Annotated in this window: 179 protein-coding genes, 1 tRNA gene and 3 pseudogenes (2 of these 183 only partly in view); 92 read left to right on the forward strand and 91 right to left on the reverse strand. The window is 60.9% G+C overall.

Annotation, left to right across the window (positions count from 1 at the left end):
- The 3 genes from ACYVGC_RS06965 to ACYVGC_RS06975 all read right to left on the reverse strand — a co-directional run.
- Positions 1 to 94, reverse strand: the 5' end (the start) of a protein-coding gene (locus tag ACYVGC_RS06965) for a YDG/SRA domain-containing protein (RefSeq protein WP_460583089.1). The gene continues 812 nt to the left of window position 1, outside the view; 94 of the gene's 906 nt are visible here — the first part of the coding sequence; its start codon is at positions 92 to 94; the stop codon falls past the left edge of the window.
- A 2-nt stretch (positions 95 to 96) separates the two neighbouring features.
- Positions 97 to 1332, reverse strand: a complete 1236-nt coding sequence (locus ACYVGC_RS06970; RefSeq protein ID WP_460583090.1) for a M16 family metallopeptidase — start codon at positions 1330 to 1332, stop codon at positions 97 to 99.
- Between the two features lie 188 nt (positions 1333 to 1520).
- Positions 1521 to 4133, reverse strand: coding sequence for a M1 family aminopeptidase (locus ACYVGC_RS06975; protein WP_460583091.1), 2613 nt, complete (start codon positions 4131 to 4133; stop codon positions 1521 to 1523).
- Positions 4134 to 4191: 58 nt separating this feature from the next.
- Here ACYVGC_RS06975 and pxpB point away from each other — a divergent pair, with 58 nt between their 5' ends.
- Genes pxpB through ACYVGC_RS06995 form a run of 4 tightly spaced genes read left to right on the forward strand, consistent with a single transcriptional unit; the run spans position 4192 to position 7896 of the window.
- Positions 4192 to 4908, forward strand: coding sequence for a 5-oxoprolinase subunit B family protein (pxpB, locus tag ACYVGC_RS06980; protein ID WP_460583092.1), 717 nt, complete (start codon positions 4192 to 4194; stop codon positions 4906 to 4908).
- On the forward strand, positions 4905 to 5912 hold the full coding sequence (locus tag ACYVGC_RS06985) for a 5-oxoprolinase subunit C family protein (RefSeq protein WP_460583093.1): 1008 nt from the start codon (positions 4905 to 4907) through the stop codon (positions 5910 to 5912). Before pxpB ends, ACYVGC_RS06985 begins: the two co-directional genes overlap by 4 nt.
- Complete coding sequence (locus tag ACYVGC_RS06990; protein WP_460583094.1) at positions 5909 to 6709, forward strand: LamB/YcsF family protein; 801 nt, start codon at positions 5909 to 5911, stop codon at positions 6707 to 6709. Before ACYVGC_RS06985 ends, ACYVGC_RS06990 begins: the two co-directional genes overlap by 4 nt.
- Before the next feature lie 50 nt (positions 6710 to 6759).
- Positions 6760 to 7896: an NRAMP family divalent metal transporter gene (locus tag ACYVGC_RS06995; RefSeq protein ID WP_460583095.1), complete on the forward strand. Its 1137-nt coding sequence runs from the start codon at positions 6760 to 6762 to the stop codon at positions 7894 to 7896.
- Between the two features lie 94 nt (positions 7897 to 7990).
- On the opposite strand, the gene ACYVGC_RS07000 is transcribed toward ACYVGC_RS06995, so the two are convergent.
- Positions 7991 to 9013 carry a glycosyltransferase family 9 protein gene (locus tag ACYVGC_RS07000; protein ID WP_460583096.1) on the reverse strand — a complete coding sequence of 341 codons (1023 nt, stop codon included), beginning with the start codon at positions 9011 to 9013 and terminating at the stop codon, positions 7991 to 7993.
- 268 nt (positions 9014 to 9281) lie between these two features.
- On the opposite strand from ACYVGC_RS07000, the gene ACYVGC_RS07005 reads away from it, so the two are divergent.
- Positions 9282 to 10430, forward strand: coding sequence for an MBL fold metallo-hydrolase (locus ACYVGC_RS07005; protein WP_460583097.1), 1149 nt, complete (start codon positions 9282 to 9284; stop codon positions 10428 to 10430).
- Positions 10431 to 10465: 35 nt separating this feature from the next.
- Here the strand turns inward: ACYVGC_RS07005 and ACYVGC_RS07010 are convergent, their stop codons facing one another.
- Positions 10466 to 11005 (reverse strand): macro domain-containing protein, encoded by a 540-nt coding sequence (locus ACYVGC_RS07010; protein ID WP_460583098.1) that lies wholly within the window; start codon positions 11003 to 11005, stop codon positions 10466 to 10468.
- Between the two features lie 120 nt (positions 11006 to 11125).
- Here ACYVGC_RS07010 and ACYVGC_RS07015 point away from each other — a divergent pair, with 120 nt between their 5' ends.
- A complete protein-coding gene (locus ACYVGC_RS07015) occupies positions 11126 to 11314 on the forward strand; it encodes a hypothetical protein (RefSeq protein WP_460583099.1) in 189 nt (62 codons plus the stop codon).
- A 90-nt stretch (positions 11315 to 11404) separates the two neighbouring features.
- On the opposite strand, the gene ACYVGC_RS07020 is transcribed toward ACYVGC_RS07015, so the two are convergent.
- A complete protein-coding gene (locus ACYVGC_RS07020; RefSeq protein WP_460583100.1) occupies positions 11405 to 11944 on the reverse strand; it encodes a hypothetical protein in 540 nt (179 codons plus the stop codon).
- Between the two features lie 136 nt (positions 11945 to 12080).
- Between ACYVGC_RS07020 and ACYVGC_RS07025 the strand changes: the two genes are divergently transcribed.
- Positions 12081 to 12719 (forward strand): hypothetical protein, encoded by a 639-nt coding sequence (locus ACYVGC_RS07025; protein WP_460583101.1) that lies wholly within the window; start codon positions 12081 to 12083, stop codon positions 12717 to 12719.
- Between the two features lie 454 nt (positions 12720 to 13173).
- On the opposite strand, the gene mdh is transcribed toward ACYVGC_RS07025, so the two are convergent.
- From mdh to tilS, 5 genes are all read right to left on the reverse strand, one after another.
- On the reverse strand, positions 13174 to 14118 hold the full coding sequence (mdh, locus tag ACYVGC_RS07030; RefSeq protein ID WP_460583102.1) for a malate dehydrogenase: 945 nt from the start codon (positions 14116 to 14118) through the stop codon (positions 13174 to 13176).
- Positions 14119 to 14226: 108 nt separating this feature from the next.
- On the reverse strand, positions 14227 to 16674 hold the full coding sequence (locus ACYVGC_RS07035; protein WP_460583103.1) for a hypothetical protein: 2448 nt from the start codon (positions 16672 to 16674) through the stop codon (positions 14227 to 14229).
- Complete coding sequence (locus tag ACYVGC_RS07040; RefSeq protein WP_460583104.1) at positions 16626 to 16922, reverse strand: peptidase associated/transthyretin-like domain-containing protein; 297 nt, start codon at positions 16920 to 16922, stop codon at positions 16626 to 16628. Before ACYVGC_RS07040 ends, ACYVGC_RS07035 begins: the two co-directional genes overlap by 49 nt.
- A gap of 35 nt (positions 16923 to 16957) precedes the next feature.
- Positions 16958 to 17797 carry a GLPGLI family protein gene (locus ACYVGC_RS07045; protein ID WP_460583105.1) on the reverse strand — a complete coding sequence of 280 codons (840 nt, stop codon included), beginning with the start codon at positions 17795 to 17797 and terminating at the stop codon, positions 16958 to 16960.
- A gap of 689 nt (positions 17798 to 18486) precedes the next feature.
- A complete protein-coding gene (gene tilS / locus ACYVGC_RS07050; protein WP_460583106.1) occupies positions 18487 to 19815 on the reverse strand; it encodes a tRNA lysidine(34) synthetase in 1329 nt (442 codons plus the stop codon).
- Positions 19816 to 20043: 228 nt separating this feature from the next.
- On the opposite strand from tilS, the gene ACYVGC_RS07055 reads away from it, so the two are divergent.
- The 8 genes from ACYVGC_RS07055 (at position 20044) to ACYVGC_RS07090 (ending at position 28317) form a co-directional block, all read left to right on the forward strand.
- Positions 20044 to 21843: an LptA/OstA family protein gene (locus ACYVGC_RS07055; RefSeq protein ID WP_460583107.1), complete on the forward strand. Its 1800-nt coding sequence runs from the start codon at positions 20044 to 20046 to the stop codon at positions 21841 to 21843.
- 71 nt (positions 21844 to 21914) lie between these two features.
- Positions 21915 to 22760, forward strand: a complete 846-nt coding sequence (locus tag ACYVGC_RS07060) for an outer membrane protein assembly factor BamD (protein ID WP_460583108.1) — start codon at positions 21915 to 21917, stop codon at positions 22758 to 22760.
- A 105-nt stretch (positions 22761 to 22865) separates the two neighbouring features.
- Entirely contained in the window at positions 22866 to 23204 is a 339-nt protein-coding gene (locus ACYVGC_RS07065; protein ID WP_460583109.1) for a DNA-directed RNA polymerase subunit omega, read from the forward strand.
- 38 nt (positions 23205 to 23242) lie between these two features.
- Positions 23243 to 23839 (forward strand): phosphopantothenoylcysteine synthetase/decarboxylase family protein, encoded by a 597-nt coding sequence (locus tag ACYVGC_RS07070; RefSeq protein ID WP_460583110.1) that lies wholly within the window; start codon positions 23243 to 23245, stop codon positions 23837 to 23839.
- A 122-nt stretch (positions 23840 to 23961) separates the two neighbouring features.
- Complete coding sequence (locus ACYVGC_RS07075) at positions 23962 to 24615, forward strand: phosphopantothenoylcysteine synthetase/decarboxylase family protein (RefSeq protein ID WP_460583111.1); 654 nt, start codon at positions 23962 to 23964, stop codon at positions 24613 to 24615.
- Complete coding sequence (gene porD, locus ACYVGC_RS07080; protein WP_460583112.1) at positions 24608 to 25525, forward strand: DUF4835 family protein; 918 nt, start codon at positions 24608 to 24610, stop codon at positions 25523 to 25525. Before ACYVGC_RS07075 ends, porD begins: the two co-directional genes overlap by 8 nt.
- Before the next feature lie 193 nt (positions 25526 to 25718).
- Positions 25719 to 27392, forward strand: coding sequence for a DNA repair protein RecN (gene recN / locus ACYVGC_RS07085; protein ID WP_460583113.1), 1674 nt, complete (start codon positions 25719 to 25721; stop codon positions 27390 to 27392).
- Positions 27393 to 27495: 103 nt separating this feature from the next.
- Entirely contained in the window at positions 27496 to 28317 is an 822-nt protein-coding gene (locus tag ACYVGC_RS07090; protein ID WP_460583114.1) for an enoyl-ACP reductase FabI, read from the forward strand.
- 167 nt (positions 28318 to 28484) lie between these two features.
- On the opposite strand, the gene ACYVGC_RS07095 is transcribed toward ACYVGC_RS07090, so the two are convergent.
- The 4 genes from ACYVGC_RS07095 to ACYVGC_RS07110 all read right to left on the reverse strand — a co-directional run bounded on the left by ACYVGC_RS07095 (position 28485) and on the right by ACYVGC_RS07110 (position 35627).
- Positions 28485 to 29525, reverse strand: a complete 1041-nt coding sequence (locus ACYVGC_RS07095; RefSeq protein WP_460583115.1) for a glycoside hydrolase family 43 protein — start codon at positions 29523 to 29525, stop codon at positions 28485 to 28487.
- 211 nt (positions 29526 to 29736) lie between these two features.
- Complete coding sequence (locus tag ACYVGC_RS07100; protein ID WP_460583116.1) at positions 29737 to 32979, reverse strand: efflux RND transporter permease subunit; 3243 nt, start codon at positions 32977 to 32979, stop codon at positions 29737 to 29739.
- A gap of 98 nt (positions 32980 to 33077) precedes the next feature.
- Positions 33078 to 34235: an efflux RND transporter periplasmic adaptor subunit gene (locus tag ACYVGC_RS07105; RefSeq protein WP_460583117.1), complete on the reverse strand. Its 1158-nt coding sequence runs from the start codon at positions 34233 to 34235 to the stop codon at positions 33078 to 33080.
- A 15-nt stretch (positions 34236 to 34250) separates the two neighbouring features.
- On the reverse strand, positions 34251 to 35627 hold the full coding sequence (locus ACYVGC_RS07110) for a TolC family protein (protein ID WP_460583118.1): 1377 nt from the start codon (positions 35625 to 35627) through the stop codon (positions 34251 to 34253).
- Positions 35628 to 36032: 405 nt separating this feature from the next.
- On the opposite strand from ACYVGC_RS07110, the gene ACYVGC_RS07115 reads away from it, so the two are divergent.
- The 4 genes from ACYVGC_RS07115 to ACYVGC_RS07130 all read left to right on the forward strand — a co-directional run bounded on the left by ACYVGC_RS07115 (position 36033) and on the right by ACYVGC_RS07130 (position 42491).
- Positions 36033 to 37634 carry a M28 family metallopeptidase gene (locus ACYVGC_RS07115; RefSeq protein ID WP_460583119.1) on the forward strand — a complete coding sequence of 534 codons (1602 nt, stop codon included), beginning with the start codon at positions 36033 to 36035 and terminating at the stop codon, positions 37632 to 37634.
- 187 nt (positions 37635 to 37821) lie between these two features.
- A complete protein-coding gene (locus tag ACYVGC_RS07120) occupies positions 37822 to 38517 on the forward strand; it encodes a hypothetical protein (RefSeq protein WP_460583120.1) in 696 nt (231 codons plus the stop codon).
- A gap of 236 nt (positions 38518 to 38753) precedes the next feature.
- Positions 38754 to 40175: an MFS transporter gene (locus ACYVGC_RS07125; protein ID WP_460583121.1), complete on the forward strand. Its 1422-nt coding sequence runs from the start codon at positions 38754 to 38756 to the stop codon at positions 40173 to 40175.
- Between the two features lie 87 nt (positions 40176 to 40262).
- Positions 40263 to 42491, forward strand: a complete 2229-nt coding sequence (locus tag ACYVGC_RS07130; RefSeq protein ID WP_460583122.1) for a xanthine dehydrogenase family protein molybdopterin-binding subunit — start codon at positions 40263 to 40265, stop codon at positions 42489 to 42491.
- Here the strand turns inward: ACYVGC_RS07130 and ACYVGC_RS07135 are convergent.
- The 9 genes from ACYVGC_RS07135 to ACYVGC_RS07175 all read right to left on the reverse strand — a co-directional run bounded on the left by ACYVGC_RS07135 (position 42469) and on the right by ACYVGC_RS07175 (position 50357).
- On the reverse strand, positions 42469 to 42969 hold the full coding sequence (locus ACYVGC_RS07135) for a DUF6756 family protein (protein WP_460583123.1): 501 nt from the start codon (positions 42967 to 42969) through the stop codon (positions 42469 to 42471). The genes ACYVGC_RS07130 and ACYVGC_RS07135 overlap by 23 nt on opposite strands.
- A gap of 14 nt (positions 42970 to 42983) precedes the next feature.
- Positions 42984 to 43841, reverse strand: coding sequence for a dienelactone hydrolase family protein (locus ACYVGC_RS07140; protein WP_460583124.1), 858 nt, complete (start codon positions 43839 to 43841; stop codon positions 42984 to 42986).
- Between the two features lie 41 nt (positions 43842 to 43882).
- Positions 43883 to 44698 carry a helical backbone metal receptor gene (locus ACYVGC_RS07145; RefSeq protein WP_460583125.1) on the reverse strand — a complete coding sequence of 272 codons (816 nt, stop codon included), beginning with the start codon at positions 44696 to 44698 and terminating at the stop codon, positions 43883 to 43885.
- 72 nt (positions 44699 to 44770) lie between these two features.
- Positions 44771 to 45841 carry a M42 family metallopeptidase gene (locus ACYVGC_RS07150; protein WP_460583126.1) on the reverse strand — a complete coding sequence of 357 codons (1071 nt, stop codon included), beginning with the start codon at positions 45839 to 45841 and terminating at the stop codon, positions 44771 to 44773.
- 19 nt (positions 45842 to 45860) lie between these two features.
- Entirely contained in the window at positions 45861 to 46142 is a 282-nt protein-coding gene (locus ACYVGC_RS07155; RefSeq protein ID WP_460583127.1) for a hypothetical protein, read from the reverse strand.
- A gap of 10 nt (positions 46143 to 46152) precedes the next feature.
- Positions 46153 to 47727: an acyl-CoA carboxylase subunit beta gene (locus ACYVGC_RS07160; protein ID WP_460583128.1), complete on the reverse strand. Its 1575-nt coding sequence runs from the start codon at positions 47725 to 47727 to the stop codon at positions 46153 to 46155.
- Positions 47728 to 47869: 142 nt separating this feature from the next.
- Positions 47870 to 48532 (reverse strand): DNA-3-methyladenine glycosylase family protein, encoded by a 663-nt coding sequence (locus tag ACYVGC_RS07165; protein WP_460583129.1) that lies wholly within the window; start codon positions 48530 to 48532, stop codon positions 47870 to 47872.
- Positions 48533 to 48591: 59 nt separating this feature from the next.
- The gene (locus tag ACYVGC_RS07170; protein WP_460583130.1) at positions 48592 to 49230 is read right to left on the reverse strand and encodes a metallophosphoesterase; all 639 of its coding nucleotides are present in this window, start codon (positions 49228 to 49230) and stop codon (positions 48592 to 48594) included.
- 92 nt (positions 49231 to 49322) lie between these two features.
- Positions 49323 to 50357, reverse strand: coding sequence for a threonine aldolase family protein (locus tag ACYVGC_RS07175; protein WP_460583131.1), 1035 nt, complete (start codon positions 50355 to 50357; stop codon positions 49323 to 49325).
- A 179-nt stretch (positions 50358 to 50536) separates the two neighbouring features.
- On the opposite strand from ACYVGC_RS07175, the gene ACYVGC_RS07180 reads away from it, so the two are divergent.
- Complete coding sequence (locus ACYVGC_RS07180; protein ID WP_460583132.1) at positions 50537 to 50722, forward strand: hypothetical protein; 186 nt, start codon at positions 50537 to 50539, stop codon at positions 50720 to 50722.
- Between the two features lie 35 nt (positions 50723 to 50757).
- Positions 50758 to 51066 (forward strand): hypothetical protein, encoded by a 309-nt coding sequence (locus ACYVGC_RS07185; RefSeq protein ID WP_460583133.1) that lies wholly within the window; start codon positions 50758 to 50760, stop codon positions 51064 to 51066.
- Positions 51067 to 51174: 108 nt separating this feature from the next.
- Here the strand turns inward: ACYVGC_RS07185 and ACYVGC_RS07190 are convergent, their stop codons facing one another.
- The gene (locus tag ACYVGC_RS07190; RefSeq protein WP_460583134.1) at positions 51175 to 51699 is read right to left on the reverse strand and encodes a metallophosphoesterase family protein; all 525 of its coding nucleotides are present in this window, start codon (positions 51697 to 51699) and stop codon (positions 51175 to 51177) included.
- A 144-nt stretch (positions 51700 to 51843) separates the two neighbouring features.
- On the opposite strand from ACYVGC_RS07190, the gene ACYVGC_RS07195 reads away from it, so the two are divergent.
- Complete coding sequence (locus ACYVGC_RS07195) at positions 51844 to 52539, forward strand: NUDIX hydrolase (RefSeq protein ID WP_460583135.1); 696 nt, start codon at positions 51844 to 51846, stop codon at positions 52537 to 52539.
- Positions 52539 to 53045, forward strand: a complete 507-nt coding sequence (locus tag ACYVGC_RS07200) for a hypothetical protein (RefSeq protein WP_460583136.1) — start codon at positions 52539 to 52541, stop codon at positions 53043 to 53045. Before ACYVGC_RS07195 ends, ACYVGC_RS07200 begins: the two co-directional genes overlap by 1 nt.
- Before the next feature lie 114 nt (positions 53046 to 53159).
- Here ACYVGC_RS07200 and pckA read toward each other — a convergent pair whose 3' ends face one another.
- Positions 53160 to 54776 (reverse strand): phosphoenolpyruvate carboxykinase (ATP), encoded by a 1617-nt coding sequence (gene pckA, locus ACYVGC_RS07205; RefSeq protein ID WP_460583137.1) that lies wholly within the window; start codon positions 54774 to 54776, stop codon positions 53160 to 53162.
- Positions 54777 to 55130: 354 nt separating this feature from the next.
- Between pckA and ACYVGC_RS07210 the strand changes: the two genes are divergently transcribed.
- Entirely contained in the window at positions 55131 to 56696 is a 1566-nt protein-coding gene (locus ACYVGC_RS07210) for a peptide MFS transporter (protein WP_460583138.1), read from the forward strand.
- Between the two features lie 152 nt (positions 56697 to 56848).
- On the opposite strand, the gene groL is transcribed toward ACYVGC_RS07210, so the two are convergent.
- The 13 genes from groL to ACYVGC_RS07275 all read right to left on the reverse strand — a co-directional run bounded on the left by groL (position 56849) and on the right by ACYVGC_RS07275 (position 70563).
- Positions 56849 to 58495: a chaperonin GroEL gene (groL, locus tag ACYVGC_RS07215; RefSeq protein ID WP_460583139.1), complete on the reverse strand. Its 1647-nt coding sequence runs from the start codon at positions 58493 to 58495 to the stop codon at positions 56849 to 56851.
- Between the two features lie 54 nt (positions 58496 to 58549).
- Complete coding sequence (groES, locus tag ACYVGC_RS07220) at positions 58550 to 58840, reverse strand: co-chaperone GroES (protein WP_197487401.1); 291 nt, start codon at positions 58838 to 58840, stop codon at positions 58550 to 58552.
- 242 nt (positions 58841 to 59082) lie between these two features.
- Positions 59083 to 59448: a preprotein translocase subunit SecG gene (secG, locus tag ACYVGC_RS07225; RefSeq protein ID WP_460583140.1), complete on the reverse strand. Its 366-nt coding sequence runs from the start codon at positions 59446 to 59448 to the stop codon at positions 59083 to 59085.
- A 15-nt stretch (positions 59449 to 59463) separates the two neighbouring features.
- Complete coding sequence (locus tag ACYVGC_RS07230) at positions 59464 to 60900, reverse strand: hypothetical protein (protein WP_460583141.1); 1437 nt, start codon at positions 60898 to 60900, stop codon at positions 59464 to 59466.
- A gap of 89 nt (positions 60901 to 60989) precedes the next feature.
- Positions 60990 to 61535 (reverse strand): LptE family protein, encoded by a 546-nt coding sequence (locus tag ACYVGC_RS07235; RefSeq protein ID WP_460583142.1) that lies wholly within the window; start codon positions 61533 to 61535, stop codon positions 60990 to 60992.
- Positions 61516 to 62847, reverse strand: a complete 1332-nt coding sequence (locus ACYVGC_RS07240) for a sigma-54 interaction domain-containing protein (protein WP_460583143.1) — start codon at positions 62845 to 62847, stop codon at positions 61516 to 61518. Before ACYVGC_RS07240 ends, ACYVGC_RS07235 begins: the two co-directional genes overlap by 20 nt.
- Before the next feature lie 15 nt (positions 62848 to 62862).
- A complete protein-coding gene (locus ACYVGC_RS07245) occupies positions 62863 to 63084 on the reverse strand; it encodes a type II toxin-antitoxin system HicB family antitoxin (RefSeq protein ID WP_460583144.1) in 222 nt (73 codons plus the stop codon).
- Between the two features lie 276 nt (positions 63085 to 63360).
- Positions 63361 to 64797: a MiaB/RimO family radical SAM methylthiotransferase gene (miaB, locus tag ACYVGC_RS07250; protein WP_460583145.1), complete on the reverse strand. Its 1437-nt coding sequence runs from the start codon at positions 64795 to 64797 to the stop codon at positions 63361 to 63363.
- A 114-nt stretch (positions 64798 to 64911) separates the two neighbouring features.
- Complete coding sequence (locus ACYVGC_RS07255) at positions 64912 to 66225, reverse strand: anthranilate synthase component I family protein (RefSeq protein ID WP_460583146.1); 1314 nt, start codon at positions 66223 to 66225, stop codon at positions 64912 to 64914.
- Positions 66226 to 66234: 9 nt separating this feature from the next.
- Positions 66235 to 67659: a tetratricopeptide repeat protein gene (locus ACYVGC_RS07260; RefSeq protein ID WP_460583147.1), complete on the reverse strand. Its 1425-nt coding sequence runs from the start codon at positions 67657 to 67659 to the stop codon at positions 66235 to 66237.
- A gap of 181 nt (positions 67660 to 67840) precedes the next feature.
- Positions 67841 to 68614: a zinc ribbon domain-containing protein gene (locus ACYVGC_RS07265; RefSeq protein ID WP_460583148.1), complete on the reverse strand. Its 774-nt coding sequence runs from the start codon at positions 68612 to 68614 to the stop codon at positions 67841 to 67843.
- Complete coding sequence (locus tag ACYVGC_RS07270) at positions 68604 to 69725, reverse strand: Nif3-like dinuclear metal center hexameric protein (protein WP_460583149.1); 1122 nt, start codon at positions 69723 to 69725, stop codon at positions 68604 to 68606. Before ACYVGC_RS07270 ends, ACYVGC_RS07265 begins: the two co-directional genes overlap by 11 nt.
- Before the next feature lie 151 nt (positions 69726 to 69876).
- Complete coding sequence (locus ACYVGC_RS07275; RefSeq protein ID WP_460583150.1) at positions 69877 to 70563, reverse strand: uracil-DNA glycosylase family protein; 687 nt, start codon at positions 70561 to 70563, stop codon at positions 69877 to 69879.
- Between the two features lie 36 nt (positions 70564 to 70599).
- On the opposite strand from ACYVGC_RS07275, the gene lpxK reads away from it, so the two are divergent.
- From lpxK to ACYVGC_RS07300, 5 genes are all read left to right on the forward strand, one after another.
- Positions 70600 to 71703, forward strand: a complete 1104-nt coding sequence (gene lpxK / locus ACYVGC_RS07280; RefSeq protein WP_460583151.1) for a tetraacyldisaccharide 4'-kinase — start codon at positions 70600 to 70602, stop codon at positions 71701 to 71703.
- Between the two features lie 56 nt (positions 71704 to 71759).
- The gene (locus ACYVGC_RS07285; protein ID WP_460583152.1) at positions 71760 to 73811 is read left to right on the forward strand and encodes a putative porin; all 2052 of its coding nucleotides are present in this window, start codon (positions 71760 to 71762) and stop codon (positions 73809 to 73811) included.
- A 196-nt stretch (positions 73812 to 74007) separates the two neighbouring features.
- Positions 74008 to 74610: a MiaE family protein gene (locus tag ACYVGC_RS07290; protein WP_460583153.1), complete on the forward strand. Its 603-nt coding sequence runs from the start codon at positions 74008 to 74010 to the stop codon at positions 74608 to 74610.
- 21 nt (positions 74611 to 74631) lie between these two features.
- Positions 74632 to 75063 carry a tRNA (adenosine(37)-N6)-threonylcarbamoyltransferase complex ATPase subunit type 1 TsaE gene (gene tsaE, locus ACYVGC_RS07295; protein ID WP_460583154.1) on the forward strand — a complete coding sequence of 144 codons (432 nt, stop codon included), beginning with the start codon at positions 74632 to 74634 and terminating at the stop codon, positions 75061 to 75063.
- Positions 75064 to 75167: 104 nt separating this feature from the next.
- The gene (locus ACYVGC_RS07300; protein ID WP_460583155.1) at positions 75168 to 76394 is read left to right on the forward strand and encodes an alanine dehydrogenase; all 1227 of its coding nucleotides are present in this window, start codon (positions 75168 to 75170) and stop codon (positions 76392 to 76394) included.
- A 93-nt stretch (positions 76395 to 76487) separates the two neighbouring features.
- Here the strand turns inward: ACYVGC_RS07300 and ACYVGC_RS07305 are convergent, their stop codons facing one another.
- Entirely contained in the window at positions 76488 to 77402 is a 915-nt protein-coding gene (locus ACYVGC_RS07305; RefSeq protein WP_460583156.1) for a flavin reductase family protein, read from the reverse strand.
- Between the two features lie 38 nt (positions 77403 to 77440).
- The gene (locus tag ACYVGC_RS07310; protein ID WP_460583157.1) at positions 77441 to 78010 is read right to left on the reverse strand and encodes a hypothetical protein; all 570 of its coding nucleotides are present in this window, start codon (positions 78008 to 78010) and stop codon (positions 77441 to 77443) included.
- Positions 78011 to 78128: 118 nt separating this feature from the next.
- On the opposite strand from ACYVGC_RS07310, the gene ACYVGC_RS07315 reads away from it, so the two are divergent.
- The 9 genes from ACYVGC_RS07315 (at position 78129) to acs (ending at position 91348) form a co-directional block, all read left to right on the forward strand.
- Positions 78129 to 78551, forward strand: coding sequence for a transposase (locus ACYVGC_RS07315; RefSeq protein WP_460583158.1), 423 nt, complete (start codon positions 78129 to 78131; stop codon positions 78549 to 78551).
- Positions 78552 to 78721: 170 nt separating this feature from the next.
- Positions 78722 to 79981, forward strand: a complete 1260-nt coding sequence (locus ACYVGC_RS07320) for an MFS transporter (RefSeq protein WP_460583159.1) — start codon at positions 78722 to 78724, stop codon at positions 79979 to 79981.
- Positions 79982 to 80420: 439 nt separating this feature from the next.
- Complete coding sequence (locus ACYVGC_RS07325) at positions 80421 to 81923, forward strand: hypothetical protein (RefSeq protein ID WP_460583160.1); 1503 nt, start codon at positions 80421 to 80423, stop codon at positions 81921 to 81923.
- Between the two features lie 101 nt (positions 81924 to 82024).
- Positions 82025 to 83503 (forward strand): MFS transporter, encoded by a 1479-nt coding sequence (locus ACYVGC_RS07330; protein WP_460583161.1) that lies wholly within the window; start codon positions 82025 to 82027, stop codon positions 83501 to 83503.
- Positions 83504 to 83590: 87 nt separating this feature from the next.
- Positions 83591 to 83812: a hypothetical protein gene (locus tag ACYVGC_RS07335; RefSeq protein WP_460583162.1), complete on the forward strand. Its 222-nt coding sequence runs from the start codon at positions 83591 to 83593 to the stop codon at positions 83810 to 83812.
- Between the two features lie 162 nt (positions 83813 to 83974).
- Positions 83975 to 86836 carry an ATP-binding protein gene (locus tag ACYVGC_RS07340; protein ID WP_460583163.1) on the forward strand — a complete coding sequence of 954 codons (2862 nt, stop codon included), beginning with the start codon at positions 83975 to 83977 and terminating at the stop codon, positions 86834 to 86836.
- On the forward strand, positions 86833 to 87204 hold the full coding sequence (locus ACYVGC_RS07345; RefSeq protein ID WP_460583164.1) for a response regulator transcription factor: 372 nt from the start codon (positions 86833 to 86835) through the stop codon (positions 87202 to 87204). Before ACYVGC_RS07340 ends, ACYVGC_RS07345 begins: the two co-directional genes overlap by 4 nt.
- A gap of 210 nt (positions 87205 to 87414) precedes the next feature.
- Entirely contained in the window at positions 87415 to 89325 is a 1911-nt protein-coding gene (locus tag ACYVGC_RS07350; protein WP_460583165.1) for an acyl-CoA synthetase family protein, read from the forward strand.
- A 109-nt stretch (positions 89326 to 89434) separates the two neighbouring features.
- Positions 89435 to 91348: an acetate--CoA ligase gene (gene acs / locus ACYVGC_RS07355; protein WP_460583166.1), complete on the forward strand. Its 1914-nt coding sequence runs from the start codon at positions 89435 to 89437 to the stop codon at positions 91346 to 91348.
- Between the two features lie 164 nt (positions 91349 to 91512).
- Here the strand turns inward: acs and fahA are convergent, their stop codons facing one another.
- From fahA to ACYVGC_RS07370, 3 genes are all read right to left on the reverse strand, one after another.
- Positions 91513 to 92820, reverse strand: coding sequence for a fumarylacetoacetase (fahA, locus tag ACYVGC_RS07360; protein ID WP_460583167.1), 1308 nt, complete (start codon positions 92818 to 92820; stop codon positions 91513 to 91515).
- Positions 92821 to 92987: 167 nt separating this feature from the next.
- Positions 92988 to 93215, reverse strand: a complete 228-nt coding sequence (locus ACYVGC_RS07365) for a NifU family protein (RefSeq protein WP_460583168.1) — start codon at positions 93213 to 93215, stop codon at positions 92988 to 92990.
- Between the two features lie 102 nt (positions 93216 to 93317).
- On the reverse strand, positions 93318 to 94424 hold the full coding sequence (locus ACYVGC_RS07370; protein WP_460583169.1) for an Mrp/NBP35 family ATP-binding protein: 1107 nt from the start codon (positions 94422 to 94424) through the stop codon (positions 93318 to 93320).
- 255 nt (positions 94425 to 94679) lie between these two features.
- On the opposite strand from ACYVGC_RS07370, the gene ACYVGC_RS07375 reads away from it, so the two are divergent.
- Positions 94680 to 95135, forward strand: coding sequence for an NTF2 fold immunity protein (locus ACYVGC_RS07375; RefSeq protein WP_460583170.1), 456 nt, complete (start codon positions 94680 to 94682; stop codon positions 95133 to 95135).
- Between the two features lie 49 nt (positions 95136 to 95184).
- Here ACYVGC_RS07375 and ACYVGC_RS07380 read toward each other — a convergent pair whose 3' ends face one another.
- Positions 95185 to 96171: a tryptophan 2,3-dioxygenase family protein gene (locus tag ACYVGC_RS07380; RefSeq protein WP_460583171.1), complete on the reverse strand. Its 987-nt coding sequence runs from the start codon at positions 96169 to 96171 to the stop codon at positions 95185 to 95187.
- A 229-nt stretch (positions 96172 to 96400) separates the two neighbouring features.
- Here ACYVGC_RS07380 and sdaAB point away from each other — a divergent pair, with 229 nt between their 5' ends.
- The 4 genes from sdaAB (at position 96401) to ACYVGC_RS07400 (ending at position 101294) form a co-directional block, all read left to right on the forward strand.
- Positions 96401 to 97078 carry an L-serine ammonia-lyase, iron-sulfur-dependent subunit beta gene (gene sdaAB / locus ACYVGC_RS07385; protein ID WP_283564340.1) on the forward strand — a complete coding sequence of 226 codons (678 nt, stop codon included), beginning with the start codon at positions 96401 to 96403 and terminating at the stop codon, positions 97076 to 97078.
- A gap of 190 nt (positions 97079 to 97268) precedes the next feature.
- Complete coding sequence (locus tag ACYVGC_RS07390; RefSeq protein ID WP_460583172.1) at positions 97269 to 98813, forward strand: TolC family protein; 1545 nt, start codon at positions 97269 to 97271, stop codon at positions 98811 to 98813.
- 125 nt (positions 98814 to 98938) lie between these two features.
- Positions 98939 to 100345 (forward strand): efflux RND transporter periplasmic adaptor subunit, encoded by a 1407-nt coding sequence (locus tag ACYVGC_RS07395; RefSeq protein ID WP_460583173.1) that lies wholly within the window; start codon positions 98939 to 98941, stop codon positions 100343 to 100345.
- A 100-nt stretch (positions 100346 to 100445) separates the two neighbouring features.
- A complete protein-coding gene (locus tag ACYVGC_RS07400; RefSeq protein ID WP_460583174.1) occupies positions 100446 to 101294 on the forward strand; it encodes a phosphatase PAP2 family protein in 849 nt (282 codons plus the stop codon).
- A gap of 26 nt (positions 101295 to 101320) precedes the next feature.
- Here ACYVGC_RS07400 and ACYVGC_RS07405 read toward each other — a convergent pair whose 3' ends face one another.
- The 3 genes from ACYVGC_RS07405 to ACYVGC_RS07415 form a co-directional block, all read right to left on the reverse strand.
- Positions 101321 to 102820 (reverse strand): exonuclease domain-containing protein, encoded by a 1500-nt coding sequence (locus ACYVGC_RS07405; RefSeq protein ID WP_460583175.1) that lies wholly within the window; start codon positions 102818 to 102820, stop codon positions 101321 to 101323.
- A 203-nt stretch (positions 102821 to 103023) separates the two neighbouring features.
- Positions 103024 to 103485: a ferritin-like domain-containing protein gene (locus ACYVGC_RS07410; RefSeq protein WP_460583176.1), complete on the reverse strand. Its 462-nt coding sequence runs from the start codon at positions 103483 to 103485 to the stop codon at positions 103024 to 103026.
- Positions 103486 to 103606: 121 nt separating this feature from the next.
- On the reverse strand, positions 103607 to 104857 hold the full coding sequence (locus ACYVGC_RS07415; RefSeq protein WP_460583177.1) for an AI-2E family transporter: 1251 nt from the start codon (positions 104855 to 104857) through the stop codon (positions 103607 to 103609).
- A gap of 209 nt (positions 104858 to 105066) precedes the next feature.
- Here ACYVGC_RS07415 and ACYVGC_RS07420 point away from each other — a divergent pair, with 209 nt between their 5' ends.
- The 3 genes from ACYVGC_RS07420 to ACYVGC_RS07430 all read left to right on the forward strand — a co-directional run bounded on the left by ACYVGC_RS07420 (position 105067) and on the right by ACYVGC_RS07430 (position 112043).
- On the forward strand, positions 105067 to 106977 hold the full coding sequence (locus ACYVGC_RS07420; RefSeq protein ID WP_460583178.1) for a DNA topoisomerase IV subunit B: 1911 nt from the start codon (positions 105067 to 105069) through the stop codon (positions 106975 to 106977).
- A 303-nt stretch (positions 106978 to 107280) separates the two neighbouring features.
- A complete protein-coding gene (locus ACYVGC_RS07425; RefSeq protein ID WP_460583179.1) occupies positions 107281 to 108807 on the forward strand; it encodes a hypothetical protein in 1527 nt (508 codons plus the stop codon).
- A gap of 527 nt (positions 108808 to 109334) precedes the next feature.
- Complete coding sequence (locus ACYVGC_RS07430; protein WP_460583414.1) at positions 109335 to 112043, forward strand: DNA gyrase/topoisomerase IV subunit A; 2709 nt, start codon at positions 109335 to 109337, stop codon at positions 112041 to 112043.
- 8 nt (positions 112044 to 112051) lie between these two features.
- Here the strand turns inward: ACYVGC_RS07430 and ACYVGC_RS07435 are convergent, their stop codons facing one another.
- Positions 112052 to 112975: a DUF5996 family protein gene (locus tag ACYVGC_RS07435; RefSeq protein WP_460583180.1), complete on the reverse strand. Its 924-nt coding sequence runs from the start codon at positions 112973 to 112975 to the stop codon at positions 112052 to 112054.
- Positions 112976 to 113401: 426 nt separating this feature from the next.
- Here ACYVGC_RS07435 and ACYVGC_RS07440 point away from each other — a divergent pair, with 426 nt between their 5' ends.
- Entirely contained in the window at positions 113402 to 113689 is a 288-nt protein-coding gene (locus tag ACYVGC_RS07440; protein ID WP_460583181.1) for a hypothetical protein, read from the forward strand.
- A gap of 204 nt (positions 113690 to 113893) precedes the next feature.
- On the opposite strand, the gene ACYVGC_RS07445 is transcribed toward ACYVGC_RS07440, so the two are convergent.
- Entirely contained in the window at positions 113894 to 114868 is a 975-nt protein-coding gene (locus ACYVGC_RS07445; RefSeq protein WP_460583182.1) for a PorP/SprF family type IX secretion system membrane protein, read from the reverse strand.
- Between the two features lie 87 nt (positions 114869 to 114955).
- Positions 114956 to 119848 (reverse strand): T9SS type B sorting domain-containing protein, encoded by a 4893-nt coding sequence (locus tag ACYVGC_RS07450; RefSeq protein ID WP_460583183.1) that lies wholly within the window; start codon positions 119846 to 119848, stop codon positions 114956 to 114958.
- Between the two features lie 419 nt (positions 119849 to 120267).
- On the opposite strand from ACYVGC_RS07450, the gene ACYVGC_RS07455 reads away from it, so the two are divergent.
- Positions 120268 to 121374, forward strand: coding sequence for a Gfo/Idh/MocA family protein (locus ACYVGC_RS07455; protein ID WP_460583184.1), 1107 nt, complete (start codon positions 120268 to 120270; stop codon positions 121372 to 121374).
- 20 nt (positions 121375 to 121394) lie between these two features.
- Here ACYVGC_RS07455 and ACYVGC_RS07460 read toward each other — a convergent pair whose 3' ends face one another.
- The 4 genes from ACYVGC_RS07460 to ACYVGC_RS07475 form a co-directional block, all read right to left on the reverse strand.
- On the reverse strand, positions 121395 to 122375 hold the full coding sequence (locus ACYVGC_RS07460) for a Gfo/Idh/MocA family protein (protein WP_460583185.1): 981 nt from the start codon (positions 122373 to 122375) through the stop codon (positions 121395 to 121397).
- Between the two features lie 196 nt (positions 122376 to 122571).
- Complete coding sequence (locus ACYVGC_RS07465) at positions 122572 to 123702, reverse strand: phytase (protein WP_460583186.1); 1131 nt, start codon at positions 123700 to 123702, stop codon at positions 122572 to 122574.
- 47 nt (positions 123703 to 123749) lie between these two features.
- Complete coding sequence (locus ACYVGC_RS07470; RefSeq protein ID WP_460583187.1) at positions 123750 to 125144, reverse strand: hypothetical protein; 1395 nt, start codon at positions 125142 to 125144, stop codon at positions 123750 to 123752.
- A 12-nt stretch (positions 125145 to 125156) separates the two neighbouring features.
- Entirely contained in the window at positions 125157 to 127895 is a 2739-nt protein-coding gene (locus tag ACYVGC_RS07475) for a TonB-dependent receptor (RefSeq protein ID WP_460583188.1), read from the reverse strand.
- Positions 127896 to 128433: 538 nt separating this feature from the next.
- On the opposite strand from ACYVGC_RS07475, the gene ACYVGC_RS07480 reads away from it, so the two are divergent.
- A complete protein-coding gene (locus ACYVGC_RS07480) occupies positions 128434 to 128577 on the forward strand; it encodes a hypothetical protein (protein ID WP_460583189.1) in 144 nt (47 codons plus the stop codon).
- A gap of 89 nt (positions 128578 to 128666) precedes the next feature.
- Positions 128667 to 128828, forward strand: a pseudogene (locus tag ACYVGC_RS07485) (M48 family metalloprotease); the annotation flags it as partial.
- Here the strand turns inward: ACYVGC_RS07485 and ACYVGC_RS07490 are convergent.
- On the reverse strand, positions 128829 to 129587 hold the full coding sequence (locus ACYVGC_RS07490) for an ATP-grasp domain-containing protein (RefSeq protein ID WP_460583190.1): 759 nt from the start codon (positions 129585 to 129587) through the stop codon (positions 128829 to 128831). It abuts the pseudogene before it with no gap.
- 467 nt (positions 129588 to 130054) lie between these two features.
- Between ACYVGC_RS07490 and ACYVGC_RS07495 the strand changes: the two genes are divergently transcribed.
- Both ACYVGC_RS07495 and ACYVGC_RS07500 read left to right on the forward strand, forming a co-directional pair.
- Positions 130055 to 131017, forward strand: coding sequence for a tetratricopeptide repeat protein (locus tag ACYVGC_RS07495; protein WP_460583191.1), 963 nt, complete (start codon positions 130055 to 130057; stop codon positions 131015 to 131017).
- 153 nt (positions 131018 to 131170) lie between these two features.
- Positions 131171 to 133504: a S9 family peptidase gene (locus tag ACYVGC_RS07500; RefSeq protein ID WP_460583192.1), complete on the forward strand. Its 2334-nt coding sequence runs from the start codon at positions 131171 to 131173 to the stop codon at positions 133502 to 133504.
- Positions 133505 to 133783: 279 nt separating this feature from the next.
- Here ACYVGC_RS07500 and ACYVGC_RS07505 read toward each other — a convergent pair whose 3' ends face one another.
- The 4 genes from ACYVGC_RS07505 to ACYVGC_RS07520 all read right to left on the reverse strand — a co-directional run bounded on the left by ACYVGC_RS07505 (position 133784) and on the right by ACYVGC_RS07520 (position 138741).
- Positions 133784 to 134578 (reverse strand): carbonic anhydrase, encoded by a 795-nt coding sequence (locus ACYVGC_RS07505; RefSeq protein WP_460583193.1) that lies wholly within the window; start codon positions 134576 to 134578, stop codon positions 133784 to 133786.
- Positions 134579 to 134633: 55 nt separating this feature from the next.
- A complete protein-coding gene (locus ACYVGC_RS07510; RefSeq protein ID WP_460583194.1) occupies positions 134634 to 136277 on the reverse strand; it encodes a SulP family inorganic anion transporter in 1644 nt (547 codons plus the stop codon).
- Between the two features lie 232 nt (positions 136278 to 136509).
- Positions 136510 to 137910 (reverse strand): sensor histidine kinase, encoded by a 1401-nt coding sequence (locus ACYVGC_RS07515; RefSeq protein WP_460583195.1) that lies wholly within the window; start codon positions 137908 to 137910, stop codon positions 136510 to 136512.
- A gap of 150 nt (positions 137911 to 138060) precedes the next feature.
- Entirely contained in the window at positions 138061 to 138741 is a 681-nt protein-coding gene (locus tag ACYVGC_RS07520) for a response regulator transcription factor (protein ID WP_460583196.1), read from the reverse strand.
- A 195-nt stretch (positions 138742 to 138936) separates the two neighbouring features.
- On the opposite strand from ACYVGC_RS07520, the gene ACYVGC_RS07525 reads away from it, so the two are divergent.
- The 5 genes and pseudogenes from ACYVGC_RS07525 to rplT all read left to right on the forward strand — a co-directional run bounded on the left by ACYVGC_RS07525 (position 138937) and on the right by rplT (position 143822).
- Positions 138937 to 140067: a tetratricopeptide repeat protein gene (locus ACYVGC_RS07525; protein WP_460583197.1), complete on the forward strand. Its 1131-nt coding sequence runs from the start codon at positions 138937 to 138939 to the stop codon at positions 140065 to 140067.
- Positions 140068 to 140221: 154 nt separating this feature from the next.
- Positions 140222 to 142159: a threonine--tRNA ligase gene (thrS, locus tag ACYVGC_RS07530; protein WP_460583198.1), complete on the forward strand. Its 1938-nt coding sequence runs from the start codon at positions 140222 to 140224 to the stop codon at positions 142157 to 142159.
- A gap of 217 nt (positions 142160 to 142376) precedes the next feature.
- A pseudogene (gene infC, locus ACYVGC_RS07535) lies at positions 142377 to 142934 on the forward strand (translation initiation factor IF-3); the annotation flags it as partial.
- Between the two features lie 188 nt (positions 142935 to 143122).
- Positions 143123 to 143317 carry a 50S ribosomal protein L35 gene (gene rpmI / locus ACYVGC_RS07540; protein WP_068333789.1) on the forward strand — a complete coding sequence of 65 codons (195 nt, stop codon included), beginning with the start codon at positions 143123 to 143125 and terminating at the stop codon, positions 143315 to 143317.
- A gap of 160 nt (positions 143318 to 143477) precedes the next feature.
- Positions 143478 to 143822, forward strand: a complete 345-nt coding sequence (rplT, locus tag ACYVGC_RS07545) for a 50S ribosomal protein L20 (protein ID WP_283564319.1) — start codon at positions 143478 to 143480, stop codon at positions 143820 to 143822.
- A gap of 257 nt (positions 143823 to 144079) precedes the next feature.
- Here rplT and ACYVGC_RS07550 read toward each other — a convergent pair whose 3' ends face one another.
- Both ACYVGC_RS07550 and ACYVGC_RS07555 read right to left on the reverse strand, forming a co-directional pair.
- Complete coding sequence (locus ACYVGC_RS07550) at positions 144080 to 145339, reverse strand: arsenic transporter (RefSeq protein ID WP_460583199.1); 1260 nt, start codon at positions 145337 to 145339, stop codon at positions 144080 to 144082.
- A 516-nt stretch (positions 145340 to 145855) separates the two neighbouring features.
- Positions 145856 to 145929, reverse strand: a tRNA-Met gene (locus ACYVGC_RS07555).
- Between the two features lie 130 nt (positions 145930 to 146059).
- Here ACYVGC_RS07555 and ACYVGC_RS07560 point away from each other — a divergent pair.
- The 9 genes from ACYVGC_RS07560 (at position 146060) to bshB1 (ending at position 155311) form a co-directional block, all read left to right on the forward strand.
- Positions 146060 to 146473 (forward strand): START-like domain-containing protein, encoded by a 414-nt coding sequence (locus ACYVGC_RS07560; protein ID WP_460583200.1) that lies wholly within the window; start codon positions 146060 to 146062, stop codon positions 146471 to 146473.
- A 90-nt stretch (positions 146474 to 146563) separates the two neighbouring features.
- Positions 146564 to 148015 carry an LptF/LptG family permease gene (locus tag ACYVGC_RS07565; RefSeq protein ID WP_460583201.1) on the forward strand — a complete coding sequence of 484 codons (1452 nt, stop codon included), beginning with the start codon at positions 146564 to 146566 and terminating at the stop codon, positions 148013 to 148015.
- A 99-nt stretch (positions 148016 to 148114) separates the two neighbouring features.
- Entirely contained in the window at positions 148115 to 148390 is a 276-nt protein-coding gene (gene rpsO, locus ACYVGC_RS07570) for a 30S ribosomal protein S15 (RefSeq protein ID WP_283564316.1), read from the forward strand.
- Between the two features lie 197 nt (positions 148391 to 148587).
- Positions 148588 to 150726, forward strand: coding sequence for a polyribonucleotide nucleotidyltransferase (gene pnp / locus ACYVGC_RS07575; protein ID WP_460583202.1), 2139 nt, complete (start codon positions 148588 to 148590; stop codon positions 150724 to 150726).
- A 194-nt stretch (positions 150727 to 150920) separates the two neighbouring features.
- Complete coding sequence (locus tag ACYVGC_RS07580) at positions 150921 to 151784, forward strand: sigma-70 family RNA polymerase sigma factor (protein ID WP_144842942.1); 864 nt, start codon at positions 150921 to 150923, stop codon at positions 151782 to 151784.
- Positions 151785 to 151891: 107 nt separating this feature from the next.
- Entirely contained in the window at positions 151892 to 152158 is a 267-nt protein-coding gene (locus tag ACYVGC_RS07585) for a hypothetical protein (protein ID WP_460583203.1), read from the forward strand.
- Positions 152159 to 152234: 76 nt separating this feature from the next.
- Entirely contained in the window at positions 152235 to 153167 is a 933-nt protein-coding gene (gene trxB / locus ACYVGC_RS07590; RefSeq protein WP_460583204.1) for an NAD(P)/FAD-dependent oxidoreductase, read from the forward strand.
- A 107-nt stretch (positions 153168 to 153274) separates the two neighbouring features.
- Positions 153275 to 154387, forward strand: a complete 1113-nt coding sequence (locus ACYVGC_RS07595) for a peptidoglycan DD-metalloendopeptidase family protein (protein WP_460583205.1) — start codon at positions 153275 to 153277, stop codon at positions 154385 to 154387.
- Between the two features lie 213 nt (positions 154388 to 154600).
- Positions 154601 to 155311, forward strand: coding sequence for a bacillithiol biosynthesis deacetylase BshB1 (gene bshB1, locus ACYVGC_RS07600; RefSeq protein ID WP_460583206.1), 711 nt, complete (start codon positions 154601 to 154603; stop codon positions 155309 to 155311).
- Positions 155312 to 155400: 89 nt separating this feature from the next.
- Here the strand turns inward: bshB1 and ACYVGC_RS07605 are convergent, their stop codons facing one another.
- From ACYVGC_RS07605 to ACYVGC_RS07620, 4 genes are all read right to left on the reverse strand, one after another.
- Positions 155401 to 157446: a KUP/HAK/KT family potassium transporter gene (locus ACYVGC_RS07605; RefSeq protein WP_460583207.1), complete on the reverse strand. Its 2046-nt coding sequence runs from the start codon at positions 157444 to 157446 to the stop codon at positions 155401 to 155403.
- Between the two features lie 43 nt (positions 157447 to 157489).
- Complete coding sequence (locus ACYVGC_RS07610) at positions 157490 to 159259, reverse strand: ATP-binding protein (RefSeq protein ID WP_460583208.1); 1770 nt, start codon at positions 159257 to 159259, stop codon at positions 157490 to 157492.
- Positions 159260 to 159589: 330 nt separating this feature from the next.
- Positions 159590 to 160942: a sigma-54-dependent transcriptional regulator gene (locus tag ACYVGC_RS07615; RefSeq protein WP_460583209.1), complete on the reverse strand. Its 1353-nt coding sequence runs from the start codon at positions 160940 to 160942 to the stop codon at positions 159590 to 159592.
- 227 nt (positions 160943 to 161169) lie between these two features.
- Positions 161170 to 162183 (reverse strand): amidohydrolase family protein, encoded by a 1014-nt coding sequence (locus ACYVGC_RS07620; protein ID WP_460583210.1) that lies wholly within the window; start codon positions 162181 to 162183, stop codon positions 161170 to 161172.
- A 193-nt stretch (positions 162184 to 162376) separates the two neighbouring features.
- Here ACYVGC_RS07620 and parS point away from each other — a divergent pair, with 193 nt between their 5' ends.
- The 16 genes from parS (at position 162377) to galA (ending at position 190879) form a co-directional block, all read left to right on the forward strand.
- Positions 162377 to 162820 (forward strand): type II RES/Xre toxin-antitoxin system antitoxin, encoded by a 444-nt coding sequence (parS, locus tag ACYVGC_RS07625; protein WP_460583211.1) that lies wholly within the window; start codon positions 162377 to 162379, stop codon positions 162818 to 162820.
- Between the two features lie 117 nt (positions 162821 to 162937).
- Entirely contained in the window at positions 162938 to 163399 is a 462-nt protein-coding gene (locus tag ACYVGC_RS07630; protein ID WP_460583212.1) for an RES family NAD+ phosphorylase, read from the forward strand.
- A gap of 96 nt (positions 163400 to 163495) precedes the next feature.
- On the forward strand, positions 163496 to 164485 hold the full coding sequence (locus ACYVGC_RS07635) for a fatty acid desaturase family protein (protein ID WP_460583213.1): 990 nt from the start codon (positions 163496 to 163498) through the stop codon (positions 164483 to 164485).
- Between the two features lie 470 nt (positions 164486 to 164955).
- On the forward strand, positions 164956 to 168120 hold the full coding sequence (locus ACYVGC_RS07640) for a SusC/RagA family TonB-linked outer membrane protein (protein WP_460583214.1): 3165 nt from the start codon (positions 164956 to 164958) through the stop codon (positions 168118 to 168120).
- A 107-nt stretch (positions 168121 to 168227) separates the two neighbouring features.
- Entirely contained in the window at positions 168228 to 169694 is a 1467-nt protein-coding gene (locus ACYVGC_RS07645) for a RagB/SusD family nutrient uptake outer membrane protein (RefSeq protein WP_460583215.1), read from the forward strand.
- A 155-nt stretch (positions 169695 to 169849) separates the two neighbouring features.
- Positions 169850 to 171586, forward strand: coding sequence for a family 43 glycosylhydrolase (locus ACYVGC_RS07650; protein WP_460583216.1), 1737 nt, complete (start codon positions 169850 to 169852; stop codon positions 171584 to 171586).
- Positions 171587 to 171611: 25 nt separating this feature from the next.
- A complete protein-coding gene (locus tag ACYVGC_RS07655) occupies positions 171612 to 172817 on the forward strand; it encodes an aldose epimerase family protein (protein ID WP_460583217.1) in 1206 nt (401 codons plus the stop codon).
- A 189-nt stretch (positions 172818 to 173006) separates the two neighbouring features.
- Positions 173007 to 174731 carry a ribulokinase gene (locus ACYVGC_RS07660; RefSeq protein ID WP_460583218.1) on the forward strand — a complete coding sequence of 575 codons (1725 nt, stop codon included), beginning with the start codon at positions 173007 to 173009 and terminating at the stop codon, positions 174729 to 174731.
- Positions 174728 to 175426: an L-ribulose-5-phosphate 4-epimerase gene (locus tag ACYVGC_RS07665; RefSeq protein ID WP_460583219.1), complete on the forward strand. Its 699-nt coding sequence runs from the start codon at positions 174728 to 174730 to the stop codon at positions 175424 to 175426. Before ACYVGC_RS07660 ends, ACYVGC_RS07665 begins: the two co-directional genes overlap by 4 nt.
- 99 nt (positions 175427 to 175525) lie before the next feature.
- Positions 175526 to 177013 (forward strand): L-arabinose isomerase, encoded by a 1488-nt coding sequence (araA, locus tag ACYVGC_RS07670; protein ID WP_460583220.1) that lies wholly within the window; start codon positions 175526 to 175528, stop codon positions 177011 to 177013.
- A gap of 161 nt (positions 177014 to 177174) precedes the next feature.
- Positions 177175 to 179238 (forward strand): alpha-L-arabinofuranosidase C-terminal domain-containing protein, encoded by a 2064-nt coding sequence (locus ACYVGC_RS07675; RefSeq protein ID WP_460583221.1) that lies wholly within the window; start codon positions 177175 to 177177, stop codon positions 179236 to 179238.
- Positions 179239 to 179351: 113 nt separating this feature from the next.
- Positions 179352 to 180869, forward strand: a complete 1518-nt coding sequence (locus tag ACYVGC_RS07680) for an arabinan endo-1,5-alpha-L-arabinosidase (protein WP_460583222.1) — start codon at positions 179352 to 179354, stop codon at positions 180867 to 180869.
- 413 nt (positions 180870 to 181282) lie between these two features.
- Positions 181283 to 183130: an NPCBM/NEW2 domain-containing protein gene (locus ACYVGC_RS07685; RefSeq protein ID WP_460583223.1), complete on the forward strand. Its 1848-nt coding sequence runs from the start codon at positions 181283 to 181285 to the stop codon at positions 183128 to 183130.
- A gap of 84 nt (positions 183131 to 183214) precedes the next feature.
- Positions 183215 to 185341, forward strand: coding sequence for an alpha-galactosidase (locus ACYVGC_RS07690; RefSeq protein ID WP_460583224.1), 2127 nt, complete (start codon positions 183215 to 183217; stop codon positions 185339 to 185341).
- A gap of 161 nt (positions 185342 to 185502) precedes the next feature.
- Positions 185503 to 187554, forward strand: coding sequence for a glycoside hydrolase family 127 protein (locus tag ACYVGC_RS07695; RefSeq protein ID WP_460583225.1), 2052 nt, complete (start codon positions 185503 to 185505; stop codon positions 187552 to 187554).
- Positions 187555 to 187984: 430 nt separating this feature from the next.
- Positions 187985 to 190879, forward strand: a complete 2895-nt coding sequence (gene galA, locus ACYVGC_RS07700; RefSeq protein WP_460583226.1) for a beta-galactosidase GalA — start codon at positions 187985 to 187987, stop codon at positions 190877 to 190879.
- A 248-nt stretch (positions 190880 to 191127) separates the two neighbouring features.
- Here the strand turns inward: galA and ACYVGC_RS07705 are convergent, their stop codons facing one another.
- The 4 genes from ACYVGC_RS07705 to ACYVGC_RS07720 form a co-directional block, all read right to left on the reverse strand.
- Positions 191128 to 192303, reverse strand: a complete 1176-nt coding sequence (locus tag ACYVGC_RS07705) for an MFS transporter (RefSeq protein ID WP_460583227.1) — start codon at positions 192301 to 192303, stop codon at positions 191128 to 191130.
- Between the two features lie 149 nt (positions 192304 to 192452).
- Positions 192453 to 193427 (reverse strand): glycoside hydrolase family 43 protein, encoded by a 975-nt coding sequence (locus ACYVGC_RS07710; RefSeq protein WP_460583228.1) that lies wholly within the window; start codon positions 193425 to 193427, stop codon positions 192453 to 192455.
- A gap of 175 nt (positions 193428 to 193602) precedes the next feature.
- Complete coding sequence (gene tal, locus ACYVGC_RS07715) at positions 193603 to 194745, reverse strand: transaldolase (protein WP_460583229.1); 1143 nt, start codon at positions 194743 to 194745, stop codon at positions 193603 to 193605.
- Between the two features lie 125 nt (positions 194746 to 194870).
- The gene (locus tag ACYVGC_RS07720; protein WP_460583230.1) at positions 194871 to 195857 is read right to left on the reverse strand and encodes an arabinan endo-1,5-alpha-L-arabinosidase; all 987 of its coding nucleotides are present in this window, start codon (positions 195855 to 195857) and stop codon (positions 194871 to 194873) included.
- Positions 195858 to 196184: 327 nt separating this feature from the next.
- Here ACYVGC_RS07720 and ACYVGC_RS07725 point away from each other — a divergent pair, with 327 nt between their 5' ends.
- Positions 196185 to 197246 carry a LacI family DNA-binding transcriptional regulator gene (locus tag ACYVGC_RS07725; RefSeq protein ID WP_460583231.1) on the forward strand — a complete coding sequence of 354 codons (1062 nt, stop codon included), beginning with the start codon at positions 196185 to 196187 and terminating at the stop codon, positions 197244 to 197246.
- Positions 197247 to 197440: 194 nt separating this feature from the next.
- On the opposite strand, the gene ACYVGC_RS07730 is transcribed toward ACYVGC_RS07725, so the two are convergent.
- From ACYVGC_RS07730 to accC, 7 genes are all read right to left on the reverse strand, one after another.
- Positions 197441 to 197764, reverse strand: coding sequence for a hypothetical protein (locus ACYVGC_RS07730; RefSeq protein ID WP_460583232.1), 324 nt, complete (start codon positions 197762 to 197764; stop codon positions 197441 to 197443).
- A 262-nt stretch (positions 197765 to 198026) separates the two neighbouring features.
- Positions 198027 to 198320, reverse strand: a complete 294-nt coding sequence (locus tag ACYVGC_RS07735; RefSeq protein WP_460583233.1) for a hypothetical protein — start codon at positions 198318 to 198320, stop codon at positions 198027 to 198029.
- A gap of 95 nt (positions 198321 to 198415) precedes the next feature.
- Entirely contained in the window at positions 198416 to 198763 is a 348-nt protein-coding gene (locus tag ACYVGC_RS07740) for a helix-turn-helix domain-containing protein (RefSeq protein WP_460583234.1), read from the reverse strand.
- 20 nt (positions 198764 to 198783) lie between these two features.
- Positions 198784 to 199029 (reverse strand): type II toxin-antitoxin system HigB family toxin, encoded by a 246-nt coding sequence (locus ACYVGC_RS07745; RefSeq protein WP_460583235.1) that lies wholly within the window; start codon positions 199027 to 199029, stop codon positions 198784 to 198786.
- 132 nt (positions 199030 to 199161) lie between these two features.
- Positions 199162 to 200523: a transporter permease gene (locus ACYVGC_RS07750; RefSeq protein ID WP_460583236.1), complete on the reverse strand. Its 1362-nt coding sequence runs from the start codon at positions 200521 to 200523 to the stop codon at positions 199162 to 199164.
- Between the two features lie 249 nt (positions 200524 to 200772).
- Positions 200773 to 201300: a HEAT repeat domain-containing protein gene (locus ACYVGC_RS07755; RefSeq protein ID WP_460583237.1), complete on the reverse strand. Its 528-nt coding sequence runs from the start codon at positions 201298 to 201300 to the stop codon at positions 200773 to 200775.
- Positions 201301 to 201325: 25 nt separating this feature from the next.
- Positions 201326 to 202837, reverse strand: coding sequence for an acetyl-CoA carboxylase biotin carboxylase subunit (gene accC / locus ACYVGC_RS07760; RefSeq protein ID WP_460583238.1), 1512 nt, complete (start codon positions 202835 to 202837; stop codon positions 201326 to 201328).
- A gap of 287 nt (positions 202838 to 203124) precedes the next feature.
- Here accC and ACYVGC_RS07765 point away from each other — a divergent pair, with 287 nt between their 5' ends.
- Both ACYVGC_RS07765 and ACYVGC_RS07770 read left to right on the forward strand, forming a co-directional pair.
- Entirely contained in the window at positions 203125 to 204363 is a 1239-nt protein-coding gene (locus ACYVGC_RS07765; RefSeq protein ID WP_460583239.1) for an aminotransferase class I/II-fold pyridoxal phosphate-dependent enzyme, read from the forward strand.
- A 258-nt stretch (positions 204364 to 204621) separates the two neighbouring features.
- A pseudogene (locus tag ACYVGC_RS07770) lies at positions 204622 to 204798 on the forward strand (histone H1); the annotation flags it as partial.
- A 401-nt stretch (positions 204799 to 205199) separates the two neighbouring features.
- Here ACYVGC_RS07770 and tyrS read toward each other — a convergent pair.
- Complete coding sequence (gene tyrS, locus ACYVGC_RS07775) at positions 205200 to 206735, reverse strand: tyrosine--tRNA ligase (protein WP_460583240.1); 1536 nt, start codon at positions 206733 to 206735, stop codon at positions 205200 to 205202.
- 146 nt (positions 206736 to 206881) lie between these two features.
- Here tyrS and holA point away from each other — a divergent pair, with 146 nt between their 5' ends.
- The gene (holA, locus tag ACYVGC_RS07780; RefSeq protein ID WP_460583241.1) at positions 206882 to 207940 is read left to right on the forward strand and encodes a DNA polymerase III subunit delta; all 1059 of its coding nucleotides are present in this window, start codon (positions 206882 to 206884) and stop codon (positions 207938 to 207940) included.
- Positions 207941 to 208122: 182 nt separating this feature from the next.
- Here the strand turns inward: holA and ACYVGC_RS07785 are convergent, their stop codons facing one another.
- Together ACYVGC_RS07785 and ACYVGC_RS07790 are read right to left on the reverse strand one after the other, a co-directional pair.
- Complete coding sequence (locus ACYVGC_RS07785) at positions 208123 to 210084, reverse strand: zinc ribbon domain-containing protein (RefSeq protein ID WP_460583242.1); 1962 nt, start codon at positions 210082 to 210084, stop codon at positions 208123 to 208125.
- 202 nt (positions 210085 to 210286) lie between these two features.
- Positions 210287 to 210862 carry a hypothetical protein gene (locus ACYVGC_RS07790; protein ID WP_460583243.1) on the reverse strand — a complete coding sequence of 192 codons (576 nt, stop codon included), beginning with the start codon at positions 210860 to 210862 and terminating at the stop codon, positions 210287 to 210289.
- A gap of 144 nt (positions 210863 to 211006) precedes the next feature.
- Here ACYVGC_RS07790 and ACYVGC_RS07795 point away from each other — a divergent pair, with 144 nt between their 5' ends.
- The gene (locus ACYVGC_RS07795) at positions 211007 to 211744 is read left to right on the forward strand and encodes an ATP-grasp domain-containing protein (RefSeq protein ID WP_460583244.1); all 738 of its coding nucleotides are present in this window, start codon (positions 211007 to 211009) and stop codon (positions 211742 to 211744) included.
- A gap of 123 nt (positions 211745 to 211867) precedes the next feature.
- Complete coding sequence (locus ACYVGC_RS07800) at positions 211868 to 212671, forward strand: PA2169 family four-helix-bundle protein (RefSeq protein WP_460583245.1); 804 nt, start codon at positions 211868 to 211870, stop codon at positions 212669 to 212671.
- A gap of 241 nt (positions 212672 to 212912) precedes the next feature.
- On the opposite strand, the gene ACYVGC_RS07805 is transcribed toward ACYVGC_RS07800, so the two are convergent.
- A complete protein-coding gene (locus ACYVGC_RS07805; protein ID WP_460583246.1) occupies positions 212913 to 214634 on the reverse strand; it encodes a M28 family metallopeptidase in 1722 nt (573 codons plus the stop codon).
- Positions 214635 to 214755: 121 nt separating this feature from the next.
- Here ACYVGC_RS07805 and ACYVGC_RS07810 point away from each other — a divergent pair, with 121 nt between their 5' ends.
- Positions 214756 to 214947 (forward strand): hypothetical protein, encoded by a 192-nt coding sequence (locus tag ACYVGC_RS07810; protein WP_460583247.1) that lies wholly within the window; start codon positions 214756 to 214758, stop codon positions 214945 to 214947.
- A gap of 225 nt (positions 214948 to 215172) precedes the next feature.
- Here the strand turns inward: ACYVGC_RS07810 and ACYVGC_RS07815 are convergent, their stop codons facing one another.
- Together ACYVGC_RS07815 and ACYVGC_RS07820 are read right to left on the reverse strand one after the other, a co-directional pair.
- Entirely contained in the window at positions 215173 to 216573 is a 1401-nt protein-coding gene (locus tag ACYVGC_RS07815; RefSeq protein WP_460583248.1) for a phospholipase D-like domain-containing protein, read from the reverse strand.
- Positions 216574 to 216582: 9 nt separating this feature from the next.
- Positions 216583 to 217524: a tetratricopeptide repeat protein gene (locus ACYVGC_RS07820; RefSeq protein WP_460583249.1), complete on the reverse strand. Its 942-nt coding sequence runs from the start codon at positions 217522 to 217524 to the stop codon at positions 216583 to 216585.
- A gap of 329 nt (positions 217525 to 217853) precedes the next feature.
- On the opposite strand from ACYVGC_RS07820, the gene ACYVGC_RS07825 reads away from it, so the two are divergent.
- Positions 217854 to 218132: a hypothetical protein gene (locus ACYVGC_RS07825; protein ID WP_460583250.1), complete on the forward strand. Its 279-nt coding sequence runs from the start codon at positions 217854 to 217856 to the stop codon at positions 218130 to 218132.
- Here ACYVGC_RS07825 and ACYVGC_RS07830 read toward each other — a convergent pair.
- The 6 genes from ACYVGC_RS07830 to ACYVGC_RS07855 form a co-directional block, all read right to left on the reverse strand.
- Positions 218098 to 218238: a hypothetical protein gene (locus ACYVGC_RS07830; RefSeq protein ID WP_460583251.1), complete on the reverse strand. Its 141-nt coding sequence runs from the start codon at positions 218236 to 218238 to the stop codon at positions 218098 to 218100. The two genes, ACYVGC_RS07825 and ACYVGC_RS07830, sit on opposite strands and share 35 nt — an antisense overlap.
- 70 nt (positions 218239 to 218308) lie before the next feature.
- Positions 218309 to 218668, reverse strand: coding sequence for a helix-turn-helix domain-containing protein (locus tag ACYVGC_RS07835; RefSeq protein WP_460583252.1), 360 nt, complete (start codon positions 218666 to 218668; stop codon positions 218309 to 218311).
- Positions 218669 to 218727: 59 nt separating this feature from the next.
- Positions 218728 to 219021, reverse strand: coding sequence for a type II toxin-antitoxin system HigB family toxin (locus ACYVGC_RS07840; RefSeq protein WP_460583253.1), 294 nt, complete (start codon positions 219019 to 219021; stop codon positions 218728 to 218730).
- A gap of 93 nt (positions 219022 to 219114) precedes the next feature.
- Positions 219115 to 221424, reverse strand: a complete 2310-nt coding sequence (locus ACYVGC_RS07845; protein ID WP_460583254.1) for a GH92 family glycosyl hydrolase — start codon at positions 221422 to 221424, stop codon at positions 219115 to 219117.
- Between the two features lie 35 nt (positions 221425 to 221459).
- Positions 221460 to 222488 (reverse strand): WG repeat-containing protein, encoded by a 1029-nt coding sequence (locus ACYVGC_RS07850; RefSeq protein WP_460583255.1) that lies wholly within the window; start codon positions 222486 to 222488, stop codon positions 221460 to 221462.
- Positions 222489 to 222825: 337 nt separating this feature from the next.
- Entirely contained in the window at positions 222826 to 224160 is a 1335-nt protein-coding gene (locus tag ACYVGC_RS07855; RefSeq protein WP_460583256.1) for an MFS transporter, read from the reverse strand.
- 208 nt (positions 224161 to 224368) lie between these two features.
- Here ACYVGC_RS07855 and ACYVGC_RS07860 point away from each other — a divergent pair, with 208 nt between their 5' ends.
- Complete coding sequence (locus ACYVGC_RS07860) at positions 224369 to 225637, forward strand: glycosyltransferase family 2 protein (RefSeq protein ID WP_460583257.1); 1269 nt, start codon at positions 224369 to 224371, stop codon at positions 225635 to 225637.
- A 12-nt stretch (positions 225638 to 225649) separates the two neighbouring features.
- Positions 225650 to 226474 carry a polysaccharide deacetylase family protein gene (locus tag ACYVGC_RS07865; RefSeq protein WP_460583258.1) on the forward strand — a complete coding sequence of 275 codons (825 nt, stop codon included), beginning with the start codon at positions 225650 to 225652 and terminating at the stop codon, positions 226472 to 226474.
- Positions 226475 to 226626: 152 nt separating this feature from the next.
- Here the strand turns inward: ACYVGC_RS07865 and ACYVGC_RS07870 are convergent, their stop codons facing one another.
- Positions 226627 to 229035, reverse strand: a complete 2409-nt coding sequence (locus ACYVGC_RS07870) for an RCC1 domain-containing protein (protein ID WP_460583259.1) — start codon at positions 229033 to 229035, stop codon at positions 226627 to 226629.
- 320 nt (positions 229036 to 229355) lie between these two features.
- Positions 229356 to 230686 carry the 3' portion of an ABC transporter permease/substrate-binding protein gene (locus ACYVGC_RS07875; RefSeq protein WP_460583260.1) on the reverse strand. It continues 244 nt past the right edge of the window, so 1331 of the gene's 1575 nt are visible here — the last part of the coding sequence; its start codon lies off the right edge, out of view; it ends in the stop codon at positions 229356 to 229358.

The raw sequence follows: 230686 nt of genomic DNA on the forward strand, positions 1-230686 counted from the left end.
GGTGCTGCCCACGCTGCGCCAGTTCGGCCCGCGAGGCGAATAAATCGCCCGGCTGGGCCGAGCCCACGTGGCCAAAAACCGGGGTTGCCGCCATTGCTATTTCTCGGGCACGTACTGCAAAATGCTGAGGTTGTCCTCGGCCAGTACTTCGTTGGCCAGCTCGCGCAATTCGCTGGCCGTTACGCGCTCGATTTTGCTAAAAATCTCGCTCAGCGGCTCCACGCGGCCCAGGTCGAGGGTGCTTTTGCCGAGTAGCTGCATCAGACCCGAGTTGCTTTCCTCGCTCATGGCGAGCTGACCCATGAGCTGGTTTTTGGCTACGTGCAGCTGGCTGGTGGTCAGTTCTTTGTCGCGTAGCAATTTCAACTCCTTTTGCACCAGGCCCAGCGTGCGGTTGAGCTGCTTGGCCTCGGTGCCGAAGTAAATGCCGAACAAACCGGTGTCGGTGTAGGGCGAGTACGAGCTGTCGATAGTGTACACGAGGCCGTATTTCTCGCGCACGGCCAGGTTGAGGCGCGAGTTCATGCCGGGGCCACCCAGGATGTTATTGAGCATAAAAAACGGCACCCGGCGCTCGTCGGTGAGCGGGTAGGCGGGGCCACCCACCAGGCAGTGCGCCTGCGAGATGGGCCGCGATTCGGTGCGGTCGCGGCGCACGTAGCCGCTAAACGGTAGGCGCTCGCGCGGCCCCAGCCGGGCCGGGATGGGTGCCAGAAACCGGTCGGCCAGCCGCTTCACTTCCTTGAACGGCAGGTTGCTCACCGAGCTGAAAATCAGCCGGTCGGTGCGAACGTTCTCATCGTAAAAAGTGTGAAAATCAGCCGTTTGGAAGCCGCTCACGCTCTCGCGGGTGCCCAGGATGTTGATGCCCAGCGGGTGCTCGCCGTATATCACGGCGTCGAAGTCGTCGATGATAGCATCTTCGGGCGCATCTTGGTACATGCTCATCTCTTCCAGAATCACGCCGCGCTCCTTTTCGACTTCCTTTTCGGGAAATAACGAGTTGAAGGTCAGGTCAGTAAGCAGCTCAAAGGCCCGCTCGAAGTGGGTGCTGAGCAGCGTGGCGTAGAAGCAGATTTTCTCCTTGGTAGTGTAGGCGTTCAACTCGCCGCCCACGGTTTCGAGGCGGTTGAGAATGTGAAACGACTTGCGTTTGTGCGTGCCCTTAAAGGCCATGTGCTCCCAAAAGTGGGCCAGGCCCTGCTGGTGGGCCTGCTCGTCGCGCGAGCCGATATCGAGCAAAAAGCCGCAGTGCGCAATCTTGGTGTGCGGCACTTCTTTGTGCAGAAGCCGGATGCCGTTGGGATATTCGAATTGGTGGTAATCAGACATGGATGCTATAACCGGCGAAAGCAACAAAGTTCGCACCTGCGCGGCGGCTTTTCTCAGTGGAGTCTTACGCCAGTTGTCATTGCGAGCGCAGCGCGGCAATCGCCCCCGAACGAGTCGTCCGGGTTTCGTTTGGATGCGATTGCCGCGCTGCGCTCGCAATGACAACTGGCTGAGGATAGAAGTAAGGGTTACTGCGCCAGTTTCTCGGCCCGAAACAGGTCGTCGGCGGCTTGCAGCAGCTTGGCCCGCAGCGGCGGATTATAACCAGGGTGCGCCGCCAAAAAGTCGCGCACCGTGCGCGCCGCCGTGGGCGATTGGTAGCTGCCCAGCGTGCCTTGCAGCCAGCCGGCCGGGAAAAAGATGTCGCCCGTCTGCTGAATTTCTTCCAGCAGGTTCAGGCTTTCGGGCAAATACTTTTCGGAGGTAGCCTGGCGTAGCGGGTGGTGCAGGTAGCCGAGCGCGGCCTGCACCCAGGCTTCCTTCTCGCGGTTTTTCCCGTCTTTGAGCGAGGCAAAAAACGAGTCGCGAGTTGCTACTTCGGGCGATAAAGCCGGCATCATAAATTGGAGACGCTGCCGGCGGTCCATGTTAGTGATGCGCGCCAGCTGCCGGGGCAGAATGGGTTGGGAAGTGGGATAGTCGCGCACGGCCAGCGCCAGGGCCAGGGCGGTGTAGTCGTCCTCGGTCAGCTTGACCAGGCCGGGCGCTTTCTGCCCGCGCCAAATACTGTAGAGGCGCTTCTGAGCCGCCAGCGTCAAGGCAATGCTTTGGTAGGCTTTGAAATACAGCTTTTGCTCGCCGGGTTTTTCCTGCGCTTGCATGGCTTGCCAGAGGGCTTTTTCCAGGTCGGGGGCCAGCGCATCGCGCTCGGCGGGTTTGAGGAATTGCCAGAAAATGGCGCTCATTTGGCTAGTTAGTAGCTTGATATTAAGGTCGTTGTTTTCGTGGGCGGTTTGGGCGAGGTACCGGTCGAGGAGTGGGCGCGGCGCGAGGCCCCGGCCGCTCAGCATGTTTTCATAGAGCGCGATGTAGGTGCTGGCGCGGGCCACTGGGTCAGCGAGGGTAGCCAGTTGGTCGGCCACCCGCGGGGCCACCGGAAACACGCCGTAGCCAAGGCCCTGCGAATTGAGCAGCACGTAGCTGGGCGCGCCCTGGCCGGCGGGCAGCGCCACGCGCACTTCGCGCTGGCTCATATTCACGGGCAGCATGACGGGACCGCTGGGGTACATGGCCAGCACCTCAAACTGCTGGGGCCAGAGGCGGTCGGAGTTATCCTCCGCGTGCTGATGGATAACGAGTTGCGTGGGTTGGCCGGCGGGTGTTTGCACCTCGTAGTCGAATATCGGGCGGCCGGGTTGGTTGACCCACACCTGGTTCCAGGCGGCGAGGTCGGCGGGGGTATGGGCGTCCAGGATGGCGATGAGGTCGGGCCAGGTGGCGTTGCCGTGGGCGTACTTGGCGAGGTACTCCCGGATGCCTTCCTGAAACGGCTTTTCGCCCATCAGCAGCTCCAGCTGCCGCATCATGATGGGCGCTTTGTGGTAGATGATGTTGCCGTAGAGCGAGCCCGCGTTCTGCAAGTTCTCGAGCGGCTGCCGGATGGGGTTGGCCCCGGCGGTGCGGTCCACGGCGTAGGCAGCGGGGTAGTGGTCGGTGACGAACTTGAGCAGCTGCGCCGAGCCGGCGGCGGCCTCGGGGTTTATCTTATCGGCCATGAAATTGGCGAAGACCTCCTTCATCCACACGTCGTTGAACCACTGCATGGTCACGAGGTCGCCAAACCACATGTGGGCCGTTTCGTGGCCGATAAGGTTTTGGCGGGCCAGCAACTGGTCCTTGGTCGCGCCCTCATCCAGAAACAGGCTGGCGGCCTTATAATCAACATTGCCCACGTGCTCCATGCCGCCGTACTGAAAGTCAGGGATGGCCGTGAAATCGAACTTCTGAAACGGGTAGGGGATGCCCGTGTACTTTTCCAGAAAGCCCAGGGCCTCGCCGTGCAGCCGAAAAATAACCGGCACGCTAAGCCGGATTTTAGCCGAGTCGGTTTCGCGGTGCAGGAAGTTCATGGGGCGGCCCTGCACCTGCTGCGTCACTTTCGTGAATTTGCCTGCCGCGAACGAAAACAGGTAGGTACTAATAGAATCGGAGGGCGCAAAAAGATACGTTTTTACCCCCCGCTTCACGCCATCGGCGGTTTGCGCCGAATCGCGAAGTAAGCCGTTGGCTACCGCCTGCCACTGCCGCGGCACGGTGAGGGCCAGCGCGAGAGTCGCCTTCAAATTGGGCTGGTCGAACACCGGCACCACCGTGCGCGCCCGGTCGGGCACGAGCAGCGTGTAGAGGTAGTCGGCGTTGCGGTTGAGCGATAAATTTCCGGCATCGAGACTGATTTTCACCTCGTTATCACCAATGCGCAACGCGCTGCCGGGCAGCACTAGATGTTCCTGCTGGTAGTCGAGCGCGGCCGGCTGGCCATTGATAGTGAGGCTGCGCAGCTGGCTAGCCTGGCCCTTAAAATCGAGCTGCACCGGGGCGCGGTTAGCGCGCAGCCGGAAGCGGATGGTTTCCTCGGCGCGCACCGGGTCGGCCTTACTATCTGGTATACGCAGGCTTAGGGCGTAGGCCACGCGGCTGATGGTTTGCTTGCGAAACTCGGCCAGCTCGCGGCTCACGCCGGGCACTACGGGCGGCGCGGTGAGGGTAGCTACTGGGGCAGTAGCAGCAGCGGGGTAGGAGGCGCGCTGGCAGGCGGCGGCCAGCAGCAGGCCGCCGAGCGCCCCATATTTACGGTAATTCAAAGGCATCGCAAGCGGAACAGGCAAGTGGCAAATTTCCCAAAAATAACCAGTTACGCACATGGCTGATAGTTTCCCGGTCCCGCGCCTCTATCCGCTGGGCGATGCGGCCGTGGTGCTGGAGCTGGGCCAGGCGATTGACCCGGCCACGCACCGGCTCATCCGGGCCTTCGCCCAGCTGCTTGACCAGCAGCCCTTGGCCGGACTGCGCGAGTACGTGCCGGCCTTCACTACCCTCACCGTTTACTACGACCCGTGGGCCCTGCGCCGCGGCGAAACGCTGCCCTACGACCAGGTAGCCAGTTACTTGCAAAGCCTGCTGCCAGCCGCCCAGGCCGCGGCGGCCAACTACGCGCCCGGCCCGCTGGTAGAAATTCCGGTGTGCTACGGCGGCGAGTTCGGGCCCGACCTTGACTTAGTAGCCCGCCACGCGCAACTTTCAGTGGAAGAAGTGATTACGTTGCATGCGACCCCCGAGTACCTGGTGCACATGGTGGGCTTTGCGCCCGGCTTTCCGTACCTCGGCGGGCTTGATGCGCGGCTGGCTACCCCGCGGCGCGCCCAACCCCGGCCGCTGGTGCCGGCTGGCGCAGTGGGCATTGCGGGCGTGCAAACGGGCGTGTACTCGCTGCCCACGCCGGGCGGCTGGCAGCTTATCGGGCGCACGCCATTGCGGCTGTTCGATGCCAGCCGCGCCCAGCCCAGCCTGTTGCAGGCGGGCGACCGGCTACGCTTTGTGCCCATTTCAGCGGCCGAATTTCAGCGAGTAAGCCCATGAGCATCAGTGTGCAAAAGCCTGGCCTGCTCACCACCGTGCAGGACCTGGGCCGCCCCGGCTACCAAAAAACCGGCCTCGTAGTGAGCGGCGCGCTCGATGCCGCGGCCCTGCGTACCGCCAACCTGCTGGTGGGCAACCCCGAAACCGCCGCCGGCCTCGAATGCACCCTGCGCGGCCCCGTGCTGCGCTTTGAAGCCGACGCGCTGCTGGCCCTCACCGGGGCCGACCTGGCGGCCACTATCGGGGGCCAGCCCGTGCCGCTGGGGCGGCCGGTGGCGGTGCGGGCGGGCACGGTGCTGGCCTTCGGCGCGGCCCAAACAAGCGGCCGGGCTTGGCTGGCCGTGGCGGGCGGCGTGGCCGTGCCGCTGGTGCTGGGCAGCCGCGCCACCTACCTGCGTGCTGCGCCGGGCGGAGTGGCCGGCCGGGCTTTGCAGGCGGGTGACGTGCTGCCGGTGGGGGAGTGGCCAGCTGCCACGCGGCAGCTAGCTGATTCTGTAAAGTTCAATAAATCAACTGCTTGGGCTGCTGCTAAGTGGCGCGTGGCAACTGCGCGGGTAGGCCGCCCCGGTGAGCCGCTGGTACTGCGGGCGCTGCCAGGGCCTGAGTATGAGCAATTTGCGCCGGCTAGTCAGTGGGCTTTCTGGAAGGAGGATTTCACCGTCACCACCGAGGCCGACCGCATGGGCTGCCGGCTTAGCGGGCCGATGCTGGTGCGCCTCACAAACAGGGAACTGCTGTCGAGTGCCGTCACGTTTGGTACGGTGCAGGTGCCGGCTGGGGGCCAGCCCATTGTGCTACTGGCCGACCGGCAGACCACCGGCGGCTACCCCCGGTTGGCCCAGGTTATCACCGCCGACCTGGGCCGGCTGGCGCAGGCGCTGCCGGGCACGCGGCTGCGCTTTCAGCAAGTGGAGTTGGCCGCGGCGCAGGCGCTGTATCTTGCGCAAGAGCAGTATTTGCGCGCGCTGGCGCAGGCTGTCCACTTGAAAACGCTGCCTTCATGACTTCTTCTACTACTATTGATTTGAATTGCGACATGGGCGAAAGCTTCGGTGCTTGGACCCTGGGCCAGGACGCCGAGCTGATGCCGCTCATCACGTCGGCCAACGTGGCCTGCGGCTTCCACGCCGGCGACCCCGGCGTGATGCGCCAAACCGTGCGCCGGGCGCTGGCGGCCGGCGTAGCTATTGGGGCGCACCCCGGCCTGCCCGATTTGGTGGGCTTCGGCCGGCGCAACCTGGACATCTCGGCCGAAGAAGCGTTTGATATGACGGTGTACCAGCTCGGGGCGCTTACCGCCGTGGTGCGCGCCGAGGGCGGCCAGCTGCACCATCTCAAGCCCCACGGCGCGCTCTACAATATGGCCGCCACCAACGCCGCCCTGGCCGCAGCCATCGCCGAGGCCGTGTATAAAGTGCAGCCCGAGCTGATGCTCTACGGCCTGGCGGGCTCCGAGCTGACCAAAGCGGGCGAGAAAATCGGCCTTAAAACGGCCCACGAAGTCTTTGCCGACCGCACCTACCAAAGCAACGGCACGCTCACGCCGCGCCGCCAGCCCGACGCCCTCATCACGAGCGCTGACGTAGCCATTGCTCAGGTGCTGCGCATGGTGCAGGGCGGCTGGGTGCGCACCCAGCAGGGCCCCGAGGTGGCCATCCGGGCCGATACGGTGTGCCTGCACGGCGACGGCGCGCACGCCTTGGAGTTTGCCCGGCAGCTGCGCACGGCCCTGGCCGGGGCCGGCGTGGTGGTGCAGGTTCCCGGCCCATCGCCGGCCACGCCTTCGCCCAGCGGCCGATGAAACCGAAGTTTCGCGCTTTTGGCGGGGCCAGCTTAGGCGCTGCTTTCTTGATGGCCAATTCATCCATCGGGCCGGGGTTTTTAACCCAGACCACCGTATTTACCCAGCAACTGCTTACCAGCTTTGGGTTTGTCATCCTCGTGTCGGTGGTGCTCGATGTGGGCGCGCAGCTCAACACCTGGCGTATTCTCACGGTGAGCGAGTTGCGGGCCCAGGATTTGGCCAATAAGCTGCTGCCGGGGCTGGGCTACTTCCTGGCGGCGATGGTAATTCTAGGGGGCTTTGCCTTTAATATCGGCAACATTGCCGGCTGCGGGCTGGGGCTTAACGTGCTCACCGGGCTCTCTTATGAGCAGGGCGCCATCATCAGCTGCGGGGTGGCGCTGGTGTTGTTTTGGGTGCGCGAAGTGGGCAAGATGCTCGACGGCTTCACCAAGATTCTGGGCACAGTCAAGATTTTGCTGACGCTGGGCATTGCCTTCAGCGCGCACCCGCCGCTGCTGCAAGCGCTGCACCACACGCTGCTGCCCGCCAAGCTGAGCGCAGCGGCCATCGTCACCATCGTGGGCGGCACGGTGGGCGGCTACATCACGTTTTCGGGCGCGCACCGCCTGCTCGATGCGGGTATCAAAGGCCTTGATAACCAAGATGTAGTAACGCGCAGCGCCGTGAGCGGCATCGTTATTTCCACCTTCATGCGGTTCGTGCTGTTCCTGGCCATTGTGGGCGTGTTGAGCCACGGGGTCACCCTGGCGGCCGACAATCCGGCGGCGGGCGTGTTCCGGTCGGCGGCGGGTGAGGTGGGCTTTCGGGTGTTCGGGGTCATTTTGTGGAGCGCCGCCATCTCCTCGGTGGTGGGCGCGGCCTACACGTCGGTGTCGTTTTTTAAGACGTTTCACCCGGTGTTCGCGCGCTACGAGCGGGCCTGCATCTCGGTGTTTATCGTCTTGTCAACCAGCATCTTCGTGCTCATCGGCAAGCCCACGCAGCTGCTCGTATTCGCCGGGGCCATCAATGGCCTGATACTGCCCATTGCCCTCGGCATCGTGCTGGTGGCCGCCACCAGCCGCCGCCTCATGGGCACCTACCGCCACCCCCGCTGGATGCTGGTAGCCGGCTGGGTGGTAGTGGCCGTGATGGGTAGCCTTAGCCTGCGCGTGGTGTGGGAGCAGCTCAACGTGACGTAAGCTTCAGCTTGCGAGCGAGTGCAGCGAGCATCTCGCGCCTGGAGTCGTCCGGTGCCGCCTGCTCGCTGCGCTCGCTCGCAAGCTGAAGCTTACGCTACCTCGCTTTGCGCCACGCCCGCGCCTCAGCCAGCGCCGCCAGCAGCTGCGGCGTCTCCATTTCCAGCGCGCAGCGGAAGTGTCCCAGCGGGCAGCGGGTGTGCCCGTGCAGCCCGCACGGCCGGCACGCCAGCGGGCCGGCCTGCTCGACCACCCGCGAGAACGTGCTCAGCGGCCCAAAACCAAACGCAGGCACCGTAGAGCAGAATATGGCGCACACCGGCGCATCCACCGCCGAGCACAAATGCAGTGGGGCCGAGTCGTTGACGTAGTTCAGCACGGCCCCGCGCATAAGCGCCGCCGAGGCGGGCAGGGATAATTTCCCCGACAGATTGACCAGGCCGGGCCGGGCCGCCGCCTGCGCCAGCCGCTCGCAGGCAGCCGTGTCGGGCGGGCCGCCAAGCAGGTACACGGGCAGGCCGGGCGGCAGCGCGGCCAACAATTCCAGCCATTTCTCCTCCGGGTACTGCTTGGTAAACCACACCGAGGTGGGTGCCAGGCAGAGGTACTCGCCCACGGCGGCGTAGGGTGCGGCGGTGGCCTCATCGGCCGCCGTAGGGTAGAGGCGGGGTTTTAGCATAGCTGGTAAGTTGCTAAGCAGCTTGAGGTTGCGCGCTACCTCGTGGGTGCCGTCGCCAATGCTATGCGGAACGCGCCGCGTAAAAAAACGGCTGAACGGATTCTGCGCGAAGCCCACCCGCTCGGCCGCGCCCGAAAAGGCGGTGAGAAACCCGGTGCTGGCAAATCGCTGCAACGTAACCACCCGGCCGTACTGCGCCCGCCGAATCTGCCCCAGCAGGCGCAGCAAATTCGGATATTTCTGGTCCTTTTTATCCCAAATGAGCACCTGCCTGATGTGCGGATTGCCGGCCAGCAGGCCCTCGTTGCCGCGCCGCACCAGCACGTCGAGCGGCGCCGTGGGCTCGTGCTGAGCCAGGTATTCCACCAGCGCCGTGGCCAGGATTACATCGCCGATAAAGGCGGTTTGGATGAGCAGCGTGGTGGGAGGTGAAGCAAACATGGGCAGGCTTCAAAGGTAGGCCAGCCCACCAAAAGCAATTGGCAGCCGTTGAGGAAACCACGGCAAATGAGAAATTACCCGTCCCTTCAATACCCGCGTCGCGCCATTCCCGGGCGACGCGCACCATCGCCGGTCGGCTGGCCGCGTCTTTGGACCAGCGCGAATCCAGCAACCTTAAAAAATTTGTGTTTTAGTCCCTGCTGCGCCTGCTAGTGAGCAACAACGGTGCGTTTGCGTAAGCTCTTTCTTTCTCCCCTAATTGCCTGTGATGCGTACTTTTTTCAAACTACTGGGTCAGGTGCTGGGCTTGGCGCTACTATTATTGGTGATAGGCGGCACCGCGTTTGCCCAGCTGAGCCCGGAGCTGGGCGGCACCCCCACGGCCGCGCAGCAGCAAGCTTATGAGCAGTCGGGGCACTTCCGCGACGGCAAGTTTTTCAACCCGCAGCCTACGGAAGTGGCCACCAGCGGCAGCATGTGGTCGGCCGTGTGGCGGGCTTTGTTTGAAAAAACCCCCAACCAGAACCCCGCCGCCCCGCTGCCCACGCAGCCGCTCGATTCGCTCAGCATTACCCACAAAAAGCCTGGTATGGTGCGCGTTACGTGGTTTGGCCACTCGGCCTCGCTGGTCGAAATCGGGGGTAAAAACGTGCTGCTCGACCCCATGCTGAGCGTCAAGATGGGGCCGCTGGCGTGGGTTACGCCCAAGCGCTATAACCCTAGCCTGGCCATTGCCGCCGAGCAGCTGCCCGCCATCGACGCGGTGCTGATTTCGCACGACCACTACGACCACCTCGATTATAAAACCATTCAAAAGATAAAGGGCAAGGTCGGCCACTTTTACGTGCCGCTGGGCGTGGGCACCCACCTGCGCCGCTGGGGCGTGCCGGCCAGCCAGTTCACCGAAATGACCTGGGGCGACTCGGTGCGCCTGCCGGGCCTCACCATTATCAGCGCGCCTACCCAGCATTTTTCGGGGCGGGGCCTCACCAACCGCAACAGCACCTTCTGGTCGGCGTGGGTGCTGAAAGCGGGCAGTCAGCGGGTGTTTTACAGCGGCGACGGGGGCTACGGGGCCCATTTCCAGGCCATTGGTCAGCAGTACGGCCCCTTCGACCTGGCCCTGGTAGAGTGTGGCCAGTACGACCGGCAGTGGGCCCAGATTCACATGGTGCCCGAGCAGTCGGTGCAGGCGGCCCTCGACGTGCGGGCGAAGATTATGCTGCCCGTGCATTGGGGGGCTTTCACGGAGGCCCACCACGCCTGGAACGAGTCGGTGGAGCGCGCCACCGCGGAAGCCACCCGCCGCGGCCTGCTCCTGACCACGCCCCAACTGGGGCAGCCCGTGACGCTGGGAGCCGGGCCACTGCCGCAGCTGCGCTGGTGGCGCGACCCCGCGCTGAGTGCGCCCCGCTAACCGCCGCGGACTACCAGTGCTTGTTGCGTAACTGCTTAGTTGATAGGATACTTGATATCGGAGTGGTTGTGCGTGTAGAAGTAAGCGTAGTTGGCGCACATCTGCTCCCAGCCGGTTTCGGTCGCAAACTTCTCGTGCAGTATGTCTTCCCAGGCCAGGCGCATTTGCCGGGCGCACACGAGCGGCCGCACCTGGCCAATGCCCGTGCCTAAGCCCGGAATAGCCGCGGTTTGTATTTTTCTGCTAATCAAGGTATTATCTGTTAGCTTGCCGTAGCGCAAAAGCACTAAAATGGCCTTCATGGCCTGGTACACGTTGGGCCCGCGTGTGCTGGTCATGGGCGTGCGCATGGTGGGCGCGGCAATCAGGTAGGGAAAGGCCGGGCTGCCGGTGGGCAACACTTCGGCCTGCCCCACCAATAATTCCCCGTAGTGCTTTTCGCGGATGAGGCGCTGCAAGTCCTTCTCCAAGTGCCAGCCCAAGTGCTGGGAAATGGTAAAATCCAGGCCGCCATCCATGTAGCCGAAGCTGTTGGCGGGGCTGACCAGGGCCAGCGGCGCAAGGCAGAAAGGCAAGGCACGCACAAGGTATTTTTTTGCAAATTTGGACCGGCTCGGCCGCCGGTTGGCGCGCCCAGCCCCCTACCGCAGCTACTATTGCTGGTAGCGGTTCACCACACAGTACCGGTTCATGTTATGAGTGAAGCCCCAAACTTGCCCCACTCGTGGTGGAAAAACTGCCTGCTGGCGCACTGGCTCACGCTGGCCACTTATGCCCTGTACCTGGGGCGCTGGGCCCAGTATGCCTGGGAAGCCGCTACCTACCGGGCCCAGCCCACGCCGGGTGGCGCCGGCGATGCGCTGAACTGGCTACTGCTCAGTTAGTTGTGCTTCGCAGGGCCGTTTGGCTTGGTGATGCTGGTCAATGTGGGGTGGCGGCGTCAACACCGGGTATTTTATGCCTTGGTAGTGGGATTAATCGCCTTGCCCTTTCTCATTAATGCGCTGGTTGATAGGTGATTGGCTTAATTCCGGGTAAAAAAGACCGGCCCCCGCCTTGGTCAGAAAATAGCACCCGACGACGCCCAGCAGCGTGTAGGGGATGGAAAGCAGTACTATCAGCCACCCCATGGCCAGGCCATCGCGGCTGCCATCCACCAGCAGTACCCGGCCCCAATCGGGCGGAAAGTACCCGGCCTGCATGTCGTGGAAGTGCCAGAGCATCCCGCCAAATGGCGCACTCAGCCCCACGGTGACGGCGCAGATAGCGCAAACGACTCCCACCCGGCCCGAGGTGTCGCGCCGCCGAAAAAAACCGGTGGCCCCCGCCGCCAGGGGGCCGTAAAAAAAGCAGCAGAGCGCGATGTACTGCACCGGATGCGCATCGTGATAGAGCAGCATCAGGTACCAGGCACCAAATACGCGGTGCCCCGGCAGCAGCAGCCACAGCAGGTAGTAGCCCGCCGTGGCCAGCCCAAAGCTCGTTACCCAGAAAAAAAGGACCCGTTTCAACATGTCAGCTACGAACCAGGCAATACGAGAACAAGCCAGCTAGCAGAATTGCCCGCGAATGCCTAACCCGCCGCGCCAAAAGTAGCAACCCATGCCCCGCCCGGCCCGTTTGCTGCCTCACACCTCACCCAGTGCGCCTATGCCCTCCAAAATCTACTACCTCGATGCCGCCCACACTGATGCCGTTACGGCTAGCTGGGGGATGTTTTTTCGCAATTTTCGCCTCGATTATCAGGGTCAGGAGCTTGGCCGCACCGCCACCGCGCAAGAGTTGAAAGCCGGCCAGGAATTTGTGCTGCCCGATGGCCGTCGGCTCCAGGTGCGCCTCCAGCAGCAGTTTGGGGCGCAGGGGCTCGACCTGCAGCTCGATGGCCGGCCCGTGGCGGGTACCGTCAACGACCCGCACACGCAGGTGGCGACTGGCTTTGCGGCGATGCTGTTTATTGCTGGCCTCAATTTGGTGCTGTCGCTGGTGGTTTTGCTCGGCCACGTGGAAGTGCTTGCGCAGCTGGGCATTGGCTGGGGCACCGTGCTGGAAGCCTTGCTGTACGCGGGCCTGGCCTGGCTGGGCAAGTACCGGCTGTCGGCGGTGGCTTTCTACGTAGCGCTGGGGCTGGTAGTGCTTGATGGCGTAGTTACCCTCGGCAGCGGGCAGGCCTCGGCAGGTCTCGTGGTCCGCGTTTTTCTGGGTATTGCCATCTACCGGGCGGCCGCCGCAACCCGGCAGCTGCGCGCCGCAGCCGCCCAGCGTGAGGCAGCTACACAATTGCCGCTATAGAAGAGAAATCACTTATCTTTATGAGTTGCTAACTATTAACTAGTTAATAAATTTATAAGGATAAGTAAGTAGTAAAAATTGAACGTGTTGACCCGCCCATCAAATGGCCGCTGCTCTTCTGCGGTGGCCCAGGCTCCGCACTAGCTCTACAGTATGCATTGGCGGGCCGCCGCAACAATGCCGTGTACTGCGTGGATTGTGGCGGATGGGTGACCCCTTCACGGGCGCTACCGTTAACCCGCCGCCTGACTTCCTTTCGAGCCCCCGGGGCTGGCGTCGTGAGCACAGGCTGCTGAGTTGCCGGATAGCTTGAGTCTGCTACCGAGCCGGCCCGTGGGCTGGTGGGCCCGCCCGGTGGTCAAACCGGCCAGTTACCCCACTCAATAGGCAAAAAAGCGGCCCGCCGGCAATTGCCAGCGGGCCGCTTTTGTTATAGAAGCAAAGGCTAAAATGACTACGCGGCCGGAGCGGCGCTCATCTTGTCCAGGGCGTCCATTACCTCTTTCACGTGGCCGCGCGAGGTTTCGAGCATGGCTTTCTCCTCGTCGTTGAGCTGCAATTCAATTACGCGCTCCACGCCGTTTTTGCCCAGAATAACCGGGGCACCGAGGTACACGCCGTTGATGCCGTACTCGCCTTGCAGCTCCAGGCACACCGGGAACACGCGGCGCTGGTCGCGCACGATGGCTTCTACCATCTGGGCGGCCGCCGCGCCGGGCGCGTACCAGGCCGAGGTGCCCATGAGCTTCACCAGCTCGCCGCCGCCGTTTTTGGTGCGCTCCACAATGGCGTCAAGCGTCGCTTTATCAATGAGTTCGGTAACCGGAATGCCACCCACGGTGGTGTAGCGGGGCAGGGGCACCATGGTGTCGCCGTGGCCACCCATGAGCACCGCCTGAATGTCCTTCGGGCTCACGTTCAGGGCCTCGGCCAAAAAGGCGCGGTAGCGGGCCGTGTCGAGGATGCCGGCCATGCCGAACACCTTTTCGCGGGGCAGCTTGGCGGTGAGGTGCGCCTGGTAGGTCATCACGTCGAGCGGGTTGCTCACGATAATGATAATGGCGTTGGGCGAGTGGGCCACCACCTGCTCGGTTACCGACTTCACGATGCCGGCGTTGGTGGCAATCAGGTCGTCGCGGCTCATGCCGGGCTTGCGGGGCAGGCCCGAAGTAATAACCACTACCTCCGAACCCGCGGTGCGGGCGTAGTCGTTGGTGACACCCACCGTGCGGGTATCGTAGCCGATAATCGGCGCTTTCTGCCAGATATCGAGCGCCTTACCTTCGGCGAAGCCTTCCTTGATGTCAACTAAAACAACTTCATTGGCAATTTCACGGGTGGCGAGCACATCGGCGCAGGTAGCGCCCACGTTGCCAGCCCCAACTACGGTAACTTTCATGGGAATTAATGAATGGTAGGAGGGAACAAAGCCAGCAAGTCTGGCCCGGTAAAAGTACACCCGAAAGCCCCGTAGTGGCATTGCTAGTAGCGCGAAGCTTCGCGCTACTCACAGCGATAGCCGCACCAGGGCCAGCACTTGGGCCGGCCGCAGCTGGTAGGTGCTTTGGGCCAGCACAAACTGGCTCACGTAGCTGTACTGATACTGCCGGGTGTCAAAAATATTGTTCCAGCGCAACTCCAGGTCAATTTTGCGGGCCGTGGGCAGCGTGTAGCGGTAGGTGAGGTCGGCAAACACGGCGCGCACCGGGGCGGCCGGCCCCTGGCTGGCGTAGTAGTCGGCGGCGGCCGTGAGGGCGTGGCGGCCCACCGGAAACACGCTGGCGCTGGCGTGGTGGTCTTGCAGCAGGGCCAGCGGTTGGGCGGGCGCGCCTTCCACGGTGCTGCGCAGGGCCGTGAGCGTGGCGCTGTAATCGAGGCTGCCCCAGTCGAAGGCCGACACGCTGGTTTTGAACGTGGCCGTGGCCGAGCGGCTGGTGGTTTGGGCCAGCGTGCCATTGAGCACCTGCGGCTGGCGGCTAAGGCTGGCCGACAGGTTAAGGCTAAAGTTGGTTTTCCAGGGGCTCACAAACTTGCTCACGTTGCCGAATACCGCGTGGCTCACGCGGCGGCTGTCCTGGTCGAGCGCCACCGTGGTGAGCGCCCCGCCGGCATCTACCTGGCTGCTGTACAAGCGGTTGCTAAGCGTAGTGGAGAACGAATAGTTGGTACTGAAAAACAGTGACTTGAGCGGATTTTTGAAATAAAGCCCCGCGTTGTAGCTCTGCCCGATGCTGCGCGGCAGCGGCGCATCGTTGCGCTGCAAGGTGCGGTAATCGCGCAAAATGTAAGCGTAGTTGAGCTGCGAGATATCGCCAAAGCCGTTGCGCAGGCCCGCGCCGGCCGAGGCGTACCACAGCGCCCCCAGGTCGCGGCGGGCGCTGAGGCGGGGCTCGGCCACCAGCACGCGCAGGCGCTGCCCGGCGGCTAGCGCGTCGTCGTGAGCCTGGAAGTCGTAGTAGCTCACCGGCAGGTCGAGGGTGGCGTTCCACAGGTCGCTTTTGTAGCCCAGGCCGGGCTGGAGGTAGGCGCGGGTGCGGGCCCAGGCCAGGTCATTGCGCAGCAGTGGGCCGGCGGTGGCGGGCATGGGTGCAGTTTCTAGGGCCGAGGTCAGCTGCTGAAGCTCCGTCGAAAAGCCCGCCGTGCCCGAGTACGCCCAGTGCCCGCGGCTGGCGGTGACACCCAGCGAGTTGCTCGTAAAAAACGACCCCAGCCGCACCTGCTGCCGGGTGGTGTCGGTGGCCGCGCCGCCCGTGAGGGCCGGGGCAAACACGCCGGGGCTCACCGCCAGCCGCTGCGGCGAATTGGTGTAAAACACCAGCGACGACGCCTGCAAAATCTTGCCCGCGCCCAGCGGCCGCACCAGCCCCAGCCGGTTGGTGGCCGCCAAAAATGGGTTGCGCGCCGCCTGCGTCACGCGCGTGCCGCTCTCAGCCCGATAAATGTCGCCGGTCTGCGAATCCCAGCGGCCTTCCAGACTCAGCGTATTTTTGAGGTAGTAGTCCTTGACGTTTTTAATGAACGCCAGGTCGGTTTGCAGCGTGTTGAAATACAGCTTGTTGTATTTATCCTCCGTAATTTTAACCGTCTGATTATCCGGTAAGTAGTAAAACGTCTGCGAACTGCCGCGCTGCGTTTGCGCATCGTGCAGGTACGAGGCATTCACCCGCAGCTGGTTTTCCTTGCTGATGGTCACCAGGTGGTTGGCGCTCAGCAGGTGCACCCGGTTGAAGAGGTAGCGGCTGGCGGCCACCGGCGGCTGGCCCAGGTCCTGGATGTGGGTGAGGTCGGGCTTCTGGTTGCTGCTCTCGCTCTGCTGCTGCAAGTCGGCCAGGGTCAGGGGCTTGAGTTCGGCAGCCACGTCCTGGCCAGTGTTGTTGCCCTGGTAGGTGTCGATGAGCTGCTGTTTTTTGGTAAACAGCATCGGCGACACGTTGGCGCTCCACAGCGCCGCGGCGGGCGACGGCACCAGGCCCGCGCCCAGCCGCGCCTGCCCGGTGGCGGTTACCTTGCTCTTGAGCTTGATGTTGAGCGCCGCGTTGTCGGGGTGCACCAGCTTGTCGAGCGCCCGGATGGGCTGGTGGTTTTCGAGCACCTGCACGCTCTGCACGGCCCCGCTGGGCAGGTTGTCGCTGGCCAGGTTGTAGCGGCTCTCCAGCAAGTCCTGCCCGTTGATGTAAAACTTGCTGATGGGCCGCCCCTCGTAGCTGATTTGCCCGTCGCTGGCCACCTCAATGCCCGGCATCTTCCTGAGCACGTCCGATATCACCCGGTCCTGCTTGCTGGCAAAGGCATCGACCTTGTAGCTGAGCGTATCGCCCTGCCGGGTGATGGGGGCGCCCTGCACCACTACCTCCTTGAGGGCGGTGGTGCTCTCCTGCATCTTAATGGCCACCGGCTGGCTACGGTTCACCAGCCGGATAAGCTGCTCGGCGTAGCCCAGGGCGCGGGCCGACAAGCGGAGTCGCTGGCCGGGGTGGCGGCGAGGGTGAGCTTAAAGCTGCCATCGGCCCCCGAAATAACGAAGGCCGAGGCGGGCGGCTGAGTCTTGGTTTCTGCTTCTAGCAGGATGCCTTCCAAGGGCTGGTCAGCGGGGTCGCGCACGGTGCCGGTGAGGATGGTTTGGGCCGAGCACAGCTGAGAAAAAAATGTGCAAAATAATATTATATTGAATAGTGTATTATTAAAAAATATATAATACTGCATAGTATCTATAATATTTCAAAAGTACTCAGAGGCTATTATTTTAATAGTTCTAAAGAATTATTGTATTTTCTTCTAATTCTTTCATACTCCATTTTTCTTTCTTCCGGAGAGAGAGGTAATCCATTGTGAGTCAGGGTTGAAACCATGTTCACAAGATTAGCATAATAGCCTTTTCTACCTTTTTCTACTATCAACTTAGTTGAATAGACGGTTTTTTTAGGTAGCTGTAAACTTAAATCACGACTAACTTTTATAAACTTTGCAAGTTGAAATGTATAATTATTTGCGATGTCATTAACCTTGATAATTAGACCAGGTAAGCCATAGAATTTATAAGGCCCATCTGAAATAGGTATTTTTTTTGTGAACCAAGCATCAAAAATGCGTCCTCCAAATTGTATGGTTGCTTTTTGGCAATCATAACCTGATACATTTTTCTTTTCATCAGTTATACGCCAACTACTGATTGGGAATTTATCTTGATAAAAATAGGTTTTAGTATCAATTGATTCATATGGATAGATGTTATTACTTACTCTATCTTTAAAAATCTTGAATCTAAATCTTGATAATGGTAGGGCTACAAACTTATCTGCGTAGTCTTGGCCATCAAAAGCATTTTGTGGAATATCAACTACGGTACTCTCTAATGAATCAGCCAAGTAGTTGCCAACGCTCTCGAATGATGAAGTTGTTTTTCCTAATAGTAAGCGCATTACTTCACTCTGAAGTAAAGTTTTATTGGTTGAATCTGGAAGGTAGGTTAGTTTGTATAAGCATAAATAATTAGCCTTTTCATTTTTAAATTGGGCTTTATTAGGCTGAGCGAACAGCTTTGTAGAGATGCATAAAGCATATAAAAAAAAGAGTTTCATCTTATGAAAAAAATAAGAGTAATAAAGTGCTCTGTATTTGCACTTTATTACTCTTTGGTATTGCTATTTAGTTGCAGTAGTAAGCTCTTAAAGCACGGAGGCCTTGCCCATACTCTATGTAATCATGTGCGTATAAATATGTGTCAGCTCCACACTGCGTAAAACGATAAATTAGATTAGGCTTTTTTGTAATTACTAGATTTTTATTATTTTCTGCTTTGCTAACAATTAAAGTTAAGCAAAATAAGGCAGTTAGTGCAAAATTCTTCTTCATGACAAAAGCGGGTTGTAAAACTTCTAGCTCTGCCAAACCCCGCAGAACCAATAGAGCTGCTCTATCGATAAAGCCTAGGTGCAGAACCTATATGGGCCGTCGCATACGAAGTGGGGAGCCAACCCAGTAGTGGCTTGCTGGCACCGGGCCACGGCAGCTAATGCGTTGAGCAAGAGACTACGTGGCGACTGATGACGGCTGTAAAACTTCGAGAAAAAAAAATAGACTTCCTAATTTCCAGTGTTAAGATATAGTGCTGCCACGAGTAAGAGGTTGATTATCAGGTCAATTATTTACTATATTTCTTGAGGTGCTATCGGGAATATACGGCAACTAACAGCTTAAACATAGCGAATAAGTTGTAAAAGGACAACGTCACTTAGCCAATTCAAATCAGTGCGTTAGCAATCAGTTTTCACAGTCGCTGCACGGCCACTACCCGCGCCGTAGTCTCCTCCACCTTAAACCTGTCATCGACGCGGAAGCCCACCACCCAGCAGATTTTGCCGTCGGCGGCCGTCAGCACGCGCACCTCATCTTTGAGGTTGAGGGGCACTTTCTGGTCGATGAGGAAGTCGCTGAGGTGTTTTTTTCCCTTCATGCCCAGCGGCATAAACCAGTCGCCCTCGCGCCAGCGACGCAGCGTGAGTGGAAAGCTTAGCTTGTCCACATCCAGGGCGGCGGTGCTGCGCGAGCGCGGAATTTCGTAGCCCGCCCCGTCGTGATAGGTGGCGCGCAGGCGCAGGCCATCGGCCAGTAAATCCTCTTGGTTTTCAGCTAGTTGAAACGTGCCGTACTGGGCCAGCCGGCGCGGGGTAATCACGAGCTGGTCGCGGTCCTTCACCAGCCGGTGCGTGGGCGAGTCGAATTGCTTGCCCGACAAACCAGTGAAGCTGGCCGCGATTTCTTTGCTCACTACCCACGAGAAGCCGAAGGGCCGCAGCATCTCGTGCAGCACCAGCGTGGTAGCGGCCGTGTTTTGGAGCAGCGCAATGTTGAAGTACGTGGCCTCGGGCGCGTCGCGGCGGGCCTGGGCAGTAGTGTCTTCTACGTAGCGGCGCACTATCTCCTCGGCCCCGCCCACGCGCTCGGCGCTGGAAGCCAGGGTGTTGTCGAGGTTGGGGTTGATGTCGCGCAGCACGGGCAGTACCTCCAGCCGCAGGCGGTTGCGCTGGTACACGGGGCTGTCGTTGCTGGCATCTTCGCGCCAGATGAGGCGGTTGGTGGCGATGTAGTCGTAGATATCATCCTTCTCGCAGGCCAGCATAGGCCGCACCACAAACTCATGCTTGGCCCGGATGCCGTGCAGCCCCGCCAGGCCGGTGCCGTGGGTGAGGTTGAGCAGTATGGTTTCGGTGGCGTCGCGGCGGTGGTGGGCGGTGGCCACGGCGGCGTATTCGTTGGTGGCCCGCACCTGCTCAAACCAGCGGTAGCGCAGCAGCCGGGCCGCCATTTGGGTTGAAATCCCCTCGCGCTCAGCAAAAGCCTTGGTCTGGAAAAACTCGGCGAAGTAGGGCACTTCGTACTGCTTGGCCAGCTTGCGCACGAACAGCTCGTCGGCGTCGGCCTCCTCGCCGCGCAGGCCAAAGTGACCGTGCGCCACGGCCAGCTTGGCCCCCAGCCGGTGCAGCACGTCGAGCAGCACCACCGAGTCGAGGCCGCCGCTCACGGCCACCAGCACGGTATCGGTTTCGAGGTTGAAAAGGGTATTATCGGTAATGAATTGGCGAACCTGGTCGAGCATGGCAAAGGAGTGAAGCAGCCGGCAAAACCGGCCGGGAAGGCTACAAAGTTCGCCCCGCCAACCAGCCGGTAACTCAGGCAGTGGTTCCAACCGCGCAAAAAAGCGCTCTTGCCGCCGCCTGTCCCTGTAGTAACGAGGACTGAGCCCACTCGGCGCGGCCCCCGCGCCGGGCACTAGGTTGCCATTATGCGCGTTAGGCCCCGCCCCCCGCCGTAACTTTGGCCCCGAATGCCGCTTCTCCGCTTTTACCTAGCCCTCCTCCTTTTGCTGCCGTTGGGCGCGCTGCACGCCCAAAACCGGCCCACTACCGCGCCCCGGCCGGCCGGCCCCGGCCCGCGCCCCCAGCCCGTGAAGGGCACGCCCGTGGAGCTGCTGCCCGGCACCCGCGAATTGCGCGGCGGTGATTATAACGGAGTGAAAATCAGAAAGTTGCTGGGTAACGTGTCGTTCAAGCAGCAGGACGTGCTGCTGTACTGCGACTCGGCCTACCAGTACCTGGAACGCAATGAGATTGAGGCGTTTAGCAACGTGCGTATTGTGCAGAGTGATACCATGACCATCACCGGCGACCATGGCTTCTATGATGGCAACAAGCGCACCGCCCGCATGACCGGCCAGCAGGTGGTGATGCACGACCCGCGCATGACGCTTACCACCACGGCACTTGACTACGACCTGAACCGCAAAACGGCCTTCTACACCGTGGGCGGCCACCTCGTAGACCCCAAAAACACCCTCGATAGTCAGCAAGGCTTCTACGATACCAATAGCAAAGTCTTTGTCTTTAAGCGCGATGTGCACCTGATTTCGCTCGATGAAACCGGCCAGCCCACCGACTTGCGCAACGACACGCTCACGTTTAATACCATTAGCAAAATCGCGTATTTCAACGGGCCAACCCGCATCAAAAGCCCGCAGGGCGACTTGTACGCCGAAAAAGGCACCTACAATACGGTAACGCGCATCTCCAACTTTGCCAAAAAGGCCCAAATAGAAACGACTGGCTACCTGCTGGGCGGCGACGTGCTGGTGTATGACCAGGTGAAGCTCTACGGTGTGGCGACGGGCCACGTCTCGCTCATTTCCAAGAAGGACAACCTCGTGCTGCGCGGCGACCAGGGCCGCTACTGGCGGGCGCTGGGCCGCACCAAGCTCTTCGGGGCGCGGCCGGTGGTGCGCAACATTTCGGGCAAAGACACGCTCTACATGGCCGCCGACACGCTGCTGAGCGTGGAAACGCGCCCCGGCCGCGCCGTGCAGCGCCCCATTCTCTACGCTTGGCCTAAAGTGCAGATTTTTAGAGGCAAGATGCAGGGCCGCTGCGACTCGCTCACCTACGACCGCCAGGACAGCGTTATCTACCTCAACCGCGACCCGGTGGTGTGGCAGGCCCGCAATCAACTCACCTCCGACTCGATGAACCTGCGCTTCAAGCATGGTCAGCTCGACCGGGCTAACTTGTTCAGCAATGCCTTTGCTATTCAGGAAGATACCGTGCAGAACTACAACCAGGTGAAGGGCCGCAACATGATAGCCTACTTCCAGCGCGGCCAAATGGCCCGCATCGACGTGCTGGGCAATGCGGAGAGCCTCTACTTCACCCTCGACGGCGACACGGTGCTGAGCGGCATGAACAAGTCGGTGTCGGCCACCATGACGCTTCGCTTCGCCGACAACAAAATCAAGCAGCTCAGCTGGCTCACCAACCCCGAAGCCAGCTACACGCCCGTGCACGAGCTAGTAGCTGAAAACAAGCAGCTTAAGGCCTTTCGCTGGCGGCCCACCGAGCGGCCCACGCGCCGCGTAGTCTTTGGCAAGCACTTCGCCGGTGACCTCAAGCAAACTAAGCCCAAGCCGAAAGCCAAGGCCAAGGCCAAGGCCAAGCCAAAAACTAAGGCGAAAGCGCGGCCCAAAGCCAAGCCTGCCACCCCGCCCACCAAGCCGGCTGCCCCCAGTGCCGCCGGCCGGCCCCCGGTTACGGCGGTGCCGGCCGCGGCCCGGCCAGCGGCCGCTGCAACCCCGCGCTAGGCCCGCGGCTCTTAGCAGGGCGGAACTCCCGGCTGGCCGGCTGCCGTTTTACTTGTACCTTTGCCCCTTATATGCGATTCTCCCGTTTGATTACTGCGGCCCTGCTTACCGGCACCCTCTCGCTAGGGTCCTGCACGGGCTACCAGAAACTGCTGAAAAGCGGCAACGTAAATGAAAAATACGAAGCTGCTATCAAATATTACGATAAAGGTGACTTCTTTCGCTCGGGCACGTTGCTGGAGGAGCTCATTCCGCTACTCAAGGGCCGCCCCGAGGCCGAGAAAGCGCAGTTTTACTTCGCCAATACCAACTACCAGCAGCGCAACTACGTGCTGAGCGCGTACTACTTCAAGCAGTTTATCGATACCTACCCCAACTCGCCGCTGGTGGAGGAGGCGTCGTTTTTGCGCGCCAAGTCGCTGTACCGCGACTCGCCGGGCTACGAGCTGGACCAGACCAACACCATCACGGCGGTCGAAACCATCCAGGACTTCCTGAACACCTACGCCACTAGCCAGTTCAAGACGGAGGCCGAGAGCATGTCGCAGGAATTGCAAAAAAAGCTGGAAAACAAGGCTTTCCAGAGCGCGAAGCTCTACTACGCGCTGCGCTACAACCAGGCGGCCGTCACGTCGCTCGGCAACTTTACTACCCAGTACCCCGGCTCGGTATACAGCGAGCAGGCCGACTACATCCGGCTGCAAGCGCAGTACGCCTGGGCCAAGGAAAGCGTAGAATCCAAGCAGCGCGAGCGCTTTACCGATGCGGTAGCCATCTACCAGCACTTCATCGACACCTACCCGCAGAGCAAAAATATCCGCTTGGCTCAGTCCATGTACGACGACAGCCGCGCCGAACTTGAGCGCCTCAAGAGCGTGCCCGAAGCCAACGAGCCGGCCGCTGCTGCTCAAAACTAATTTACTGGCAGCCAGTTATTGGCCGGCACGCATTGGCCTTGTGCCGAATGACTTACCGCCCGCCAACCGGCTGCCACCACCGACTACCCGATACCCCAGCAACCCATGAAGACCCCCGCTTCCGCCTCCATCGTCACCCGCAACCTGGCCGACATCACGACCACCAACAACAACGTGTACGAGGCTATCTCCATCATCTCGAAGCGCGCCAACCAACTGTCGGTGAAGCTGAAAGAGGAGCTGACTGACCGCCTCGCCGAGTTTGCCACCACCGTTGACAACCTCGAAGAAGTGTTCGAAAACCGCGAGCAGATTGAAATCAGCAAGCAGTACGAACGCCAGCCCAAGCCCACCAGCCAGGCCATTGAGGAGTTCATCGCCGGCGAGCTGCACTACGAAACGCCCGAGGCGGCGCCCGTAGTTATTCCCCGCGAGCTATTCTAAGCTGCGCCCAACTTGTTGCTTGTTAACTAGTTATATAAATGACTGCCAACCAACAAGTTGCAAGCAGTAGCCCATCAGTTCCGCTGCAAAGCCGCCGCCTGCTGCTAGGCGTGAGCGGCAGCATTGCAGCCTACAAAGCCGCGCCGCTGGTGCGGCTGCTGGTGCAGGCCGGGGCCGAGGTTCAGGTTATCCTCACCGAAGCCGCCGCCGCCTTCGTTACGCCCCTCACGCTGGGCACCCTCTCCAAAAAGCCCGTCTTGACGGGCTTTTTGCGTGATGCGGCCAGCGGGCAGTGGCACAACCACGTGGAGCTGGGCTTGTGGGCCGAGGCCTACGTCATCGCCCCGGCTAGTGCTAATACGCTGGGACAATTAGCTAATGGGTTGTGCCCCAACTTGTTAAGTGCCGTGTATCTGTCGGCGCGCTGCCCGGTATTCTTGGCCCCGGCCATGGACCTTGATATGTACATCCACCCAGCGGTGCAGCAGAATATTCAGCGGCTGCGCTCGTTTGGTAACCACGTGTTCGACTCGCCTAGCGGCGCGCTGGCCAGCGGCCTCAACGGCCCCGGCCGAATGCTGGAGCCCGAGCAAATTGTGGAGCAAATGGTAAGCTTTTTCAACAGTGGAAAGTAAAAGAACGTCATGCTGAACGCAGTGAAGCATCTCTACCGCATCGTTTGAACGATTCAAATGGCACCGTAGAGATGCTTCACTGTGTTCAGCATGACGTTCTTTCGTGAAAATTCATAAAAGCAATGCGCGTTCTCCTCACCGCTGGCCCCACCTACGAACCTCTCGACCCGGTGCGCTTCCTGGGCAACCGCTCGACCGGTAAAATGGGCTACGCCCTGGCCGAATCCTTTGCCGCCACCGGCGCGGCCGTGACGCTGGTGAGCGGCCCCACGGCGCTGCCGGTGCCGACTAACCCGCTCATCACCACGGTGCGCGTCGAAACCGCGCAGCAGATGTACGAGGCGGCCGCGCTGGCCGCGCCGCTGGCCGACGTGTGGGTGTTTGCGGCGGCCGTGGCCGACTACCGGCCCGCTAATGTAGCCACCGAAAAAATCAAGAAAGTGGGCGAAACGCTTACCCTGGAGCTGGTGAAGAACGTGGACATTGCCGCCACGCTCGGCCAAAGCAAGCGGGCTGAACAATTTGCGGTCGGTTTTGCGTTGGAAACTACCAACGAGCTGGCGCACGCCCAAGACAAGCTGCGCCGCAAAAACTTCGACCTGGTGGTGCTCAACTCGTTGCGCGATGCCGGGGCAGGTTTTGGCCACGACACCAATAAGGTGACCGTGCTCGACCGCGCCGGGCAGGTGCTTAACTTTGAACTACAAGCCAAAACCGAGCTGGCCCGCACGCTGGTATCGCTTATCCTGACCCGTTTTTCTGCTGTGTATGCGTAAGTTATTGGTGCTGTTGTCGTTGCTGGTGGGGGTGGCGGCTACGCAAGTTGCCCAGGCGCAAGAGCTTAATGCGCAGGTAGTTGTCTCGCTGGAAAATGTGACGATTACCGACCCCACGCTCGTGGCGCAGTTGCAGAAGGACATGACGGCCTTCCTGAACACCCGCACCTGGACGCGCCAAACCTACCGGCCTGAGGAGCGCATCAAGCTGCGCCTGTTTGTGGGCATCACGGGCATTCCGCAAAACGGCACGTACCAGAGTACCATGCGCCTCATTGCCACCCGGCCCGTGTATGGTACCGGCTACGAAACCAACTTGCTGAGCATCAACGACCGCAGCTTTAATTTTAACTACACGCCGCAGACGCCGCTCGACTTTTCGCCCAGCAACTTTGTGGGCAATTTGTCGTCGCTGCTGGCCTTTTACGCCTACCTCTCGATTGGGAGCGACCAGGACTCGTTTGCCCGGTTTGGCGGCACTACGTACTACGACCAGGCGCGGGTGATTATGCAATACTCTACCAGCCAAACGCTTACCAACGAGGCCGATGGAGGCTGGACTGATGCCAGCCCCCGTAACCGCTACTGGCTGCTCAACAACCTCACCGACCCGCAGCTGGAGGCCTTCCGCACTGGGTTGTACGCCTATTACCGGCAGGGCATGGATATCTTTATTGAGAAGCCCGACGAGGCCCGTACTTCCATTCTGGCGGCGCTCACGGGTATTCAGAAGGCCAACACCGTGCGACCAAACACGTTATTCCTGCGCGCCTTTTTCGACGCCAAGGCCGATGAGATTACCAACATCTTCCGCACTAGCACCGACATTCAACAGAAGCAGCAGTTGCTCACGCTACTCACCGACGTAGACCCCGGCAACCTGGCTAAGTACCAAACAATTAATCGCTGATTTTGCAGATTGAGCAGATTTCGCTGATTCGGGCGTCAGCTTATTGCGCATTTCGGGCAGCGTAGCTTAGAGTAAGTGTGTTGGAATTGATAAGGAAGTCCAATAATTATCAATTAGTTAAGTAAAACCCAAGTCAGAAAATACCGTCAGCACGAGCCGATAGAATCTGCGAAATCTGCAAAATCTGCGATTTATGTTAATTGATTTACGTATTCAAAATTACGCTTTAATTGAGCAATTGGAGATGCGGCCGTCGCCGCTGCTCAACATTATTACCGGTGAAACCGGGGCGGGCAAGTCTATTATGCTGGGGGCCATTGGGCTGCTGCTTGGCAACCGGGCCGACTCGCGGATGCTCTTCCATACCGAGCGCAAGTGCGTAATTGAGGGACAGTTCGATATTACCAATTACCAGCTTCAGGATATTTTTGAGTCGGAAGACCTGGACTACGATACACAGTGCATTTTGCGGCGCGAGATTAGTCCGGCGGGCAAGTCGCGGGCCTTCGTGAACGACACGCCGGTGACGCTGGACGCCCTGCGCAAGATTGGGGCGAATCTGATGGACATTCACTCGCAGCACGACACGCTGCTGCTGGGCGATGGCGTATTTCAGCTCAACCTGCTCGACCTCTACGCCAACCTGGTGCCCACCCGCACGCAGTACGGCAGCGCCTACCGACAGTACCGCCGCCTCGAAACCGACCTTCGGGCGTTGGAAGACCAAGCCGTGCAGGCCAGCAAGGAATTAGATTATAATAGCTTCCTGCTTAGTGAGTTAGAAGAGGCTAGCCTCGATAAAGAAGACCAGGACGCGCTGGAGCAGGAGGTGAAGCAGCTGGAGCATGCCGAGGAAATCAAGTATAAGCTGAGCCAGGCGCTGCACGGTCTGCGCGACAGCGAAAGCTGCGCCACCGGCACCATGAAGGATGCTTCTACGCTGCTGGGGCAGGTGAGCGGCTACTCGGAGAATTTCCGCGAGTTGCGACAGCGCCTGGAAAGCTGCCTCATTGAGCTGCACGACATTGCCGACGAAGTAGAAACCGCCGAGCGCCGCACCGAGGGCGACCCCGCCCGCGCCGAGGAGTTGCAAGCGCGCCTCACGGTGCTCTACAACTTGCAGCGCAAGCACCAGCGCCGCGACGTGCCCGGCCTGCTCGAAACCCGCGAAACGCTGCGCCAGAAAGTGGGCTCGGTGCTGAACCTGGACAAGGAAATTACCCGCCTGCGCAAGGATTCGGACGCCGCGCTCAAGCAAGCCACCACCCAGGCTGCCAAACTCTCAGAGAGCCGCCGCAAGGCGTTCCCTAAGTTTGAAAAAGAGCTGAGCGCGCTGCTGGCCGACCTGGGCATGCCCCACGCCCGCATTGTGGTGGAGCACAAAACCGGCCTGCTGGCTGCCAGCGGCTCCGACGTGGTGAGCATCCTGTTCACGGCCAACAAGGGCGCGCAGCCCCAAACCCTGAGCAAGGCCGCGTCGGGCGGTGAGTTTTCGCGCTTAATGCTGTGCATCAAGTACATGCTGGCCGATAAAACGGCGCTGCCCACGATTGTATTCGATGAAATCGACACCGGCATCAGCGGCGAAATTGCGGTGAAGGTGGGCCGTATGATGCAGCAGATGGCGCACAAGCACCAGTTGGTGGCCATTTCGCACCTGCCGCAGATGGCGGCGGCCGGCGACACCCACTACTTTGTGTACAAAGAAGACCGCGCCGACCGCACCGTGAGCCGCATCCGGCAGCTGAGCCCGGAGGACCGCATCAAGGAAATTGCCCACATGATTGCCGGGGCCAAGCCCAGCGAAAACGCCCTGCAAAGCGCCCGCGAGCTGCTGGCCCTGCGCGGTGAGGTAAAAGTGGGGTAAGCTTTAGCTTGCCGCCCTGCTTCGGTTAGCTTGCCGGCCGCTTGCCTACTTTTGTTTATCCGTTTTGCCTATTAGCGGCAAGCTAAAGCTACCCCTACACCTTATGTCCTCCAACCTCCTCGCCGGCAAAGTCGGCATTATCTCCGGCGCGCTCAATTCCCAATCCATTGCCTGGAAAGTAGCCCAGAAGGCCCACGAGCAGGGTGCCCGCATTGTGCTCACCAACGCGCCGTTGGCCATGCGCATGGGCGAAATCAAGGCCCTGGCCGCCGAGATTGACGCCCCCATTATTCCGGCCGATGCTACTTCGATGGAAGAGCTGGGCACGCTGTTTACGGAGGCGCAGGCGCATTTTGGCGGTAAAATCGACTTTTTGCTGCATTCCATTGGCATGAGCGCTAACATCCGCAAGGGTAAGAGTTACGGCGACCTCGACTACAAGTTTTTCCAGCAGACGCTCGACGTGTCGGCGCTCTCGCTGCACAAGATGCTGGCCGTGGCCGAAAAGCAGGATGCCTTTAACGAGTGGGGTAGCGTGGTGGCGCTCAGCTACATAGCTGCTCAGCGCGCTTTCCTCGACTACACCGATATGGCACAGGCCAAGGCCGTGCTTGAAAGCATTGCCCGCAGCTACGGCCAGCGCCTGGGCCACCTCAAAAAGGTGCGCGTGAACACCATTTCGCAATCGCCCACCAAAACCACGGCCGGCACTGGCATTGCGGGCTTCAACGCGTTTTATGAGTATGCCCAGAAAATGTCGCCGCTCGGCAACGCGCCCGCCGAGGCCTGCGCCGACTACTGCGTATCGCTGTTTTCGGACTTCACGCGCTACGTAACCATGCAAAACCTGATGCACGACGGTGGCTTCAGCAGCACCGGCATCTCGCAGGAATTGGCTGATATGATGGAGAAGGCGGGCGAGTAAATCTCGTCGAATGGATTTGCCCTAAAAAGAGAAAGCCTGGCCAATTTGGTTAGGCTTTCTCTTTTTAGGGCAGTATTTTCTGTTAACCAGGTTTTACGCAAACGCGTTTGTCATTGCGAGCGCAACGCAGTGGAGCGCGGCAATAACAAACGGGTGTGTGTAATTTCTTACCTATTACCAGGCACCGACAGCACCTCACCCAGCGGTAGCGGGTCGCCAAAAACGGGTGCGCCGTCGGCGGCGAAGGTGAAGGGCTGCATGCGCGGGCTGCGTGCGGGGCCGCAGCCCTGGCCCGGCTCGGTGTTGGCGTGGTACAGAATCCAGTGCTGCTTGCCGTTGGGCGAGTCGAAAAAGCTGTTGTGGCCCGCGGCGTAGGTGCCTTTCACGTTTTGGGCGCGAAATACGGGCTGCGGCTCTTTGTGCCAGGAGGCGGGGTTGAGCAGGTCGGCCCCCGGCTCGGCCCACACCAGGCCAAGGGCGTAGAAGTCGGTCCAGCAGCCGCTGGCCGAGTACACCACGTTGACCCGGCCGTTGGGGCTGGCTAGGAACTGCGGGCCCTCGTTGACGAGTACCATCGCCGGCTCGCCGGGCGCGAAGCGGGGCAGTAGGCCGTGCTGCTCCCAGCCAAAGCGTGGGTCGGAGATGCGCACGCGCGGGCCGCTAATGGTCCAGGGGTTGCTGAGGCGGGCCAGGTAGATGTCCTGGCGGCCGTTCTCATCGCCCTCCCAGCCCGACCATAGGGCGTAGAGCTGGCCCTGGCTTTCGAACACCGAGCCGTCGATGGCCCACTTGTTGCCGGGCGTTTTCAGTTCGCCCTTCATGGTCCACCGGCCGGTGGTAGGGTCGGGGGCGGGGTTTTCGAGCACGTAGAGGCGGTGGTCGTTGTTGCTGCCCCCGTCGGCGGCGAAATACACGTACCACTTGCCCGCCAAGAAGTGCAGCTCGGGGGCCCAGATTTCCTTGGAGTAGGGACCAGTGGCGGGCGGCGTCCAGATAACGGTTTTGGTGGCCTGCCTGAGCTGCGCGAGGCTGGCCGTTTTCCAAATGCTAAGGTCGCGGCCAGTCGTGTGCATGTAGTAGTAGCTGCCCGCGTGGTAAATGGCCCACGGGTCGGCCCCAGCGGGCAGCAACGGGTTGGTGAACGTGGGCTGGCCGCAGGCAGGGCCGGCGGCTACGAGGAGCAGGAGGAGGAAGCGTAAAAAGCGCATGAGGAGGAGAAGAAGTAAGGGGTTAATGTACAGCAGAGCGTCATGCAGACCGCAGGGAAGCATCTCGCTCGCACTGTTAAGAGATTGAGTTAGTACCACACGCGAGATACTTCCCTGCGGTCTGCATGACGTTCCAGCTGCTTCCTGAACAGGTTAAAACGAAGAAAGCCAGGTCGCGTGACCTGGCTTTCTTGTTTTCAACCCAGTAGGGCTAAGCCGGTACCGGCGCGCCTTGCGGGGCATCGCCTTCGGGCTTCGGCTCGTCGGGCTTGGGGCCGCCGTGCTCTTCGTCGGGCTTGTAGTTTTTCTCCAGTTCAGCCAGCTTTTCTTTGCCGTAGGCGAAGCGCGTGATGATAACGTAGAGCACCGGCACGATGAAAATACCCATGCCAGTGGCGGCCAACATACCGCCGAGTACAGTCCAGCCCAGTGTCTGGCGGCTTTGGGCACCGGCGCCGGACGCGAACACCAGCGGCAGAATACCCAGAATAAACGCCAGTGAGGTCATGATAATAGGGCGCAGGCGCTGGCGCACGGCGTCGAGGGTGGCATCGACCAGCGGCATGCCTTTATCCACGCGCTCCTTAGCAAACTCGACAATCAGAATTGCGTTCTTGGCCGAGAGGCCGATGAGCGTAATCATGCCAATTTGGGCGTACACGTTGTTCGTCAGCTTGGGCAGGAAAATGAGCGCCAGAATGGCCCCAAAGATGCCCACCGGTACCGCCAGCAGTACCGAAAACGGTACCGACCAGCTCTCATACAGTGCGGCCAGGAACAGGAATACGAAGATGATGGACAGCGCAAAGATGTAAATCGTCTGCCCGCCGGCTAGCAATTCCTCGCGGCTCAAACCCGAAAACTCGAAGCCGTAGCCCTGGGGTAGCGTTTGCGCGGCGGTTTCCTGCAAGGCCTTGATGGCATCGCCCGAGCTATAGCCGGGAGCCGGGTTGCCGTTGATTTCAGCCGAGCGGAACAGGTTGTAGTGTGAAATGAGCGGCGCGGTTTCGCTACGCTTGTAGGTGGTGAGCGTGCTCAGCGGCACCATGCCGCCCGCGCTGTTGCGCACGTAGTACTGGCCCAGGTCGGCAATATCACCGCGGTACGACGAGTCGGCCTGCGCCACCACGCGAAACGTGCGGCCGTAGAGCGTGAAGTCGTTGATGTAGGCCGAGCCCAGATACGTGCGCAGGGCGTTGCCGACCTCCGTGATGGACACGCCCAGCTTCTTGGCCTTGCCGCGGTCAATATCGAGCTTGTAGCCCGGCGTGTTGGCGGTGAAGAACGAGAAGCCCGACGCGATTTCGGGCCTCTGACGAATGGCCCCCAGGAATTTTTGCAGGTTGGCATCAAATACTTTGATATCGCCTCCAGCTTCGCGTTCCTGAAAAATAAACGAGAAACCGCCCGTGTTACCCAAGCCGGGAATGGCCGGCGGCGAAATAACTACCGTGGTAGCCTCCTTAAAGCGGGCCATGCGCTGCTGCACGCTGGCCATGAGGCCGGTTAGTTGCAGCTCCTTGGCCTTGCGGTCTTCCCAGGGCTGAAGTTGGCAGAAGATGGTGCCGGAGTTCGACTTAGAGGAGAAGTTAACGGCGTTCAGGCCGCCCAGCGCCGCGTAGTGCGCAATGCCGGGCGTCTTGCTCAACTCCTTCATCATCTCTTGCAGCGTGGCCACGGTGCGACCAGTAGAAGCGCCTTCGGGCAAATTAAAGGTTATGATTACCCGGCCTTCATCCTCGGTGGGCAGGAAGCCGCTGGGCTTGCTGCGGAACAGCAAGCCGGCCCCCACCAAAATGCAAACCAGGATAATAACCACGAAGCGCGAGTGCTTGATGCCGCGCTGCACCCCGTTGCCGTACTTCTCAGTAACGCGGCCAAACCAGTCGTTGAACTTCTTGAACCCTTTGTTTATCAACCCTTTGGGGTGCTCGTCGGTGCTCTCTTCGTGAGGCTTTAGCAGCAGCACGCACAAAGCTGGTGTGAGCGACAGGGCCACGAAGGCCGAAATCAGCACCGAGATGGCGATAGTGATGGCAAACTGCTGGTATAGCCGCCCCGTGATGCCCGGAATGAAGCCTACCGGCACAAACACCGCCGCCAGAATGAGGGCAATGGCGATAACCGGGGCCGATATCTCGCGCATGGCCTCCAGAGTGGCATCAAACGGGCTCATCTTGCGCTCGTTGATGTTCACCTCCACGGCCTCGACCACCACAATGGCGTCATCCACCACAATACCGATGGCAAGTACAAAACCAAAGAGCGTCAGCGTGTTAATGGTGAAGCCCAGCGGAATGAAGAAGATAAACGTGCCCACGATGGACACCGGAATGGCCAGCACCGGAATGAGCGTGGAGCGCCAGTTTTGGAGAAACACGAACACCACCACGATTACCAGTAGCAGGGCTTCGACCAGCGTGTGCACCACCTCTTCGATGGACACCTGCACCACGCTTGCGGCCTCAAAAGGCACGATGTAGTCGAGGTCGGCGGGGAACTGCTTCTTGAGGCCATTCATGGTGGCCAGCACGTTCTCGTAGGTTTCGAGAGCGTTGGCACCAGGTGCTTGGTACACAAGCAGATAAGCAGCGCGCTTGCCGTCCACAAACGAGTTGTTGGCGTAGTTAAACTTGCCCAACTCAATGCGGGCCACGTCGCGCAGGTACACTAGTGAGCCATCCTGCGGCTGGGTTTTCACAATTACGTCGCCAAACTGCTGGATGGTCGTCAATCGGCCCTGCACCGTCACGATGTACTCAAACGACTGCCCGCGCTGGGCGGGCGGCGCGCCCACCGAGCCGGCCGCAATCTGGGCGTTTTGCTCGTTGAGGGCGGCCGAGATATCGGCGGCCGTCACGCCGAGCTGGGCCAGCTTATCGGGCTTCAGCCAGAGGCGCATCGAGAAGTCATCGGCGCGGCTCACAATGTCGCCCACACCCTTGGTGCGCAGCAGGGCGTCCTTGATGAATACGTTGGCGTAGTTGTCGAGGAAGGTGGTGTTGTGGCTGCCTTTAGGGGCGTACATGGCCACCAGCATCAGGATACTAGGGTTTCGCTTGCGCACCGTAAGGCCCAGGCGCTGAACCTCTTGCGGTAGGGTAGGGGTGGCAATGCCCACCCGGTTCTGCACGTCGAGGGCGGCAATATTGATGTCGGTGCCCACATCGAAGTTCACCGTCATGCTCATCTGCCCGTTGCTGGTGCTGTTGCTTTGCAGGTAGGTCATGCCGGGCGTGCCGTTTACTTGCACTTCCACGGGCGTGGCCACGGTTTGCTCCACGGTTTGGGCATCGGCCCCGATGTAGTTGCCCGTGACCGACACCGTGGGCGGCGTGATTTCGGGGTACTGCCCAATGGGCAGGTTCAGCATGGCCAGCACGCCCACCAGCACTATCACCAGCGAGGCAACAATGGCGGTGACGGGCCGGCGAATAAAGGTTTCTGCAATCATTTTCTTATGCTATTAGCTGATAGCTGTTAGCCGATAGCTTTTGTAAGAAGCTAGCAGGGTGGAGCTAACAGCTAACAGCTATCAGCTAACAGCCAATATTATTTACCCGCCCCACCAGCCGCCGGGCCAGCCGGGGCCGCCACGGCCGCACCCGGCGCGCTCACCTGAATTTTGCCGCCGTCGCGCAGCTTCTGCACGCCTTCGGTCACCACTTTATCACCGTCCTTGATGCCGCCGAGAATCACAATGTCGTCGCGCAGGCGCGGGCCGAGCTGCACCTTGCGCTGCTTGGCGCTGTCGCCGAGGGCCACGTACACGAAGTTTTCGCCCATCTGCTCCACAATGGCTTTATTGGGAATAACCAAGCGGCTGCCCGACTGCGTGTTCAGCACCTTGAGCACGCCGCTTAGGCCATCCTTGAGTTGGCGCTGGGGGTTGGCAAACTGCACACGCACCGTGATGGTACCCGTCTGGGCATCCACGCCCCGGTCGATGGTCTGGATTTTGCCCGCCTGCTTGTAAGCCAGGCCATTGGGCAGCACAAAGCGCAAGGTGGAGTCGCTTACCGCGCCTTTCTTGGTTTGCAGCGTAATAAAGCGCTGAATATCAGTCTCATTCACCGCAAAGTCCACGGCAATCGGGTCCTCGCTAGAAATGGTGTTGAGCAGCGTAGTGCCCGCGCTCACCTGCGCCCCTAGTCGCACCTGCGAAATGCCGATGCGCCCCGCAAACGGCGCCTTGATGGTAGCAAAGCTCAGGTTGGTGCGCGCAATGTTCACGGCGGCCTGCGCCGACGCCACTTGCGCCGAGGCGGTGCTGGAAGTAGTGGTTGCGTTTTCGGCCAGCTGCTTAGCTACGGCATCCTGTTGCAGCAGGCGCTGGTAGCGTACCTGGTTCACCTGGGCATTCTGGGCCGAGGCCTGGGCGCTGCGCAGGGTGGCCAGCGCCTGCTGGTAGGCACCCTCAAACTGGCGCTTGTCAATCTCATACAGCACCTTGCCGGCCGGCACGAGGTCGCCTTCCTGGAAGTTGAGGCTCGTGATAAAGCCCGTTACCTGCGAGCGCAGCTCCACGGTTTTCAGGGCTACTACCGTGGCGGGGTACTGGTCGTAGTACACGGCGGGGCTGGTGCTGGCCGTGACCACGCTTACGGCGGTGGGCGGTGGGGCGGCGTTTTTCTTCTCTTCTTTTTTGCCGCACGCGGTGCTGGCCAGCAGGCCCGCCATAGCGCACAGAGCCAGGTAGTTAGTCTTCATTTGCGAACGCGGAAATTAATAGTTGGTTTGCAGCACGCCCTGCGTGCGCAGCAGCTCGACCTTGCTGGTCAAAACCTGGAATAAGGCGCTGTAATAGTTGAGCTGCGAGGTGCGCAGCGTAGTTTGGGCTATCAGCAAATCGAGGTAAGCTTTGATGCCTTCGCGGTACTGGATATCGACCACCGTGTACACCTGGCGCGAGAGGTCGAGGTTGTCGCGGCTCTGCACGTAGGCTTCGTAGTAGCCCTTGTAGTTGGCCAGCGCGGTGGCGTACTCGGTGGTTACCTGGTTGCGGGTGCTGAGCAGGTCCTCATCCACGCGCTGGTCTTGCAGGCGCGCCAGGCGCAGGTTTTGGGTGCGTCGGAAGCCCGTGAACAGCGGCAGCGCCACCTGCATGCCGGCGTACGAGTTGGGAAAGCGCTGCTGATACTGGTCGCTCACGGTGTTGGCCTGGTACACCGAGTTGTAGTTACCAAAAGCCGATAGCGACGGCAAAAAGCCCAACCGGTAGTAGTCAACCGTGGTGCCTTGCAGCGACTTCTGGGTTAGTACCTGTTGATATTCAATGCGATTGGTAGGGTCGAGCTGGGCCAGCGTGTCCACCACAGCCTCGCGCTCCAGCTGCAACGTGTCGTACTTGAGCTGCACCAGCTGGGTGGCCGGAAAGCCCATGAGTTGCTGCAAATAGGCCGTGTTGGCGTTCACGGCCTCCAACGACTGCTTGCGGCTGGCCTTCGAGTTGTTAAGCGAAATCTGGGCCTGCAAAAAGTCCGTTTTGTCCACAATGCCTGCGTCGTAGCGGTTGCGGGCATCCACGTAGTTCCGGTTCAGGCGGCGAATATCGGCGTCAAACACAGCCGCTTGCCGCTGCGACAGCAGCACGCTGTAAAACGCCTTGCTCACGTCCGACACGGTCGCGATTTTATTATTAATCGTGTTTTGGCCCGCCGCCAGCCGATTGAGGGGAGCCTGGCGGGCGGCCAGACGTACATCGTTGTTATAAATAACCTGCGTGCCGGCCAAACCCAGGGTCGTTACGTTTTTCACGCCCAACTGGCGCGGCGTGGAGATGCCCGTGGTAGGGTCGGGAAAAACGGTGAAGGGCAGCCCAAAATAGTGCTGGCCCACGGCCGTAGCGTTCACCTGCGGCAGCCAGGCCGACAGTGACACCCGGTTGCCGGCATCGGCAATGCCCTCATCAAGCCGGGCCTGGCGCACCAGCGGCTGGTAGGCCAGGGCGTAGCCCAGGCACTGCTGAAGCGTGAGTGGCCCGGCCGGTGGTGGGGGCGGGGCAGGCAATTGGCGCTGGCCCCAGGCCAGGCCAGGCCCCAAAAGCAGGCACGCCAAAATGGCCACCAGGCGGCCGCGTGCAGTGCAGGTCAAAATTGTCATAAGGAACTCCAACCGGGTGAGTACGGCAAAGGTTATCGGCGGCTAGCTGCTCGTTCGCGGCAACTGGTCAACCTCGCCAAACGGATAAATGGCCCGCGGGTTGAGCGCCGCGCCGTGCCTTTGGGGGGTGCCAAGTAGGCCGACTGGTAGTTAATAAGCTTCCGTAAAAACTTATTAATAAGGTGGAACTGGTATTTCGGATGCTTTATTCGGAGTGCGCTGGCCTGACGTAATAAAGTGGGTTGGGGGCGGGCCAACGGGAATAGAATGTTTCTTTTACCCATGGTTGCGCGACAAAATGGTGGAGCTTACCGGCCCGGCCGCCGCACGCAACGCCAGGGCCATAACCAGTGTCCTTTTCTCTCCGGCACCATTGCCCTTTGCCAAACCAACCCCTGTTTCTGGATGCAAAAAATCTTCTTAACCCTCGCCGCCGCGAGCCTGCTAGCTGCCCCCGTGCTGGCCCAAGCGCCGGCCGCCAGCCAAACTCAAACTCCCGAAAAGCTGGACGCCGCCGCCCTGGCCAAAATCAAGGATGAAGGCCTGAACCGCTCCAAGGTGATGGAAACCGCTTTCTACCTCACTGACGTATGCGGCCCGCGCCTGGCCGGCTCCGAAGGTCTGGCCCGCGCCAACGCCTGGACCAAAAAGCGCCTCACCGATTACGGCCTGGCCAACGCCAACGTAGAAGCCTGGGGCGACTTCGGCCGCGGCTGGGACATCGACAAAAGCTACGTGGCCATGACGGCCCCCTACTACCACGCCCTCATTGGCGTGCCCAAGGCCTGGACGCCCAGCACTGCCGGCAGCCTGCGCAAGTCGGTCATCTACGTGAACGTGAAGGAGGAAGCCGACCTGGCCAAGTACCAGGGCAAGCTGCGCGATAAAATAGTGGTGCTACCCGTGGCCACGCCGCCCACCCCCAACTTCGAGCCCGACGCCAAGCGCCTCAGCGCCGAAGACCTACAAAAGCTGGCCGACGCCCCCGTCGGCGGCGGGGCCCCCACCGCCGCCAATCGCCCCGCCGAAGCCAACCCCGAAGCCCGCCGCGCCGCGTTGCTGGCCGCCCGCGCCCTGCGCACCAAAATGAACGACATGCTGCTGAGTGAAGGTGCGGCCGCCATCCTCAGCCCCGGCCGCGGCTCCGACGGCACCGTATTCACCACCAACGGCGCGCCCTACGCCGCCGACGCCAAGCCGGTGCTGCCCGAGCTGGAAATGTCGAGCGAGGACCAACTGCGTCTTATTCGCCTCGTGGAGGCCGGCATTCCGGTCGAAATCGAGATGGAAACCAAAACCCATTTTCAGACCCAGGACCTGAAGGGCTACAACGTGGTAGCCGAAATCCCGGGCACCGATAAAAAGCTGAAAAGCGAAGTGGTGATGCTCGGCGGCCACCTCGACTCGTGGCACGCCGCCACCGGCGCCACCGACAACGCCGCCGGCGTAGCCGTGATGATGGAGGCCGTGCGCATCCTCAAAGCCAGCGGCCTCAAGCCGCGCCGCACCATCCGCATCGCCCTCTGGGGGGAGGAGGAAGAAGGCTTGCACGGCTCGCGCAACTACGTGAAAAACCACTTTGCTGACCCCGCCACGATGACGCTCAAGCCCGACCACGAGAAGCTGTCGGCCTACTTCAACCTCGACAACGGCGCGGGTAAAATCCGGGGCATCTACGCCCAGGGCAACGAAGCCGTGAAGCCCATTTTTACCACCTGGCTCGCCCCCTTCGCCGATATGGGTGCCACTACCGTCACCTCGCGCAACACCGGCAGCACCGACCACGTGGCCTTCGACGCGGTGGGCTTGCCCGGCTTCCAGTTCATCCAAGATGGCCTCGACTACTTCGCCCGCACCCACCACTCCAACCAGGACACCTACGACCGCCTCGTGGCCGACGACCTCAAGCAGGCCTCGGTAGTAGTGGCCTCGTTCGTATACAACGCCGCCATGCGCGACCAAAAGCTGCCTCGCAAGCCGCTACCCGCCGCCGCCAAGCCGCAGTAAGTGAATGGGTGAATGGGTGAATTGGTGAGGTTGTCATACTGAACGCAGTGAAGCATGACAGTCCGGATTCAATAGCCGCACATATTGCTAAAGAAAAATTAACCTCGCCTTAAGGCCGGGTTCAGTTGGCCGGGGGAGGTTTGCAGCACAATCAGCAACTGATTGCTGTTGCAAACCTCCCTTTGTTATGTCTAGCGAAATCAAAAGCCTCGAAGTAAAAGAAGCTAAAACCACCAAGCCCGACCCCAAAGTCCCAACCGATAAGGCCGATAAGCCGAAAAAGGGCAAGCCCCAAAAGCCCGACCCCAAATACGCTAAATCCAAGGCCCACCTGCATAAGCTAACCGCTTACGCCGGCACCGTGGGCGAGTACCACGCCAACCCCGACGGCGTGTATGACCGCTTCACGCTGACCAACAACGGCATCGCGCGCACCATAAAATTCCCGCCCCACTTCGGCCAGGCGCTGCACGCGGCCGCCCAGCCCGGTGCTACCGCCACGGCGCAAGCCTATCCCCACCTCACGCCCAAGGGCGATGAGCACCTGCACCTGGCCAGCCTCGAAGTGGGCGGCCACACCCTGCGCCCCCAGCCCGCCGGCCCCGCCGCTGAGCCCTTCACCGCTCAGGGCACAGTAACTGAACTGCTGCGCGACCCCAAAGGCCATCCGCGTGCCCTGCGCCTCACCGGCGAAGCCGCTGAGCTGCGCTTTCCACCGCACCTGGGTCAGCAACTAGCTGATTACCTGGTGGTAGGAGCTAGCGTGCAGGCTATCGGCCAGCGCCGCGCCGACCGCCCCGGCGAAGTGCGCGCCCCCGGCCACCCCGCGCCCGTGCAGCTGGAAACGCTGACCGTCGGCGGCGAGTCGTTTCTGATTAAGTAACCCGCTGTAAAACGGAGTGCCACTCCGTTTGTCGTTGAGCTGCTGCTTAGAGAAAGAAACGGAGTGCCACTCCGTTTTACCAGCCCTCAAAAGGTCATTCTGCGCCAACCCAGGTCGCGGAGTGACCTTTTTTGGCTACCTGCCGAACGCCCGGCATTCACTGGCGTATAGGTGGATAAGTAGTTCATAATCATATTCATGCTTTGTTCATTTAATCTCTTCGCCTAACCAGTTATATGTCAGCCAACGCTACTGCCAACCCCAGCGAAGCCGCCGGTAAGCCCCCTGAATCCGCCGACCAGGGCGCGGGCCAGGACGCCACCCTCGACTTAGCCAACGAACCTAAAAAGGGTAGCATCAAGGCCTTGCGGGCGCTCAATTTCTTTATTGCCGACGTGCAAAACGGCATGGGGCCCTACATGGCGCTCTTTCTGCAATCGAGTGCGCACTGGGGGCCGGCCCAGATTGGCTCGGCGCTGGCGGCCGGCAACATTGCCCAGGTGCTGGCCCAAACGCCTGCCGGCGCCCTCATCGACCGCCTGCGCCAGAAGCGGGCGCTGCTGCTCACCGGCATCGGGCTGATTGCGCTGGCGGTGCTGGCCACGGCCTTTTTCACCTCCCGACCGGTAGTGATGAGCGGGCAGGCGCTCATTGGCACGGCCGGGGCCATTTTCCCGCTCTGTTTGTCGGCCATCGCGCTGGGGCTGGTAGGGCGTAAGAAATTTGACCAGGTGCAGGGCACCAACCAAGCGTTTAACGCGGCCGGCAACATGTTTGCGGCGCTGGCGCTGGGCGCGGTGGGTTATTATTTCAACCTGCGCTGGATGTTCTACTTTGTAGGCATTTTGTGCGTGGGGGCCGTACTGTGCGTACTGCGCATCAACAACGACGATATCGACTTCGACCTCGCCCGCGGGGCCGACCCGGCCGCTAATGCCGGCTCAGACCAAGAAAAAAAAGCTGCTTCGGACCACTCCAAAGCTGTCCAGGCCAGCCCGGCCCCGAGCGGCGGCGTGTGGGCCGGCATCAAAGAGCAGCTAGCCGGGCTGGTCAAGCTGCTGAAGCAAAAAACGGTGCTGGTTTTCCTGGTGTCGGCTGTGATTTTCCACTTTGCCAATGCCGCTATGGTGCCCCTCGTCACGCAGTTACTGGCGCGGGGAGTAGGGGTGAAGCAGGCCATCCTGTTCACCTCGGGCTACATGCTGGCCTCGCAGCTGGTGTTTATGGTGGTGGCCGCCCTCAGCGGGAAGCTGGCCGGCAAGGTGGGGCGTAAGCCGCTGTTTCTTTTTGGTTTCGCTGCGCTGGCGGCGCGTGGCTTGCTCTACACGGTGAGCCACGCGCCGGCCGCGCTCATCGCCGTGCAGTGCATGGATGGCCTCGGGGCCGGCATTTTCGGCGTGGTGGGTGTGCTCATCATCGCCGACCTTACCAAGGGTAGTGGCGGCTTCAACGCCGCGCAGGGTGCTATTGCCACGGCGCAGGGCATCGGCGCTTTCTTGAGTAATTCGGTGTCGGGTTATTTAGCTAAAAATCAGGGAGACAACTTCACGTTTTATACCTTGGCGGCCATTGCGGCGGTGGGTTTGGTATTCTTCTGGGTATTCATGCCCGAGACGCTGAATATGAGTAAGGAGGAAAAGCAGCCGGTAGCGGCGTAAGTAAATACAGTATAAGCTCGCCCTCCGGGGGTGGGGTCACCCGCGGAGGGCGAAACGCCAGCCAGCAAATCTGCGTCTTTACCGCATATGCCTACTTCCCCCGCCGCCGACTCTACTCAGCCCCACATTGGCCAGCCCCTCACCCGCGTCGATGGTCGCCTGAAAGTAACCGGCCAGGCCCGCTACGCCGCCGAGCACGCCGTGCCGGGCTGCGCGCACGGGGTGCTGGTGCTCAGCGCGATAGCAAAGGGCCGTATCACGCACCTCGACACGGCCGCCGCTGCCCGGCTGCCCGGCGTGCTAGCCATCGTGTCGCATCTGAATTCGCCCAAGGTGCCGGGCTACGAAAACCCTAAGCCCGACAAGCGGGTGGAAGGCCAGCAGTTGCGCGTGTTTTTTGATGACCAGCTGTATTTCAGCAACCAGCCCGTGGCCCTGGCCATTGCCGATACCCTGGAACACGCGCAGGAGGCCGCCGCCCAGGTGCGGGTGGAGTACGCCGCCGAGGCTCCGCGCACCGACCTGGCCGCCAACCTCAGCGCCACCCGCAAGCCCCAAAAAACGGAAGACTACTCCCGCGGCCAGCCCGATGCCTACCGCACCGCCCCCGTGCAAGTGGCGCACGAGTACCGCACGCCCGTGCAGCTGCACCACCCCATGGAAAGCCCCGCCGCCGTGGCCGAGTGGCAGGGTAACCGCCTGATTGTCTACAACAAAACCCAGGCTCCCAAGCTGGCCCAGCAAAACCTGATGGAGTTGTTTGGGCTGCCCGAGGCCAGCGTAGCGGTGCATTCGCTGTTCGTAGGCGGGGCGTTTGGGGGCTCGTCGCGCATCTGGCCGCCCGAAATGGCCGCTATTTTGGGAGCCAAAGTGGTGGGCCGCCCGGTGAAGGTGATGCTGCCGCGCAACCAGGTATTTAGCATGGCGGGCTACCGGCCGGCCTCGGTGCAGCGGGTAGCGCTGGGCGCGCAGGCCGATGGCACGCTCGTAGGCGTTTCGCACGTGGGCTACGGCATGACGTCGCGCTACGAGCAGTTTGCCGAGCGTCTGCTGCACCCCACCAAGTCGGCCTACCGCTGCCCCAACGCACGGCTCGACTATAACCTCGTGCCCCTCGACCTGAGCACGCCCTGCTGGACGCGCGGCCCCGGCGAAGCCACCGGCTCCTTCGCCATCGAGTCGGCCATGGATGAGCTAGCCTACGCCCTAAAAATGGATCCGCTGGCCCTGCGCCTGCACAATTTTGCCGACCGCGACCCCGCCAACGGCAACCCCTGGAGCAGCAACCACTTGCGCGACTGCTACGCCCGCGGGGCCACCACCTTCGGCTGGAGTAACCGCAACCCCGCCGTGGGCAGCATGCACCACAACGGCCTACTAGTGGGCCAGGGCATGAGCATGGGCATCTACAAAGCCGAGCGGGCCGAGGCCACCGCCCGCGCCCGCCTGCTGCCCGACGGCACCCTGCTGGTGCAAAGCGGCACCGCCGACGCCGGTCCTGGCACTGCTACCGTTATGACCCAGGTAGCCGCTGATGCCAGCGGCATCGCGCCCGCCAATATCCGCTTCGAGCTGGGCGATTCGGCCCTGCCGCCCGCGCCCGGCCAGTTTGGCTCGCACACCACGGCCTCGGTGGGCGCGGCCGTGCACGCCGCCTGCACCGCCCTGCGCCAGCAGTTGTTGCAGCTGGCCGCCACGGCTCCTGGTGCGCCATTTGGCCCATCGAAGGCCAGCGACCTATCCACCGATAACGGGACCGTGTTCGTGGCCAGCCAGCCCGCGCGCCGCCAGCCCTACGGCGAGGTGCTGCGCCAGCACCAGCTACCGGCCCTCGACGTAACGCAGCAGGCCCCCGCCGTGGATGCCAAGGGCCCGTATTCCACTAAGTCATTCTGCGCCAATTTTGTAGAGGTGCACATTCACCCGCTCACCCGCGAGGTGCGGGTGGCCCGCGTGGTGTCGGTGCTCGACGTGGGCCGCGTGTTAAATCCCCAAACTGCCCGCAGCCAGGTGTACGGCTCCATCGCCTGGGGCATCGGCTTGGCGCTCATGGAAGAGGCTGTGTTTGACCACCACTACGGCCGCGCCACCGCCCACGACCTGGCGAGCTACCACCTCGCCACCCAGGCCGATATCCCGCCCAGCATCGACGTGCAGTTCCTCAACCAGCCCGACCCTTACCTCAACGCCCTCGGTGCCAAAGGCCTCGGCGAAATTGGCCTCATCGGTCTCACCGCCGCCATCGCCAACGCCGTGTACCACGCCACCGGCAAGCGGGTAAGGGAGTTACCGATTACGCCGGATAAGCTTGTGTAAGTAATTCTGGTGAGCGTTGTGCTAATGCTTTCATCTGTTCTATAAGATAATAGCCAGTACCAGTTAAGTCATCATGATGATTGACACTTAGCAGCCATTCATACTTTTTGTTTATCAAATAATATTCATCGAGGTATGTTAGCTCTGGCAGAATTTTTTGGATAGCACCAACTTTGCCTTGATAGAAAAGAGAGTTATTTCCATCATCAGGCACGAACCAAACAGTTTCAGTGGCAGGTACAAGTTGGTCAAGTATGCTGTCTGGTAAGCATTTCAGGCCTAGTCCGAAACACTCGTTCTTGTAGCTTGTCCAGAGCCAACCAGGCCGACTTTTTCCTTCTATTTTGCAAAAGGTTTGATAAATACGTTCTTTCAATCGATGCCAATCCGTGGTGTGTGGCAATGGACTAAAATCCGTTTCAGGAATGCGCAATTCCCTGCGGATTCCTTCAATATCTTTATGTAAGTCTGACCACATAATATTCTGAAAAATTACCCCAGCTTCGCCTTAAACAGCCGCAGCGTGCGCTCCCAGGCCAGTTTAGCGGCCTCGGCATTGTAGCGGGCGGGGGAGGTATCGTTGTTAAAAGCGTGGTTAACGCCTTCGTACACAAATAGCTCGTAGGGAGTGTGGGCCGCTTTCAGCGCTGCTTCGTAGGCCGGGATGCCCGCGTTGATACGCTGGTCGAGGCCGCCGTAGTGCAGCATAATGCTGGCTTTAATTTGGGGCACATCCTCGGCCTTGGGCTGCTGGCCGTAGTAGGCCACGGCGGCATCGAGCTTGGGGTCGTGCACCGCCAGCTGGTTGGCGAGCCCGCCGCCCCAGCAGAAGCCCACGCAGCCGGTGCGGCCGTTGCTCTCGGGCCGGGCGCGCAGGTAGGTGAGGGCGGCGAGGTAGTTATTGAGGTTTTTGGCCGCGTCGAGCTGGCCGATTAGCTCGCGGCCCTTGTCCTCATCGGCCGGCGTGCCGCCCACTACCGACAGCGCATCGACGCCCAGCGCCAGGTAGCCCGTCTGCGCCACTCGCCGCGTCACGTCCTTAATGTGAGGCGTAAGCCCCCGGTTTTCGTGAATGACTACCACCGCGCCGCGCTTTTTCTTGCCCTTGGGGTGCACCAGATAGCCGCTCACGGGGGCCTCGTCACCGGGCCAGGTCACGGTTTCCTCCACCAGGTCATTGGCCAGGGGCTGCACGGTGGCGGCCTGGGCGTAGCCCGGCTCCAGCACCGAGAGGGCCGTGGTGGCCAGCGCCACCGTGCCCGCCAGCAGCAGCAACCGGTCTAGAAATTCCTTGCGCGACAGCGGGCGGTGGGTGTACTCGTCAAACAGGTTGATAATGCGCTGGTCCATAGGGCGGGGGAGATTAGGGGCGCAAGGTATTGCCGGCCAGCTTATTTCAGGTCCTGCGCAGCCCGTAGCGTTTGGAAATAAGCCGCTGACAAGCGCAGCCGGCTTCCGTACCAGCTGAATAGCTCGCCATCAACCAACTGGGTTTTGGCCGCCGGACAAATTTCCTGAAATTCCGCCAAGTGCTTGTCTTTGAACGGGTATGGCTCCGATGATAGAAAAATGCGCTCTGGCGCGGCCGCCGCCAATTGTGCCGACGTTATCTCCGGGTAGCGGCCGAGGTGCGCAAACACGTTGCGAAAGCCCGCCCGCCGCAACATGTCGTCAATAAAAGTGCCGCTGGCCGCCGCCATGTACGGCTTGCGCCAAATGAAATAAGCAGCCGGGATAAGTGGCTCTTGGGCGGCTAACGCAGCAAAGGAATTGGTTATTTCAGCCGCTAGCGGCTCAGCAGCTAATTGTTTGCCAGTAAGTTGTCCCACACGGCGTATCATATCAAGTGCTTCGGGCAAGTCGGTAATATTGCTCATCCAAACCGGATATGATTTCTCTAACTCGGTAATGCCTTCTACATAATTCTCTTCTTTATTACCAAGTATTAAGTCCGGCTGAGTAGCTCTGATTTTTGCGAAATTAAAATCCTTCGTGCCGCCAATTACCTCTGCTTTGTGTCGGGCATATTCGGGATAAATGCAGAATTTGGTTACGCCTACCAGCTGCTTTTGCAGGCCAAGGTCAAATAATAATTCAGTCTGCGAAGGCACTAACGATACAATGCGCAGCGGGGGATGGAATAAGCGCACGTGCCTTCCCATTTGGTCAACTACTTCTATTTGCCGTTGATGAGAATTATAGGCCATGTTACTAATTGCTGTTAATTAAAAAAGCGGCTGCACACTACATGCAGCCGCTTTTAAACTGAAAGAAACTACTTAGCTGAAATACCGGAAATCCTGCCCGTCCTCAATGCGCAGCAGCGTCTCGTAGATGAGGCGCGTTACGCTGTCCACATCGTCCTTGTGCACCGTTTCGACGGTGGTATGCATGTACTTGAGCGGCAGCGAGATAAGCGCCGCCGCCACGCCCGAGCCCGAATAGGCAAACGCGTCGGTATCGGTGCCGGTGGCGCGGGTAGCGGCGGCGCGCTGAAACGGGATATCTGTTTCCTTGGCCGTGGTGATAATTAAATCGCGCAGATTATTCTGCACGGCCGGGCCGTAGGTAATTACCGGGCCTTTGCCGCAGAAAATATCGCCGCTCGTCTTCTTCTCGTACATCGGCGACTGCGTGTCGTGCGTCACATCGGTAACAATGGCCACGTCGGGGGCAATACGGTGGGCCACCATTTCAGCCCCGCGCAGGCCAATTTCTTCCTGCACAGCATTCACGATGTAGAGGCCGAAGGGCAGATTTTTACCGTTCTCTTTCAGCATGCGAGCCACCTCGGCCACCATGAAACCGCCCACGCGGTTGTCGAGCGCGCGGCCCACGTAGTACTTATCGTTGAGCACCGTAAACTCATCCTCAAACGTCACCACGCAGCCCACATGAATGCCCATTTCGGCCACCTCATCGGCCGATGATGCGCCGCAGTCCAGGAAAATCGTTTCGATGGTGGGCGCTTTGTCCTGCTCCACCTTGCGCACGTGGATGGCCGGCCAGCCAAAAATGCCTTTGACTACGCCTTTTTCGCCGTAAATATTTACCCGCTTGCTGGGCGCCACCAAGGCATCGGAGCCGCCGTTGCGGCGCAGGTACAGGTAGCCTTCCTTGGTGATGTAATTAACGAAATACGAAATCTCATCGGCGTGCGCCTCAATGACCACTTTGTATTTCGCTTCAGGATTAATTACGCCCACTACGGTACCGTAGGTATCAACAAAATACTCGTCGATGTAGGGTTTAATGTATTCCAGCCACAGTTTTTGGCCTTCTTTTTCAAAACCGGTGGGGGAGGAGTTATTGAGGTATTTTTCGAGAAATTCGAATGATTCAGGGCGCATACGCGAAAGAAAAAAATAATTAAATCGACTGGCTGGCCAGTGAGCGAAACGCCAGCCCCAGCGCTAGAAGAACGCTACCGCCTATCAACCAATAGCGACTGATTTTGTGCGGGTCACCGTCAATGTCTGGGTTGCCGTCGCTCAAGGCGTGCCAGTCGCCGCCCAGCAGCGAACCCAGCATAAGCAGCACCAGCAGCGCGGCCAAAAGCCACCGACCCGCCTTAAATCGCAGCAGCAAACCTATCAGCAGGGCAAAGGCGCCGATACCCAAAAGAATATTGCCGTTGGCCTGCCAGTTCATGCGCGTGCGCTTAAAGCGGAATGTTCCCGTGCTTTTTACGCGGTAAGGTATCTACTTTGTTTTCCAGCATTTTAAAGGCCCGAATTAATTTCTGCCGGGTTTGCGAAGGCAGAATTACCTCGTCCACAAAGCCTCGGTGGGCGGCGCGGTACGGCGTGGCAAATTTCTGCTGGTATTCATCCACCTTTTCCTGGAGCTTGGCCTCGGGGTTTTCGGCCGCCGCGATTTCGCGCTTGAAAATAATTTCGGCCGCGCCCTTGGCGCCCATTACGGCGATTTCGGCGGTAGGCCAGGCAAAGTTGAGGTCGGCCCCGATGTGCTTGCTGTTCATCACATCATACGCGCCGCCGTAGGCCTTGCGGGTAATCACGGTGATGCGCGGCACGGTGGCCTCGCAGAAGGCGTAGAGCAGCTTGGCGCCGTTGGTGATGATACCGCGCCACTCCTGGTCGGTGCCGGGCAAGAAACCGGGCACGTCCTCCAGCACTAGTAGCGGAATATTAAACGAGTCGCAGAAGCGCACGAAGCGGGCGGCCTTGGTGCTGGCATTGATGTCGAGCACGCCGGCCAGCACGGCCGGCTGGTTGCCCACAATGCCAATGCTGCGGCCCGCCAGCCGCGCAAAACCCACCACAATGTTCTCGGCAAAGTTCTGGTGCACTTCCATGAAAGACTCTGCATCAATCAGACCCTCAATGACTTCGCGAATATCGTAGGGCTGGTTGGCGTTGGCCGGAATGAGGGTGTCGAGGGCCGGGCGGCTCTCGTCCTGGCCCGCCTCGTAGGCCACGGCGGGCGCGGTTTCCTCGCAGTTTTGGGGCATGTAGCTCAGCAACTGCTTGAGCTGCTGAATGATAACCACCTCGTTGGCCGCCGTGAAGTGCGTCACGCCGCTCTTGGTGGAGTGGGTGCTGGCCCCGCCGAGTTCCTCGCTGGTCACGTTTTCGTGGGTCACGGTTTTTACCACGTTGGGGCCGGTCACAAACATATAGCTCGTGTTTTCGACCATCAAAATGAAGTCCGTAATGGCTGGCGAGTACACCGCGCCGCCCGCGCACGGCCCCATAATGGCCGAGAGCTGCGGCACCACGCCACTGGCCAGCGTGTTCTTATAGAAGATGTCGGCGTAGCCGCCAAGGCTCACCACGCCCTCCTGAATGCGCGCGCCGCCCGAGTCGTTGAGGCCGATAACGGGCGCGCCATTCTTCATGGCCAGGTCCATTATTTTAACGATTTTCTCGGCGTGCGTCTCGCTTAGCGAGCCGCCAAACACCGTGAAATCCTGCGAGAAGACGTAAACCAGGCGGCCGTGCACGGTGCCGTAGCCCGTTACTACGCCGTCGCCGAGGTAGTATTCTTTGTCGAGGCCAAAGTCTTTGGAGCGGTGCATCACAAACTTGCCGATTTCCTCAAATGAACCCTCATCGAGCAGTAGGTCAAGGCGTTCGCGGGCGGTGAGCTTACCTTTTTTGTGCTGGGCGTCGATGCGGGCCTGGCCGCCGCCGAGCAGGGCTTCCTGGTTTTTGGCGGCCAGCAATTCGGTGGCAGAGGCGGCGGGGTGGGTGGCTACGTGGGGGTCGGCCATTGGGGAGAGCGGTAGGGGAGTAACGTGAGCGTAAAGCCCAAATGTAACGCGGACTTTGTAGTCTGCGCCTGAAGAATAATGGGGTGGCGGCAGTGGTGCGAACTACAAAGCCCGCACGGATTTAGGCAGGGCCCAGGTTAACTTACGCTGCTGGTGGCGCATCCAGTGTGCGCCACAAGTACTTGCAGGCCAGCGAGCGGTAGGGTCGCCACGGTTCAGCTAGCACCAGCATACGCTTTTGTAGGGCGCGGCCGGTTTCTTCGAGGCCATAGAGCTTGCGCATGGCGTTTTGGATACCTAGGTCGCCTTCGCTGAACACGTCGGGCTGGTCAAGAGCAAACATTTGCAGCATCTGGGCGGTCCAGCGGCCCACGCCTTTGATGGCGGTGAGGTGCGTGGTAAAGGCTTCTGATTCGAGCTGGCTAAGATGCTCGTAATCAAGCAGCCCGCGCTCCTGATACTCGGCAATGGCCTGGAGGTAGCCGGCCTTTTGGCGCGATAGGCCAGCTTCGCGCAGCTCGTCTTCGCTCATGCGCAGCACTTCGCGGGGCTCGGGGTAGCCGTCGGGCCGGAATAGCGCTGTGAAGCGCCGCCAGATGGCCGCTGCCGCCTTGGTTGAAATCTGCTGGCTCACAATGGCGCGCAGCAGCGCCAGGTACAGGTCTTCGTGGGCCGCGGGGCGCACCGGGCCGGCCGCATTGGCAATGGCCTGGGCTAGTATAGGGTCAGCCTGTGCGAGGTGGGTGAGGCCAGCGGCGTGCCAGTGGGGTTCAGCTTCAGCTAGCTGGCTGGTTGATTTGCTCATAATTAATTGATAATCAATACTTTAAATAAGTATGGGTTTGTTCAGCAATTTGGGGGTGGTTACTGGTCGGCGAGCACAGTCGGCACCGCAATAGCCTCTAGCATCTCGCCGGTTTCGCTCAGGCGCAGCCCGGTGAGGTAATGCCCGTCGGACGCGCCGGTGTCGAGGTAAATAGTGTGGGAAGCTTCGTCGCACTCGGGCCGGTGGCTGGCGGTGGGCGTGTGGCCAACTACCTGCAGCTGACCGGTATTGTGCAGCGGCCCGCGTCGCCACAGCACACCGTCGTTGCTGGTGGGGTCGAGCGGCGCGGGCACGTCAGCAAAGCCGGCATGGGAGAACAGCACGTGGTCGTTTTGCCAGTACAGTGGCCGCTCGCTCAGCCAGGCGGCATGCGGAGCCAGCAGCTGCCGGTGCGCCTGATACTGCTGCAAGGTGGCACGGCCGCCCCAGCCCAGCCACGCCTTATAAGGAACATTCAGGCCCACGTGCTTGGCCATGGCCCAGTCGTGGTTGCCTTGCAGAAACACCGTTTTATCGGGGAAATCCTGGCTGAGCTGGCGGCACAACTCCACGGTTTGGGGCGAGTAGTTGCCCCGGTCCACCAGGTCGCCGAGCTGCACCAGCATTTCCTCAGCCGGCCGCCAGTGCGTGAGCAGCTCGCGAAAGGTGTGCAGGCAGCCGTGAACGTCGGCAATCACAAAGAAATTCATACGCAATTCTCAACAGTCAGTGCGGCCGGGAGGTGCCCTAAAAAGCGGTTTAACTCACTAAAAAGGCCAATTACTGGTACTTAGCTTGCCAGTGTCGACAGGGCGGCCACCACGCGCGCCAGCATGGCATCGTCCACATCAAGATGCGTCACGAAGCGCACCCAGCTGCCGCCAAAGCCACTAGCCTTGATACCTTGCGCTTCGAGGCGAGCCAGGCAGTCGGCTACCGTCAGGCGGCTTTCGTCGAGCCGAAAAATCACCAGGTTAGTTTCGGACGCTAGTATTTCGGCCACGTAGGGCAGCGGGCGCAGGGCCTCGGCCAGCGCGGCGGCGCGGCGGTGGTCATCAGCCAGCCGCGTCACGTTGTTTTCCAAGGCAAACAGCCCGGCCGCGGCCAGGTAGCCCGCCTGCCGCCAGCCGCCGCCCATTAGCTTGCGCAGACGCTTGCACTGCTGAATGAAGTCGGCGGAGCCTAGTAGCACGGACCCAACCGGAGTACCGAGTCCTTTGCTCAGGCACACCGAAATGGAGTCGAACAGCCGGCCGTAGTCCTCGCTGCGCTGCCCGGTGGCCACGAGCGCGTTAAAAATGCGCGCCCCATCCAGGTGCAGGGCCAAGCCTTGCTTTTTGGTAAAGGCCGCGATTGCTTCCAGCTCGCTCCACGCGTAGCAGCTGCCGCCGCCTCGGTTGTGCGTGTTTTCGAGGCACACGAGGCGGGTGGTGGGGTAATGCACGTTGTTGGCCGGCCGGATGGCCGCCGCTATTTGCCCGGCCGTGAGGCGGCCCCGGTCGCCGGGTAGCAGCGCCACTGAGGCGCGGGCGTGGTGCGCAATGCCGCCCACTTCCCACAGATACACGTGGGCCGTGGCTTCGCAGATGACTTCCGATAGCGGCGGGCAGTGCGCCATAATAGCAATTTGGTTGGTCATCGTGCCCGAGGGGCAAAACAGGCCAGCCACCATCCCGAAGCGGGCGGCTAGGCTTTCTTCGAGCTGGCGCACGGTGGGGTCTTCCTCATACACGTCGTCGCCGACGGGCGCGGCCAGCATGGCGGCCAGCATGGCGGGGGTGGGGCGCGTTACGGTGTCGGAGCGCAGGTCGATGGTCGGGGTCATGGGCTGGGGTAGAAAACGAGGGGCCGCTCCTTTATGTATACAGGTAACGGCGTAAGGGCGGTTATCTGGTTACTAGTAGCGAAGTGCTTGAAATAAGGTTTGGCAGTTCAAAAGTAAAAGCTTATTTTTGCACCTCATTTGCCGGAACTCCCCCCAGAACTCTAATTGCCCCGAATATCATGTCTGTTACCCGTCTGAAGCGTAAGCACCGCAAAAACATCGCCCGTGCCAACAATGAAGTGCGCAAAATCAAGAACTTGCTGCGTACGCCCGTGCTGAAGAACGTGGACTTGGACGAGCTGAAGTCGCGCTTCGCTGAGTCGACCCCCACCACGGAGGCCGACAAAAAAAAAAGCCTAGCCTAACTCCCGAAGCTGCCGCCGAGCCCAAAGCCGAAGGCTTGCTGGCCAAGGCTGCCGCTGCCGCCACCGCCGCTGCCGATAAGGTAAAGCACCTGGCCGCCGATGCTGCTGATGCCGTAACCCACAACAGCCTCGTGGAAAAAGCCACCGAAGCCGTGCAGGAAGCTGCCCACAACTTGGTTGAAGGTGCCAAGCACGCACTCGAAAGCAAAAGCCCCGAGAAAAACCAAGCTACGGAAGCCAACCAAACCGGTACCGTGGGTTTCGATGCCGCTGAGGCCGAAACTAAGCCGGTAACCGAAGAAGGCCAGGCCGGCGAACACCCCAAGCCCGAAATATCGCTGTAAACCAGCCGATTAACTAGCTCTACCACTCAAAAAGCTCTCAACTAGTGCAGTTGAGGGCTTTTTGCTTTTAGCAGAAGCTAGGGTATAGCCAGTGCGCAAAAGAGCAGCTTACCCGGCGGGCACATCCAGCAGGGCCGTGCGGGGCCCCAGCTCCACCGCTTGCATCTCCACCACCTTGCCCTTGTCAATGCCGAAGCGTAGCAACGTGCGCACCTTGTGGAAGCCGTGCCGCCCGGCCGCGCCGGGGTTCAGGGTCAGCAGCCCAAGCTTGGGGTCGGGCATGACGCGCAAGATGTGCGAGTGGCCGCACACGAACAAACCCGGCCGCGCCTGGGCCAGCAGCTGCCGCGCGGCGGGCGCGTAGTGCCCGGGGTAGCCCCCAATGTGCGTCATCAATACCGACAAGCCCTCCACACTGAAGTTTTGCACCAGCGGTTCGGTATAGCGAATATCGGTGCCGTCGATGTTGCCATATACCCCCCGAAATACGGGTGCCAGGGCGGTTAGCCGTAGCACCAGCTCCGAAGAGCCAAAGTCGCCCGCGTGCCATATTTCGTCGGCCCCGCGCAGGTGGTGCGCGATGCGGGTGTCGAAATAGCCGTGGGTATCGGAGAGGAGAGCGATGCGCGTCATAGGGTGGCAAAGATGCGACGCAGCCGCGGCGCGCGCTCAAAAAACCGGCTACCCCGTATCTTGTGGCGCGCTCCACCGTATGGGGCATCCTATTGGTTTGGGCAGTTGCCCAGTTGCGCCGCTTCTTTTTTTGACTTACTTCCGATGAACGTCTTCATCAACGATGTCCCACTGATTATTAAAAAGTTCAGTGACAAGGTATACAAGCACAAATACGACCTCGTACTTGGAGCCGATGACGAGTTCACGAGCAAAGACCTCGTGGGCGATGTGCTGGTGCGCGACGCGACGGCCGCTTTTCTCGACCGCCTGCTCCGCCTGATGGAGGTGAAAAAGCTCAAAAAGCTGAAAACCCTCACCATGATGGCCCGCAAAAAGAAAAATCTTATTCTGCACCTCAAGGACCAGTTTAAGATTGCCAAAGCGGCCGGCGGCCTAGTTGTAAAAGATGGTCAGGTACTTATGATTTATCGCCTTGGTAAATGGGACTTGCCCAAGGGCAAGCTCAAGAGCGACGAAGATGTGGCCTTGGGAGCCATTCGGGAGGTCGAGGAAGAGTGCAATATCAAGGTGGAGCTCGGTGAGGAGCTGCCCAGTACCTGGCACTCGTATGCCTACAAGGGCAATAAAATGCTAAAAAAGACGAGCTGGTACGTAATGCAGTGCCTCGACGACTCCGTAATGCGTCCGCAAACCGAAGAATACATCGAGGAAGTGCGCTGGATGTCGCCGCAGGATGCCCTGGCCCGCTTGGAAGAATCCTACGCATCCATTACCTTAGTGGTGCGCCACTACTTGAGCGAAATGGCCGGTAAGCCGGCCAAGGCAACCACGGATTAATGCAAAACAGGTCCTCGTCTCCTACGTTGGTTAACTACCTGGCCGGGCTGCTCTTGGCGGGCAGTAGCTGGCTGGCTGGTTGTTCGGGCACCCATGAGTCGGGGCAGGCTGCTGCCCCACCCGCGTCGCACCTGGGGGCCATTGCGCCCGTTACCAATGTGCCGGCGCTGCTGGGAGTATCCATTGATGGGCTGTCCAAGCGCTTGGGCCCGGCCCAGGCGCTCCCGTCTGGCTTTGCCAATCCTTTGCAGGTGCTGACTGGTACACCCGGCGCAAACCGGCAAGATTCCCTGACGTCCTTCCGCATGGGTGGCCTCACCCTGCTGGCTAGCTATGATGCGCGCACCCGGCAAGTAAGCGACTTGCTGTTGCTTGGCCACCGTGAAGACAGCCTCATGGCGCAGGGTAGCCTCCGGGCCAATGCCCGCGATTATCTCGTGCTGCCAGTTTTTCGGGCCAATAAGCCGGGCCATCTCATCGGCCTCCGCGTTGTAAATATGAACTAATGCGATAATGCATAAGTAATTGATAAAGAAAGTTTTATGAAAAAGCCGCTCTTATTGCCGTAGTGGCAATAAGAGCGGCTTTTTGTTTTGAACAGCGCAGGCTACGCGGTAGGCTTAGGCTTCTACTGCTACCGTGGGGGCTCCGGCCAGTATTGCGGGGCTGGCCGAGCTGGCGTACTTTTCAAAGTTGCGCACGAATTTTTCGGCTAGCTCGGTAGCCGTTTGGTCATAAGCGGCTTTGTTGGCCCAGGTGTTGCGCGGGTCCAGGATTTCGCTGGGTACGCCGGGCACAGCCCCCGGCACAGCCACGCCAAAAATGGGGTGCTGCTTGAAATTTACCTCGTTGAGCACGCCCGAGAGGGCCGCCGTAATCATGGTGCGGGTGTAGGCCAGCTTCATGCGCGAGCCGGTGCCGTAGGCCCCGCCCGTCCAGCCCGTGTTGATGAGCCACACGTTGACATCGGGGTTTTCGTCCATTTTCTGGCCCAGCATCTCGGCGTAGCGGGTAGGGTGCAGCGGCAGAAATACCTGCCCGAAGCACGCCGAAAACGTGGTTTGCGGCTCGGTAATGCCCATTTCGGTGCCGGCGACCTTGGCCGTGTAGCCCGACATGAAGTGATACATGGCGTGGCTCTTGTCGAGCTTGCTGATGGGTGGCAGTACGCCAAAAGCGTCGGCCGTGAGGAAGAAAATATTCTTCGGCGCGCTGGCTACCGAAGGCTCTATCGCGTTGGGGATGAAGTTGATAGGGTAGGCCGTGCGCGTGTTTTCGGTCACGCTCTTGTTGGCGTAGTCTACCGTGTGGGTGCCGGGCACGAAGCGCGTGTTCTCCACAATGGCCCCGAAGCGGATGGCATCCCAGATTTCGGGCTCCTTCTGCTGGCTCAGGTCGATGACCTTGGCGTAGCAGCCGCCCTCAAAGTTGAAGATGTTACCCTCCGGCGTCCAGCCGTGCTCATCATCGCCCACAAGGCCACGGTTGGGGTCGGTAGAGAGCGTCGTTTTGCCCGTGCCCGAGAGGCCGAAGAAAATGGCGGTGTCGCCGGCCGCGCCCACGTTGGCCGAGCAGTGCATGGGCAACGTGTGGTGCTGGTGGGGCAGCAGGTAGTTGAGCACGCCAAAAATGCCCTTCTTCATCTCGCCCGCGTAGCCCGTGCCGCCAATCAGAATCAGCTTGCGGGTGAAGTCAATAACAGCGAAGTTCTTCTGGCGGGTGCCGTCCACCGCCGGGTCAGCCTCAAAGCCAGGCGCGCAAATAATGCTGAAATCAGGCGTCCAGGACGTATCGGCCCCCGCGGCCGGGCGCAGGAACATGTTGTAGCAGAACAAGTTGTGCCACGCCAGCTCGTTCACCATGCGTAGCTTGAGCTGGTAGTCGGGGTTGGCTCCGGCGTAGCCTTCGCGCACAAATACTTCTTTATCAGCCAGGTAGGCTACCATCTTCTGGTGCAGCTGCTCAAATTTGGCGGGCTCGAAGGGAATGTTGATATCGCCCCACCACACGCTGTCGGCCGTGCCGGCGTCCTTCACCAGGAAGCGGTCCTTGGGCGAGCGGCCCGTAAACTGGCCGGTGTCGGCCATGAGCGCGCCCGTGTCGGTGAGGGTGCCTTCCTGGCGGCGCAGGGCGTGCTCAACCAGCGCGGCGGGCGTGAGGTTGAGGTGGGCCAGGGCCGGAACCTGCGCAAAGCCTAAAGGAGCTAAACGGGCAGCGAGGGCTTGTTGGTCAGCCATAAATAAAGAAGTAAAAAAAGAGTGAAAAGCGAGGAGAAGAATAGCCGCAAGGCTGGTGGGTCGGGGATATTGTTATCCGATTTTATCAGCGGTAACAAGCTGCTAGCATATGGTAGCAAAGGGAATTTAGTCACCTTACCTATCCATTGCCTGCGCAAGGTACGAACGAATAAGTTATTCCAGCGAAAATTCGCTGGAATAACTTATTCGCTGAGAAGTGTGTGGCTTTATAGATTCGGTTAGCAAGCACGCCAGCCCGGTATTACCCCAAAGTTTTGTTAGCTTTACCCACCCCCAGCCTGTCGCGGCGGGGAGCATTTCCTTTTCTTATTCCCTTACTTCTTCGTTTACTGCATGCAACCTGCTACCGCCAGCCTGCACCCGCCTACGCCTACACCGGCCTCGGGCAGCCACCCGCGCGGCCTCTACCTCCTGTTTGCCACCGAAATGTGGGAGCGCTTTAGTTACTACGGTATGCGCGCCGTGCTGGTGCTATTTCTCATCGATGCCATGCGGATGGATAAGGCCTTCGCCTCGAAGTTCTACGGTGGCTACACTAGTCTCATCTACTTAACGCCCCTCATTGGCGCCTACATCTCGGACCGGTACTGGGGCAACCGGCGCTCCATCCTTACCGGCGGAATGCTAATGGCCCTGGGGCAATTCGTCCTCTTTGCTGCGGCCAGCAACTACGGCAGTGTCAGTGACCACCCGCTTAGCCACTGGCTGCTTTACCTGGGCCTGGGAGCCATGATTGTGGGCAACGGGTTTTTTAAACCCAATATTTCGTCGATGGTAGGCTCGCTCTACACGCCGGGCGACAAGCGCAAGGATGCGGCCTACACCATCTTCTACATGGGTATCAACCTGGGCTCCCTCATTGGCAATACCATCACCAGCCTCCTCGGCGATACCGGCCGTTCCCAGGATTTTCGCTGGGCTTTCCTGGCCTGCGGCATTGCCATGACGTTCGGCACGCTCGTCTTCAACTGGGGCAAAGGCAAATACCTGCACACCCCGGAGGGCAAGGAGGTCGGCCTCACGCCTACGCATTCTACCACGGTCAAAGGCATTTTCGCCCTCTTGCCCGTGCTGCTGGTATTGATACTGGGTATCCTGTACCTCGACTCGGCCAAGTTTCCCACCATTGCCCCGCTGCTACTTATTGCGGTGATAGGCATCGGCGTCATGATTTTCAGCGATAAATCGTTGTCAAAGGCTGATATTCAGGGGGTAATCGTCATTTTCGTAGTGTCGTTTTTCGTGGTGTTCTTCTGGGCTGCTTTCGAGCAGGCCCCGGCTTCGCTCACCTTCTTTGCTAAGGAGAATATGGACCGTACGCTGTTCGGTATCACGTTGCCGCCCAGCATCTTCCAGAATCTTAACGCCTTCTTCGTTATTGCCGGAGCCCCCCTCATGGCCGTGCTTTGGACGGCCCTGGGCCGGCGTGGCAACGAGCCGCCCTCGCCCGTAAAAATGGCCATTGGCCTGGCGCTGCTAGCTCTGGGTTACCTGGTTATGTGCTTCGGGGTGAAGGACTTGCAGCCGGGGGTTAAGGTCAGCATGTTCTTCTTGGTGGCGCTGTATTTCTTTCACTCCATTGGCGAGCTGTGCTTGTCGCCCATTGGCTTGTCGCTGGTCAATAAGCTGGCCCCGGTTAAGTTCGCCTCGCTGCTGATGGGCGTGTGGTTCTTGGCTAACGCCGCCGCCAACTACCTGGCCGGCTACATGAGCAGCCTCTACCCCGACCCCCAGTCGAAAGCCCCGGCCCCGGTGTTGTTCGGCTACCAAATCAACAACCTCTACGACTTCTTCATGGTCTTCGTCGTGTCGGCCTCCGTAGCCGCCGCTATCCTGCTCGTTATCAGCCCTAAGCTGGTGAATATCATGAAAGCCCGCGAAGCCGAAGCTACCGTTTAGCGACCAGCCAGCGCCCCATAAAAAAGCCCCGTAGCGCATTGCGCTACGGGGCTTTTTCACTATTTAATCCAACCGAACTTCAATAAAAGTCGCTAGTCAGTCGCTTCAGCGGCGTATCTGCGAAATCAGTTAAATCCGTTTGAATCTGCGGTTTACATCATGCCGCCCATGCCACCCATACCGCCCATGCCACCATCACCGTGGCCGGCACCGCCTTCCTTCGGCTCAGGCTCGTCCGAGATAACAGCTTCGGTCGTCAGCAACAAGCCAGCGATAGAAGCAGCGTTCTCAAGCGCCAAACGGGTTACTTTGGTCGGGTCGATGATACCAGCGGCCGTCAGGTTCTCGTAGCGGTCCTCGCGGGCGTTGTAGCCAAAGTCGCCTTTGCCATCGCGCACCTTCTGCACTACTACCGAGCCTTCGCCACCGGCGTTCTGCACGATGGTACGCAGGGGAGCCTCCAGGGCCGTGCGGATGATGTTGACACCCGTGCGCTCGTCACCGTTCAGGGTTTCTACCGCGTCGAGAGCTTCGATGGCACGCACCAGGGCTACGCCACCGCCGGGTACCACGCCTTCCTCAACGGCGGCGCGGGTAGCGTGCAGGGCATCGTCTACGCGGTCTTTCTTCTCCTTCATTTCTACCTCCGTGCTGGCACCGATGTAGAGGATGGCTACGCCACCGCTCAGCTTAGCAAGGCGCTCTTGCAGCTTCTCCTTGTCGTAGTCTGAGGTAGTGGTTTCCATCTGCGCCTTAATCTGGTTAATGCGCGAGGTAATGTCCTCTTTCTGACCTTTGCCATTGACAATCGTGGTGTTGTCTTTGTCAATGATGATTTTCTCGGCCGTGCCGAGGTAATCCAAGGTAGCATTTTCAAGCTTATAGCCGCGCTCTTCCGAAATCACCGTACCGCCCGTGAGGGTGGCGATGTCTTCGAGCATCGCCTTACGACGGTCGCCGAAGCCGGGGGCTTTTACGGCAGCAATTTTCAGCGAGCCGCGCAGCTTATTTACTACCAGGGTAGCAAGTGCTTCGCCATCAACATCTTCCGAAATGATGAGCAGGGGCTTGCCGGTCTGAAGTACTTGCTCCAACACGGGCAGCAGCTCCTTCATGGTGCTTACTTTCTTGTCGTAGATGAGGATGTAGGGGTTCTCGAACTCCGTCTCCATCTTCTCGGGGTTGGTCACGAAGTAGGGCGACAGGTAGCCGCGGTCAAACTGCATGCCTTCTACCGTTTTTACTTCGGTTTCGGTGCCACGGGCTTCTTCCACCGTGATAACACCTTCTTTACCAACCTTATCCATGGCATCGGCAATCATCTTGCCGATTTCCGCGTCGTTGTTGGCCGAGATGGTACCAACCTGCGCAATTTCAGCGCTATTGGCAATCGGCTTCGACTGGGCCTTCAGGTTGGCCACGACGGCGATTACCGCCTTTTCAATGCCGCGCTTCAAGTCCATCGGGTTAGCGCCGGCGGCTACGTTCTTCGAGCCCGCCGCGTAGATGGCCTGGGCCAATACGGTGGCCGTCGTAGTGCCGTCGCCAGCCTGGTCGGCCGTCTTTGAAGCTACTTCCTTCACCAGCTGAGCGCCCATGTTCTCAATGGGGTCGCGCAGCTCGATTTCTTTGGCAACCGTTACGCCGTCCTTCGTAATAGAAGGAGCGCCGAACTTTTTGTCGATGATGACGTTACGGCCTTTCGGGCCGAGGGTTACTTTAACGGCATTCGCCAGTTTATCCACGCCGCGCTTCAAGCGGTCGCGGCCTTCGGTATCAAATTGAATGTTCTTAGCCATTGTGGTGGGCAAGTTAGAATATTAGGTAGATGGGTCGCCGGGAGGGGCGGTAGGCTAGAGAACGGCCAGAATGTCTTTCTCCTGCATGATGAGGTAGTCCTCGCCGTCCAGGGTGATTTCGGTACCGGTCCACTTGCCGTACAACACTTGGTCGCCGGTCTTCACCTGGGGCTTGATGAGGCTGCCGCTGTCAGCGGTGCGGCCTTCGCCGACGGCTACTACTTCGCCACGCTGGGGCTTCTCCTTGGCAGTATCGGGGATGATGATGCCAGACTTGGTGGTGGCTTCGGCGGCGGCGGCTTTGATGACCACGCGGTCGGCCAGCGGTTTAATGCTCAGTGCCATTGGTTGAAATGGGAAAATGGATGTGTTGGGTAATACGAAGTAGGGAACTCCTGCGGCGGCGATGGACACGAAATGTGCCAACCGCCTAAACCTGACAGAATGCGCGCCCCAACTAGCCGGATTGGCAGATGAGGTTACTCTCGGCGCTTAAACCAAGGCTGCAATCGGCCAACAAAAAAGCCAGTGGCCCGCTCGAAGCGGAAGCCACTGGCTTCAGAAAGCTAATCTGGATGGACGCTAAACTACGGGGCTGGCTGAGGAGCCGGCGCTGGCAAGGTAGACGGCTGCGGGGCGGGCGCGGTAGCCGGTGCGGCCGGTGCTATGGGCACTACAGCTTTCTGGGCCGCTTGCTGGTTAATGCTGCGCACGGGGCCATTGCTGCCGCCGCCAATCATGTGCGTAGCCAGGGTCAGCACAATCACACCCACGGCAAAGCCCCAGGTGAGTTTTTCGAGCAGGTCGCCGGTGCGCTTCACGCCCATGAGGTTAGCCGCGCCCCCCGCGCCAAACTGGCTGCTGAGGCCACCCCCTTTGGGGTTTTGGGCGAGCACAACGATGGCCAGGAAGAAACAAACAACCAGGATGATAGCAACTAAGGCGAGGTACATGGAATAAAGTAAAAGCTACGCCGACGGGCGCAAAGATTCAATTTGGGCTGCAAAGTACGCCATTTTTTCTGGGTGTTTCACCATAAGACGCTCATAAACTGCAATGGCGCGGTCAGTTTTCCCCTGCCGAACCAATATTTTGGCCAGGCTTTCGGAGGCTAAATCGGGCTCGGCGCGTGTGCTGCGCACCGAAAGGTCGGCCTGGGCCGCGGGCTCGGGGGCGGTAAGCGAGGGAAGCTGACGGCGGCGGGTAGTAGCCGGTGCGCGCTGCAAAAAGCTGTCAATCAGGCTAATAGTGCTGGGTCTGGGCTCGCTGGGTAGCTGGTGCGCGGCCAGGTGGGCCAGCAGTAGCGCATCGGGCGCAAAGAACTCACCGGCCGGTGGCAGGCTGGTGCCGGGCAGCAGCTCGGCCGTGGCGGCCGCTACCAGGCAAAAACCCAAGCGGCTACCTTCTTCGGGAACATAGCTCACCTCTTTCAGCCCTCGAAAAACGGGTAGCCGGGGGGTAATGGACGCAGCTACCTTGCCGACGGGGGCGATAATCTCCGCTAGTTCAGGCAGGCGGTAGGCGGTGATTTCGGCGGGCTCCTGCTCGGCCAAGCCAAACTCGAAGCGGGCGGCGGCAGCCCCGGCCGGCGGCCGGATGGGTGGGGCCTGCATGGGCAGCTCTTCTTCCGTCGCTACCGTTGCTTCGGCTACTTCCTCAGCGGGCGACTCAGCCTCGGGCAATGGGGGTAGCTCAGCCGCTTCGGTTGTGGCCGGCAACTCGGGCTCACTGGGCGAAGTAAGCTCGGGCAATTCGGTTGCGGCCGGTAGTTCGGGCTCAATAAGCGGAACTGGCTCGGGTACTTCGGTTGCGGTAGGCAACTCGACTTCAAATAGGGAAGGTGACTCAGCGAATGCGATTGCTTCTTCTGGTTCTGCCTCAGCCTCGGGGAGCACATCGGTAGAATCTGCTTGGCCAATTACTTGGTCGGGCTTATCTTCGAGGGGTTCTACTGCTTGCTGCTCAGCTCTTTGTGCGCTAGTCGGCGAAGTGGTAAGTACTTCATCGGCTGCGAAAGTGGGTGTAGGTAGGGGAGCCGGGGCTACCATATTAGCTTCGGCGGCTACCAGTATGGTGGGCACGGCAGCCGGCACGGGCAACTCGATGAGCTGGCGCAGCTGGGTGCGGTCGGCGGCGTAGGTGGCGGCGCGGCGCAGGCGCTGGCCAGCCAGCATGGAGCCTTGGTCGTGCGCGGCTTTGGCTAGCAGCAGGTGGGCCGTTTGGCAATAGGGAAAGGCGTCAGCCAGCTGCTCCAGCGCGCGCACATCGGCCCCGTTGAGGGCCGCGGGGTGGGCTAAGAGTTGGAGAAGGGTGGCACGCGTCACGGCGGGGTAGGAGGTAGGCGGGAAGAAGTAGGAGCCGAGCAAGTTACACAGGATAGGAGGAGCGCTTAAAAGCGAACTCACCAGTGAAAAGCTAACGCGCGCTGAGTAAGGTGTAAATCAGGCGTTTCCCATTCTTTACAATTTATTAGGCAACCGGCCAACTCGCTGCGTTACCAGTTGGCAACGGATTTGTTGAACATATCGCTGATAATGTTGCGCGTGATTTCGCGCACCGAAGCGAGGTCGTTGTTCACGGCCGCAATGTCCTGGGTGGAGGCAAAATCCTTCTGGCTCTGGAAGGTTTGCTCAAAATCCTGCTTATTATCCTTGGTGTTGGTGAAGCGCAGCTGCACCTGAACGGTGAGGCGGTTGGCCCCGGCCGATGGCACGCCCCCGGCCTGCTGAATGGCGGCCGGCGCAAAATCATAGGCCACAATGGTACCGTCAAATTGCAGGTCGCCATCGCGCGGCACCAGCTTGAGGGTGGTATTGCGCTGGAAATAGTCCTTAATATCCTCCGTAAAGCGTTGGGCCAGGTACGCAGGCGCGTTGGGCGCAGTGTTCTGGAAGGTTTGGATGGAAATCGTCTTGACCGTGGGGTCGATGTTGGTGCCGTTGAACGAGTAGATGCCGCAGCCGCCGCACAGCAGCAGCACGGGCAGCGCCAGCAGGGCCAGCGCCCGGCGGCGCGTTGCCTTAGGCTGATTCGAGGTCATATTGCTTGAGCTTGCGGTAGAGAGTGCGCTCCGAAATGCCGAGGTCCTGGGCGGCGTACTTGCGCTTGTTGTGGTGTTTCTTCAACGCCTTGAGAATCATCTCTTTCTCCACAGCATCGAGCGAGAGTGTTTCTTCCTCCGTTTCGTGCGAGATGTCCTCGGTCTGGTCGATGTCCTCTTCGTCGGCGTAGTTGGCCGAACTCACATCCACGCGTAGCGGCGCGGCGGGGCTGGCGGGCAGGTAGTAGCCGTTGGGGGCTTCGGGCGCGCCTTCGGGGTTTGGGTAGGGTGAGGAGTCGTTTAAATTGTTGAACAAGTGGCTGTTCTGGCGCAGCAGCTCCTGGGTGTCGGCGGCCGCGGCGGGGCGGTTGCCGGTGGCCAACTCTAATACCACTTTTTTGAGGTCGGTCATGTCGCGGCGCATGTCGAACAGCAGCCGGTACAGGATATCGCGTTCTGAGTACGAGCCGAAATCGCCGCCCGCGCCGTGGCCGGGCACCAGCGCCGGCAGCAGCGAGGTCTGGGCGGCGGGCAGGTAGGTAGTGAGGCGCGTGGCATCGACCTCGCGCTCCATCTCCAATACTGAAATCTGCTCAGCTAAGTTCTTGAGCTGCCGAATGTTACCTGGAAAGCGAAACCGCGTGAGCAACCGCACCGCATCGGGCGTGAGGCTGATGGGCTTGACACGGTGCTTCTCCGAAAAGTCGGCCGTAAACTTCCTGAACAGCAGGTAGATATCATCGCCCCGGTCGCGCAGCGGCGGCACCGTGATGGGCACCGTGTTGAGGCGGTAGTACAAGTCCTCGCGAAACTTGCCGGCCTGCACCCGGTCGAGCAGGTTCACGTTGGTTGCGGCTACCACGCGCACGTCTGTTTTCTGCACCTTGCTGCTACCCACGCGAATAAACTCGCCGTTTTCGAGCACGCGCAGCAGGCGGGCCTGGGTGCCGAGCGGCATCTCGGCAATCTCATCCAGGAAAATGGTGCCGCCGTCGGTGACCTCAAAGTAGCCCTTGCGCGCCTCATTGGCGCCCGTAAAGGCGCCTTTTTCGTGCCCGAAAAGCTCCGAGTCGATGGTGCCCTCCGGAATGGCACCGCAGTTGATGGCGATGAACTGCCCGTGCTTGCGCGGCGAAAGCGCGTGGATAATCTTGGAAAATGACTCCTTGCCCGACCCGCTTTCGCCGGTGATGAGCACGGTCATGTCCGTGGGCGCGACCTGCGTGGCCACCTGAATGGCGTAGTTCAGCGCCGGCGCGTTGCCGATAATGCCGAAGCGCTGCTTAATAGATTGAATTTCCTGGTTTGTCAAGTTCGTAGTCAGTAGTTAAGCGGCTATGTTCAGCCGCTCGCTAGGAGCTGGAATGGGGTTACCTAGTTCTTTAGAAAAGTCGAGCCACTCCTGAATAATAATGCGAGAGTTAGCGATAGCTTCGGCCTGGGTAGGACCATCGGCCATGCAACCGGGTAAGTCGGGCACTTCCACTAAATAAGCCTGGTCCTCTTCGCTCCAATACACTATGACCGGGTAACGAGCTGGATTATACATGGTTAGTGGTTTATTAATTGATTGACAGGTTCAGCTCGCTTTGGTATTTGAGTAGAAATGCGCGGACTTGTTTGACTTGGTAAGGCTTAGCGTCGCTACCTGAGCCGGGCTGTAAATTAAGGACTTCAGGAATACCAGTAAGACCAAAAATATGGTGGCTGCCCCGAATACGCTGCTGAAGCCCCAATGATAATAGAAACCTGCATAATGCCTGAAATTCCACACTTTGCGCATTAGAAGTACTCAGCAGCAGCTGTAAAAACTTCTGCCGCTGACTCATACTGCTTCGCCAATGAGCGAACCGCCTGTGTTAGTATGCACTAACACGTTAACGTAGTCGCCTTTCTTGTAATCACCCTTCGGGAAAATAACCACCTGGCTCTGGCTGTTGCGGCCGCTGAGGTCGTCTTTGGAGCGCTTCGAAAAATTCTCGACCAGCACCTGGTGCACGCGGCCCACGCCGCGCTCGTAGCGGGCGCGGCTGTGTGCCTGCTGGCGGTCGATGATTTCCTGGAGGCGGCGCTTCTTGACTTCCAGCGGAATATCGTCGGCGAGCTTGCGGGCGGCCAGGGTGCCGGGGCGCTCCGAGTAGAAGAACATGTAGGCCATGTCGTACTGCACGTGGTCGAGCAGGCTGAGCGTATCCTGGTGCTCCTCCTCGGTTTCAGAGCAGAAGCCGGCAATCATGTCGGTCGAGATGGCGCAATCGTCGCCAAGGATGCGGCGCACGGCGGCCACGCGGTCCTCGTACCAGGCGCGGTCGTAGGTGCGGTTCATGAGTTCCAGCACGCGCGAGTTGCCGCTTTGGGCGGGCAGGTGCAAGTACTTGCAAATGTTGTCGTAGCGCGCCATGGTGTGCAGCACTTCGTCGGTAATATCCTTGGGGTGCGAGGTGGAAAAGCGCACGCGCAGCTCGGGGCTCACCAGCGCCACGCGCTCTAATAGCTGCGCAAAATTAACGCGCTCAATACCGTCTTCGCTGGCCCATTTGTAGGAGTCTACGTTTTGGCCCAGTAGGGTAACTTCTTTGTAGCCAGCGGCTACCAGGTCGCGGGCTTCCTGCACAATGCTCACGGCATCGCGGCTGCGCTCGCGGCCGCGGGTGAAGGGCACCACGCAAAATGAGCACATGTTGTCGCAGCCCCGCATGATGCTAATGAAGGCCGACACGCCGTTGGAGTTCAGGCGCACGGGCGTGATGTCGGCGTAGGTTTCCTCGCGGCTCAGCAACACGTTCACCGCCTTTTGACCGCCATCGACCTGGGCAATGAGCTGCGGCAAGTCGCGGTAGGCATCGGGACCGACTACGAGGTCCACGATTTTTTCTTCCTCCAGAAACTTACTTTTCAGACGCTCGGCCATGCAGCCGAGTACGCCTACCAGCATGCCGGGACGGCGCTTCTTGTGCGAGTTGATTTGCCGCAGGCGCATGCGCACGGTCTGCTCAGCCTTCTCGCGGATGGAGCAGGTGTTGAGTAGCACCAAGTCGGCGGTGGCCAGGTCCTCGGTGGTGTCGAAGCCCTCGGCGGCCAGAATGCTGGACACGATTTCGGAGTCCGAAAAATTCATCTGGCAGCCGTAGCTCTCGATGTAGAGCTTGCGTGCGCCGCCCGTGCCGGTGGCGGCACTTACGTGCACATCGGCGGGCAGGGCAGCCGCTTCGGTGACTGGTGCTTTATCGAGAAAATCTAACGTAATGAGCGGTTGAGACATAGCAGGCGAGGAGCCGCGGCTTATCGCCGGGCAGGTAACAAAGATACATATTACCGCTGGGAAATGACAGAATGGCAGGGTAGAGCAGTTATCAGTGAGCAGTTATCAGTCCATTTAACGGCCAGACGAGCTGATAACTGATGACTGCTCACTGATAACTGTAGAAAGCGCCTCCAGCATGCCCTGGGCTTTGAGCAGGCACTCGGCGTACTCCTGCTCGGGCACCGAGTCGTAGGTGATGGCCGAGCCGACTTGCAGGCTGAGGTAGCCGGTATCGGCGCGGTATTGTAGGCTGCGAATCACCACGTTAAATTCAAATTCGCCGCCCGGCCCGGGCCACGCGAAGCCGAAGCTGCCGCTATAAAGGCCGCGCCGGCTAACCTCGTACTGTTCGATAAGCTCCATCGCCCGGATTTTGGGCGCGCCCGTCATGGAGCCCATCGGGAAGGTAGCGCGCAGAATATCGGCCAGGTCTAGGTCGGGCCGCAACTCGGCTTGTACGGTGGAAATGAGCTGCCATACGTGCTTGAAGCCGTAGGTGCCAAATAGTTCGGGTACTGCTACCGTGCCGGGCAACGCAATGCGGGCCAGGTCGTTGCGCACGAGGTCCACTATCATCAGATTTTCGGCGCGCTCCTTTTCATCGTGCAGTAAGGCCAGGCGCTGGGCTTCATCTTGGGTAGGCGTGGCCCCGCGCCGCCGGGTACCTTTGATGGGCTGCGACGTGATAACTGACTCTTTTCTAGTAAGAAAGCATTCGGGTGAGGCGCATAGTAAATAGTGGTCATGGTAGCGCAGGAAGCCCGCGTAGGGCGCGGGCGAAGCTTCGTTGAGCCGCCAAAACGTGGCTACGGGGTCTAGGCTCACGCCTTCGGCGTAGAATTCCTGGCAGAGGTTCAACTCGTACACTTCGCCGTTGAGAATGTCCTCGCGCACGTTGGCCACGGCTTGCAGGTAATCGGCGCGGGGCATGCGGGAACGCAGCGGTGGCACGGCGGGTGGCGGCGATACGGGCACTTCCGTCGCCAGGATGGCGGCCAGCACATCAGTTACAGCTCCCTGAATCACTACCGCGCCATTTTGCCAATACAGGCACGTTTCGGGTAGAAAGAAATGTAGCGCGGGCCAGGCAAGCCCCAAGAAGTTCGCACTGCTCAGTGCTTCTATCTCATTCTTAACATCATACGTGATAAAGCCACACCGCGGGGGTTGGTAGGGTGGGCCGCTCAGGTAGGCCGGCAGCGCGGCCAGCGTGGCGGGGGCGCCTGGCGCGGCCGAGGCCACGGCCAGCAGCCGCGAAAAGGTGCCGGCGGCCGACTGCTGCAAGTCATTCGGCTCAAAATAAGCGCAGTGTACAAAGCCAGCGGCCCACTGCAAGGCGCGGGCGCGGAAGTCGGCGGGAAGGTCGGTGAGCGGGATGGTCAGCATAAAACTCGCTTATAACCCGCGCAGGGCCAGCTTGGCTTTTTGGTCGGTGCTGTTTTTGTATTCGTGCTCCGGAAAGGCCATGGCTTGCTCGAAATAAGCCTTGGCCGCCGTGCGCTGGCCGGCGGCCACCGCGAGGTAGCCCAGCTGCAAAGCCGCTTGCGGGGCAAAGTAGTAGGCCGGGCCGCCGAGCGCCGCCGAGCGCCGTAAGGTGCGCAGGTAGTCGGCGCGGGCCGAGTCGGGGCGGGTGAGGCCCTGCCACACGCGGGCGCGGCGGTAAGGCGCTTCGAGCTGGTCGCGTACGGGTGTGGTAGGCGTGAGCCGAAACTGCTGTAATGTGCTCAGCGCCTGCGCATAATAGCCACCATCGGTGAGCAGGCGGGCGCGGGTGAGGGTCGTATTAAGCGGCTGCGCATCGTGGTAAAAGCGCTGGGCGTACTTATCCTCCTCAATGGTGAGCGGGCCGGCCAGGTTGATTTGCTGGCGGTAGGTCTCGGTGGTGGCGGCCGGCGCGCCGCCCAGCCAGGCCGCCAGGTAGAGCTTGAAGGCGGCATCCTTGCGGTAGTACTCGCCCCGAAAATCGCGCAGAAACTGCTGGTTTTCGGCGGTGGAGGCGGCGTAGTCGCCACGGTAGAGCAGCAGGTCGGCCACCAGGTGGTGCAGGTAGGCCAGGGGCAGGTAGGCGGGGCCGGTGGGCCGGGCGCGATAGGCGGCCAGCGCCTCCTCGCCGTGGTGCTGCCGCTTGTGGAGGCTGACGACCAGGTAGCTAAAAAGTAGATTGTCAGGTTGCTCACGGGCCAGCTGGCTGGCTACGGCCAGGCTTTCATCGCCCTTCTTGTAATACGCTTCGCGGATGAGTGCCAGCAGAATCCGGCTTTCGGGCTGAAAGTCGTGGGGCTGGGCGGCGGCCAGCCCCAGGTTGCGCAGGCCTTCCTCCACGCTACCGCGCAAACCTAGCAGCCGCAAAAACCAGTGGTAGCCTTCGGGTAGCGAGCCGATGCCGAACTGGCACAGCCCCAGCGTTTTACGAATGGGCAAATACGCTGGATAGCGCTGGGCGGCGGCCTGCGCCAGCAGGGCGGTTTGGCGGAGGTTCCAAGCCCCGCGCACCTCGTGGTGAAACACGATTTGCGTGAGCGCCTGATGCAGGCGAATTTCCACCAAGGCGTAGTCGCGCAGCGCGCCGGGCGGGGCGGCATCCAGGGTGGTTAGCCGCGAAGCCTGGGCGGTGGCGGTGGCCTCGTAGCGGCGGGCATCCTGGCCGATGAGCAACTCTACAAAGTCGGCGCAATCGGCCACCAGTAAGGTGCTAACGGCGCGGGGCGGCTCGGCGGCCAACAGCTGGCGGCAGGTGCCCACTTTGAGCTTGAGCAGCTCAGCGTAGGCGCGGCCGGCGGTGGGGGAGAGGGTAGGCGTGGCGTCGGGAAGTTCTGGCATAGGTGCGCGCAGGGAAGTGCCGAGGGCCGCCGCGGTGGCCAGCAGTCCCACTACCGCACTCAGCGTACCTCGGCGAATTCCTCTGCGCATCTCTGCGGTAACTTCCAGCACGAAATCAAAAGCTATAAAAAAAGGAACGACCGAGGCCGTTCCTTTTCCTAAATTCAAAAACCAAACGGAATTAAGCGTTCACCGCCGCACGGCCTTCCACGTCGGCCAAAATACGGCCGCAGTGCTCGCACACGATGATTTTCTTGTGCGAAATAATGTCGGCCTGGCGCTGGGGGGGCACCGTGTTGAAGCAGCCACCGCAGGCGTCGCGGCGCACCAGCACCACCGCCAGGCGGTTGCGCATGTTGCCCCGGATGCGGTCGTAGGCCGTCAGCAGGCGGGCTTCCACCGGCACAATGGCGCTTTCGCGCTCCTTTACTAACTCTTTCTCTTCGGCTTCGTTCTCGGCCACGATGGTGTCGAGCTCGCTCTTCTTGGTGTCCAGGTCCTTGCGGCGCTCGTCGAGGCGCAGGCGCGTCACGTTAGCTTCGATGTTGCGCTGGTCGATGAGGTATTGAGCCTCCTTGATTTTCTTGTCCGAAATCTGAATTTCGAGGCGCTGCAGCTCCACTTCCTTGGCAATTGCCTCGTACTCGCGGTTGTTGCGCACGTTGGTTTGCTGCTCTTCGTAGCGCTTGATGAGGCCTTCGGCCTCTTTGGTAGCGGCTTTGCGCTGCTTGATTTGGTCTTGCAGGCCGCCGATTTCTTCGTCAAAACGCTTCACGCGGGCTTCGTAGCCGGCGATTTCGTCTTCGAGGTCGCGCACTTCCTCGGGCAGGTCGCCGCGCACGCGACGAATTTCATCTAGTTGTGAATCAATGCGTTGCAGGTTGAGCAAAGCCTCAAGCTTGGCGGAAATGGGCGCGTCGGCCGGATTTGCCACGGCGGCAGAATTAGCAGTCATACTGAACGGGATTCGTGGGGGTTTCAGCGAATAAGACCGCAAAAGTACGACCGAACGCCGCCAGCAGCAAATCTCGGAAAATCTCACCCGTAAATTGCTCGCTCTCAAAGTGGCCCACGTCGCAGAGCAACAGCCGGCCCTCGGGCGCAAAAAACTCGTGGTATTTCACGTCGCCCGTCACGTAGGCATCGGCGCCGGCGGCCACGGCCGCGCCGGTGAGAAAGCTGCCCGCGCCACCGCACATCGCCACTTTCTTAATGTCCTGCTCAAAAGCCGTGTGGCGCACCACGGGCACGCCCAGCGTCGTTTTGAGCAGCTGGCGGAAGGCGGCCGGGCTGAGGGCTTCGGGCAGCTCGCCCACCATGCCCGCGCCCACATCCTGGTGCTGGTTTTCGAGGATAACCAGCTCATAGGCAACTTCTTCGTAGGGGTGCGCCTGGCGCAGCGCGGCCAGCACGGCTGCCTGCCGGTGCAGCGGCAGCAACACATCGAGGCGGGTTTCGGCCACGGTTTCGGGCTGGTGAGCGGCGCCGATGGCGGGCCGGGTGCCCGCGCCCGGCGTAAATGTGCCCAGGCCGGTTGCTCGGAAGCTGCATTCGGTATAGTCGCCCACCTGGCCCGCGCCGGCGGCATACAGGGCTTGTAATACCTTGGTGGCAAGCTGATTATCCTGGTCCTCGGGCCGGTTGGGCACGTAGGTAGTGAGGCGGGCCAGGGTGCCGGTTTTGGGTGCTAGAATGCGAGTATTCACGAGGCCCAGCTTCTCGGCCAGTTTGGCATTCACACCTTGGCGCACGTTGTCGAGGTTGGTGTGGGCGGCGTAGATGGCCACATCGGCTTTGAGGGCGGCCATAATCGTTTGCTCTACCAATCCCTTGCCTGTGAGACGCTTGAGGGGTTTGAAAATGACCGGGTGGTGGCATAGCACCACGTTGCAGCCGCGCCGGGCGGCTTCGGCTACCACGGCGGGCGTGCAGTCGAGGGCGATGAGCACGCCGGTTATTTCGGCTTCGGGCAGGCCGCATTGCAGGCCGGCATTGTCATAGCTTTCCTGGTAGGCGAGGGGCGCGGCGGCTTCGATGAGCCGGGCGAGGTCTTTTACAGTTATCATTTAGTAATCAGGGGTAGGAAAGTCAATATAGAACGTCATGCTGAACGCAGTGAAGCATCTCCATCACTTCACCCGAGCTACTCAACGAAGCGGTAGAGATGCTTCACTGCGTTCAGCATGACGTTCTTTTTCTCTTAAATGGCGTCAATTACTAACTGATAAGCCCGCCCAGCACCTCCACGTACTTGGCCACATTTTCGGCCAACGCCTTGCGGCGGTATTGCATGAGGTAGCGCGGGTGGTCCAATATTTCGAGGCGGTCGAAGAGGCCCAGCTCGTCGTTGAGCTTGCGCAGGAACTCGCCGTTGCGGCGGCCCAGGCTCACGGCCACGTCGCGGCGCAGGTCGAGTTGCTCGACTTGCTCGGTTAGGGAGAGGCGCATGTCGGCCCACAGGGCTTTGGTGAGGGCTGGCGCGTCGTAGTAGTTGTAGTTTTTGCCGGCGTGCGTGAGCTCCAGCGGGTACACCGAGCTGAGGAAGAAATGCTGGTAGAACTCGGCAGGGCCGCCCAGCGCCGCAATAAATTCATACACGAACTCGCTCGACAACTCGCGGCGCTGCTTGGGTAGGCTGTGGGCAATGCCGCAGATGCTGGTGAGCGCCACCGGGTCGGTGAAGGCCACGCCGGTGCGGCCCCCGCCGAAGCGGCCGGGGTTGATGCCGAAGACGCCCACCCGTTGATTACTGCCTGAGTAATAGCGGTTAGCGAATTCGTTGAGGATGGTGCGCACGGCCGGGTCGTGAAAGGCGTTGCGCACTTCGACCGCGCCCGGCAGTGGCGCGTTGGGCAGCGGAAACGTGGAAAGCACCTGAAGGAGGCGGGCAGGAAAGTGGGGCATGGCGCAAAGGTGGGGGCCGCGGCCGACCTTTGCCGGATGCTTCCTCCCTGGCCGGCCTGGCTGCTGCTCCCGTTTTCGTGGCTCTACGCCGCTGTGCTGGCGGTGCGCAACTGGCTTTATGACCGCGGCTGGAAAAAATCGGCCGCCGGCTGGGTGCCGCTGCTGGGCGTGGGCAACCTGCGGGTGGGCGGCACCGGCAAAACGCCCCACGTAGCCTGGCTCATTGAGGAGCTGCTGCGCCAAGGCCAGCGCCCGGCCATCCTGAGCCGGGGCTACGGCCGCCAAACCACCGGCCCGCGCCTGGCCACGTCCGCCGATTCGGCGGCCACCGTGGGCGACGAGCCGTGGCAGTATTTCGAGCAGTTTAACCCGCTGGGCGTGCCAGTGGCCGTAGCTGAAAACCGCCAGCTGGGCCTCGATTTACTGCGCCAGCAGCACCCCGCCCTCACGTGCGTGGTGCTGGACGATGCCTACCAGCACCGACGCGTGCGCCCCGCCCTCAACATCCTGCTCACTGAGCTGGCCCGGCCTTTCTACCACGATTTTGTGTTGCCCGCCGGCCGTCTGCGCGAAGCCCGCGCCGGGGCCGCCCGCGCCGACGTGGTTATCGTCACCAAATGCCCGCCCGACTTGTCGGCCGAAGCCCAGGCCGCCGCCGAGGTGCAGGTGCGGCGCTATGCTCAGGCCGAGGTGCCTGTGCTGTTCTCGGCTTATGCGTATGGGGAGGCGGAAATTTTAAAGGTGGATAATTTGTTGGATGATAATACTTTAGCAAATACCCCAATAGTATTGCCCGCGCCAAGCCCGGCGCTGCTGCTGACAGGAATTGCCCAGCCCAGCCCGCTGCGCGAATACCTGGAGGGCCAGGGCTACACCATAAAGTACCATGCGCAGTGGCCCGACCACCACGCCTTCCGGCCCGGCGACCTGGCGGCACTGGCGGCACACTGGCAGCCGGGCTGGCCTATTTTTACCACCGAAAAGGACGCTACCCGCCTGGCCGACCCGGCGCTGTGGGCCGGGCAGCCGGCCCTGGCCCGCCACACCTATACCATTCCGGTGCGCGTGGCGTTGCTGGGAAGCGGGGCAGCGCAGCTGGCTGCGGCGGTGGCGGCGGCTACCGGGCCGGCCGGGCGCTAGTACCTTTAAGAGATGAAAAGGGTCCGCCCTTTTCAAAATGAGTGTTTTTATCCTGCATGGTTTCTTCTACACACGCGGCGGCCCGCCGGCTTTTTTTCCTGCTGACGCTGCTGCTGGGCGGCACTCTGGCCGGCCACGCGCAGATTGTCGATGACTCGACTAAGGTGCTCTACGGCCCCAAAACCACCCGCGTCATCTACGAGGCCGAGATACTGCGCGACTCGGTGAGCGGCACGCCCATCGATACGGCGCTCACGCACTGGCCGCAGGCGCGGTTCTGGGCCCACGATACCACGTTTCAGCAAGACCTGGGTATCATGGCGTCGGCGTCGCGGCCGCTGCTCTATCAGCCTAACTACCAGTTGGGTACGCGCTTCGGGCGCAACGCGTTCGACCGCAATACCCGCGAGGGCAGCGAGGTGCCATACTACGACAGCCGCTCGCCCTACTCGTTTTTTCGCTACGTGCAGGGCTCGTCGGGCGAGCAGGTATTTGAAATCAACTACTCGCGCTCGCTGAAGAAGAATTTCAGCATTGGCATTGATTATGAGCGCATTGCTGGCAACCAGGTGTTGGCCGTGAACACCACCCAGTGGCAGACCGAGCACAACAACTTCACGGTGTACGGCCGCTACCAGAATGACGATGGCCGCTACCACATTTTGGCCAACTACACGGCCAGCCGGCAGCGCACCCGCGAGCTAGGCGGCATCTGGCCCACCGCTACCGAAAGCCTAACCGAACTGAAGGGGGATAACAGCTTCTTCAAATACGACCGCGAGCGGGTGTACCTCTCGCCGGGCGTCAACATCGACGACCGCGACCAGTTTCACCTGTTGCAAACCTACCGGCTGCTGCAAAAGGGCTTCACGGCCTACCACGTATTCGACGCCCGGCGGCAGTACAACGGCTACACCGACAACGCGTTACCTCGCGAGCAAAACACGGGCTTGCTGCTGTTTTATCCGCGCGCCAGCTCTTTTCCCAATACGGGTACGCTGCGCAATACCGTGGCCACCGACGACCGTGCGCTGTACCGCCAAATTGAGAATACGTTTGGCTTGCTGGGGCGCACTGCCCGCATTGAGTATAATATATATGGGCGCTACCGCAACGCCTGGTTTTCGCAGCTCACCACGCCGCTCGGGCGCTCGGGCGCGGGACTGCGGCTGGTGTCGGTGGGCAGTGCCCCGGCCGATACGGCGGTGGCGGCGCATTACTTCGGGCAGCTGTTTGTGGGCGGCACGGCCTCGTTCAACTACCGCAGCATCTACGCCGTGGAGGTGGCCGGCGAGTACTTGCCCTACGATAATGGCACGGTGAAAGTGCTAGGCGTGAGCGCCGAATACTGGCTGCGCGGCCGCATTCGCACCGGCCCGCTTTCGGCCGAGCTGCTGCTGAACTCGTATTCGCCCACGCTCACGCAGCGGGTGTTCAACGGCAACAACTACGCCTGGAGCAACCTCGCCGACAGCAACGGGCAGGAGTGGAAAAGCAGTTTCAGCAACACTACCACCCAGCAGCTTACGGTGCGCCTCAAGCAGCGCCTGCCGCTGCTCGCCGACCACTCCATTGAGCTGAGCGGGGCGGGCGCGCGCATTGCGGGGCTCGTGTTCTACAACCAGCAGGGCGTGCCGGAGCAGCTTTCCAGCACTACAAATAAGCTGCTGCTCATTGGTTTTGCGCGCCATCGCTTCCGGGTCGGCAGCGTGTATTTCGACAACCAGGGCACCTACACGCAGGGCGGCGACGGTGCGGGTTTGCGCATTCCGTCGCTCGTGACCGAGTCGCGGGTGTATTACCAGCGGCGGGTGTTTGGCCGGGCGCTGTTTGCGCAGGTGGGGGCCGAACTCTACTACCAGTCGAAGTTTCGGGCCTACGATTACGCCCCCAGCACCCAGCAGTTTTACGTGCAGGATGGCTTCACGATTGGCAACTACGCGGTGGCCAATGCCTTCGTGGCCGCCGATATCAGCTCAGCCTCCATCTTCCTGAAAGTGGCGTACCTCAACCAGGGCCTGGGCCGCGACGGCTACTTCACTACGCCCTACTACACGGGCTACGGCCGCCGCTTCCAGTTTGGCGTGCGGTGGCGCTTCTTCAGCTAATCGCAGATTTAGACAGATTGCGCGGATTCCGCTGATTCGAACGGCGCTTTACTGCGCAGCTGGGTTAGGTCTGTAAAATTCTAGTTAATAGCATGTTATCTTCTTTCCTGTGTAATCCGCTCGTTACGTACCTAATTAATTGTCTGATGACATCCGAATCAGCGCAAGCTGCGCAATCTGTTTAAATCTGCGATTTATGAAAGAGAAAACCATCCTTAAGCTTAAGCTCAACTCCGACCCGCGCTGGGCGGACCTGGCTAGCAAGAACCTCGAAGAAATTTTGGTGGACCACGCCTATTGTGAGCAAAAAGCCGCCAGTACCGGCATCTCGCTCATCGTGCATTACCCCGAAAAAGAGCGCTTAGTAGATGAGTTAACGGCCCTGGTAGCCGAGGAGTGGGAGCACTTCGACCGGGTGGTAAAAGAGCTGCGCAAGCGTGGGTTGGCCCTGGGCCGCCCCCGGCGCGACGAGTACGTGGTGCAGCTCATGGCCCACGTGCGCAAGGGCGGCCCCCGCGAGCGACAGCTCATGGACCAGCTGCTGGTGTCGTCGCTGATAGAGGCACGCTCCTGCGAGCGCTTCAAGCTGCTGTGGCTGCACCTGCAAGACCGCGACCCCGAGCTCAGCCAGTTTTACTACGAGCTGATGGCCAGCGAGGCCGGCCACTTCGTGAGCTACGTGGACCTGGCCAAGGAGTACTGTGACCACGCCACCGTAGACGCCCGCCTGCAAGAACTACTGCTCTTGGAAGGCGAAATCGTGGTGAACCTGCCCGTGCGCAACGACCGGATGCACTAACTGTCTAATTCGCTGTTATTTATGTTAGAGCTCGAAATTCCTGGTCTGGCGGCCCTGCCCACCGTGGCGCAACAGCTGGCTACCGCCATTACCGAATCGGGCCAGACGCTGGTGGCTTTTGAGGGCGAGATGGGGGCAGGCAAAACCACGCTTATCCGGGCGCTGTGCGCCGCGCTGGGGGTGGAGGACGACGTGAGCAGCCCCACCTTCGCCTTGGTCAACGAGTACCGCGATGGCCGGGGCCAGCCCATTTACCACTTCGATTTTTACCGCATCGATTCGGAAGACGAAGCCACCCGAATGGGAGTAGCTGAGTACTTCGATTCGGGGTATCTTTGCTTAGTCGAGTGGCCCGCCCGCGTGGCCGGCCTGCTGCCCCCGCAGCGACTGCTGGTGGAGCTGACCGTAACTGGCTCAGAATCAAGAGGAATTCAATTAACAACTATCAATTAATACGTATCAATTGGTTGGTGAGCGAGTAGGCAGCAGCTGGGCATGGGCATTAAGCCGCTCCCTACTGCTAACTGTTCATTGATAACTGATAACTGACAAAGTTTATGGCCGAACAGCTACCCCCCGGCTTTGGCGCGCTGGCTACGAGCCGCGCCTACTTCACCCAGGAGTCGATGCTGGCCGTGGAAACGCGCAAGCGCAAGCTTTTCATCGGCCTGCCCAAGGAAACGTCGCTTCAGGAAAACCGGCTGGGCCTCACGCCCGAAGCCGTGCTACACCTCGTAACCGAGGGCCACGAAGTGATGCTGGAAAGCGGGGCCGGCGAGCCCAGCAAGTACTCCGACCACGACTACTCGGAGGCCGGCGCCACCATCGCCTACTCCACCGAGGAGGTGTACAAGGCCGACATCATCCTGAAAGTGGCCCCGCCCACGATGGACGAAATCGAGCTGATGCGCCCCGGCCAAACGCTCATCTCGGCCCTGCAAATGGGTACTATGACGCCTGAGTTCATCAATGCTCTAGCCCGTAAAAAGGTGAATGCCATCGGCTTCGAGCTGATAAAGGACCCCAGCGGCGCCCGCCCAGTGGTGCGCGCCATGAGCGAAATCGCGGGCTCCACCGTGATGCTGGTAGCGGCCGAGTACCTGGCCCGCTCCAACGAGGGCAAGGGTATTATTCTGGGTGGCATCACGGGCGTGCCGCCGTCGCAGGTCGTCATTCTGGGGGCGGGCACGGTGGCCGAGTACGCCGCCCGCGCTGCGCTGGGCCTGGGGGCCGAAGTGAAAGTATTTGATAATCACCTTTATAAACTGCGCCGCCTCAAGCACAACCTGGGCGCGCAGCTCTACACCAGCACCCTCGACACGTTTGCCCTGAGCCAGCAGATTCGGCGGGCCGACGTGGTAATCGGCGCGCTGGCCGTGGAGGAAGGGCGCATCCCGTTCATGGTGCCCGAGCAGATGGTGGCCAGCATGGCGGCCGGCTCCATCATCATCGATATCAGCATCGACCAGGGCGGCTGCTTCGAAACCAGTGAGCTGACTACGCACAGCAAGCCCGTGTTTCGCAAGTACGACGTGGTGCACTACTGCGTGCCCAACATCGCTTCGCGCGTGCCCCGCACCGCTACCAACGCGCTCAGCAACATCTTCACGCCCATCTTGCAAGACATTAGCCAGCAGGGCGGTATCAACGAAGCGCTGTTCACGAATGAGCACTTCCGCAGCGGCGTGTATATCTATAAAGGCTCGCTCACGAATGCGGCCATTGCCAAGAAATTCAACATGCGCTACAAGGAGCTGGGGCTGCTGATTGCGGTGCGGAATTAGATTTTTCGCACCGAGTTAACGGAGGAAAAGGGAGTTTCACAGAGGTATTTTCTCTGTGAAACTCCCTTTTCCTCCGTTAACTCGGTGCGAAAGTTAACTAACCAGCAGCACGCGCCAGGCCTCGGCCACACGGCCTTCTTCCAGCCACTGGCGGGCCAGCAGCGTAAGTTGCTGTTGCTGCTCGGCGGCATCATCGCGGTGCTTGTTGAGCAGGTAAGCCACCATCGGCTCGGTTTTGATTTCCTCGACTTGGGCGGGGGTGGGCAGGGCGGCGCGCTCCACATTGGCGAGCTTGGCCAGGTCGTTGCCGGTCAAGACGTTGCTTTCGCGGATGTGGGCGGGCAGTTCGTCGAACCCGATGCCCAGGTGGCGGTTGGGGCGGCCCACGGTGAAGAGGTTCTCGGGGCGCAGGCGGCTGTACCAGTCGCCGCCCAGGCGCGACACGGCCTCGAACTTGAGCGGGTCGATGCCGGGCTTGCCTTCGAGCAGAATATCCTCCCGGAAATGGGCCTGCACCACGCGGCACAGCACCAGGTTGCCGTGGCCGGGCCCATCGCCGAGCGCGATAATCTGTTCCACTACGCACTCGAAGGCGGCCGGGCACTCGGCCACGCGCGGCGGCCGCACCTGGTTGGACTTAGCCTCGGTGAGGCCGGCCTTGGCAAACTCGTTGACGCCGGCTGGGTACTCGGCGCTGGCCAGCGAAAGCTGCTCCACTAGCGCGTAATCACAGATGTTGATGACGACCTCGGGCACCTCGCGCACGTTGCGCAGGGTGTCTTTTTCGGAGTTGTCGCGGCCCCGGCTGGTGGGCGAAAACGCCAGCATGGGTGGGTTTTGGCTCACGATGGTGAAGAAGCTGTACGGGCTCAGGTTCACTTTGCCCTCGGCCGAAATAGTGCTGGCAAACGCGATGGGCCGCGGGGCCACTGCGCCAATGAGGTACTGGTAAAAATCGGCGGGCGAAAGGTCGGTAGGGGAGACGGCGCGGGAAGTGGGGGCAGGCATAGAGTCGAGTTTGGGTGGGTCAAAGCTACGGCCGGCGCCTAGGTGGTGGGCACCCGGCCGACCCACACCCAGCCCGCTTGCACCACCATGCAGTCGTCACCATCGGTAGTTTTGGCTAGCCAGTGGTTCCGGCGCGAGCCCCAGTTACCCAACTCGGCAAACTCATCCGGCATGAATACGTCCACTTCCGCGTGGGCGGTCCAGGTTAGGTCAGCTACGCCGGGTAAGCTCTGGTATTCAAGGGGTAAGGGAACGGGTTGGGCTTCGGGGAGACGATTCTCATAAACTGCTTTCATCCGCTCAATCGCCGTCACCACCTGCGACAACCCGAAACGGATATCATACAACCAAATAGCGAGGTACAGGTCTGGATAGAGTGGCACAAGCTGCTCCCGCCACTGCTGCAAATCGGTGAGCAGCCGGGTGGCCCACAGGCGTCGGAACGCTACTGGCGGCCGGCCATATACCGTCCAGGGAGCCAGGCCAAGCTGGTCGTAGTCATACTTATAGGTTGCCAGGTGGACTAAATTGGGGGGCGTTGGTACCGTAGCCCGTTGCTGATGCCGCCGCCAGTGGCGGCGCAGGCCGCGCACGCGTTTCTTGCTCATGGTCAAAAGTAGGTAATTGCCTGGGCCCAAGCTGGCAAGGCAACTGTTTCTTGCTAAACTTCTATACATTTGCCACCAGCCCGCCACCTCCTCCCACCCGCTTTGCTTTCGCCCTGCCATGTCTGCGCCCGCCTGCCCCAAATGCGACTCCAAGGAAGCCACCAAGAGCGGCGTAATCAATGAGCGTCAGCGCTTTCGCTGCAAGGCGTGCGGCTACCACTACACCGTGGCCAAGGTGGGCCGCGAGGTAAACCCGTACTACGTGGTGAAGGCCTTGCAGCTCTACATCGAGGGCGTGAGCTACCGCGAAATCGAGCGCCTGCTCGGCGTGAGTCACGTATCGGTAATGAACTGGGTGAAGAAATACGGCGTGAAAGCCCCGCGCCAGACCGATTACCACCCCACGTATAAGATACTGACTCAAAAAGAGTTAGCTGATTTTTTTCAGAAGCCCGAGAACCTGAAAAGCGCCGGTCTGGTGGTAACAGAGCTCGGCGACAAGTACATGATGATACGCTGGGAGCGCTTTCGGGCCGGGTAGCCTGGGCGTGCCAGGGGCGGCTATAGCCGCTTAGCAGCCGCGCCGCCGGGCGGGGCCACATCGCCGGGCCGGGCGCTACATTAGCCGGGCTGAAGCTGGCGCGGTGTAGGCCGCTAAGTGGCTGGTTTTGGCGGTAGTTAGTTCTTTTCGTTCTCTTTTTCCCTCCCTCCATGAAAGCTGCCCCCTCCCTTATTCCACCTTCCGAGCGGCCCCCGGTGGGCTTGTTCAGCGCCATCGTTGTGGTGGCCGCGCTGGGCTATTTTGTCGATATCTACGACTTGGTGCTGTTCAGCATCATCCGGGTTAAGAGCCTGAATGGCATTGGGATAACCGAGCCCTCGGCTGTAACCGATAAGGGCCTGTACCTGCTGAGCATGCAGATGTGGGGCATGCTGCTGGGCGGCATTTTGTGGGGCGTGCTGGGCGATAAGAAAGGCCGCCTGTCGGTGCTGTTTGGCTCCATTTTGCTGTATTCGCTGGCCAATATTGCCAACGGCTTCGTGCAAAACATTGAGCAGTACGCCTGGATGCGGCTGATTGCCGGCGTGGGCCTGGCCGGCGAGCTGGGTGCGGGCATCACGCTGGTAGCCGAAACGCTGCCCAAGGAAAAGCGTGGCTACGGCACCATGATTGTGGCCTCGGTCGGCGTGAGCGGGGCCATGGTTGCCTACCTAGTAGGCCAGCAGTTTGGCTGGCGCAACGCCTACTTCATTGGCGGCGGGCTGGGCCTGGCGCTGCTGGCGCTGCGGGCTGGTGTGTTTGAGTCGGGCATGTTTGAGCAAGCCAAGGAAACGAACGTGGACCGGGGTAACTTCCTGAGTCTCTTCACTAATGGTCCGCGCTTTTACAAGTACCTGCGCTGCTTGCTCATTGGCACGCCGTTCTGGTTTTTGGTGGGCATTCTCATCACGCTGGCCCCCGAGTTTGGCAAGCACTTCGGTATTCAGGCGCCGGTGACGGGCGGGCTCAGCATTTTTTGGTGCTACTTCGGGCTCACGCTGGGCGACTTTTCGAGCGGCGGCATCAGTCAGCTTATCAAAAGCCGCAACCGTACGTTGCAATTCTTCATTGCGGCCACTATGGTGATGGTGGGTATCTATCTATTTGGTTTGCAAGGGGCTAGCACCACGGCGTTTTACGCGGTATGCTTCTTTATCGGCTACGCGGGCGGGTTCTGGGCGCTGTTCGTAACGGTATCAGCCGAGCAGTTTGGCACCAACATCCGCTCCACAGTGGCTACTACGGCCCCCAATTTTGCCCGCGGGGCCACGGTGGTTATCGTGCCCCTGTTTCAGGCGCTCAAGGCCAATCCGTCGTTCGGCATGGTGGGCGCGGCGGGCATCATTGGCGCGGTGCTGCTGGTGCTGGCTTTCTTCAGCGCCAGCACTTTGCCCGAAACCTACGGCAAGGACCTCAATTACGTGGAGTAGCCAAGGTGCTACTACTGAATAGTTTGCCCAGGGGCAGCCTCCAAGTGGGGCTGCCCCTTTTTGGTGGCTGCTGGCAGGAGCCAGAATAGGCGGTTTCTTGCTAAACTGGTATAGGTTTGCTCATTTGCTATCGTTTTAGCGGTGGAACAGGCCATGTATGTGCTAGCAGCCGCGCGGGGCGTTCAATTCGTGTAATAAATTGGTAAGCAGTAGGATGTAGCTGCCAGCACCGGGCTAGCGTTGGCTACGCAGGTGGTACTTTAAAGGGATGAGAGTGGGGTAAGAGTAGCACAGCCGCAACTATAGTCAATTAGCAAAACGACTGCATACCTACACCAACCAGCCGCCCGGCGCTGCTACTTAGCCGGGCCAAGCTGGGGCGGCGATTGCCGGGCCAGGGGTATTGCGCTCTTTTTCCCACCACTCACTCCTTCGTTTTATGCGAAATAATTGCTTCGCCCTGGCACTTAGTGGCTTACTGCTGGCCGGGGCCGGCTCGGCCTACGGCCAAATATTGCCACCTGCCACGGGCACGCCGCCGGCTCCGGCCGCCCCAGCTGCGCCGCCCACGCCCGTGGCCCCGGCCAAGTCAGTCCCCTACGGCGCGGGCATGAAGGTGAATCTGTCGCCCGATGGCTCGAAGTACCTGCGCTTTATTGGCTGGGCGCAGTTTTGGGCACAGTACAACGAAAACAACAGCAATACCCTGCGCAACGGCATTGCCAAGAGCGACCAGCTGGCGTTCAGCATCCGTCGCGCCCGCCTCATTACGCTGGCCCAGCTCAACCCCCGGTTCTTGATGATACTGGACATGGGCATGGAAAACCAGTCGGCCGTGAGCGGCGGCACGCCCGGCGACCTCAACGGCCCCGGCAAGCGCGCGCCCTTCTACATTCACGAAGCCGTGGGCGAGTACCGCATCAACAAGTACCTCAGCTTGGGGGCCGGCCTTAACTACCAGACCGGTATTTCGCGCATGACGGCGGCCAGCACGGCCAACATGCTGGCTTATGATATTCCGGTGGTCAACTTCCCGACCCTCGACCAGACCGACCAGTTCGGCTTTTTCCTGGGCGCATATGCTAAGGGCCGCGTCGGTAAATTCGACTACCGGGTGGCCATCGACGATGCTTTTTCGCCCAGCTCGGCCAACACGCCGGCCACCGTGCGCACCAACGTAGCCGCTTTCTACCCGCGCAACGCCAACAAGATTTACCAAGGGTATTTCAGCTACGAGTTTCTGGATAAGGAAGCCAACCTACTGCCCTTTACCACTGGTACCTACTTGGGTACCAAGAAGGTATTCAACATCGGCGCGGGCTTTCACTACAATGCCGATGGCATGTTTTCGCGGCCCTCGGCCCTGCCTACTACGCTACCGGCCGACCCCTACGCCCTCAATTTCACGACGCACGACATCAAGCTCTTCGGGGCCGACGTGTTTTACGATGCGCCCATCGACACGGCTTCCAACACGGCCGTTACCTTCTACGGGGTGTACTACCACTACGACATGGGCCCCAACTACGTGCGCAACGCCGGCGTGATAAACCCCGGCACCGGCGTGAGCAGCGGCCTCGCCACGCTGGCCGGCAATGCCCTGCCGCTCATCGGCACCGGCAACACCGTGTATGCGCAGCTGGGCCTGCTGCTGCCCAAAAACCTGCTCGGTCCCAAGGCCAAGCTCCAGCCCTACGTGGCCTACCTGCACAACAACCTGGAGGGCCTGCGCAACCCCGACGGTACCATTAAGGGCGTGAACGTGTACGACGCCGGCCTCAACCTCTACCTCGACGGGCACAACGCCAAGCTGACCCTCAACTACCGTGCCCGCCCCGATTTCAGCGACCAGACCTTCCTGCCCGCCAACAATGGCCAGGCCACGGTCAACAGCGTGAAGTACCGCCCCGAAGTGACGCTGCAAGCCCAGGTTTACTTGTAATGGTTAACAGGCAGTTAGTAATCGTTATGCGATGCTAATTACTTGATAGCCATTGCCTAGTACTGATTTTTTCATTAAAATATTTCCCACCCCACACTCTTATGGAACAAAGCCTGAACCCCACCGGCTACAACGCGGCCGTGGATGCGCCGGCCGCGCACGACAACAACCAAGTCGATTCCAAAACCATCTGGCAGGTCATCACGGCCTCGTCGGTGGGCACGGTTATCGAGTGGTACGACTTCTACATTTTTGGCTCGCTGGCGGCCATCATCGGGCCGGTGCTGTTTGGGCAGTCGGGCGACCTTACCAAGTCGTTGCTCGGGGCACTGGCCATTTTTGGGGCCGGCTTCGTGGTGCGGCCGTTTGGGGCCGTGTTCTTCGGTCGCATCGGCGACATGATTGGGCGTAAGTACACGTTTCTGGTCACGCTGCTCATTATGGGAGGGGCCACGTTCATTACGGGCCTTGTACCAAGCTACGATTCCATTGGCATTGCGGCGCCGGTTATCGTGGTGATACTGCGCCTGTTGCAGGGCCTGGCCCTGGGCGGCGAGTACGGCGGCGCGGCTACGTATGTAGCTGAGTATGCGCCTGATAAGCAGCGCGGTTACTACACCAGCTTCATCCAGATTACGGCCACCGGCGGCCTCATCCTCAGCATCACCGTCATCCTTATCACCCGCAAGCTGATGGGCGAGCCGGCCTTCAAGGAGTGGGGCTGGCGCATTCCGTTCCTGCTCTCGGGATTCCTGGTTATTGCCTCGTACTTCATCCGCAAGCGCCTGCACGAGTCGCCGCTATTTGCCAAGGCCAAGGCCACCGGCACCACCAGCAAGAGCCCCCTGCGTGACTCGTTTGTGAACCCCGTGAACCGCCGCCTGGTGCTCATCGCCCTCTTTGGGGTAACTATGGGCCAAGGCGTTATCTTCTACACCAGTCAGTTTCAGGCCTTCACCTTCATGAATGCCACGCTCAAGCTCGATACCGTGCATTCGAGCATCATCATGGTGGTGTCGATGCTGCTGGCCACGCCGCTGTTCGTATACTTTGGCTCGCTCTCCGACCGCATTGGGCGCAAGCGCATCATCATGACGGGTATGATTTGCGGGGCGCTGTTCACCATGCCGCTTTTCCACGGCATCCAGGCCTTTGCTGGCCCCATCAGTGAAGTAACGCCCGCCACCGTGGATGCCGCCGGCAAGGCCATTCCCGCCGTCATGAAGGCCCTCAACCCGAATATCCCGGCCATGATTGCGCTCGTGTTCTGCCTCGTGGTGTTCGTGACGATGGTGTATGGCCCTATCGCCGCCTACCTAGTCGAGCTGTTCCCAACCAGCGTGCGCTACACCTCGCTCTCGGTGCCCTATCACATTGGTAATGGCATATTTGGCGGCTTTGTGCCGCTGGTGGCTACCTCCATTGGCGTGTGGGCCGCTGCCCAGCCGGCCGGCACGTTTGCCAACGAGCACAAGAGCGTTATCGGCCTCGTGTACCCGGTGGTCATTGCCCTCATCTGCTTTATTGTAGGCATGGCCCTTATGAAAGACACCCGCAACGTGAAACTGATGGACAGCTAATAACTGCTTGATTTTCACTAAAAAACCCGTCAGGCAGCCCGCCGGGCGGGTTTTTATTTTAGCAGCGACCGCTACTATTGCGCCTCTATGAAACCTACTCCACCTCCCAGCAGCGGCCAGCAGCGGGGCCAGCGCCTGCTCTTCGTGGCGGGGCTATTTGCGGTGCTGCTCAACTACCCACTGCTAGCCGCGTTCGACCACGACGGCCGCGTGGCCGGCGTGCCGGTGCTGTACCTCTACGTGCTGCTGACGTGGCTGCTGCTCATCGGTATCACCGGCTGGCTGGTGCGGGTCAGGGGAGAACGATAGAAATCAAAAAGAACGTCATGCTCATCTGGCGTCCACGCAGTGAAGCATCTCACATGCGGTACTAACCATACTCGTTCAACGAAGCGGTAGAGATGCTTCACTTCGTGGACGCCAGATGAGCATGACGTTTTCCTTTGCCCTATACTGTCTGTCTATTGCTTAATGAATAAGCTGCTCGTCATCCTGTTCTCGTTCGGCTACCTGGCCCTGCTTTTCGGCGTTGCGACGGCCGCCGAGCGGCGGTCGGCGGCGCGCAAGAGCCTGGTGGCCAACCCCTATGTGTACGCCCTGAGCATGGCCGTGTACTGCACGGCCTGGGCCTACTACGGCTCGGTGGGGCGGGCGGCGCACCAGGGCCTGAGTTTCGTGGGCATTTACCTGGGGCCGGGGCTGCTGGCGCCGGCGTGGTGGCTGGTGCTGCGCAAGATAATCCGGGTGTGCCGGCAGCAGCGGCTCACCTCCATTGCCGATTTTATCTCGGCCCGCTACGGCAAAAGCGCCTCGCTGGGTGCCCTCGTTACGGGCGTGTGCGTGCTGGGGGTGGTGCCTTATATCGCGTTGCAAATCAAGGCAATAGCTACTTCATTCGTAATTCTGACGGGTGGCGCGCCGGGGGTGGGCACCACGGGGCCGGCGCTGTTCACGGCCGGCATTTTGGCGGTGTTCACCATTTTGTTTGGGGTGCGCTCGGTGGAGGCCACCGAGCGACACGAGGGCGTGGTGCTGGCCGTGGCCCTGGAGAGCTTGGTGAAGCTGCTGGCGTTTTTGCTGCTGGGCGGCTTCGTCACGTTCGGGTTATTTGGGGGCTTCGCCGACTTGTTCAGCCAGGCGGCGGCGGTGCCGGCGCTGCGGCAGCTGTTCACCTTTCGGGGGGCGGGCACCAGCGGGGCCGAGTGGCTTACGCTGCTGGTGCTCAGCATGTCGGCGGTGCTGCTGCTGCCGCGCCAGTTTCAGGTGGCGGTGGTCGAGAACGTGGACGAAAACCACCTGCGCAAGGCCATGTGGCTGTTTCCGCTTTATCTGCTCATTATCAATATCTTCGTGCTGCCCATTGCCTTCGGCGGCCTGCTCAAGCTGGGCGGCCGGGGCCTCGACGCCGACACTTTTGTGCTAGCGCTGCCGCTGGCCACCGGGCACTCGTGGCTGGCGCTGCTCACCTACCTGGGCGGCCTCTCGGCGGCTAGCAGCATGATTATCGTTGAAACCATTGCCCTGAGCGTGATGATGAGCAACCACCTGCTCATGCCCGTGCTGGTGCGCCTGCCCGCCGCCCGGCCCGAGGGCCAGCGGCGCTGGTTTGCCTACCTGGGCCGCATTGCCCTCACCAGCCGCCGGCTGGCCGTGCTGCTGGTGCTGGCCCTGGCCTACGGCTACTACGCCGGGGTGGGCCGGCAGCTGCCGCTGGTGAATACCGGCCTGGTGTCGTTTGCGGCGGTAGCGCAGTTTCTGCCCGCCGTGCTGGGCGGGCTGTACTGGAAGGGCGGCACCCGACGCGGGGCTACGCTGGGCATTTTGGCGGGGTTTGGCATCTGGTTTTTTACGCTGGTGCTGCCCACGCTGGTGGGGCCGGGCCGGCTGCCCGAGTCGCTGCTCACGGCCGGGGTAGGGGGCCTGGCCTGGCTGCGGCCGGGCGCACTCTTTGGCCTCACAGGCCTCGACTACCTCTCGCACGGCTTGTTTTGGAGCTGGTTTTTCAACATTGGCCTCTACGTGGGCGTGTCGCTGGCCCTGCCGCCCACGGCCCTGGAATTGCGCCAGGCCGGCGTATTTGTGGACGTATTTCACCGCCGTAGCCTGGCCGAGGAAATTGCCGGCTGGCAGGGCCGCACCCCGCTGCCCGACGTGCGCGCCCTTTTGCTCGGCTTCCTGGGGAAGAAGCGCACCAACCAGGCCCTGCGCGCCTTCGCCGAGCGCTTCCCCGATGCCTTAGCAATTAATAATGAGCAAGCAGCAAGTAGCCATGAGCAAGTAACCGCCACCGCCACCGCCGACCAGCTTGTAACTCACCCAGTCACGCAGTCGCCCATTCACTCCTTGCCCACCACCGCCGACCCGCGCCTGCTTACCTACGCCGAAAAGCTGCTGGCCGGCACCCTCGGCCCGGCCTCGGCGCGGCTGCTGCTGACCTCGGTGGCGGGGGCCGAACAAATCAGCTACGCCAACGTGGTGGGCATTCTCAAGGAAAGCCAGCAGCTGCTGGAAGCCAACCGCCAGCTGCTCAAGCAAAGCCGCCAGCTGCAACGCCTCACCGACGAGCTGCGCCAGGCTTACCAGCAGCTGCAAGCCCTTGACCAGCAAAAGGATGAGTTCTTGTACACCGTGACGCACGAGCTGCGCACGCCGCTCACCAGCATCCGGGCGCTGGCCGAGATACTGGCCGACAACCCCGAGCTGGAGGTGGAGGAGCGCGAGCGCTTTCAGCTCACCATCAGCCGCGAGGCCGAGCGCCTTACGCGCCTCATCTCGTTGGTGCTTGATTTAGAGCGCTTTGAGAGCGGGCAGGCCAGCCTGGAGCGCACGCCCCTGGTGCTGGCCGACGTGGCGCACGAGGCCGTTGAGGCCGTGGCCCAGCTGGCCCGCGAGCGCGGCACCGAGCTGCGCGTGGAGGTGCCGCCCAACCTGCCGCTGCTGCCCGCCGACCGCGACCGCCTCATGCAAGTACTTATCAACCTGCTTTCTAACGCAATTAAGGCCAGCCCGGCCGGCCGCCCTGGCCGCATTGCGGTGCTGGCCTGGCCCGCCGCCGACGCCCTGCTGCTGTGCGTAGAAGACAATGGCAAGGGCATTGCCTTGGCCGAGCAACACCAGATATTCGACAAGTTTTTTCAGGCGCGTAACCAGAATATGCGCAAGCCTGAGGGCTCGGGCCTGGGCCTGGCCATCACCAAAAAAATAGTGGAGCTGCACCAGGGCCGCATCTGGGTCGAAAGCGCCCCCGAGCAGGGTGCCCGTTTCTTTATTGAGTTGCCGCTGGCGGTGCCCGCGCGGGCGGCGGCTCCCTTTATCCCTTCCTTTTCGCTATGAGTACGCCGGCTATCTTACTGGTTGATGATGAGCCCAATATCGTCATGTCGCTGGAGTTTTTGATGCGCAAGAACGGCTACCAGGTCGGCATTGCCCGAAACGGCACCGAAGCCCTGGCTGCCCTGCGCGAAACGCCCTACGACCTGGTGCTGCTCGACGTGATGATGCCCGACGTGGACGGCTACCAGGTGTGCCGCCAGCTGCGCCAAAACCCGGCCCGCGCCGCCACCAAAGTCATCTTCCTTTCGGCCAAAAGCCAGCCCGCCGACGTGCAAAAAGGCTACGAAGCCGGGGCCGACCTCTACATTCCCAAGCCCTTCAGCACCCGCCAGCTCATGCAAAAAGTGCGCGAGCTGCTGGGCGCTTAGTCGTTTGTCATTGCGAGCATGTTGCGTATCAAGCAAGGGCGAAGTGGAGCGCGGCAATCTTTCCTTGGTCGTCCGCCTCCCTGAACTTACTAACCCAAACGTGAAGGAAAGATTGCCGCACTCCACTTCGCCCTTGCTTGATGCGCAACATGCTCGCAATGACAAACGTGACAGCTGCTACCTACCACACTTCCTTTCCCCCACCCACCCATGAAACGCGCCTGCTCCTACGCTGCTACCTACGCCGCCAGCCTAGCCAATCCGGCGGGCTTCTGGGCCACCCAGGCCGCCCGGCTGCCCTGGCACAAGCCACCCACCACCATGCTGCGCCAGGAGGCCAGCGGGGCCACGCGCTGGTTTGAAGATGGGGAGCTGAACACGTGCTACCTCTGCCTCGACCACCACGTGGCTCAGGGCCGGGGCCAGCAGGCGGCGCTCCTCTACGACTCGCCCGTGACCAACACCCTGCGCACCTACTCCTACGCCGAGCTGCTCGACCGCACGGCGCGCTTTGCGGGTGGGCTGCGGGCGCTGGGCGTGGGGCTGGGCGACCGCGTCATCATCTACATGCCCAACCTGCCCGAGGCGGTGGTGGCCATGCTGGCCTGCGCCCGGCTGGGGGCCATTCACTCGGTGGTGTTTGGGGGCTTTGCGCCCCACGAGCTGGCCGTGCGTATCGACGATGCCCGGCCGCGCGTTATCGTCTGCGCCTCGGGCGGGGTGGAGGTTGACCGCATTATTCCCTACAAGCCCCTGGTTGATGCTGCGCTGGCCGAGGCCAGCCACCAGCCGGCGCACGTGGTAGTGTTGCAGCGCAGTTTTTGCGAGGCCGCTATGCAGCTGGGGCGCGATGTTGATTATCAAGAGGTTATGCAAGCTGAGCCCGTGGCCGCCGTGCCGGTGCCGGCCACCCACCCGCTCTACATTCTCTACACCAGCGGTACCACCGGCCGGCCCAAGGGCGTGGTGCGCGACCACGGTGGCCACGCTGTGGCCCTGCATTTCAGCCTGGAGGCCGTGTATGGGCTGGCCCCCGGCGAGGTTATTTTCACCGGTTCCGATATCGGCTGGGCGGTGGGCAGCTCCTACATCGTGTACGGCCCGCTGCTGCGGGGCTGTACCTCGGTGCTCTACGAAGGCAAGCCCGTGCGCACGCCCGACGCGGGCGCCTTTTGGCGCGTGGTGGAGCAGCACCAAGTCAAGGTGCTTTTCACCGCGCCCACGGCCATCCGGGCAATTAAGAAGGAAGACCCCGCCGGCCAGCTGGCCCGCCGCTACAACCTCAGCAGCCTGCGCCAGCTGTTTTTGGCCGGCGAGCGCTGCGACCCCGCCACCTTTGCCTGGGCCGGGCAGGTGCTGGGCGTGCCCGTGGTGGACCACTGGTGGCAAACGGAGTCGGGCTGGCCCATGCTCGCCACCCTTGTGGGGCTGGAAGAAATGCCGCCGCCCCGCGCCGGCAGCGCCGGCTTCCCGGTGCCGGGCTACGATGTGCAGATTCTCAGCGAAGAAGGCCAGCCGGTTCCGGCCGGCACTACCGGGCTGGTAGCCATTAAGTTACCGCTGCCGCCCGGCAGCTTCCCAGCGCTGTGGCAGGATGAGGTGCGCTACCGGGCCTACTTCGACGCGTTTGCGGGTTACTACCTGAGCGGCGACGGCGGCTACCGCGATGCCGAGGGCTACGTCTACATCATGGGCCGCGTCGACGACGTGATAAACGTGGCCGGCCACCGCCTCAGCACCGGTGAGATGGAAGAAATTTTGGCCGCCCACCCCGCCGTGGCCGAGTGCGCCGTGCTGGGCCTTGCCGATGCGCTGCGCGGCCAGGTGCCCGTGGGCCTGGTGGTGCTCAAAGACGGCCAAACGATAGGGGAGGCCGCCCTCGAAGCCGAGCTGGTGGCCGCCGTGCGCCAGCGCATCGGGGCGCTGGCCTGCTTTCGCCAGGTGCTCGCGGTGAAGCGCCTGCCCAAAACCCGCTCGGGCAAAATCCTGCGTAAAACCCTGCGCCAACTAGCCGATGGCGAAGACTTTACGCTGCCCGCCACCATCGACGACCCGCTCATTCTGGACGAAATTCGGGCCGGCTTCGGGCGGCGCGGGGTGGGCCAGGCCTTTGCTGTTTGATACTTGAAAAATGAAAAATCATCGGTCCTTGCGCGCGCAACGCAGTGGAGCGCGCAAGGACCGATGACTTATACTGCTTTAATTTTCCAATCTTCAATTTCCCCCAAAAATGTCCGCCATCCGAACCCGCACCCTCGAAGAATACCACGCTGATTACCAGCAATCTATCGAAGACCCCGACGCCTTTTGGGCCGCCGCCGCTGAGCCCTTTACCTGGCGCAAGAAGTGGGACACCGTGCGCGGCGGCGAGTTTTCGCCGGCCGGCACCAGCACCTGGTACGCCGGGGCCACGCTCAACCTCACCGAAAACTGCCTCGACCGCCACTTGGAGCAGCGCTCCAACAAGCTGGCCATCATCTTCGAGCCCAACGACCCCAAAACCCGCCACCTGCGCCTCACCTACCGCGAGCTGCACGAGCAGGTGTGCCAGTTTGCCAACGTGCTGAAAAAGAACGGGGTAAAGAAGGGCGACCGCGTGGCGCTGTACGTGCCCATGATACCCGCGCTGGCCGTGGCCACGCTGGCCTGCGCCCGCATTGGGGCGGTGCACTCGGTGGTGTTTGCCGGCTTCTCGGCCTCGGCCATCGCCGACCGCGTCAACGATGCGCAGGCCGTGTGCGTCATCACCGCCGACGGCCTCAACCGCGGGGCCAAGCAAATACCCGTGAAAAGCGTTGTGGATGAGGCCCTGGCCCAGTGCCCCAGCGTGCAGCGCGTAATTGTGGTGGAGCACACCGGCTGGCCCGTCGATATGCAGGCCGGCCGCGACGTGTGGTTTCACGAAGAGGTAAAAGACGTTTCAGCAGATTGCCCGGCCGAGGAAATGGCGGCCGAAGACCCGCTCTTCATCCTCTACACCAGCGGCAGCACCGGCAAGCCCAAGGGAGTGGTGCACACCCAGGCCGGCTACATGGTCTGGACCGACTACACCTACCGCAACGTGTTTCAGATTGAGGAAAACGACGTATACTGGTGCACCGCCGACATCGGCTGGGTTACGGGTCACACCTACGCCCTCTACGGCCCGCTGCTGGCGGGCAGCACCACGCTACTCTTCGAGGGCGTGCCTACGTTCCCATCAGCCGGCCGATTTTGGGAAGTAATTGATAAGCACCACGTTACGGCTTTTTATACCGCGCCCACGGCCATCCGTTCGCTCATGGCCACGCCGCTCGACAACGTGCTCAGCTACTCGCTGCACAGCCTGCGCGTGCTGGGCTCGGTGGGCGAGCCCATCAATGAGGAAGCCTGGCACTGGTACCACCAGCACGTGGGCAAGGGCCGCTGCCCCATCGTGGACACTTGGTGGCAAACCGAAACCGGCGGCATCATGATTTCGGCCTTGGCCGGCATCACGCCCAGCGTGCCCGCCCGCGCCGGCCTGCCGCTGCCCGGCGTGCAGCCCGTGCTACTCAACCAGGACGGTACCGAGATTGAGGGCAACAACCAGGAGGGCTACCTGGCCATTAAGGGCAGCTGGCCGGGTGTTATCCGCACCACCTGGGGCGACCACGAGCGCGCCCGCCAGACGTATTTTCAGCCCTATCCCGGCTACTACTTCACCGGCGACGGCGCCCGGCGCGACGAAAACGGCCTCTACCGCATCATTGGCCGCGTCGACGACGTGATTAATGTGAGTGGCCACCGCTTCGGCACCGCCGAAATCGAGAACGCCATCAACGAGAGCGACTACGTGGTGGAAAGCGCCGTGGTGGGCTACCCCCACGACGTAAAAGGCCAGGGCATCTACGCCTACGTCATCTGCAAAAACGGCCTGCCCACCACCGACCTCGAAGTGCAGATGGCCGAGGCCAGCATCATCGAAGCCGTAGTCGCCGCCATCGGCCGCATCGCTAAGCCCGATAAAATACAGCTAGTCAGTGGCTTACCAAAAACGCGCTCGGGCAAAATCATGCGCCGCATCCTCCGCAAAGTGGCCGAGGGCGAAACCACCAACCTCGGTGACACCACTACGCTGCTCGACCCGCTGATTGTGGACGAGATTCTGGCGGGTAAAAAGTAAGCTAGTAGTTTAAGGGCTGTTTGTTTGGGTAAAAGCCCCGCGCTAGCAATAGCGCGGGGCTTTCAGGTAATAAAGAAGTTTGCCGCGCTGCCGCTGCTAGTGTCAGCTGCTCTCATTGATATAAGTTTATGACAGCCAATGAACTACTCGCTGGGTAACATTCGCTATTCCACCGTCGGTAGCACCGTGCCACTCACCTCACCCAGCCCGATACGCAGACCGTTCTTCTCCGCGTAGCCGCGCAGAATCACCGTGTCGCCGTCGCGCAGGAAACCCAGCTGCAAGTCGCCCGGCAGGTTCAGGGGTTGGGTGCCGCGCTGCGTCATTTCCAGTAGTGAGCCCAGCGCGCCGGGCGTGGGCCCGCTGATGGTGCCCGAGGCGTAGATATCGCCCGCGTCGAGGGGGCAGCCGTTGCTGGCGTGGTGGGTCAGCTGCTGAGCCATGCTCCAGTAGAGGTAGCGCATGTTGGTGTGGCTGATAACCAGCGGGTCGGCCGTGGCACCAGCCGGCTGAATCAATACGTCAAGCCGTATATCAAAGTGCTGATTATCATTACCTTGTAAATAAGGCAGAGGCTGTGGCTCCTGCACCGGGCCCGCCACCCGGAAGGGCTCCAGCGCATCGAGCGTCACCACCCAGGGCGACACGCTGCTGGCGAAGTTCTTACCCAAAAACGGTCCCAGCGGCTGGTACTCCCAGCTCTGAATGTCGCGGGCGCTCCAGTCATTAAAGAGTACGAGCCCGAAAATGTGGTCCTCGGCCTGCGCCAGTGGTACGGTGCTGCCCTGCGCCGTGCCCTGGCCCACGATGAAGGCCGTTTCCAGCTCAAAATCAAGCTGCTGCGTGGGCCCAAAAACCGGCTCCTCCTGCCCGGCCGGCCGGTACTGGCCCTGCGGCCGCCGGATGTCGGTGCCGCTTACCACGATGGAGTTGGCGCGGCCGTGGTAGGCAATGGGTAGGTGCCGCCAGTTGGGTAGCAGCGGGTTATCGGGCCGGAACATAACGCCCACATTGGTGGCGTGTTCCAGGCTGCTGTAAAAATCGACGTAGTTGGTGGGCTTCACGGGGCGCAGCATGGTCACGTCGCGCAGGCGCACCAGGCAGGTGCGCACGGCCAGCTCGTTGTCGCGCAGGGTAGGGTTGTCGTGGCGCAGCAGCTCGCTCACCCGCTCGCGCACGGCCCGCCACGCCGGCCTTCCCAGCCGCAAAAACGCGTTGAGTGAGCGCCGCCGAAACACCTTGGGCAGCGCCGCGCCCAGCGCCGGTACATCCGCCGCAATGCTATCAAAGTAGCCCAGCTGCGCGCATTCGTACAAATCGAGGGCGTAGCCGCCGATGGCCACCGCCAGGCGCGGTCCCCAGTCGGGCAAGTCAATCACCCCGAAGGGCAGGTTTTGAATCGGGAAATCGTCGGTGGGCCGGATGTCAATCCAGGAGCGCAGGCTGGGGTCGTTGGCGGGCGAAGCGGGCATAGGTTGGGAAGGCGGTGTATAGGAAGGCGGAAACAAAAAAACGTCTGTCATGCTGAGCTTGCGAAGCATCTTATCCCCGCCGAACGACCCGTTCTAGCGCGATAAGGTGCTTCGCAAGCTCAGCATGACAGACGATTACGCAAGTACTTGCTACGGGTTGGCAGCGCCTAGCGGGCCTCCACGGCCGTGATTTCGGGCACGGCTTTGCGCACCGAGTCTTCGAGGCCGGCGCGCGTCATCGGCGACATGGGGCAGGCCCCACAGGCGCCTTCCCACTCTAGTTTTAGCACGCCTTCGGGGGTGATTTCGGCCACGCGCACGTTGCCGCCATCGGTGGCCAGGTAGGGCCGCAGGGTGTCAAGGGCTTGCTCAACGCGGGACAAAACAGATTCCATCTTCAATCAATTAACGGGTAACAGGTAGCAGGGAACGAAGCTAGCGGGCAAAAAATGCCCGGTGCTATTCACCGATTAGCGCAGGTAGCGCCCGGCGCGTTCTCAGGTATTCATGGTAACAACGGTAGTTTTGGGAGCAACGTTGTTGCGGATGCTTATCTGGCGGGCCAGGCTTTCGGCCAGCTGGCGGAAGGTATCAGCTGCTGGCGAATTTACGTCGGCCAGCACGGCGGGGCGGCCGGCGTCGCCGGCTTCGCGCACGGCCTGAATCAGTGGCAGCTGGCCCAGTAGGGGCACCTCATGCTTATCGGCCAAGCGCTGGCCACCACCTTCACCAAATATAAAATACTTGCTATCAGGTAGTTCGGCGGGCGTAAACCAAGCCATGTTTTCGATGATGCCCAGCACTGGCACGTTGATTTGCGGCTGGCGGAACATCTGCAAGCCTTTCTGCGCATCCATCAGCGCCACTGGCTGCGGGGTGGTTACGATGATGGCGCCGGTCACGGGCACGGTCTGCACCATGGTGAGGTGAATGTCGGAGGTGCCGGGCGGCAGGTCGAGCAGCAGGTAGTCGAGGTCGCCCCATTCTACCTCCGTAATAAACTGCTTGAGCGCCGACGAGGCCATCGGCCCGCGCCACACAATGGCGTTTTCGCCGGGGGCCAGGAAGCCGATGCTCATCAGCTTCACGCCGTACTGCACAATGGGCTGAATGAAATTCTTGCCATTTGCCCCCTGAAACACGTGCGGCCGGGCGTCTTCCACCCCAAACATGGTGGGCATACTCGGCCCCGAAATGTCGGCGTCAATCAGCCCCACTTTGGCCCCGGAAGCGGCTAGGGCTACGGCTAGGTTGGCGGCTACCGTGCTCTTACCCACGCCGCCCTTGCCCGAGGCAATGGCGATGATATTCTTCACGCCGGGCAAGATAGTATTGTTGGTGCGCAGGGTAGTTACACGCGAGGTCATCATGATAACTACCTGAGCGTCTTTGTCAACCATCGTGTGCACGGCCCGCTCGCAGGCATCGTGAATAAGCTGCTTGAGCGGGCAGGCGGGCGTGGTGAGCACCACCGTGAACGACACCACCTGGCCTTCGACCCGGATGTCCTCCACCATGTTGAGGGTAATCAAATCCTGGCCCAGGTCGGGCTCTTCCACAAAGCTCAGGGCGTGGCGAACGGCGTCTATTGTTATCTCAGGCATATGCAAATGCGCCGCAACGGGCGTAGCTGCAAAGATAACCCGCCGGGCGGGGTAGGGGTTTCCGAAATGCCCACTCTTTGCTATTGCCTAACTTTGGTCGTCCTGCTCGTCCAAAGTTTTAAGTCTCTTGAAGAAGTGAGACTATGGCTACGCTACATAAATCTGTCCATTAACAAATAATAGAGCCTCGCTTTTTATGGGATGGTAAGGTGAGTTCACTCTTCGATGCATTAAAAGTATAGCACCAACTAAAAAATGGAGTTTGCCAGATATATAGAAAGTACACTGCCTGATATGCAAAGGGCACCCATAGACACTGTCATTGAATTTATAGAGGTGTATAATAAATGGGCTAAAGACTGTCATCGATTAGTTAAAGTAGATGAAGCTAACTTAAAGGAGCTTGCAAAAACTAACAGTACTGCAAGAAAGGTTTTGCAAGAAATTTATGAAAAATACTGTACCTCAAAAAACAGGCAATATCATAGAGTAAGCACAGGCTACTTCTTTTATGGGGGCACCTATAACTCAAGCTGCGAAATTGAAAGCTGTATTGAGGTTGAAAAGAATAAAATGGAAGTACAAACGAAAAAGATTAAAAATATTTCACAAGTAAAGAAATATACCGTAATTAGGCAAGGCCGAATCTGGAAAATTGATACGGTTGAAAGTCTAGCAGGAAATAATCGATGGGTGTTTGATATTATGTAACACGTAGCAAAAAGAAAAGCTGTAGTGCCCGCTACGGCTTTTCTTTTTGCTACCCTAACTCCTCCAGCACCTTCTCTACCCAGCCTTTGCCCCATTCTTCCAGCTCCTGGGCGCTCCACAGCTGCGGATAAAAGATGCGGCGCTGAAACTTGGGCGGCAGGTAGTTGCGCCAGTTGGTGCCGCCGGTGGCGGGCACGTCGGTGGGGTCGCGCTGCAGGTAGCGCACCGCCGACTTGTAGTGCATGAGCGGCCAGTTGACGTTCACGTTCACGTCGAGCTGCTTGAGGGCGCGCAGTAGGCGCGGGTGCTGGCGGTCGGCCTCGGGCAGGCGCTGCACTACGGCCCAGGCGTTGCGGTGCTGGTAGTGGCGGGCGTGGGCCACGAGCTGGCCGGTGTATTTGCGCTCAAACTCCACCAGGGTCAGGGCCTTAGCGCCAGTTTCTTCCACCGTGGCGCCGGCCTGCCAGTAGATGCAGCCCATAAACTCCTCGTGAGTGGGCGCGTCGCCGAGCAGGCGGCGCTTCTCTTCGGGCACCAGGTTTTCGAGGGCCGTGCTGGCAATTTCAATGAAGCGGTACTGCACGCTCTGGAAGCCCGAGGCAGGCATCAAACTCATCCGAAATTGCAGAAACTGCTCTTTCTCCATGCCGTCCACCATCACGTCGAACGAGTCGATGAGGTTCTCGAAGTAGCGGTTCACGCGGCCCAGGCGCAGCACCACTTCGCCCAGGGTTGGCTCCTGCAATTCGCCCAGCTGCTCGTACTCTTGCAGGCAGAGCTTGAAATATAACTCCGTGATTTGGTGATAGATAATAAATATCTTCTCGTCCGGAAACTTGGTGAGTGGGCGTTGCAAACTCAGCAGGGTATCCAGCTCGATGTAGTCCCAGTAGTTGATGTAGTCGGCGTGGTAGAGGCCTTCGAGGTAGGCGGCCAGGTCCTGGCCCGCGGGGGCGTAGCGGGCTTGCAGCCGGCGCAGCTGAGCCAGCACGGCGGGCGAAAACTCGGCCTCGGTGGGCAGCGAAGAAACGGGCAAAGAAGCCATCGGCAGGGGAGTGGTGAGGGGCGCAAATATCGGCAGCGCCCGGCGGGGGTGGGCCGATGGCCGTTGGCCCGCTACTTTTGGGGCGTTACTAATCGGTTGTCATTGCGAGCACAGCGAAGCAATCGCACCTGAACGAAATCGTTCGGGTGTCGTTCGGATGCGATTGCTTCGCTGTGCTCACAATGACAACTGCTTTTATTGCTTAACCAACTACCAGCCAGTGGCCGAAAAATCGAGTATTTTTGATATGATTGGGCCCGTGATGATTGGGCCCAGCTCGTCGCACACCGCTGGGGTGGTGCGCATTGCGCGGGCGGCCATCCGCATTCTGGGCGCGGTGCCCACCGAGGCGGTTATCACGTTCTACAACTCGTTTGCCCGCACCTACGAGGGGCACGGCTCCGACCGCGCCATTGTGGCCGGGCTGCTGGGCTACGCCCCCGACGACACCCGCATTCGCACCGCCTTTGAGCACGCCGCTGAGGCCGGGCTGCGCTACACGTTTCAGAGCGTGGGCAACGCCTCCACGCTGCACCCCAATACCATTAAAGTCAACCTGACCGGCCCCGATGGCTACCAGGTGGAGGTGATTGGCCAGAGCCGGGGCGGCGGGGTTATTCGCATTGTGGAGGTCGATGGCTTTGGCTGCGACTTTTCGGGCGGGCTGCACACGCTCATCGTCGATGCCAAGGATGTGCCGGGCTCCATCGCCTTCATTGCCTCCGTTATTGCCCACGACGACTGCAACATTGCCACCATGTTTGTGTCGCGCAAGGGCCGCAACGAGGCCGCCCGGCAGTTTATTGAGATGGATAGCCCAATTAAAGACCTCACCCTGGCGTACTTGCGGCATCTAAGCTGGGTGCAGCGCATCACGTACATTCCAACCCTTGAATAATAAGGAGCTGTTTCCGCCTGATAATCAGGGTGAAAAAAGGATGAAGGTGCGTAATGTTGCGGGCCCGCCCGCGATGCACCCCGCGCCGCCGCCCGCTGTGGTGGCGCAAGGTCCTAAAAATATCTGCCGGACCCCCGCGTTTCTTTGCTGCAAGGCCTCTACTACAAAACTACTAGCTCTTTCCTGACCTATGACTGCACCAAGTACTCCCCGGCTGCGCGCGGCCCTGGGGCTGGCGGGCTTGCTGGCCGCCGGGCCCTTGGCGGCCCAAACCACCCAGCCCGAGCGCCCGGCCTCGGCCCCGGCCGCCGCGCTGCCCTCCGAAGCAGCGGCGGCCACTGGCCCCTGGACGCTGCAACGCGCCGTGGACTACGCCCTGGCCCACAACCTGGGCGTGCGCCTCAACCAGCTCACGGCCCAAAGCAACGCGCAGGTGCTGCGCCAAAGCAAGGCCGCGCTGCTGCCCACGGCCAACCTCAACGGCACCCAAAACTGGCAGTACGGCACCAGCGTGAACCCGCTCACGTTTGAGTTTCAGAGCCAGACAGTGCGGGCCAACAACTTCTCGGGTGTGGCGCAGCTCGTGCTGTTTCAGGGCTTTCAGCTGCGCAATACCATCCGGCGTAACGACCTAGACTACCAGGCCAGCGTGCAGGATATCGAGAAGGCGCGCAACGACCTGAGCCTCAACGTGGCCTCGCAGTTTTTGCAGTTGGTGCTGGCCCAGGAGCTGGTGCGCGCCAACCAAACGCGCGTGGCCAGCGACCAGGCCCAGATTGACCGCTCCAAAATATTGCTCAAGGCGGGTAGCATTCCGGAAAGCACGCTGCTCGACAGCCAAAGTCAGCTCGCCACCGACGAACTCAACGTGATAACGGCCCAGAACCAGGCCGACCTCGCCCGCCTGGCTTTGTTGCAGCTCATGAACATCGACCCGGCCACGGCCAAGGGCTTTGCCATTGAGGTGCCGCCGCTGCCCGACCCCGACGACGAGGCTCCCTACGTGGTCGACCTCAACCAGGCGTTCCAGACGGCGGCCACCACGCTGCCCGAAATCAAGGCCGCCGAGCTGCGCGTGCTCAGCGCCCGCCGCAGCATCGACCTGGCGCGGGGTGGCTACTACCCGCGCCTGGCACTCACGGGCCAGGTTTTTACGGGTTACTCGTCGTCGTCGGTGTCGCGCGTGGCCACGGGCACATCCAATAACAGCAGCTTCCCGGTGGTGCTCACCGACCCCGTAACCGGCCTGCCCACGCCCACCACGTACTCGGTGCTCATTCCGGGCCAGCCAACCTTCGATGTGCTGCCGGTGCGGTTTTTTGACCAGCTCGATAACAACGTGGGTAAGTCCATCAGCTTTGGCTTGTCGGTGCCCATTCTCAACGGCTTGCAGGTGCGCACCAACGTGGCCCGCACCATCATCAACGAGCAGTCGGCCATGGTGCGCGCCGAGCAGGCCCGCCTCACACTGCGCCAAAGCATTGAGCAGGCCTACGCCGACGCCCGCGCCGCCCAGCTGCAATATTCGGCCGCCCGCCGCCAAGTCACGGCCCTCACGCTCACGCAGCGCAACTCGGAAATCCGCTTCAACAACGGCCTGCTCAACGGCACCGAATTCAACATTGCCAAAAACAACCTGAATTTCGCCGTTTCCAACCAGCTGCAGGCCAAATACACCTTTATCTTCCGCCGCAAGGTGCTCGACTTTTACCAGGGTCGCCCGCTGGCGCTTTAAATCAAAAACCGTTTGTCATTGCGAGGAGGGACGACGAAGCAATCGCACTAGAACGAGTCGTTCGGGTGTCGTTCTGGTACGATTGCTTCGTCGTTCCTCCTCGCAATGACAAAGCCTTTTACTTTATGAAAAACAACCGATTACTCATCATTCTGGCGGTCCTGGTGGTCGTGCTCATCGGCGGCTACGCCGTGGCGAAGAAACAGGGCTGGATTGGCAAGCCCACCGGCATGGAGGTGACTGCCGCGGCCGCCGGCCCGGCCACCATTGTGGAGAAAGTGAGCGCCTCGGGCAAGGTGCAGCCCGAAACAGAAGTGAAAATCTCGCCCGACGTATCGGGCGAAATCATTGAGCTCTACGTGCAGGAAGGTGACTCGGTGAAGAAAGGCCAGCTACTGCTGCGCATCCGGCCCGATAACTACGTGGCCATGGTGAGCCAGCAAAGTGCTGCCGTGGGCACCCAGCGCGCCAACGTGGGCCAGGCCGAAGCCCAGTTGCAACAGCAAACCGCCAACGCCAAGCAAACCGAGCTCACCTACCGCCGCCAGGCTTCGCTGTTCAAGCAGAAGGTGATTTCGCAGTCGGACTACGAAGCTGCGCAGGCCGCCTACAATGCCTCGCAGGAGCAGCTAAAAGCCATTCGGGCGCAGATAACCGCCGCCCAAAGCACCGTGCGCAGCGCCCAGGCCGGCTTGCAGGAAGCCCAGAAAAACCTTAACAAAACCACCATTTATGCGCCCGTGAGCGGCACCGTGAGCAAGCTCAACGTGAAGAAGGGGGAGCGCGTGGTGGGCACCACCCAAATGGCGGGCACCGAAATCATGCGCATTGCCAACCTCAACAATATGGAGGTGCGAGTGAGTGTAAATGAGAACGATATCATCCGGGTGCAGCTCGGCGACTCGGCCGAGGTGGAAGTGGACTCCTACACCACCCAGAACGAGAAGTTCAAGGGCATCGTGACAGCCATTGCCAACACGGCTAAGGATGCCCTCACGGCCGAAGCCGTAACCGAGTTTGAGGTGCGCGTGCGCCTGCTACCCGATAGCTACCGCCACCTCGTTAAAATCGGCCCCAAAGGCCGCGCCACCGTGCCGTTTCGGCCCGGCATGACGGCCTCGGTCGATATCATCGCTGAGCGCAAAAGCGGCGTGCTAAGTGTGCCGCTGGCCGCCGTAACCACCCGCTCCGACTCGGCTGCCAACAAAGAGGGCCAAAGCGGGGGCGTGCGGGTAGGCGGTAGCGGCCGGGGCGGTGGCACGGCCCAGGCCGTGGACCAGACCAAGCCCGCTCCCAAGGCCGAAATTAGGGAAGTGGTATTCGTGATAAAAGATGGTAAGGCCGTGCTCACGCCCGTGAAAACCGGCATCAGCGACTTCCAGAACATTGAAATCGTGAGCGGCTTGGCGGCCGGTACCCAAGTGGCCAGCGGTCCCTTCCGCGCCGTGTCGAAAACGCTGAAAGACGGGGCTATGGTGGTAGTGAAAGACGCCGGCAGCCTCAGCAAAGAAGCATTAGCCGACGTTAAATAAAACGCGTTGCCGGTAACTCGCTGTGAAAGTGAATATTACATGAAGTGCTGTCAGCTAACCCAACGGGCGAACGCGAGTTCGCCCGTTTTCTTTGTGGGCTATGGCATCATTTACGCACTCTTATCGCACTGGCTTACTAGCTGCCAGCCTGTTGGCCGGGGCCGGCTCGGTGGCCCACGCCCAGCAAACCGCCCCCCTCGCCGATACCGCGGCGCATAAGTACCAAACGATACCCGACGCGCCGCGCGCGCCCTGGTACCGTAGCAAGCTAGTGCGCGCTAGTATAGTGCCGGCCGCGCTCATCGGCTACGGCATCAGCGTGATTGACGACCACGGGTTTTATTCGTCGTATGATGCGCGGCGCGACATTCAGCGCAATTTCCCGAACTTCAATAACCACCTCGACGACTACTTGCAGTGGGCGCCCTACCTGGAGCTGGGTGCGGTGCTAGCCTTCGGGGTGGAGGGTCGCAACGACCGCGCCAACCTGGCCCTCATCCTGGCTAAGTCGGAAGCCCTCATGCTGGGCTCTGTGTATATTATCAAGGTCAGTACCAGCCACTTGCGGCCCGATGGGTCAGACTTTCGCTCGTTTCCATCGGGCCACACGGCGCAGGCGTTTTTGGCGGCCAGCATCGTGCACACCGAGTTGCGGGACAAAAGCCAGTGGTACGGCGTGGGCGCTTATGCGCTGGCCACCTCTGTGGGTGCTTTTCGAATGCTGAACAACAAGCACTGGGAAGCAGACGTGTTTGCCGGTGCGGGCGTGGGCATTCTCTCGGCCCACCTCGCCTACCTGTCGCACCGCCACCGCTGGGGCCGCCACCCCACCGACAGGCCGGGCGTGGGCGTGCACCTGCCCAAGCCCGTCAAGGGCGAGTGGCAATTCAGTCCCACCATGCTGCCCGGCGGCGCGCTGGGTGCCTACGTAAGCTGGAAGGCCAAGTAACGCGAAGCTCCGCTTCGTGCTACACATTACCCAAATACCTTGATTTTCTCGCCTTTACGCTTGGTGCGCACGTACTGCCGGATAATCTGCTGCACATCTTTATTATCGGCGTACGGCTTCACGGCGTCGCGGAAATCGGCGAGCTTGCGCGCCGTAAACGTCTCATCGACGTAGCCGAAGCCCACATAGCGTCCGTTTTCGATAACCACTAGCGACTGCTCGTCGGCGCGCCGGCCAGTGCCGATGACCACGAACGACTCGTGCTCATAGGTGATGCTGTCAATGGCCGCGTCTACGCGCTGGTTGTAGCTGGCGGGCGGCTCCTGGCCCACGCAGGCCCCCTGGCACTGGTGCACCTGGTAGGCAAAGCACGAGCTTTCAGTTTTGTACAATCCGCACAGCTTCTGGCACAGGTTGTATTTCGCAACCTTGTGATAGAGAAAGCCTTGCGCCTTATACTGGTTGCCGAGCGCGATAATCGGAATTTCCGAGTTGCGGGCGTCGGCGCGGCCGTAGTAGAGGCGCTTGTAGCCGTCGTCGTCGGTTTTGAGGTAGATACCCGCCGGGAACACCGAGCGCCGCTGCGCCCGGTTGTAGGCCGGCTTCAACTGCTTGATTAGGTGCGACTCATACAGCAGCGCCACCAGCTCCGAGCCGGTGAGTTCGTAGGTAATGTCGGCGATGGAGTTCTTGAAATCCAGGCTCTTGCGTGATTTCACATCTACCGCAAAGTGCTGCTGAATGCGCTTGTAGATGTTGATGCTCTTGCCCACGTAAATGACCTCGCCGGCCTCATTGTGGAAGTAGTACACACCCGTTTCCTGGGGCAGCGCAGCCACCTTTTCGGGCGTGATGAGCGGGGGCAGCAGGGCCGTTTTGATGGCCTGGGCCATGGCGGCCACGCGGCGGGGGGTGGGCTTTTTGGTGGCCGCGCCCTCGGCCGCCGTGGCACCGGGGGCGCGGCCGGCGGGGGCCAGGGCATCGACGCGGGCCAGGGCGTCAGCGGCGTTGGCCTCGGCGGCGTCGCTTTCCTGGGTGATGCGCAGCAGGCGGTCGAAGAGGATGGCCGTGGCCTCGGCGTCGCCGGCGGCGCGGTGCCGGCCTTCGAGCGGAATGCCGATGTTCTGGCACAGCTTGCCTAGGCTGTAGCTCGGCTGGCCGGGTATTAGCGAGCGGCTGAGGCGCACGGTGCACAGCGTTTTGCGCGAGTAGTTGTAGCCCAGGTCGGCAAATTCTTTCTTGAGAAAAGAATAGTCAAACCGCACATTATGAGCTACAAATACGCAGCCTTCGGTCATCTCCACCACCTTGCGGGCTACCTCGTGGAAGCGCGGCGCATCGGCTACCATATCGTTGGTAATGCCCGTGAGCTGGGTGATGAAGGGCGGAATGGCCCGGCCGGGGTTCACGAGCGTGGTGTAGGAGTCAACCACCCGCTGGCCGTCGTGCACGAAGATGGCGAGTTCCGTGATGCGGTCGTTGGCGGGCTGGCCACCGGTGGTTTCAAGGTCAATAATGGCGTACAAAGGCGCGGGGATTGCTAAGGAGCAAGGCTAACAAAGTTAGGGCCGCGGATGGTTGCAAAGCCGCGCCGGCCGGGTGTGCGGTAAGCTTTAGCTTGCCGTTGCCCAAGAGGGGTAACGTGCTTGCTGGCAACCCGGCAAGCTAAAGCTTACCGCACAAAAAAAGCCCGCCAAACGGCGGGCTTTTTTAACTCGGTTAAAGCAAATTACTTAGCCTTATTCATTGCCAGCCAGTTTTTGGCTTGCAGAATGGCGTCGTGCTGCTGCTGGAATACCGACTTGGCACCGGCTGGCACGTCGGCCGAAGCTAATACCGTCTCGTAAGCTTTCAAGGAAGTAGCCTCGCCGGTTTCGGCGGCGTCGAGCACAGCCGAGTCATCCTGGCCGGTGAAGGCCGACTTAATGTTAATCCAACCGCGGTGCACGGCAGCAGCGGCATCAGTGGCTACGCTTTCGATGGTGTTAGTGTCAGCGGCATCAATGCCGTACTGCTTGGCAAAGCCTTCGAGGTCGGCTACGAAGCCGGCGCGCTGCTGTGAAAACTCGCTCAGCTTGGCCTTGGTGGTGGCGTCTTTTACCTCTTCGGCAGCCTCTTGGTAGCCTTTTACCGAGGTGCGGTTGAGGTTGAGAATGTCGGTGAGGGCGCGGGAGATGGTTTCGTTAGCCATGATTTCTAGTGGAATTGGAGTAGAATGAAACGCTGCAGCACGGTGGCCGCAACTGCTTCCTTGTACGGCCAAGGGCGGGGCCAGGGTTACATAAATAACCGGCTGCCCCCGCTTGGCGCGCCTACCGGTTGCGGGTGGTGGGCACGGGTGGCAACTGCGGCTCGGCCGCTAGTGCGGGGCGCTTGCCGCGCACCTTGTCCAGCAGCTTAGTGAGGAAGCCGCGGTCATCGACCGGGTCATTTTTGGTGGCCTCGCCATCGCCCACGTCGCCGAGCAGGAAGCCCCAGGGCTCGGTGGCCTTGTTGGCGTCGAGCACCACTTTGAGCACGGCCGATATCGGCACGCTCAGAATCATACCCGGTGTGCCCCACAGCTGCGCGCCCAGAATAAGGGCGATAATGGCCGTGAGTGGGTTGAGGCTCACTTTAGAAGCCGTGATGAGCGGTGCCAGAATGTTGTCCGAAATAAACTGTACCAGCATAAACACCCCCACTACCGCGAGGCCGTGTGTGAGCGAACCCGTTTCCACGTACGTGATGAGGGCCGGAATAATGGACCCCACGATGATGCCGATGTAAGGAATAACGGCCAGCACCGAGGCGAAAATGGCGAAGAAAATAGCGTACTTAACACTCAAAGCCAGCAGCCCGATGGCGTTCATAATGGACACCACCACGATAACCGTGAACAGGCCCGACATGTAGCCCTGCACCACGTTCTGGATGTTATCGACCGTATGCAGCACCACCGTGCGCTTATCAGGCTCCACGAAGCGGAACATGAACTGCCGCAGGTGGTCGCGGTAATAGAGGAAGCAGAAAATGTAGATGGGTACCAGCGTTACGGTGCTCAGCACGCCCAGCGTGGTGTTGAGGGTTGAGCCCAGGTACTTGCTCGATTGCGCCTGAATGGCCGTCAGCGACGAGTCGATGACCTGGTCGTGGCTCATGGGCTGGAAATGAAACCGCTGGCTCAGCGCCTGCTGCTGCTGGTCGAAGAGCACCACCAGCTTGCTTTGGATGAGCGGCAGCTCGCTCCGCAGGCTGATAATCTGCGAGCCGAAGAAGGTAAACAACCCCGCAATGCCCAGAAAAACCAGCAGGATGGAGGCCCCAATGGCCAGCATGCGCGGCCAGCCCCACTTCTCTAGCTTCGTTACGAGCGGCATCAGCAAGAGGCTCAATAAGATAGCGTAGACGAGCGGCAGCAGCAGGTCGTCGAGCTTGTGCAGCACGAATACCAGCAGCGACAGCCCGATGAGCACAAACGTGTAGTGCACCACCGCCGACTGCTTTATCTCGGTGGGGGCGTGGTTGAATGACTGGCCCGGCAGGTTGCGGGGCTGGTTGAATTGGTTGGGGGGGGGAAGCATTCGGGGTAGGAGTGGAGGATAGAATATGAAAAGTGGGATGAAATAGCTCTGTGCGTGGCTGCGCCAGCGGGGGAACCCCGGCCGATAGCCTGCTGTTGGCTAATGTATTTGGCTAAAAAGGCTAAGATAACTAGGCCCCGCATGGTGGGCCAACACTATTTTAGCCGTTATTTTACTGGCTTAACGCGCCTTCTACGGAAACCGACCACATGAGTGCTACCCAACCCGCCGCCCCCGCCCATAATTATAACGAAGACAGCATTCGCTCGCTCGACTGGCGCGAGCACATTCGCCTGCGGCCGGGCATGTACATCGGCAAGCTCGGCGACGGCTCGGCCTACGACGACGGTATCTACGTGCTCGTTAAGGAGGTGATTGACAACTGCATAGACGAGCACGTAATGGGCTACGGCCGCACCATCGAAATCAAAATTTCGGAAAGCCGGGTGCAAGTGCGCGACTACGGCCGGGGCATTCCGCTGGGCAAAGTGGTGGACGTGGTGAGCAAAATCAACACCGGCGGCAAGTACGACAGCAAGGTTTTCCAGAAGTCGGTGGGCCTCAACGGCGTGGGCACCAAGGCCGTTAACGCACTCAGCAGCAGCTTTGTAGTGCAGAGCGTGCGCGAGGGCACCATGAAAGCCGCCGAGTTTTCGCAGGGCCAGCTGGTGAGTGACCCGGCCCCTACCAAGACCAGCCAGCGCAACGGCACGCTCATCACCTTTCAGCCCGACGAGACTATTTTCAAGAACTACCGCTTCATCCCGGAGTACCTCGAAAACCAGATTCGCTACTACTGCTACCTCAACGCCGGGCTGGCCATTTACTATAATGGCCAGAAGTTCGTGTCCGACAACGGGTTGCGCGACCTGCTAGAGCACAAAACCGACCCCGAGACGCTGCGCTACCCCATTATTCAGCTAAAAGGGGAGGACATAGAAATTGCCCTCACCCACGGCAACGACTACGGCGAGGAGTACTACTCGTTTGTCAACGGGCAGTATACTACGCAGGGCGGCACGCACTTAGCCGCCTTCCGTGAGGCGGTGGTGAAAACGGTACGGGAGTTCTACAAGAAGGAATTTGACGCGGCCGACATCCGGGGCTCCATCATCGGGGCCATTTCTATCCGGGTGCAGGAGCCGGTGTTTGAGAGCCAGACCAAGACTAAGCTCGGTAGCATCAACATGGGTCCCGACAGCCCCACGGTGCGCGGCTTCATCCTGGACTTCGTGAAGGAAAACCTCGATAACTACCTGCACAAGAACCCCTTGGTAGCCGAGGGCCTGCTCAAGCGCATCATGCAGAGCGAGCGCGAGCGCAAGGACATGGCCGGCGTAAAAAAGCTGGCCAACCAGCGCGCCAAAAAGGCCAACCTGCATAATCGTAAACTACGGGATTGCCGCTTCCACCTGGGTGAAAATGCCAAAGACGGGGCCGAAAAAGAGCCGCTCACCACGCTCTTCATTACGGAGGGCGACTCGGCCAGCGGCAGCATTACCAAGAGCCGCAACGTGGAGCTGGAGGCCGTGTTTAGCCTGCGCGGTAAGCCGCTCAACTGCTTCGGTCTCAAGAAGAAGATTGTGTATGAAAACGAGGAATTTAACCTGCTCCAGCACGCGCTCAACATTGAGGAAGGCCTCGAAGGCTTGCGCTACAACCGCGTGGTAGTAGCCACCGACGCCGACGTGGACGGCATGCACATCCGGTTGCTGCTGCTCACGTTCTTCCTCCAGTTCTTCCCCGACCTGGTGCGCAACGGCCACGTGTACATCCTGGAAACGCCGCTGTTCCGGGTGCGCAACAAGAAGGAAACCATCTACTGCTACAACGAAAGCGAAAAGCAGGACGCCATGCGCAAGCTGGGCCGCAACCCCGAGGTGACGCGCTTTAAGGGCCTGGGCGAAATCTCGCCCGACGAGTTTGGCAAGTTCATTGGCGAAAACATCAAGCTGGAGCCGGTTATCCTGCAATCGGACCGCAGCATTCAGCAGGTGCTGGCCTACTACATGGGCAAGAATACGCCCGCTCGCCAGGAGTTTATCATCGACAACCTGCGCCTCGAAAAAGACCTAGTGACGAGCGACGTGCTGCCGGTGGCCGAAATCGCGCTGGCGTAGCAGCCCGAGCAGCCACCTCCCCGTGCAAAAGCGCCTCACTCCCGGCCGGGAGTGAGGCGCTTTTGCATGTAGCCAATTATCAACTGGATTATAGCCTTAACTAATCGTTGTTTTTAATGATTTAATAATAAGGTAGGTATAAATACCTGATAGCTAAATTCAGGTGCTTTTACGCTGAAAAGTGCCTAGGGGCATGCCAGACCTTTGACCCGTCATCTGAAGCTTCACCCGTGACAACGGCGATTGCTGAAAAGCCGCGATAGAGTAGGCACTTCTCCCCACTTTTCTAATTTCTGCACTGCTATGAACCACGTCCAAAACAATGCCGCTGTCGCCGTCGGCGACCCCACCCCGTCCGCAGAAGCCGCAGTGCTGATTGAGCAGCTGCGCTCGGAGGCCAGCACCATCCTCTCCGCCGCGTTGGGCCAAAATCCGCTCGTGAGCTTCGGCATCGGGAGCGCCGGCAACTTCCCCTACTACTGGAAAAGCCCGCGCACCTTGCAATTTAGCGGTAACACCTACAACTGGATTAACTACAGCCTGAAGGCCAATACCACGCCCACGCAGCTCGATACTAACCTTTTCACTGCGGAGTTCATTGACGTGTTCAGCAAGGTGAGCTACCAGCTTTCAAAAGCTGACCAAGCTACCCTGAACCAGGCCCATACCAACGCCATGAACCAGCAGATGGCCTTGCTCACCGCCTGGCAGGAAGCCTACGGCTCGCTACCGCCTGCTACGCCGCCCGCGCAGCCTATCGGCGTTATTATGAGCATGATAGCTACCACCTGGGCCAGCCCGGCTACCACGCTCACGGCTATTCGGATGGCTACTAATCTCACGGCCCTGCTCAATAATACGCCGGCCGAAGGCTTGCCTATCCTCCCGGTATTGGCCAACTATCTGGCGGCGCTGGGCAGCAGTATCTCGCTCCAGAACGCGACAACTATGAACAATACCTACCTGCAAACGGCCCTGCTGGCGGCCCAGGCGCCCTCTGCCAGCAATGGTGGCTTGGTCATCGACACCATCAGCCAGCTGGTGCCGGCCTACCAGGTGGCCACGCCCCTGGCCGACATCATCAACGGCCTGGCCGCCACCAGCAATGCCATTGCGGTGAGCATGGATGTACAGCGCACCAGCTCCAGCGAGTTACAGGTGTCGGTGAATGGCTCGACGGGCTTTAGCATTCCGGTGTTCGATTTTTTCACGCTCGGGGTGGGGGCCAGCGCCAGCTATTTTTCCGATAGCATCGCCACCAGCTCCAACTCCGTGCACATCGACATGAGCTTTACCGGGGTGACGCTGGTGAACTTCGGGCCGGTGTCCTACAACCCCTCCACCAGCCTGAACTGGCTGTGGATGCAACCCATCACGGATGCCATCCGCAACGGCACGGGCGACGTGACGGGCTTCAAGTTTTCGCCGGCCTGCGGCGTTGATTTCTCCCCCAACGGACCATTTGGCTTTCTCTCGGGCGTAGCCATCTCCAACTACCCGAACGTGAACATTACCGTTAAGAGCGCTAATTACCAAAGTATTGCTACTACCATTCAGCAATCGGTGACGGTGAGCGCCTCGTTCCTGGGCATTCCGCTGGGCTCGTCGACTGAGTCGACGTACTCGCACTCGGTAAAAACGGATGCCAGCAGCTCCAGCGTCACCATTACGCTGACGGCCCCCGTGGCCTCGGTGGCTGGCTCCAACGAAAGCTCGCTGGGCTGGATTTTGGGGGCCCAAACCAACTACCCGGCTGCTAGCACCGCGTTTGCGGCCGAGCACGCCCGCGCGGCCCAGCCGGCCCGCACCAGCCAGCCCGCGCTGGCCTAGCCCAGCGGCGGGCCCGGTTGCTGCCATCGCGGCGGCCGGGTAAGCCGCCGGATACCGTATGGCCCTCGTCCGCTTGCCGGGCGGGGGCTTTTTTGGCGGCCGGGTAGCGGACTGCCAATCAGGTTAGTGCGGCTTGGTAGAGTTTTGACTAATGTAATTGGGAACTTTCCGGCTGGGGTAAACCTTGGAAAAATGGTGCTTCGCGCCAATTTTTACGGTACTTTTGGGGGCAGCTTGCCGATTTTACGTTTTTACTAGTGGCTAATTCCGATACTTCCTTTCCCGACGCTTCCCACCCCGACTATTTGCAGCCGGGCGACTCGTTGGATTTTGACTTGAGCGCCCCGGCCAACCCGGCCCTGGACGCGGCGGCCGAAACCCCGGTCACCGATGAGGCCACCGACGCTACGCTCGCCGTGGCCCACGCGCTGTTTGGGGAGGATGGTGAGGAAACTGACGCGGACTACGCGGCCGACCAGGAGGGCACCGAGGCCGAAGCCGACTCGCCCGCCGAAGCAGCGGCGGAAGTGGAAGAGGAAACCAAGTTCTCGCCCGGCGAGGTAATTCACGACGTCAACAACGTGCGCGGCATGTACCAGAACTGGTTTCTGGACTACGCCAGCTACGTGATTCTGGAGCGCGCCGTGCCCGCCGTGGAGGACGGCCTCAAGCCCGTGCAGCGCCGCATCCTGCACGCGATGAACGAGATGGACGATGGCCGCTTCAACAAGGTGGCCAACGTGATTGGGCAAACCATGCAGTACCACCCCCACGGCGACGCCAGCATCGGTGATGCCATGGTGAACCTGGGCCAGAAGGACTTGCTGATTGAAACCCAGGGCAACTGGGGCAACGTGGCCACCGGCGACTCGGCCGCCGCGCCGCGCTACATCGAGGCCCGCCTCAGCAAGTTTGCCCTCGAAGTGGTGTTCAACCCCGACATCACGGACTGGCAGATGAGCTACGACGGCCGCAAGCGCGAGCCCACCACGCTGCCCGTAAAATTTCCCTTGTTGCTGGCGCAGGGCGTGGAGGGCATTGCCGTGGGTTTGAGCACCAAGATTATGCCCCACAACTTCCGCGAGCTGTGCCAGGCCAGTATTGCGGTGCTGAAAGGGCGTGATTTTCAGCTGTTTCCCGATTTTCCGACTGGTGGCCTGGCCGACATCAGCAACTACCAGAACGGGCAGCGGGGCGGCAAAATCCGGCTGCGGGCCACGATTGAGAAGATTGACAAAACGCTGCTCATCATCCGCGATATTCCGTACGGCACCACCACCACGGCGCTGATGGAGAGCATTGTGAAGGCCAGCGAAGCCAATAAAATCAAGATTAAGAAGGTGGTGGACAACACCGCCGCCGACGTCGAGATTCAGGTGCAGCTGCCGCCCGGCATCAGCCCCGACCTCACCATCGACGCGCTCTACGCCTTCACGGACTGCGAAATCTCGATTTCGCCCAACACCTGCGTCATCATCGATGACAAGCCGCGCTTCGTGGGCGTGGAGGACATGCTGCGCCTGAGCACCGGCAAAACCGCCCGTCTGCTGGAGCGCGAGCTCGAAATCAGGCAGCAGGAGCTGCAAGAAAAGTGGCACTCGGCCTCGCTGGAAAAGATTTTCATCGAGAACCGCATCTACCGCAAAATTGAGGAGTGCGAAACCTGGGAGCAGATTCTGGAAACCATCGACGCGGGCCTCAAGAAGTTCGTGCGTGTGGAAGGCGAGCGGATGAAGCCTAACGACGTGCGCCTGGTGCTACGCCGCCCCATCAGCGAGGACGACGTGACGCGCCTCACCGAAATCCGCATCAAGCGCATTTCCAAGTACGACGGCTTCAAGGCCGAGGAGTACATTCAGAAGCTCGATGTGGAGCTGGCCGAAGTGGCCGACCACCTGGCGCACCTCACGCGCTACGCGGTGGCGTACTTCGAAAACCTGCTGAAGAAGTACGGCGCTACCCGTGAGCGCAAAACCCAGCTACGCACCTTCGACGTGGTGACGGCGCAGAAGGTGGCGGTGGCCAACCAAAAGCTGTACGTGAACCGCCAGGATGGCTTCGTGGGCTACGGCCTAAAGAAGGACGAGTTTGTGTGCGACTGCTCGGACCTCGACGACATTATCGCCATCCGGCGCGACGGCACGTTCATGGTGACGCGCATTGCCGAGAAAACCTTCGTGGGCAAGGATATTCTGCAAGTGGGCGTGTACAATAAGAACGACGACCGGTTGGTGTACAACATGGTGTACGTGGATGGCGCGAGTGGCATCAGCTTTGCCAAGCGTTTCCTAGTGTCGGGCATCACGCGCGACAAGGTGTACGACCTCACCAAGGGCACCAAGGGCACTAAAACGCTGTACCTCACGGCCAATCCCAACTCGGAAAGCGAGACGGTGACCATCCAGCTTTCCGACAAAGCGCCGGCGCGGGTCAAGCAGTTTGAGTTTGATTTTGCCGAGCTGGCCATCAAGGGTAAGGGCTCGATGGGCAACATCGTGACCAAGCAGCTGATTAAGAAGATAACGCAGAAGTCGGTGGGCGACAGCACGTTGGGCGGCCGGGAAGTATTCTTTGACAGCGTAGTGGGCAAGCTCAACCACGCCGGCCACGGCCGCTACTTAGGCGCGTTCGATACCGAGCACGTGGTGCTGGTGGTGTACAAAGACGGCTCGTATGAACTCACGCCGCCCTCGCCCGCCACGCACTTCGACGTACCCAACATCGTGCTCTTGCGCAAGTTGGAGCCCGACACCGTGGTGAGCGCCGCCTACCTCGATGGCGAGTCTAAGCTGCACTACGTCAAGCGGTTCCACATCGAAACCACGACTATGGAAAAGCGCTTTCTGTTCATATCGGAAAGCAAGGGCTCGAAGCTGCTGGCCGCCACCACCTTTGCCGAACCGGAGGTGGAAGTGACGCTGCAACGCGACAAGAAGGCCGACAAGGAAAAGGAAAAGCTACGTCTCGACCAATTTATTGAGGTAAAAGGCTGGAAGGCAATGGGCAACAAGCTCAATTACTTCAAAGTCCACGGCCTGGCCCTGCTTACCGACGAAGGCCCCGAGCCCGTGCGCCGCGAGGCCAAGCGCCGCGGCACGCCCAAGACCGAAGGCGACGCCGAAGCCAGCGAACCCACCGACGCCCTGCCCCCCGCCGACGTGAAGGTGACCGACGAGGAAGTGGCGCAATCGCAGGCGCTGCTGCGGCGGCCCAAGGCCCAGCTACCGCTGTTTTAGGCGGTGAGCTAGGGAGCGCGCCAATTGGTGCGCTCTAGGGCAGGGCGGTCCCAGGCGGCCAGGCCGGCGGCGGCCTCATAAGTGCTTTGTAGAAAAGCCAGCACCGCCTGGCGCGGGTCGGGAGCGGTGCGCACTTGGTCGTAGGGCAGCAGAAACTCGCCCAGTTGCGAGCTGAAGCTGGCCGCCACCGGGCGCACCGGGGCCTCGGCAAAGCCGGCGGGCGTAGGGTAGGCGTAGGAATAAAAAGCCGCCTCGGCCCCGTCGCCGCCCGGCCACCAGCCAGCGCTGCTCACCTCCTCGTTGTAGGCGGTGCGGGTTACCCAGTCGGCCAGGTGGGGAACGCCGCCGGGGTGCGGCGGCGCGGGCCGCCCCGAAAACCGCGTAACCGCCAAGTCGAAGCTGCCCCAGAAAAAATGCACCGGGCTGCACTTGCCCGTGAAGCGCCCGCGAAATTCTTCCAGCACCTGCGCGGCCCGCAGCAGGATTTGCCAAAAGCGGTGAGCCGCTTCAGGGTCATAGCTGGCGTGGTGCTGGTCCTCCACAAAGGGCGTAGCGTCTGCTACCTCAACGGGCACGGGCCAGATGTTGACCTCAATGCTGGCATCGCGCAACATCTGCTGGTAGTCGCGGTAAAAATCGGCCACCGACTGCGGCTGCAAAATCAATCCTGTTACAAGGTCGTTGCTGGTAGCCAGGGTTAATACATGTGATTGAAAATCAAAGGTTAGCTCAAATGCGCCCGCCGGGTAGGGGATGGCCCCCGTGGTGAGCCCGCGCGCCGACACATAGAACGGCACCTGCCACCACTGGTTGAGCATTGGGCTGAGCGCCAGGCGGGTTTTGCCCACTATCTGGAGCCAGCGTTGCAGCGTCTCGCGGGTGGACGTCCAGGAATCGGCCGGCAGGGCCGGCCAGGGCGTGGGAATTGTCATGCTGGGTAGGGGAATAAGGCTGGGTAGAAGCGTGACCGCCGGGCCATGGCAGTAGCGCCAACTGCCGGGTAATTTACCCCAACGCGGCTAAAAAAGCTAGGCGCACAGCCATCGTCAAGGCCAACCGCTGCTGCGAGCGCTACGCTCGCAGTGAAATTCTTGGCGGCCTAGCCTGTTGCGTGGGCCAGTTGTGAACGGGATGTTTGGTGGCGACAGCCGGGGGCCGCCGATTCTTTTTGCGGCTATCAGGCTCCGGTTATCTGGGTAGTAAAGTGATTGGCGTAAGTAATGAAAAGCGAACCTGATTGCAGGGGAAGCTGCGGAGCCAATGCTGTAATTACCAATTAATAAAACTGATTGATTGGGTAACAATGCAATTAAGCTGTTTCTTTGTCCTATCAATACTCTTTTTTCTTCTCTTTACTAATGGCAATTGACATCTCCCAACTTCAGCAAGTAATTGACAGCGCCCAACAAGCCGATGCCTTTAAAGGTGAGGTAAAGCGGGCGCTGCGCAAAGTTTCTACCCTGCTACAAAACCTGCAAAGCGCTGTAGAAGAGACGGAAGCCTTGCTAAGCCCCGATTATGCGCCCGCCAAAAAGGAGCGCAAAGCTCAGGCCCCGCGCGCCGCAACTATTACGGATGCCGAAGCTCCTTTCGGCCGTAAAAAGGATGGCTCTCCTAAAAGCAAGCCCGGCCGCACAAAGCTGTAAGGCATGGTAGGTTATTTTAGTGCTCTCTGAATAGCCTTTAAGCAAAAAATCCTCTCGGTAACGAGGGGATTTTTTGCTTTTTAGAAGCTTTGTTTTGGAAACCTTGCCAGGGAAAGTTTGGAAAGTATTTGAGGGCCTTTCGATATGCTGCTTATTTTCTACGCAGCATTATGTAGTAATTTGTACATTGTCAGTCAGCGAATACTACCAGAACCGATTGGTGCAGACCACCTGCGCTTTTTTCTTGAGGCGCAGACCCAGCAGCACTTCGTGGCTGCCGCCGTGGTAGCCGGCCAACTCCGAGAGGCCTGCATCGTAGGAGTAGCCCAGCGTGAACTGCTCGTAGCTGACGCCGGCCATGGCCACCACCGCGTCGAAGGCGCGCCAGGAGGCCCCCACCCACAGCAGGTCGCGGTACTTGAGCTTGGCGTTGACATCGAGCGAGAGCGGGGCGGGGCTCACGGCCTTCAGCAGCACCGACGGCACCAGCGACAGGTCTTCGCTGAGTGGCACCCGCACGCCGGCCGTGGCAAAGTAGTGGCGCGCCAGCTTGTTGCCGGGCGCGCCCACGCCCAGCTGGCCGGGCCCGTAGGAGAAGTCGAGCTTGTTGCCCAGGAGCTGCGCCCCCGACAACCCCACGTAGAAATTGGAGGTGTACACCCATATCCCTACCGAGGCATCGAACACCCGCGAGGCGGCGCTGGCCCCCACGGTGGTGGGGTCGAAGAAGCGCAACTGTGCGCCATCCACGGCAAACTGCTGCATGCCCACCGACGCGCCGAGGGCCAGCCGGAGGTCGCGCGTGAGCACTAGGTTGTAGGCGTAGGAGCCGTAGGCGCTGGTGCGGCTGGTGGGCCCCGTTACATCGCTATACACGAGGCCACCCACGGCGTGAAATGGCCGCCGACGGTCCTGAATGGTGCGCTTGGGCGTGCTGCGCCACTTGCCCAGCGAGGTGCTGATGCTGGCGTAGTAGGTCTTAGGGGCCCCTTCCAGCCCCACCCACTGCGTGCGGTAGCTAAACTTGACGTCGATGTAGTCCTCTACGCCCGTGGCGCCGGGGTTGAGGAGGTAGTTGTTGTTCATGTACTGGCTGTACTGCGCCTGCTGCTGGGCCAGGACCGGCACGGTAGCCAGAAACAGTAGCGCAAGCAGCAGCAGAGGTAATGTTCTTTTCATAACGGGTAAGTGACTTGCTAGTAATGTGTTGGGTAGTTGATGAGGGCCAGGTAGTCCGGCTGCGACAAGCGCAGCCGGCCGCGTGGGTTAATACAGAATTGTGAGCGACCCGCTGTAAGAGCGTCCCAGCGGACCCTTTGTGACCACGACGTAGTAGTAGGTGCCCACCGGCGCGGGCTGGCCGTTGATGTCGCCGCGCCACTCATTGGCCCGGCTGTAGTTGTTGACCGAGAAAACGCGGTTGCCCCAGCGGTTGAATATGCTCACGGTATTCTCCGGGTACTGTTCGATGAACTCAATCTGCCAGGTATCGTCGCGGCCATCACCGTTGGGCGTGAAGGCATTGGGAATGCGGATGGGCGGGCGCACGGTCACGGTCACCTGGTCGGAACTGGCGCAGCCACCCGCCCCGGCCGAAAGGGTGTAGGTAGTAGTAACCAAGGGCGCAGCCGTGGGCCGCAGCGGGTTGTTGGACGGGAACGTCAGCCCCAGGGTGGGCGTCCACGTCACGGGGTAGGTGCCGTCGGCGGTGCCTTCCAATATCACCGAAGAGCCCTCCAGAATTTCCTGGTCGGGGCCGGCGTTCACCACCACCGGTGGCTGAATGCGCACTACCACACCGTTGGAAACTACCGTTACGGCTTGCCCGCACGCGTTGGTGGTGCGCAGGCGCAGCATCACGGTCTGGCCCTCGCGCAGCGTGCTGCTGGTGAAAACCGGGCCCGTAGCGCCGGCCACATCGCTGCCATTTACCTGCCACTGGTAGGTGGGGGCGGGGCCCGCCTCTGTCACGCTCGCAATGCTGAACGTGAGCGGTGAGCCCAGGCACACCGGCCCGCCCGGCTGCACCGCAATGGCCAGCGTGGGCAGCGGGGTGGGCGTGCGCGTGACGGTAACTGTGGCCGTGGCCAGGCCCGTGCTGCACAGCCCCACCGTAGGCGTTACCTCCACCCGCACTATGTCACCGGTAACCAGCGTGCTGCTGGTAAAGGTGGCCCCCGTGGCCACGGCCACGTTATTCACAAACCACTGGAACGTGGGTGCGGCACCCACATTGGTAGTCACGGCCGTAAAGGTGAGGGCCGTGCCGGGGCACTGCACGGGCGGGGCCGCTAGGCTCACGGTGGGCGTAATGGCGGGCGTTACCCGCACCGCCACCACGTTGGAAACCTGGGTGGCGCAGGTGCCGGTGCCCGCCGTTACCCGGCGGCGGAAGTACGTGGTAGCCGTGAGCAGGCTGGGCACGTAGGTTGGGTTAGTAGCCCCGGCAATGGCCGTCCAGGTCGAGTTATCAGCCGAGGCTTCCCACTGGTAGGCAAACGTGCCGGTGCCGCCGCTGGGCCCGCCAGTGCTGGTGAGCGGGGCCGGGGCAGTGCCCGTGCAGATGTCCTGGTCGGCCGCAATGCTGCCGGCCAGCAGTTCAGGCAGCACCGTAATAGTGAGGGAAGGCGAAAACTCCGGGCCGCAGGGCCCCGACGTTACCCGCCGCCGGAAGTAGGTGGTGGCCGTGAGCGGGCCGGGCGTATACTCCGCGCCGGTAGCGCCGCCGATGGCCGTCCAGGTAGTGTTATCGGGCGAGGCTTCCCACTGGTAAGCATACGTGCCGGTGCCGCCGCTGGCCGCCGCCGTGCTGGTGAGTGGCGCGGGTGCCGCGCTGGCGCACACGCTTTGGCTAGTGCCGATGGTGCCGGCCGCCAAGGCCGGGGCCACGGTGATGGTCACCACGTTGGAAAAAGCGGGAGCGCAGGCCGTGCCCGAGCTGGCCCGGCGGCGGAAGTAGGTGGTGGCCGTGAGCGAGCCGGACGCGTACCCAGCGCTAGTAGCGCCGCCGATGGCCGCCCAGGTAGTGTTATCGGGCGAAGATTCCCATTGGTAAGCGATGGTGCCCGTGCCTCCGCCAGCCTCACCGGTGCTGGTGAGCGGGGCCGGCGTGCTGCCGGCGCAGAGGGTTTGGCTGGCGGCAATGCTGCCACCCGTGATAGCAGGTACTGCATTGATGGTCAATACATTGGAAGGCGTGGTAGTACAGTCGCCAGAGCGTACTTGCCGGCGGAAGTAGGTGGTAGCCACCAGCGGGCCGGGTGCGTAATCCGCGTTGGTAGCGCCGCCAATGGCCGTCCAGTTGATATTATCAGTGGAAGATTCCCACTGGTAAGTGAAGGTGCCAGTGCCGCCCGTGGCCGCCACAATGCTCGTGAGCGGGGCCACCGGGCTGCCCGCGCACACGGTTTGGTCGGCGGCGATGGTGCCTGCGGTTAAGGCAGGTAATACCGTCAGGGTGACGGATGGGGAGTACACCGGGTCGCACGTGCCCGACGTTACCCGGCGGCGGAAGTAGGTGGTGACTGTGAGGGCACCGGGCGCGTAAGCTGGGCCGGTAGCGCCGGCAATGGCCGTCCAGTTGGTGTTATCCAGCGAAGATTCCCACTGGTATGTGAACGTGCCGGTGCCGCCGCTGGCGGCCGCCGTGCTGGTGAGCGGGGCCGGCGTAGCGCCAGCGCACAGGCTTTGGCTGGTACCGATGGTACCCGCCACCAGGGCCGGAGCCACGGTGATGGTCAGCACATTAGAAAAAGCGGGGGCGCAGGCCGTGCCCGAGCTGGCCTGGCGGCGGAAATACGTAGTAGCCGTGAGCGGGCCGGGTACGTAGGTGGCCCCGGCGGCCCCGGCAATGTCGGCCCAGGTGGTGTTATCCAGCGACGACTGCCACTGGTAGGTGACGGTGCCCGTGCCCCCGCCGGCCTCGGTGGCGCTGTTGAGCGGGGCCGGCGTGCCCCCGGCGCACACGGCCTGGCTGGCGGCAATGCTGCCGGCCGTGAGGGCGGGCACCACAGTTAGCCGCACCGCATTGGAGGGCGTGTTGCAGGGGCCGGATATTGCCTGGCGGCGGAAGTAGGTGGTGACTGTGAGCGGGCCGGGCGTATAAGTTTCGGCCGTGGCCCCCACAATGGGCGTCCAGGTCACATTATCCAGCGAAGATTCCCATTTGTAGGTAAACGTGCCGGTGCCCCCCGTAGCCGGGGTGCTGCTCGTGAGCGGCGCGGCGGGGCTGCCCGCGCACACGGTCTGGTCGGCGGCGATGGTGCCGGCCAGCACGGCCGGCAGCACCGTAATGGCTACGGAAGCGGTAAAGCTGGGGGTACAGTAAGGGCCCGATTGGTTGGGTAGCAGCAGCTGCGCGCGCCGCTGGAAATAAGTGGTGCCAACCGGCAGATTGCCCGGCGGGGTGTAGCTGGGGCCCGTAGCACCGGCGATAGGCGCGAACGTGACGTTATCCGTTGATGACAGCCACTGGTAAACGAGCGGCAGGCCGGCATCGCTCGAAGCACTGGCGGTGCTGGTGAGCGCGGCCGGCGCGGTGCCGGCGCACAGCGTTTGGGGAGCGGCAATACTGCCCGGCTCGGGGAGGTTGGGCACCAGAATAGAGCCTGAGCTTTCGCGGCAAAAGCAATTCGTGGTGATGCGCAAGGTTACCGTGTAGGTGCCGGGCGTAGCGTAAACGTGCACGGGGTTCTCCTCGGCTGAGGTAGTTCCGTCGCCAAACTTCCAAGAATATACTTTATTATCAAAGTCAATGGGCGGAGCCGTAAAAGTGATTTGCCGGCAACCCGTTATCTCCGCCGAAGGGCCCACGCGCAGCAGGGAGCTTTGGTTGAAATTGACCAAGCCCAGGCCACTGCGGCGGCCACTGAGTTGCAGCGTCAGGCTGTCGTCGGCGTAGCGGGCTTTAGCCCCCAGCGAGTCGGGGAAGGTGATGAAGCCTAGGGCCGGCTGGTTTTCGCGGGCCACGTAAATCTTGCCATCGGGCGCGGCTTGCAGCGAGCCCAGGTTCACCGGGGTTTTCTGCTTGAGCGGAATGCTCTGCTTATTGACCGGCCCCTGGCCGCTGATGTTGAATTGCAGCAGCTTGGGCGGGTTCATTACCGTGGCGTAGAGCTTGCTGCCGGTCGAAAAATCGACCCCGTAGTATTTGCCTTCGCCGCTGTCAACGATGTACGGCACCTGCGGATTGGCGCTCACGATGCCCGTATTAGTATCAAACGCAAACAGCTCGACGGTACTGCTGCTATCGCCCAGCACCTCGCTGTAGCGGGCCACGGCCAGCCGCTGGCCGTCGGGCGTCACCTTCATCTGCCCGCGGTAGCCCAGCGGCGACGCACTCGCCGCGTGCAGCGAGCCTATGGCCGAAATAATCGGCGCGTCGATGAGGACCGGGCCTAAGCCACCGCCGGATACCAGCCGCACGCGGTAGGCCAGGAAGGCGTCGCCGCGGTTGGCGGTGCCCGATTTAGCATCGCCCCAGCCGTGCACGATAATCCAGATGTCGCAGCCGTTTTTGTGAAACACGCCCGTCATTTTCTCGGTGGTGCCTTGGGTAAGCGGCGTGTTTTTGGTGGCGGCTACCACCGTGCCGGGCCCGCCGCCAGCCGGAATGATAATTTCCGACCAACTCAGGCCCTTGGGACCGCCGGCCGCGTCCTGCGTGAAGATGAGGTAGCGCGTTTCGGCCCCCGGCGTGCTGGGCGGCGGGCTGCCGGGCAGCCGGATGGGCAGGGGCCCATCGGTAACGAGCCGGTTGCCGCCCATGCCCGTGCCGTTGGTCATGATGCTGCCATTGCCGTTCCAGATGGTGTCGCCGTTGCTGTAGAAGAGAATCTTGCCGGTGCCGTCCGACATTATCCCCGCGCCGGCTGGGGCCGTCATCTGGCCATCGGTCTTCACCACGGGCGGGATAGAGTCGGTGGCTGCGTTGAAGTCGAGCCCCGCCTTGTAGCCGAAGTACCAGGTGTTGGCAAACTTCTCGTCCTGGCTGCACTCGGGAGGCGGCGCGGGGGCCTGCGCGCGGGCCGTGGTGGCCGCGATGCTCAGCACCAGCAAAAGCAGCGCGAACAGCCAGTTGAAAGCTGGCTGGCCAGGCCGGGCCGGCCGAGAAAAAGGGTGGGTGGGAGAGGGGAAAGGACGTGGTAACGCTGCGGGCATAGCGGGGCAGGTAAGTGGGCAGATGGGTAAGCAGTTACTGCGAGAGGAAAGTACTACTCACCGCCCTTAAGGAACGAAGCCTAGTGGGTAGCTATTGCCTAAAAAAGCGTCGCTAGCCCTTCTCAGTAAAGCTACGCACGGCCAGCCGGGTTTATGCAAGGCAATGCCCGAATAGTGCTAAAATCCTATTACCCGTGAGTAGCTACGGATTGGCGCAGTGGAATTAGCCTGCCAAGCGGCTACCGGGTTTTGCTGCTATAGCCCGCGGTAAAACGGGCTTGAAATGTAACTTGTTAATAATGAGAAATTTATGAAATAAATTATATTTTCAACAAATTACCGGGTGGTAAGGTGGCCGCCGGGCTGGTGGCCGTAAGCTGCTAACTTGGCCCTCCAACCTTTTCCACCTACCCGCCCTCATGCTGAAGACCCTGCTTGCCATCGTGCTGCTGCACCTATTTGCCCTGCCGAGCCGCCCGGCCGCGGCGCAAGCCGCCCCCGCCGCCCCGCTGCGGGTGGGCGTAGCGGGCCTCACCCACACGCACGTGCACGGGCTGCTGGGCCGCGCGCAGCGCGGCGACATCGTGATTGTGGGCATTGCCGAGCCCAACCGCGCCCTGGCCGAGCGCTTTACCAAAGAGCACGGCCTACCCATGAGCCTAGTGTATTCTTCACTGAATGAGATGCTTGCCAAAACCAAGCCGCAGGCCGTTACGGCGTTTGGCAGCATCTACGAGCATCTGGCCGTGGTGCAGGCCTGCGCGCCCAAGGGTATCCACGTGATGGTGGAGAAGCCGCTGGCCGTGAGCCTCGACCACGCCCGCCAGATGGCGGCCCTGGCTCAGCGGCACCATATTCACCTGCTCACCAATTACGAAACCACCTGGTACGGCTCCAACCGCCGCGCCTACGAACTGGTAGAAGAGCATGCCCTCGGCGATATTCGCAAAATGGTGGCCCACGATGGCCACCAGGGGCCCCAGGAAATCGGGGTGAATCAGGAGTTCCTGGCCTGGCTCACCGACCCCGTGCAGAACGGCGGCGGGGCGCTGCCCGATTTTGGCTGCTACGGTGCCGACCTCATGACGTGGCTTATGCACGGCGAGCGGCCCATCTCCGTGACGGCCAGTGTCTTGCACATTAAGCCCACTATCTACCCGAAAGTCGAGGACGATGTCACCATCCTGCTCACCTACCCCAAGGCCCAGGGCATCATTGAGGCCTCCTGGAACTGGCCCTACGCCCGCAAAGACCTGGAAGTGTACGGCCAAACCGGCTCGGTAGTGGCCCTCGACCGCGACCACGTGCGGGTGCGCCGTACCGAAAAGGAAACCGCCCAGGACCAAGCCGTGCTGCCCCCGCCCGCGCCCTACGACGAACCCTTTGCTTACCTGGCGGCCGTGGTGCGCGGCACCGCCCCGGAGGACGTGCTTTCGTCGCTGGCCACTAATATGCTGGTGGTCGAGATTCTGGACGCGGCCCGGCAGTCGGCCAAAGAGGGCAAAACCATCCTGCTACCCCGCTAGCTTGGCGCTATCTGGCGCGCTTACTCGTCGGGGTAGCGCAGGCCGATTTGTTGGCGCACGGCGTCGAGCTGCTGCATCAGCTGAAGGCTGAAACGCAGGGGCAGCAGCGGGCTTTCGGTGAGGCCTTGCGCCAGGCACTGCTGCACGTGGGCGGCTTCGAGGTGGTAGCCCAGGCCCTGCGTGGGCGATGGAAATACCTGCGGCTCTTCCCCGGTGAGCTGCACCTGCACGCCCGTGGCCGCGTGAAAGCGCCCCAGCAACTGCAACTTGCCCTTGGTGCCGTAAAGCACGCACCGGTTGTCGGTGTCGGCGGCGATGGTTGAAAACAGGCTGGCCGTGGCTCCGCTGGGGTAGGCCAGCGATACGGCGCAGTTGAGGTCAACGCCCGTGGGCGCGGGCGTGGCCACGGCCCCAACCGCGCTTGGCACGCCCAGAAAAAGCTGGCTGATAAAGAGCGGGTACACCCCCACATCCAGCAGCGAGCCCCCAGCCAGCGCGGGGGCAAAGAGGCGGCCTGCGGGCTCGTAGGGCGTGGCAAAGCCGAAATCGGCCACCAGGTGCTTCACCTCGCCGATGTGGCCGGCCGCTACCAATTCCAGCGCCTGGGCTACGGCCGGGAAAAAGCGCGTCCAGAAGGCTTCCATCAAAAACACGCCGCTGGTCTGGGCCACGGTTATCATTTCCTGGGCCTGGCCGGCGTTTTGGGCAAAGGCTTTTTCGCACAGCACGGGCAGGCCCGCCCGCAGGCACAGCAGCGCGTGGGCGTGGTGCTCGGAGTGCGGCGTGGCAATGTACACCGCGTCGATATCGGGCACGGCCAGCAGCTCTTCGTAGCTGCCTACGGCGTGGGCCGCCCCAAAATCAGCCGCAAAAGCCTGCGCCTTGGCCAAGCTGCGCGAGGCTACCGCGTGCAAGCGGGCCTGCGGAACCAAGGCCAAATCCTGGGCAAACTTGCGAGCAATCTTGCCCGGACCCAGAATGGCCCAATTGTAGGTGCGCATAGCGTTGGCTATTAATATTTTAGGAAATAATGCAAGTGGCCGGGGCGAATACTCATGGGCAAAAATAAGCCGCAGCCCCGGGTACCCGCTCCGGTCCGCCGGCGGAGCCGGCCGACCGGTTGTCGTGGAAACGATGCCCGTGCGACTGGCACGCTCGTCAACCGGCGCGGGTACCTCAACTTGCACTGGCCGGGCGCTATTCCACCGCTTGCACACCCTTGCCCAGCATATCCTCCCAGCGGTAGTAGTGGAAGGTGCGGTTGTCGGACATGGCCACGAACAGGCCGTGCGGAAACTGCGCGTTCAGGGGCACATTGGTCACGTCGGAGCCGTCGCTGAAGTGGGCGGCTACCGGCACGGCGCGCAGCTCGGGGTGGGCGTGGGGGTTGGCGGCGGTGCCCTGGCGGGGGAAAAAGCGGAACGTGCTCGCGGCCTGGTCCGACACCAGGATGTAGCCGGTTCGGGGCCCGGTTTTGTAGATGGAGATGCCCTCGTGGTCTTCCGTGAAGCCCGTTTTGGCAAACAGGGCCAGCTCGGCGTTGCCCTTCGCGGGGTCGGCGTAGTATTTGCGCACGCCCACACCCTCATCGGAGTAGTAGATGAAGCCCAGCTCGTTATCGACGGCGATGGACTCGATTTCCTTCCTGCCGCTCCAGGTGCCGAAGGTGCGCACCAGCGTCATAGTTAGCTGGCCGGTGCCGTCGTCGGCCAGTTGGTACTGGGCCAGGTAGCCCGCGGCGGGCCCGGTTTTGCGGCCCACCACCGCAAACATGGTCCCGTCGGCGGGCCGGGTATAAATGGCCACGCCCATGGGCATGCGCTCGCCGGCGGGCGCGCCCACAAACACGTCGAGGTTGCCGTGGTCGAGGGGCCGCATATCGGGCAGGCGAAAGGCGCGTAGCTTGCCCGTTTCGCGCTCCGTTACGAGGGCAAAGTCGGTGGGCTGCCCACCCAGCTGCAGGCCGTAGGCCAGGTCCACATTATTGGGCCGCTTGAGGCCGTGCACCGATTTGCCGGGCACTTCTTTGCCCTGTAAATCAAAGACGTACAAGCCGCCATCCGAATCTTTATCGGTGCCGATAACCAGGCTCCGGGCCGGGTCCCGGGCGTTGACCCAGATGGCGGGGTCGTCGGTGTCGTAGCGCACGGGCTGGGTCACCACCACGGGCCGCACCACGCCGGGGCCGTTGTTGGTGCCATCATCGGCAAGGGAGGCCGCCGCGGTGCCGCCAATGGCCTGGGCCGCCTGCTGGCAGCCGGCCGGCAGCAGGGCCGCCACGCTCAGCAGCAGGGCAGCGGCCGGGGTGCAAAAAGAATGGTTAAACATTTGGTAATGAACTAAATACCGAATGGGGTCCCGCAGGGGGCAAGGCGCTAATACTGGTTGCCCACGTTACCCGCCTGATACGCCCCGGCATCGGCCCCCGGCGCGGTAGTGGTGGGCGTGAATAAGCCGCGCACGTTGAGGCCGCTCACCGCGTTGAGCGGGGCGAAGGTAGTGTTGCCCTTGCCCAGGGCCGGTGAGCTGCCTTGCAGGCGCAGGTTGGTGGTGGGGTTCAGGAAGTTGGCGCTTTGAATGGCGGCGCTGGGGGCGGCCGTGGTGCCGGCGGCGGTGGCCAGGTCGGCGGCCACAAATTTGGGGTCGTTGGCGGCGGCCGCGCCGCGGGTGTCGCCGGGCTTGCTGGCCGTGACGGAGCCCGCCGTGGCCGCGCCCAACTCGGCTATCTGGTAGCTGGTGCTGCCGTAGTAGTACTGGTTGTCGTACTGCACGTTGGCCACGTCGGGCGGCGAGTCGGAGCGCAGGCGCAGGCCGAAGCGGCAATTGACAATCAGGTTGTTATAGATTTTGCCGGCCGCCTGCACTTCGTAGTTGATGGAGCCGCCGCGGCCCGACTTGGTTTGGCGGTAGCCGCAGTTGAGGTAAGTATTGTTGTAGGTAGCCACGTTGGCCTGCACGGCCGCCGCGGCTACCGAGGCCACTTTAGAGCCATTGGTGGCCGCGCCCACGAAGGTATTGTAGGCCACGTCGCCCACGCAGCCGGCCTTGAGGTTCACGGCCTCGCCGCCGGTTTTGCCGGCCTTCTCAAAACGGTTGCGCATCAGGCTGAACCGGCAGCTTTGCAGGCGCACCATGTCATCGACGCTGCCGTGGAAGTAGCTGTCTTCGAGCACGCACTGGGCGGTGGTTTTCCTGGCCAGCATCGACACCCCGATTTTGGGGTCGCCGGCCGCGTAGCCGGTCGGGGCGTTGGCCCCGTAGGGCCCGCCCACGTAGCCCAGGTCCGTCCAGCGCAGCACCAGCAGCGAAGCCCCGTCGGCATTAATCCCGCCCCAATAGCCTTTAAAGGCGGGGTCGGTGGCCACGGCCTGCGTCTGCGTCGGGTCGCCCTTGAGGTTGTCGGCCACGGTCAGCACCACGGGCGCGGCCTTGGTACCCAGGCTCAGCAGCGCCCCGTTCACGATGAAGCCGGGGTTGTTGCTGGCCTGCCCAAACGTGCTGGTCGACTTGGGGTTCCCAATCACCACAATCTTCACCCCCGCCTGTAGCAGCAGCGTGTCGCCGTCGTTAATGGTAACGTCGGAAACCAGGTAGTACGGGGCCGCGCGCCCCGCAATGGTGCCCTTAATGGGACTGCGCAGCGTGTCGCCGCTGAAGCTTTGGCCCACCGTCTGCACGGGGGCGGCAATGTCGATAATTTCTTCGCAGGAGGAGAGGAGAGCGGTGCCCCCCAGGAGGAGTGCGGCGGGGGCAAGTAGTGTAAAGCGCATATCAACAAGTAATTAGAAGCGAAAGCGCAGCCCGGCCAGGTAGTAGGCCTTGTACGTCTGGTTGACCACCGATACCCGGTCGGCGCGGTCCTGGTAGGGGAAGGCCGCGGTGGCGGGGCTACCTGCGGCGGCCGGTGCGCCGGGGGCCAGAATATCGACCTGGTAGGGCGTGTTGAGCAGGTTCTGCACCTTCACGTAGGCCGTGATGCCCACGCGCCGCGCGGGCTTGGTGAGGCGCTGCTCGGCCGAAAAGTCGAGCTGCGACTGCGCCCGCTGCCAGTAGTCGAGGCCCAGATACTGGCCTACTTGCACAATGCGCGCCCCCGTATACACGTAGGCCAGCTGCACATCAAGGCCCAGGCGCGGGTTTTTATAGAGCAGCGAGGCATTGCCCACGTGCTTGGCCTGGCCCTGCAGCGCGCGTTTTTGGGGCACCAGCAGGCTGGGGTTGTCGGCGGTGGCGTTGCGGGCCTTGTTGGTGGTGATTTCCGACACCGTGAAGGTGTAGTTGGTGGCCAGGCCCAGCGGCCCGAAGTACTTCACGCCCACCCACTCGAAGCCGTAGTTGGTGGCCGTGCCAAAGTTATCGGGCCGGTACACGGTAATGGTGCTGCTGGGCGGCGTGTACAGGGCGTACTCGATGGGGTTGTTGAGCTTTTTGTAGAACGCGCCCACCATCACCTGGTCGTTGCCGGCCCCAAAAAACTCGTAGCGCAGGTCCAGGTTGTGGGCCTTGGTGCGCAGCAGATAGGGGTTGCCGGCCTCGGGGTACACGTTGCTTTCGCTCACGCTGCCCGCGTTGTTGTGGGGTGTCAGCTCAAAAAAGCTGGGCCGGCTGATACTTCCGAAGTACGATGCCCGCAGGTTTTGGCGCGCCGACAGGGCGTAGCGCAGGTGCAGGCTGGGCAGGAAATCGGTGTAGAGCTGGCGGCCCTTGTAGGCCTCCTGCGTAATGGGTAAGCTGGTGAGGTACTGCTGGTTGGTATGCTCGGCGCGCACGCCGCCCAGTATTTCCCAGCTGCCGCGCACCAGCCGCAGCTGGCCGTAGCCGGCGCTTATTTTCTCGGTGGCCGAGTAGTTGTTGTTGCCCACATAAATGCCCTGCGGGTTGAACACGGTGTAGGTTTCCGAACTAATATCCTGCTCATTAACAGCTGGTTGGCCCGAGGCGCGCAGCTGGTAGCTCAGGTAGTGGTTGGCGCGGTCCTTGTCGCGGTAGAGGCCGCCCGCGCCCAGCTCCAGGCCCTCGGCCAGGGTATATTTCAGGTTGAGATAAGCGGCCTTGTCCTGGTCGGTATTGTCGAGCCAGATGCGGCTCACGTCCTGGTAGCGGTTGCCGGCGGTGGTCAGCTTGAGGTCCTGCTCGGCCACGTCGGGCACGTTGTTGCTGGCCCGCGAGTACACCAGCGACCAGCTGGCCGATAGCTGGCTGGTGAGCTGGTGCTCGCCTTGCAGCGTGCCGTTGGCAATGCCCTGGCGCTGCAGGCGCGTGCGCAGGCGGCGGTCCACGTCGGGGCGGGCGTTGCCTTTATAGGTGGTGTCGGTTTCGAAGCGGGCCTGGGCCTCATCGAGCTGCAGGTAGGCCCCGTAAAAGCGCAGCGTGTTGCGGGCATCGAGGCGGTAGTCGAGCTTGGCATTCAGGCCCAGGCGCTCCTGGCGCGTCGAGTACTGCTGCACGTGCAGCGTGCGCAGCACGGGGTAGTTGTCCTGGGTGATGCCCGTTTCGTAAAAATACCCGTCCGAGCCGCGGGTCTGGGCCTGGTACGAGCCGGCCAGCAGCACGCCCAGGCGCTGGTCTTTGCCGTAGCGGCTGCCAAAGGTGAGGTTGCCGAGCAGGTTGGGCCGGGCCGTTTTATTGGTAAATTTCGCCCACGGAAAATCGCTGGTCTGGGCCTGGTAATCAGCGCCGTTGCGCGCCGCCGGAGCCTCCCGGCTCACCGCGCCCCGGTCGAAGCTCAGCAGCGAGCGGCCCGCAAACAGCTGGCCGTAGCCCGTGCCCAGCTGCCCGGTGAGGGTGCGCTCGGCGGGGGCATCCTTCATCACCAGGTTTACCACGCCGCCAATGGCGTCGCCTTCCATGCTGGGCGTCAGGGCTTTGGTTACTTCCAGGCGCTGCAGCAGGTCGGCCGGAAAAATGTCGAGCGGCACGTAGCGGTTGTAGGGGTCGGGGCTGGGAATCTTGATGCCGTTGACCAGCGTGTAGTTGTAGCGCTTGTCCATGCCCCGCACCAGGGCGTAGCGGCCGTCGCCGTTGGTGCCGCGCTCCAGCGTCACGCCCGACACCCGCTGCAGCACGTTGGCCACCTGAATATCAGGCGCTACCTGCATGGCCTGCGCCGACACCACGTTGACGATGCTGGGGGCCACCTGCTCTACGCGGCGGGCCGTGTTTTCGCCCTCGGGGTCGCGGCGGCCCTGCACCACCACTTCGGCCAGGTCGTTATTTTTGTCGCGCAGGCGCAGGCTCAGCGTCTGGTCGGGCTGGGCAGCTGTGAGGCTAATATGCTGGTTGATAGTTTGGTAGCTCACAAACTGGCCCACCAGCTCGTATTCGCCCGCCGGCACATTGCGCAGGCTAAACGTGCCATCGAGCTGCACCTGCCCGTTGTGACTGGTGCCTTGCAGGTACACCACCGCGCCCACCAGCGGCTCGCCGGTGCGGGCATCCAGCACGCGCCCCCTGATGGTGCCCGCCAGCGTAGCAACCGGCAATAACAGCAGGCCCAAAAAAACCGAGTAGTGACGACGCATTAATAGCAGGGTAAGGGTAGCAGCTTTGCCGGTGCAAAAGTCCAGCCCCGCCCACGCGGCCACCAAGCCCGCCGTGTTACCAAATTGCCGCCGCCCCTCCGCGCCAAAGCCCGCCAGGTACCTTAAAATAAAATTTTAAGCAGAAAATAAGCCTCAGCAAGCCTGTTTAATTGCATTAATCCAGTGAGTTTGCCATTTTGTTAGCTCGGGTAGCTGCAACGTAACATTAGCGTAGCAAGTAAGCACTTTTATTAGTTAATTACTTGTAAGTAAAATATTTATGCTTATTTTAAAGCTCACCACTAGCTGCTCCGCTAGCCTTTTGGTGCGTTGCGGCATTAGGCATTATACGGGTGCGCATTTGAAGCGCCCAGGCAACCGCCGACCCGTTGTGACAAACCCCAAATAGCTAAATTCAAAGCAAATGCATAGTGCCTCCTTTTAGTATTCTGGCGTGCCAGACTAACCCTTGCGTAGCTCCTGCATAAGCGGGTTCAAGTCACTCTTTTCGGTCATTGCCGACCATGCCACTCCCTTTATGAAAAAACAATTTCTCACGCTGGCAGTGTGTCTGGCAGTTGGCGCGTATTCGACCGCGCAGGCCCAGTTTAAACTCAATTCCGGCAGCCTTGGCGCAGGCCTCAAAGCGGCCACCCTCAGCGACCAGCAAGTGGTGGAATAACCAAGGAATACGTGGCCCCGGCCAGCCACCCGCTGGCCCAGCGCCTGCAAAAGCTGGTGGCCGGCCGCGGCACCTACGATGGCCTGACGATGAACTACAAGGTGTACCAGGTGAAGGCCGTGAATGCCTTTGCTTGCGCCGATGGGAGCGTGCGCGTATTCGCCGGCCTCCTGGAGCTGATGAGCGACCAGGAGGTGCTCGGCGTTATCGGCCACGAGATTCCGGGCGTTGGGCACTGGCGGGTAGCGGCGTTAGCGGGTAAACTGGTAGGGGTCGGGCTGCCCCATCAGCTCGTGCCAGCGGGCGCTGATGAGCTTGGCGTAGCGCAGGGCATTGAGTCCGTAGTGGCCCAGGGCGAAGCCATCGTTGCACTCCACCACCAGGGTGCGGCCATCCGCCGTTACGCCGAAATCGATGCTGCGCCTGGCGGGCTTGGTCGTCCAGGCGGCCAGCGCGGCGCGCACCACGGCGGGGTCTGGAAAAAGGTCCCAGCGGCCGCAGTAGCCGCGCAGGTCGTAGAGCTGGCCATGGCGCACAAACCCTCGCCACTCCGCTTCAAACGCCACCACTTCCGAGCAGCTAACGGGCTGGTCGTAATTCTGAAAAGCGGTGTCCTGCAAGTCGTGGGCCGTGCACACCACGCGCCCCGTGAAGCCTTTCTGCGCCGTAGACTTCACAAAAACGGGCCACGTGTCGGGCTGGTTGGCCACCTGCGAAAGCACGGTGGGCCAGATGCGCCGGCCGTAAAAAGCGGCTAGCTCGGCCGGATAATCAAGGGTAGGCGGCGGCGGCAGGCCCAGCTGCGCAAAGGCGTACTTCGCATCGCGGATATACCCCACCACTATATCACCCGGTCCTAACTGGGCCTGCAACTCGGGTAGCGTGTCGAAAAACCGTACGTCGCAGCCCAGCTCCTGAAAACCGGCCACCGCGGCGTAGGCATTTTCGGTAGCCGGAATGCGCAGGCCCAGTACCTGGTCGAAGCGGGTATGAATGTGGACCGTAAACATTGCTTAATTATAAATACAAAGTATTGATAGTAAAGTAGTTATTTCAAAAATACTGCAAAAATACCTTCTTGAGATTCCTCGCCGCTCCTGCCCTGGTTAGCAATTTTTGCGGGTTGGGCTAAGGTAGGGCAGCATAAAGTCTTTTTTCAAACGGAAGAGGTGAGCGGCTTTCGCCAGGGCGTGTAGGGTAAGCCTTCGCTTGCGGGCAGTGAGGCTAATTATTGTGTGTAGTTGATTTATAATATGTTGTGAGCTCTTGCTGGCAAGCTAAAGCTCATCTTTTGCTCCAGCTGCGGAAGTCCTAAAAAGAACGTTCTGGTACGTCCTTGCCGGGCGTGAGCGTGGTGATGGTGGTGCCCCGGCGGGGCCTGCGCATACTTTTAGGCCGTTCTTCGTAGGCTATTTCGCAGCCGGCAGCGTTACGCGATAGGCTGCCCGCGCAGCAGTTACCGGCCCTCTTTTTACCCATGTCCCGTTCCCGCCTTTGTTTTGTGCTGCTGGCTGCGTTGGCTACCGGGGTGGCGGGCGGCTTGCAGGCGGCGCGGGCCCAAAAAACCACTACTTCGCAGGCCTCGCTGCCGGCCATGCCCGCCGCCGCCGAGTTGGGCACCCGCCCCAAGGCCACCGCCAATGCCTCGCAGGCGCCCGACTCGGTGGCCCTGCGCCAGCACCTCACCCAGGCCACGGCGCTGCAAAGCCAGTTCAAGGATTCGGAGGCGCTGGCCGAGTACCAAGCGGTGCTCAAACTGCAACCCCAGCACTACGAAAGCCTGTGGCGGGCCGCCGTGCTCAGCGTGATTATCGGCAACCGCTACTCCGACGAAACCCGCAAAAAGGCCTATTTTGAGGCCGCCCACCAATACGCTGACCGGGCGCTGGCCAGCCAGCCCGAGGGCGGCGAAAGCAACTATGCCATGGCCCTGGCCCTGTTTAGCGAGGCCGGCCTCACCAGCGCCCGCGACCGCCTGCGGCTGTTTAAGGAGCTGCGCCCGCACGTGTACCTGGCCGCCGAGCGCCGCCCCGACCTGCCCGAGGCCTGGCAGCTGCTGGGCCGTTGGTACTACCGCGTGGCCCACTACAACGTGCTCGAAAAAACGTTTTCGCGCATTTTCCTGGGCGGCTATCCGCAGGGCGCCACGTCGAAAAAAGCCATTGATGCGCTCGAAAAAGCCCACCAGCTTGACCCCGCCCGCATTCAGTATTACTATGACCTGGCACGCATGTACAAGTACCAGGGCCGCCGCCGCCAGGCCGTAGCCATTTTGCAGGAAGCCATCCGCCTGCCCACCTACACGAGCGAGGAGCTAACCATGAACCGCCTGTGCCAGCAAATGCTGCCGCCTCTGCTGCGCGCCAAAACCCGCCGCGACCGCCAGCACGCCAAGTGGTATGAGCAGCTGCGGCCCGATACCGGCGCGGCCGGTAAGTAAGTTATTATTTGTCAAATAGTTGTGCTTGAGTTAATCGGGTTGGAATCTCGCGCCTCCAGCGGCCCCTCCGGGGGCATTGCCCCGTTCCGGCCTTCTGTTTGATGCTACCTTGCGGCCACCACTTCCTTCGCCTTTTTTAATCTGTTTTTGTCAATGCCTATGCGCCAATATGTGCCGGTCCTCGTCACGGCCGCAACCTTTTTTGCTACGGTGGCCCTGGCCCAGCAGCGGCCCATGCGCACCGCGCAGGACTACGCCCGCGCCGAGCGCTTTATGGGCTACAACACCCAAGCGCTGGTAGACCACAGCGCCGGCCCGCCCACCTGGCTGCCCGGCAACCGCTTTTGGTACCGCGTGCTCACGGCCCAGGGCAGCGAGTTTGTGCTCGTGGACCCGGCCCGCAAAACCCGCACCCCGGCCTTTGACCACGCCAAGCTGGCCGCCGCGCTCTCCACAGCCAGCGGCAAAGCCTACGCCGCCAATAAGTTGCCGTTCCGGGATTTCACGTTTTCACCCGACGAAAAGTCGGTTTCCTTCGCCGCCGCTGATAAAAGCTGGCGCTACGACCTGGGCAGCGGCCAAGTGAGCCCCGACACCGCACCCGCCGCCCAGCCCAATCCCAACGCCCGCAACGAAGTCGCGTCGCCCAACGGCCAGCTCGCCGCCTACATCAAGGACTATAACCTGTGGGTGCGCAATACGCAAACCAACCAAACCACCCAGCTCACCACCGACGGCGCCCAGGACTACGGCTACGCCACCGACAACGCCGGCTGGACCCACAGCGACCAGGCCATTCTGCGCTGGTCGCCCGACTCGCGCAAAATCGCCACCTTCCGCCAAGACCAGCGTCAGGTGGGCGATATGTACCTGGTAACCACCAACATCGGCCATCCCACGCTGAAAGCCTGGAAATACCCGCTGCCCGGCGACAAGGACATCGCCATGATTGAGCGGGTCATCATCGAGGTCGATAATCCCAAAGTGGTGCGTCTGCAAGTGGCCCCCGACCCGCACCGCGGCTCGCTCTCGGATGATATTTCGAGCAGCGGCACCTTCGACGATGTGGACTGGAGCGCCGACGGCCGCCAGCTGGCGTTCGTATCGACCTCGCGCGACCACAAGGAGGAGAAAATGCGTGTGGCCGACGCCGCCACCGGCGCGGTGCGCGAGGTGTTTTCCGAAACCGTGGCCACACAGTACGAGTCGGGCCAGAAGAGCATCAACTGGCATTATTTACCCAAGAGCAAGGAAGTTATCTGGTATTCGGAGCGCGACGACTGGGGCCACCTGTACCTCTACGACGCCACTACGGGCAAGGCTAAGCAGCAGATTACCAAGGGCAACTGGGTGGTGACGCAGCTGCTGAAAGTGGACGAGGCCAAGCGCCAGCTCTACTTCCTGGCCGACGGCCGCGAGCCGGGCAACCCGTATTTCACGCACCTCTACCGCATCGGGCTCGATGGCAAAAACCTGACGCTGCTCACGCCCGAGCCCGGCAATCACCAGGTAACGTTCGCGCCCTCGGGCCGCTACTTCGTCGATACCTACTCGCAGCCCGACAAGCCGGGTGCCACGGTGCTGCGTGCCGCCGATGGCAAGCTGGTTTCGACCCTGGAGAAAACCGATATCGCGCGCCTCACCGCCACCGGCTGGAAGGCGCCCACGCCCATCACGGTGAAAGCTCAGGACGGCCAGCTTGACCTCTACGGGCTGATGTTCACCCCCAGCACCCTGGACCCCAATCAGAAGTACCCCATTATCAACTACATATACCCCGGCCCACAGGGCGGCGGTGTGGGTAGCTGGTCGTTTTCGGCGGCCCGCAGCGACCACCAGGCACTGGCCGAGCTGGGCTTTGTGGTGGTGGTGATTGAGGGCAGCTGCAACCCGCTGCGCTCCAAAAGCTACCACGATGCCTGCTACGGCAACATGGCCGAAAACACGCTGTCGGACCAGGTGACCGGGATGCGGCAGCTGGCGCAAAAGTACCCGTACATCGACCTGGAGCGGGCCGGTATCTGGGGGCATTCGGGCGGCGGCTACGCCACGGCGGCGGCCATGTTCCGCTACCCCGATTTCTTCAAAGTGGGCATCTCCGAATCGGGCAACCACGAAAACCGCAACTACGAAGACGACTGGGCCGAGCGCTACCTCGGCCTGCTCAAAACCAACCCCGACGGCACCACCAACTACGACAACCAGGCCAACGCCACCTTCGCTAAGAACCTCAAAGGCAAGCTGATGCTGGCCCACGGCCTGATGGACGACAACGTGCCGCCCTCCAATACGCTGCTAGTGGTGGAGGCTCTCACCAAAGCCAACAAGAGCTACGACCTGGTGGTATTCCCTAACGCGGCCCACGGCTACGGCGGCTACTCGCCCTACATGACCCGCCGCCGCTGGGACTACTTCGTGCAAAACCTGGCCGGCGCCGAGCCGCCCCACGACTACCAAATGACGCCGACCCCCGACCCGCGCAATTAACATAAATTGTTGAAAGACAAATATTTATGAATTAGGGAAAAGACGTTTGTCATTGCGAGCGCAACGCAGTGGAGCGCGGCAATCGCATCCGAACGTAATCGGTGGTGTACCGTTCTGGGGCGATTACCGCGCTCCACTGCGTTGCGCTCGCAATGACAAACGGTTTGCGTTAGTCCTGCTTCTTTTCCGCTGGGCCAGCGTAGGAATGAATGATGGCAACCAAAAAGGGGGCTGACTACCGCGGTAGTCAGCCCCCTTTTTTTAATTAATGCAGGAAAATTAGGCCGTGAGCAGCTCCTCGGCTGGCACCTGGCTGGGGTCATGCTGCGGGCCATCGTAGTGGCTGGATTCGGCGCTGGCGCTGGGCTCGGCGGGCGCGGATGTACTAGCTACCAGCGGCTTCGACTCGGTGCTGTAGATGTGGGCCATGCTGTGCATTTCTCCTTTGCCGTTCACGTCCAGGTCTTTGAGTACGCCGTCGGCAATGTCATATACGAGGCCGTGCAGGCGGGGCGGGTTGTCGCTGCGCATGGCGTTCTGGATGATGTTGGTTTTGGCCAGGTTGCGCACCTGTTCCATCACGTTGAGCTCCACGAGACGGCGCAGGCGCTTGTCGCCGTCGGGGATGCGCAGCAGCTCGGTTTCGTGCAGTCGCACCACATCGCGGATGTTCACCAACCAATTGTCAATCAGGCCATACTGCTTGTTGGCGGCCGCCGCGGCCACGCCGCCGCAGCCGTAGTGGCCCACCACCAGAATGTCGCGTACGCCCAGTACTTCCACCGCGTATTGCAATACGCTGAGCAGGTTCATGTCACTGTGTACCACCAGGTTGGCAATGTTGCGGTGCACAAACATCTCGCCCGGACCGGTACCCGTAATTCCCGAAGCCGGCACCCGCGAGTCGGAGCAGCCAATGAACAGGTAGCTAGGCTTCTGGCCGTTGGCCAGCTTGTTGAAAAAATCGGGGTCGGCAGCTTTCTTTTCGGCCACCCAGCGGCGGTTGTTCGCTAAAATTTCTTGCATGCCCCCCGAGTGGTCAGCTGCTTGGTTGTGGTTTGAACGAACGCTCATAAATTAGTAAGAAGAGTGAGTAGTAGCGGAAAGAGTTGAAAGATAGATGTTAAGCTTAATGCCCCAGCAGCGTGACCGGCGCAATGCCGCGCAGCTCCAGGTCAATACCCCGGGCCGGGGCCGCCTGCCGAAAGGCCTCGATGGCCTCCAGCACGTCGTGGTCGATAACGTCGGAGCGGGTGCCGTCGAGTAGCACGCGGCTGCCGGTGGGCAGCTGCTCCAGGGTGGTCACGATGCTGGCTTTATTGAGAAACGACACGTGCTCGGGCAGGCGCAGGTGCAACAGCGCGCCTGCCTCATCGTCGTCGGTGGCCGCGACGTCGCGTCGCAGGTAGGAGCCGGCCTTGGCGTTGTCCTTCAAAATGAAGAAGAAGCCGATAACCAGCCCAATGCTCACGCCCTTAAGCAAATCGGTGAAGAGCACGGCCGCGATGGTGATGATAAATGGCCCAAACTGCGCCCAGCCCAGCCGCCACTGCTGGCGGTAGAGCGCCGGCTTGGTCAGCTTGAAGCCTACCAGCAGCAGCACCGCCGCCAGCGCCGCCAGCGGAATCAGATTCAGTACCGAGCCCAAAAACAACAGGCTCACGAGCAAGAAGATACCGTGAATAAATGCCGCCAGCTTGGTTTGCCCGCCCGCCGCGATATTGGCCGATGAGCGCACGATAACCGCCGTGAGCGGCAGCCCACCCAGCAAGCCGCTCACCAGGTTGCCGGCGCCCTGGGCCAGCAGCTCGCGGTTGGGGGGCGTGTGGCGCTTCTGCGGGTCGAGGTTGTCCACGGCCTCCACGCTCAGCAGCGTTTCGAGCGAAGCCACGATGGCAATGGTAAACGCCACACCGTAGGTGGCAGGCTGGCGCAGGGCGTTGAAGTCGGGAAACGTCATGGCCCCCGCGAGCTGGCTCAGCGACGAGAGCACCGGTAGCTTCACTAGGTGCTCGGGGCGCACCTGCCAGGCGGGGGCAGTGGCGCGCAGCAGCTGGTTGAGGCCCACTGCTACCAGCACCGTTACCAGCGCGCCCGGCACCAGCCGCGCCCAGGGTTGCCGGCGCACCGGGGCCGTGTCCCAGAGCAGTAGCAAACCCAGCGACACCGCGCCCACCAGCACCGAGCCGGGGCTCAGGCCCTTGGCCGCTGCCCCGATGGCCGAGAAGGTGTTCAGGCCATTGAACTGCAAAAAGTCCATATCCTCGAAGTAGTCTGTGTCGGCCCCGAGAAAATGGGGTATCTGCTTCATTATTAAGATGATACCAATGGCTGCCAACATGCCGCGGATAACCGCCGCCGGAAAGTACAGCGCAATAATGCCCGCCCGCGCCACGCCCAGTATCAGCTGAATAACGCCCGCCACCACCGTGGCCGCCAGCACCGCCGGCCACGAGCCCAGCGTGGCAATGGCCGACACCATCACCACTGTGAGGCCCGCCGCCGGCCCGCTCACGCTCACCGCCGAGCCGCTGAGCACGCTCACCAGCAGCCCTCCCACAATGCCCGACACCAGCCCCGCCAGCAGCGGCGCGCCCGATGCCAGCGAAATGCCCAGGCACAGCGGCAGCGCCACTAAAAACACCACCAGCCCCGCCGGCGCATCCTGCCCAATCGCACTAAATGGCCCCGGCGTAGGCGTGGGGGCAGCAGTTCTGGCCGCTGGCACTACGGGTGTACCGGTGCGCGCGGGAGAAGAACTTACGTGGGGCATAACAGCGGCGCTAAAAAGTGAGAAAAAGCCCCGCGCCGAATGTGGGCCCGGTCTTTCCCGCACAAGAATAGGCGCGGCTGATTAAGATGAAGTTAAAGTGAAATTAAAAAGAAATTAAAGTGGCTAATCTGCTTGCAATCAGTTGCCAATGACTAGTAAAAAGTAGCCGCTGGCAACAGCCGGCCAGCCAGCGCTAGACTGTGCCAGCTAACGGACCCGTGCTCCGCGCAACCTAAGCTCCGGCACTGGTGGGCCACTCCAACCGCACCTGGGTGCCCTGGCCGGGCTCGCTGGCCACGCGCACCACGCCGCCGTGCAGGGCCATTATCTGGGCCGTGAGGGGCAGCCCGATGCCGTGGCCTGGCAGCCCCCGCACCGACGCGGCCCGAAAAAACGGCACGAATACCTGCTGCAAGTCGGCCGCTTGCAGGCCGGGGCCGTGGTCCTGCACCAGCAGGCGCAGGTGGCCGGCCGCGAGCAGCAGCGTGGCCAGCACCGGCTTGGTGGCCCCGGCCGAGTACTTGCAGGCATTGTCGAGCACGTTGAGGATGGCGGCCAGCAGCAGAGCCTCGTTGCCGCGCACGTTGGGCACGGTGTCGTCGCCCAACTCCAGGTCGACGCGGCAGGTGGGGTAGCGGCGCAGTATCTGCTCGTGGGCTTGCAGCAGCAGCTCATCCACCCGCACGGGGGCCATGGGTACCTGCGAGGCATCGCCCGAGGCGCGGGCTATTTGCAGCAGGCCGTTGGTGAGGCTGCTGAGCTGGCGGGCCGCGTCGAGGGTGCTTTGCAGGGTGCGGCGGTAGTCGGCGGGCGGGCGCTCGGCGGGCAACAGCGCCACTTCCAGCTCGCCAATGAGGGCGGTGAGGGGCGTGCGCAGCTCGTGCGAGGCGTCGCGCACAAACGTGCGCTGCCCCACAAACGCCGATTCGAGCCGGTCGAGCAAGCGGTTGAAGCGTTGCGCCAGGTGGCCCAGCTCGTCGGCCCGGCCCTTGGCCTGGGTGAGGCGGTGGCTGAGGTCGGTGGCCGTAATGCCATCCACTTCGCTCACCATGCGGCGCAGGGGGCGCAGGGCCTGCCCGGCCAGCAGCCAGGCCCCCCCACTCATCACGAGGCCCGCTGCCAGCAAACCCAGCGCCAGCACTTGGCGCAGGCCGTGCAGCTGGCGGCGGCCATCCTCATCCACGGAGGAGGTTACGATTACCAGTGGGCCCAGGCGCGCATCGTGGTAGAGCAGGCCCACCGTTTCGTGGTAGTTGGCCTCGGGCTCCAAGATGGCGCGGCCCTGGCGGCGCACCTCGGCCAGCCAGGCGGCGGGCAGGGCCGTAGCGGGCGGCCGCTGGCCCTCCCGAAACACCAGCCGCCCGGCGGCGTCGTACACCCGGCCTTCCTCGGCGGGCAGCGTGCGGTAAAGCTGGCGCAAATACTGCCGGTACGAAGCTTGGTGGGTGCTATCGGGCCGAGCCTGGCCATCGGCGTAGGCGTGGCCCACCACCATTGCCCGCTTAAAAAGGCTTTGCGTAAACTCTTCGCGCCGAGCTTGTTGCGTTACAAAGTAAATGGCCAGCGCAAACAGCACTAGCGTAATCACTAGAATGGCCCCAAACTGGGCCGCCAGCCGCAGGCGAATGGACATCTTTTTCAGTTAACAGTTAGTAGTGCGCAAAAAAACGTCATGCAGACCGCAGGGAAGCATCTCGCGTGCAGCAGTAAGTCAATCGTGCGGATAAAGCGAGTGCGATACTTGCCTGCGGTCTGCATGACGTTCGCCTGCTTATCTTCCCGGCTAGCCATTAATCCGCAGCGCGTAGCCCATGCCCACCAGCGTATGAATGAGCTTGGGCTCGAAGCCCTTGTCCAGTTTCTTGCGTAAAAAATTGATATACACGTCGATAACGTTGGAGCCGGTATCAAAGCTCAAATCCCAGACGTGCTCCAGCAAATCGGCGCGGCTCACCACGCGGCCCTGGTGGCGCAGTAGGTATTCGAGCAGGGCAAACTCGCGGGCCGTGAGCTGCACGGGCTGGCCAGCGCGCTCCACGCGCTTGGTGCCGGGGTCGAGGCTGAGGTCGGCTAAGCGCAGCACGGCGGCGGGGGCGGGGGCTTCGGTGCGCCGCCGCACCAAGGCCCGGATGCGGGCCAGCAATTCACTGAAAGCAAAGGGTTTAACCAGGTAGTCATCGGCCCCGGCGTCGAGGCCGCGGATTTTGTCATCCGTTTCGCCCAGCGCCGTGAGCATCAGAATAGGCACGCCGGGGTCGTGGGCGCGCACCTGCCGGCACACCTCCAGGCCGCTGAGGCCGGGCAGCATCTGGTCCAGAATCAGGCAGTCGTACTGCGTGCTTTGGGCGTGGTGCAAACCCAGCAGGCCATCGGCGGCCAGGTCCACGGTGTAGTCCTGCTCGGTGAGGCCTTGGTGCAGGAAGGCGGCCACCGAGGGCTCGTCTTCAACAAGGAGAATTTTCATAAGGCTAAGACGACGAGGATAAAGCTAAAATGGCGGCCGGGTAGGAGCGGGGCTGCACCAACGCGGGCTACCCGGCCCCGCGAGTGGCCAAGCTGCAAAAGTCCCCCAGCCGGGCCCAACTTCCCGCAAAACACCGGCCGCCTCCCGGCCGGCGCTACTTTTGCGGGCGTGTTTACCCTGCCGCCTTGCCTGCTTATGTCCCGTCGGCTGCTTCCTTCCCTGGCCCTGCTGCTGGCCGCTTGCCAGGGCGCGCCCACCGAGCGCCCCGATACCCTCGTAAACCTGGCCACCGTGCAAAGCGGCCCCCGCGTGCAGGCCGATGAGCTCGACGGCGCCATCCGGCAGCAGCCCGACAACACCGACCTGCTGGCCCGCCGCGCCACCCTGCGCCTGGCGGCCGGCCAGCCCATTGCCGCCCTGCACGACGTGGAAACCGCTCTGGCCGCCGATGACCAGAACGGTGACCTCTACTTCCTGCAAGCCCGCGCCCTGCGCGCCCTCGGCCGCCTCCCCCAGGCCCTGGCCGCCGCCCGCCAAGCCGCCGACAACGGCTTCAGCTCGCCCGAGTTGCCGCTGCTCGAAGGCGAAACCCACTTGGCCGCTCGGCAGTACGCCGCCGCCCTCACCAGCCTCGACCGCACCCTGCGCCTCGACCCCGACCAGCCGGCTGCCCTTTTTTACAAAGGCCTAGCCTACGCCGCCACCGCCGACACCGCCCAGGCCCTCGACTACCTGCAAGCGGCCCGCGCCCGCGACCCCCGCCAGCCCGAAATTCTGCACCAGCTGGCCTTTTTGCTCAACGCCTACCGGGTGCCCGAAGAAGCCGCCACCTACGCCGCCCAGGGCCTGCGCCTCGACTCCACTTCCGGCGCGCTGCACTACGACTACGGCCGGCAACTCGAATTGCTGGGCCGCCCCGACAGCGCCCTGCGCTACTACCGCCGCGCCCTAGTCCTCGATACCACCCAGTACCGGGCCGATTACCGCCTAGCCATGGCCGCCAGCACCCACGGCCAGCGCCCGGCCGCCGTTATTCCGCACTTGCAGCGCGCCCTGCGCCGCAACCCCCGCCTGCCCGGGGCCCGTATCGTGCTGGCCGAAGCCCTCGAAGCCCAGTACCGCGTGCCCGAAGCCCTACGCCAGTTTCGCCTGTTGGTAGCCGAAAACCCCGGCAACCAGCACTGGACCTATAAGGTGTGGAAAACCGCCGAGCAGGCCCGCCTACTGCTGCCCGACAGCCTGCGCCCGGCGCGGACATACTACCCCCGGCCCGCCGCCCCCCCAGTAGCGCGGCCCCAGCCCATCGAGCCGCTTGCCCCGCGCTAGCGGTAAAGGAGCGTGAATGGGACCAAGGTGGATACGCTGAGGCCAGGAATCACCCCGCCCGGTGGCCCCCTTACGCATTTACTCCCTTACTCATTTACTCTTGCCGTAACTTGCGCCTGCTATGCGCTCACCGCAAGCAATAGCCTACCTAGTTATGCTCCAAATTACCCTCCCCGACGGCTCCGTGCGCCCGGTTGAAGCCGGCTCTACGGGCTACGACCTCGCCGCCAGCATCAGCGAAGGCCTCGCCCGCAACGCCTTGGCTGTCAAAGTAAACGGCGAAATTCGCGACCTGCACCGCCCCCTCACCGAAGACGCGGCCCTCGAAATTCTCACCTGGAACGACGCCGGCGGCAAGCAGGCCTACTGGCACTCCTCGGCCCACCTCATGGCCGAAGCCCTGGAATTGCTGTACCCCGGCGTGAAGCTGGCCATCGGCCCCGCCATCGAAAACGGCTTCTACTACGACGTAGACCTGGGTGAAGGCCGCACCATTTCCAGCGACGACTTCCCGGCCATCGAGAAGAAAATGCTCGAACTAGCCAAGAACAAAAGCAAGTTCGAGCGCCGCGAAGTGGGTAAGGCTGAGGCCATTGCCTACTTCACCGAAAAGCAGGACCCCTACAAGCTGGAGCTACTCGAAAACCTGGCCGATGGCAACATCACGTTCTATTCGCAGGGTAACTTCACCGACCTTTGCCGCGGCCCGCACATCCCCGACACGGGTACCATCAAGGCGGCCAAAATCATGAACGTGGCCGGCGCCTACTGGCGCGGCGACGAGAAAAACAAGCAGCTCACCCGCCTCTACGGCATCACCTTCCCCAAGGCCAAGGACCTCACCGAGTACCTCGAAAAGCTCGAAGAAGCCAAGCGCCGCGACCACCGCAAGCTGGGCAAGGAGCTGGAGCTATTCGCCTTCTCCGAGAAGGTGGGCGCGGGCCTGCCGCTGTGGCTGCCAAAGGGCACGGCCCTGCGTGAGAACCTCGAGCAATTTCTGCGTAAAGCCCAGGTAAAAGCTGGTTACCAGCCAGTTGTGACGCCTCACATTGGCGCCAAGGAGCTGTACGTGACTAGCGGTCACTACGAGAAATACGGGGCCGATTCCTTCCAGCCCATCAAGACGCCCAACCCCGGCGAGGAGTTTTTCCTCAAGCCGATGAACTGCCCCCACCACTGCGAAATCTACCGCACCAAGCCCCGCAGCTACCGCGACCTACCCGTGCGCCTCGCCGAGTTTGGCACCGTGTACCGCTACGAGCAGAGCGGCGAGCTGCACGGCCTCACCCGTGTGCGCGGCTTTACCCAGGACGATGCGCACATTTTCTGCCGCCCCGACCAGGTAGTGGAGGAGTTCAAGAAAGTAGTGGACCTGGTGCTCTATGTGTTCAAAGCCCTGGGCTTCACCGAGTTCACGGCCCAGATTTCCCTGCGCGACCCGGAGAACAAGACCAAGTACATCGGCACCGACGAGAACTGGGCCATTGCCGAAAGCGCCATCATCCAAGCGGCCGCCGAAAAGGGCCTGACCACCGTTACCGAGCTGGGCGAAGCGGCCTTCTACGGCCCCAAACTCGACTTTATGGTGCGCGATGCTTTGGGCCGCCGCTGGCAGCTAGGCACGGTGCAGGTCGATTACAACTTGCCCGAACGCTTTGACCTGGAGTACGTTGCGCCCGACAATACTAAGCAGCGCCCCGTTATGATTCACCGGGCCCCATTTGGCTCGTTGGAGCGCTTCGTGGCCGTGCTCATCGAGCACACCGCCGGTAATTTTCCGCTCTGGCTCTCACCCGAGCAGTTCATTGTGCTGCCCATCTCCGACAAGTTTGCCGACTACGCCTACGAAGTCAAAGGCCGCCTCGAAGCCGCTGGCCTGCGCGGCACCGTCGATGCCCGCGACGAGCGCATCGGCCGCAAAATCCGCGACGCCGAAATTGCCAAAACGCCTTATCTACTGGTAGTTGGCGAAAAAGAAGTGCAGGACGGCATCGTCAGTGTGCGCCGCCACGGCGAAGGCGACCTGGGCTCCATGCCCATCGACAGCTTCATCCAGAGCGTCAACAGCCAGGTAGCCGAGGCCATGGGGTAAGTTTAAGGGTTAATGGTCAGGGAGTAAGGAGTAATAACAGGTCTGTTTCAGGCCGTTGTTACCACTCAATCCTTGACCATTACCTACTAATTTGCCCTGGCATTTTGATTTGCCAGTAAAAAGTCGGATATTTGCCCCCCGAACGACTGGCCTTTGCGGCTGGCTGTTCGTTGCCTTTCAATTATTACCGCCACACTTTAGCAGGAGGACTTTAGCCATAGCTACCCCTAATCGTCGGTACGTGCCCCGCCAGCAGGTGGAGGAGCCGTTCAAAATCAATCAGAAAATCACCGCCCGCGAGGTTCGCCTGGTGGGGGATAATGTCGAGCAGGGTATTTACCCCACCGACCAGGCCCGCAAAATGGCCCAGGACCAAAACCTGGACCTGGTGGAGATTTCGCCCACGGCCGTGCCGCCCGTTTGCCGCGTCATCGACTACTCGAAATTCAAGTACGAGCAGAAGAAGAAAACCCGCGAGCTGAAGGCCAAGCAGACCAAAGTGGTGCTCAAGGAAATCCGCTTCGGCCCCAACACCGATGACCACGACTTCGACTTCAAGCTCAAGCACGCGCAGGAGTTTTTGAAGGAAGGCGCCAAAATCAAAGCGTACGTTCACTTTGTGGGTCGTAGCATCGTCTTCAAAGAGCGGGGTGAAATCTTGCTGCTCAAATTTGCCCAGGCTCTCGAAGAACTGGCCAAAGTAGAGCAGCTCCCCAAGCTGGAAGGCAAGCGCATGTTCCTCTACCTGGCCCCAAAGGCCGCCGTAGTGGCCAAAGCTGCCCCCAAGCCAGCTGCCGTCCCCGAAAAAGACAAAGCGCCCAAGGCCCCCAAAGAAGCAGCCAAGCCTGCTCAGGAGCCCGCCGCCGCTGCCGAATAGCTTAACCCCGTTTGTTGATGGCTGCCGCTGCCGGTCGAGTAACCCGTTCAGCGTCAGTACCTAACAATCAATAATCAACCACAACCATGCCTAAAGTAAAAACCAAGTCGGGTGCCAAAAAGCGTTTCAAGCTGACCGGTACCGGCAAAGTGAAGCGCAAGCACGCCTTCAAGTCGCACATTCTGACCAAGAAGAGCACCAAGCGTAAGCGCGCCCTCACCCATAGCGGCCTCGTTAGTTCGGCCGACATGAACCGCGTAAGCCAGATGCTCAACATCTGATTTGGGCTTAAGACGAAGGAACGGAAAATTGCCTTTTCACCAAGTGCATAATCTGATTCCTCACGCTTAATTCTTCATTCTAAATTTTATCACCAGGTTTCCGGCTGCCTCACAAGATTCCGCTAACGCGGAGCGCCGGCTACCAAAAACAACTTAGGTTATGCCAAGGAGTGTAAATCACGTGGCCTCGCGCCACCGCCGTAAGAAAATCATGCGTCTTGCCAAAGGCTACTATGGCCGCCGCAAGAACGTATGGACCGTTGCGAAAAACGCCGTCGAAAAGGGTTTGCTTTATGCCTACCGCGACCGTAAAGTAAAGAAGCGTGAGTTTCGCTCACTCTGGATTCAGCGTATCAACGCTGGTGCCCGTGAGCACGGCCTGTCGTACTCGCAGCTGATGGGCGGCTTGAAAAAGGCTGGCATCGAGCTCAACCGCAAAGTACTAGCCGACCTGGCCCTGAACCATCCCGCCGCTTTTGCTGGCATCGTGGAGAAAGCGAAGTAAGTACTACTCCATCTTGAGGAGTAATTGCTTAATCATAAAAAAACGCCTGCCTTTTCATAAGGGCAGGCGTTTTTTGCATTTGGTTAGTTGAAAATTAGCGCTTATACATACGTATAATTCTGACGTCCATCTGCTTTTGGTAACCTTCATTACTAGGGCTGAACACGTATTTCTACACGCCGGGCCAGCCAAATCTACCGATTACGATTAACAGCAGGGAACTAGCAGAGATGTGAGGCTAGCCAAAACGCGGCGAATTAGTGCGGTAATAAAAAGAGCGACCCAATTGCTAGTAGTAGCGGTATGGTCATTACTAGCGCACCTAGTTTGAGGAACTGCCAGGCACCTACTTCGATATTTTCGCGCCGGAGCGCTGTCAGCCACAAAATAGTGGCCAGCGAACCCGTTACGGAGAGGTTGGGACCCAGGTCAATGCCAATTAGCATGGCGCTCTTAATCGTTTCCGACAAGTGGGCATTTTGCAGTACGTTGCCCGTAATCAGGCCCGCGGGCAGATTGTTCATCACGTTGCAGAGCAGCGCCACGCCTACGCCGCTGGCCCAGGCCGTTTTGGTGGCCGATTGCTCGGCTCCGGTATTGAGCAAGGAGGTGAGCCACTTGGTCACGCCCGTTTTGTTGAGTGCTTCCACCAATACGAATAGTCCGGCTACTAGCGGGAGTACCGACCAAGACACGCTTTTTATAATCTTAACCGGGCTTTTGCGCGCGGTAAAGAGTACGATAATGGCCGTAAGCGTGCCCGTGATGGCGGTGGGCAGACCCAGCGGTGAGTCGAGGGCCGAGGCTACTAATAGCGCTACCGCCGTAATCCCGATGCCCGCCAAGGCTACCTTGCCCCCGCGTTCGAGCGTGGGAATGTCAATGTCTTGCTCAATGTCCTGACTCAATTCCGCTTTCTGAGTGCGCAGCAATAGAAAATAGGTCGTCACAATGGAAACGGCCGCCGGCAATAGATAACGCGGCAACCAAACCAACAGCGGCGGCATATGCGCGCCGTAAATAACCAGGTTGGCCGGGTTGGAGATGGGCAGCACGAAGGAAGCGGCGTTGGCAATAAACGCGCAAATGAACAGGTATGACAGCGGGTTTTTTACCTTGGCGGCCCGCACAGCGCTGGCTACGGCGGGCGTAAGCACCACCGCCGTCGCATCGTTGGAGAGGAACGTGGTAACTACCACACCCACCAGGTAAATGAGGAGAAACAGCCGCTGCGCCGAACCCTGAGCCAGTCGGGTAGCGTGAGCAGCCAGCCAGTCGAAAAGCTTTTCCTCGCGGGCCGTTTCGGCCAGTAGCATCATGCCCGTCAGAAAGAGGTACACGTCTAGGCCTTTTACCACGCCTGCTATGCCCTCGGCGGGTGTCAGAAGTTGGAAAAGCAGGAGTAGAACCGCCCCACTCACCGCCCACACGTATTCGGGTACTTTAAAAGGCCTCGTGATGACCAGCGCAATGGAAACCACCGAAATAGCCCAGATTGTGGTTGTACTTGTTTCCATCTCGTCGATACTCGCAGGCGAACGTTGCTTAAATTAGTTTGATAGCGTGGCTAGGTTCCAGTCGAGTACCCGCGAGCCCCCTTTCCTGGACCCCAATGCCAGTGGCATTGTTAGCTGCGTACGGTAGCCGTGCGCCACAAGGCGCTGCACTACATGGTGTGGTTATTACTGCCTCGCGGCTTCGTTTGGCAAGCTGCTGGGGTAGGTGCGCCTAGATACGTTGCCCCCGTGCCTGTGGGTACCTTGCCCAGCCTGGCTGATGCCGCTAACCAGTTGAGCTAGCGCGGTACGCAGGTGTTTGCCGTAATGTTTGGGCCGCTCCGGCGTGGTAGCACAACGTTGATTTTCCCGGGTGCAGCCCGTGGACCTCAATCTGTTGCGCCATGGTCTCAGGAGGGTGGGGTAGTGCGTACCTTCGCACCCCCAAATACCTACTCCTATTCCTGATGATGCCAAATTACCCCGTAAATAAAAAAGCACTCACGCAACAAGGTGCGCAAGTGCTTCATTTACAAGTAGCGGGAACGAGAGTTGAACTCGTGACCTCAGGGTTATGAATCCTGTGCTCTAACCAACTGAGCTATCCCGCCGGGTCTGTTTGGGAGTGCAAAGGTAGCAAAAAACTATCTTGCTGCAAATATTCTCGTAAAAAATGTTGTTTTCCTGCTCGTGGAGCCGCTTTCGCTAGTGGCTGGTGCGGGCTCATCTATTTACTTGCTTATGGCCGTGCCCACTGCCAGCGCCAAGCGTCGCTTCGAGATGGAATACTCGATAAACGCCTCACCCAAAATACTTTTCCCGTATATCGCCTCGGCCTCGGGCCTCTCGCAGTGGTTTTGTGATGACGTGCGCCTCGACCCCGACCACCGCCTCAACATGGTGTGGGACAAGCAAAGTCATTTTGCCGAAATTGCCACCCAGCGCCCCGGCCGCAGCATCCGCTACGTGTTTTTGGACGAGCAAAAGCGCCCGCTGCTCGATGCTAATTACCTTGACTTCTCCTTGGAGTCGTCCCGCATCACGGATGAAGTATTTTTGCGCGTCACCGACTACTCCGACCACTCTGATTTGCAGGAGCACCAGGAACTGTGGGAGGGCCTCGTGGGCAAACTGCGTGAGCAAGTAGGCGGCTAGGCAGCCGCTTGGCGCTCGGCTTGCACTAGAAGCCGCAAGCTTGCGTTGAGGCCCGTGAAAAGGCCTGCTTCCGCCTAGTACCTTATTGTTGTGAAGAAATTAGATAAGCTCATTCTGAAGGCCTTTGCCGGGCCCTTCCTGCTCACGTTTGCGGTAGTAGAATTCATTTTCCTTACCCAGATGCTGCTCAAGTACCTGGATGATATTGTAGGTAAAGACCTAGGTATCAGTGTGATATTGCAATTACTGTTTTTCCTCAGCGTCACCATTGTGCCCATTTCGCTGCCGCTGGCCGTGCTGCTGTCGTCGCTGATGACCTATGGCAACCTGGGCGAGCACCACGAGCTGACGGCCATCAAGGCCTCGGGCATTGCTCTCACGCGCATCCTGCGGCCGGTGTGGCTGGTGAGCATGGTGCTGGCCGGCACGGCCTTCTGGTTCAACCAGCGCATTGTACCCAAGGCCAACCTCAGCGCCTATAGCCTACTCTGGGATGTGCGCCAGAAAAAGCTAGCACTTGATATCCGGCCCGGCGTTTTTTACAACGGTATTCCTGGCTACACTATCAAGGTAGACCGCAAGGTGGGCCCCAACAAGGACATCCTGATGGGCATCATGATTTACGACCACACCCAGAAGTCGGGCAACGCTACGGTGATGCTCGCCGACTCGGGCCGCATGTTTACCCGCTTTGGGGGTCAATACCTTGGCTTTGAGTTGTTTAGGGGCCACAATTACGTGGAGCAGCCCGACGCCCAGAACCGTTCGGCGTCCTCCTTCATCCGGCAGGCTTTCAAGCGAAACATGATAACCTTCTCGCTGTCATCGTTTAACCTCAATGAGACGAAGAAGGAGCTGTTTCAGACCAACCGCATGATGCTCAACATTCCGCAACTGGTGCACGGGTCCGATTCCATTCAGCGCACGCTGGCGCGCGAGCGTAAAACCCTACCCGCGCGCCTCAGTGGCTACTATGCCTACCTGCGCCTCGACTCCACGGGCCGCGCCCAAAACCGCAAGTTGGCCCTTCTAAAGGTGCCCGCCGCCCGGCTGGGTACGCTCAACGCGTCGCAGGTAGAGCAGGCCCTCAACCGGGCGCGCAACGTCAACTCGTTTGTCACCTCTACCACGCAGCGGCTCTATGAGATTGCCCGCGACTCGGCCGAATTTCGCATCGAGGTCTACCGCAAGTACACGCAATCGATGGCCGTGCTGCTCATGTTCCTCATTGGGGCCCCGTTGGGGGCCATTATCAAGAAGGGTGGGCTAGGGGTGCCCATCCTAGTATCCATCCTGTTTTTTATCGTGTTCTATGTGTTCGACACCATGGGCTCGAAGTACGGGCGCGACTTCGTACTGCCCGTGGGCGTAGGCATGTGGCTGTCGAATGCCGTGCTGCTGCCGTTTGGCTTGTTTTTCTTGTACCAGGCCTATAATGACTCGGGGCTGTTGGAAACGGACTTTTGGCGGCGGCTGGCTCAGCGGCTGCCGCGGTTTCCGCGCCTGCGGCGGCTGGTGCTCTCAACTCCCGAGCAAGGCTAGGTTTTTTGGGCGAAAGCCCGTACCTTTGCACCCGCCCCGAGTTGTGGGGTACGCATTTTTCTTATTTTTTAATCAAAGACGGGTTCTCCCTATCTGCCGATGAAACTCTCGACCGAGGCCAAACAGGCCATCTTCGAAAAAAACAGCCTTCAGAAAGTAACTACCGATACCGGTTCGGCCGAGTCGCAAATTGCTTTGTTCACGCACCGCATTCAGCACCTCACCGAGCACCTGAAAGTGAACAAGAAAGACCACAGCACCCGCCTGGGCCTGCTGAAGCTGGTAGGTAAGCGCCGCCGGATGCTGGACTTCCTCCAGCACCGCGAAATCAACCGCTACCGCGCGATTATCAAGGAGTTGGGCATCCGCAAGTAAGCCCACCTGCTGAGAGTAGGGAGCCTTCCAAGTGGGGGTTCCCTACTCTTTTTTTTGCCCATTGTCTGCTTAAGACATGAGACGCCCGGCCCGCACACGGCGCACAAACTTTGGTTTGCTGCTACCGGGGCCGCAGCGGGGTGCCCGTACAACTTCTCATGTCCCGTGTCTCACGTCTTCAGTCTATACTCTCCCCAATGCCCGCTCCCCACGCGATTACTAAAACCCTGGCGCTGCCCGACGGCCGCCAGATTTCCATTGAAACCGGCAAGCTGGCCAAATTTGCCGATGGTGCCGTAGTGGTTCGCCTCGGCGATACCATGCTGCTGGCCACGGTGGTGTCGGCCCCCAGCCAGCGCGACGGCGTTGATTTCCTGCCGCTATCCGTTGATTATCAGGAGAAATTCGGCTCGGCCGGTAAGATTCCGGGTTCATTTCAGCGCCGCGAAGGCCGCCTGAGCGACTACGAAATCCTGGTGTGCCGCCTCGTGGACCGCATCCTGCGGCCCATGTTCCCCAAAGACTATCACTACGAGGTGCAGGTAATGATTACCCTCATCTCGGCCGATAAAGAAGTGCAGCCCGACGCGCTGGCCGCCCTGGCCGCCTCGGCCGCCCTCTCGATTTCGGATATCCCATTTGCCGGTCCGATTTCGGAAGTGCGCGTGGCCCGCATCGACGGTCAGTTCCAGATTAACCCCAAAACCTCTGACCTGGCCCGCGCCGATATGGACCTGATGGTAGGCGCAACTGCCGACTCAGTAGCCATGGTGGAAGGTGCCATGAAGGAAGTGAGCGAAGAGGAGATGGTAGCCGCCATCGCCTTCGGTCACGAAGCCATCAAGGCGCAGTGCCAGATGCAGAAAGAACTGGCGGAGGCCGTGGGCCGCACGCCCGAGTCGCAGCCCCGCGAGTACCCTAAGTACGAGGAAAACGAGACGCTGAAAAAACTCATCAGCGACGGTGTTTACCAGGGTGCCTACGACGTAGCCCGCACCGGCAACACCAGCAAGGGTGGCCGTAAGGAAGGCTTTTCGGCCGTTAAGAAAGCATTCTTGGACAAGCTGATGGCGGAGCAGCCCGAGCTGGATACCAAGCTATTCAGCCGCTACTATTCGTCGGCTGAGAAGAAGGCTATCCGGGATATGATGGTGAAGGAGCGCGTGCGCCTCGATGGCCGCCAGCTCACCGAAATTCGCCCTATCTGGTCGGAAATCAACTACTTGCCCGGTGCGCATGGCTCGGCCATCTTCACCCGCGGCGAAACCCAAAGCCTGACTACGGCCACGCTCGGCACCAAGCTCGATGAGCAAATCGTCGACCAGCCGCTGGCCAAGGGGTACTCTAAGTTCATGCTGCACTACAACTTCCCCGGTTTCTCGACCGGCGAAGTGAAGCCGAACCGCGGCGCTGGCCGCCGCGAAATCGGCCACGGCAACCTGGCCTTGCGCTCGCTGCGCCAAGTGCTGCCGCCCGACGACGAAAACCCCTACACCATCCGCATCGTGTCGGACATCTTGGAGTCAAACGGCTCCAGTTCGATGGCCACGGTATGCGCCGGCTCGCTGGCGCTGATGGATGCCGGCGTGAAGATTACCTCCGCCGTGGCCGGCATTGCCATGGGCCTCGTGCAGGACAAAGAAACCGGCGAATACGCCGTGCTTTCGGACATCCTGGGCGATGAGGACCACCTCGGCGACATGGACTTCAAGGTAACCGGCACCGAGAAAGGCATTTGCGCCTGTCAGATGGACATCAAAATCCAGGGCTTGAGCAATGAGATTCTGACCGCCGCGCTGCACCAGGCCCGCGAAGGCCGCCTGCACATTCTGCGCGAGATGGCGAAGACCATTTCGGCACCGGCTGCTGAGCTGAAGGCTCACACGCCGCGCTCGCACAAGATGCTGATTGACAAAGAGTTCATCGGTGCCATCATCGGGCCGGGCGGTAAGGTTATCCAGCAGATTCAGAAGGATACCAACGCCACGGTTATCATCGAGGAGAAGGACGAGAAGGGCCACGTAAGCATCTACGCCTCCAACCAGACGGATATGCAGGGTGCCATCGACCGCATCCGGGCCATTGCGGCGCAGCCTGAAATTGGCGAAACCTACAAAGGCAAGGTGCGCAGCATTCAGCCCTACGGCGCGTTTGTGGAAATCATGCCCGGCAAGGATGGTCTGCTGCACATTTCGGAAGTCACCCACGAGCGTATTGCTTCGCTGGAAGGCGTGCTCGAAGTGGGCCAGGAAATTGACGTGAAACTGGTGGATATTGACAAGAAAACCGGTAAATACCGCCTGTCGCGCAAAGTGCTGCTCGAAAAGCAGGCGTAGTTTTTGCGTAGGAAAAAAGCGGGTTGGACAGCATTTTTAGAGTGGCTGGCCAACCTGCTTACCTGCACCATACGATGGCCTAAAAGAACTTTCGCTCGTACAGCGTTGTTGTTTTCAGTTGAACCGGTGCAAGCCTACTCAAGCAATTATTTCCGATTAACTTCTTTAGAATTACCTAGTTAGCGCCGTTACCGATGAGACAGCTAAAAATCAGCAAGCAGATTACCAACCGCGAAAGTCAGTCGCTGGATAAATATCTCCAGGAGATTGGCAAAGTGGACCTGCTGACGCCCGACGAGGAGGTGACGCTGGCGCAGCGCATCCGCGACGGGGACCAGAAAGCGCTGGAGAAACTAACCAAAGCTAACCTGCGCTTCGTGGTGTCGGTAGCTAAACAATATCAGAATCAAGGTCTTAGCCTGGGTGACCTCATTAATGAAGGTAACCTTGGCCTTATCAAAGCGGCTAAGCGCTTTGATGAAACCCGGGGCTTTAAGTTTATCTCGTACGCCGTTTGGTGGATTCGCCAAAGCATTCTGCAAGCCTTGGCCGAGCAGAGCCGCATCGTGCGTTTGCCCCTGAACCGAGTGGGCTCGCTAAATAAAATCAGCAAGTCGTTCTCGGAGCTGGAGCAGAAATTCGAGCGTGAGCCTTCGCCCGAGGAAATTGCCGAAGTACTGGAACTGACGACTTCGGAGGTAGTGGATACTCTGAAAATTTCAGGTCGCCATGTATCGGTGGATGCGCCGTTTGTGCAAGGTGAAGAAAACCGCTTGCTCGACGTGCTCGAAAACGAGGACGAAGAAACGCCGGATTCGGGCCTGATGAACGACTCGTTGCGCAAGGAAGTGCAGCGCGCCCTCTCGACTTTGACCAAGCGTGAGGCCGACGTGATTACGCTCTACTTCGGGCTGAATGGCGAGGCTGCGTTGACGCTGGAAGAGATTGGCGAGAAGTTCAACCTGACCCGTGAGCGCGTGCGCCAGATAAAGGAAAAGGCCATTCGTCGCCTGCGCCACACGTCGCGCTCGAAGGCCTTGAAGCCTTATCTGGGCTAATTTCTACTTAAATTTGTTGACTGAAAACCCCGGCTGTAAGGTTGGGGTTTTTTGTAGCAAAAAGCCCCGGCTTTACTTCAGCGAAATACCGAAGCCCTTCCAACTACATGGTCAGCTCTGTTGTTACGTTCACCTGCTGGAAGAAGGATGAGCCTATTGAGATTCAACTAGAACCTGAAGCACTCATTTTTAAGGTGCTACCTGGCAACGAGATAACTTTTAAAGGAACTCCACTAGCAGGTGGTGATTTTGAATGGGGTATGCGTATTGACCATGAAAATCAGGGAATTCAGTTGTTTCCAAGTAAATGGCCGCATAAAATAGCCATTTTTGAAGATGGAGTTTTACTTGAGGATTGGTACAAATACATGTGACGGCCGGAGGTAGCTAGCAGGTACTTGTAAGTAATTATTTAATAACGCGTGCAAAAACTGCACGCCATACTGTCAAATGTCGGAACACATTCATTGCCTGATTATTGGTTCGGGTCCGGCGGGCTATACGGCCGCCATTTACGCTGCTCGCGCGGGCTTGAAGCCCGTTATGTACATGGGCTTGCAGCCCGGCGGGCAGCTTACTATTACCAACGACGTAGAGAATTTTCCGGGTTACCCCGACGGGGTGATGGGGCCGGAGATGATGGAAGACCTCAAAAAGCAGGCCGAGCGCTTCGGTACCGACATTCGCTATGGCATTGCCACGAAGGTTGATTTCTCGGGTGCTCCCCATAAGATTACGATTGATGAAAGCCTGGAGTTGACGGCCGACTCGGTTATCATTGCTACCGGTGCATCGGCCAAGTGGCTGGGGATTCCCTCGGAGGCCCGTTTGAACGGCTCGGGCGTGTCGGCTTGCGCCGTGTGCGACGGGTTCTTCTACCGGGGCAAGGAAGTGGCCATTGTGGGCGCTGGCGACACGGCGGCGGAGGAGGCTAACTACCTCGCCAACCTCTGCTCGAAGGTGTACATGCTAGTGCGCAAGGATGCCATGCGCGCTTCCAAAATCATGCAGAAGCGCGTGCTCGACAACCCCAAGATTGAGGTGCTGTTTGACACGGCAACTGATGAAATCTTGGGCGAGCACGCTGTGGAAGGGGTGCGGGTAAAAAACCTGGTGACACACGAAACCCGCGAGATTCCCGTTCACGGATTCTTCGTGGCCATTGGGCATGAGCCCAACTCCAAGATTTTCCAAGAATACCTGCACCACGACGAGCAGGGCTATCTCAAAACCATTCCCGGCTCGGCCAAGACGAACGTGGACGGCGTGTTTGCCTGCGGCGATGTGCAGGACTTTACTTACCGGCAAGCCGTGACGGCGGCGGGCTCCGGCTGCATGGCTGCGCTGGATGCCGAGCGCTTCCTGGCTGGCCTGCATAGCTAGCTATTATTTGCGAATGCAGCCAGCCAGTAGGGCCCGGCGACTTTCTACTTCCATACCTCCCCGCAGTGGCTCGCGAACCGGGCCACTGCGGTCATTTTAGGCTTCATTTGACTTTCCACAAGCTTTTTTACCGCTTGCCCGCGCTGCTGCTGCTCTTGGCCTTTTGGCTGGGGGCGGCAGAGCCCGCGCAGGCGCAGCGGCGCAAGAAAAAACCCGCTCCCAAGGCGCGGGCGGGCACGCCCCGCAACCGCGACTTCTTCCATCGGCGCACGCCCACTATGCGCTACGTGAGGCCCGATACCACCTCCATTGTGGAGACGGAAGAAATGCCCGATGCCAAGTCGGATGCCGCCAAGTCGGTGCTCAATCTTTCGCGCAAGCTTAGCATTGTGAGCGAAGACACGACCTCGCTTAACGAGGGCGGCCAGGAGATAGTGGAGATGTCGGACGAGGTGCTCATTGACTCGTCGTGGGTGAAGGTGGCGGGCTACTACTCCATCTGGGACACGCATAACATCAACCCATACCGGGTAGATGGCCGCCGCATTCGCGACACGCTCACGCTGCGCCTCACCGAGCCCGAGCGGCAGCGCTTTTCCAAGATGCCGCTCACTACCACGCCCATTACCTCGGGCTTCACCTTTCGGTGGGGGCGCTGGCATTTTGGGGTTGACCTGGACCTGGAAACCGGCGATTCGGTGCGCGCCGCCTTTGACGGCGTTATCCGCATCAGTAAGTGGGATGGCGGCGGCTACGGCAACTATCTGCTTGTGCGCCACTACAATGGCCTCGAAACCCTCTACGGACACTTGAGCAAGTCGCTGTTGCCGGTGGGCACTTTTGTGCGGGCTGGCCAGGTAATCGGACTGGGGGGTAGCACGGGCCGCAGCACGGGGTCGCATCTGCACTTTGAGGTGCGCTATGAAGGCAATCCAATTAATCCTACCTACGTCTACAATTTCCCTGGCTATCAGCTGCGGGGCGACACGTTTACGATTACTTCGGCGCTCTTTAACTACTACAATCAGGCCGTGCGGCGCGGGCGCAGCCATCGGGGTGAACCCACAGCTGCGCGCCAGATAGCGACCCACAAGATTCGCTCGGGTGACACGCTTTCCGAAATTGCCGACCGCTACGGCGTGCGCGTAACCACGCTTAAGCGCTTGAACCCCAGCCTGCGTGGTAAGCTCCAGCCGGGCAAAAAGCTGCGCGTCAAATAGACCGCAGATTTAACGGATTTCGCAGATACGCCGCTTACGCGGCTGGCTACGCGACTTCTTTTCGAGACGTTTGGTGGTTTTTAGAAGTAGGAAGTTGCCCTTTGCAGGAGCTTCTCAGGTTTTATAATAGTAAGTATAACGTAGCCAGCCGCGTCAGCGACGTATCTGCGAAATCCGTTAAATCCGTTTGAATCTGTGGTTAAGTTAGATGTTTTGGCTCTCGGAGCCCATCCCGATGATGTGGAGATGTCGTGCTCGGGCACGCTGCTGGCGGCGGTAGCGGCGGGCAAACGCGTGGGTATCGTGGATTTCACGCGGGGTGAGCTGGGCACGCGTGGCACACCCGAGACGCGGGCCGAGGAGTCGGCGGCGGCCAGCAAGATTTTGCAGCTGAACGTGCGCGAGAACCTGGGTTTGCCCGATGGCTTTTTTAAGAACGACCGGGAGCACCAGCTGCCGCTCATCGCCGCCATTCGGCGCTACCAGCCTGAGACGGTACTTTGCAATGCTGTTACGGACCGGCACCCGGACCACGGGCGCGGCGCGCAGCTGGCCACCGATGCCTGCTTTTTGAGTGGCCTGCGCATGATTGAGACGCTGGGCGAAGATGGCCAGCCGCAGGCCCCGTGGCGGCCCAAAAACGTGTACTACTATATCCAGGACCGGCAGATTCCGGCCGACTTTGTGGTGGACATCACGCCGCATTGGGCCGGCAAGTGGGCGAGTATCAATGCCTACGGCACGCAGTTTTTCAATAAAAATGCCGACCCTACGGCCCCGAGTACCTACCTGTCGGGCCAAACGTTTGCGCACTTTATGGAGGCGCGGGCGCGTGAGTTTGGGCACCTGATAGGGGTGGAGTTTGGCGAAGGCTACACCGTGCAGCGGCCCATTGGGGTGAAGGAGCTGGGCGACTTGATTTAGGCAGCAGCTAAACAGAAAGGCGGGCTGACCAGAGGTATTCCTCTGGTCAGCCCGCCTTTCTGTTTTATATAGTTCTGTTTATCAAATGTTTAAACGGACTCTGGCACTGCTACGGTTTCGGTGGCCTGGGCGCGAGTGGGCTCGGTAGCCTCGGTGAGCGGGTCGCGCAGAAGGTCGTAGCTGCGGGCGGCGGGCTTGATGGTGAGCGGCACTTTTTCGATGGCTACATCGCTGGTATCCAAACCAAAGAGCTGCTGGTCGGAGATGGCGAAGCGGTTGATAAAGAAGTAGCCGTTCATGAAGAAGCGCTCCTGCCAGGTTAGCTCATTATCGTAGCTCAGTACTTTTTCGAGCACCACGAAGCGGAAGTCGCCGGGCAGGTGGTGGCGGGCCAGCGAGTCGTAGCGCGAGGTGATGTCAAGCTCACCGCTCTGGGCCATTTCTTCCAAGGCCCGGCGAAACAGTAGGTTCAGGCGCGGTGACACGCGAAAGCCCAGCTTGAAATTGATTTTATAGGCTACACCCTTCACCAACTCCTCCACCGAATAGCGCGCCGAGTAGGGCTCGGTGAGGATGCTCATGTTGACAAACCAGTAGCGGTCGGCCCGCTTGGGCTGCTTGCGCATGATGGAGTACAGGATTTCGTTTTCCAGCTCGCCCTCCTTTTTGCTGTGGGTGAGGTAGACCAGGTTGGAGGCGTAGCGCGGTATCGACTCGTCGGTGCTCAGCTCCTGGAAGCTGGGTATGCTCGTGGCCACGGGCAGCGTTTTGATGAGGCGATTCTTGATTTCGCGGCCCTTGTAGCCCAGATACATCATAAAAATGAGGCCCCACTCGAAGACCAGGATGCCCAGCCGGTTGAGCAGTTTAGTGATGTTGGCGATGAGAAACGACAGCTCTACCGTAAAGAATATCAGCATGATACCCACTACCACCGGAATGGCCCAGTGCTTGACGCCCCGCAAATACTGCGCAAGCAGGATGCTGGTCATGAGCATGGCCACCGTGATGGAGAAGCCGTAGGCGGCCGTCATGGCCTCCGAGGTTTGGAAGTGCAACTGCACGCACACGCAGCCAAACCACAGCAGCCAGTTGATGCTGGGCACGTAAATCTGCCCGCGCTCGTCGGTCGGGAACAGCACCCGCACCTTGGGCCAGAAGCGGAGGCTAACGGCCTCGGAAACAAGCGTATAAGAGCCCGAGATGAGCGCCTGCGACGCGATGATGGTGGCCATGGTGGCCAAAATGATGAGCGGCACGATGCCCCACTTCGGGGCAATCATGAAAAACGGGTTTTGGTTGCTGGCTAGCGAGTGGCCCACGTGGCCCATCGTCCAAGCAGCCTGGCCCAGGTAGTTGAGTACCAGCGTAATCTTTACAAAAACCCAGGCCGAGCGGATGTTCTTGCGGCCGCAGTGGCCCAGGTCCGAATACAGGGCCTCAGCCCCGGTGGTGCACAGAAACACAGCTCCCAACAGCCAGAAACCCTTGGGGTACTCGGTGAGCAAGCGTACGGCGTACACGGGGTTGAGGGCGGCCAGCACGCCGGGGTGCTGCACAATCTGGAGCAGGCCCAGCGTGCCGATAACCGAGAACCACAGCAGCATGATGGGGCCAAAGGAAGCGCCCACCACCTTGGTGCCAAACTGCTGAAAACCAAATAGTAGCGAGATAATCACCAGCACCGCAATCACGATGGTTTCCTGGTTGAGGGCCGGGTAGAGAATCTTCAGGCCCTCGATGGCCGACGTTACCGAGATGGGCGGCGTGATGATGCCATCGGCCAGCAGCGTGCCCGCCCCGATGATGGCCGGAAACAGCAGCCACCGGCCGCGGCCCTTCACCAGCGAGAACAGCGAGAAAATGCCGCCCTCGCCGTGGTTATCGGCCTCTAGCGTGAGCAAGATGTACTTGACGGTGGTTTGCAGCGTGAGCGTCCAGAAGACGGCCGATACGCCGCCGTACACGAGCAGCTCGCTCACCTGCCGCTCGCCGATGATGGTTTGGAACACGTAGAGCGGTGAGGTGCCGATATCGCCGAAAATGATGCCCAGCGTCACGAGTAGGCCGCCCACCGTAATAGCCCGGCGGTGGATGTCGTTGTCGCTAGTCAGGGTAGCCGAGGCAGTTGACATGGTGGTGAATTATGAATGTTGAATTATGAATTAGTTAAGCAAACTAGCCCGCCACGGGCAGCGTGAAGTAGAAGGTGCTGCCCTGGCCGGCGGTGCTTTCGAGGCCCAGCTCGCCGCCCTGGCTGGCGATGAATTCGCGTGAGATACTGAGGCCCAGGCCGGTGCCGGGGTCGTCGGTGGCACTGGCCTGGGGCGCGGCCGGCCCCTGGGCAAAGCGCTCGAAAATGCGCTGCTGGTCGGCCGGAGCCACGCCAGGGCCGTGGTCCTGGACCTGCACGCGCACGGCGCGGCCATCGGGCGTGGGGGCGGCGCTGAGGCGGATGCAGCCCTGCTCGGGCGAGTAGCGCACGGCATTCACCAGCAGGTTGAGCAGCACCCAGGCCGTTTTTTCGAGGTCGGCCCGGATGGGCGGTAGGTCGGCGGGCAACTGGGTATCGAGGGTGAGGTGGCGGGCGCGCAATTGCAATTGTAGCGGCGTGGTGGCGGCGGCCACCAGGTCGGCCACGGCCAGCGGGCGCAGGCTGAGGGCAATGCCCTGGCCCACGTCGAGGCGGGCCACCGTCAGCAGCTCGCCCACGAGGCGCAGCAGGCGCTGGTTTTCTTCCTTAATAGTGCCCACTATTTCCTGCTGCTCGGGGTTGAGGCCGCCCACGCGCGGGTCGTGTAACAGTTTGAGGTTGAAGTTGATGCTGGAAAGCGGCGTTTTCAGCTCGTGCGATACGGTGGCCAGAAAATCCGACTTGGTTTGGTCGAGCTGGCGGAAGGCCGATACGTTGCGCAGGGCCAGCACCGTGCCCACGGCCTCCATCTGGTCGCGGGCCTCGTTGAAGGCAACTGCTTCGTGAACAGCTAGTTGGTAATGGGCCGCCACGCCATCGGTGCCCACCACCGAAAACGGCTGCGGGCCGGCCGGGCGCTGGGCCACCGGCAGCAGGGCCGGGGCCAGCAGCTGGGCAAACACCGGGTTTTCCTGGGCCAGTTCGGCGGCGGGGCGGTCGAGCACCTGCTTTTCGGGCAGGCCCAGCAGGGTGCAGGCGGCCGGGTTAGCCACGAGCACGCGGCGGCTGGGGTCAAGCAAAAAAAGCGGCTCGCTGAGCGTTTGCACGAGGCCGCTGGTGCGGTTGCGCTCGGTCACCACATCGGCCAGACTGTGGCCCCGAATGTCCTGCACATGCACCAGCAGGCGGTTGAAGGCGGCCGTTACCTGCCCCACCTCATCGGTGCTTTCGATGGGCACGGTGGCCGCGAAGTTGGTGCGGGTGGCGTAGTCGAGGCTGGCGGCCAGCTTGCGCAGGCCCCCCACGGCCGCCTGCGGCACGCTGCCCACCAGCATCAGCCCCACCAGCACGCTCAACACGCTGAAGAGCAGCAGGTAGTTTTTGGCCTGGCCGGCGGTGTGCATAGCCTGGGCATTTTTGCGAGCCAGGGCCGTCATATTTAGGGCTACCACGCGGTGGGTGAGCTGGCGCAGCTGCGCCTGGCTGGTGGCGGCGCCCGAGCCGGGGTAGGCGGTCAGGGTCTGGGTAAGGCTATCGACCAGGCGGCGCTCGCCGGGCTCGGTGATGTTGCCGGCCTCATGGCCCAGCAGGGTGTGCAGGCGGCCGAGCGCCGGGGTGGCGGCGGGGGCAACTGCCAGCTCATCAATGGCTTGCAACATGCCCTGGCCCAGCTGCACCGAGTAAAAATTGTCCTGCAACACAGCCTGGTTGGCCCGGTCGAGGCGGCTCAGCGTGAAAAAGGCGTAGCAGGCAATGCCCAGCAACAGCCCCAGCATAGCCAGGAAACCCAGGGTGATTTTAGCTTGCAAACGCATAACGGCGGCCGGCTCCCCGCGATGTGTCGGGGGGCGGTGCAGTACCCTCTGCGAAAGCCGGGCCTGCGTGCAGGTTAATGGCTTTTATTATGTTAAAACATTGTCAATCAGTAAGATAATTTAAAAATATTTTACACTTGATTTAGGAAAAACTTCGTCAGTAGGTCATTTTGACCCGGTGGCTGGGTCAAAATGGACCTGTAGCGTGGACTTTGCGAGTCCGCGCGTGGGAAAACTTGTTCAACGTTCCTGCGCGCGGATTCACAAAGTCCACGCTACAGTTGGGGAAGCCTGTTCAATATTCTCACGCGCGGACTCGCAGAGTCCACGCTACAAGTCGTACTCCTCGATTTTGCGGTACAGCGTTTTTACTCCGATGCCGAGCTGACGGGCGGCTTCCATTTTGTTGCCGCTGGTTTCGCGCAGCACCTGGCCAATGTGGCGGGCCTCCACGGCGCGCAGGCTGCGGTCGGTGGGGTCGGCGGGCTGGGGGGCGGGCAGGTTTTGTAGCTCGGGCGGCAGGTCGTCGAGGGTCAGCGGCTGGTTATCGAAGGCCAGGATGGCGGCGCGCTCCAGCACGTTTTTTAGCTCGCGCACATTGCCGGGCCAGGCGTAGCGTGTGAGGCGGGCCAGGGCATCGGCGTCGAAGCCCGGCAGGCGCTTGCGCAGCTTGCCCGCAAACACCTGCAAAAAGTGCCGGGCCAGCGGGGCCACGTCGTCGGGCCGGGCGCTGAGGGGCGGCACCGCCAGCTCAAACACCGAGAGGCGGTAGTACAAATCGGGCCGAAAATGCCCCTCGGCCGCCTCTTGGCGCAGGTTGCGGTTGGTGGCCGCCACGAAGCGCACGTTGACCCGGGTGGGCTTGGTGTCGCCGAGCTTGGTAAACTCCTGGGTTTCAAGCACCCGCAAAAACTTGGCCTGCACGGCCAGCTCCAGCTCCCCGATTTCGTCGAGAAAAAGCGTGCCGCCGTTGGCTTCTTCCAGCAGACCGCGCTTGTCGGCCAGCGCCCCGGTGAAGGCTCCTTTCTTGTAGCCAAACAGCTCCGACTCCAGCAAATCCTTCGGAAAGGCGCTGCAATTGACGGCCACAAATGGCTTGCTTCGCCGCAGGCTAGCCTGGTGAATGGCCTGGGCAAACAGCTCCTTGCCCGCGCCGGTGGGCCCTTCGAGCAGCACCGTGCTGTCGGTGGGGGCCACGCGGGCGGCCAGGTCCTTGGCCTTGGCCAGCGCCGCCGACTGCCCAATCATGGCGGCGAAGGTATACTGCTGGCCCACCTGCTTTTCGAGTTCGGCCACGCGGCGGCGCAGCTGGGCTTTTTCCACGGCGCGGGCCACCACCACCACCAGCTGGTCGTCGGAGTCGCCCTTGGTGAGGTAGTCAAACGCGCCCTGCTTCATGGCCTGCACGCCGTCGGCCACGGTGCCGTAGGCGGTGAGCAGGATAATTTCGGCCAGCGGGGCGGCGGCCTGGTAGCGCGGCAGCAGGGCCACGCCGTTGCCGTCGGGCAGCTTCACGTCGGAGAGAATGACGGTGATTTCGGCGGCGTGCTCGGCTAGGGTTTGCAGGCCGCGGCGGGCGTCGGGGGCTTGCAGCACGGTGTAGCCTTCCAGCTCCAGCACCCGCGCCACCACTTGGCGCAGGCGGTTTTCGTCGTCGATAAGGAGCAGGGTAGGCGAGGGCATGGCGCAAAGGTCGGGCACTGCTGCTCGTCAGGCAGCGCGTAGTGGGGCATCCGGGCTGCCTACGATTTTAATAGGTTGAGGTAGAGCCGTATCCCTGCATCTCGTCGTTGAATAAGCTGATGCTGAGCATTCTAAACAACGACGAGACGCAAGGATGCGTCTCTACAGCGTGTACACGGAACTGACAGCTGCGCTGAAGACTGTTTTAATCGCCAAAAGAAATGAGGTTAGGAGGCCATGCCCAGCAGCTGGTCGGCGTTGCGGTAAGCCAATTTCTCGATGTCGGCCGGGGGCAACTCCAGGCCGGCCAGGAAGGCGTGGCCCGGCGCGTTGGGCGCAAACGGGTAGTCGATGGAAAACAAGATGTTGTCCAGCCCAAACGTGGCCAGAGCGGCCTCCAGCGGCGGGCGCGTGAAAATGCCGCTGGTGGTGATGTACACCTGGTCGCGCAGCGTTTGGCTGATGGTGCGTGGCAGGTGCGTTTGGTCGGGTGGCACGGTCTGGTCGGCGCGGGCCATCATCACGGGCAGCATTTCGCCCATGTGGCCGATAATAAGCTTGAGGCGCGGGTATTTTTCCAGCGTGCCGCTGAGAATGAGGCGCAGCACATGCACGGCCGTTTCGGCGTGCCAGCCGAAACCGGCCATTGCCAGGCGCATACCCAGGTGGTGGGGCAGGTTGTCGTAGTACGCGGCCCGCACCGCCTCGGGCGGAATGCCGGGGTGCAGGTACAGCGGCACGCCCAGCTCCTCGGCCCGCGCCAGCAGCGGCGCAAACTGTGGGTCATCCAAAAAGAGCCCCCGAGTGGTGCCATTGAGCAGCGCCCCGCAAAACCGGTGCTCGCGCACGGTGCGCGCCAGCTCATCGGCCGCCGCCGCGGGGTTGGTCATGGGCAGGTGGGCGAAGCCGGCAAAGCGGTCGGAATGGCGGGCAATGGCGGTGGCCAGCCGGTCGTTGTACTCGCGGGCGAAGGCCGGGCCCTCGCTGGGGCTTAGCAGTTCGGCGCCCGGCCCCGAAACGGAGAGCACCTGCACCGTAACGCCCGCCTCGTCCATGAGGCGCAGGCGCTCGGGGCCTATCTCGGCCAGCTGTGCGGCTTGGGCGCGCACCGGCGAGTCGAGGGCCGCCGAAAGCCAGCCGGCCTGCTGCCGGGCCGCCACCGGGATGCGCTCGACCATATCGGGAAAGGAAACGTGTTCTTCAAGCGCCACAATGCGCTGGGGTAGGGCAGGAGCCGGCATAATCGTAAAAGTTGGGGGAAGTGGAAAAGGTCCTTTTCCCAACGGGCCGCCGGGCCTCAGCGTTGCCAGCCAGGCAAGTAGTTAGGCAGGGTGTCAGGAACCGGAAAGTAATTTTTCCGTTTTATAAAGAAAAGTTTCCCATCTTTGCTTGGTGCCTGCCCGGCTGCCTTGGGCTAGCCTATTTCCTTTGCTTATGCTTGCTGTCCCTGCTTATTCGCCCAGCGCCATTCCGGCGGCTTTGTCCAGCCTGGCCACGGTCGTCACCGACTCCTTTGCCCTGGTAATGGAGGCCCGCACCGGCGTGCCCGCCAAGTCGGCTTTCGCGGTAGCTAATCTATTGCAAGTCACCCCTGAAGAGCTGGCCGACCTGCTGCACACCACCACCAAAACCCTGCGTACCTACCGCGATGCCAACAAGCGGTTGGCTCCAGCAGCTAGTGAGCAGGTACTCAAGCTGTTGGTCCTGGCCCAGCAGGGCAGCGACGTATTTGGCGAGCCGGCGGCCTTCCGGCGCTGGCTGGGCAAGCCCGCCTACGGCCTCGATAACCAGCCCCCGCTGGCCCTGCTCCAAACGAGCGGGGGCATCGATTTGGTGGCCGAAGAGGTGAGCCGCATCGCCTACGGCGACTTTGCCTGATTTTCATAGGTAAAACCAGCCCGTGAGGAGCCGTTTGCCTCCGAGTCTTCTACGGGCTAAAAAATGAATAGGCAGGTCTGCCAACCCAGTCTGCTGATTCAGCAGGCCCAATAAAGAATGGAAATCTACCGCATTTGCCTGGCCAAGTATGCTGGCGAGCTCGTAGCTTCCGGCAACCCCGGCCGCTGGAATCTGCGTGGGCAGTTTGTCATTTATGCGGCCGGTAGCCGGGCCCTGGCTTGCCTCGAAAACGTGGTGCACCGCAGCGGCGAGGGCCTGGCCAGCCGGTTTGCCGTGCTACGCCTGGAAGTGCCCGATGCGCTGGCCGTGGAAGAATTGCTGCTGCCCGACTTGCCGCCCGACTGGCAACTCACGAGCGCCTACGCCCGCTGCCAGCCGCTGGGCGCGGCCTGGTACCGCCGCCAGGCGGCGGCCGTGCTGCGGGTGCCGTCGTCCATTATCGCCCACGAGCACAACTACGTGCTCAACACCCGCCACCCCGACTTTGCCCAGGTGCGCATTGCGGGCCGCGAAGACTTTGCCTTCGACCCGCGTATCAAGGCCCCCGAGCCAGGGTAGGAACGCGAAGTATGAATGCCCTGTTACGGGCGAGTTAACCGGAAAGGCCTACCTTCGCAGCCCCGCATTGTATTCGCTAATTCTTTTTTATTCTATATGGCTGTTGCCCCTACCGCATATATTCCTACCGCCGAGCCGGTAGCGCACCACGTGCGCGCCCGCCAGCTCCTCAAGGCCCACCCCGAGGTGAAGCGCCTGATGACCCGCAATGCCAATACGGCCCTCATCACGGTGGGCTGCATTGCCCTGCAAGTGGCTATGGTGTATTTGCTGCGTGGCCAGGCCTGGTACTGGTCGCTGGCGGCCTCCTACATTTTGGGGGCGTTTGTGTGCCACACGCTGTTCGTGATTGTGCACGAAGCTACTCATAATCTAGTGTTTAAGGGCCAGTGGGCCAATGCTGCCGTGGGCATCGCCGCCAACCTGCCCATGGTGATTCCGACGGCCATGAGCTTTCGCAAGTTTCACCTCAAGCACCACTCGGCGCTGGGCCACTTCGAGCACGATGCCGACCTGCCCGACCACTACGAGGCTAAGCTCATCCAGCACTACGCCATCGGTAAGATGGTGTGGCTGTTCTTCTTCCCGATATTCCAGCTGGTGCGTACGTTCCGGTGCCGCAGCGTAGTACCGTTCGATAAGTACATCGCGGTCAACTGGTTAGCCCAAATCGTTTTTAACGTGGGTATTTACCTGTGGCTGGGGCCGTCGGCGTTTATCTACCTGTTTTTCAGCTTCTGGTTTTCGGTGAGCCTGCACCCGGTGGGCGCCCGCTGGATTCAGGAGCACTACCTCGTGCTGAGCCCCGACCAGGAAACGACCTCCTACTACGGCCGCCTCAACGGGGTGCACCTCAACATCGGCTACCACAACGAGCACCACGACCTGCCCGGCGTGCCGTGGAACCACCTGCCCAAGCTGCGCGAAATGGCCCCCGAGTTCTACGAGCCGCTGCTGCACCACACCAGCTACACCAAGGTGCTGCTACGCTTCCTCTTCGACCAGGAGCTGTCGCTTTACTCGCGCCTCGTGCGCGGCGAGCACGTCGAAAGCAAGGTGCCTCCCCTGATGCCGGTAGCTAAGTAACTGCTTACCTGCCTGGGTTACCAGGCGTTGTTTTTGCCCCCATTGCGGCCCGCCCGGCGCGCAGTGGGGGCTTTTTGCGGCCTGCGGCTACGTAAAAACAGGAGGGTACCACCTTGCCTAGCACACCCGTATAGGATGGTCTATCTGCACAATCGTTAATGTAGTGCCGAAATCGTTTGCGGTCGTTTCGATTTTTTTTGGTAGCGCAAACAGGCTAATAATTGCCGTTTGGCAGGTTTTAAGGGAGCATTGGTGGAAAATGGGCTTTTACTGAGCATTTCCTTTTTGTTAATTCTCAAAAAAGCCCCTATTATTGTTGCGTTGTTTCAATAGCGGCATCACTTCGAGCGGGCATATCCCAAGACGGTCGAGCAAGTTGGTGACGTTTTTTTAATATAACTTACACAATCGATTGTGTAAACAGATTTCTTTCTCGCATTCACTTTCCCCACCCAATTTTTCTCGCTGCTATGAGAAAGTCCGTACCCAAGATGCGCCGGCTTATGTTGCCCGTTGCGCTCGGCTGCCTGCCTCTGCAACCCCTGCTGGCCGCTAACCTGACCACCACCGAAACGCACTGTTCGACGCCCGCCGCCGGCCCCGTAAGCGGCCGCATTGTGGATGAAAAAGGCGCGGGCCTGCCCGGCGTCAACGTGCTGGTAAAAGGCACCAACGTGGGCACCGCCACCAATGCCGAGGGCCGCTACACCATTGAGGCCCCCGATGGGGCTACGCTGGTTTTCTCCTACGTGGGCTACACCAGCCAGGAAATAGCCGTGGGTGGCCGCGCCATCGTGGATATTGCCCTGGTGCCCGATAGCCGTTCGCTGGCTGATGTGGTGGTAGTGGGCTACCTCACGCAGGACCGCCAGAACGTGACGAGTGCCGTGAGCAGCCTCAACGTGCGGGAGGCTGCAAAGACCCCCGTGCCAAACTTGGCGCAATCCATCCAGGGCCGGGTAGCCGGCGTGCAGGTAGAAAGCGCTGGCAACCCCGGCTCGGTGCCCAGTATCACCATTCGTGGCGTAGGTACTGTGAACCCCGGTGGCAGCAATCCGCTCTACGTAATTGATGGCCTGTGGACGGACAATATTCGGGACTTGAGCCCCAATGATATCGAGTCGACCACCGTACTGAAAGATGCTTCCTCAACCGCCGTGTATGGCTCACGCGGTGCGAATGGCGTAATTCTTATCACAACAAAGCGTGGCTCATCGGGCGAACCCAAAATCGGCTTCAGTGGCTACTTTGGGATAGAGGATATATCTAAGAAGTATAACCTAACCAATCACAGCCAGTGGGCCGACAATGCGGCGACGGCGTTCAACAATGCTGGCCTTCCCCCAGGCTTGCCACCTACCTCGCCCGGCGCATATAAAGGAACCTCATCTTATAGTGATGCCATTGATACGGATTGGCAAAAAGAGTTTTTCCGCACTGGTAAAGTGCAGGACTACAACCTGACGCTTTCGGGGGGCAACACCACCGGTAAAAGCGCCACTAATTTTCTGCTCTCGGCCGGTTACTTCAACCAGCAGGGCATTGTGAAGGGCCCGTCTTTTGAGCGCTACAGCGTTCGCCTCAACTCGGGGCTGCGTCGGGGCCGCCTCAAGGTAGGCGAAAGCTTGCTGCTGACGCACATCAACACCACGCTGCTCAACAACGTTGCCTTCGTAGACGTGCTGACCGAGCTACCTGGTATCCCGGTGTACAACCCGGCCAACTTCGGGGGCTACGGCTACGGGAGTTCCAACCTGTTCAACTACTCTACTAACCCCATCGCGGCCCAGCAAATTCTGAATAGCACGCAGAAAAACAACCGTTTGCAGGGTAGTGTTAACGCGGAGTTTTCGTTTTTCGACTTCCTATCTTATAAGCTAAACGTTGGCCTGGAGGTACATGATTACAACGACCGGAACGCGCGCAAAGAAGGTTACATCCGCTTGGGCGAGTCGAGCCCAAATACTACCTACCTGTTCGAGAACCGGGGTACGCAGACGTTTTTGCTTGTTGAAAACACGTTGAATTTCAACAAGCGCTTTGGCGAGCACGGTATCAATGCGCTACTCGGCTACTCAGAGCAGACGTATAACCTGAACAACGCCACGGCAAATGCCACGGGTTTCTCCTCAGCGCCGCAGTACTTTTTCTCGCTGGGCTCCGGTAGCAACTTGGCTACGCCGGCCAACGTGGGTGGAGGTTTTGACTCTTATGCTAAGCGCTCTTATTTCAGCCAGGTTAACTACGATTTCAAGAACCGCTACCTGATAACTGGTAGCTTCCGGCGCGATGGCTCATCTCGCTTCGACCCAAATAACAAATATGGCAACTTCGGGGCTGGCTCAGTGGGTTGGCGCGTGAGCGAGGAGGAGTTTTTTAAGAGTGCAGTACCCGCAATAAACAACCTGAAGCTGCGCGCCAGCTATGGGGTGAATGGCAACGATAATTTGGGAGACCCCATTAACGGGGGGGCTGGCAATTATGCCTACCTGGCTACTATCAACCCAAATGTTAACTACCCACTCGGCACCACGCAAACCATCGTAAATGGCGCTATTCAAACAGCATTCGAGAGCCGGGGTATCAAGTGGGAGTCACGCTACACCACTGACTTTGGCTTCGACCTAGCCATACTGGATAGCCGGATGACTTTATCGGCTGACTACTATATCTCGCGCACTAAAAATGCCTTGGTAAACCCGACGCTCCCTGGTTACTATGGTGTTGCGGGTGCAGGAGCCTATCCATTCTCCAACTTGGGAGAAATTCAAAACAAAGGTTTTGAGTTTGCGCTGGGCTACCACGAAGGCCGCAATGCATTCACCTATGGCGCCGACCTGACCCTAACCACGTTGCGCAACGAAGTGCGCGCACTATCACAGTTTCAGCCCAACATCCCAGGTTACCTGGGTTTGACTCAAACCACGGTTGGGCATCCTGTTAGCCAACTCTACCTGGTGAAGATGCTGGGTGTCTTCCAAGACCAAGCGGAAATCGACAACTACAAGAGCGCGGATGGCAGAATTATTCAGCCCTTATCCAAGCCTGGCGACGTGAAGTTTGAGGATGCTAACGGTGACGGCCGGATAGACCTGGGTACGGACCGCCAGTTCATCGGCAACCCCTTTCCCACGCTGCAATACGGCCTCAACCTGACGGCGGGTTACAAGGGCTTCGACCTGAGCATCTTCTTCCAAGGTGTGCACGGCAACAGCATCCTGAACTCTACCCGTGCCTCGCTTGATGTGGAAGACGGCGCGGGCAACTTCCGCAGCGACCTCAACCCTTGGTCGCCCACCAACCCATCGACTACTACTCCTCGCTTGGTGTACGGGGGTGGCAACGAAGCTGTAAAAAACTTTGAGCGTACCAGCACCCGCTGGGTGGAAGATGGCAGCTACCTGCGCCTGAAAAACGTGCAGCTAGGCTATACTTTTCCCAAAGCACTTAGCGACAAAGTACAGGGCTTAGGTTCAGTGCGCGTGTACTTGACGGGCCGCAACGTGTTTACCTGGACCAAGTACACGGGCTTCGACCCGGAAACGCCTGGTAACGGCGTGTTTGGCCGCGGCATCGACGATGGTACCTACCCGAACGTGCGGTCTTTCACTGGTGGCTTGCAGGTAAATTTCTAAGCGGCTGAGCGGCCGGGCTCTTTCATAGGTCACGCGCTGTCCATCCATTCTCCCTTGCTTTTATTCCCATGAAACTATCTAAAATTACCACTCTTGCTTTGGCAGCCGTGTTAGTATCCGCAACCGGGTGCAAAAAGGATTTGCTGGACCAGGTAAATCCTAACGCGCCAAGCACGGCGCAGTTCTGGAAAACGTCGGACGACGCCGTTCGGGCTAGTATAGCCGTGTATTCCAGGCAGCAGATTTTTTCGACGTACAGCCTTTACTGGCATTTCGCCACCGAAGGCCGCTCCGACGAGTCATGGACGAATACACCCGACCCTGGTCTGAACCAGTACCTCGTGTTTCGGCAGACCAACACGTTGGATGGCCGGTCTGCCTTCCTGTGGAATGATATGTTCAGCATGATTTTCCGGTGCAACCAGGTGCTGACGAATGTGCCGGCCATTCAGATGGATGAGACCTTGAAAAAGCGTATTCTGGCGGAAGCCCTTTATATGCGCTCGATGACGTATTACGACCTTGCCCTGCTCTACGGTAACCTGCCGCTAGTGCTCACGCTGGCTGATGCTACCACCCAATTTCCGCAGGTAACTCAGAATGAGGTATATGCCCAAATCATCAAGGACCTGACGGCCGCCAAGGCTGACTTGCCACTTACCTACGATGCTGCTAACAAAGGCCGGGCAACCCGCGGTGCGGCCACGGCCCTGATGGGGAAGGTGTATATGCAGCAAAAAAACTGGGCCCTGGCTTCGGCTCAGTTTTCCGAAGTGATATCTTCAAATACATATTCACTAGTACCAAATTACGAAGACAACTTTACGGAAAGCAACGAGAACAACTCGGAGTCTATCTATGAAGTGCAGTTTTCAGGAGCAAACAAGACGTTCGGTCAAGACTTTGCCGGGGCAACCGAAGGCAACGAGCGGGCGCAGTTCTTTGGACCTCCCGGCATCGGCTTCACCGACGTAGAAACACGCCAGTGGGTATTCAACGAGTACACTGATAAAACCACGACCGGCGGCGTAGACCCCCGCCGCGATGCCACTATGTTCAGCGCGGTTGGCACACCAACCTTGTATGGCAAGGCATTTGGCGTAGGTGGGCTCAATATTAATCCAGCCCGCATAACGTGGCGCAAGTACCAGAACGACCGGACCCGGACGTTTGAAGACTTCTTCTCCGGCATCAATATTCGGCTTATTCGCTACGCCGATGTGCTGCTGATGCAGGCGGAAGCGTTGAATGAGCAGGGACAGACGGCCGCCGCCATTCCTTTTATCAATCAGGTGCGTAGCCGCGTTAGACTGACGCCGCTAGCTAATACCCTGACGCAGGGTGCGTTACGTACCCAGCTACGCCACGAGCGGATTACCGAACTGGCTGGTGAAGGCACCCGGTGGAGCGACTTGGTACGCTATGGGCTACTTGATAATGCTGCGGGCATAAACGAGCTGAAAGCGCGCGACCCTGATTTCAACAATTTTATCGTAGGTAAAAATAACCTGCTGCCTATTCCGCAGACCGACCTTGATATTGACAAGGCGCTCAAGCAAAATCCTGGCTTCTAAAATTTATTTATAGGCTAGTAACTCCTGATAAAACAGCCGCTCTGGGCCGCAACTTGGAGCGGCTGTTTTGTCTTTGAGCCACTGCAGCTGTAGCGCGATAGCTTCTGCTTTTCCGAATTCCCACCCCTATGTTTTTATTTCTATCCCACCGGGTAATGGCAGGGCGTACTAGCACCTGCCCGCCTGCGCCGCGCCTGCGCCGCGCGCTTGGCCAAGCGGTGCTACTGCTGCTGGTATTGGTAGGCTGGGCTAGTGCGCCGGCCCACGCCTTGCAAGGCAATATTGGCTTGCACGACCCCTCGACTATTATCAAGGATGGCAATAAATACTGGATTTTTTATACTGGTCAGGGTATTCCCAGCAAGTACTCGACCGACTTGATAAACTGGACCCAGGGACCGCGACCCGTCTTCACCCAGGCTACCCGGCCTAGCTGGATAAGCGCCCGCGTCCCCAGCTTCGTGAATGAATACTGGGCTCCCGATGTCATTTATATGAATGGGAAGTTCTACCTGTACTATTCCTGCTCCACGTTTGGTTCGCAGGCATCGGGCATCGGGCTGGCCACCAACGTGACGCTCGACCCCACTAGCCCGAACTACAACTGGGTAGACCAAGGGGAGGTAGTGTCATCGGCCAGCGGGGCTGGCAACAGCGCGCCCAATGCTATCGACCCGGCCATGCAGCGGGATGCTACTGGTAATCTGTGGTTTTCGTACGGTTCTTTTTTTGGGGGTATTCGCATTTTGCAGCTTGACCTTGCTACGGGCAAGCCGCTCAACGGGGCCAGTACCCAGCAGTATGCCGTGGCCAACAACGGCGTGGAGGCTTCTTACATGAAGCAGCACGGTAATTATTACTACCTGTTTATCAACCGGGGGAACTGCTGCCAGGGCTCTAATAGCACCTATTACATTCTGGTGGGCCGCTCAACCTCGCCTACGGGCCCATTCCTGGACAAAACGGGGGCGAACCTGAACAGTAACGGCGGCACCGTCTTGCTCAATGTGTCGGGCCGCTTCGTGGGGCCAGGCCACACGGGCATTTTTGAAGAGAATGGTACCAGCTACTTTTCCCATCACTTCTACGATTTCTACAACAATGGTACCTCCAAGCTGGATATTGCCAAGCTGACCTGGGACGCTACCGACTGGCCCGTGGTGAGCCGCGATTGGGTGGCTCCCAGCCGCTACACTATTGCTACGGCGGCAGGTAGCACCAGCGGTTTGGCATGGCAGTCGCAGGGCTGTACGGGTGCGGCGGGCCAGGGCATTACGCAGGGCACACGGGCGAGTGGCAGTTGCCAGCAATGGGACTTTACGGCGCTTGGTGACGGCGACTACCAAATCAAGAGCGCCCTGGGGGGCCTGACGGCCAGCGTGGCGGGCTGCTCGGCCAGCAACAGTGCACTGCTGCAGCTAGATAGTTACACGGGGCAAACCTGCCAGCAATTCCATATCAACCAGGCCAGTGATGGTAGCCTGGTATTTGCGTCGGCGAACGGTAATCGGGTGGTAGAAGTCCCGGCTGCCTCGAATACTGCTGGTACCCAGCTGGGCTTGTTTGATTACAACGGTTGCGTGTGTCAGCACTGGTTTCTGACGGCCACTGGTGGGGTAACGGCCACTGCTGCCCCGCACAGCCTGCTTGGCGCTACCATTTACCCCGTGCCGGCCCTGGCTGGTAGCTTCGTGGTCGAGTTGGGTAGCTTGGCCACTGCGGGCCCTACTTCGGTCGAAATTTTTAATTTGCAGGGCCAGTTGGTCTATCAGCAGCAGTTTGGCCCGCGGCAAACCACGCTGGCCATCACGGCCGGCCTGGGCGCGGGGCTTTATGTGGTGCAAGTGCGCCGCGCGGCAGGCGTACTCACCCAAAAAGTGAGCGTGCTGTAAAATTTACGTTCTTTTCTTCCTCCCCATGCGCATTTCCCACCGTACCAGCCTGCTGGTAACCAGCCTGAGCAGCGCCCTGCTGCTGGCCTCTTGCAGTTCCCCATCTACCACCAGCCAGAACCCGGCCGCTACCACGGCCCCCGCCGACCCGGCCGCTACTGGCACCAGCGCCTCTGCCATGCCCACCTCCGCTTCATTCGGCAAAACTGCTGACGGCACCGAAACCCAGCTTTTTACCCTCAGCAACAAGAATGGCCTCAAGGCCAGCATCAGCACCTACGGCGGCACGCTCACCAGCCTGCTCGTGCCCGATAAGGACGGCAAGCTCAGTGACATCATCCTGGGCTTTGACAAGGTAGACGGCTACTTGAGCCCCGCTTTCCGCAAGTCGAACCCTTACTTCGGGGCGCTTATTGGGCGCTACGGCAACCGCATTGCCAAGGGCAAATTCACCATTGATGGCAAGGCATATCAGGTGGGCCTCAATAATAACGGCAACTCGCTACACGGCGGCACCGTGGGCTTCAACCAGAAGGTGTGGGCTGCTAAGGCCGGTACTTCGGCCGAGGGTGAAACGCTCACGCTGACTTATCTCAGCAAGGACGGCGAAGAAGGCTACCCCGGCAACCTCACCGTGACGGTGGTGTACACCCTCACCGCCGACAACGCCCTCCAAATCGACTACACCGCCACCACCGACAAGGCCACGCCCGTCAACCTCACCAACCACGCCTACTTCAACCTGGCCCTGGGCACGAGCAAGGACGTGCTGGCCCACCAGGTAACCATTCCGGCCGACCGCTACACCGTGGTCGATGCCAACCTCATCCCCACCGGCGAGCTGAAGCCCGTGAAAGGCACGCCCTTCGACTTCACCACTCCCCACGCCATTGGCGAGCGCATTGCGCAGGTGCCCGGCGGCTACGACCACAACTGGGTGCTGAACCAGGCCACCGGCCAGCACAGCGCCGCCACCGTGTACGAGCCCACCACCGGCCGCACCATGGAAGTATCTACCGACGAGCCCGGCGTGCAGTTCTACACCGGCAACTTCCTCGATGGCTCGCTCACCGGCAAAAACGGTTTAGTGTACGGCAAGCACGCGGGCTTCTGCCTCGAAACCCAGCACTTCCCCGACTCGCCCAACCAGGCGAAGTTCCCGAGCACGATTTTGAAACCGGGCGCCACCTACCACACCACCACCAGCTACACGTTTGGGGTGCGGAAGTAGTAAGTCCCTCCGTTTGTCATTGCGAGCGCAACGCAGTGGAGCGCGGCAATCGCATCAAAACGATACCAAAATGATGATGCGCGGGTATCGTGCTGGTGCGATTGCCACGCTCCACTGCGTTGCGCTCGCAATGACAAACGTTTTGCTAAGTTCAAAAATGATTTAATTAACTGTTAATCAGATTATATCGTGCAAACCCAATCCCCGGCCTACGTTATCGGCCTCGACTATGGCACCGACTCGGTGCGGGCGCTGCTCGTAGACGCCCGCACGGGCGCCGAAGTCGCGCAGGCCGTGCATCATTACCCCCGCTGGAAGCAGGGCCAGTACTGTAACCCGGCCAAAAACCGCTTCCGCCAGCACCCGCTCGACCACCTCGAAGGCCTCGAAGCCACCGTGCGCGAAGTGGCTGCCAAGGTGCCCGCCGAGCAGATTCTGGGCCTCGCCATCGACACTACCGGCTCTACGCCGGGCCCCGTGAACGAGCAGGGCCAGCTGCTGGGCATGCTGCCCGAGTTTGCCGAAAATCCCAACGCGCTGTTTGTGCTCTGGAAAGACCACACGGCCCTGGCCGAAGCGGCCGAAATCAATCACAAAGCCCGCACCTGGGGCGGCGAGGACTTCACCAAATACGAAGGTGGCATCTACTCGTCGGAGTGGTTTTGGGCCAAAATCATGCACATCACCCGCCAGGATGAGGCCGTGGCGAAAGCCGCCTACTCCTGGATGGAGCACTGCGACTGGCTCACGCTCACCCTCACCGGCCAGCCGCTGGCCGAGTTCAAGCGCAGCCGTTGCGCCGCCGGCCACAAGGCCATGTGGCATGCGAGCTGGGGCGGCCTGCCGCCCGAGGAGTTTCTCACCCACCTCGAACCAAAACTGGCTGGTTTACGCAATCGATTGTTCTCGGAAACGTACACGGCTGATGAAGTAGCCGGGCATTTATCCGAAGAGTGGGCCCAGCGCTTAGGCCTGACTACCAATACAGTAATTGCCGTAGGCTCGTTTGATGCCCACGCCGGCGCCGTGGCTGGTGAGATAGAATCCTATTCGATGGTGAAGGTGATGGGCACCAGCACCTGCGACATCGTAGTGGCCCCAACTGCCGAAGTAGGTGACCACCTGGTGGCCGGCATCTGTGGGCAGGTCGATGGCTCGGTTATCCCCGGCATGGTGGGCCTGGAGGCCGGGCAGTCGGCGTTTGGCGACTTACTGGCTTGGTTCCGCCAGATGCTGGAGTGGCCCTTACAGGCCGCCACGCTGGCGCACTCGCAAGTGCTGAGCGCCGAGCAGCTGGCCCTGTTTCACCAGGAGCTGAGCGACAACCTGTTGCGCCAGCTCACCCAGGCCGCCGCCGAAGTAGACCCCGCCGAAAGCAGTGTTATCGCCCTCGATTGGGTGAACGGCCGCCGCACGCCCGATGCCAACCAGGCCCTCAAAGGCGCGCTGATGAACCTGACCATGGGCACCTCAGCGCCCCAGATTTTCCGGGCGCTGGTCGAAGCCATTTGCTACGGCTCGAAGCAGATTGTGGAACGCTTTGAAAGTGAAGGCATTCCAATTAAGCAGGTTATCGGCATCGGCGGCGTGGCTAAGAAATCGGCCTTCGTAATGCAGACGCTGGCCGACGTGCTCGACCGGCCTATCAAGATTGCGGTGTCAGAGCAGGCGCCGGCCCTGGGCGCGGCCATGTACGCGGCCGTGGCGGCGGGCATTTACCCCGACGTGCTCACTTCGCAAAAAGCGTTGGGCAGCGGCTTTGCCGAAACCTACACGCCCAACCCGGCCAGCGTGGCCGACTATGCCGCCCGCTATAAGCAATACCAGGCCCTCGGCCAGTTTGTAGAAAGCGCTACGGCGAGCCAAACTGAGCCCGTAGCTGAAACCGAAACGCAAGCCGTCGCCACCGCATGAGCCAGTACCAAGACCTAAAACAGACCTGCTACGAAGCCAACATGCAATTGCCCGCCCTTGGGCTGGTGCTCTTCACCTTCGGCAACGCCAGCGTGGTAGACCGCGAGCGGAGCGTGTTTGCCATCAAGCCCAGCGGCGTGCCCTACGCCACGCTGAAGGCGGACGATATTGTGATAGTGGACTTCGAAGGCAACGTGGTGGAAGGCACCAAGCGGCCCAGCAGCGACACCAAAACTCATGCGTTGCTCTTCAAGGAGTGGACCAATATTGGTGGTATCGTGCACACGCACAGCACCTACGCCACAGCCTGGGCCCAAGCGCAGCTCGATATTCCTATCCTGGGCACCACGCACGCCGACCACCTCACCGCCGACGTGCCCTGCGCGCCGCCCATGAGCGACGAGCTGATTGCCGGCGATTACGAGCACGAAACCGGCTGGCAAATCATCAACGAATTCAAGCAGCGCGGCCTCTCGCCCGCCGAGGTGGAGATGATACTCGTGGGCAACCACGCGCCCTTCACCTGGGGCAAAACGGTGGAAAAAGCCGTGTACCACAGCGCTGTACTCGAAGAAGTGGCCCGCCTGGCCTACCTCAGCTGCACGCTGAAGCCCGGCGTGGCGCGCCTCAAAGATGCCCTGATTAAAAAACACTACGAGCGCAAGCACGGCGCAAATTCCTACTACGGGCAGTAAGGCTGTAGCGTGGACTCTGCGAGTCCGCGCGTGGCGCCGTTTGCCCAATCACTCCCCTACGCGCGGACTCACAGAGTCCACGCTACACCACCCCCTCTCATGATTGATATTTCGAATTACGAAGCCTGGTTTATTACGGGCAGCCAGCACCTCTACGGCCCCGAAACCCTGGAGCAGGTAGCCCAGCACTCGCAGCAAATTGCCGCCGAGCTTGGCACCAAGCTGCCCATTAAAATTGTGTACAAGCCGGTGCTCACCGGCCCGGCCGAGATTTACAAGCTGATGCAGGAGGCCAACACCACGCCCAACTGCGTAGGCCTGATTGCCTGGATGCACACCTTCTCGCCGGCCAAAATGTGGATTAACGGCCTGAAAATCTTGCAGAAGCCGCTGGCCCACCTGCACACGCAGTTCAACCGCGACATTCCGTGGGATGCCATCGACATGGACTTCATGAACACCAACCAGTCGGCGCACGGCGACCGTGAGTTTGGCTTCATCGGGGCCCGTATGCGCCTCAATCGCAAGGTGATAGTGGGCCACTGGCAGAGCGCTGATGTGCACGAGCGCCTCAGCATCTGGGGCCGCGTGGCCTGCGCCTGGGCCGACTGGCAGGGCGCGCATTTCGTGCGCTTCGGCGACAACATGCGCTACGTAGCCGTGACGGAAGGCGACAAAGTAGAAGCCGAAATCAAGTTTGGCTACGAGGTGAATACCTACGGTATCGGCGACCTGGTAGCCGTGACCAACGAAGTGACCGACGCGCAGATTGCCGAGCTGGTTGCCACTTACGAAGCTGAATACGAGCTAGGTGACAACCTGAAAGAAGGTGGCGAGAAGCGCGAAAGCCTGTGCGATGCGGCTCGCATTGAGCTAGGCATGCGCAAGTTTCTCACCGACCGCAACGCCAAGGGCTTCACCGACACGTTCGAGGACTTGCACGGTATGAAGCAGCTGCCCGGCATCGCCACCCAGCGCCTCATGGCCGATGGCTACGGTTTCGGCGGCGAGGGCGACTGGAAAACCTCGGCCCTGGTGCGCGCCATGAAGGTGATGGGCGCCGGCCTGCCCGGCGGTAACTCGTTTATGGAGGATTATACCTACCACTTTGCGCCCGGCAACGAGCAGGTACTCGGCTCGCACATGCTCGAAATTTGCCCCAGCATTGCCGAAGGTAAGGTGCGCGCCGAAGTGCACCCGCTCGGCATCGGTGGCAAGGAAGACCCGGTGCGTCTGGTGTTCAACTGCCCCGCTGGCCCGGCCCTCAACGCCACCATCATCGACCTGGGCAACCGGTTCCGCATGATTGTGAACGAAGTAGAGGCCGTGCTGCCCGAGCAAGACCTGCCCCACCTGCCCGTGGCCCGCGTGCTCTGGAAGGTGAAGCCCGACCTCGCCACCGGTGCGGCCGCCTGGATACTCGCCGGCGGCGCCCACCACACCGGCTACAGCCAAAACCTGACCAGCGAATACTTCGAAGACTTTGCCGAAATGGCTGGTATCGAGTTCGTTATCATCGATGCCGATACCAAGCTGCGCACGTTCAAAAACGAGCTGCGTTTTAATGAGGTAGCCTTCCGGGGCTAAGGTTTCGGCTGCCTAAGTAAGGCGGTCATGCGGAACGCAGTGAAGCATCTCTACCGCTTCTTTGGAGTAAACCGAACGGAGCGGTAGAGATGCTTCACTGCGTTCCGCATGACCGCCTTACTTAGGGCCATTAGCTTCATCTGCAATCACTTAACGTTGTTATGAAATTCATCCCCACCCGCTACTTACCAGCCCTCGCTACTGGCCTCACGCTGCTCGGCCCCTTGGCTGCCAGCGCCCAAACGGCGGCCCCGGCCAGCCTCACCGTGCAGGTAAACAAGCCCGGCGCGGCCGTTAACAAGAACATGTACGGCCTCTTTTTTGAGGACATCAACTTTGCGGCCGACGGCGGCTTGTACCCCGAGCTGGTCAAGAACAAGTCGTTCGAAACCGACGCCCGGCTCATTGGCTGGAAAGCTTTGCAAGGCGCGGCTAACCTCGACACCTACAGCGTGCGCAACGAGCAGGGCATCACGGCCAGTAACTCGCACTACGTGCGCCTGACTACCCGCAACGGCGCGCCCGGCGAGGCTGGCATTGAGAACGAAGGCTTCCGGGGCATGGGCGTGAAGCAGGGGGGCGAATACACGCTCTCGTTCTACGCCCGGCGCGGCCCGGGGGGCATTAATGGCCTCATGGCCAAGCTGGTAGGGGAGAAGGGCGAAGCGTTGGGTGAGGTGGCCGTGAGCGGCTTCACCAACGAGTGGAAGCAATACTCGGTGGTGCTGCGCGCCACCGGCACCCAGAATAAGGCCCACCTCAAGCTGGTGCTCAACGGCACCGGCACGGTGGATTTGGACGTGGTTTCGCTGTTTCCGAAGGACACCTGGAACAAGCGGCCCAACGGCCTGCGCACCGACTTGGTGCAACTGCTCAAGGACATGAAGCCGGGCTTTCTGCGCTTTCCGGGGGGCTGCATTGTAGAGGGCCGTACCCTCTCGGAGCGCTACCAGTGGAAGGAAACCATCGGCGATGTGGCGGCCCGCACGCCGCTCGTGAACCGCTGGAACATGGAGTTTAAGCACCGCTCGACGCCCGATTATTACCAGTCGTTTGGTCTGGGCTTCTTCGAGTATTTCCAGCTTTCGGAAGACATTGGCGCTGAGCCGCTGCCGATTTTGAACGTGGGCATGGCCTGCCAGTTCAACTCGGGCGAGTTGGCCCCAATGGGTACCGCCAGTGCCACCAAGGGCGGCCCCAACGCCCCGGCGGCCGCCAACACCGGCGACCCCTCGCTGGATATTTTCATCCAGGATGCGCTCGACCTCATTGAATTTGCCAACGGCCCGGCCAGCAGCCCCTGGGGTGCCAAGCGCGTGGCGATGGGCCACCCGGCGCCCTTCAACCTCAAGATGCTGGGCATCGGCAACGAGCAGTGGGGGCCCCAGTACCTGGAGCGTTACGAGCCGTTTGCCAAGGCCGTGAAGGCGAAATACCCCAAGATTGAAATCGTATCGAGCGCCGGCCCCAGCCCCGGCGGTGACCTCTTCGACAAAGCTAGCAAGCGCCTCGGCGAGCTGAAGGCCGAGTACGTGGACGAGCACTACTACGCCAAAGCCGACTGGTTCCGGGCGCACGCCGACCGCTACGACAAGTACCCTCGCACCGGCCCCAAAATCTTCGCTGGCGAGTACGCCGCCCAGAGCATCGCCATCGGCAGCCCCGACAACAAAAACACCTGGGACTGCGCCATTTCGGAGGCCGCCTTTATGACCGGCCTGGAGCGCAACGCCGATGTGGTGGGCATGGCGAGCTACGCCCCGCTCTTCGCCAACGTGGACGCCTGGCAGTGGACGCCCGACATGATTTGGTTTGACAACCTGAACTCGTACGGCTCGCCGAGCTACTACGTGCAGAAAATGTACGCCCTCAACAAGGGTACCAACGTGCTGCCCGTAACCATGCCCGCCGGTGCCAAAAACGGCACCGACAACCTCTTCGCCAGCGCCGTAACCGACGCAACCGCCGGCGACGTGGTGGTGAAGCTGGTGAACTACTCCAGCAGCCCGCGCCCCGTCAGTATCAACCTGGCCGGCGCCAAAAGCCTCGGCAAAACCGGCCGCGCCCAGGTGATGGCCAGTGCCGACCTGCAAACCCAGAACAGCCTGACGGAGCCCAAAAAACTCGCCCCCCAGGAATCGACCTTCGCCGTGAAAGGCAGCACGCTCACCTATACACTGGCCCCCAACTCTTTCACGGTGCTGCGGGTAGCCGGCAAGAAATAAGTTACTGACAGCCAAAATATTGCCCAGCCATGCGCCGCTGCCTGGCAGCGTGTGGCTGGGTTTTTTGGTGCCAACTGCCACTGGTTCAGTTTTTTCTATCTATAAGAATTCCCATGAAAAAGCCCGTCTCTACTTCGCTGCGCTGGAGCAGCCTGCTGGTGGCCTTGCTGCTCGGCGCAGCTTCCTGCAAAAAGGACCCCACGCCCGTCACGCCGACGCCCACCCCCACGCCCACGCCGGTTCCTACGCCCGCGCCGGCCGCGTTCGATATTAACAACATCACCGACACCTACAGCAACGTGGCCGCGCTGAGCTCCTCGGCGCAGTGGGGGCCCTACAACGTGCACGACCCGGCCGTTGTCAAGGCCGATGATGGCTACTATTATATGTACAGCACCGACGTGGGCTACGGCATTTCGGATGCCGTGCTGACGCCCGGCTTGCAGGTGCGCCGCTCGAAAGACCTGGTGCAGTGGGAGTTCGTGGGTTGGGCCCTGAAGGGCCTGCCCGCCATGGGCGTGGCCTATATTACGCAGCGCGGGGCCACCCCCAACAAGCTGCTGTGGGCGCCCTACGTGCTGAAGGTGGGGAGCGAATACCGCCTGTATTACTCGTTGGCTTCCAATGCGTTCAAGGTTAGTGCCATTGGGCTGGCTACGTCGGCTTCGCCCACCGGGCCCTGGACGGAGAAGGGCCTGGTAGTCACCACCGATAATTCGTCGGCCGATATCACCAATGGCATCGACCCCACCGTTATCATCGACCAGCAGGGCCAGCACCATATGTACTACGGCTCGGCCTTCGATGGCATTCACATGGTGAAGCTCGACGCGGCTACCGGCCTCAACGCCACTCCCGGCGACCGCGGGCCTCGCATTGCGCAGCGCGGCTTCACGGGTGGTCAAATCAACGGCAACATCGAGGGGCCCGAGATTATCTATAATAAGGAGCAGCGCAAGTACTACCTGTTCATTTCCTACGACTGGCTCCAAACCAAGTACAACGTGCGCGTGGGCCGGGCCGACTCGCCCGCCGGGCCGTTCCTCGATTTCAAGGGCCGCGACATCAACCTGGCCGAAGACCACGGCCCCATGATTTTGGCGCCCTACCAGTTCGATGGCCACAGCGGCTGGCAGGGCACGGCCCACTGCGGCGTGTTTGATGATGGCAATGGCCAATATTACATGGCCCACCAGGGCCGGCCGGGCATCGACTCGTACTACATGGACCTGCACGTGCGCAAGATTTTCTGGACGCCTTCGGGCTGGCCGGTGGTGTCGCCCGAGCGCTACGCGGGCGAAGACAACGGCCTCGTGCCTCCGGCCGACCTGCCGGGGGCCTGGGAGCAAATTACGCTCAACTACGTTGTGATACCCGGCTACGGCAACGAACAACTCACGCCTAACTTCCAGTACAGCACCCCGCTGACGCTGGCCGCCGACGGCACCTTCAACAACAGCACCGCCAACACCTGGACCTACGCCGCGCCGCTGCTCACGCTGCGCTTCAGCAATGGCACCACCGCCCCGGTGTACGTGCAAAAGGGCCGCGACTGGGAGAATAAGAAAGCTACCATCATCCTCACCGGCCTCGACAGCAACGGCACGGCCGTGTGGGCCAAGAAGAAGTAGGGTAGGGCTGCCCGCCCAGCTCCGGCTGTCATATTGGTTATTTCTTCTATTCATCTGTAAAGCAACTGCTTAGCAAACACTGCTAATCAAAAAGGGGTAGCCTGCCAATCGGTAGGCTGCCCTTTTTTTATAGTGCTTATCCCAGCCTGGTATAGGCCATCTGTTGATAAAGAAAGAATTTTACACAAACGATTGTGCATGGGTGTATTGAAAATACCGGCCAATTACCGGGTGAAGTAGTTATGGTTAAATTATTGTCAGTTAATAAGTTATTTGTAATAAGCAGTTAGGATTTGTTTAGTGAGGCGTTACCAATCAAGATAGGTTTAACTCTGAACTAAACAATCGATGCGCTACCTTGCGGGCGTCTTTGTCCCACCTCATGCGTGAGCAACCTGCTGCTCAGCTTGCCGATGTCGTTCCTTCCTAAGTTGTTCAGGCGCAGTGCGCTGCTGCTGGCGGTTGCCCAGCCCGCCCTCGCCCAAAAAGCCGCCCCCAAAGCCGACTTCCACCAGTGGGCCGCCACGCCCCCCATGGGCTGGAACAGCTGGGACTGCTACGGTCCTACCGTGACCGAAGCCGAAACCAAGGCCAACGCCGACTACATGGCCAAGTACTTGAAAACCAGTGGTTGGGAGTACGTAGTGGTAGATATTCGCTGGTACGTGGGCAACGACACGGCCCACGGCTACAACGAGAAAGACCCCGCCTGGAACATCGACCAGTACGGCCGCTTCGTGCCCGCGCCCAACCGGTTTCCCTCCGCCGCGGGCGGCCAGGGCTTCAAGCCGCTAGCCGATTACATGCACGCCAAGGGCCTGAAATTCGGCATTCACCTCATGCGCGGCGTGCCCGTGATTGCGGTGCAGCGCAAGCTGCCCATCAAGGGCACGAAACTCACGGCGGCCGACATTTATAGCAAAGACGGCCAGGCGGCCTGGCTGCACGACATGTACACGGTGGTGCCCACCCGGCCCGGCGCGCAGGAATACTACAACTCGCTGTTTGAGCTGTACGCGAGCTGGGGCGTTGATTTAGTGAAGATTGACGACCTCTCGGAGCCCTACCACGCGGGCGAGATTGAGCTGATTCGTAAGGCCATTGACCGCACGGGGCGCAAAATCGTGTTTAGCATGTCGCCGGGCGAAACGCCGATTGCCGACGCCCAGCACGCCCAGCAGCACGCCAACATGTGGCGCACGGTGGGCGACTTCTGGGACAGCTGGGAGCAGCTGAAGGAGCACTTCGACGTGTGCGCCCGCTGGGCCCCGTTCATCACCACTGGCGCCTGGCCCGACGCCGACATGCTGCCCTTGGGCCGCCTGGGCATCCGGGCCGAGCGCGGCGACGACCGCCAAACGCGCTTCACCCCCGATGAGCAGCGCACGCTCATGACGTTGTGGAGCATCTTCCGCTCGCCGCTGATGATGGGCGGCGACCTGCCCAGCAATACGCCCGCCACGCTGGCCCTGCTCACCAACCCGCGCGTGCTGGCCGTGAACAAGCAAAGCACCCACAACCGCCAGCTGTTTCGGCGCGGCGACCTCGTGGGCTGGGTGGCCGACGACCCCGCCACGGGCGACAAATTCCTGGCCCTCTTCAACGCCCAGGACCAGCAGCTGGCCCCCGCCAGCGCAGCCGCCGCGGCCAGCCCGCTCATCAATCGCCAGGCCCCGCAAGCCCCGCTCGATGTGGACATCACGGGTGCCCAAAAGCTCTACCTCAGCGTGCGCGGCGGCGGCGATGGCACCGCCTGGGACCACGCCGATTGGCTCAATCCTATGCTCTCGGGCGGTAATAATAAAATGTTAGCCCTTAATACGTTATCTTGGAAAAGCGCCACTGCCGGCTGGGGCCAGGCTACGGTGAACAAAAGCGTGAGCGGCGGCCCGCTGCGGGTGGGTGGCCAAACCTACACGGCGGGCATTGGCACCCACGCCAACTCTCTTATCGAGTATGACCTGCCGGCGGGCTACACCCGCTTTAAGGCCACTGTGGGGCTCGACCAGGCCGCTGCGGGGCAAAACACTGGCGGCACGTTTCAGGCGCTGGTGTTCACCAAAAGCCCCCTGCTGCCCGCCCCCGCCGACTCGGTGCGCGTGCCCGTGACCATGCAGGAGCTGGGAATGGCGGCCGGCGCCACGGTGCAGGACCTGTGGACGGGCCAGCAGGTGGGCGTTTTCGCGCAGCAGTTTGCGCCCTACATTCGGCAGCACGGGGCGGGGTTCTACCGCTTGTCGGCGCGCAAGGCCAGCAAGTAGCTCGCGCGAGCGCCCACTCAACTGCTTGATTACGTTTTGCTAATGACCGTTTTTCGTACGTTCCGCGGATTTTTACTGTTCGCCATGCCCCTTGCTACCCTGGCCCAGGCCCCACCCACCGCGCCCATCGTGGTCGAAACCACGCACGTGAGCCTGGCGCTGGCCGTGGGCAAAAATCAGAAGCTGTACCAAACCTACCTCGGCCCCCGGCTGGCCGCCGCGGCCGACTACCAGGGCCTGCCCCAGCGCCACGAAGCCTACGCCCCGGCCGGCACCGACAACCTCTTCGAGCCCGCCCTGCGCGTGGTGCACGCCGATGGTAACCCCGGCCTGGCGCTAGCCTTCGTGGGCGTGCAAACCGCCAAAACCAGCGACGACGTAACCACGACCACCATCCGCCTGCGCGACCCGCAGTACCCGGTGGAGGTGCAGCTGCACTTTGTGGCCTACCAGCGCGAGGACGTGATTAAGACCTGGACCGAGATTGTGCACCACGAAAAAAAGCCCGTGGTGCTGGCCAAATACGCCTCGGCCATGCTGCACTTCGACGCTCACAAGTACTATCTCACCCAGTTGCACGGCGACTGGGCCGAGGAAGGCCAGCAGCAGGAAAGCCAGCTCACCAGCGGCGTAAAAGTGCTGGACACCAAGCTCGGCACCCGCGCCGGCTGGTACCAGACGCCCTCGTTCTTTCTGGCGCCCGACCAGCCGGCCACCGAAACCACCGGCGACGTGCTGGCCGGTACCCTGGCCTGGACCGGCAATTTCCGGCTGGCCTTTGAGCTGGATAACGAGCAGGCCCTGCGCGTGTCGGCCGGCGTCAACCACTACGCTTCGGAGTATACCTTACCTGCGGGTCAGGTCTTTACCACGCCCGAGTTCATCTTTACGTATAGTACGCAGGGCAAGGGCCAGGCCTCGCGCAACCTGCACCGCTGGGCCCGCCAGCAGGGCGGTATCCTCGACGGCACCCAGCCGCGCCTCACGCTGCTCAACAACTGGGAGGCCACGTATTTCGACTTCAACGAGCCCAGGCTCGATGCCCTGATGGGCGACGCGGCCAAGCTCGGCGTCGACTTATTCTTGCTCGACGACGGCTGGTTTGGCAACAAATACCCGCGCAAGGATGACACCCAGGGCCTCGGCGACTGGCAGCCCACTAAGACCAAGCTGCCCAACGGCGTGGGCCACCTCGTGCAAACCGCCACCAAGGAAGGCATCAAGTTCGGCATCTGGATAGAGCCCGAAATGGTGAACCCTAAGAGCGAGCTCTATGAGAAACACCCCGACTGGGTGCTCAAGCTGCCCAACCGCCCCGAAGACTACTACCGCAACCAGCTGGTGCTCGACCTCACCAACCCTAAGGTGCAGGACTTCGTGTACGGCATCGTGGACGCGCAGCTGAGCCAGGGTGCGGCCTACCTCAAGTGGGACTGTAACCGCATGATTACCAATGGCTACTCGCAGCACTTGGGCAAAGACCAGTCGCACCTCTACGTGGACTATGTGCGCGGCCTGTACCGGGTGCTCGACCGCGTGCGCCAGAAGTATCCGCACACGCCCATGATGCTGTGCTCGGGCGGCGGCGCGCGGGCCGACTACGGCGGGCTGAAGTACTTTACCGAGTTTTGGCCCAGCGACGACACCGACGCCTTTGAGCGGGTGTACATCCAGTGGGGATTCCTTAACTTCTTTCCTTCCAACACGTTGGCCAGCCACGTGACTAACTGGAACAAGGGCCAAACGCTGAAATTCCGCACCGACGTGGCCATGATGGGCAAGCTCGGCTACGACATTGAGGTGAGCAAGATGACCCCTGAGGAGTTGCAATTCAGCCAGCAGGCCGTAAAGGACTACAAGCGCCTGAGCCCTGTCATCTGGCAGGGCGACCTGTTCAAGCTGCGCTCGCCCTACGAGGGCAACCAGGTGTCGCTGATGTACGTGGCTGATAATCAGCAAAAAGCCGTGCTCTACGGCTACAACCTGCACACCCGCTTCCACGAAACGGTGCTGCCCGTGAAGCTGCAAGGCCTTGACCCGGCGAAGCGCTACAAGCTTACGGAAATCAACCTCATGCCCGGCCAGAAATCCGAGCTGCCTGCCCACGGCCAAACCTACTCCGGTGACTATCTCCAGAAGGTGGGCGTGCGGGTGAGTGATGGCGAAGCTAAGCAATTGACTAGCCACATTTTAGAGCTGACCGCGGAGTGAACCTCACCCCCGACCTCCTTTCTAAAAAAGAGGGGAAGCCGGACGATTTTTAGTAATTGAGCACGTGCGTTTACATCCGGCTCCCCTCTTTTTTGGAGAGGGGGTTGGGGGGTGAGGTGCCCCCCGCAGCGGTACAGACCATAAAATTCACACAGTCCACTATGTTTCCCACCAAACCTTTCCTGCTCGCGCTCGGCCTCGGTGCCTGCCTTACTACGCAGGCCCAGCAGCTGGACTATCCCATTCAGGCAGTGCCCTTTACGCAGGTGAAGCTGACGGATAGCTTCTGGCTACCGCGCCTCAAAACGAACACCGACGTGACCATTCCGGCGTCGTTTGCGCGGTGCGAAAGCACGAATCGGGTGAAGAACTTTGAGATGGCCGCGGCCAAATCAGGCAAGTTTGCCACCGTGTTTCCTTTTGATGACACTGACATTTACAAGACCATCGAAGGCGCGTCGTATTCGCTCAGCGTGTACCCCGATGCCAAGCTGTCGGCCTACCTCGATGAGTTGATTGCCAAAGTGGGCGCGGCGCAAGAGCCTGATGGCTACCTCTATACGGCCCGCACCATTGACCCCGCCCATCCGCACCCCTGGGCCGGTAAGGAGCGTTGGGAAAAGGAGCGCGAACTCAGCCACGAGCTCTACAACGCCGGCCACCTCTACGAGGCGGCGGTGGCCCACTACGAAGCCACGGGCAAGAAAACGCTGCTCAACATCGCCCTCAAAAACGCCGACCTGGTGTGCGCGGTCTTCGGCCCTGGCAAGCGGAGCGTGGCACCCGGCCACGAAATTGTGGAGATGGGCCTGGTGAAGCTCTACCGCGTCACGGGCCAGGCTAAGTACCTGACTACGGCCAAGTTCTTCCTCGACGCGCGCGGCCACTACCCCGGCTACGACCCGAAGAGCCCCGATACTTGGAAAAACGGCTCGTACTGGCAGGACGACAAACCGGTGGTGGCCCAAACTGAAGCCGAAGGCCACGCTGTGCGCGCCGAATATCTATACTCGGCTATGGCCGACGTAGCCGCCCTCACTGGCGATAAGCAGATGCTGGCCGCCGTCGATACCATTTGGAATAACTTGGTAGCCAAGAAGTTCTACATAACGGGCGGCACCGGCGCGGTGCCCGGCGGCGAACGCTTTGGGGCCAACTACGAGCTGCCCAATGCCACGGCCTACAACGAAACCTGCGCCTCGGTGGCCGACGTATTCTGGCACGAGCGCATGTTTCAGCTGCACGGCGACGCCAAATACATCGACGTGCTGGAGAAAGTGCTCTACAACGGCCTGATTTCGGGCGTGGGCCTCGATGGCAAGTCGTTCTTCTACAGCAACGCCATGCAGATAAAAAGCCTGGAAAGCTACCACGACACCGAGCCGGCGCGGGCGGGCTGGTTTGAGTGCTCGTGCTGCCCCACCAACCTGGCGCGCCTCATGCCCGCGCTGCCCGGCTACGTGTACGCCCAGAAGGGTAGGAGCCTGTACGCCAACTTGTTCGTGAGTGGCAAGGCCCAGCTGACTATCAACAAGCAGCAGGTTCAGCTCACGCAGTCAACCAATTACCCTTGGGATGGCGACCTGAAATTCACGGTGGACCCCGTCAAGTCGGCTGCCGATTTTGACTTGCTGGTGCGCATCCCCGGCTGGGCCCGCAACGAGGCCATGCCGTCGAGCTTGTACACGTTTGAGCAGCCTTCGGCGCAGGCGGCCACCATCAAAGTCAACGGCAAGGCCACGCCCTACACGCTGCAAAACGGCTACGCCGTGCTCAGCCGCAAGTGGCACAAGCACGACGTAGTGGAGGTAAGCCTGCCCCTGGAAGTGCGCCGCGTGCACGCCAACCCGTTGGTGAAAGACGACCTGGGCAAGGTAGCCTTGCAGCGCGGCCCGGTAATGTATTGCGCTGAGTGGCAAGATAATAACGGCAAGGCTAGCAACATTGTGGTGCCCACGGGCACGGCCTTCACCGCTACGTATCAGCCCAGCCTGTTGCACGGCGTAACCACGCTCACGGCCACCGTGCCCATAGTGCAGATTGCGGCCGATGGCACGTCGGTGAGCACGGTGCCGCGCACGCTCACGGCCATCCCGTACTACGCCTGGGCCAACCGGGGCAAGGGCGAAATGACCGTCTGGTTTCCCGAAAAGCTCACCAGTGTTGACCTGCTCAGCCAGCCCGCAGTGGCCGAGGCGGCGGTGGGGAAATAGGGGCAGTCCTAAGCCCCTTAGAGCAGTTTCCGATTTAGTGTACAGGTCAGTGTAGAACGGAGTGGCACTCCGTTTCTGCGCGTACGCCAAACGGAGTGCCACTCCATTCTACACTGACCTGGAAACCGCTCTAGGAAGAAGCAGTTGCCAGCGGCCCCAGCGGGCGCTTAGGTCACGCAGTGCCTGGACCCCCGCTGGGGCCGCTGCCTAACCGGCCATTGTGATACTGTTTCAGCAAACTTTAGTCAGATTGAGTGCCCTGACTGGGGGGGCTGCCAAGGCAGTTTAGCTTTGTTTGGGACTATGGTAGCTGGCCGCTGGGGAGTTTTGCTGGCTCGCTGGTGCGGTGAGTGGGGCACGTAAGCCCACCCAGCAGAAACCGGCTGGCTGCGACAGGTGCCCATTCCTAAGTGCCACTCTCCGCCCACCCATGCGCCTTCGTCATTTGCTCACGCTGCTCCTGTTGCTGGGCGCGGTTATTCCTTCGCGCAGCCAGGCCGCACCGCCGGCCGGCCGCGAGCACCTGCTCCTGGATTTTGGCTGGCGCTTCGCCTACGGCCATCCTTTCGACTCCGCGCAGGACTTTGGCAATGGAGTGGGCTACTTTTCTTACCTGGCCAAAACCGGCTACGGCGACGGGGCCGCCGCCGCCAACTTCGACGACCGGGCCTGGCGCCAGCTCGACCTGCCCCACGACTGGGCCGTGGAGCAGCCGTTTGCTGAAAAGGCCAGCTTCAGCCACGGCTTCAAGGCCATCGGCCGGCCGTTTCCGAATGCCAGCGTGGGCTGGTACCGCAAGTCGATTGTGGTGCCGGCCAGCGACCTGGGCCGCCGCATCAGCCTCGACTTCGACGGGGTGTTTCGCAACTCTATTGTGTGGGTGAATGGGCACTACCTGGGCACCGAACCCAGTGGCTACCAGGGGTTTCACTACGACATTTCCGACTACCTGCACTACGACGGCAAGCCCAATGTGATTGCCGTGCGCGTAGATGCCACGCTGGAAGAAGGCTGGTTTTACGAAGGCGCGGGCATCTACCGGCACGTGTGGCTGACCAAAACGGCCCCCGTGCACGTAGCGCCCAACGGCACGTTTGTGACCACGCAGCTAACCAGCAACGCGGCCACGCTCACGGCGCAGACTACGCTCGTGAATGGCGGCACTACTGCGCAAACGGTTGATATTGTGCAAGATGTAGTAGATGCTGCGGGCAAAACCGTGGCTACCAGCCCAGTAAGCCAAGTGCGCCTGGCCGGGGCGGGGCAGCAAGACGTCAGCGTGCGCATTCCGGTGGCCGCCGCCCACTTGTGGTCGCTGGAGTCGCCCTACCTCTATAGCCTGGTGACGCGCGTGCGGCAGGGCGGCCAGGTGGTGGACGAGTACCGCACCCGGTTTGGGGTGCGCACCATTCGCTTCGATGCCAATGAGGGCTTCTTCCTCAACGGCCAGCACGTAAAAATCACGGGTACCAACAACCACCAGGACCACGCGGGCGTGGGCACGGCCCTGCCCGACGCCCTCCAGGACTGGCGCATTGCGCAGCTGAAGTCGTTCGGCTGCAATGCCTACCGCACCTCGCACAACCCGCCCACTCCCGAGCTGCTCGACGCCTGCGACCGGCTGGGCATGCTCGTTATCGACGAAAACCGGATGATGGGCATCACCCAGACCAACCTCGGCGACCTGAGGCGAATGATAGTGCGCGACCGCAACCACCCGAGCGTCATCAGCTGGTCGATTGGCAACGAGGAGTGGGCCATCGAGAGCAACGTGCTGGGCGCCCGCATTGGGGCCACCATGCAGGCCTTTGCCAAAACCGTGGACTCGACGCGGGCCATTACGGTGGCCGTGAGCGGGGGCTGGGGCCAGGGCACCTCCACGGTTATCGACGTGATGGGCTTCAACTACATTGGCCAGGGTGATACCGACGCGCAACACGCCAAATTTCCGAACCAGCCCAGCTGGGGCACCGAGGAGGGCTCGACCCACGCCACCCGCGGCATTTACGTGCGCGACAGCGCCCGGCACTACGCGGCGGCCTACGACCAGAAACCCAACCCCAGGTTTTACAGCATTGAGGGCGGCTGGCAGCACTACGCGGCGCGGCCCTACCTGGCGGGCATGTTCATCTGGACGGGCTTCGACTACCGGGGCGAGCCCACGCCGTTCGGCTGGCCGTCCATCACCTCGTATTTCGGCATGATGGACTTGTGCGGCTTCCCCAAAGACAACGTGTGGTACCTGAAAGCGTGGTGGACCACCCAAACCACGCTGCACCTGCTGCCCCACTGGAACTGGCCCGGCCGCGAAGGCCAGCCCATTGCCGTGTGGTCCTACAGCAATTGCGACGAAGTGGAGCTGTTCCTCAACAAGAAAAGCCAGGGCCGCAAGGCGATGCCTAAAAACGGGCACCTCGAATGGCAGGTGCCCTACGCGCCCGGCACCCTGGAGGCCGTGGGCTACCGCCACGGCCAGCGCATTGCCACCGACGTGGTGCGCACTACCGCCGCGGCCGCCAGCATTCAGCTGCTCCCCAGCAAGCCAGCGTTGCAGGCCACCCGCGAAGACCTGGCCGTGATTACGGTGCAGCTCACCGATAAGAACAACCGCCCGGTGCCCACCGCCAACCAGGAAGTCACCTTTAGCTTGAGTGGCCCCGGCCGCATCATCGGGGTAGGCAACGGCGACCCCACTTCCCTGGAGCCCGACCGCTACATCGATAAAATCAGCGTTATTCAGATTGAAAACCTAAAGGAGCGCGCCGCCACCAGCCTGACCAGCGGCCCGGAAACCGCCGCCGATTTCAACGATGCCGGCTGGGCACCCGCCTTCACCGCCCGCCAATACGATGCCGCGCAGTTGGCCCCCACCGCCAAGTACTACGTGACGCGGGGCACCTTCGAGCTGCCGCCAACCTCGGCCGGCGCGCAGGTGACGCTGTTTTACCAGCCCATCGGCCGCGAGCAGACCATCTACGTCAACGGCCGCGCCATTGCCCAAAACCTGACGGGCGAGCAGGCCGTCAAAAACGGTTTGCTCCTGGACGCCTCGCTGCTGAAACCCGGCAAAAACAGCATTGTGTTCGTGGCCACGCCCTTAGTCAAAAACAAGCCCTGGGACGTGCTCAACACCCTGCCCGGTACCATTCAGGTGCGTACCCCGGCCCCGGCCTGGCAGCGCAAAACCTTCAACGGCCTGGCCCAGGTGCTGGTGCAATCCACGCAGCAGGCGGGCGACATCACGCTCACGGCCACCGCGCCCGGCCTGAAAACCAGCGTACTAAAAATCAAGTCGGTGGCCGCGTCCCAGCGCCCGGCGCTCTAGCGCAGCAGTAGTAATGCGTTGTTACGGTAGCTAACCCAAGTGGCGCGCCATGCGCCCCAGTCCGCCGGCGCGAGCCGGCCGACCGGTTGTCGTTGCGCAGCCCGCGCCGGTCAACGACAATCGGTCGGCCGGCTTGCGCCGGCGGACCGGCCAAGCGGCCCCGCAAGAGGAAGCTTGCCTGGGCGGCGCGCTGGTCCGCCGCTTGGGTTAGCTATCACAACAACGCGCTACTCAGAATTCCTTGTTAATTACGCCACCGGCTCGACCTGGCCGGCTGCCACCGGCACCGGATTAGGCAATGAAGCCAGCACGCCAATACCCGTAGCCACGATGGCCACCAGCCCGAAGGCCGTGCGCAACGAGAAAAGCTGCGCCAGAAAGCCAATGAGCGGCGGCCCCAGCAAAAAGCCCAGAAAGCCGATGGTGGACACCAGCGCCAGCGCTACGCCCGGCGACACCGACGTGGCCCGCCCCGCCGAGCTGTACGAGAGTGGCACTACCGAGGCAATGCCGAAGCCAATCAGCAAGAAGCCGCCCACCGCCGGCACCAGGTACGGGAAGCCCACGGCTAGTATCAAGCCACTGACAATGAGCGCACTGCTGATTTGTAGCATCCGCACCGTGCCGAAGCGGTGGGTGAAATAGTCCGACAGGAATCGGCCCAGCGCCATGGTGCTCATGCAGGCCACGTAGCCGGCCGTAACCAGCGCCGCGTCGGGCCGCACCACTTGCTGGAAATACACCCCCGCCCAGTCAAACATGGCCCCCTCGCTCATCATGCCACAGAAGGCGATGAGGCCGATACGCAGCAGATAGGGGTCGGGGTGACGTAGGCTGAAGCCGGGGCCACTGTCGTCAGTTTTGCCCACGTCGCGGCGCAGCGTATTGCCGTGCGCCCAGGCCGCCAGAGCCAGGCACAGCACCAGCACCACCAAAAAGTGCTGGAGCGGCGGCCGGTGCCAGCCAATGAGCGCCGTGCCCAGCGTCCCGCCCAAAAAGCCCGCCAGGCTCCACAGCCCATGAAAGCTGCCCATGATGGGCTTGCCGTAAAACTGCTGTACGCCAATGGCTTGCGTATTCACCGAGATGTTCAGCATGTTGCCCGCGAAGCCAAACAGCGCCAGCGCCGGGGCCAGCGTCCAGAAGCTGCCGGCCCAACCCAGCAGCGGCAAAAAGCAGGCGTAGAGCACCGCCGCCAGCAGCAGCGTGCGCCGGCTGCCCCAGTTCGATACCAGCCAGCCGGCCAGCGGCAGCGCAATCAGCGAGCCCACCGGAATGGCCAGCAGCAATTGGCCCAGCTGCCCCGAGTTCATCCCCAGCTTGGCGCTGATGTCGGGGATGCGCGAGGCCCAACTGGCAAAGCACAGGCCGGGCAAGAAAAAGAAGGCGCTCACCGCCACCCGGCTCTTCGTTGTTGCTGTCATAAAACTTTACATCATGCGGGCCTGCGCCCCCTCAAAATTACCGCCGCCCGCCGGTTTTACCCACCAAAAAACCCACCCCGGCCCACCCGGCCGGGCGGCCAGGTAGGAGTGGGTGGGCTGGAAAGAGCGGGCAAAGCGCCTTATACGGATTACTTGGCCGGGCGAACGCCCTCGCTCGTCATTTGCACGCGCTGGATGGTACCGTCTTTGTTATAGTTCAGGTAATCAATGCATACCGAGCGCCGGAAGCTGCTGCCAGCCGTGTTTATCCCCCCGTTGTGGTAGATGAAATACGACTTGCCCTTGAAGTCGATAATGGCCTGGTGGTTGGTGTTGGAGTTGCCGGCCAGCTCGTTGAGCAGCCCCTTGTACTCCCAAGGACCGTCCAGGCTGCGGCTCATGGCGTAGGCTATTTTCTCCGGAAACTCGGTGGCAAAGCTCAGGTAATACCAGCCGTTGTGCTCGTGCACCCAGGGCGCTTCGGTGAAGCGCGGCAGCCCGGCCACAGTCTGGATGGGGCCATCCAGCTCGGTCATGTTGGCCTTGAGCTTGGCGTAGCGGCACACGGTGTTGCCCCAAAATAGGTAAGCCTGGCCTTTTTTGTCGATAATGACGGTGGGGTCAATGTCGTCCCAGGAGATTTTGCTCTCCGTCATGTCATTGGTAATCAGCGCCGAACCCCGCGCATCCTTAAACGGCCCCGTGGGGTTGTCGGCCACCGCCACCCCAATAGCCTTGCCCGGAATGCTGCCGTGCTCCACCGCCGCGTACCAGTAAAACTTGCCGTTGCGCGCAATCACCTGCGAAGCCCAGGCATCGTCCTTGGCCCAGGCAAAGTCACTGACTTTCAGCGGCGATGGGTGCTCCGTCCAGTTCACCATGTCGGTGGAGGAGAAGCATAGCCACTCGTGCATCACGTAGCGCTCCTGCGGGGCGGGCGCCTCGTCGTGGCCGGTGTAGAGGTACACCGTGCCACCCTGCACCATCGCCGCCGGGTCGGCGGTAAACTTGTTTTTGATAATGGGGTTGCCGCCGGGGGCCGGGGCGGGTGCTTGAGCCCGCGCCGGGCCTGCGGCCAGCAGTAGGCTCAGGCCCGCCGCCAGTTGGGTAAAGAGAATTCTCATTAAGCCGAGTTAATTGATTGACAATTAGAGTTTTATGTAAAAAAACAGAACGTCATGCTGAGCTTGCCGAAGCATCTCTACCACGCCGCTAGGGTTACTAATCCAACGATGCGGTAGAGATGCTTCGGCAAGCTCAGCATGACGTTCTGTTTTTAGGCAGTGATGCGCTTAGCAGTTACGCGGGCTGCTTAGCGCCATCTACGGCCTGCTGGCGCTTTTTCTCCACCGAGTCCATCAGCTTGCCGAAGGGCTCAATGAACTTCTGCACGCCTTCTTTCTCCAGCTGGGCCGTTTGCGCATCAAGGTCGATGCCCACCTTGGACAGGTCGCGCAGCACGGCCTGAGCCTGTTCGAGGCCTTGCTCCAGCGTGTCGGCGGGCTTGCCGCGCTCCTTGAAAATATCCATCGTCTCGACGGGCACCGTGTCCACCGTTTTTGGGCCGATGAGGCTTTCTACGTATTTCAGGTCGTCGTACTTGGGGTTTTTGTTGCCGGTGCTGGCCCACAGCAAGCGCTGGGTATTGGCACCTTTATCGGCCAGAGCCTGCCAGCGCACGCCGGCAAAAATCTCCTTATACATTTGGTACGCCACCTTGGCGCTGGCAATGGCCACTTCGCCAATCAGCGGCTCCGCCAACTGCGCCTGGTCGCCACCGGCGGCCACAATTTTGTCCAGCTGCGGGTCAATCAGCACGTCGATGCGGCTTAGGAAGAAGCTAGCTACCGAGTCGATGCGCTCCAGCGAGTGGCCGGCTTTCACCCGGTCTTCGAGGCCGGCAATGAAAGCTTCGGTCACAGCCTTGTAACGGTCGAGCCCAAAAATCAGCGTCACGTTGATGTTAACGCCTTCCGAGATGAGCGTGCGGATGGCAGGCAGGCCCTCCAGCGTGGCGGGCACTTTTATCATCACGTTGGGGCGGCTCACGGCCTGCCACAGCTGGCGGCCTTCGGCGATGGTGCCTTCGGTGTCGTGGGCCAGCTTGGGTGATACTTCCAAGCTCACGTAGCCATCGCTGGAGTTGTCGTGGCTGTCATACAGCTCCTTAAACAAATCGCAGGCGGCCTGCACATCGGCCACGGCCAGGCCCATGTAAATATCGTCGGCCGATTTGCCCTGCTCGGCCTGGGCCTTGATGGTGTCGTCATAGTCAGCGCTGCCGCCGATGGCTTTCTCAAAAATAGCGGGGTTCGACGTTACGCCGCGCAGGGCGTCTTCGTCGATGCGGCGCTTCAACTCGCCGTTTTGCAGCACTTTACGGCTGATAAAGTCAAGCCACAGGCTTTGGTCGAGGCGGCGAATGTCAACTAACGGATTCATGGCAAAGAAACTTGGGTGAAAAAGTAGGCGGGTGGCCTGGGTCGATAAAGCAAGACCCGGCCACATAGGTACTACGTACAAACCAACAGTTGGGGCGGGCCTAGGGTTGGGCTGCGGGCCGGCGACTAGGGCTTGGCGGCCACGGTGGGCCAGCCGCTGGGGCTCCAGGCCAGCGGCTCGATGCGCAGCTTGGGCCGGCCCTTATCGTGGGCGTCGTAACCGTGAAATATCAGGTAATCAATCTTGTCGAAGGTGGCCACGGCGTTGTGGCCCACCCCAAACCAGTTGGCGTCGCCTTGCAGCACGAGCGTGCCGCCGCCCTGCTCCATGGGCGTGCCGGCCTGGTCGAGGTAGGGGCCCGTAACGGTGCGGGCGCGGCCCACTACCATCTTATAGGTGCTCTGCGGCCCCCGGCAGCAGTAGTCAAACGAGGCAAAGAGGTAGTAATACTCGCCGTGCCGGAAAATGAACGGCCCCTCAATGGCCCCGTCGCCGGGCAGCGAGTCGGTGAGGGCGGCGTTGCGCGGGCGGCGCGCCAGCGTGCGCCACTGCGCGGGCTCGGCCGGTCCGCCAAGGTCGGGCCGCAGCTGCACCAGCTTGAGACCATTCCAAAACGAGCCGAAGGCCAGCCAAGGCGTGCCCTGCTCATCGCGGACGAGGTTGGGGTCGATGGCGTTCCACAGGTCGCGGCCGGGCACCGATTCTATCACGGCCCCGTGGTCAACCCACTTAAAATCAGCCGATTTGGGGTCGAGGGTTTTGTTGGTGGCCAGCCCAATGGCCGAGCGGTTTTTGCCGAAGGTCGAAACTGAGTAGAATAGGCTGTACTGCCCGTTGGCATACGAAATGTCGGGCGCCCAAATGTGCTCCTTAAAGCCCGGCACGTCGTGCTGGGCCCAGGCCGGCGGCGTGGCAAACACGGGCTTCTCGGGCGTCCAGGTCAGCCGGTCTTTCGACGACCACACGGTGATGCCGTTGCCAGTGCCAAACAGGTAATACGTCCCGTTTTGGCGCGTCAGCACCGGGTCGTGGATGGGGATGGCGGGTGGGAGGGATTGGGCTGCGAGCTGCTGGCCGGTAGCCAGCAACGCCGCAAGCAGGAGGTTTTTCATGCCTGAGGTTAGTTTACATAATCGATTGTGTAAACCGCTGGCAAGTACGGAAATATTTAGCAAACTTCAGTAGGAAGCTTTCATTGGCTAGGGTTAATAACAACTTTATTTCAATTACCTAATTGCTTGCCATTGCATTATCGTCCGCATTACCGTACCTACACAAACGTTTGTGTATAGTCCGCTCAGGTATTCGGGGTGGCACCGTATTTTGCACCTGGTTTCCATCAATCGGTCCTATTGCGAAGGGCCTTCTGGAAATTCCCCTAAATTTGTCAGCAGTGCCCGTCCGCATTTTTAGCGCAGCTGGCTGATGTCGCTCTCTCCATGAATTCCCCGAAAAAGCAAGCGCCCGGCGCTTCTCCCGCTGCCGTTTCGATGGCCGACCTGGCTCGCGAGCTAGGCGTATCCATGACCACCGTTTCGCGTGCGCTCAGCGACCACCACAGCATTGGGGCCGCCACCAAGCAGCGCGTGCTCAAGCTGGCCAAGAAGCTCAATTACCAGCCCAACCACCTCGCCGCCGCCCTGCGCAAAGGCCAGAGCCGGCTGCTGGGCGTGGTGGTGCCCTACATCGAAGGCAAGTTCTTTCCCTCTGTTATTCAGGGCATTGAGCAGGCGGCCAGCAAGGCCGGCTTCAGCGTTATCGTGTGCCAGTCGCACGAAGACGTGCAGCTGGAGCGCCGCAACGTCGAAACGCTGCTCAACGCCCAAGTGGCCGGCGTGCTGGTGTCGGTGGCTCGCAATACCCTCGATTACCACCACTTCGACAAGGTGCGCAGCCGGGGCGTGCCGCTGGTGTTTTTTGACCGCACCCCGGCCACCGAGCTGGTCAACTCCGTGGTGCTCAACGACCGCGAGGGCGCATTCCAGGCCACGCGCCACCTGCTGGAGCAGGGCTGCCGCCGCATTGCGCACCTCTCGGGCCCGCCGCACCTCAACATCTACCAGCACCGCCGCCAGGGCTACCTCGACGCGCTGGCCGCCTACGGCATCGCCCCCGACGAAACCCTGATTATCACCTCCGACATGACCACTGAGGATGGGGCCCACGCCATGCGCCAGCTGCTGGCCCTGCCCAATCCCGTGGACGCCGTGTTTGCGGCCGGCGACTCGGCCATCTTGGGTGCTCTACAAGTACTTAAAGGTCAGCGTATTCGCGTGCCGCAAGACGTTGCCCTGGCCGGCTTCAGCAACGAGGGCTTCACGGCCATCACCGAGCCGCAGCTCACCTCCGTAGACCAGCGCTGCGAGGAAATGGGCCAGGCCGCCGTGCGCCTGTTTCTGGAGCTGGCCGCCGCGCCCGACGCGCCCTTTACCCAACGCCAGGTGGTGCTGCAACCCGAGCTGTTCGTGCGCGAGTCGTCGCGTCAGGGCGAAGTGGAATAGTTGTAAGTAATTGATTTATAAATAATTATAAACACTTCGCAAAGAATTTTTTTAGCCCCAGTGGGGCGACACGCTACTATTTGCTCTCTGCGTGTCGCCCTGCTGGGGCTGGCCTGTTCTTCTACAAGTTGCTAGTGACCTGTCGCCCCGCTGGGGCTAAAAAGGCTTTTTGCGTAGGGCATAAATAAGTAAACTCATTTTTTCCTTGCCGGCTTAGGTAAGTTCTGCTTAGGTCGGTACGCTGCCCGAAACAGCCAGCCCCGCTCATTGCCAAGCAGTAAATCTTGGCCAGCCAGAAAAACGACGCTTCCGGCCTGACCCGTGCCGGGTAGCCGGCGGTAGCTTTTCGGCTGGTGAAAAAGCCGGGCGCTGGGCGGCCCCCCAAACAAAAACATGGCCCCGTAGCCGAGCAGCGCCACGGCCTGGCCATCAGGCCGTAGGGCCGCGCCCGTCACAAGCGTGCCGAGGCGCAGGCTATCGCGCAGCGTGGCCACGTGGTGGCCGGGCCGCGCGGGCACCACGTAATAGCGTGTGCAGTGCGCCCGGCTGCGGTCCTTGGTAAACAGGTGCAGCGTGTCGTTGTAAAAAACATCGCCTCACAGTCGAAGTGCCGCCGAGCGGGCGGAGGCGGAAAGGCAGCTTGGTCGGGGTAGCGAAAGGCAATGGTATCGACGCAGAGCGGGCCCGCGCCCGGCGTGACGCGGTAGATGGCCAGGTCGCGCCGGTCGTTGTGGTTGTTGCCAAAGTCGCCTATGTAAAAGCGCCCGGCGGGGTCACGGGTTAGCTCCTCCCAGTCGTTGTTGGCGAGCAGCGCAGGCGGCCACCGCGCCCCGCCAGGTACAGCGTGGCCGCCGTGCCCCCGTCGCCGTGGGTCCACACCAGCCCGGCCGAGTCGCCCCGGGCCAGCCCCGAGCTTTCGGCGATGGGCGCGGGCAATTGTACCAGTCGCGTCACGGCGTAGCGCCCACCCAGCCGCGCAAAGCGCCCGTGGCCGTCGCGTGGCGGTGCCCCCGCCAGCAGCGCGTGCAGAAAAACGAGCACCGGAAATAAGTGGTCGCGTACCAAGTAAAGCATAGGGCAACAGTTGTCCGACCCGTGAAAAGGCCCTGAGCCAGCTTCTGATAGGGTAGTAGTGCTGGCACTTACCCGCCGCACGTTGGTGTGTCGGGCTACGCCGTTTCCAAAATGAAATCGCCCGGAATACCTAGCTTCTGATGCAGGCGCTTCGCCAAATCCAGGTTGATGCGGCGGCCCTGAAACACGTCGCTCAAGCGGGAAGCCGAAATCTCCAGGAGCTCCGCCAGCTTCTTCTTGTTTAGGTGGCGGCGGTACATCTCTAATTCCAGCCGGCCCACGAGCGTTTGAGGGGCTGGAAGGCTGTAGCCCTGCGCCTGTTCATAAGCGGTAATGGCATCGCGGAGCACAGTAATTGCCGCCGCATCGGCCGGCGCGTGGTCGAGTAGCTGCTCAAAAGCGCTCAATGCCTGCTGGTAGTCAGTTTCGGATAGAATAGTCATAATGAGCGGATAAGTGCGGGCTAGATGGTCGCCGCATTGATTTTGCCATACTGTGCGTGCGTACCTACAAACCGAATAAACACCGTACGGCTAGCAAAGTGAATGCGTGCCACCACCCGGTAGTTGTTGCCCCGAATGTTGAATACGTACCTCCCGTCGGCTACGTAATCAGCAGTGTTGAAATTACGTATCACTTCGGCGTGGCGGCCCCAGTTGCATTCATTCACAAAGGTGTACCAAGCACTCAATGCTTCGCGGGCGTCCATGTGTTTCTCCCAAAATTCACGCAGCGGTTTTTGGGAAATAATTACCACGTTTAAAGATACAAGGCAAATTCTAGAAAGTAAAAGTTTATTCCATTTTCTGGAATAGTTAGCCCAGCCTGATTCTAGCCCTGGCTACCCCAGCAGCGGTAGCACCCAGTCGAGCAGGAGCACGCCCAGCAGGCCCACTACCGACACAATGGTTTCCATGGCTGACCACGAGCGCAGCGTGTCCTTAATAGACAGGTTAAAATACTCTTTAAACAGCCAAAAGCCGCCGTCGTTGAAGTGCGAAAACAGCAGGCTGCCCGCCCCAATGGCCAACACCATCAGGTTAGGGTCGGCGGGCGAGTGGGCCATGGTGGGCAGCATAATGCCCGCCGCCGTGAGGCCCGCCACCGTAGCCGAGCCCAGGCACACCCGAATAATGCCCGCAATAAGCCAGCCAAGCACCAGCGGCGGCAGCCCGGTATGGCTCAGGCCGGCCGCAATCTGGCTGCTGGCTCCGCTGGCCACCAGCACTTCCTTGAGCGCGCCCGCCCCACCAATGATGAGCAGGATGGGGGCCACGTCGCGCACGGCGGCGGCGTAGGCCTCCATAATTACCGCCCGGCTCTTGCCCAGGCTGGTACCTAGGCTGAACGTGGCCACCACCAGCGACAGCAGCATCACCACGCCGGGGTCGGCCAAAAAGCTGAGGGCCGGGGCCAGCGGCCCGCTAGCTGGCAGCACCGCCCGCAGCCCCAGCACCACGCCCAGCACCAGCACCGGCAGCAGCGACGACAAAAAGCTATTGAGCCGCCCCGGCAGCGCGCCAGCCGGCACCGGCTCGGCCACGAACGTGGCCAGCGGCTGCGACACAATGCCCTTGAGCGTGCGCGTATATAGCGGCCCGGCAATGATGATGGCCGGCACCGCCACCAGCAGCCCGTACAAAAATGTGCGGCCCATGTCGGCGTGAAACTGCACCACCAGCGCCGTGGGCGAGGGGTGCGGCGGCAAAAAGCCGTGCAGCACCGACAGCGCCGCCAGCATCGGCAGGCCCACGTACACGGCCGGCAGCCGGTACTGGTACACCACCGAAAATATCAGCGGCAGCATCAGCAAAAACCCCACGTTGTAAAATAGCGGAATGCCCACGATGAAGCCCGTCACCATCAGCGTCCACTGGATGTGCTTGGTACCGAAGGCGTTGATGAGCGTGGCCGCAATCTGCTGGGCGGCCCCGCTGTCGGCCACCAGCTTGCCCAGCATGGCCCCCAGCACCACCACCAGCGCCACCGAGCCCAGCGTATCGCCGAGGCCCTGCTGCACGGCCGCCATCACCCGCGCCGGTGCTAGCCCCAGCGCCAGCCCCGCCGGAATGGTCACCAGCAAAAACGCCAGAAACGCGTTCACTTTTCCCCAGCTAATGAGGGCGATAAGCGCCAGCACTGCCAGCAGAATAATGAGGAGCGTCATGGGGTGGCGGTGGGTGGGAGAGAAGAGGAACAGCAAAGCCTAGCCAGCGCGAGTCACACGCTGGCTAGGCTTTGCTAGTTACACCCGCATTACCAGTCGTTTAGGAAATAAGCCCTTCTTTTTTTGCTTTCTCCCAATCAACCTTACCGAATACCTCCTGAAACCGACGGTTTTTCTCCGCTAAGAATGCCGCTTCGGAACAAATTTGCCGGTCGGTTTTTGGCTAAGCTCATCAGCCTTTGGATTAAGGTCTTGCGTTTTCATGGGGTAGCAGCTGGTATGCAATTAGGATGATAAATAGCTGACAAATCCCTCCACAAAGTGCTGAATTTTCTCTTTGCTGGCTTCAAAGTCAGGGCATTTTTTGGGATGTTGCTGCAAATCGTCCCACTTGCTTTGAATGATGTGCAGGTCATCCGTTGAGAATTCAAAAATTTGCTCATCTAACACAGTTGATGCGCCCATCTTCACTTCAGCGTTCCCATAAAACAGCAGGTCAAATAGTTCGGGTAGCTTTTGCGAGCAGTCTAACGTTTCCAGCGCATAAACCATTGTGCCTCTGTGGTTTACATTTAATGGATTTTGAATGGCTTGAAATAAAGGCTCTAGCGCCTGATTATCAGCAATATCGTGCAATGCTAGCGCCGCATTATTACGCTGCCAGACGTCTGAGCTTTCTAAAACAGAGATTAAAAAATCAAGCGCTTCCTGCCCGCCAAGCTCACCAAACTTGTCGGTAGCAGCTATCGCTACTTTTGAGTCATCCGAGAAAAAGTCCTCTTTTAAAGAAGCAAAAGCTGGGTTGAGCGGCATAAGGTGAAATACTGATTGAAGCTAGTTACCCTACCCCCAGCCGGTTGCGCCGCCACGCTGAGCCCGTTGCGCCAACAGTTTCCCCAGCTACCACGGCGGTGGCCGGTTTCTTCTCACTCAGCAGCATGGCTACCAGGGCGGCGGCTACCTGCGCGCTGCCTTCGTCGGGCGTGGTGGGAGCCAGCACGGCGGCGCTGAAGTGGTCGCGCACAAAATTGGTGTCGAAGTTGCCGCTCACGAACGCCGGGTGCCGGAGCACGAAGGTGCCGAAGGGCAGCGTGGTTTCGATGCCCGTAATCTGAAACTCCTCGATGGCGCGCAGCATCCGCTCGATGGCTTCCTCACGGGTGGCCCCGGTGGTTACCAGCTTGGCAATCATGGGGTCGTAGTAAATCGGGATGTCCATGCCCTGCTCAAAGCCATCGTCCACGCGCACGCCGGGGCCCTGGGGGCGCACGTAGGTGCTAAGGCGGCCGATGTCGGGCAGGAAGTTGTTCTGCGGGTCTTCGGCGTACACGCGCAGCTCCAGGGCGTGGCCCGTAATGGTGAGGTCGTCCTGGCCGAAGGGCAGGGGGTGGCCCTCGGCTACGCGAATTTGCTCCTTCACCAGGTCGAGGCCCGTAATCTGCTCAGTTACTGGGTGTTCCACTTGCAAGCGCGTGTTCATTTCCAGGAAGTAGAAGCGGTGCTGGTCGTCAAGCAAAAACTCTACGGTGCCGGCCCCCGCGTACTGGCAGGCGCGGGCCACGTCCACGGCGCAGCGGCCCATTTCGGCGCGCAGCTCCGGCGTAAGCACCGACGACGGCGCTTCCTCAATCACCTTCTGGTGGCGGCGCTGGATAGAGCACTCGCGCTCAAACAGGTGCACAATGTTACCGTGCTCATCACCAAGTACTTGTATTTCAATGTGGCGCGGCCCGGTCACGAATTTCTCAATGAACACCGCCCCGTCGCCAAAAGCCGACACGGCCTCGTTAATGGCCAGTTGCATCTGCTCCTCAAACTCCTCCACGGCGTGCACCAGGCGCATGCCCTTGCCGCCGCCGCCGGCCGAAGCCTTGATAAGAATGGGAAAGCCCACTTCCTTGGCAATGACTTTGGCCGCCTCCACGTCGGCAATGGCCTCATCGGTGCCCGGTACCAGCGGAATGCCATAGGCCTTCACCGCCTGTTTGGCCGAGAGCTTGTCGCCCATCATTTCCATGGCCTCGGGCGAGGGGCCCACGAAAATGAGCCCCGCCTCGCGCACGGCGCGGGCAAAGCCGGCATTCTCGCTCAAAAAGCCGTAGCCGGGGTGAATGGCATCGACGCCCAGTTCGTGGCAGAGTTCAATGATTTTATCGCCCCGCAGGTAACTATCCTTCGAGGCGGGCGGGCCCACGCACACGGCCTCGTCGGCGTAGCGCACGTGGGGCGAGAGGCGGTCGGCCTCCGAGTAGATGGCCACGGTGGCAATGCCCATTTCCTTGGCTGAGCGCAGCACGCGCAGGGCAATTTCGCCGCGGTTGGCAACTAGGAGCTTCGCTATTTTTTTCATGCGGGGTGGGAGGGGAACAAGTAAAACGGAGTGGTACTCCGTTTCCCGGCGAACGAGTGGAGTAGAAATAAGAGCATGCGGAAACGGAGTGCCACTCCGTTTTACAGCTACAAAGAAAACCTTAAACCGCTACCTTGGTACTATATGGAGCCGGTGGCCGCCCGCCGCTATGCCCAAATTGTGTACAAGGGCCGCATCGGCTTATCTTTGCGGTTTACCTGTTTTTGCTACGCGGGCCTCAGCGCCCGCCGTTATTGCCCTCCTACCTTATTCCCCCAAGTTTTTCAGTGGATATTTTCGACCGCGTTACGGCCAATCGGGGCCCGCTGGGTTCGCACTCCCATTACGCCCACGGCTACTTCACGTTCCCCAAGCTCGAAGGCCAGATTCAGCCCCGGATGATGTTTCGCGGCAAAGAGGTACTTACCTGGAGCTTAAATAATTACCTGGGCCTGGCCAACCACCCCGAGGTGCGGCAGGCCGACATCGACGGGGCCAGCGACTACGGCATGGCCTACCCGATGGGGGCCCGCATCATGAGCGGCAACTCCAACCTGCACGAGCAGCTCGAAAACGAGCTGGCCGAGTTCGTGCAAAAGCCCAGCGCGCTGCTGCTCAATTTTGGCTACCAGGGCGTGGTGAGCATTATCGATTCGCTGGTGAGCCGCCACGATGCCATTGTGTACGATGCCGAGTCGCACGCCTGCATCATCGATGGCGTGCGCCTGCACCAGGGCAAGCGCTTCGTGTTCAACCATAACGACATGGAGAGCCTCGAAAAGCAGTTGGAGCGCGCCAAGCGCCTCACTGACGAAACCGGCGGCGGCATCCTGGTCATTACCGAAGGCATGTTTGGTATGTCGGGCAACCTCGGCAAGCTGCCCGAAATCGTGAAGCTGAAGGAGAAATTCAACTTCCGCATCTTCGTCGACGACGCGCACGGCTTCGGCACGCTGGGGCCCACGGGCGCGGGCACGGCCGAGCATTTGGGCTGCATCGAGGGCGTAGACCTGATTTTTTACACCTTCGCCAAGAGCATGGCCAGCATCGGCGCGTTCGTGGCGGGGCAGGAGGGCGTTATTGAATATTTGCGCTACAACATGCGCAGCCAGATTTTCGCCAAGTCGCTGCCCATGCCCCTGGTAGTGGGCGCGCTCAAGCGCCTGGAGCTGATTCGCAACCACCCCGAATACCGCGAAAACCTGTGGACTATCGTGCGCGCCCTGCAAAGCGGCCTGCGCGAAAAAGGCTTCAACATCGGCACCACCCAGTCGCCGGTTACGCCGGTGTTCCTGAACGGCCAAATCCCCGATGCCACGGCCCTAACCTTCGATTTGCGCGAGAATCACGGCATTTTCTGCTCTATCGTGGTGTACCCGGTGGTGCCCAAGGGCGTGATTATGCTGCGCCTCATTCCTACGGCCGTGCACTCGCTGGCCGACGTAGACGCCACCATCACGGCCTTCGAAATCATTGCCAGCAAGCTCGACAAGGGCTTGTATAGCAAGCAGGCTGCCACGGTGTAACGCCTTAGCAGCTAGCTGCCCAACTAGCACGCGCCAGTTGCCCTTTGGGGTGGCTGGCGCGTTTGTTTTTTGCACATTTTCAATATGGGTGAGCTTGGCGGCTTCACCAAAAACGCATGACGTAAAAAAAAATGGCCCTGCGAGGCCAGAAATGCGGTTTTGAAAAAAACCTGGAAAACTTGCTTGCGTAGAAAGCGCCTGTATATTAGGGCCGCGTAAGCACCAGTTCTCTCTCTCACCCATTACCAACCCATTTTCATGGCAAATCCTTTCAACCAAATCAAGGACCTGATTAACTCGCTGGAAGATGACTTCGAGAAGTCGTACGATAAGAACAATGCGGCCGCTGGCACGCGCGTTCGCAAGGGTATGCAGGACTTGAAAAATCATGCCCAGGCCATCCGTTTGGAGGTTCAGAACATGAAGAACTCGACGAAAGAGGGCGCGACTCCGGCCCCCGCTGCTAAGAAAGCAGCCCCCGCTGCTGCTAAGAAAGCCGCTCCTGCCGCCGCCAAAAAGGCTGCTCCCGCTGCTAAAAAGAAGTAGTCTGACTGCCGAACTTATCCGAGCTTTTTGGATTAATCGGGTTTTACGGACGGCTGCTAAGCCAAAAAAGCCCGGCCAATGGCCGGGCTTTTTCGTGGGGTATGAGTTAAGAAGTAGTCGTTCAACGGGGCGCCTCACGGGACCCCTTTGGGGCCGGCCCCCTCTCCGAAAAGGAGAGGGGGAGCCTAACGAAAATGAATATTTGCGCAAAACTGGTGTCCCCTCTCCTTTTTGGAGAGGGGGGTCAGGGGGTGAGGCGCTCGCCTGAACGACTAAAGGCTGGAAATCTACTAGCTCAGCTCAACCAGGAAATAATCCTTCTTGCCCTTCTTGATAACCAGGTACTTATCCAGCAACAGCGGCAACTCGGCCACTGGCGTGTCGGGCGAAGTAGCCTTCTGACCATTGATGCTTAAGCCATTGGCTTGCACCAACTTGCGTACTTCGCCGCGCGAAGGCAGAATCTTTTTGTCAGTGGCTTCGCTGAGGAGCACGGCCAGGGGCATGTCGGCAGCCTCGGCGCGGGGCACGCGCAAGTGGGGTACGCCGGCAAACACGTCGAGCAGGGTGGCTTCGTCAAGCGCGGCCAGGTCGCCCTTACCAAAAAGCACCTCGGAGGCCGCTACGGCCGCCTCGTAGGCCGCTGCGGAGTGTACCCGGATGGTCACGTCCTTGGCGAGCGCCTTTTGCAGGGTTTTAAGGCCGGGGTTTTGGGCGTGCTCGGCTTCGATAGCCTCGATTTCGGGCTGGCTGAGCAGGGTGAATACGCGGATGAGGCGCGGGGCGTCGGCGTCTTCGGCGCGCAGGAAGAACTGGTAGAACTGGTAGGGCGAGGTCAGGGCGGGGTCGAGCCACACAGTGCCGGTTTCAGACTTGCCGTACTTGGTGCCGTCGGCCTTGGTAATGAGCTGGCCGGTAAGGGCATACGCTTTATCATCGGGCCCGCCGAGGCGGCGAATGAGCTCGGTGCCGGTGGTGATGTTGCCCCACTGGTCGCTGGCGCCCATTTGCAGGGTGCAGTTCAGGTTTTTGTAGAGGTGGAAGAAGTCGTAGCCTTGCAGCAGCTGGTAGCTGAACTCGGTGTAGCTGAGGCCAAGACCTTCTCCTTCTTCTGTTTCTTCGGAGCTTGACCAGATAGAATTTTGAAAAACACTGTTCATTTCCTCTCTCATCTGTTCAAACTCCGGCGATGCTAAGGCTTTAGGCCCTTGAACTAGATAAGCTTGCGTTACTTCCAAAGCCTTTACAGCTTCCGTCACCTTACCTTCTTGGATGAGATTAATTGCTTCGTTGATGAAATCGGAAGAAGCTCTATCAATCATGGCACGAATACGCGCAACAGTACTACTGATTCCGATTCTTTTCTGAACAGAATCCTTACTCATCATATAATTGACAGTAAGACTTTTACCAACCTCGCGGAGAAACTGTAAAAAGCCAAACTCCTTGAACCAGTCGTAGTTGTTGACGAGTACCGCGCCGGTGGGCGAGTCGTTGAATTCGAGGAATTTTTCGAGTTGCGCCCGAATGCCGGCCTGGTTGGCGCGCAGCGTGGTTTCATCGAGCAGGTTGCGCTCGGCCGATTTGCCGCTGGGGTCGCCAATCATACCGGTGGCGCCGCCCACCAGGGCCACCGGGCGGTGGCCAGCGCGCTGCAAGTGCACGAGCAGCATGATGGTAGCCAGGTTGCCGATGTGCAGCGAGGCCGCCGTGGGGTCGAAGCCGATGTAGCCCGATACGGGCGCGGCGCTGGCCAGGTGCTCGGCGGTGCCGGGCATGGCATCGTGGTACATGCCGCGCCACTTCAATTCTTCAAGTAAGTCCAAGGGGTGAATGAGCGAGTGAGTGAAGGAGTGAATGCGGCTTGCGCTCGCATCAACCGGACCCCAAAGGTACTAGGCGGTTTTACCTTTGTTGGGTAGCAGGTGGAGTAGTAATTCATTCACCAATTCACTCATTCACCGATTCACCCTTGACACAAGACGCCGACGCCATTCTCAAAGCAGTGCAGCAGCGGCAGTTTCAGCCGGTGTATTTTTTGCAGGGCGACGAGCCCTATTTTATTGATAACGTGGCCGATGCGCTCGAAGGCGCGGTGCTGCCCGAGAGCGAGCGCAGCTTCAACCAGACGGTGCTCTACGGCAAGGACACCGACGTGGCCAGCATCCTAGGCCAGGCCAAGCGCTTTCCGATGATGAGCGCCCACACGGTGGTTATTGTGAAAGAAGCGCAGGCCGTGGCCGACCTGGAAACCGAAAAAGCCTGGCCTTTTCTCGAAGCCTACCTCAAAAACCCGCTCGCCAGTACCGTGCTGGTGTTCTGCTACAAGCACAAAACCCTGGACAGCCGCAAGAAGCTGGGTAAGCTGCTGGCTGGCAAAGACGCACCCGCCACGGTGCTCATGACCAGCAAAAAGCTCTACGACAGCCAGGTGCCGCAGTGGCTGGGCGGCTACGTGCGCAGCCGCAAGCAGCAAATTACGGGCGGGGCCACGGCGTTGCTGGCCGAGTACATTGGGGCCGACCTGAGCCGCCTGGCTAACGAGGTAAACAAGCTGCTGCTCAACGTGAAAGCCGGCCAGGCCATCGACGAAGACCTGGTGCAGCGCATGGTGGGCATCAGCAAGGAGTACAATATTTTTGAGCTGCAGCGGGCGCTGGTGCAGCGCGACGTGCTGAAGGCCAACCGCATTCTCACGCACTTTGCCGCCAACCCCAAGGCTAACCCGCTGATTCCCAACCTCACGCTGCTCTTCAACTTCTTCACCCGGCTGCTGATGCTGCACCAGGCCGGCAACAACCCCTCAGACGCCGATATGCAGAAGATGGGCATCAATAAATTTGCCCAGAAGGAGTACCAACTAGCTCAGCGCCAGTTCAGCATGGCGCGCACTATCGACCTGATACACCTCATTCGGCGGGCCGATGCGCAGAGCAAGGGCATCGAGAGCGGCAGCATGGACGAGGGCGAGATTTTGCGCGAGCTGGTGTGGCTTATCCTGCACCCCGTGCCGGTGTCGGCGGTGGGGTAGCAGCTAGTTATATTCAAAAATAATTGATTTTTAAGTAGATAAGTGCTGGTCACTAACTGGTTTGCTATAAAATAACGTCATGCTTCGGCAAGCTCAGCATGACGTTATTTTATAACATAAACTGTTCATCAACGGATACTTATAACTTTTAAGGCAATGTGATAGCCGCTGGCTACTGGCCGTTATCCAGCAGCCAGCGCCTGCTCAGCCATATATACCACCGTGCTATCCGTAGCGGTTTGCAGGCCAGCCAGGTCGGCGCGCACGTCTTCGCGCCAGGGGGCGTGCTGCTGGAGCAGTGCCAGCGTGCGCACGGCCCACTGGCGGGGCAGCGACCAGCGGTCGTAGTCGCGGGCCAGGGCCACCAGGGCCCGGCGCAGGCGTAGCATTAGGGGCAGGGGCAGCAGCGCCAGGGCTTGCAGCAGGGCGGGGGCATCGGCGGGCTCGGCGGCGGTTTCGAGAAGGCGCAATACGTCGCTGTCGGCATCGAGCGCTACTAGGGTGGGCAAGTGCTCCAGGCCGTAGGTAAAATGCTCAACGAAAGCCTCAAACGAGCCGAAGTAGACGGCCGCCGCGGCGGGTGCGAAGCTCAGGCGCACCTGGCTGGGGTGGCGGTAGCCCTGGTACCAGGTGAACAACACGCGATGAGCCAGGCCCCGGGCTTCGGTGGCGACGGCCTCCTCCCACACTACGGCCCGCAGGAAGTTGGCCAGCGCCAGGGCCTCGCCGTCGGCGTAGGTAGTCAGCTGCTGCGTGGCCAGCGCACGCAGGCCTTGCAGCGAAGTAGCCGGTGCCGTGCGCCACACTTCAGGTATAAAGCTGAAGGGTAGCTGGGCTTCCACATTTTCGGACAACATATTGTTGGTAAATTGATTGGTATTTACCAACTCGCGGCACATGGCTACTAATTCCAGCGGGGGTAGGGGCGTGTTTTTCAAAAAATTCTCCAGAAAGGAGAGGTCGGGGTTTTCGCTCACTAGGCGCGCGGCGTCGCCGGGGCGCAGGTCGCGGGCCAGCAAGGTGCGGGCCCGGTCGCGGCTTCCAGCATCGAGGCCGTGTTGCTTGTTCGTCACTTCCTGCAAAAACTGGCGCAGGTCGGGTCGGGGCCGCTCCTGAATGCTGACTAGGTAAAGCAATTCTTCCAGCTCGTGGCGCGCGAAGCCGGGCAGCAGCGCAGCCAGGTTGAAATCGAACTGCATGCGGGTGAGCGTGCGCGCCGCCACGTAGCGGCGCAGGGGCACCCGCAGGGCGGCCAGCAGCGGGTCGGGGGCGTAGTTGGCCAGAGCGGCGGCGAAGGCCAGGTCGTCGTCTTCGGCAGCCAGGGCCAGCGCGGGCACGGGCTGGCCTTTACCCTGCTGGCGAGCGGCGGCGAGGGCCAGGCTGGTAGCCACTTCCACCGGAAACGTGGTGGTGGTGCGCAGCGCATCCAGCAGCTGCGAAGCGGGCGGAGCCCCCACGCTCACCAAGCGCCAGTGGCTGAGCGTGAGGGCGGCCTCCGTGCAGATGGCCGGGTCGGGGTCCTGTAAGTGGCGCTCCGCTAGTTCTCTATCCTGCCAAATGCCCAATTCCTTGTAGTCGGCCTCGCTGCCGTGGATTTGCCATAGGCGCAGGCGGGCCAGCGCGGCCAGCACCTGGCTGACGGCAAAGGGTGAGGTTTGGCGAATTTCGAGCAGCCGCTCCATGGCCGTAGTGCTGCGCGAAGGCGGCAGGGTAAAGGCGGCCAACTCGGCGTCGGGCAGGGGCAGGCGGGGCAGCAGCACCTGCTCCCACGCGCGCACCCAGCCCCGCTGCCGGGCAAAATCTTCGGCGTAAGCCATGTCGTCGAGGTGGCGCTCGGCCACGATGGCGTGCCGCTGGTAGAGGCGCGTGAAGTGCTCGACCTGCTCGGGGTCCAGGGCGGCCAGCCGCCCGGGAAGCACGAATTGGTCGGTGCCCATGTGCTTGAGCCAGCGGGCGGCCCCGTACTGGTCGTCGGGCACCTGGCCAGCCCCGCAGTGCCGGCAAAACTTGCCCGCGGGCGTGAGGGCCACGCACCAGTGGCAGCGCTTTTCGCGCCGCACCACGGTGCCGCAATTGGTGCAGAGGTTACCGGGCTGCCAGTCGGGCGGCTGCACCTGGTTGCAGGTTTCGCAAATAGCGCGCATGGGGGCGGGAGGTTTTTACGGGATTATAATACGCTAATAAGAACGTCATGCCTATCTGGCGTCCGCTTGCCGAAGCATCTCTACCGCGCCGCAGAGATTACTAATTACCATCGGCGTGGTAGAGATGCTTCGGCAAGCGGACGCCAGATAGGCATGACGTTCTAATTGGTTCTTTAAGTGATTCAGCGAGAAGAGTAACTGCTTATAGCCGGGCCCGGCGCACGCGGCCCCACATCTCGTCTTTCTCCTCATCGGTGGCTTCTTCCAGGCGGCGCGGAATCTCGTCTTTGGCCAGGCCTTCGCGGCGTAGCAGCAGGGCCAGCGACAGCTCGGCAGTGCGCACAAATTTGGCACCGCAGTTGCGGCAGCGCTTGCCGGGGCCGCTGGCACCGCACCAAAAGCACTGCTCGATGGGCTCGGCCTGCCGGCCGCAGTTCACGCACAGGTCGCCGGGCGTGTAGTCCTTGGGCTGCTTGTGGTTGCAGTGGGTGCAGTACACCGCGTCGGAGGCATCGACCGAGATGTTGGGCACCACCACGGCGGCTACCTCGGTGGGGTTGGGCACGGGTGCGGCGGCGGGCAGCGCCCACTCCAGCACGCGGGCGGCCACGGCGGGGTCGAGGTCGGGTAGCAGCTCTAGCAGCGTCATCACGGTGCCAATCTGCTCAAAATCAGTGCGGGCCCGCACGCCCATTTCGCCGAGGGCCGATACTTGTTCTTCCGTCAAGCCCTTGGCTCTAAGGATGGTGCGTTCTAAAAGCGAAAATTCCGTAGCCATATACAAAGAGAGGTGCCCTGGTAGGCAGCTGCTAGTTACTACGGCCCGGCCTAATGCGTGTCGCTGGCTACCCGTTGCTGCCCCCAAATGGCCTTACCTTGCCCGCCGCCGTTGCCCAGCGGCCCGCCGCAACCCCCATTCCCCATGCGCGCTCACATCCACTTCGACCGCCAGGGCTGGCCCCAGAGCGTGAACAACTACCTGGCCCTCGATGGCTTCCAGCAAATGGGCTGGGAGATAGTGCCCTACACCGATGCCGCGCCGGTGCGCGACCATGCGCCCGACGAAGTAATAGTGGGCCACATTGCGGCCGTGCGCGCCGGCTTGCGGTCGCTGGGCCTGGCCGTGCCCGAGGAGTTGGGTTATCCAACAGTATTACAGCCTTTTATGGGCCGGCGGCTGTGGGTAAGCACTATCAATGAAGTGGCGGCGCAGCCCGAAAGCTGGCCGGTGTTTGTGAAGCCCCTGCACGACGCCAAGAAGTTTACGGGTGTGCTGGTGCGCCGGCCGGCCGACCTCGTGGGCTGCGGCGACCAGCACCAGAACACGCCCGTGTGGTGCGCCGAGCCCGTGCAATTTGTGGCCGAGTGGCGCTGCTTTGTGCGCTACGGCCGCATCCTGGACGCGCGCCCCTACAAGGGCGACTGGCGCGCCCACTTCGACCCCGCCGTGGTGGAGGCCGCTCTGGCCGCTTACGCGCCCGAGGCGCCGGCCGCCTTTTCGCTCGATGTGGGTTGTACCGCCGCCGGGGCTACCGTGGTGGTGGAGGTAAACGACGGCTACTCGCTGGGTGCTTACGGGCTGACACCGATTGCCTACGCCAAGTTTTTGTCGGCCCGCTGGGCCCAGATGAGCGGCACCACGGACTACTGCAATTTTTAAGCAGAAGACTAATTCCCCAGCTAGAGATTGGGTGAATTTGCGCTTATCCCTAACATTAACCTAACACATTGATACGCTTTGCCGTAAGAGCGGGTGTTTCTCTTTCACTCTGATATCAACGCGATGAACTTGCCCGAACCTGTTTCCGACGCGGCCGATAAGGCCAAAGACCTGCTCAACGGTACGACCGATAAAGCCAAGCACCTCTACGAAGACACCGCCGACAAGGCTAAGGACCTGTACGGCGACGTGGCTGATAAAGCCAAAGGCCTGTATGGCGATGCCTCCGATAAAGTAAAAGACCTGTACGACGAGGCCGCCTCCAAAAGCAAAGACCTGCTCGACAAAGTGCCCGCGCCCGTAAAAGACGCCGGCGAAAAAACGGCCCAGGCGTTCAATAAGCTCACCACTACCCAGAAACTGGTGGGTGGCGCCCTGCTCGCCGCCGGCCTGACCTACCTCATTGCCCCCAAGAAAAAAGGTAAAGCCAAGCGCAAAACCGCCGCCCTCGACCAACTGCTGCTGTTTGTAAACGACCGCATCGAAGGCTACAAGCGCGCCGTGGCCGAAACCAAAGACGGTGACCTGCGCAGCTACTACCAGCAGCTGGTAGACCAGAGCAAGCAGTTTGCCACCAACCTCAACGGCTACCTGACCGCCAACGGCGCCAAGCCCGAAACCGGTACCACGCTCAAAGGCAAGCTCTACCGCAAACTAATGGACGCCCAAGCCGTAGTAACCGCCCGCGACGAAAAAGCCATCCTGGCCGCCAACGTCTACGGCGAGCGTTGGGCCATCAAAGCTTACAAAAAAGCCTTGCGCCGCAAAGCCCTCAAAGGCAACGCCCGCGAGGCCGTGAAAAAGCAGTTTGCCACGTCGAAGCAAACCTACAAGAAGCTGAAGTCGCTGGTGAAACAGCAGGCATAGTTTCGGCTAACCGCTTCGTAAAAACAAAGCCCTTGTGGTTGGCCAATAGCCAACCACAAGGGCTTTGTTTTGGTAGTTATATTACTGAAATAAAATAACTTACGTAAAAACGTTTGTCATTGCGAGCGCAACGCAGTGGAGCGCGGCAATCGCATCAGAACGATACTCAAACGAGTCGTTCTAGTGCGATTGCCGCGCTCCACTGCGTTGCGCTCGCAATGACAAACGTTTTAAGGTCCACTTACTGCGGCCGGCTTTTCAGGCGCACGGCTTGAAACTCGGAACCGGCCTTCCACTTGGGAAAAGTGGTTTCGGCGGCGAGGTTTTGGCCGATGCGGAAGAGCAGGCGGGCGTCCTGGGCCGCGCCGCGCAGGTCCCACTGGGGGTTGTACTGGTCGGAGGGCTGGTGGTAGTTATTGGCTTCGAAGTCTTTACGCTCTTTTTCGGCGAATGCCTTGCCGTGCAGGCGGCTCTCAAACGCCCCGCTGGCATACAGCGCTGGCACGCCCACCTTGGCAAAGCTGAAGTGGTCGGAGCGGTAGAAGCTGCCGGTTTCGGGGTGCTGGTAGGGGATGACGTAGCGGTTCTGCTCCTTGGCGGCGGTGCGGGCGTAATCATCCAGCTCCGATTGCCCGTAGCCGGTGATGGTGAGGTCGCGCATCGGGCCGAAGGCTAGCAGCTCATCCATGTTGATATCGGCCACGGTGTTTTTCAGCGGGAACAGCGGGTGCTGCGCGTAGTAGTCCGAGCCAAGTAGGCCCTGCTCTTCGCCCGTCACGGCCAGGAACACGATGCTGCGCTTCGGCTTTTCCTTGGCCTGCTGGAAGCCGTTGGCGATAGCCAGCAGGCCCGCACAGCCGCTGGCGTTGTCGAGCGCGCCGTTATAAATGGAGTCGCCGGCCACGGCCGGGCCGATGCCCAGGTGGTCCCAGTGTGCCGAGTAGATGATGTATTCCTTGGGCTGGGTGGTGCCGGGCAGCACGGCCACCACGTTTTTGGAGGTTTTGTAGGTGATTTTATTGTGCAGCGTGGTCGTGAGGCTCAGACCCAGGTCTTTACCCCGGAAACCAGGCTTATTGGCGGCGGCGTACAGCGCCTCGTAGTCCTGCCCGGCGGCGGTGAAGAGGCGCTTGGCCGCGTCGAGGGTCATCCAGCCTTCAAGGGCCACTTTGCTGGCGCCGTGGTCGGGCGTGGTGGGGTGCAGCTTGGCGCCGCCGTTGCTGCTTTGCACCACCGTCCAGGGGTAGGCGGCGGGCTTGGTATCGTGGATGATGACCAGGCCGGTCGCGCCGTGGCGGGCGGCCTCCTCGTACTTGTACATCCAGCGGCCGTAGTAGGTCATTTCCCGGCCCTTGAATAGCGTGGTGTCGTTGCCCGCGTTGCCGGGGTCGTTGATGAGCACGACCACCGTTTTGCCCTTCACGTCGAGGCCCGCGTAGTCGTCCCACTTGTATTCGGGGGCCGTTACGCCGTAGCCGGCAAATACCAGCGGTGAGCCCTTGATTTCGACCGTCGGCTTTTCACGCTCGGTCAGAAACATGTAGTCGGTGCGATACTTGAGCGTCAGGCTTTTGCCCGCGCCGGCGATGGTGGCCGTGGAGTCGGGCTTGCCGGCAATCTCCACCAGCGGCACCGGCTGGAAATAGCTGCCACCGGGGCCGGGCTGTAGCCCCAGCTTCTTAAACTCGCTGGCCAAGTACGTGGTGGCTTTTTCCTCACCCACCGTAAACGGCCGCCGGCCCTGGTACTCGTCCGAGGCCAATACTTTGATGTGCTGAGCCAGCAGGGCGGGCGTGATGCCGTCGTTGGGCGTGGGCACGCTGGCCGTGTCCGTTGGCGCGGCCTCAGTGGGCTGGCCGCCGGCGGCGGTTTCGGTGGTAGCAGTGGATTGGCCCTGGCAGCTGGCTAGTAGCAAACTCGCCGCAACGGGGGCGAGCCAGGGGCGTAAAGAAGAGAGGTGCATGAGTGTAGGTAAAGGTGAAACGCACGGGGTGCAACCGCGAATGTAGGTGGCAGCGCGCCGGATAACGCCAACCGCGTTCCCTGCGTAAAAAGCCCACATTCACCCTATACCTCCTTTCACCATGAGCGATAACCAACCAAGCGGCACCCTAGGCGGTTTGATTGCCAGCCTGTTCCGCGGCAACACCAACGAAGACGGCACCAGCCGCGGCTTCACCTCCAAGCACAAAGTATTGAGCGGCGCCTTGCTGGCCGCCGGCGCGGCTTACCTCTACAAGCGCAACAAGAACAAGCAGTCTATCTTAGGCAATTAGGTAAGTGTTTGCTTGCGCAAAAGCCCGGCTGCCTTCGGTTATCATACCGTAGGCAGCCGGGCTTTTTGCCGTAAAATCTGTTTTGGAAGCTAAAAGAACGTCATGCAGACCGCAGGGAAGCATCTCGCTCGCCTCGTTGAACGATTGGTTTACTGCTGCACGCGAGATGCTTCCCTGCGGTCTGCATGACGTCCTTTTTTAGGGAATTGATTTCTAGTAATTTTATCAAAGCGCGGCTTCCTGCTGCAAAAGCAACTCCAGCTGCCCCAGTAGGCGGTCGCGCTCGGTCCGCAGCACGGCGCGGTTGGTAGCCAGGTACGCTTCCTGCTCGGTTTCACTGGCTTGGGCTAGCCCAAAGGCTTCGGCAGCGCGCAACTCGGCTAGCTCTTGTAGCAGCGCGGCGTGCTTGGCGGCCAGTGCATCGCGGCGGACTTGCAGCATTTCGGCGGAGCTGTTGGCGGTGGTGTCGGCCGTGAAAATGCCGCGCTGCAGGTCGAGCAGCTGAGCTTGCAGCGCGGCCACGTCCTGGTGCTGGTAGGAACTGAGCACCTGTTGAAACGCCTCGGTGGCGGCGCTTTTATGCGTGTCGGCCACGCGGTCGGGGTGGCAGAGCTGGGCGGCTTCGCGGTAGAGCTTCTTGAGGAGGGCGCGGCCGGCATCGTCGAGGGCGAAGGTGTGGGCGGCCACGGCCTGGGCCTGCTCGCGGTCGTGGGTTTGCTGCTGGTAGCGCTGCTGGGCGCGCTGGTACTCGCTTTCGGCGTAGGCCGAGGTGTGGCGCTGGTGGCGGGCCACGTCGCGGCGCAGGGCCAGCACCGCTTGCAGCAGCTCGCCCAGCTCGCGCTGGTGCCACAGCTCAAAGGCCGTGAGCAGGCGGGTAGCTTCGGCGCGCTCGGCTTCGAGGGCCAGCAGCTCGGCTTCGAGGCAGCGGATTTCGAGCTGGAGGGCGGCCAGGCGCGGGTCTTCCCACACGCGTACCTGGGCGTGGGCGGCCACGAAGGCTTGCAGTAAGTCTGTCGCTTCGGCGTAGCGGTGGGCGCGCAGGGCGGCGAGCACGGCGGCCAGGCGGCTATCGGCCAGGGGCTCGGCGGCGAGGCGGTCCAGGTGCTTGGGCAGGTCTTCGGTCTCGTGCAGCGTCAACAGCGACTGAATGACGGCCAGGCGCTTGAGCACGCGCTGCACGGCTGGGTCGGCGGCCGGCGCGTCGGGCTGGCCGGTGAGGCGGGCAAACTCGCGCAGGAAGTGCCGGGCCAGTTCGGGGTCGCCGGTGGTGAGCACCAGATTTTCCTCGTTGTAGTGGGCGGCTTTGTTGGTCCAGTTGTAGGAGCCGGTGAGCACGTCGCGCCCGTCGAGGATGCAGAATTTGTGGTGCATCAGCCGGTCTTCGACCACGAACACGCGCCCGCCGGCCGCTTCCAGCTCGGCAAAGGGCAGCCCGCCCGGCTGAAAATTGATGGCTTTCTCGTCGCGCGTCAGGCACAGGGCCACGGGCACCCCGGCCCGCTGCCGCGCCAGCAGCGCCGCAAACAGCGTGTGGTCGGTAAACCACACCACGGCCACGTGAATGGAATGCTTGGCGAGGCCGATTTCACGGAGCAGGACAGCGCGGATGTCTGTAAGAACGACCATTTTATGGGGTTAAATTTTGTCAAGTATATCCGCTCTTACTGAATAGGCTCGCATGTAATCCGGCTTTATTAAAAGAGCTTGGTCAAAATCTGCTAAAGCTCCTTCTGTATCTTGAATAGCATATTTTACCTCGCCTCTTCCAGTATAATACTCAGCTAAATGACTACGCCCGCCCAAGTGGCTACCTAATCCAATTTCTCCTATGCCACTATAATCTTTGTAGAAATTAGGTTCTAAGTTGATTGCAGCTGTGTAATCATTAATTGCATTTAAGTAATTTTGTAAAGAATAGTGAACTGATGCTCTATCGGCGTAGAGTGAAGCACTTCTTGGTTCTAAAGTAATCGCTTTATTAAAATCATTTAAAGCGTCTAAATACTCACCTAAAAAGTCGTCTCTTAAAAAACCACTCGATGCATAAGCTGCTGGATGATTCGGGTCAATACTAATAGCTCGTTCAAAGTTGTCTAATGCTTCATCATCATGCTGATATAGTTCTACGTAAAATACCATGCAACCTAGCTCAATATGATTCCAAGCCTCATTAGGTGCTAGTTCAACTGCAATTTTGAAATCCATCAAAGCAACATCATATTCCTGCCTGTCTAACCATAGTGAGCCTAGTAAACGGTGGCGTAAGGCATTATTACATCCTTGCATCATATCACCGCTTATAGAATTTAATAATGCGCAAGCTTGGTTGGTATCATCTTTAATTCGATAAATTAAGGCCTTGGTGAAAATGCTGTCGAAACTATTATCTAGTATTACCCCTTGCTTGTCAAGTATATCCCATTGGAGACTACTTAAGGTCATGATAAACTCAGTCCAATTTGGAAAAGGCCCTTCGTAGGCTTGACGCAATGCAGAGGCTGAACCGTGCAAATGCTGTTGTGCTAATACAAATGCCAGCCATATATTTCCTCTCCAATACGTAGGAGTGGTTTTCACACATTTAGTAAAGGCGTAGGTAGCCTCGGCCCAATCCTCTCGCGCACTAGCGGCTTTCCCCAATTCATGCCAATACTCCGCCGAGCTTTCCCGCACTACCTCCCGCAGTAGCCCCAACGCTCCTTGCGTCCGCCTCAATATAACAGAAGTTGAAGGCAAAGACGCAGGCAAATTGGCTGGTCGCACCTCGTTGACAGAAGATAGGTCTTGTGGTTGCTCAGGCATCAATAATAGAATTAGCTGGGAAATGGTTTTAGAACTAAAATTTTTGGCAATGTGTGATTAAAGAGGTACCTTGTGTTTGTCCTTGACCTCAAAATTCTAACACAATGCCTCTCGAAGAACCTGCCTACAATATTCGTAGCATAGATGAGATTGAATACGGCAAAGAAATTGCTGGTAAAATTCAACTAATTCGTAGATGTACAGAGCAAGTCGAACAGAATCATCGGGATTATTTTGATGAGATAAAAAGACCCATTTCGAACTTTATTATGCATAGACGAGGCAAAGAATTTGAAGGTATGGAAACATTTGTGTCAGGTGATTTGCGGCCAGATATAGCCCAAGAACTTATTGAAGTGGTAAAGAAGGTTTGGGCATCTTAACCATGTCGCGCAGCAGCCCGAGCGCCGCTTGCGTGCGGTGAAGCAGGGCGGCCGGGGAGGGCAACGGCGCGGGCAGGTAGGAGGCGGGCGTGGGGTCGGGGTTCATGGCTGCAAGTATAACCAAAGAAGCCCCGGCAACTGCCAGGGCTTCGGTTTTTGGGGCTATTGCGTTGGCGCTAAACTAGTTCCAGGAGCTTGTCGCCGGGTACGTGCAGGGTAGTGTGCAGGCGCTTGATAAAGTCCAGGTTAGGGGCGCGGCGGCCGTTCATGATTTCGCTCAGGCGCGACTCGCTCACGCCGAGCAGCTTGGCAAACTGCTTCTGGCGCATGCGGAGCCGGAACATCTCCACTTCCAGCCAGCCGGCCAGAGTAGAGGGCAGGGCGGGCTCGTGGCCCTGCGCGATTTCGTAGGTATCGATGGCTTCGCCTAGCTCAAGCAGGCGGGTGAGGTGCTGGTCTTCGTTTTCCTGGCCCAGGCGCATGGCTTCGGTGAGGGCAGCCTGGTATTCGGCTTCGGTGGAGATAGCTAAGGACATGGCGGTGAAGCGTTATAATGGTAGAATTGGGCTAGCTGGCCGACAAGCTGGCATATTGGCTACAGCGAGGGAAGCTGGGCCCGACGCTTATCGTATTCTTTGTGCGTAAAAATGCCCCTTATGTAGAGCTGCTTGACCTTAAAGAATATCATGACGATAATTCGGTAACTGCCCACATTGAACACGTACCGGTCATTGGTAATATAGTCAACGTCTGGAATATCAGCGCGTAATTCATTGAGGTTGCTCCAGCTGCCCAGCTTCATCTTGTGATACCATACTTCCAGCAACTCAGTTGATTTCGGGTGTTCCTTGGTAAATGCATTGATGACCGGCTTACTCAGTACGCGCATACTTTAACCTGCAAATTGAGGGCGTGGCCCTAGTCTTTGATTACGGCAAAAGTAACCTTATCGTTCCCAATAGCAAAATAAAAATTACCATTTTCAGAATAATTTTGTCGCCGGCCGGCTGCCCATCACAAACTCCAAGGTCCCGCCCTGCCGCACCTCGCTCACCGGCAGAAACGGCCGCGCCAGCAGCTTGCCATTCAGCCGGGCCGACTGCACGTAGACGTTCTTATCGGACTGGTTCTTAACGGTTACCGTAAACGTCTTGCCCTCGCCCACTTGCAGCGTGGCCCCGTGTACGGCGGGGCTGCCGAGGGCGTACTCACCGGAGGCGGGGGCGACGGGGTAGAAGCCCAGGGCCGAGAAGATGTACCAGGCCGACATCTGGCCGCAGTCGTCGTTGCCGCCGAGGCCATCGGGGCCCTGGTGGTACATCTTGTTGAGAATCATGCGGATGCGGGGCTGGGTTTTCCAGGGCTGGTTGGTCCAGTTGTAGAGGTAGGCGGCGTGGTGGGCGGGCTCGTTGCCGTGCACGTAGTTGCCGATGATGCCGTCGCGGGTGATGTCCTCGGTTTCGGCGAAGAACTTGTCGGGCAGGTTCATCGTGAACAGCGAGTCGAGGTGGGGCACGAAGCGGGCGTTGCCGCCCATCTTGGCGATGAGCGCGGCCGGGTCGTGGGGCACGTAGAGGCTGTAGTTCCAGGCGTTGCCCTCAATGTAAGCGGGGTCGCTGGTGGTGAGCACGTCGAACTTGGGCCGGAACGAGCCGTCGGCCAGGCGCGGGCGCATGAAGCCGATGCGGGCGTCGTACACGCTTTGCCAGTTGGTGGCGCGCTGGCGGAACTCCTTCTCAATGTCGGCGCGGCCCAGCTTCTGGGCGGCCTGCGCAATGCAATAGTCGTCGAAGGCGTATTCGAGGGTTTTGGACACCGACGCGCCGCTTTTGTCCTCGGGTACGTAGCCGCGGGCCATATACTCGCCCAGGCCGTCGTACCAGCGCTGGCGGGCGGTGGTCACGCAGGCGTCGAGGGCGTGGTTTTGGTCGAAGGGCGCGTTGCCGAGTACGATGGCATCGCAGAGCACGGGCACCGCGTGGTAGCCAATCATGCACCAGTTTTCGTTGGCGTAGTGGCTCCACACCGGCAGCATGTGCTCGGCGCTTTGGTCGAAGTGGGCCAGCATGGATTGCACCATGTCGGCGTTGCGCCGGGGCTGCACGAGGTTATAGAGTGGGTGCAGGGCCCGGTAGGTATCCCAGAGCGAGAAGCTGGTGTAATTGGTGAAGTCCTTGGCCGTGTGGTTGTTCTGGTCGAGGCCGCGGTACTGGCCATCCACATCCTGGTAGATGGTGGTGCCGATAAAGGCGTGGTACAGGGCCGTATAGAAGTTCTCCTTATCGACCCGGCGCGGCGACTGCACGGTGATTTTGCTCAGCTCCTGCTGCCACTGCGCCTGGCCTTTCTGCCGGTAGTCGGCGAAGTTCCAGCCGGGGGCTTCGGCGCGCAGGTTGGCCAGCGCGCCGGCGGTGCTCACGGGCGAGAGGGCCATCTTGAGCTTCACCTGCTGGCCGGCCTGGGTGGGCCCGAAGTCGAAGTGCAGGCGCAGCTGGTGGGCGGCCAGGTCGGGCCAGTTGTGGTTTTGGTCGAAGCGGCTCCAGAAGCCGCGGTAGGCTTGCTTTTGGTCGTAGTTGCGGCTGCCGTAGGTTTTGAAGGGGCGCGAAAAGCTGAGCGCGAAGTACACCGTGCGGGTGCGGCCCCAGCCGTTGGTTTGGCGGTAGCCGGTCACGAGCGAGTCATTTTCGACCCGCACAAACGTCCAGGTATTTTTGCCGGGATAGTTGTAAATCCCGGCCATCAAATCGAGAATGATGTGCGACTCGGCGGCCTGCGGAAACGTGTACTGGTGCACGCCGACCCGCGTGGTGGCGGTTAATTCCGCTAGAATATCGTGGTCGGCCAGCCGCACTTTGTAGTAGGCGGGCTCGGCTACTTCGGTGCTGTGCGAGTAGGCCGAGCGGTAGCCGCTGCGCGGCCGGTCGGCGGTGCCGGGGTTGAGCTGAAGCGGCCCGGTGGTGGGCATCACTAGAAAATCGCCGAGGTCGGAGTGCCCCGTGCCGCTGAAATGCGTGTGGCTGAAGCCCACGATGGTGGGGTCTTTGTACTGGTAGCCAGCGCAGTACGAATAAATTTCGGGATTGTACTTGCCGTTTTGCTCGTAGCTGATAGTATCGGTGTCGGGCGAGAGCTGCACCGCGCCGAAGGGCACCGTGGCCCCGGGGTAGGTGTGGCCCATGCGGGCGGTGCCCACCAGCGGGTGGGCGTACTGCACGAGGTTTTCGGAGGCTGGGGCCTGGGCCGCGGCGGCCAACGGCAGGGCCAGGGTGCTGGCTAGCAAAAGGTGCTTCATGCTGCCAAAGTAAGCGGCGGCCACGCGGTGAGGCCCTAGAGCGACACGCTAAACAGCCGGTAGCCGCTGGCCGTGCGGATGAACTCGAAGTGTTCCTGATGGTCGAATTTTTGGTTGGTTGGCGGGGCCGGATACGTCAATACAACCTCAAAAACCGGATATTTCTCCTCAAAGTGCTCCCCACAATCTGTCAGGAACGGCCGGAAAGCCAGGCCGGTAAAAATGAGCGTGTTCAGGTCGCCAGACCCCAGTTGTACTCCCCCGGCCCCGCGTTGCAGCGCGCCCAGCCTAGCGCGCAACAATGGCTGATACTTCGCCACAAACGCCGCCCGGCCAACGTGCGGCCAGCCCCGAAACGGCCGCGAAGCCACGGCCAAATCGCTGAAGCAAAGCGCGCTGATTTTTTCGGCCGGCTCACTGTGCACGGTCGGCACGAAGGTGCCAAAAAACCACTCCCGAAATTCCCGGTCATACGCCGTAAACGTGTAGCGGTCGCCATGTACGCCGCTCAGCGTGACGGTGGTAGCCGTATCGGGCGTGGGCGCATTGCGTTGCAGCGAGTACCAGTCGAGGCGAAACGTAGGGGCGGTGGCAGTGCCCAAATCGGCCAGCACCTCGTTGCGCTGATTGATTAATACCTCCCGGCCTCCCTGCCAGCTTGGGTGTTCGCAGGTGAGCGTGTCGCTGCCGCCAAAGCAAGTACGCTTAGCGCCAAGCAGCGCCACGGCTACCCCATTGTGAAAAGGGGTGGCGTAATTATAAATAGCCGGAATTACCACCCGCCCCTGCGCGTCGAAAAAGCCCACCCGGTTGCGCCGCTGGTCCCGAAACCGGATTTTGCCTTCGCTTTCGCAGTCAAACGTGTAGTCGTTTATATACACGCTGTCGCGGCCCACGGCCCGCCCGCTTTTCAGTAAATAATACTGGGAGTCGGTGGCCCATTCGTGCACGGCCATGATGTGGCGAAACGTTTGGGCATTCGTAAACTGCCCGAACTTGGCCGGCAGGGTCACCTGGCCCCGCTGGTTTTTGTAGCCGTAGTGGTCTTCCTGCTTGGCTTTCACCGTAAACTGCATCCAGGGTTCCTCCGCTTGCGCGCTGGCTGGCTTGGTACAAGTGCTTGCTAATAGAGTAATTAGCAGTAAGATTCGCTGGCGTGTCTTAGTTAAAAGCATGAGGCCGAAGCAACCCAGCTAAGCCAGCCCAAAGGTGAGCGGCGGGCGGGGCTGCCCGGGTCCGAAACTACTGCGCAACGGCCGCTAGTTGACAGCCCGGCCATTTGGCCGGCGCGCCAATTAGCGGCCGTTGCGCAAAAGTCTGGGCAAAGGGAGGGAAAAATAAATAAAAACTACCCGATAGTTAATTTATTGATAGTAAATAAATTAACTATCGGGTAAGCCGCTAGTCGCGCTGCACTTTGTAGAACTTGATGCCGTACAAAAACACCATCACGTAACAAATAATGGGCAGGTAGTAGGCGTGGGCCACGCTGGCGTTGGCCACCGGCCCCATTACGAAGCGCGGAAACAGGGCCGCGCCCACCACGCCCATCACGATAAACGACGAGGCCAGCTGCTTGTGCCGGCCCAGGTCTTTCAGCCCCAGGCTATAAATGATGGGGAACATGACGCTGAAGAAGAAATTGAGCGCAATGAGGGCCCCAAACGATACCCAGCCCCAGTGCTGCGCCACAATGAGGCACATACCAATATTGGCCACGGCCACGAAGGCCAGCAGGCGGTTGGGGGCAATGTACTGCATGAGGTAGGTGCCCAAAAAGCGGCCCAGCATCATGCCTACCAGGCTGAGGGAGAAGAAGTAAGCCGCCACATCGTTGGCCAGGTGCGGCAGGCCGGGCGTCAGGCCCACGGTGCGGCTAAAAAGGGTGCCCACCTGCCAAAAACCCTGAATGGCCGGCCCCGGCTTCAGCCCCATGTAGTCGGTGCCGTAGTTGATAAAATAGGCCCAGGTGCCGCCCTGCGCCGCCGTGTTGAAGAGCTGCGCCACGCAGGCCCACACAAAATGCTTGTGCTGAAACAGCGTTTTGTCGGCGGCCAGGTCGGTGGGCGTATCGCCGGTTTCGGAGGTGGCCGTGCCGGGCGTGTGCTCGGCGTTGAGCGGGGGCACCTTCACGAAGGCAAAGGCCAGCCCGATGCAGCCCACCACCGTGCCAATGATGGTGTAGAGCACTTTTACCGACGATAAGTCGCCGGCCGCGTGGGTGCCGCGCAGCACAAAGTAGCCGCCAATGAGCGGCCCCGATACCGCCCCGATGCCGTTGATGGCGTGCGAAAACGTGATGCGCCGGTCGGAGCTCGCCGGGTCGCCCAGGCCGTCCAGAAACGGGTGCGCCACGGCTTCGAGCGTGCCCAGGCCGCAGGCCAGCACAAACAGGGCCATGAGCAGGAGCGTGAACGAGGCCGCATTGGCGGCCGGCACCATCAGAAAGGCCCCGGCGGCGTACAGGCCCAGGCCCAGGATAACGCCCTTTTGGTAACCAAAGCGCTTCATAAACCAGCCCGCGGGCAGGCCCATCACGAAGTAGGCCCCAAACGTGGCGGCCTGCACGTAGGCCGAGTTGGCCTTGCTCACGTGCAGCACCTGCTGAAAATGCTTGTTGAGAATGTCGGCCATCGTTACGCCCAGGCCCCAGAGCATGAACAGCGACACCACGAAAATAAGGGTTAGAATGTAGCGCCGCTCGGTGAAGGGCGGCGGAGTAGTGGTAGGCAGCATGAAGGGAGAAAAGGAAATGAAAACACTAAACGGAACGTGCTAAGCAAGAGTTAAGCGCAGCTAGCACGCAGTATAACAAGAAAACGTAGTTGCGTGCAAAAAATAAATTGATAAAGCCAATTAGTTGACACAAAGCGCAGTAACTTGTTGCACCTAACTACTTACTGTGCGCATGAAAACAACTTGCTACTCTCTGCTCACCTGACGTATGGCGGCATTACACGGTTTGGCAGCCCTTGGCTGGCTGGGTTACCTGGCGCTCGGCGTGTGGTACGTAATGCAGGCCTACGTACTAATGTTTTACGCCTACGTACTGAGCCCGGCCATTCTGTACGTGCTGTGCGCGGCGCGCATTGGCCGGCTATACGGGCGGCCCCCGGCGGCGGCCCCGGCCCAAACCGACTTTGTGCTGCTGGTGCCGGCCCACAACGAGGCCGTGCTGCTGCCGGGCCTGCTGGCCAGCATCGGGCAGCTCGCCTACCCGGCCGGCCGCTACCGCACGGTGGTAGTGGCCGACAATTGCACCGACGGCACCGCGGCGCTGGCCCGGGCCGCGGGGGTTACCTGCTTCGAGCGCACCACCACCCAGCCCTCCAGCAAGACGCAGGCGCTGCGCTACGCCGCCGAGCGGCTGGCGCTGGCCGCTCCGTATTCGGCCGCCGTGGTGTGCATTGTGGATGCCGACTGCCGCCTCGACCCGCATTTTCTGGCGGAGCTCGACCGGCACTTTGCCCGGCCCGGCGCGGCCCCGGTGGTGCAGTGCAGCCGGCGCGTGGGCAACGCCTTCGAGTCGGACGTGACGGTGCTCGACGCCGCCGCCGAGGCTCTGCGGCAGCGCGTGGGGCTGGGCACCCGGGCGCTGCTGGGCCTCGATGCCTTCCTGCTGGGTTTGGGCTGCTGCCTGCGCGCGGCCGAGTTTGCTCAGCTCATGGCCCTGCCCCACAGCTCGCTGGCCGAGGACAAGGAGTGGAAAGCCAACCTAGTGCGCCGCCAAGTGCCGGTGGCCTACTGCCCCGCCGCCAGCCTGCGCTACCACGCGGTGGGCAGCCGGCAGGCCTTCGGCCGGCAGCGCCAGCGGTGGCTGGCGGGCCAATTGGCCACGGCCAAAGCCCACGGCCTGCCGCTGCTGGCCCGGGGGCTGCGGCAGCGCAGCCTGCGCCAGCTCGATTTTGCCTGCGAGCTATTGCAGCCGCCGCGCTCGTGCCTGCTGGTGGCCGCGCTGGCGTTTGGGGCGGTGGCGCTGGGCACGGGCTCGGCCGTGCTAGGCGGGGTGTGGCTGGGGCTGGCGGCGGCTCTGCTGGGCTACGGCGCGCTGGGGCTGCGCCTTATTGGGGCCCGGCCGCGGCACTTTCTGGCGCTGCTGGCCGGCGTGCATCTGGTAGCGGGTGTGGCCAAGTCGGTAGCGCTCATTTTGGTGGGGTATAAGGACCGGGAGTGGAAGGCCACGCGCCTGGTGAGTAAAGAGCTGTTGGACTGAGTGTTACCGCTTATGAAAAGCCCGCAAGTTAGCATTCTAATGTACCACGCGCTGGTGGAGCGCCCCGCGCCTTATATGGCGGCCGTGCACGTGCCAATAGCGTACTTTGCCGAGCAAATGGCCTGGCTAGCGGCAGCCGGCTGCCGCGTGCTGCCGCTGGCCGAGGCGCTGGCCAGCCTGCGCCAGCCGCCGGGCGCGGCCCCGGTGGTGGCCCTCACCTTTGATGATGGCTACCACTCGCTTTACACCCACGCCCGGCCCATTTTGGCGGCGCACGGCTTTGCGGCCACCTTATTTTTAACCACCGCCGCGGTGGGCGAGCCGAGCTACGCGGGCCAGGGCGAGTTTGCGCGCTCGGCTCCGGCCGGCGACCGGCCCCTGCGCTGGGTGGAGCTGCGGGCGCTGCAAGCCGCCGGCTGGCACATCGAGGCGCACGGGTGCAGCCACCGGGCCCTGGCCGGCCAACCCGTGGCCGCGCAGCTGACCGAGCTGCGCGGCAGCCGGGCCGCCATTTCCAGGCACCTGGGGCGGGCCCCGGCGTACTACGCGTTTCCCTACGGCCGCTACGACCGGCACACCCTGCGGGCCCTTGCGCCGGCGGGCTACGCGGCGGGATTTTCGGTGCACACCGGCCCGGCCACCCCGGGCAGCGACCCGCGCCGCCTGCCCCGCATCGAGCTCACGGCCGCCTGCGAGTTGGCCACGTTTCGGCAATTGGTAGCTACCGGCTACCCCTCGGCGGCGGCCCGGCACCGCGCCCGGCTGCGCAACTACGCCTACTGCGTGCCACTGGTGAAAGACGCTTTGCTGGGCCTGGCAGGCCGCCGGGTGGGGTAGAGGTACTCGGGTAGAAACGGCCTGTGAATCTGTGGCTCGGCCTAATGAGTTGAATACTAAGTTATTGATTAATAAACTTTCACTATTACTCTTTCGCCCCGCTGAGGCTAAAAACTTTCTTTGCGCAAGGCCTAAGCATGTCAGAAAAATGCTTAGTCCACCACCAGGCGCAATGTGCGCGTGGTGCCCCCCGCAGTGGCGCGCAGCAGGTAGAGGCCGGGGGCCAGGCCCGCCAGCGCAACCGTAGCCGTGGTGGCGGTGCGTAGCCGGCGGCCCTGGCTATCGAAGAGTGCCACGGCCACGGGCCCGGCGGGCAGCCCCCAAAGCTGAACCTGGTTGTGGGCCGGATTAGGTGCTAATTGCCATTCAGCCAACGCTTTGCCTGGCGTAGCGGCCAGCAGCAGGCCACCGGTTGGTACGTAGATGGGCAAGGGGTTAACGGCCGAGTTGTTGCCCAGCTGGCCGTAGTTGTTGAAGCCCCAGGCCCAGAGGCTGCCATCGGGGCGCACGCCCACGGTGTGGCCCGCGCCGGCCGCCAGGCTTTGCCAGGTGCCGCCGCCGGGCACCCGCGCGGGGGCCGGCTGGTTGGCAGTAGTGCCCAAGCCGAGCTGGCCGTAGTAGTTGAAGCCCCAGGCCCAGAGCGCCCCATCCTGGTCCAAGGCCAGCGAATGGGTGCTGCCCGCTACCAGGCTTTGCCAGGTGGTGGCGGTGCCTACCTGGGTGGGCGTGCGCTGGTCGGCCACGCCTTGGCCGGTGCCGAGCTGGCCGTAGCTGTTGAGCCCCCAGGCCCAGAGGGTGCCGTCCTGGCGCAGGGCCAGGGTGTGGCCGTAGCCGGCGGCTACGCTGCGCCAGGTGGCGGCGGTGCCTACTGGGGTGGGGGTGCTTTGGTTAGCGGTGGTGCCCAGGCCGAGTTGGCCGTGGTTATTCTGGCCCCAGGCGTGAAGGGTGCCATCGGCGCGCACGGCCACAGTGTAGTAGCTGCCGGCGGCCACGCTGGCCCAGGTAGCGGTGCCTACCTGGGTGGGTACGTTCTGGCTGGTGCCGGTGCCGAGCTGGCCATAGCTGTTGAGGCCCCAGGCCCAGAGGGTGCCATCCTGGCGCAGGGCCAGGGTGTGGCCGTAGCCGGCGCTCACGCTCACCCAGGTGGTGGCGGTGGCCACCTGCGTGGGCACCAGCCGGTCGTCGATGGTGCCCAGGCCCAGCTGGCCAAAAAGATTGTGGCCCCAGGCCCAGAGGGTACCGTCCTGGCGCAGGGCCACGGTGTAGCCGTAGCCGGCGGCCACGCTTACCCAGGTGGTGGCGGTGCCCACTTGCACCGGGGTAGCTTGGTCGGTGGTGGTGCCGGTGCCCAGCTGGCCGTAGTTGTTGAGGCCCCAGGCCCAGAGGGTGCCATCGGGGCGTAGGGCCACCGAGTGGTTGTAGCCGGCGGCCACGCTGCGCCAGGTGGCGGGGGGCGCTACCGGCGCGGGCGCTAGCTGCAAGCCCACGCCGTTGCCCAGTTGCCCAAAGCCATTATTGCCCCAGTCCCACACGGTGCCATCCTGGCGCAGGGCGGCGGTGTAGCCGTAGCCCACGGCCACGGCCTGCCAAGTGGTGGCCGTGCCTACCTGCGTGGGCACGGGCTGGTCGGTGATGGTGCCGTGACCGAGCTGGCCGTAGTAATTCAGGCCCCAGCTCCACAGCGTGCCATCCTGGCGCAGGGCGGCGGAGTGAAAGCCCCCCGCCGCCACGCTGCGCCAGGTGGTGGCGGTGCCCACCTGCACCGGGGTGTTGGAGCTGCTGGGGCCGCCGGTGCCGAGCTGGCCGCTGCTGTTCTGGCCCCAGGCCCAGAGGGTGCCATCGGTGCGCAAGGCCACTGAGTGCGCCTGCCCGGCGGCCACGCCCACCCAGGTGGTGGCGGTGCCTACTTGCGTGGGCGCGGCCTGCTGGCTGGCGCTGGTACCGGTGCCCAGCTGCCCATAGGTATTATCGCCCCAGGCCCAGAGGGTGCCATCCTGGCGCAGGGCCAGGGTGTGGCCCGCCCCGGCGGCCACGCTCACCCAAGTGGTGGCGGTGCCCACCTGCGTAGGCATGGCCTGGGCCGCCGGGCCGCCCGTGCCCAGCTGACCGGTGCTATTATCGCCCCAGGCCCAGAGGGTGCCATCCTGGCGCACGGCCAGCGAGTAGGCGGCCCCGGCGGCCACGCTGCGCCAGGTAGCGGTGCCCACTTGCACGGGGCTTAGCTGGTCGCTGCCGGTGGCGGTGCCGAGCTGGCCGCCGTTGTTGTCGCCCCAGGCCCAGAGGGTGCCGTCCTGGCGCAGGGCCAGGGTGTGGAGCTGGCCGGCGGCCACGCTCACCCAGGTGGTGGCGGTGCCCACCTGGGTGGGGGTGTTGTGGCTGGTGAGGGTGCCCAGGCCGAGCTGCCCCTGCCCATTGAGGCCCCAGGCCCAGAGCGTGCCATCGGCGTGCACCGACAGCGTGTGCTGCCCGCCCGTGGCCAGGCGTTGCGCCCGCGCTGGGCCACCAAACGCCAACAGGGCCAGCCCCAGACATAGCAAGCCCCAGAAAGTAAATTTTGGCATATAAGCGAATAGGAATCCGGCGCGGCGCGGCAAAGAGCGTGCCCGATATAAGTTATTTCCCGGCTAACTTCTTGTTACTGAAGAATAAAAAAGCCGCCGGGCAGTGGTGTCACGTAGGGCCCATGACTGGGCCGGGCCCCTCTAACGGGGTTGGGTGGTTGGAGTTGGCTTCCGGGGGCAAGCCCGCAAAAAAGCCGCTCATTCAGGCGGCACGCACAATGCGGCAGCTCCGGCCGCCGGGCCCGCGTGGGCAGGGCAAAACGTACTAGGTACGCATCAGATTTCTAGTGCGGTTATCTAATTAAAATATTGATTGATAATTACTTATGATTTAAATATCCACCCAGCTCCGAGATACTGGCAATACCTAACTCGCCCGCCTGCTGGCCGCGCATGAGCAGGCAGTAGGTGTTGTTGAAGCCCAGCGGGGCGCGCCACTCCAGGTTGTAGCGCCGCCGAAACTCGGCCCGCACGTAGCCCAGTACCGCCGCCGGCTGGCCGCCCAGCGAGTCGAGCACCGCCGCCGAGGGTTGCAGCAGCACCTGCAAGCCCGTGCCAGTGTACTCGGGGTACATGTCGATTTCGCCGCCGCGCAGGGCCTCAAAGCAGATGCTGGTGCCGCCGAGGCCGGTTTTGGTGGCCACCGCTAGGTCGGTATTGCCCCGGATGAGGGCGGCGTATATTTCCACCAGAATGTACTGCTCAGCAAAAATCTTGGAGCCCAGCCGCACCACGGCGGCCCCGGCCGGCAGGGGCCGTGGGGCTTTCCAGAGGCCCTTGCGGCGCAACCACTTCAACGCTACCACTTTAGGCTCCAAGTGCAGATAGTCAACCTGGTAGTTGAGGGTGGTCATGGCCGAGTCGGAGAGCTGGCCGCTGAGCTGGTCGAGCACGGCACCCAGCTCGGGGTGAGCGCGTAGCAGGGCGGGGCGCAGCACGGGCGCGGCGTAGTAGGGGGGCAGGGCGTGGCGGTCGTCGCGCAGCACGCGCAGGCCGTAGGCCCGGATGCGCCCATCGGTAGAGTAGCCGTCGATAACATCAACGTTCGACGCGCGGGCGGCCTCGTACACCAGCGCCGGGGCCAGTACTACATTAGGTAAGTGGCTGAGGCCATAGGCTTTGGTGAGGCCCGGCAGGCAATCGGCCCGGCCCACAAACTCGGGGCTGAAGCCCGCCCGCAGCCGGCCCGCCGCCTGCGGCAGCCAGTAGCCGGCCGCCAGCAGGGGCAAGGCCAGCAGCAGCCCGCCGCCCACCGCCCGCAGCCGCCGGGCCGACTGCTTCTCCAGCCAGCCCAGGCCCGCATCGAACGCCAGCGCCAGCCCCGCCGCCGGAATGGCCCCGGCCAGTATCATCACCGGGTTATTGAGGGCGATGCCGCCAAAGATGAACTCGCCCAGGCCGCCCGCCGCCACGTAGGCCGCCAGCGTGGCCACGCCCACGTTGATGACCGTGGCCGTGCGAATGCCCGCCATCAGCACCGGCAGGGCCAGCGGCAGCTCCACGCGCCGCAGTATCTGGCCATCGGTAAAGCCCAGGCCCTTCGCGGCTTCCACCACGGCCGGCGGCACGCCCTGAATGCCCGCCACCGTGTTGCGGATGATGGGCAGCAGCGAGTACAGCAGCAGCGCCAGAATGGCTGGTGCCGCCCCAA

The organism is Hymenobacter arcticus (genome assembly GCF_054779975.1).

Bases quoted from the DNA above. Each gene is read 5' to 3' on its own strand.
- ACYVGC_RS07580 (WP_144842942.1), top strand. From the start codon at position 150,921: ATGAGACAGCTAAAAATCAGCAAGCAGATTACCAACCGCGAAAGTCAG.
- ACYVGC_RS07265 (WP_460583148.1), bottom strand. From the start codon at position 68,614: ATGACTGCTAATTCTGCCGCCGTGGCAAATCCGGCCGACGCGCCCATT.
- ACYVGC_RS07710 (WP_460583228.1), bottom strand. From the start codon at position 193,427: ATGAGAATTCTCTTTACCCAACTGGCGGCGGGCCTGAGCCTACTGCTG.
- ACYVGC_RS07445 (WP_460583182.1), bottom strand. From the start codon at position 114,868: ATGAAAAGAACATTACCTCTGCTGCTGCTTGCGCTACTGTTTCTGGCT.
- ACYVGC_RS07425 (WP_460583179.1), top strand. From the start codon at position 107,281: ATGAACCACGTCCAAAACAATGCCGCTGTCGCCGTCGGCGACCCCACC.
- ACYVGC_RS07070 (WP_460583110.1), top strand. From the start codon at position 23,243: ATGACTGCCAACCAACAAGTTGCAAGCAGTAGCCCATCAGTTCCGCTG.
- ACYVGC_RS07440 (WP_460583181.1), top strand. From the start codon at position 113,402: ATGGCAATTGACATCTCCCAACTTCAGCAAGTAATTGACAGCGCCCAA.
- thrS (WP_460583198.1), top strand. From the start codon at position 140,222: ATGCTCCAAATTACCCTCCCCGACGGCTCCGTGCGCCCGGTTGAAGCC.
- tsaE (WP_460583154.1), top strand. From the start codon at position 74,632: ATGTTAGAGCTCGAAATTCCTGGTCTGGCGGCCCTGCCCACCGTGGCG.
- ACYVGC_RS07860 (WP_460583257.1), top strand. From the start codon at position 224,369: ATGGCGGCATTACACGGTTTGGCAGCCCTTGGCTGGCTGGGTTACCTG.
- ACYVGC_RS07790 (WP_460583243.1), bottom strand. From the start codon at position 210,862: ATGGCTACGGAATTTTCGCTTTTAGAACGCACCATCCTTAGAGCCAAG.
- ACYVGC_RS07065 (WP_460583109.1), top strand. From the start codon at position 22,866: ATGAAGACCCCCGCTTCCGCCTCCATCGTCACCCGCAACCTGGCCGAC.
- ACYVGC_RS07865 (WP_460583258.1), top strand. From the start codon at position 225,650: ATGAAAAGCCCGCAAGTTAGCATTCTAATGTACCACGCGCTGGTGGAG.
- ACYVGC_RS07620 (WP_460583210.1), bottom strand. From the start codon at position 162,183: ATGCCGGCTCCTGCCCTACCCCAGCGCATTGTGGCGCTTGAAGAACAC.
- ACYVGC_RS07465 (WP_460583186.1), bottom strand. From the start codon at position 123,702: ATGTTTAACCATTCTTTTTGCACCCCGGCCGCTGCCCTGCTGCTGAGC.
- ACYVGC_RS07275 (WP_460583150.1), bottom strand. From the start codon at position 70,563: ATGCCCCACTTTCCTGCCCGCCTCCTTCAGGTGCTTTCCACGTTTCCG.
- ACYVGC_RS07520 (WP_460583196.1), bottom strand. From the start codon at position 138,741: ATGAAAATTCTCCTTGTTGAAGACGAGCCCTCGGTGGCCGCCTTCCTG.
- ACYVGC_RS07420 (WP_460583178.1), top strand. From the start codon at position 105,067: ATGAGTGCTACCCAACCCGCCGCCCCCGCCCATAATTATAACGAAGAC.
- tal (WP_460583229.1), bottom strand. From the start codon at position 194,745: ATGAATCCGTTAGTTGACATTCGCCGCCTCGACCAAAGCCTGTGGCTT.
- ACYVGC_RS07040 (WP_460583104.1), bottom strand. From the start codon at position 16,922: ATGCAGTATTATATATTTTTTAATAATACACTATTCAATATAATATTA.
- ACYVGC_RS07755 (WP_460583237.1), bottom strand. From the start codon at position 201,300: ATGCCGCTCAACCCAGCTTTTGCTTCTTTAAAAGAGGACTTTTTCTCG.
- ACYVGC_RS07120 (WP_460583120.1), top strand. From the start codon at position 37,822: ATGTCTAGCGAAATCAAAAGCCTCGAAGTAAAAGAAGCTAAAACCACC.
- ACYVGC_RS07325 (WP_460583160.1), top strand. From the start codon at position 80,421: ATGCGAAATAATTGCTTCGCCCTGGCACTTAGTGGCTTACTGCTGGCC.
- ACYVGC_RS07505 (WP_460583193.1), bottom strand. From the start codon at position 134,578: ATGAGCGTTCGTTCAAACCACAACCAAGCAGCTGACCACTCGGGGGGC.
- ACYVGC_RS07410 (WP_460583176.1), bottom strand. From the start codon at position 103,485: ATGGCTAACGAAACCATCTCCCGCGCCCTCACCGACATTCTCAACCTC.
- ACYVGC_RS07400 (WP_460583174.1), top strand. From the start codon at position 100,446: ATGGCATCATTTACGCACTCTTATCGCACTGGCTTACTAGCTGCCAGC.
- ACYVGC_RS07815 (WP_460583248.1), bottom strand. From the start codon at position 216,573: ATGGTCGTTCTTACAGACATCCGCGCTGTCCTGCTCCGTGAAATCGGC.
- ACYVGC_RS07315 (WP_460583158.1), top strand. From the start codon at position 78,129: ATGTCTGCGCCCGCCTGCCCCAAATGCGACTCCAAGGAAGCCACCAAG.
- araA (WP_460583220.1), top strand. From the start codon at position 175,526: ATGATTGATATTTCGAATTACGAAGCCTGGTTTATTACGGGCAGCCAG.
- ACYVGC_RS07060 (WP_460583108.1), top strand. From the start codon at position 21,915: ATGCGATTCTCCCGTTTGATTACTGCGGCCCTGCTTACCGGCACCCTC.
- pckA (WP_460583137.1), bottom strand. From the start codon at position 54,776: ATGGCTGACCAACAAGCCCTCGCTGCCCGTTTAGCTCCTTTAGGCTTT.
- ACYVGC_RS07180 (WP_460583132.1), top strand. From the start codon at position 50,537: ATGTCTGTTACCCGTCTGAAGCGTAAGCACCGCAAAAACATCGCCCGT.
- ACYVGC_RS07735 (WP_460583233.1), bottom strand. From the start codon at position 198,320: ATGCTTTACTTGGTACGCGACCACTTATTTCCGGTGCTCGTTTTTCTG.
- ACYVGC_RS07450 (WP_460583183.1), bottom strand. From the start codon at position 119,848: ATGCCCGCAGCGTTACCACGTCCTTTCCCCTCTCCCACCCACCCTTTT.
- ACYVGC_RS07255 (WP_460583146.1), bottom strand. From the start codon at position 66,225: ATGCTGACCATCCCGCTCACCGACCTTCCCGCCGACTTCCGCGCCCGC.
- ACYVGC_RS07795 (WP_460583244.1), top strand. From the start codon at position 211,007: ATGCGCGCTCACATCCACTTCGACCGCCAGGGCTGGCCCCAGAGCGTG.
- ACYVGC_RS07725 (WP_460583231.1), top strand. From the start codon at position 196,185: ATGAATTCCCCGAAAAAGCAAGCGCCCGGCGCTTCTCCCGCTGCCGTT.
- secG (WP_460583140.1), bottom strand. From the start codon at position 59,448: ATGTACCTCGCCTTAGTTGCTATCATCCTGGTTGTTTGTTTCTTCCTG.
- ACYVGC_RS07695 (WP_460583225.1), top strand. From the start codon at position 185,503: ATGTTTCCCACCAAACCTTTCCTGCTCGCGCTCGGCCTCGGTGCCTGC.
- pxpB (WP_460583092.1), top strand. From the start codon at position 4,192: ATGGCTGATAGTTTCCCGGTCCCGCGCCTCTATCCGCTGGGCGATGCG.
- ACYVGC_RS07480 (WP_460583189.1), top strand. From the start codon at position 128,434: ATGAAAAAACAATTTCTCACGCTGGCAGTGTGTCTGGCAGTTGGCGCG.
- ACYVGC_RS07665 (WP_460583219.1), top strand. From the start codon at position 174,728: ATGAGCCAGTACCAAGACCTAAAACAGACCTGCTACGAAGCCAACATG.
- pnp (WP_460583202.1), top strand. From the start codon at position 148,588: ATGCCCGCTCCCCACGCGATTACTAAAACCCTGGCGCTGCCCGACGGC.
- tilS (WP_460583106.1), bottom strand. From the start codon at position 19,815: ATGCTCGACCAGGTTCGCCAATTCATTACCGATAATACCCTTTTCAAC.
- ACYVGC_RS07605 (WP_460583207.1), bottom strand. From the start codon at position 157,446: ATGTCAACTGCCTCGGCTACCCTGACTAGCGACAACGACATCCACCGC.
- ACYVGC_RS07345 (WP_460583164.1), top strand. From the start codon at position 86,833: ATGAGTACGCCGGCTATCTTACTGGTTGATGATGAGCCCAATATCGTC.
- ACYVGC_RS07300 (WP_460583155.1), top strand. From the start codon at position 75,168: ATGGCCGAACAGCTACCCCCCGGCTTTGGCGCGCTGGCTACGAGCCGC.
- ACYVGC_RS07095 (WP_460583115.1), bottom strand. From the start codon at position 29,525: ATGCGCTTTTTACGCTTCCTCCTCCTGCTCCTCGTAGCCGCCGGCCCT.
- ACYVGC_RS07330 (WP_460583161.1), top strand. From the start codon at position 82,025: ATGGAACAAAGCCTGAACCCCACCGGCTACAACGCGGCCGTGGATGCG.
- ACYVGC_RS07125 (WP_460583121.1), top strand. From the start codon at position 38,754: ATGTCAGCCAACGCTACTGCCAACCCCAGCGAAGCCGCCGGTAAGCCC.
- groES (WP_197487401.1), bottom strand. From the start codon at position 58,840: ATGGCACTGAGCATTAAACCGCTGGCCGACCGCGTGGTCATCAAAGCC.
- ACYVGC_RS07045 (WP_460583105.1), bottom strand. From the start codon at position 17,797: ATGAAACTCTTTTTTTTATATGCTTTATGCATCTCTACAAAGCTGTTC.
- porD (WP_460583112.1), top strand. From the start codon at position 24,608: ATGCGTAAGTTATTGGTGCTGTTGTCGTTGCTGGTGGGGGTGGCGGCT.
- fahA (WP_460583167.1), bottom strand. From the start codon at position 92,820: ATGCCCGCTTCGCCCGCCAACGACCCCAGCCTGCGCTCCTGGATTGAC.
- mdh (WP_460583102.1), bottom strand. From the start codon at position 14,118: ATGAAAGTTACCGTAGTTGGGGCTGGCAACGTGGGCGCTACCTGCGCC.
- ACYVGC_RS07210 (WP_460583138.1), top strand. From the start codon at position 55,131: ATGCAACCTGCTACCGCCAGCCTGCACCCGCCTACGCCTACACCGGCC.
- ACYVGC_RS06985 (WP_460583093.1), top strand. From the start codon at position 4,905: ATGAGCATCAGTGTGCAAAAGCCTGGCCTGCTCACCACCGTGCAGGAC.
- groL (WP_460583139.1), bottom strand. From the start codon at position 58,495: ATGGCTAAGAACATTCAATTTGATACCGAAGGCCGCGACCGCTTGAAG.
- ACYVGC_RS07855 (WP_460583256.1), bottom strand. From the start codon at position 224,160: ATGCTGCCTACCACTACTCCGCCGCCCTTCACCGAGCGGCGCTACATT.
- ACYVGC_RS07550 (WP_460583199.1), bottom strand. From the start codon at position 145,339: ATGGAAACAAGTACAACCACAATCTGGGCTATTTCGGTGGTTTCCATT.
- ACYVGC_RS07100 (WP_460583116.1), bottom strand. From the start codon at position 32,979: ATGATTGCAGAAACCTTTATTCGCCGGCCCGTCACCGCCATTGTTGCC.
- ACYVGC_RS07560 (WP_460583200.1), top strand. From the start codon at position 146,060: ATGGCCGTGCCCACTGCCAGCGCCAAGCGTCGCTTCGAGATGGAATAC.
- ACYVGC_RS07680 (WP_460583222.1), top strand. From the start codon at position 179,352: ATGAAAAAGCCCGTCTCTACTTCGCTGCGCTGGAGCAGCCTGCTGGTG.
- recN (WP_460583113.1), top strand. From the start codon at position 25,719: ATGTTAATTGATTTACGTATTCAAAATTACGCTTTAATTGAGCAATTG.
- rpsO (WP_283564316.1), top strand. From the start codon at position 148,115: ATGAAACTCTCGACCGAGGCCAAACAGGCCATCTTCGAAAAAAACAGC.
- ACYVGC_RS07165 (WP_460583129.1), bottom strand. From the start codon at position 48,532: ATGAGCAAATCAACCAGCCAGCTAGCTGAAGCTGAACCCCACTGGCAC.
- ACYVGC_RS07470 (WP_460583187.1), bottom strand. From the start codon at position 125,144: ATGCGCTTTACACTACTTGCCCCCGCCGCACTCCTCCTGGGGGGCACC.
- ACYVGC_RS07200 (WP_460583136.1), top strand. From the start codon at position 52,539: ATGCAAAACAGGTCCTCGTCTCCTACGTTGGTTAACTACCTGGCCGGG.
- ACYVGC_RS07115 (WP_460583119.1), top strand. From the start codon at position 36,033: ATGCAAAAAATCTTCTTAACCCTCGCCGCCGCGAGCCTGCTAGCTGCC.
- ACYVGC_RS07655 (WP_460583217.1), top strand. From the start codon at position 171,612: ATGCGCATTTCCCACCGTACCAGCCTGCTGGTAACCAGCCTGAGCAGC.
- ACYVGC_RS07025 (WP_460583101.1), top strand. From the start codon at position 12,081: ATGCCCTCCAAAATCTACTACCTCGATGCCGCCCACACTGATGCCGTT.
- ACYVGC_RS07475 (WP_460583188.1), bottom strand. From the start codon at position 127,895: ATGCGTCGTCACTACTCGGTTTTTTTGGGCCTGCTGTTATTGCCGGTT.
- lpxK (WP_460583151.1), top strand. From the start codon at position 70,600: ATGCTTCCTCCCTGGCCGGCCTGGCTGCTGCTCCCGTTTTCGTGGCTC.
- ACYVGC_RS07830 (WP_460583251.1), bottom strand. From the start codon at position 218,238: ATGAACCCCGACCCCACGCCCGCCTCCTACCTGCCCGCGCCGTTGCCC.
- ACYVGC_RS07350 (WP_460583165.1), top strand. From the start codon at position 87,415: ATGAAACGCGCCTGCTCCTACGCTGCTACCTACGCCGCCAGCCTAGCC.
- accC (WP_460583238.1), bottom strand. From the start codon at position 202,837: ATGAAAAAAATAGCGAAGCTCCTAGTTGCCAACCGCGGCGAAATTGCC.
- ACYVGC_RS07500 (WP_460583192.1), top strand. From the start codon at position 131,171: ATGCCTATGCGCCAATATGTGCCGGTCCTCGTCACGGCCGCAACCTTT.
- ACYVGC_RS07870 (WP_460583259.1), bottom strand. From the start codon at position 229,035: ATGCCAAAATTTACTTTCTGGGGCTTGCTATGTCTGGGGCTGGCCCTG.
- ACYVGC_RS07510 (WP_460583194.1), bottom strand. From the start codon at position 136,277: ATGCCCCACGTAAGTTCTTCTCCCGCGCGCACCGGTACACCCGTAGTG.
- ACYVGC_RS07835 (WP_460583252.1), bottom strand. From the start codon at position 218,668: ATGTCCTTAGCTATCTCCACCGAAGCCGAATACCAGGCTGCCCTCACC.
- ACYVGC_RS07785 (WP_460583242.1), bottom strand. From the start codon at position 210,084: ATGCGCGCTATTTGCGAAACCTGCAACCAGGTGCAGCCGCCCGACTGG.
- ACYVGC_RS07395 (WP_460583173.1), top strand. From the start codon at position 98,939: ATGAAAAACAACCGATTACTCATCATTCTGGCGGTCCTGGTGGTCGTG.
- ACYVGC_RS07155 (WP_460583127.1), bottom strand. From the start codon at position 46,142: ATGAACTGGCAGGCCAACGGCAATATTCTTTTGGGTATCGGCGCCTTT.
- ACYVGC_RS07640 (WP_460583214.1), top strand. From the start codon at position 164,956: ATGAGAAAGTCCGTACCCAAGATGCGCCGGCTTATGTTGCCCGTTGCG.
- ACYVGC_RS07435 (WP_460583180.1), bottom strand. From the start codon at position 112,975: ATGACAATTCCCACGCCCTGGCCGGCCCTGCCGGCCGATTCCTGGACG.
- ACYVGC_RS07635 (WP_460583213.1), top strand. From the start codon at position 163,496: ATGGCTGTTGCCCCTACCGCATATATTCCTACCGCCGAGCCGGTAGCG.
- ACYVGC_RS07175 (WP_460583131.1), bottom strand. From the start codon at position 50,357: ATGACCCCGACCATCGACCTGCGCTCCGACACCGTAACGCGCCCCACC.
- ACYVGC_RS07305 (WP_460583156.1), bottom strand. From the start codon at position 77,402: ATGCCTGCCCCCACTTCCCGCGCCGTCTCCCCTACCGACCTTTCGCCC.
- ACYVGC_RS07090 (WP_460583114.1), top strand. From the start codon at position 27,496: ATGTCCTCCAACCTCCTCGCCGGCAAAGTCGGCATTATCTCCGGCGCG.
- ACYVGC_RS06990 (WP_460583094.1), top strand. From the start codon at position 5,909: ATGACTTCTTCTACTACTATTGATTTGAATTGCGACATGGGCGAAAGC.
- ACYVGC_RS07005 (WP_460583097.1), top strand. From the start codon at position 9,282: ATGCGTACTTTTTTCAAACTACTGGGTCAGGTGCTGGGCTTGGCGCTA.
- ACYVGC_RS07525 (WP_460583197.1), top strand. From the start codon at position 138,937: ATGTCCCGTCGGCTGCTTCCTTCCCTGGCCCTGCTGCTGGCCGCTTGC.
- ACYVGC_RS07020 (WP_460583100.1), bottom strand. From the start codon at position 11,944: ATGTTGAAACGGGTCCTTTTTTTCTGGGTAACGAGCTTTGGGCTGGCC.
- ACYVGC_RS07145 (WP_460583125.1), bottom strand. From the start codon at position 44,698: ATGGCCTATAATTCTCATCAACGGCAAATAGAAGTAGTTGACCAAATG.
- ACYVGC_RS07650 (WP_460583216.1), top strand. From the start codon at position 169,850: ATGGCAGGGCGTACTAGCACCTGCCCGCCTGCGCCGCGCCTGCGCCGC.
- ACYVGC_RS07260 (WP_460583147.1), bottom strand. From the start codon at position 67,659: ATGCCAGAACTTCCCGACGCCACGCCTACCCTCTCCCCCACCGCCGGC.
- ACYVGC_RS07140 (WP_460583124.1), bottom strand. From the start codon at position 43,841: ATGGACCAGCGCATTATCAACCTGTTTGACGAGTACACCCACCGCCCG.
- ACYVGC_RS07800 (WP_460583245.1), top strand. From the start codon at position 211,868: ATGAACTTGCCCGAACCTGTTTCCGACGCGGCCGATAAGGCCAAAGAC.
- ACYVGC_RS07515 (WP_460583195.1), bottom strand. From the start codon at position 137,910: ATGTCCATTCGCCTGCGGCTGGCGGCCCAGTTTGGGGCCATTCTAGTG.
- ACYVGC_RS07675 (WP_460583221.1), top strand. From the start codon at position 177,175: ATGAAATTCATCCCCACCCGCTACTTACCAGCCCTCGCTACTGGCCTC.
- ACYVGC_RS07055 (WP_460583107.1), top strand. From the start codon at position 20,044: ATGCCGCTTCTCCGCTTTTACCTAGCCCTCCTCCTTTTGCTGCCGTTG.
- ACYVGC_RS07810 (WP_460583247.1), top strand. From the start codon at position 214,756: ATGAGCGATAACCAACCAAGCGGCACCCTAGGCGGTTTGATTGCCAGC.
- miaB (WP_460583145.1), bottom strand. From the start codon at position 64,797: ATGTCTCAACCGCTCATTACGTTAGATTTTCTCGATAAAGCACCAGTC.
- ACYVGC_RS07190 (WP_460583134.1), bottom strand. From the start codon at position 51,699: ATGACGCGCATCGCTCTCCTCTCCGATACCCACGGCTATTTCGACACC.
- ACYVGC_RS07370 (WP_460583169.1), bottom strand. From the start codon at position 94,424: ATGCCTGAGATAACAATAGACGCCGTTCGCCACGCCCTGAGCTTTGTG.
- rpmI (WP_068333789.1), top strand. From the start codon at position 143,123: ATGCCTAAAGTAAAAACCAAGTCGGGTGCCAAAAAGCGTTTCAAGCTG.
- ACYVGC_RS07495 (WP_460583191.1), top strand. From the start codon at position 130,055: ATGTCCCGTTCCCGCCTTTGTTTTGTGCTGCTGGCTGCGTTGGCTACC.
- ACYVGC_RS07335 (WP_460583162.1), top strand. From the start codon at position 83,591: ATGAAACCTACTCCACCTCCCAGCAGCGGCCAGCAGCGGGGCCAGCGC.
- ACYVGC_RS07340 (WP_460583163.1), top strand. From the start codon at position 83,975: ATGAATAAGCTGCTCGTCATCCTGTTCTCGTTCGGCTACCTGGCCCTG.
- ACYVGC_RS07690 (WP_460583224.1), top strand. From the start codon at position 183,215: ATGCCCCTTGCTACCCTGGCCCAGGCCCCACCCACCGCGCCCATCGTG.
- parS (WP_460583211.1), top strand. From the start codon at position 162,377: ATGCTTGCTGTCCCTGCTTATTCGCCCAGCGCCATTCCGGCGGCTTTG.
- ACYVGC_RS07390 (WP_460583172.1), top strand. From the start codon at position 97,269: ATGACTGCACCAAGTACTCCCCGGCTGCGCGCGGCCCTGGGGCTGGCG.
- ACYVGC_RS07615 (WP_460583209.1), bottom strand. From the start codon at position 160,942: ATGCCCTCGCCTACCCTGCTCCTTATCGACGACGAAAACCGCCTGCGC.
- ACYVGC_RS07460 (WP_460583185.1), bottom strand. From the start codon at position 122,375: ATGCGCACCTACAATTGGGCCATTCTGGGTCCGGGCAAGATTGCTCGC.
- ACYVGC_RS07310 (WP_460583157.1), bottom strand. From the start codon at position 78,010: ATGAGCAAGAAACGCGTGCGCGGCCTGCGCCGCCACTGGCGGCGGCAT.
- acs (WP_460583166.1), top strand. From the start codon at position 89,435: ATGTCCGCCATCCGAACCCGCACCCTCGAAGAATACCACGCTGATTAC.
- ACYVGC_RS07585 (WP_460583203.1), top strand. From the start codon at position 151,892: ATGGTCAGCTCTGTTGTTACGTTCACCTGCTGGAAGAAGGATGAGCCT.
- ACYVGC_RS07610 (WP_460583208.1), bottom strand. From the start codon at position 159,259: ATGCGTTTGCAAGCTAAAATCACCCTGGGTTTCCTGGCTATGCTGGGG.
- ACYVGC_RS07705 (WP_460583227.1), bottom strand. From the start codon at position 192,303: ATGACAGCAACAACGAAGAGCCGGGTGGCGGTGAGCGCCTTCTTTTTC.
- ACYVGC_RS07290 (WP_460583153.1), top strand. From the start codon at position 74,008: ATGAAAGAGAAAACCATCCTTAAGCTTAAGCTCAACTCCGACCCGCGC.
- ACYVGC_RS07685 (WP_460583223.1), top strand. From the start codon at position 181,283: ATGTCGTTCCTTCCTAAGTTGTTCAGGCGCAGTGCGCTGCTGCTGGCG.
- ACYVGC_RS07375 (WP_460583170.1), top strand. From the start codon at position 94,680: ATGGAGTTTGCCAGATATATAGAAAGTACACTGCCTGATATGCAAAGG.
- ACYVGC_RS07740 (WP_460583234.1), bottom strand. From the start codon at position 198,763: ATGACTATTCTATCCGAAACTGACTACCAGCAGGCATTGAGCGCTTTT.
- ACYVGC_RS07415 (WP_460583177.1), bottom strand. From the start codon at position 104,857: ATGCTTCCCCCCCCCAACCAATTCAACCAGCCCCGCAACCTGCCGGGC.
- ACYVGC_RS07105 (WP_460583117.1), bottom strand. From the start codon at position 34,235: ATGAAGACTAACTACCTGGCTCTGTGCGCTATGGCGGGCCTGCTGGCC.
- ACYVGC_RS07845 (WP_460583254.1), bottom strand. From the start codon at position 221,424: ATGAAGCACCTTTTGCTAGCCAGCACCCTGGCCCTGCCGTTGGCCGCC.
- ACYVGC_RS07015 (WP_460583099.1), top strand. From the start codon at position 11,126: ATGAGTGAAGCCCCAAACTTGCCCCACTCGTGGTGGAAAAACTGCCTG.
- rplT (WP_283564319.1), top strand. From the start codon at position 143,478: ATGCCAAGGAGTGTAAATCACGTGGCCTCGCGCCACCGCCGTAAGAAA.
- ACYVGC_RS07455 (WP_460583184.1), top strand. From the start codon at position 120,268: ATGCTGAAGACCCTGCTTGCCATCGTGCTGCTGCACCTATTTGCCCTG.
- ACYVGC_RS07235 (WP_460583142.1), bottom strand. From the start codon at position 61,535: ATGACCTCGAATCAGCCTAAGGCAACGCGCCGCCGGGCGCTGGCCCTG.
- ACYVGC_RS07195 (WP_460583135.1), top strand. From the start codon at position 51,844: ATGAACGTCTTCATCAACGATGTCCCACTGATTATTAAAAAGTTCAGT.
- ACYVGC_RS07840 (WP_460583253.1), bottom strand. From the start codon at position 219,021: ATGCGCGTACTGAGTAAGCCGGTCATCAATGCATTTACCAAGGAACAC.
- ACYVGC_RS07630 (WP_460583212.1), top strand. From the start codon at position 162,938: ATGGAAATCTACCGCATTTGCCTGGCCAAGTATGCTGGCGAGCTCGTA.
- ACYVGC_RS07075 (WP_460583111.1), top strand. From the start codon at position 23,962: ATGCGCGTTCTCCTCACCGCTGGCCCCACCTACGAACCTCTCGACCCG.
- ACYVGC_RS07110 (WP_460583118.1), bottom strand. From the start codon at position 35,627: ATGACAATTTTGACCTGCACTGCACGCGGCCGCCTGGTGGCCATTTTG.
- ACYVGC_RS07270 (WP_460583149.1), bottom strand. From the start codon at position 69,725: ATGATAACTGTAAAAGACCTCGCCCGGCTCATCGAAGCCGCCGCGCCC.
- ACYVGC_RS07805 (WP_460583246.1), bottom strand. From the start codon at position 214,634: ATGCACCTCTCTTCTTTACGCCCCTGGCTCGCCCCCGTTGCGGCGAGT.
- ACYVGC_RS07745 (WP_460583235.1), bottom strand. From the start codon at position 199,029: ATGGACGCCCGCGAAGCATTGAGTGCTTGGTACACCTTTGTGAATGAA.
- ACYVGC_RS07000 (WP_460583096.1), bottom strand. From the start codon at position 9,013: ATGTTTGCTTCACCTCCCACCACGCTGCTCATCCAAACCGCCTTTATC.
- ACYVGC_RS07720 (WP_460583230.1), bottom strand. From the start codon at position 195,857: ATGAAAAACCTCCTGCTTGCGGCGTTGCTGGCTACCGGCCAGCAGCTC.
- ACYVGC_RS07135 (WP_460583123.1), bottom strand. From the start codon at position 42,969: ATGTGGTCAGACTTACATAAAGATATTGAAGGAATCCGCAGGGAATTG.
- ACYVGC_RS07320 (WP_460583159.1), top strand. From the start codon at position 78,722: ATGAAAGCTGCCCCCTCCCTTATTCCACCTTCCGAGCGGCCCCCGGTG.
- ACYVGC_RS07245 (WP_460583144.1), bottom strand. From the start codon at position 63,084: ATGTATAATCCAGCTCGTTACCCGGTCATAGTGTATTGGAGCGAAGAG.
- ACYVGC_RS07130 (WP_460583122.1), top strand. From the start codon at position 40,263: ATGCCTACTTCCCCCGCCGCCGACTCTACTCAGCCCCACATTGGCCAG.
- ACYVGC_RS07490 (WP_460583190.1), bottom strand. From the start codon at position 129,587: ATGTTTACGGTCCACATTCATACCCGCTTCGACCAGGTACTGGGCCTG.
- galA (WP_460583226.1), top strand. From the start codon at position 187,985: ATGCGCCTTCGTCATTTGCTCACGCTGCTCCTGTTGCTGGGCGCGGTT.
- trxB (WP_460583204.1), top strand. From the start codon at position 152,235: ATGTCGGAACACATTCATTGCCTGATTATTGGTTCGGGTCCGGCGGGC.
- ACYVGC_RS07825 (WP_460583250.1), top strand. From the start codon at position 217,854: ATGCCTCTCGAAGAACCTGCCTACAATATTCGTAGCATAGATGAGATT.
- ACYVGC_RS07365 (WP_460583168.1), bottom strand. From the start codon at position 93,215: ATGGAATCTGTTTTGTCCCGCGTTGAGCAAGCCCTTGACACCCTGCGG.
- ACYVGC_RS06995 (WP_460583095.1), top strand. From the start codon at position 6,760: ATGGCCAATTCATCCATCGGGCCGGGGTTTTTAACCCAGACCACCGTA.
- ACYVGC_RS07160 (WP_460583128.1), bottom strand. From the start codon at position 47,727: ATGGCCGACCCCCACGTAGCCACCCACCCCGCCGCCTCTGCCACCGAA.
- ACYVGC_RS07150 (WP_460583126.1), bottom strand. From the start codon at position 45,841: ATGCGCCCTGAATCATTCGAATTTCTCGAAAAATACCTCAATAACTCC.
- ACYVGC_RS07285 (WP_460583152.1), top strand. From the start codon at position 71,760: ATGGTTTCTTCTACACACGCGGCGGCCCGCCGGCTTTTTTTCCTGCTG.
- ACYVGC_RS06970 (WP_460583090.1), bottom strand. From the start codon at position 1,332: ATGTCTGATTACCACCAATTCGAATATCCCAACGGCATCCGGCTTCTG.